The sequence below is a fragment of the Pseudomonas sp. P97.38 genome, from assembly GCF_001269745.1.
Classification (GTDB): Bacteria; Pseudomonadota; Gammaproteobacteria; order Pseudomonadales; family Pseudomonadaceae; genus Aquipseudomonas; species Aquipseudomonas chlororaphis_E.
This window is the reverse complement of record NZ_LHVJ01000019.1, coordinates 1-167,809: the sequence shown is the minus strand read 5'-3', so window position 1 is coordinate 167,809 and position 167,809 is coordinate 1. Positions and strand designations below refer to the sequence as shown.

Genomic DNA, 167,809 nt, shown 5'->3' with positions numbered 1-167,809 from the left:
ATCTCAGATCCTGTGGGAGCGGGCTTGCTCGCGAATGCGGTGTATCAGGCAATACATGTGTGACTGATACACCGCATTCGCGAGCAAGCCCGCTCCCACATGGGTCCATGTCTCTATTCCCTGTTCCCGGAGTTTTTCATGACGGCCCACGCCGACCTCTCGCCGACCTTGCAACTCGCCTGCGACCTGATCCGCCGTCCGTCCGTGACACCGGTGGACGCCGACTGCCAGAAACTGATGATGCAGCGCCTGGGCAACGCGGGCTTTGCGCTCGAGCCGATGCGCATCGAGGATGTGGATAACTTCTGGGCCAGCCATGGCAAGCACGCCGGCCCGGTGCTGTGCTTCGCCGGCCATACCGACGTGGTGCCGACCGGCCCGGTGCAGGCCTGGCAGCTCGACCCGTTCGATGCGGTGATCGATGAACAGGGCATGCTCTGCGGCCGTGGCGCCGCCGACATGAAAGGCAGCCTCGCAGCGATGGTGGTGGCGGCCGAGCGGTTCGTCGACGACTACCCGGACCACAAGGGTTCGGTGACCTTCCTGATCACCAGCGACGAAGAAGGCCCGGCGCACCACGGCACCAAAGCTGTGGTCGAGCGCCTCAAGGCTCGGCAGGAGCGCCTGGACTGGTGCATCGTCGGCGAGCCGTCGAGCACCACCCTGGTGGGTGACGTGGTCAAGAACGGCCGCCGCGGCTCCCTTGGCGCGACACTGACCGTGCGCGGCAAGCAAGGCCACGTGGCCTACCCGCACCTGGCGAGGAACCCCATCCACCTCGCCGCGCCAGCCTTGGCGGAGCTGGCCGCCGAACATTGGGACCACGGCAACGATTTCTTCCCGCCCACCAGCTTCCAGATCTCCAACCTCAACGCCGGCACCGGCGCGACCAACGTGATCCCGGGTGACCTGGTGGCGGTGTTCAACTTCCGCTTCTCCACCGAATCCACCGTCGAAGGCCTGCAACAGCGCGTCGCCGATATCCTCGACAAGCACCAGCTGGACTGGCACATCGACTGGGCCCTGTCCGGGCTGCCGTTCCTCACCGAACCGGGTGCGCTGCTGGACGCCGTGTCGTCGAGCATCAAGGACGTCACCGGCCGCGAGACCCAGGCGTCCACCAGCGGCGGCACCTCCGACGGCCGCTTCATCGCGACCATGGGCACGCAAGTGGTGGAACTGGGCCCGGTCAACGCGACCATCCACCAGGTCAACGAACGGGTACTGGCAGCCGATCTCGACGTACTGACCGAGATCTACTACCAGACGCTGATCAAGTTGCTCGCCTGATGCTCGCCTGCCCGATCTGCAGTGAACCGCTGAACGCGGTGGACAACGGCGTGGCCTGCCCGGCCGGCCATCGGTTCGACCGCGCGCGCCAGGGCTACCTGAACCTGTTGCCAGTGCAGCACAAGAACAGCCGCGACCCCGGGGACAACCAGGCCATGGTCGAAGCCCGTCGCGACTTTCTCAACGCCGGGCACTACGCCCCCGTCGCCCGGCGCCTGGCCGAACTGGCGGCTGAGCGCGCGCCGGGGCGCTGGCTGGACATCGGCTGTGGCGAGGGCTACTACACCGCGCAGATCGCCGACGCACTGCCCGACGCCGATGGCTATGCCTTGGACATTTCCCGCGAGGCAGTCAAACGCGCCTGCAAACGCAGCCCGCAACTGACCTGGTTGATCGCCAGCATGGCCCGGGTGCCGCTGGCGGACGGCTGCTGCCAGTTCCTGGCGAGCGTGTTCAGCCCACTGGACTGGCAGGAAGCCAAGCGCCTGCTCAGCCCCGGCGGCGGCTTGATAAAAGTCGGCCCGACCCGCGGTCACCTGATGCAATTGCGTGAACGCCTGTACGACGAAGTGCGCGAATACACCGACGACAAGCACCTGGCCCTGGTGCCTTCGGGGATGGCGCTGGAGCACAGCGAAACCCTGGAGTTCACGCTTGTGCTCGAAAGCGGCCATGACCGCGCCAACCTGCTGGCGATGACGCCCCACGGCTGGCGCGCCAGTGCCGAACGCCGGGCCAGCGTGATCGAGCAGGCTGAACCGTTCGAGGTCACGGTGTCGATGCGCTACGATTATTTCGTTCTTCAATAACCCTTATGATCGACCCCGGACACCCGTACGGGGCCCGTTAAATCCGCGAATGGATTTTTCAAGACCGCAGTGAGGACATCCATGCGCCAACCCGATATCGAGATTTACCTCAAGGACGCCGACGTCGACCACAAGGCCATCGCCCACTGGCTCGGCCAGGCCCTGGGCCCGTGCAGCGAATGGGTCCAGAAAGGCCAGACCTACAAGTGCAAGGCCGGCGACGTCCCGGTGACCTGGCTGCCCAAGGCCGTCGGCAAATGGAACAGCCTGTACCTGGAAAGCGACCGGACCCCGTGGGAAGACGACATCGCTTGCGCCCGCGCCGCCTACGCCGCACTGGATGTCGAAGTGCGTTGCGCACCCGGCTCGTGGGTGGAAGAAGAAGGCGAGGAATCGGCCGATCGCTGGATCCGCATCAGTGCCGATGGGGAAGAGGAGATTACCTGGAAGACGGCCTGACTCGGCTCCAGGCACACCACAGTTCCAAATGTGGGAGCGAGCTTGCTCGCGAAAGCGGTGCGTCAGTCGACATCCATGCCGGCTGGACTGATGCATTCGCGGGCAAGCCCGCTCCCACAGGGGATTGGCGGTGGCTGAAAAAGAATGGCTTACAACCCCACCACATCCTCGGCCTGCAAGCCCTTCTGTCCTTCCACGACCGCGTATTCGACCTGCTGGCCTTCGGTCAGTGAACGGTGGCCTTCACCGCGGATCGCGCGGTAGTGCACGAACACATCGGCCCCACCTTCGCGTTGGATGAAGCCGTAGCCTTTGGCGTCGTTGAACCACTTCACACTGCCGGTCTCGCGTGCAGCCATGATGCTCACTCCCATTTCTTATTGTTAAGTCGGCTTGTCCCGCCTGGTGGCAGGAAGACAAAGCCTGTGGACTCTCACCGCCGCCTGGCCGTCCACGTGAACGTCGGGGGCAGTAGCCCGGCGAGTATATGACACCGGGAAAAACTCTCAACTGACTTTACTTCGGTGCTTTTTTGCCGATTTTCGGCGAATCCGGCACACTACCTGCCGCTCAACCCCATCCACTCATGCAGAAGCCGTATGACCCGCTCCCCGTTCCGCCGTCTAGTGTTTGGCACCCTGCGCCGACTGCTGTACCTCTGGGTTCGCTCCGAGACCATCAACCAGTCGTCCTTCACCCTCAACCTCGACCGCAGCCGTCCGGTGTTCTACGTTTTGCAAGACCCTTCGCTGACCGACCTGGCGGTGCTCGACACCGAGTGCACCAAGGCCGGCCTGCCCCGCCCGGTGCTGCCGGTGTCGGTGGGCAACCTGCTGGAGCCGGCGGCGTTCTTCTACCTCACGCCCGCCCCGGACTGGCTTGGCCGCCAGGACAAGCGCGGCGCGCCACCGACCCTGACGCGGCTGGTCGACGCCCTGACCCACAACGCCGCCGAAGACGCCCAGATCATCCCGGTCAGCGTGTTCTGGGGCCAATCGCCCGACAGTGAATCCAGCCCATGGAAGCTGCTGTTCGCCGACAGCTGGGCAGTCACCGGGCGCCTGCGGCGCTTGCTGAGCATCATGATCCTGGGGCGCAAGACCCGCGTGCAGTTCTCGCCACCGATCCACCTGCGCGAACTGATCGAACACGACAAAGGCCACGAACGCACCGTGCGCATGGCCCAACGGGTGCTGCGGGTGCATTTGCGCAACCTGAAGACGGCGGTCATCGGCCCGGACATTTCCCACCGGCGCAACCTGGTCAAGGGCCTGTTGAACCAGCCGCTGGTCAAGCAGGCGATTGCCGACGAGGCCGAGCGGGAAAAGATCTCGGCGGAGAAAGCCAAGGCCCAGGCCCTGCGCTATGGCAACGAAATCGCCTCGGACTACACCTACACCGCGATCCGTTTCCTGGAAGTGGTCCTGAGCTGGTTCTGGAACAAGATCTACGACGGCATCAAGGTCAACAACATCGAAGGCGTACAGGCCATCGCCCCCGGCCACGAAGTCATCTACGTGCCCTGCCACCGCAGCCACATCGACTACCTGCTGCTGTCGTACCTGCTGTTTCGCAACGGCCTGACCCCACCGCACATCGCGGCCGGCATCAACCTCAACATGCCGGTCATCGGCGGCCTGCTGCGCCGGGGCGGGGCATTTTTCATGCGCCGTACCTTCAAGGGCAACCCGCTCTACACCGCCGTGTTCAACGAGTACCTGCACACCCTGTTCACCAAGGGCTTTCCGGTGGAGTACTTCGTCGAGGGTGGACGCTCGCGCACCGGGCGCATGTTGCAGCCCAAGACCGGCATGCTTGCCATCACCCTGCGCAGCTTCCTGCGTTCGTCGCGCACGCCCATCGTCTTCGTGCCGGTCTACATCGGCTACGAGCGGGTCCTGGAAGGTCGCACCTACCTGGGGGAACTGCGCGGGGCCAGCAAGAAGAAAGAATCGATCTTCGACATCTTCAAGGTCATCGGCGCCCTCAAGCAACGCTTCGGGCAAGTGGCGGTGAACTTCGGCGAACCGATCAAACTGGCCGAATTCCTCGACGGCGAACAGCCCGGCTGGCGGGAGCAGGAACTGGGGCCGCAGTTCAAACCGGCCTGGCTCAACCCCACCACCCACCGCCTCGGCGAGCGCGTGGCCCGGCACCTGAACGAAGCGGCGGCCATCAACCCGGTCAACCTCGTCGCCCTGGCGCTGTTGTCCACCAGCCGCCTGGCCCTGGACGACCGCGCCATGGCCCGTGTGCTCGACCTGTACCTGGCGCTGCTGCGCAAAGTCCCGTACTCGCCCCACACCACCCTGCCCGAAGGCGACGGACGGGCGCTGATCGAGCACGTGAAGGGCATGGACCTGCTCTCGGAACAGAGCGACGCCCTGGGCAAGATCCTGTACCTGGATGAACAGAACGCGGTGCTGATGACTTACTACCGCAACAACGTGCTGCACATCTTTGCCTTGCCAGCGTTGCTGGCGAGCTTCTTCCAGAGCACCTCGCGCATGAGCCGCGAGCAGATCCTGCGCTACACCCGCGCGCTGTACCCGTACCTGCAATCGGAGCTGTTCATTCGTTGGTCGCTGGAGGAACTGGACGACGTGGTCGACCAATGGCTCGAAGCGTTCGTCGAGCAAGGCCTGCTGCGTTTCGAAAAAGACCTGTACCTGCGTCCGGCCCCGAGTTCGCGGCATTTCGTGCTGCTGACCCTGCTGTCCAAAAGCATCGCCCAGACCCTGCAACGCTTCTACATGACCGTCTCGCTGCTGCTCAACAGCGGCCAGAACACCGTCAGCGCCGAAGAACTGGAAGACCTTTGCACGGTCATGGCCCAGCGCCTGTCGATCCTGCATGGCCTGAACGCTCCGGAGTTCTTCGACAAGAGCCTGTTCCGCCACTTCATCCAGACCCTGCTGGACCTTGAGGTGCTGCGCCGTGACGAGGCTGGCAAGCTGAGTTACCACCCGCTGCTGGGAGAACTGGCCGAGGGCGCGGCCAAGCGGGTGCTGCCGGCGGAAATTCGCCTGTCGATCCGCCAGGTGGCGCTGCATCGCAGCGAAGACGCAGCCGAGGTCGCCCTCAGTCCGGACCGTTGACAAGGCTCGGCCCACTCACCGTGAACAGGGACGTCAGCGGTGAGTCGACGGGGCAATCGACAGCGGTCTCCGACACCTTGGAGAGGCTGAGGCGACATCAAACGAAGAAAAAACCTACAGAAAACCGTGAAGCAGGCTTCTAGGATGGACTCGCGTCAATAACGACGTACTGAAAAGGAATTCACCATGAACATCATCACATTGACCCTGCAATTGCCCGATGGCTATCAACTCCCGGAAGCCGGCCGCGCCGAAATCAGTGTGCGAAACGCTGCCGGTGAGCAGATCAGCGCCAGCGGTGGCCAGGGTTCCAACGTGGCATCGCAGGTGCCAGCGGCCAGGCAACCTTGGCAATATCGCTTCCTGATCGACCCCAAGGTAACGCCTGTGGGAGAAGCGCTCTCGGTCAAGGTCCAAATGTACCTGGGCGAGACCGCCCTGTTCCTCGATGCCGAACAGACGTTCACCTGGGATGGCAGCAACCAGCACGTTGACATCCCCCTGAACCTGACGCCAGCATCGCTGGCTGAAACGGTCCAGGCACCCGCGTTCGGTTCCTGAACCGTGACGCTACAAGGGCTTGCCTGGACGCCACTTCGCTGAATGTTCGTCGGCGCCCGCCGTGTCGCGGGCGTCGACGCACCAGGTGCTCCCGATGAAGAAAAAACTCGTTTTGCTTGCCTCCATGGCTTTACTGGCCGCGTGCCAAGCCACAACCCCACCCACGCCATCCGCCGCGTCCCTGGATGGCGAAGTTTTCTACTTGCAACGTATCGCCCTGCCCCCCAGCGCCACCTTGAGCGTGAGCCTGCAGGACGTCTCCCTGGCCGATGCCCCGGCGGTGGTGCTCGATGAACACAGCGGGCCGGTCAAAGGCCAGGTCCCGCTGCCGTTCCACCTCAGTTATGATCCAGCCCAGGTCAAGCCCGGTCATCGTTATGCCGTGAGCGCCCGCATCGAAGTAGACGGCCAGTTGCTGTTCATCACCACCCAACAGCACGCCGTACACCTGGATGGCAAAGACCCGCAGCCGTTGAAGATCCGCGTCAACCCTGCGCGCTGATTCCGTTTTCCACTTTTTCAAGGATGCCGTCATGCTCCGTTTCCCTCTCCGTTTCACCGGCCTGTGCGCGGGCCTGCTGATCTGCGCCAATGCCATGGCCCTGTCGCTGGGCGACCTGTCGCAAAAGGATGCCACCGGCGGCCTCAAGGACGCCCTGACCCAAGGCGCGCAGGTGGCGGTCCAGCAACTGGGCAAGCCCGGCGGTTTCAACAACAACCCCGAGGTGAAGATCGAGTTGCCGGGCAAGCTCGGCAAAGTCGCCGGCAAGATGAAGGCCTTCGGCATGGGTGACCAGGTCGATCAGTTGGAAACCAGCATGAACCAGGCCGCCGAAGCCGCCGTGGTCCAGGCCCAGCCGATCCTGGTCAATGCCGTGAAGAACATGAGCGTGAACGACGCCAAGGGCATCCTGAGCGGCGGTAACGACTCGGCCACGCAGTACCTGAACAAGAGCAGCCGCGAGCAAATCCGCGCCAAGTTCCTGCCAATCGTCAAGCAAGCCACCGACAAGGTCGGCCTGGCCCAGAAATACAACGCCTTCGCCGGCCAGGCCGCGACGCTCGGCGTACTGGATGCGAAAAGCGCCAACATCGAGAACTACGTGACCGAGCAGGCGCTGGACGGGTTGTTCGAGATGATCGCCAAGCAGGAAGCCACTATTCGCCAGAACCCGGCCGCCGCCGCGACCAGCCTGGCGAAGAAGGTGTTCGGCGCGCTTTAAGACTTAGCGCAAAATCACCCGTGGCGAGGGAGCTTGCTCCCGCTCGGTTGCACCGCAACCGCAATAGCTTGGGGCCGCTGCGCAGCCCAGCGGGAGCAAGCTCCCTCGCCACAGAGCCAGTGTGCATCTGCTGATCAGGCTTTCTTGACCCTGAACCACGCCGCATACAACGCCGGCAGGAACAACAGCGTCAACGCCGTCGCCACGATCAACCCGCCCATGATCGCCACGGCCATCGGGCCGAAGAACAGGCTGCGCGACAGCGGGATCATCGCCAGCACCGCCGCCAGCGCGGTCAGCACAATCGGGCGGAAGCGGCGCACGGTGGCTTCGATGATCGCCTGCCAGGGTGCGAGCCCGGCCTTGATGTCCTGCTCGATCTGGTCCACCAGGATCACCGAGTTACGCATGATCATCCCCGACAGCGCGATGGTCCCCAGCATCGCCACGAAGCCGAACGGCTGACGGAACACCAGCAGGAACAGCGTGACGCCGATCAACCCCAGTGGCGCCGTCAGGAACACCATCGCCGTGCGCGAGAAACTGCGCAGTTGCAGCATCAGCAACGTCAGCACCACCACGATGAACAGCGGCACACCGGCATTCACCGATTTCTGGCCACGGGCCGAATCCTCCACCGTCCCGCCCACTTCCAGCAGGTAACCGTCCGGCAATTCGGCGCGGATCGGCTCCAGGGTCGGGAAAATCTGCTGCACCAGGGTGGCCGGCTGTTCCTTGCCGTAGATGTCTGCCCGCACGGTCACGCTCGGCAGGCGATTACGGTGCCAGATCACGCCTTCTTCGAAGCCGTATTCCAGGGTGGCGATCTGCGACAACGCCACGCTCTGACCACTGTCGGTCGGCACGGCCAGGCTTGGCAGCAGCGACAGTTCGGTGCGCTCGTGCACCGTGCCACGCAGCAGGATCTCGATCAGTTCGTTGTCTTCGCGGTACTGGCTGACACTCGACCCAGTCAGGGAACTGCGCAGGGCGCTGGACAGGTTTGCCGTGCTAACGCCCAGGGCCCGGGCGCGGTCCTGGTCGATATTGAGGTACACCACCTTGCTCGGCTCTTCCCAATCCAGATGCACGTTGGCCACGTAGGGATTTTCCCGAACCTTGGCCGCCACTTTCCGCGCCAGGGCCCGGACTTCCTCGATGTGCTCACCGGTCACGCGAAACTGCACCGGGTAGCCCACCGGCGGCCCGTTTTCCAGGCGGGTCACCCGCGAACGCAGGGCCGGGAACTGTTCGTTCAGGGTGCTGATCAGCCAACTGCGCAGCGGTTCGCGGTCTTCGATGGTCTTGGCCAGCACCACGAACTGAGCAAAGCTGGACGCGGGCAGTTGCTGATCCAGCGGCAGGTAGAAACGCGGCGATCCGGTACCGACGTAGGCCACGTAGTTGTCGATGCCGGCGTGGTCCTTGAGCAGCGCTTCAAGGCGCTTGACCTGCTCGGCGGTGTTGCTCAGGGAGGCGCCCTCCTCCAGCTTGAGATCGACCATCAGCTCCAGCCGCCCGGAGGCCGGGAAGAACTGCTGCGGCACAAAACGGAACAACACCACCGAGCCGATAAACAGCAGCACGGTCAGTGCGATGACGGTTTTGCGCCGACGCACGCACCAGCCCACCAGCCGCCGCACGCGTTGATAGAACGGCGTGCCGTAAGGGTCGAATTCGCCGTCGGCGGTGCCGTGTTTGGCGGCATGAATTTTCGCCAGGTCCGGCAGGAGTCTTTCCCCCAGATACGGCACGAACACCACCGCGGCCACCCAGGACGCCAGCAATGCCAAGGTCACCACCTGGAAAATCGAGCGGGTGTATTCACCCGTGCCCGACTGCGCGGTAGCGATCGGCAGGAAGCCCGCCGCCGTGATCAGCGTGCCGGTGAGCATGGGGAAGGCGGTGCTGGTCCAGGCGTAACTGGCGGCCTTGATGCGGTCGAAGCCCTGCTCCATCTTGATCGCCATCATTTCCACCGCAATGATCGCGTCGTCCACCAGCAGCCCCAGTGCCAGCACCAGCGCGCCAAGGGAGATCTTGTGCAAGCCGATTCCCAGGTAATACATCGCGGCGAAGGTCATCGCCAGCACCAGCGGGATCGCCAGCGCCACGACCATCCCGGTGCGCAGTCCCAGGGAGAAGAAACTCACCAGCAACACGATCGCCAGGGCCTCCACCAGCACCTGGACGAACTCGCCGACGCCCGTCTTCACCGCCGCGGGCTGGTCCGACACCTTACGCAGTTGCATGCCGGCCGGCAGGTTGTTCTGGATCCGGGCGAACTCGGCTTCCAGCGCCTTGCCCAGGACCAGGATGTCGCCACCGTCCTTCATCGCCACGGCCAGGCCGATGGCATCTTCGCCCATGAAGCGCATGCGCGGCGCCGGTGGGTCATTGAAACCACGACGCACGTCCGCCAGGTCGCTGATGCGAAAGGTACGGTCGGCCACCCGGATCGGAAAGTTGCGGATCTCTTCGACCGTCTGGAAATTGCCCGACACCCGCAACTGCAAGCGCTCGCTGCCGGTCTCGAAGAAGCCTGCGGTCGATACCGCGTTCTGCTCCTCAAGGGCCTGCTGCACCGCCGCCAAGGGCAGCCCGAGGGTCGCCAGCTTGACGTTCGACAGCTCGATCCAGATTTTCTCGTCCTGCAAGCCGAGCAGCTCGACCTTGCCCACGTCCTTGACCCGTTGCAGCTGGATCTGGATGCGATCGGCGTAGTCCTTGAGCACGGCGTAGTCGAAACCGTCACCGGTCAACGCGTAAATGTTGCCGAAGGTGGTGCCGAATTCATCGTTGAAAAACGGTCCCTGGATGCCCGGCGGCAAGGTATGGCGGATGTCGCTGGTTTTCTTGCGGATCTGGTACCACAGCTCGGGGATCTGCGCCGAATGCAGGGAGTCGCGCGCCATGAAGGTGACCTGGGACTCGCCCGGCCGGGAGAACGAGACGATACGCTCGTAATCGCCGGTCTCCATCAGCTTCTTCTCGATACGTTCGGTGACCTGGCGCGAAACCTCCTCGGCCGTCGCGCCCGGCCAGAGGGTGCGAATCACCATGGCCTTGAACGTGAACGGCGGGTCTTCGCTCTGGCCCAGCTTGGTGTAGGAAAGCGCACCGACGATGGCCAGCAGGAGCATCAGGAACAGTACGATCTGGCGATTACGCAGCGCCCATTCGGAAAGATTGAAACCCATCGGGGATTACTCCTTGGCCGCCAGGTTGACCACGCGGTTGGAGCGATCCACCGGCCGCACCTGCTGGCCGTCGAGGAGCACATGGACGCCGGCCGCCACCACCCAGTCATCCGGGCTCAGGCCTTCCAGCACCGGGACGGTTTTCTCGCCGAACGCGCCGACCCGCACCGGGACTTTTTTCAGGGTGTTGTTGGCGTTGACTACCCAGACGTAGGTCGCGCCGTTCTCGGCCGTCAGGGCCGACAAAGGCACCGCCAGCGACACCTTGTCGGCCGTCTGGATAAACACCCGGGCACTTTGGCCCAACTCGGCCGGAACGCTGCCGGCGGTGAACGCCACGCGAGCGGCGAAGGTACGGGACCTGGGGTCGGCGGCCGGCGACAATTCGCGAATGCGGCCACTGAAACGCTGGTCAGGCTGGCTCCACAACTCGACCGAAACCGGCTGGCCGACCTTGAAGCGACCGAAGCCCTGTTCCGGCAGGCTGATCAGCACTTCACGCTCACCGTCGGTGGCCAGGGTGAAGACCGTCTGTCCGGCCGAAACCACCTGCCCGACTTCCACCGCGCGCCGGGCGACGACGCCATCCTGGGGCGCACGCAACACCGAATAGCTGGCCTGGTTGTTGGCCACGTCGAACTCAGCCTTGATCTGCTTGAGCCGCGCGGCGCCGGAGCGATAGAGGTTTTCGGCATTGTCGTACTGGGAGCGGCTGACCATCTGCCGCTCCATCAGCGTCTTGTAGCGGTCACGCTCGGCACGCACCAGGTTCAGGTTCGCCTCGGCAGCGGCCACCTGGGCTCGGGTGGCCTCCAGTTGCAGGCGTACGTCCTCGGGGTCGAGCTCGGCCAGTGGCTGGTTGGCCTTGACCCGCTGCCCCTCTTCGACCAGCCGTCGGCTCACCTTGCCGCCAATGCGAAAGGCCAGGTCGGGCTCGAAACGCGCTCGCACTTCACCAGGATAGCTTTCCATGGCCTGGGCCGAAGGCTCTGGCTTGACCACCATGGCCGGGCGCACGGCAACGGGCGCCGGCTCGTCATGACCACACGCAGACAATAAAAAAGCCAGGCAGACTGGCATGGCGAGGGGCAAGGCAGAGCGGAACATGGCGGCTGACCTTTCGCGAATGGTGCTTGGAATAATTATACTGGCCAGTATGTTATTAATAGCAAACTCACCAGTCCAGTATTAAAGCGGAAAAATGTCGAACAATCTTGCATCTCCCAGCGGCCCCGGTCGCCCCAAGGATCTGGCCAAGCGCCAGGCCATTCTCGACGCCGCGAAACGCCTGTTCGTGAACATGGGCTACGCCAATACCAGCATGGACACCGTGGCCACCGAGGCCGGGGTTTCCAAGCTGACGGTCTACAGCCACTTCAACGACAAGGAAACGCTGTTCTCCGCGGCGGTGATCGCCAAGTGCGAAGAGCAAGTGCCGCCGCTGTTCTTCGAATGGCCCGAAGGCGTGGCGATCGAGGAAGTATTGCTGAACATCGCCCGCGGCTTTCACCAACTGGTCAGCAGCGAGGAATCGGTGAACCTGCACCGAGTGATCATGGCGCTGGGCAGCCAGGACCCGAAGCTCTCGACGATTTTCTTCGAGGCCGGTCCGCAGCGGATGTTGTCAGGGATGGAGCGCCTGTTGAGCAAGGTCAACCAGAGCGGCGCCTTGAGCATCGATAAACCGCGCAACGCGGCGGAACATTTCTTTTGCCTGATCAAAGGCGCGGCGAATTTCCGGCTGCTGTATGGCTGCGGCGCGCCGTTGGAGCCAGAAGCCGCCGAAGCCCATGTGCGGGAGGTGGTGGGGTTGTTTGTGCGGGCTTACCGGCCTTAGCTTTTCATTGCCCGTACCGGCCTCTTCGCGAGCAAGCTCGCTCCCACAATGGGTTTGTGCCGAACGTTAATCCTGCGCCCAACCCGAATGACCTGTGGTAGCGGGCTTGCCCGCGAAGGGGCCGGTACATCCAGCATCTTTGCAAGCTGAGCCAGCGCCTTCGCGGGCAAGCCCGCTCCCACAATGGGTTTGTGCCGAACGTTAATCCTGCGCCCAACCCGAATGACCTGTGGTAGCGGGCTTGCCCGCGAAGACGTCGGAACATTCAGCATCTGCACCCACTGACCCACCGCCATGGCGAGCAGGCTCGCGATGGGCCCGACGCGGTTTCAGGCCTTGAGCGCTTTCTTGGGATAGATATCGTACCGACTGGACTTGCCATCGAGCCCATGGCTCGGCTTAGGCCCCTCAATGCACGGCGCCTTGCGCGGGCGCTTGACCACCACCCGGTGGGTTGCCAGGGCCAAGGCCGCGGCCAGCAGCGCCGGCGCGTCCGGGTCATCGCCCACCAGGGGACGGAACAGGCGCATTTCCTTCTTCACCAGGGCGGTTTTTTCCCGATGAGGGAACATCGGGTCCAGGTAGATCACCTGGGGCGGCTCGCCTTCCCAGTGGCGCATCACCTCGATGGAGTTGCCCTTGAGCAGGCGCATCCGCGCGACGATCGGCGCCACGTCGAAATCCTCCGCCCCACGGGCCAGGCCATCCTCCAGCAAGGCACCGATCAGCGGCTGGCGCTCGATCAGGCTCATTTCACAACCCAGGCTCGCCAGCACGAACGCGTCCTTGCCCAACCCGGCCGTGGCATCCAGCACCCTTGGACGCACACCCTGGGCAATGCCGACCGCCTTGGCGATCATCTGGCCGCTGCCGCCGCCGTACAACCGGCGATGGGCCGCGCCACCCTCGACGAAGTCGACACGCACCGGGCCCGGCGCATCCGGGCCCAGTTGCTGCAATTGCAGCCCTTGCTCGCCGACCTGCAAGGCGAACTCGCCGTCGTCCACCTGCCGGGGCAGGCCGAGGCGCTCGGCCCACGCTTGCGCTTGCGATTCGAAGGCCGGGGCCAGGGCCTCGACGTGGATGCGGCAGGCCGCGGGTTGCTCAATCATGAAAACACGCTCAAAAAATTAAGGATCGGCAAAAACCGCCGATAACAACAGTGAACGGCATTTTGCCAGAGCTGAGCGTCGACCGAGAAAATGTCAGACATTCAATCCACATCGATAGGCGTGATCTCCCCGTACGGGGATTACCGCCTGCGCAATACCCAAGCACTGAGCGGCGTCAGTCACCTGTGGCAGGATTTCTTTGCCCAGGCCCTGGCCGATCAACTGGGTGATGCCGCGCCGGCGCCGGGCAGCTACCAGCCCGTCGCCCTCGATGAGGCCGTTGAACCGACCCTCGGCGCCGAACTGCTGGACCACATCGTCAGCCAGCGCACCTGTGACGTGAAAGACACCCCGATCGCACCGCCGGAGCCGCTGTTCCTGCCGATCGCCGAATTCGAGCTCGACCTGCTGGACAAGCCATTCCCGCCGTTCCCGGAAGACGAAATCGTCGCCCAGCAAAAGCAGCAGGATTTCGAGAGCCACTGGGTTCGCCCGCTCGTCCTCACCGCCGGCCAACCGCTGCCAGAACCGGGCCCGGCACCGCAACCACGGCCCTTGCACCTGCCGATTGCCGAGTTGGAACTCGACTTGCTGGACAAGCCGTTCCCGCCGTTCCCGGAAGACGAAATCGTGGCCCAGCAGAAAGCACTGGACTTCGACACGCGCTGGGCTCGCCCTATCGTGCTGCAGAACCTGCGCATCGCCGCCTGATCAGCGACAGATCCACCAGGGCCCCACATCCAGATGGAAATGGTTGCGGTGCGCCGCGTTGTAGTCCGGGCTCAAGACCACACTGAACATGTCGCAGGCACCGTCACGCACCTGTCGCAGGAACTGCGCATCGGCGTTGTTCCGGGGCCAGTCCTTGAGCACGCTGACCGCGCGGCCATCGGCCAGGCGAAACCCGGCTATGTCCAGGGCGCTGGCCGTGGCATGCTGGCTGCGTGCGCCACTTTCACGGCCGTACATGTTCCGGCAGGCGAAACTGCCGAGGTGGTCGACCCGCGTTACCTTCTGTCCATAGGCCGCCGCCGACGCCGGCTGCAACGCATGACGCTCGAACAGCGCGAAAGCCACCGCCAACGGGCAACTGGCGAGGAAGCTGCTGCTCAACCCAACCTCGCCGCCCTGCACCCGCAGCACATTGGTCAGCGGGCAATCGGCATTGCCAGGGCTGTCGGCCTGGCGAGCGACCCGTAGCCCCGACGTGGCGAGGGCCTGGTCGCACAGTTGCGGGTCGTTGCGCAGGGCCATGAGCTTGTAGCGGGTCAGCAGGTTCGGCACCAGGTTGACGTCCAGCGGCGCCCAGGGATTCCACTGGGGAGGCAGCGACAGCCAACCGCGCCACACCCCCACCCCGGCCACACCGGCGATCAATCCCAGCCACAGGAAACCTTTCAAGACCCGCACGACACTGCCTCGGCCATCAACCCTTGAACAATTCGTTGGCCTGCTTGAACGGCATCGAGCGGCGAGTGAAGGTGAACGTGCCCTGCTGCTGGATTTCCTCGGCGGCGCGGAAGAACTCGCCATACGCGGCCAGGGCCAGGGCCGAACCGACGCTGATGCGCTTGACGCCCATCTCGCTCAACTGCGCCACAGTCAGGTCCAGCGCCCCGGACATCAACACGTTCACTGGTTTCGGCGCCACGGCCCGGACCACCGCGAGCACTTGCTCGGCCGTATTGAGCCCAGGGGCGTAGAGCACATCGGCACCGGCATCGGCGAACGCCTTCAGGCGTCGAATCGTGTCATCCAGGTCAGGATTGCCATGCAGGAAGTTTTCCGCCCTGGCCGTGAGCAGGAAGGGATACGGCAAGCTGGCCACCGCTTCGGCGGCCGCCTTGACCCGTGCCACGGCCTGTTCGAAACAATAGATCGGGCTGTCTTCACGCCCCGTGGCATCTTCGATCGATCCCCCCACCGCCCCGGCCTCCGCGGCCCGAAGCAGGTTTTGAGCGCAGGCTTCGGGGTCATCGGCAAACCCATTCTCCAGGTCGACCGCCACCGGCAGGTCGGTGGCGGCGACGATGGCCCGCACGTTGGCCAAGGTGGCTTCCAGCCCCAGGCCTCCGTCCGGCCGCGCCAGGGAAAACGCGTGACCGGCACTGGTGGTCGCCAAGGCTTCAAAGCCGAGGGTGGCGAGCATCTTGGCGGAACCGGCATCCCACGGGTTGGGAATGACGAAAGCCCCTTCGCGTGCGTGCAAGGCCTTGAACGCCTGGGCTCGACGGGTTTGCGCATCCATGTAGTTCGCTCCTGAGCAGAAAGGGGTAGGCCTCAGAGCAAACCCAGTTGCTCGGCGGCGGGCTCTCTGTATAGCTCAGGCAGGGCTGGCAAGCCAGGCAATCGACGCATCAATCGCTGGTGAAAGTGTTGCGCGAGTTTGGCCGCCAGCAGGTTATCGGCGGTGTGCAGGAAGACATACGGCGTGCGCCCTTCTTCGATCCAGCCGGCAACTTTCTCCACCCAGGGCGTCAGGAACGGTTCGTTGGCTTCCAGTACCGGATGACCGATGAAGCGCACTTGTGGGCATTGGGTAAAGGCTGTTGGCCGAGGCGGCACCCGGGGCTTTTTCGATTGCGCGTGGAGCACCGAAGGTTCGGTGGAGGTGCAACTGAACAGGGCCCGCGGATCGAGGCAGATGCGCTCGACACCACGGTCGAGCAGCAGGCGATTGAGCTGTCGCTCGGCGTCACCCTTGGCAAAGAACTCATCGTAGCGCACTTCCACGGCCAGTGGCCGCTCGAAGGCGTCGATGAACGCCGCCAGCTCGCCGAGCCGATGCGGGGTGAAGGCCTTGGACAACTGCAACCAGAACGGCGAAACCCGCTCACCCAAGGGGCTGAGCAACTGCACGAAGGTCTCGGTGGCTGCTAACTGCTCACGCAAATCGCCATTGTGGCTGATGTCACCGGGCAACTTGGCGGTGAAACGAAAGTGTTCGGGCATGGCATCGGCCCAACGCTGCACGATGGCGGCAGACGGGCTGGCGTAGAACGTCGTATTGCCTTCCACGGCATTGAACACTTGGCAGTAGAGGCTGAGGAAATCGGCGCTTTTGGCGTCTTGGGGATAGAGGTAATCACGCCAGGCGTTTTCGCTCCAGGAGGGGCAGCCCAGGTAGTAAGGCAAGCCCATCAGATGTAGAGGTCGAGGCCCAGCACTTCCATATCCCAATCGACGAAACCGGCGGTGCTCAGGTAGCTGGCCAGGGCCGTGGCGACGCTGCGCTTCATGGCGCGGTGATACAGCATGTCTTGCTGGCGGGCGGGAAGGTTGCTCAGGCGCTGCGCGGCGGATTTGGCGGCGCGGGCAGCCAGTTGTTCTTCGGACGGGGCGTCCAGTTCGCCATCGATATCATCGAGCGACTCAGGCTCGACAGCCTTGCCTGCACGCGGCTTGCGCTTGATGGGATAGGACTGTGAGGAAACGCCGTCTATACGCATGACAGAATGCTCGGTATCAATGATGGCAATTTAGCGGCACTTTCGCAGCCGCGCAAATGCGCTAGTGATAACTAGAACACATAAAGCCAAAAAGGTTTAAAAACGGTCGAAAAAAGTGACGACTGGCGATAAAGGGTGTGACTTTTGAGCGGGGAAATGACTTTCGACCTTTGCGCCTGTGGCGAGGGAGAGGATCTAGCGCTCGGCCTTCGGCACCGCCACCTTGTCGCGCAGATACACCGGCTGGGCGTGGTCCGCCGGGACGGCTTCGCCTCGGGCCCAGGCGAAGCGTGCCAGGGCCAGCAGGTCTTCGGCGTGAGGCAACATGGCCGCGTCCTGGCCGCAGAGGTTGACGGCGATCCGCTCGCCGTAGCCCCAGCCGGTCCCGGCTCCGAACCACTCGCCAGCGGCATCGCCTGGTAAAGCCGCGACCTGCGGCGGCAACACCGCTTCTGCACCCACCAGGCGCATCTCGCCGTCGGTTTCGCGGTAGCAGCCCCAGTACACTTCGTCCATGCGGGCGTCGATGGCGGCAGCGACCTGCCGTGCACCGTGCTCGCGCAACGCACGCTGGGCCAGCACCGCCAGATTGGACACCGGCAACACCGGACGCTCCAGCGCGAACGCCAATCCCTGGACCACGCCGATGGCGATGCGCACGCCGGTGAACGCCCCGGGCCCACGCCCGAAGGCAATGGCGTCCACCGCCTGCAAGGTGGTCCCGGCGTCGCTGAGCAACTGCTGGATCATCGGCAACAGCTTCTGGGCATGCAGGCGCGGAATCACCTCGTAATGGCTCGTGACCTTGCCGTCGTGCAGCAAGGCAACGGAGCAAGCTTCAGTCGCGGTGTCCAGGGCCAGCAAGGTGCTCATCGATGTGTCCGAATCAGGTGGGGAAAAAGAGCGCCAGTATAAACAACTACGGCCCGCAAGCGGGCCGTAGTTGTCACAGCGAATCAGACTTTTCAGCTGAGCGCTTCGAGCACCTTGCCGGTGATCGCATCGACCGAGCCAACCCCCGGGATGTGGCTGTACTTCGGCTTGCCCTTGGCGGCCGACAGGTTCTGGTAGAACGCCACCAGCGGCTTGGTCTGGGAATGGTAGACCGACAGGCGATGACGCACGGTCTCTTCGGTGTCGTCCTTGCGCTGCACCAGCTCTTCGCCGGTGATGTCGTCCTTGCCGGCCAGTTTCGGCGGGTTGTAGACGGTGTGGTAGACACGACCGGACGGCTCGTGGACGCGGCGACCGGCGATGCGCTGGACGATCTCTTCGTCGTCGACAGCGATCTCGACTACGTGATCGAGTTCCACGCCAGCTTCAACCAGCGCTTCAGCCTGGGGAATGGTGCGTGGGAAACCATCGAACAGGAAGCCCTTGGCGCAATCGGCCTGAGCGATGCGATCCTTGACCAGCGCGATGATCAGGTCATCCGACACCAGGCCACCGGCATCCATGATGCTCTTGGCCTTGATGCCCAGCTCGGTGCCCGCCTTGACCGCGGCACGCAGCATGTCGCCCGTGGAGATTTGCGGGATACCGAATTTCTCGGTGATGAACTTTGCCTGAGTACCTTTACCGGCCCCGGGAGCTCCCAGCAGAATGACGCGCATCGATGTGCTCCTCAATTTTTTATGTAAAACGCTCGGATTCGCCTCGTGGGGCCAATCTCGGAAAATCTGGAATCGTGACCGCCCAAACGGCCAAAGGCTGATCAAGATACACAGCAGGCCCGACCCACACAAGCCGCCAAAAGTCGGAGGAACCGGCGCCTGATGCGACCTTTGGCGGAGGTGGCGAGAGTCGCAACCGAACAACAAACTGTCGCTTGGTCGACCTCTTCCCTCCCTCCGCGGCCGACGTCCGGGAACCCCGGACGGGCCGTTTCGGTGCGCTGCTGGAGCTTAGCCGGTGTTGCGCAAACCGGCGGCAATCCCTGCCACAGACACCAGCAACGCCTGTTCCACGGGGCTGCCCTGGGCGACCTCGGGTTGCCGCGAGCGGGCCAGCAGTTCAGCTTGCAACAGGTGCAGCGGGTCGAGGTAGGTGTTGCGCAAGCGGATGAATTCCAGGGTGTCTGGGCTATGTGCCAGCAGCTGCGACTGCCCGGTCAACCCCAGTACCACCGAACAGGCCTGCGACAATAGGTCGCGTAAATGCGCACCCAATGGCAGCAACTCAGGTTCCACCAGGCGTTCGTCGTAGGAGCGCGCGATATCGGCGTCGGCCTTGGCCAGCACCATCTCCAGCATATCGATGCGGGTACGGAAGAATGGCCACTGCTCGCGCATCTGGCCGAGCAATTGGCCTTCACCCCGCTCCAGCGCCTTGCCCAGGGCGGTTTCCCAACCGAGCCAGGCCGGCAACATCAGGCGGGTCTGGGTCCAGCCAAAGATCCAGGGGATCGCCCGCAGGCTTTCGATCCCGCCGGCCCGACGCTTGGCCGGACGGCTGCCCAACGGCAGGCGACCCAGTTCCTGCTCGGGCGTGGACTGGCGGAAATACTCGACGAATTGCGGGTTCTCCCGCACCACCGCGCGGTAGGCGTTGACACCGTCGGCGGCCAGTTCGTCCATCAGGTGCCGCCACTCGGGGGTCGGCGGTGGCGGCGGCAACAGGGTCGCTTCCAGCACGGCGGCGAGGTACAGGTTGAGGTTCTGCTCGGCGATGTCCGGCAGGCCGAATTTGAAACGAATCATTTCGCCCTGCTCGGTGGTGCGGAAACGCCCGGCCACCGAACCCGGCGGCTGGGACAGGATCGCCGCGTGGGCCGGACCGCCGCCACGCCCGACCGTGCCGCCGCGACCGTGGAACAACAGCAGTTCGACCTGCTGCTCGCGGCAGATGTCCACCAGCCGTTCCTGGGCCCGGTACTGAGCCCACGCCGCCGCCGTGGTACCGGCATCCTTGGCGGAGTCGGAATAGCCGATCATCACTTCCTGGGGGCCTTGCAGCCGAGAGCGATAGCCCGGCAGCCGCAATAGCCGCTCGATCACCGGCCCGGCATTGTCCAGGTCGGCCAGGGTTTCGAACAGCGGCACCACCCGCATCGGGCGCAGCACGCCGGACTCTTTCAACAACAGTTGCACCGCCAGCACGTCGGAAGCCGCGCCGGCCATGGAGATCACGTAGGAGCCCAGGGACGCCGCAGGTGCCGCCGCCACTTCACGGCACGTGGCCAACACTTCGGCCGTGTCGGCCGATGGTTTGAAATGGGCAGGCAACAGCGGGCGCCGGTTGTTCAGCTCTTCCAGCAGGAAACTGATGCGCTGTTCCTCGTTCCAGTCCTCGTAGCGACCCAGGCCCAGGTAGTCGGTGATTTCAGTCATGGCCGAGCAATGGCGGGTCGAGTCCTGGCGCACGTCCAGGCGCACCAGGAACAGGCCGAAGGTGACTGCCCGGCGCAGGCAATCGAGCAACGGCCCGTCGGCGATCACGCCCATGCCGCACTCATGCAGCGACTGGTAGCACAGCTCCAGCGGGTCCAGCAGTTCGCGGTTGCTCTGCAGCACATCGGCGGACGCTGGCGTGGCACCTTTCAAGGCCGCGTGGGCCCAGTTGCGGGTGGCCCGCAGGCGCTCGCGCAACTGCTTGAGCACGGCGCGATAGGGTTCGGCGCTGTCACCCGCCAGGGCACGCAAGGCGTCGCTGGCGTTCTGCATGGACAGCTCGGCGGCCAGGTGATCGACGTCACGCAAGTACAGGTCCGCCGCCATCCACCGCGCCAGCAACAGCACTTCGCGCGTTACCGCCGCCGTGACGTTCGGGTTGCCGTCCCGGTCGCCGCCCATCCACGAAGCAAAACGGATCGGCGCGGCCTCCAGCGGCAGGCGCAGCCCGGTGGCCGCGTGCAGGGCCTGATCGGCCTTGCGCAGGTAATTGGGGATGGCCTGCCACAGCGAATGCTCGATCACCGCGAAGCCCCACTTGGCCTCGTCCACGGGGGTCGGGCGGGTGCGACGGATTTCCTCGGTATGCCAGGCCTCGGCGATCAAGCGTTGCAGGCGCTCATGAATCTGCGCCCGCTCGGCGCTGGTCAGGTCGCGGTGGTCCTGGGCCGCCAGTTGCGCGGCGATGGCGTCGTATTTCTGGATCAGCGTACGCCGGGCCACTTCCGTGGGGTGGGCCGTCAGCACCAGCTCGATCTCCAGCCGTCCCAATTGCCGCGCCAGGGCCTCGGCGCCGTGGCCCTCGGCCCGCAACCGGGCGAGCAGCTCGGGCAACACCCGGGCCTCGAAGGGAGCCGGCTGCGACTCTTCGCGGCGGTGGATGAGCTGGTACTGCTCGGCGATGTTGGCAAGGTTGAGAAACTGGTTGAATGCCCGCGCCACGGGCAGCAGCTCGTCTTCGCTCAACGCGTTGAGGCTGGCACTGAGTTCGGCATCCGCCGAGCCGCGCCGATCGGCCTTGGCGCCCTTGCGGATCTGCTCGATCTTGTCGAGGAACGTGTCGCCGTACTGCTCGCGAATGGTATTGCCCAGCAGCTCGCCGAGCAGGTGGACGTCCTCGCGCAAGCGGGCATCGATATCGGTCATCAGCAGTTCTCCAGCAAAAGGTCCGGACAGCGAACGGGGTAGACGCGTTGCCATAGAGAGTGCCGATGCCGGTCGTTTATGACAAGCGACGAAGGGTCTTTAAACCTTGTAGGACAAAGCTAGTCTGATGAATAGGCCACACAACGGCTTGCCACTCACCACGCCTGCCATAAGCAGACTTATTGAGGCCATCATGAAAATCCGTGAGCTTGCCCAGCATTGGGAAGAAAACGCCAAGGGTCGCCTGACCCAGACCGGCTACACGATTCACCTGGACGTCGAAGCCGCGGCACGACTGGCGGCAATCTGTGACATGTACCCCAAGCGCCAGCCCGAGGAACTGCTGGGCGAACTGATCGGGGCCGCGCTGGAAGAACTCGAAGCGAGCTTCCCGTACGTCAAGGGGCAGCAGGTGGTCGCCACCGATGAAGAAGGTGACCCGCTGTACGAAGACGTCGGCCCGACGCCGAGATTCCTCGCCTTGTCGCGTAGGCATCTGCATGAGCTTTCCTCGCAGAACGACAAGCCGAAACACTGACTCCCTTCCCGCTCGTGGTCTCCCGGACGCCATGACTGGCGCCGGGAATACCGCTGCACGCCTTGAAAGTTCAGCTTTTTTGCCATTGACCAATCAGTCAGCAATTCTTTTGGCGAATGGCCACCTCCGCTGAACTTTTGAAAAAAGCTTCGGGTCACACCGAATAACCATACTGGAACGGCCGTTTTAATAAACGCGCCCTGGCCTCCGCGCCTAAACAGACGTCACGGTTTCGGTCCCAGCATGGATTTGTAGTTTTTTTCAGGAGTTTTCCAATGGAGTTGAAGCCTATGAATACCTGCACTGCGAAACCCTCATCCGCGGGCCTGCGCGGCCTCAAGCTGGCTGCCCTGGCCATCGGTAGCAGCTTCATCCTGGCCGGTTGCGCGGGCAACCCACCTTCGGAGCAGTACGCGGTGACCCAATCGGCGGTCAACAGCGCCGTGACGGCCGGTGGTACCGAATTCGCCGCGGTGGAAATGAAATCGGCCCAGGACAAGCTCAAGCAAGCCGAACTGGCCATGCACGACAAGAAATACGACGAAGCCAAGCGTCTGGCCGAACAGGCCGAGTGGGATGCTCGCGTCGCCGAGCGCAAGGCCCAGGCCGCCAAAGCGGAACAAGCACTCAAGGATTCCCAGAAAGGGGTTCAGGAACTGCGTCAGGAAGGCATGAACAAGATTCAGTAATCGGTTCAGGCCACGACGTACTTCTCATTGATAAAAGGACGACAGACTATGATGCACAAACACTTGATGATGCCCGCCCTGCTCGCTGCCTGCGTAGCCCTGGCCGCTTGCTCCCATGACCCGAACGCGAACCTGGAACAGGCCCGCACCAACTACAACGGCCTGCAGGCTGACCCAGCGGCGACCAAGGTGGCAGCCCTGGAAACCAAGGACGCAGCCGATTTCCTGGCCAAGGCCGACAAGGCTTACCTGGACCGGGAAGACGAAGCCAAGGTCGACCAACTGGCCTACCTGACCAACCAGCGTGTTGAAGTGGCCAAGCAGACCATCGCCCTGCGCAACGCCGAGGCCGCGCTGAAAAACGCCGGTGACGAACGCGCCCGTGCGCTGCTCGATGCCCGCAATGCGCAGATCAAGCAACTGCAGGACAGCCTGAACGCCAAGCAGACCGAACGCGGTACGCTGGTGACTTTCGGTGACGTGCTGTTCGCCACCAACAAGTCCGACCTGCGCTCCAGCGGCCTGGTCAACGTGAACAAACTGGCACAGTTCCTCCAGGAAAACCCGGACCGCAAGGTGATCGTCGAAGGCTACACCGACAGCACCGGTTCGGACTCCTACAACCAATCGCTGTCCGAGCGCCGTGCCAGCTCCGTGCGCACTGCCCTGGTGAAAATGGGCGTCGATCCGGCCCGCATCGTGACCCAGGGTTATGGCAAGGAATTCCCGGTCGCCGACAACAACAGCGTTTCGGGACGAGCCATGAACCGTCGCGTGGAGGTGACCATTTCCAACGACAACCAACCCGTCGCCCCGCGTTCGAGCATGAGCGCCAACTGATCGGTTGACGGCAATGAAAAAGCCCCGCCTGACCCAGTCAGGCGGGGCTTTTTCATTGCCGAACACTTCCCCACAGGGGAATGGATCAGCTCAAGGCTGCAGCTTCTGCGGCGTCTCCTGGCCCATGCAGCGCACGGCGCGTTTCTTTTCGTTGATCAGCACACCGGTCAGGCCTTTCTGCTCGGTGTCAAACAGCACCAACACACCGTCGATGCATTGGGCCACTTGGGGCGCGGGCTCCAGAGAGACTTTGTAGTCTTCGCCCGGCACGGTCTTGAGCATGGTGAATTCGTTGAGCAGCAACGCGTCCTCGGGCTTGGCGAAGTGCAGGTAACCGTAGTACCACAACACCGCGACAGTGCCGAGGATGCTGCAGATACCGGTGATGATCAGGGGGATGGCGTTACGTTCTTCGCTCATTGCGGACTCTCTGGGGATTGATCGGGTGATTTCGGATAATTCGGCACTTCGCCCAGGCGACGCAGGCCGTCGAAATGCGTGGGGTCGTCGAGGTAGCGCAACATCACGGTTTGCCAGGTCGGGTCGGCGAATGTCTGTACATGCCCGCCACGGGTCAATTGCAGGACCCTGGGCGGCGGCGCAGCTTGGTACAGGCGGATGCCGTTGGAAAGGGGCACGATCGGGTCGTCCAGGCTGTGATAGATCAGTTTCGGCACGCCGGTCAATTGCGCCATCGAGCTGATCGCGCTGTCACCGTCCGGCACCAGCCAGGACAACGGCACCTGGAACGGCCAGGTCAACCACGAGGTGCTCAGGGCAAACCGCCCGACATCGCGATAGCTGGCCGGTACGCCGTCGAGCACCAGCGCCTTGAGCTGTCGCTGGCGCTGCGGATGCTCCACCAGGTAATGCACCGCCAACGCGCCTCCCAGGCTCTGGCCGAGCAACACCAGTGGCTTGCCTTGGACATCGGCGGACCGGTCGAGCCATTGGAACGCGGCGTCGATATCCTGGTAGATCGCCGGCAGGCTCGGCTCGCCCTCGGACACGCCATACCCCCGGTAGTCGACCATCAGCACCTGGTAGCCCTGCTCCGGCAGCCACCAGCTCCCGCCCAGGTGCCAGGCCAGGTTGCCGCCGTTGCCGTGCAGGTGCAGCACCGTGCCCTTGACCTCGACACCCGGCTTGACCGGTAGCCACCAGCCTCGCAGCTTGAGGCCGTCGGCGGTGACCAGGGTGACATCACGATAGTCGAGCTTGGCCCGCTCCGGGGTGAACGGCAGGCCACGCTCAGGGTAGAACAGCAGCGAACTGCAACCGCTCAAGGCCAGCAACAGGCAAAAGATGCCGAGGGTTCGCATCCGGTGAAACCTCGCAAAAATCAGAGTTGGAACGCCATCCCAGTGGGAGCGGGCTTGCTCGCGAAAGCGGTGTGTCAGCTAACGATGATGTCGACTGATACACCGCTTTCGCGAGCAAGCCCGCTCCCACAGAGGTTGGGTGTTGTATTCAAAGGATATTGGAATAATCCGCTTCGATCCGATCCAGGCTCAGGTGGTTCAGGAAGTTGGAAAAGCACATCCAGGCCGAGAGTGCATTCATGTCGCGGAACTGCTCGGGCAGGTACTTGGGCGGCACGACCAGGCCCTCGTCCACCAATTGCCGCAGGGTGCGCATGTCCTCCAGGGTGGTCTTGCCGCAGAACAGCAGCGGCACCTGCTCCAGCTTGCCTTTGCGCACGGCCAGCTGAATGTAGTTGTAAACCATGATGAAGCCCTTGAGGTAGGACAAATCTTTGGTGAATGGCAGGCCGGTCGGCACCGAGCCACGGAACACTCGGCTGGCGTTGCCGTAGCTTTCCGCCATCTCAAAGCCCTGCTCGCGGAAGAATTCGAAGACCTGCAGGAAATCGGCGCCCTCCTCCACCATGTGGATGGCGCGGGTGCGGTTGGTGAGCTTGCGCAGCCGGCTCGGATAGGAAGCGAAGGTGATGATCTCCATCAGGATCGCCAGGCCTTCCTGGGTCACCGTGGACGAGGGCGGGCCCTTGGACAGGAAGGTGCAGATCGGCTGGTTCAGCCCGTTGAGAGTGGTGCCGACATGCACCAGCCCTTCGTGGACCTCCAGCGCCCGCACATCCCGCTCATTGAACATCGCATCGGTGCGGATCTTGATGTAGTCCGCGCCCGCCGCCGCGTCGGCGACGATCCCATCGGACTCGAACACGCGGATGGTTTCCTCGGCCTCGCCGAACACCCGGTTGAGCCGGTGTTGCAGCAGGCTGACGGCGTCCTGGGCGCTGAGGATCTTCGGCTCGTCCTTCAGGTCGCCACGGCCGTCGATGTTGTTCAGGTAGTCGGACAGCATCAGGCCCAGGTCGGCCAGCGTCGGGTCGCCGGCGTGGAAGGCGTCGGAGGCCGCGCCGTAGAGCTCCTGGGAAATCAGCCCGAAATCCTCGGTGCCCCGGGCTTCGAGCATGCGCACCACCATGCGGTACTCCTTGCACATGCGGCGCATGATCTGGCCCACCGGGTTGAACTGCCCGAGCTGGCGGGTGATGTCGCGCTCGATGTTCTGGAACTCCAGCTTCACCTTGCTGGAATCGAAGGACAGCGGTCGATTGAGGTAATAGTCGCGGTCCACGGCGGGCATTTCCTTGCCCTTGGCCTTGAGAAACCCTTTGCGGATGTTCTCGTCCCACTTCACCGCATCGAGGACGCGGATCGGCGTTTGCGCCAGCACAATGCGATCGGACAAGGTGCGTATCGTCTGCTGGTAATCGTCCACCCGTAACTCCTGTGAAAAGACATCTGCCTGCTGCGATTATTGGGATCTGGCCTGCCGCTGGTAGCGCACGGCCTCCGAGAACACGTCGGAATTGGCCGGATCGTCGAGGTAACTGAAGACCTTGTCCATGTCGCTGTCCACCAGCACGCCGTCACCGGCCTCGCTCTGGTTCACCTGGCCGCTGAGAATCTTCTGGTCGATGGCCTGGTTGACCTGCTCCAGGTCCAGGTTGTAGACCACCAGCTCGTGCTTGTCGGTGAGTTCGAAGCCGGCGATCACGAAATGACCGCCATAACGGGCCGGCACCTTGGCCGACAGGTACCAGCGGCTGCCATGGCGCGAGACCGTGAGCGGGATGGCTTCGCGTTCCTGGGGCCTGGCCCTGAAGTAGCTGATGGCCTGGTAGCGGTGCTTGCCGACCTTCGTCAGTTCCAGGTTCAGCGGCTCGCCCCAGGCATTGGTGCTGGTCCACTGGCCGAGCAGGCCCTTGGGCGCCGCCTCGGCGTCGGGCAGCGGCGTCTTGAACGACACCAGGCAGCCACTTAGCAGCAGCAACGACACGGCCAGTACAACGGCACGCCAGGTTTTCATTGGAACTCCCTATGGTAGACGCCCGGTCCCTGTGGCGAGGGAGCTTGCTCCCGCTGGGCTGCGCAGCGGCCCCATTTTGTGAGTGCTGCGCACTCAAGCGGGAGCAAGCTCCCTCGCCACAGGACAATGGTGCCCCCCAAGATGGGTTACACCGACGCCAATACCAGGTGCATGTAGCGGGTCAGGATACCGAGCATATCTTCACCGGCGACCGGCTCGGCGCCATTGAGCAAGCCCTGATATTCCATCCGTCCGATAATCGCCGTCAACACTTTGGCATCCTGTTGCGGTTCGCGGGAGCCCAATACCTGGAAAAACTGACAGGTGCCGTGCAGCAGGATCTGCTGGTGGGAACGCACCAGTTGCGCCAGGCGCGGGTTGAGCAGTGCTTCCTGGCGAAACGCCTGCTCGGCCATCAGGTACTCGCGACGGCTGTCCAGTTGGTGTTGCACGTAGTCGGCGGTCATCCGGGCAATGTCGTCCGCCAACTGCGAGCGGGACTCGGCGCTGCCGTCACCGTAGGCGACCATTTCACGCAAGAGGCCTTCGTTGCTGGTCCACAGCTTGGCCATGAACGCCGCGCTGCGTTCCACGTACTGGGCGAAGGTATCGGTGAGCAGGTCATCGATGTCCTTGAAATAATACGTCGTGGCCGACAGCGGCACGCCCGCCTCGGCGGCCACGGCGCGGTGGCGAACCGCACGCACGCCATCGCGCACCACAATGCGCATGGCTGCGTCGAGAATCTCCTGGCGCCGCTGCTCACTGCCCTGTCGGCTGGCCTTACGGCCCTGGTACTGAACACTTTCAGCGACAGCCGTGGCGACGCCCGCGGCACCTTCTGAAGCCATTGCACGATTCACGACAGGTCTTTCCTCGCTCTTTCAAAAGTAACCAATTGATACGTTTGTACCAGACAGGCAATAAAAAGCCGCCCTTCCAGGCGGCTTTTTATTTGAAACCCTTACGCTTGCGGCCGCATGTGCGGGAAGAGGATGACATCCCGGATCGACGGCGAGTTGGTCAGCAACATCACCAGGCGATCGATGCCGATGCCTTCACCAGCGGTCGGCGGCATGCCGTACTCCAGGGCACGCACGAAGTCAGCGTCGTAGTGCATGGCTTCGTCGTCGCCGGCGTCCTTGTCGGCCACCTGGGCCATGAAGCGCTCGGCCTGGTCTTGCGCGTCATTGAGCTCGGAGTAGGCGTTGGCGATTTCGCGGCCACCGATGAACAGCTCGAAGCGGTCGGTCACGCTTGGGTCTTCGTCGTTGCGACGGGCCAGCGGCGACACTTCGAACGGGTACTGGGTGATGAAGTGCGGCTGCTCGAGCTTGTGCTCGACCAGCTCTTCGAAAATCATCACCTGCAGCTTGCCCAGGCCTTCGAAGCCGAGCACCTTGGCACCGGCTTTCTTGGCGATGGCACGGGCCTTGTCGATGTCCCGCAGGTCGTCAGCGCTGATGTCCGGGTTGTACTTGAGGATCGAGTCGAACACCGACAGGCGCACGAATGGCTCGCCGAAGTGGAACACCTTGTCGCCGTACGGCACGTCGGTGGTGCCGAGCACCAGCTGCGCCAGCTCGCGGAACAGTTCCTCGGTCAGGTCCATGTTGTCTTCGTAATCGGCGTAGGCCTGGTAGAACTCGAGCATGGTGAACTCGGGGTTGTGCCGGGTCGAGACGCCTTCGTTACGGAAGTTGCGGTTGATCTCGAAGACTTTTTCGAAGCCACCGACCACCAGGCGCTTGAGGTACAGCTCGGGGGCGATACGCAGGAACATTTCCATGTCCAGGGCGTTGTGATGGGTCTCGAACGGCTTGGCCGCCGCACCGCCAGGGATGGTCTGCAACATCGGCGTCTCGACTTCGAGGAAGTCGCGCTTCATCAGGAAGCTGCGGATGTGGGCGATGACCTGCGAGCGTACGCGGAACGTCTGGCGCACCTCTTCGTTGACGATCAGGTCGACGTAGCGCTGGCGATAGCGCTGTTCGGTGTCGGTCAGGCCGTGGTGCTTGTCCGGCAGCGGGCGCAGGGACTTGGTCAGCAGGCGCACGTGGGTCATTTCAACGTACAGGTCGCCTTTGCCGGAGCGAGCCAGGGTGCCTTCGGCGGCAATGATGTCGCCCAGGTCCCAGGTCTTGACGGCGGCCAGGGTTTCTTCCGGCAGGGTCTTGCGGTTGACGTAGACCTGGATGCGCCCGGTCATGTCCTGGATCACCATGAACGACCCACGGTTGAGCATGATGCGACCGGCCACCTTGACTGGAATCGCCGCCTCGGCCAGTTCTTCCTTGGTCTTGTCCGCGTATGTCTTCTGCAGCACGTCGCAATACGCGTCGCGGCGGAAGTCATTCGGGAAAGGCTGGCCCTTGGCGCGCTCGGCAGCCAGCTTTTCCTTGCGCAGGGCGATCAGGGCGTTTTCTTCCTGTTGCAGGGCTTGCGGGTCGAGTTCTAGGTCGCTCATGTCTTTAAGGTTTCCATCACAGGTTCGTTGCCTCCAGCGCCGGGCCGGAGTGGGCGGGCAAGCCTCGCGCCTCTCTTGGGAGCGGGCCTGCCCGGCGCATGGGTGTCGCGTTACAGGCCTTGCTTGAGGCTCGCTTCCAGGTATTCGTCGATGTCGCCGTCGAGCACCTTGTCGCAGTCGCTGCGTTCGATGTTGGTGCGCAGGTCCTTGATGCGCGAGGCATCGAGCACGTACGAACGGATCTGGTGACCCCAGCCGATGTCCGACTTGCTGTCTTCCAAGGCCTGGGACGCCGCGTTGCGCTTCTGGATCTCCTGCTCGTACAGGCGGGCCCGGAGCATTTTCATCGCGGTGTCTTTGTTGGCGTGCTGGGAACGTTCGTTCTGGCAGCTGACCACGGTGTTGGTCGGTACGTGGGTAATCCGCACGGCCGAGTCGGTGGTGTTGACGTGCTGGCCACCGGCACCCGAGGAGCGATAGGTGTCGATGCGCAGGTCCGCCGGGTTGATCTCGATCTCGACCTTGTCGTCGATTTCGGGCGACACGAACACCGCCGAGAACGAGGTGTGGCGACGGTTGCCGGAGTCGAACGGGCTCTTGCGCACCAGGCGATGCACGCCGATCTCGGTGCGCAGCCAGCCAAAGGCGTATTCACCCTTGATGTGCACGGTGGCGCCCTTGATCCCGGCGACCTCGCCGGCCGACAGTTCCATGATCGTCGCGTCGAAACCGCGCTTGTCGGCCCAGCGCAGGTACATGCGCAGCAGGATGTTGGCCCAGTCCTGGGCTTCGGTGCCGCCGGAACCGGCCTGGATGTCCAGGTAGGCGTTGTTCATGTCCATCTCGCCGCTGAACATGCGGCGGAATTCCAGCTTGGCCAGGGATTCTTCCAGGCGGGCCAGTTCGGCGACGACATCGCCGACCGCGCCTTCGTCGTTTTCCTCGACGGCCATGTCCAGCAGGTCGCGGCAATCGCTCAGGCCGCTGGCCAGTTCGTCCAGGGTCTCGACGATCTGCGCCAGCGCAGAACGCTCGCGGCCCAGTTCCTGGGCGTATTCAGGTTTGTTCCAGACACTCGGATCTTCAAGCTCGCGATTGACTTCGGTCAGGCGCTCATGCTTTTGATCGTAGTCAAAGATACCCCCGAATAGTTTCGGAGCGCTCGGACAGGTCCTTGATGGTGTTCAGGATCGGGTTGATTTCCATGGCGGGCAGCACTCGTTGGCGAACTTTTGAAAGCCGGCGAGTATAACGTAATCACGCGCCAGCGGCAGCCCGCCTGGCGGCTTTGGAGGAAGGAGATTCAGAGTAAGGGCCAGACTCCGGCCCTTGTGGCGAGGGGATTTATCCCCGCTGGGTTGCGAAGCAGCCCCAAAGCAGCCAAGTCGGCTCACCTGACTTACCCGCTAGTCGCTCTTACAGGGCCGCTACGCAGCCCGACGGGGATAAATCCCCTCGCCACAAAAATCCCCCTGTTGCCTTGGGCGTTATTCGATACCCACCCGGTTGCGCCCATTGTGCTTGGCCATGTACAGGCCCTTGTCCGCCGCCGAGATCAGTTGCCGGCTGTCGCCGCCCTGCTGCGGAGTGACGGTGGAGACGCCGATGCTGACGGTCAGGTTCGCGCCGCCGTCGGGGGTGTTGTGGGGGATGTTCAGGGCGACCACGCTCTGGCGCAGCTTTTCGGCCATCAACCGGGCGCCGCCAGGCGAAGTGCCAGGCAGGACCAAGGCGAATTCTTCGCCACCGTAGCGGGCCGGCAGGTCGGAGGGGCGACTGCAGGCATCGCGGATCGCCGTGGCGACCTTGCGCAGGGCTTCGTCGCCCTCCACGTGGCCGAAGTTATCGTTGTAGGACTTGAAGTAATCCACATCGATCATCAGCAGCGACAGCTGGCTCTGGTCGCGCATCGCCCGGCGCCATTCCAGCTCCAGGTACTCGTCGAAATGCCGCCGGTTCGACAGCCCGGTCAGGCCGTCGGAGTTCATCAGCCGTTGCAGCACCAGGTTGGTGTCGAGCAATTGCTGCTGGCTGATGCGCAGGGCGCGATAGGCCGCGTCGCGTTGCAACAGCATCATGTAGGAGCGCGAGTGGTAGCGGATGCGCGCCACCAGTTCGATGTTGTCGGGCAACTTGACCAGATAGTCGTTGGCCCCCGCGGCGAATGCCGCGCTCTTGACCAGCGGGTCTTCCTTGGTGGACAGGACAATGATCGGGATATCGCGGGTGGCCGGATGGTTGCGGTATTCGCGCACCAGGCTCAGGCCATCGAGGCCGGGCATCACCAGGTCCTGGAGAATCACCGTCGGCTTGATGCGGATTGCATGGGCGATGGCCTGGTGCGGGTCCGAGCAGAAGTGGAAGTCGATGTTTTCTTCATTCGATAGCCCGCGCCGCACCGCCTCGCCGATCATCGCCTGGTCGTCGACGAGCAGGACCATCGCGGCGTTCTCGTCGCTCTTGAATTCGTCGAGCTGTAAATCATGCATGGGGGCTTACCTGAATACGGCCTGAGGCAAGACGGCCGGGGGTCATCATGGGGCAAAAATCTCCAACAGCCTTGGCGCTATGCGGTCCAGGGCAAGTATATGGGCGGCAGCATCGATGGCGGCGGCGGCCTTTGGCATACCGTAGACCGCGCTGCTGCTCTGGTCCTGGGCGATGGTCACGCAACCCTGCTGGCGCATCAGTTTAAGCCCTTGCGCGCCATCGCGCCCCATGCCGGTGAGCAATACACCCACTGCGTCACCACTCCAGAAGTGCGCGACGCTCTCGAAAAACACGTCGATGGAAGGGCGGTAGATCTCGTGCACCGGCTCGGCGGTGTAGGCCAGGGTGCCGTCCTTCAACAGCCGCAGGTGATGGTTGGTCCCGGCCAGCAGCACCGTGCCGCCCTGGGGTGTCTCGCCTTCCCGGGCCAGGCGAACGGTGTGCCCCGAGGCACTGCTCAGCCACTCGGCCATGCCCGCGGCAAATACCTCGTCCACGTGCTGGACCAGCACGATGGCCGGGGCAAAGTCGCGCGGCAAACCCTTGAGCAGGATCTCCAGGGCCGCCGGGCCGCCGGCCGACGAGCCGATGGCCACCAGGCGCTTGCGCGATACCGCCGCACGCTGCGACGCCGGCGCCGAGCGCTCGCGGTTGCCGCGCTCACCGATCAACCAGCCGATGTTGGCGATCTTGCGCAACAAGGGCGCCGCCGCATCGGCCGGGTTGCCGACGCCCAGGGCCGGCGTGTCGACCACGTCCAGCGCCCCGTGCCCCATGGCCTCGAACACGCGGTGGACGTTCTGCTGACTGTCACCGGTGACGATCACGATCGCGCACGGCGTGTCGGCCATGATCCGCCGGGTCGCCTCCACGCCGTCCATGATCGGCATGAACAGGTCCATCAGGATCAGGTCCGGGGTGTATTCGGCGCAGCGCTGCACCGCCTCGGCGCCATTGGCGGCCACCCAGACCAACTGGTGCGCCGGTTCTAATGCCAGGGCGCGGCGCAGGGCCTCGACCGCCAGGGGCATGTCATTGACGATGGCGACCTTCAAGCGCGTGCTCCTCCGATCAATTCGACCACGGCGTCGAGCAAGGCGTCGTCATGGAAGCTCGCCTTGGCTAGATAATAGTCGGCGCCGGCGTCCAGGCCACGACGGCGATCTTCTTCGCGGTCCTTGTAGGACACCACCATCACCGGCAGCGATTGCAGACGGTTGTCGCGCCGCAGCAGGGAGACCAGCTCGATGCCGTCCATGCGCGGCATGTCGATGTCGGTGATCAGCAGGTCGAAGTCTTCCGAACGCAAGGCGTTCCAGCCGTCCATGCCGTCCACCGCCACCGCCACGTCGTAACCGCGCCCCAGCAGCAGCTTGCGTTGTAGCTCGCGCACGGTCAGCGAATCGTCCACCACCAGGATGCGCTTGCGCGGGGCCTGGGCCTGGTCCTGCCGGGCAATGCGCTCCAGGCGCCCGGTGTCGAGCAGCTTGTCCACCGAACGCAACAGGTCTTCGACGTCGACGATCAACACCACCGAGCCGTCGTCCAGCAGGGCCCCGGCGGAAATGTCCTGGACCTTGCCCAGGCGTTCGTCCAGGGGCAGGACCACCAGGGTCCGCTCGCCAATGAAACGCTCCACCGCCACGCCATAGATCGCCTCACGCTCGCGGATCACCACCACTTTGAGGGTCTGTTGGTTGTTCTGCGTCGCCGGGCGATTGAGCAATTGGGTGGCCGCCACCAAGCCGACGTGCCGACCTTCGTACCAGAAATGCTGGCGTCCTTCGACCTGGACGATGTCTTCCGGCGCCAGGTCGCACATCCGCTCGATGTGGGCCAGGGGAAAGGCATAGGCCTCGTTGCCGACATCCACCACCAGGCTGCGCACCACCGACAGCGTCAACGGCACTTCGAGGTGGAAACGGCTGCCCTCGCCCGCCGTCTGCTCCAGCACCACCGACCCGCGCAACTGTCGGACCATGTGCTGGACGGCGTCCAGGCCGACACCGCGCCCGGACACTTCGGTGACTTTGTCGCGCAGACTGAAACCGGGCAGGAACAGGAACGTCAGCAGCTCCTCTTCGCTCAGGCTGGCGGCCGTCTGCTCAAGGGACAGGCCGCGCTCGACGATGCTGCGACGGACCCGCTCCAGGTCCACGCCGGCACCGTCGTCGGCCAGCTCCAGGACCAGCAACCCGGCCTGGTGAGAGGCCCGCAGGCGAATCAGGCCTTCGGCGGGCTTGCCGGCCAGTTGCCGTTGCTCCGGGGTTTCGATGCCATGGTCCACGGCGTTGCGCAAGAGGTGGGTCAGCGGCGCCTCGAGCTTCTCCAGCACATCGCGGTCGACCTGGGTTTTCTCGCCTTCGATTTCCAGGCGCACTTGCTTGCCCAGGCTGCGCCCCAGGTCGCGCACCATGCGCACCTGGCCGGAGAGCACATCGGCGAACGGGCGCATGCGGCAGGCCAGTGCCGTGTCATACAGCACTTGCGCCCGCTGACCGGCCTGCCAGGCGAATTCGTCCAGCTCGGCGGTTTTCTGCGCCAACAGTTGCTGGGTCTCGGCCAATAAGCGCCGCGCATCGTCGAGGGCTTCTTGGGCTTGCAGGCTCAGGGTGTGTTCCTTGAGGTGCACGTTCAACGCCTCAAGGGCACGCAAGCCATTGCCCTGTTGGCGCTTGAGCCGTTGCAGGGTCGCCAGCCAGGGCTTGAGGCGCTGGGTTTCCACCAGGGACTTGCTCGACAGGTCGAGCAAACCGTTGAGGCGCTCGGCGGTCACCCGCAGGACCCGCTCGCCACCTTCGATGACCCGCTTGCCCTTGGTGGCCGGCTCCGCGGGCTGCGGGGCTTGCGGCTCGGGCAACTCGACGCGGACCGGCGCCACCGGCACCTCGATCCTGGCCGGCGTCACCAGCGCGTCCTGCACGACGCTGGGATCCAGCCAACGCCCCATCAGGCTGACATAGGCCTCGATCTCCGCGGCGCCCACGTCGTTGCCCGGCGTGGCGATGCGCGTCAGCAGATCGGTGCCTTGCAGCAAGGCATCGATGTGCTCGGCCGTCAGCACCAGGCGCCGTTCCTGGGCGCTGACCAGGCAATCCTCCATCACGTGGGCCACACTGACCCCGGCGTCCACCCCGACGATCCGCGCCGCGCCCTTGAGCGAGTGCGCGGCGCGCATGCATGACTCCAGGTGATCGGCCTGGGTCGGGTCACGTTCCAGGGCCAGCAGCCCGGCACTCAGCACCTGGGTCTGGGCTTCGGCCTCCAGGCTGAACAACTCCAGCAGCGACGCGTCGCGCATCTGGTCAGGGGTCATGACAGGCTCCGGGTCACGGCAGACAACAACTGTTCTTCGTCCAGCCAGCGCAGGCTGCGCCCCTTGTAGGGCAACACGCCACGGGTGTACTTGCCGGCGGACGGCGAAGCGTTCGCCAGGATGCGTTCGTCGATGGCATGAATACCGTCCACCTCGTCCACCGGTACCACCACCGCCCCGCCCTTGGCGGCGACGATGAGCATGCGCGGCTGGCTCCGGGCGCCGGACGCCGTGGTGCCGCCGGGTTCCAGGTCCAACAGCTCCGCCAGCGACAGGCAGGCCACCAACGCCCCGCGCACGTTCGCCACGCCCAGCAAGGCCCGCGAACGCTGGTGCGGCAACGAATGGATCGGCTGCAACGGCGCGACCTCCACCAGGCTGCGGGTGGTCAGGCCCAGCCACTCTTCACCCAGGCGAAACATCAGCAACGAGCGGGTGACAAGGTCGCTGTCCACCGGCGCCTGGACCCGCGCCCGGTCATCCTGCTGCAAGGCGTAGCGGTCCAGCAGCCGCGTAGCGGCGGCCGAATACACCGAGCAATTGCGGCAGTGGATGTGCTCGACCAATAGCGGGCAGGACTTGTCGCCATGGATCCCGATACGGTTCCAGCAATCGTCGATTGCCTGGGCCTCGTCATGGATGACGTGGTAAGAAGCCGGACCGCTCATTGTTTACGCTCACTGTCTGCCGCGCGCCCACTGCGCGCGGCGCGTTCCTGCAATCGACGCGCGCCAGCCGCGTCTCCCTGGGAAGCCAGCAGCGCCGCCAGGTGCACCAGGGCCTCGGCGTGCTGCGGTTCAAGATAAAGCGCCTTGCGGTAGAAACCCTGGGCCTGGAGTGCGTCGCCGGCCATGTCGCTGAGCAACCCCAGCCAATAGAACACCTGGGCCACCGGCGCGTGGTTGCGCAGATACTGTTCGCACGCCGCACGGGCCTCGGCACTTTTGCCACCGTTGGCCAGGGCCGCGATCTGCGCCAGCAAGGCGTCAGCCTCGCGGTTTCCTGGCTCGGCAACCGGCGCCACCGTTGCGGCGAATGGCCGGGGCCTCGCCACCGGGGGGACAACCCGCGGTGGCGGCTGGCGCACCGGTGGCGGGGTCGGCGCCAAGGCCGGCAACGGTTGTGGCTCGGCGACGCCCTGGCGGCTGAAGGCGAACGATTGGGGCACGCCGATTGAACGCATGCCCAGCCGCCCCAGCAGGCTGCCTTCGGCCGGGCCGATAAACAGCACGCCGTCCTGGTGGGTCAGGCGCTTGAGCACCTCGAACACCCGCTGCTGGATCGGTTGGTCGAAATAGATCAGCAGATTGCGGCAAAACACAAAGTCATAAGGCGCCTCGTTCACCAGCAACGCCGGATCCAGCAGGTTGCCCACTTGCAGGCGCACCTGCTCGCGCACCCGTTCGTCGAGGCGATAGCCGTCATCTTCAGCGACGAAATACCGCTCGCGAAAACCCAGGTCCGCCCCACGGAAGGAGTTCCTGTAGTAGCGCGCCTCCCTGGCCCGCTCCACCGACAGCGGGCTGACGTCCAGGCCATCGACCTTGAACTGATGGGGCTTGAGGCCCGCGTCGAACAAGGCCATGGCGATGGAATAGGGTTCCTCGCCGGTGGAGCACGGCAGGCTGAGGACGCGCAACGCACGCAGGTGGTTGATCTCGGCCAGGCGTTTGATGGCCAGCCTGGCCAGGGTCGCGAACGACTCCGGATAGCGAAAGAACCAGGTCTCCGGGACGATCACCGCTTCGATCAGCGCCTGCTGTTCCTGGGTCGAATGCTGCAGGGTTTGCCAGTACTCATCGGCGGTTCGTCCTACCACGGCCAGGATGCGCTGGCGCACCGCCCGCTCGATGATGGCGGTGCCAACAGACGTCACGTCGAGGCCGATGCGCGCCTTGAGGAAGTCGAAAAAGCGTTGATCACTGCTCATGGCCGCGCCTCGAAATCATGCGGGTTGAGCGGCGGAGTGGGGAACAACATGGCGTGAACCGACGCGTCGAGCAGGTCATTGACCCGCACCCATTGCAGCAACCCCTGGGCGTCTTCGCGCACAGGGCCCAGGTACGGCGCCTGCCGGTTCTCCAGGCCATAGGGTTGGAAGTCCGCCGGATCGCAACGCAAGGTGTCGGTGGCCTGTTCCAGGATCAGCCCCAGCACATGCCCCGCCTGGCCGCTGTCGGGCCGGTAATGGACCAGCACCAAGCGCGTGCTGGTGCGGGCCTCGGCGTCCTGGCCGAATGTCAGGGCGCACAGGTCGATCACCGGCACCACCGTACCGCGCCAGGCAAACACGCCCGCCACCCAGGCCGGCGCTCGCGCAATGGGCTTGAGGGGCAGGCGCGGCAGTACCTCCACCACATCGATGGCCTGCAACGCATAACGTTCGTTGCCGATGCGAAACACCAGGAACAGCGCCTGGCGGGCCGTCGGCACGGTGCCATGCCGGGTCTCGAATTCGCCCATCAGACTTTGAAACGCGAGACGCCACTGCGCAGCCCTACGGCCACCTGGCTCAGTTCATCGATCGCGGAACTGGCCTGGCGCAAGGACTCCACGGTCTGGCTGCTGGCATCGCCCAGTTGCACCAGGGCATGGTTGATCTGCTCGGCCCCCGTGGCCTGGGCCTGCATGCCTTCGTTGACCATCAACACCCGCGGCGCCAGGGCCTGGACCTGATGGATGATCTGCGACAGCTGCTCGCCGACCTGCTGCACCTCGGCCATGCCTCGACGCACTTCTTCGGAGAACTTGTCCATGCCCATCACACCGGCCGATACGGCGGACTGGATCTCGCGCACCATTTGCTCGATGTCGTAGGTCGCCACGGCGGTCTGGTCGGCCAGGCGACGCACTTCGGTGGCCACCACGGCGAAGCCGCGCCCGTATTCACCGGCCTTCTCGGCCTCGATGGCGGCGTTGAGGGACAACAGGTTGGTCTGGTCCGCCACCTTGACGATGGTCACCACCACCTGATTGATGTTGCCGGCCTTCTCGTTGAGGATCGCCAGCTTGGCGTTCACCAGGTCGGCGGCGCCCATCACCGAATGCATGGTGTCTTCCATGCGCGCCAGGCCTTGCTGGCCAGAGCCGGCGGCCACCGAGGCCTGGTCGGCAGCGGTGGAAACCTCGGTCATGGTGCGCACCAGGTCGCGGGACGTGGCGGCGATTTCCCGAGACGTCGCGCCGATCTCGGTGGTGGTGGCGGCGGTTTCAGTGGCCGTGGCCTGTTGCTGCCGTGACGTGGCCGCGATCTCGGTCACCGACGTGGTGACCTGCACCGACGAACGCTGGGCCTGGGCCACCAGCGATGTCAGTTCGGCCATCATGTCGTTGAAGCCGGTTTCCACCGCGCCGAATTCGTCCTTGCGCGCCAGGTTCAGGCGCCCGCTCAGGTCGCCGCTGCGCATGACGTCGAGGATCTCCACGATGCGGTTCATCGGCGCCATGATCGCGCGCATCAGCAACAGCCCGCACAGCAGCGCGATGATGAGCGCGACGAGAAATGACAGGCCCATGGCCACCTTGGCCGCCGTCACCGCATCGCCGATGGTCTGGGTGGCGTTTTGCGCGAGCTCGCGATTGCGTTCGATGATGCGGTTCAGGTGCCCGCGGCCGCCGATCCAGGCCGGCGTCAGCTCCTTGTCCAGGATCTGCCGCGCGCCTTCGTAGTCCTTGCGCTGGTACAAGTCCAGGACCTTGGCCATGGCTTGGTTGAACGCCTGGTGGTTGGCCTCGAACTCGTCGAAAGACGCCTGGTCGGCGGGGTTCTGGATCAGTTTTTCATAGTTCTGTATTTCTTCGCGCAGGTGCTGCTCGAAGCCCTGGTAGCGGGCCTTGTCCTCGGCGGTGAGCTCGCGGTTTCCGGAAAGGCCGACGATCTGCTGGGTCAGGACGTAGTTGTCGACCCAGCCACCGCGAATCATGGAGCTGTAGTACACCCCCGGCACCGCATCGGCACGCACCCGTTCTTCACTGTCCTGGATCTTCAGCAACCGCGAGTACGAGACAACCACCATGAGCAGCATGATGGCGATGATCACCGCGAAACTCGCCAGGATGCGTTGGCGCAATGTCCAGTTCTTCACAGTAAAACCTCAGGCACTTTGAAAATGCTGGGGAGTATAGCTGAGGGCCGGGGAACGGCTGTATGGGCGCGCCCTGCAAAAAAACTGTGGGAGCGAGCCTGCTCGCTCCCACAGGGGGTGTTTTCTGAAGAGGTGTTTGCGTGGGGGATCAGGCGGCCTGGCGCACCTGTTTCTCCAGCTCGGCCTTCAATCCCGGCTCCAGCTTGAGCTGGCGGGCCAGTTCGTCGAGGTAGGACTTCTCCATGAAGTTTTCCTCGTCCACCAGCATCACGCTGGCGACGTACATTTCCGCGGCGATTTCCGGGGTGCCGGCGGCGCGGGCGACATCGGCGGGGTCCAGGGGCTTGTTGAGTTCGGCGTGCAGCCAGTGTTGCAGTTCCTGGTCGTTGTCGAGCTTGGTGAACTCGCCTTCGATCAGCTCGCGCTCACGCTCATCCACATGGCCGTCGGCCTTGGCGGCCGCCACCAGGGCCTTGAGGATCGCCTGGCTGTGCTGTTCGACCTGCGCCGGGGGCACGCGGTCCAGGGTCTGCGGTTCGGTTTGCGGGGCGCGGCCCTGCTGGGCCTGCCAGTTGCCATAGGCCTTGTAGGCGATCACGCCCAGCGCGGCCAAGCCGCCATAGGCCAAGGCCTTGCCGCCGAACTGGCGGGCTTTCTTGTTTCCCAGCAGCAGCCCCATGGCCCCGGCGGCCAGGGCCCCCTTGCCGGAGAGCATTGCGCCCAGGTTGCCGGAGCCCCCGAGCAAGCCGCCCAAGCCACCGGACGCCTTGTCTTGTGAGCCGCCGGCCTTGTTCTGCAGCATCTCCTGGCCGGACTTGAGGAGTTGATCGAGCAATCCACGGGTGTTCATTTACCACCTCCACGCATTCGGGTTAACCGGATCATTAAGGCCACCAGCCTAGATCGAAAGTGCCCTTGTACAGCGGCAAGTTTGCTTCCAGATGTTGCCTGACTACGCTAATAGCTAGCCATCCATGGCGTATCGCCCCGTTCCGACACTGCCCCGACCACAATTAAAGCAAGAGGGATTCCCATGTACGCGCACAAGACCGTATTGCTCAGCGCAATGACCACGGCGCTGCTGACCGGTGTCAGCCTCCAGGCCGCCGAGCTGCCCAAGGCGATTGGCGCTGGCGAAGGCCAGCTGGATATCGTGGCCTGGCCGGGCTACATCGAACGCGGCGAAAGCGACAAGGCCTACGATTGGGTGAGCGGTTTCGAGCAGGAAACCGGTTGCAAGGTGAACGTGAAGACCGCGGCGACCTCCGACGAAATGGTCAGCCTGATGACCAAGGGTGGCTACGACCTGGTCACCGCCTCGGGCGATGCCTCGCTGCGCTTGATTGCCGGCAAGCGGGTGCAGCCGATCAACACGGCGCTGATCCCCAACTGGCAGAACCTCGACCCACGCCTCAAGGATGCGCCGTGGTACGTGGTCAACCAGCAGACCTACGGCACACCGTACCAGTGGGGCCCGAACGTACTGATGTACAACACCGAGGTGTTCAAGCAGGCGCCGACCAGCTGGGGCGTGCTGTTCAACGCCCAGGACCTGCCCGACGGCAAACCGAACAAGGGGCGCGTGCAAGCCTACGACGGTCCGATCTACATCGCCGACGCAGCGCTCTACCTCAAGACCGCCAAGCCTGAGCTGGGCATCAAGGACCCTTATCAGCTCGACGAGGCGCAATACAAGGCCGTGCTGCAATTGCTGCGAGCGCAGCAACCGTTGATCCATCGTTACTGGCACGACACCACCGTGCAGATGAGTGACTTCAAGAACGAGGGTGTCGTGGCGTCCGGGGCCTGGCCGTACCAGGTCAACGGCCTGATGAACGAGAAACAGCCGATCGCCTCGACCGTCCCGAAAGAAGGCGCCACCGGTTGGGCCGATACCACGATGCTCCACGCTGACGCCAAGCACCCCAACTGCGCCTACAAATGGATGGACTGGTCGCTGCAACCGAAAGTCCAGGGTGACGTGGCCGCCTGGTTCGGCTCCCTGCCGGCGGTGCCGGCGGCGTGCAAAGGCAGCGAACTGCTCGGCGCCGAAGGCTGCAAGACCAACGGCTTCGATCAGTTCGACAAGATCGCCTTCTGGAAAACCCCGCAGGCCGAGGGGGGCAAGTACGTGCCCTACAGCCGCTGGACTCAGGACTACATTGCGATCATGGGTGGGCGGTAAGGCCCGTCACATAAATGGGAGCAGCCCCTGTGGCGAGGGAGCTTGCTCCCGCTGGCATGCGAAGCGCGCCCAAAACCGAGCGACGCGGTATTAGCTGACACACCGCATCGCCTGGTTTTAGGGCGGCTGCGCCACCCAGCGGGAGCAAGCTCCCTCGCCACGGGGTCGCGTGCCAATCATTGAAGGTTCATACCCGCCCCGCTTTTTGGAGCCCCGCACCATGACGCTTGCAGTCCAATTCACCCAGGTATCCCGTCAGTTCGGCGATGTGAAAGCCGTTGACCGGGTTTCAATCGATATCCAGGACGGCGAGTTCTTTTCCATGCTGGGCCCCTCCGGTTCGGGCAAGACCACCTGCCTGCGCCTGATCGCCGGGTTCGAGCAGCCCAGTGAAGGCTCGATCCGCATCCACGGCGAGGAAGCCACGGGACTGGCGCCCTACCAGCGGGACGTCAACACGGTGTTCCAGGACTACGCCCTCTTCCCGCACATGAACGTGCGCGACAATGTGGCCTACGGCTTGAAGGTCAAGGGCGTGGCCAAGGTCGAGCGCATCAAGCGCGCCGAAGACGCCCTGGAGATGGTCGCCCTGGGCGGCTACGGCGAGCGCAAGCCGGCGCAGCTCTCCGGCGGCCAGCGCCAACGCGTGGCCCTGGCCCGTGCGCTGGTCAATCGCCCGCGGGTGCTGCTGCTGGACGAGCCCCTGGGGGCCCTGGACCTGAAGCTGCGGGAACAGATGCAGGGCGAGCTGAAAAAACTGCAACGCCAGTTGGGCATCACGTTCATCTTCGTCACCCATGACCAGACCGAGGCGCTGTCGATGTCCGACCGCGTGGCGGTGTTCAACAAGGGGCGCATCGAACAGGTCGACACCCCGCGCAATTTGTACATGAAGCCGGCGACCACCTTCGTCGCCGAGTTCGTCGGCACCTCCAACGTGATCCGTGGCGAGCTGGCGCAAACCCTGAGCGGTTATCCACAGCCGTTCTCGATCCGCCCCGAACACCTGCGGTTTGCCGACGGCCCGCTGGCCGCGCATGAGATCGAAGTCCAGGGCCTGCTCCACGACATCCAGTACCAGGGCAGCGCCACGCGCTACGAGTTGAAGCTTGCCAACGGCCAGGTCCTGAACCTCAGCCAGGCCAACACCCAATGGGACGACCCGGGGACCCGCCATCAGGCCGGCCAGCACCTGGCCGTGCGCTGGGCCCGCGAGGCGATGATCCCCCTGCACGACAGCGTCCCGGGCGAGGCGTGACATGAACACACCGGCCTTGCGCTCCGCCACCGCATCGGGCTCGCTGCGACGGTTCTCCAACCTGTTGTACCGACGCCCCAACCTCTACCTGTCGATGTTGCTGGTGCCGCCGCTGATCTGGTTCGGCGCGGTCTACCTGGGTTCACTGCTGACCCTGTTGTGGCAGGGTTTCTACACCTTCGACGACTTCACCATGGCCGTCACGCCGGACCTGACCCTGGCGAACTTCGTCGCCCTGTTCCAACCCTCGAATGTCGACATCATCCTGCGCACCGTGAGCATGGCCATCGTCGTGTCCATCGCCAGCGCGATCGTCGCGTTCCCGATTGCCTACTACATGGCGCGCTACACCCGAGGCAAGACCAAGGCGTTTTTCTACATCGCGGTGATGCTGCCGATGTGGGCCAGCTACATCGTCAAGGCCTATGCCTGGACGCTCCTGCTGGCCAAGGGCGGCGTGGCGCAGTGGTTCATCCAGCAACTGGGCCTGGGACCGTTTCTGCAGTTCGTGCTTGGCGTCCCCGGCGTCGGGGGCAGCACGCTTTCCACCTCGCACCTGGGGCGCTTCCTGGTGTTTGTCTACATCTGGCTGCCCTTCATGATCCTGCCGATCCAGGCCTCCCTCGAACGCCTGCCGCCGTCGCTGCTGCAAGCCTCGGCAGACCTGGGCGCCAAACCGCGCCAGACGTTCATGCAGGTGATTGTGCCGCTGTCGATCCCAGGCATCGCCGCCGGCTCGATCTTCACGTTTTCACTCACCCTGGGGGATTTCATCGTGCCCCAACTGGTGGGGCCGCCGGGCTACTTCGTCGGCAGCATGGTCTACGCCCAGCAAGGGGCCATCGGCAACATGCCCATGGCGGCCGCCTTCACGCTGGTGCCGATCGTGCTGATCGCCGTGTACCTGTCCATCGTCAAGCGCCTGGGGGCTTTCGATGCACTCTGACTCCTTGTCCCGAGCGTCCTGGGGGCTGCGTCTTGCGGCATGGGGCGGGCTGGTATTCCTGCACTTTCCGATCCTGATCATCGTCCTCTACGCGTTCAACACCGAGGACGCGGCGTTCAGCTTTCCGCCCAAGGGCCTGACCCTGAAGTGGTTCAGCGTCGCCTTCGCACGCCCCGACGTGCTGGAAGCGATCAAGTTGTCGCTGCAGGTCGCGGCCATCGCCACACTGATCGCCATGGTGCTTGGCACATTGGCCTCGGCGGCGCTGTACCGGCGTGAATTCTTCGGCAAGCAGGCCATTTCATTGATGCTGATCCTGCCGATCGCCCTGCCGGGGATCATCACCGGCATCGCGTTGCTGGCGACGTTCAAGAGCCTGGGGATCGAGCCGGGGATGTTCACCATCGTCGTCGGCCATGCAACCTTTTGCGTGGTGATCGTCTATAACAATGTCATCGCGCGCCTGCGCCGCACGGCCCACAGCCTGATCGAGGCGTCGATGGACCTGGGGGCCGACGGCTGGCAGACGTTTCGCTACATCATCCTGCCCAACCTGGGCTCGGCGTTGCTGGCCGGCGGGATGCTGGCATTTGCGCTGTCGTTCGACGAAATTATCGTCACCACCTTCACCGCCGGCCACGAACGCACGCTGCCGCTGTGGCTGCTCAATCAACTCAGCCGGCCCCGCGACGTGCCGGTGACCAACGTGGTAGCGATGCTGGTGATGCTGGTGACCATGCTGCCGATACTGGGGGCCTATTACCTGACCCGAGGAGGCGAAAGCGTGGCGGGCAGCGGGGGAAAATGAATCAGCCACTGACGACTATCCAGTGAGGGAGCGAGCGGCTCTCTGCCACAAAAAACAAAACAGCGAGAGGAGGACAGGGAGATGCAAACCAAACTACTGATCAACGGCCACCTGGTGGACGGCGAAGGGCCTGGTCAAGCCGTGTTCAACCCTGCGCTGGGCCGGGTGCTGGTGGAAATCAACGAGGCCAGCGAAGCCCAGGTGGACGCTGCCGTGCGCGCTGCCGACAGTGCGTTCGACAGCTGGTCCCAGGTGGCCCCCAAGGACCGCTCCTTGCTGCTGCTTCGGCTGGCCGACGCCATCGAGGCCCACGGCGAGGAGCTGGCAAAGCTGGAGTCGGACAATTGCGGCAAGCCCCTGAGCGCCGCGCTGAACGATGAGATCCCGGCGATCGCCGACGTGTTCCGCTTCTTTGCCGGCGCCAGCCGCTGCATGAACGGTTCGGCCGGCGGCGAGTACCTGCCGGGGCACACCTCGATGATCCGTCGCGACCCGGTGGGCGTCGTCGCCTCCATCGCACCGTGGAACTACCCGCTGATGATGGTCGCCTGGAAAATCGCCCCGGCCCTGGCCGCCGGCAATACCGTGGTGCTCAAGCCATCGGAACAGACCCCGCTGACGGCGTTGCGCCTGGCGCAACTGGCGTCAGAGATCTTCCCGGCCGGCGTGCTCAACGTGGTGTTCGGTCGCGGGCCGACCGTTGGCCAGCCCCTGGTGACCCACCCAAAAGTGCGCATGGTCTCGTTGACCGGCTCCATTGCCACCGGCTCGAACATCATTTCCAGCACCGCCGACAGCGTCAAGCGCACGCACATGGAACTGGGCGGCAAGGCCCCGGTGATCATCTTCGACGACGCCGACATCGACGCCGCGGTGGAAGGCATCCGCACCTTCGGCTTCTACAACGCCGGCCAGGATTGCACCGCCGCCTGCCGTATCTATGCCCAGCAAGGCATCTATGACACTTTTGTCGAAAAACTCGGCGCGGCGGTCAGCAGCATCAAGTACGGCCTGCAAACCGCCGCCGACACCGAGATGGGCCCGCTGATCACCGCCCAGCATCGCGACCGCGTGGCCGGGTTCGTCGAGCGCGCCATCGCCCAGGCGCATATTCGCCTGGTCACCGGCGGCAAGGCCGTGGAGGGCAACGGGTTCTTCTTCGAGCCGACCGTGCTGGCCGATGCCCAGCAGGATGACGAAATCGTCCGCCGGGAAGTCTTCGGGCCGGTGGTTTCCGTCACACCGTTCCTCGATGAAGCGCAAGTGCTGGCCTGGGCCAACGATTCGGACTACGGCCTGGCGTCCTCGGTATGGACCGCCGACGTCGGTCGCGCCCATCGCCTGGCGGCACGCCTGCAATACGGCTGCACCTGGGTCAACACCCACTTCATGCTCGTCAGCGAAATGCCCCATGGCGGTCAGAAACGCTCCGGCTACGGCAAGGACATGTCCATGTATGGGCTGGAGGATTACACGGTGGTGCGCCATGTGATGTTCAAGCACTGAGTCAAGACAACGTTGGCAACACATGCCCACGGTTGCCGGGTCGAGGTCCTGCTAAGGTTTTCGTCGATCGATGCACGTTCGCCGGTTGACGGAAATCCTGGCAGAACCTAGGGTGTCTACAACGTATACACCCTAGGAGATCAGCCATGGCCTCGCCCGTTTTATCCTTTCGCGTGGAAGAAGGTCTGGCCCAACAGCTGGATTTGTTGGCCATCGCCACCGACCGCGATCGTCAATACCACCTCAAGCGTGCACTGGTCCGATATGTGGAGGCCGAATCCTGGCATCTGCAAGCCATCAGCGAAGGCGTGGCAGACGCCGACGCTGGAAACCTGACCGACCTGGACGCCGTGAAGGCTAAGTGGGCAAAGCGTGCCGAGCATCGTACTGACCGACAAAGCACAGAGTGACCTCGACTCGATTCACGAACACTACCAAGCTGCCCTCGGCAAGAACGGCGCAGCTGCTGCCATCATCACGATCCTGGAAACCTTGCAACGCCTGCAGCGTTTTCCGGGTTCGGGCCGCCCCTCGATCGCACCCGATATCCGAGAGCTGGTGCTGACACGCTACCCGTTCGTTATCCCCTACCGTATGGTGCATGCACAAGTGCAGATTCTGCGGATATTGCACCAACGCAACGAGCGTCCACAGGACTGGTCGCCGGAATGACATCGGTGATGCCCGCCCACCCCGGCCGCCGATCCTGCCCTTAGAACCTCGAAACACTCCTCATTGCATCCACCAAGTAGCGCATGGCGATCCGGTCGCTTTCCGACAGTTCCCGATAGCGCTCCACCAGTTTCAGTTCTTCCAGGCTCAAGCGCCGCGACCTGCGCCCATGAGTCAGGTTTGGAAAGATCCCCAGTATTTCAGCGATGCCCTGTATTTTCGTCATGAGCGTATGTCCTTCTGTACGTCGAATGTAACTGATAGCGCGTGTGGATCCCGGCGTGGATCGCCTGTCACGCTAGAGAATAGGGAGGTTTCCAACCGGGAGAAGGGAGTTTTAGAGTAATTAGTCAAAAAATGCCGCAATCCTTATAAAAAAAGAAATAACTGTAAGAAATTTTGACTTAGCCCCGCTTTCCGTTCTCCCGGCACCCGCTCATCCCCTATGATTTTGCGCCTCGGTGAACCGATCCAGCTCTCAGGCATCTGTTCTAACGTTCGTCGCGTTTGGCCAAAGGCATGTCCGAACTCCTTCATCAGTCTTCTGTTGCCAGGATGGGCACGGGATTGTTTCGAGAAAGGTTGTATTTATGCACCGCAGGAACCTGCTCAAGGCCTCCATGGCCTTTGCCGCCTACACCGGGCTGTCAGCCTCAGGGCTCATGGCCGCGCGCGCCTGGGCTGCTGATCAGACCGCCGACGGCGAAGCCCGTCCCTTCGATTTCGATTCGCTGAAAGACCAGGCCCGCAAACTGGCCGCCAGCCGCTACGTCGACACCAAGCAAGTCTTGCCGCCGACCCTGGCGCAGATGTCGCCCTTGCAGTTCAACGCCATTCAGTACGACGCCAATCACTCCCTGTGGAATGAGCTGGAAGGTCGGCAACTGGACGCGCAGTTCTTCCACGTCGGCATGGGCTTCAAGCAGCCGGTGCGCATGTACAGCCTCGACCCGAAGACCCGCATGGCCCGTGAGGTGCACTTCCGCCCGGAGCTGTTCAACTACGAGAAAACCACGGTCAACACCTCGCAACTGACGGGTGACCTGGGCTTCGCCGGCTTTCGCGTGTTCAAGGCGCCAGAACTGGCCCGCCACGACATCGTGTCGTTCCTGGGGGCCAGTTATTTCCGCGCCGTCGATGCCAGCGGCCAGTACGGGCTGTCGGCTCGCGGCCTGGCCATCGACACCTACGCCAAGAAGCGCGAGGAGTTCCCGGACTTCACCAAGTTCTGGTTCGAAACCCCGGACAAGAACAGCACCCGCTTCGTGGTCTACGCCTTGCTCGACTCCCCCAGCGCCACCGGTGCCTATCGGTTCGACATCGATTGCCAACCGACCCGTGTGGTGATGGAAATCGATGCGCACATCAACGCCCGCACCGCCATCGAACAACTGGGTATCGCGCCGATGACCAGCATGTTCAGTTGCGGCACCGTCGAGCGGCGCATGTGCGACACCATCCATCCGCAAATCCATGACTCCGACCGGCTGGCCATGTGGCGCGGCAACGGCGAGTGGGTCTGCCGTCCGTTGAACAACCCCGCCACCCTGCAATTCAACGCCTTTGCCGACAACAATCCGAAAGGTTTCGGCCTGGTACAGACCGACCATGACTTCGCCAGCTACCAGGACACCGTGGACTGGTACAGCAAGCGCCCGAGCCTGTGGGTCGAGCCGACGACGGCCTGGGGCGAGGGCTCGGTCGACCTGCTGGAAATTCCTACGACCGGCGAAACCCTGGATAACATCGTCGCGTTCTGGACACCGAAGAAACCGGTGGCCGCCGGCGACTCGTTGAACTACGGCTACAAACTCTACTGGAGCGCCCTGCCCCCGGTCAGCACGGACCTGGCCCATGTCGATGCAACCCGTTCGGGCATGGGCGGCTTCATCGAAGGCTGGGCGCCGGGCGAACACTACCCGACCGTCTGGGCCCGCCGCTTCGCCGTGGACTTCAGCGGCGGCGGTCTCGACCAGTTGCCACCGGGCACTGGCATCGAACCGGTGGTGACCTGCTCCCATGGCGAGGTGAAGGATTTCAACGTACTGGTGCTGGACGCGATCAAGGGCTACCGCATCACCTTCGACTGGTACCCGACCGACGACCGCGTCGACCCGGTGCAGATGCGCCTGTTCATCCGCACCAAGGACCGGACCTTGAGCGAGACCTGGCTGTACCAGTACTTCCCGCCAGCGCCGGACAAGCGCAAGTATCCCTGAGCCCTGCTGCGTCAGGGATGACGCCTTCGCGAGCAAGCCCGCTCCCATAGATTACGTGTGAACAACACGAATCCACTGTGGGAGCGAGCTTGCTCGCGAAGACGGCAGTACCAACACTCACGATTTCAGATAAGCAAAAAGCCCCGGCCAATGACGACCGGGGCTTTTTTGTTTTACCAAACACTCAATCGCGCAAATCCGATTCATGGATCGGCTGGTCCCGATGCGTCGCCCGCTGGTACTGCGCCGGCCACACGGCCTTGCGCCCGCCCAGGTCATCGTCGGCGTGCAAGGCCCAGTACGGATCACGCAACAATTCGCGGGCCAGGAAGATGATGTCTGCCTGGCAGGTCCGCAGGATGTGTTCGGCCTGGGCCGGTTCGGTGATCATGCCCACCGTACCGGTGGCGATTTCCGATTCCTTGCGCACCCGTTCGGCAAAGCGGGTCTGGTAGCCAGGGCCGGTGGGGATCTCGGCGTTGGCGGCGGTGCCACCCGAGGACACGTCGATCAGGTCCACCCCCAACGCCCTGAGGCGCCGTGCCAGCTCCACGGTTTCATCCGGGTTCCAGCCGTCCTCGACCCAGTCGGTGGCGGAAACGCGCACGAACACCGGCAGCTCTTCAGGCCAGACCGCCCGGATCGCTTCGGTGACTTGCAGCACCAGGCGGATTCGGTTTTCGAACGAACCGCCATATTGATCGCGGCGCTGATTGCTCAAGGGCGACAGGAATTGATGCAGCAGGTAACCGTGGGCGGCGTGGACCTCGACCACCTTGAACCCGGCGGTGAGGGCGCGCTTGGCCGAATCGACGAACGCCTGGATCAGGCCGGCGATCTGCCCCTCGTCCAACTGGACCGGCTGGGTGTGTTGCGGGTCGAAGGCGATCGGTGACGGACCGACCGGCACCCAGCCGCCATCCGCCGGCTTCACGCTGCCGTGGTTGCCCAGCCAGGGGCGCCAGGTACTGGCCTTGCGTCCGGCGTGGGCCAACTGGATACCCGGCACGGCCCCCTGGGCGGTGATGAAACGGGTAATGCGTTGCAGCGGTTCGATCTGTTCATCGTTCCACAGCCCCAGGTCCTGGGCGGTGATACGGCCGTCAGCCGTGACGGCGGTGGCTTCGGTGAACACCAGGCCGGCGCCACCAACGGCGCGGCTGCCCAGGTGGACCAAATGCCAGTCGTTGGCCAGGCCATCGACGCTCGAATATTGGCACATCGGTGAGACCGCGATGCGATTGGGCAGGGTCAATTGACGAAGGGTATAGGGTTCCAGCAGCAGACTCATGGGGCACCTCTCGAATCAGTGGGCAGGCTCCAGGGTTCTGTTTGAACAGTCGACGAGTGACAAAAGCGCAACACCCGCCCCCGCGGGCAACGAAAATCGACAAGACGTCACAAGGGCTATCAAGCAGTGCTTAGAGCCTAGTCGACAACCCGCAAGGACGGAGGGTTCAGAACTTAAAAAGCCGACGGCGTGGCGCAATGACGTACCCCTGTGGCGAGGGAGCTTGCTCCCGCTGGACGCGCCAGCGTCCCCTTGCAATGTGATGGCTGGAATTCAGGGGGCCGCTTCGCAGCCCAGCGGGAGCAAGCTCCCTCGCCACGAAGGCCCCTCGACTACCGCGGCTCGATATGGGCAATCATCAACTGCACGGTTTCCTGGCCGCGGAACTCGTTGAGGTCGAGCTTATAGGCCAGTTCCACCCAGCGCACGGTAGGGTTGGGCCAGATCTCGCGGTCGATGCCAAAGGCGATGCCATCAAGCTTCACCGAGCCGCACTCGCTCTTGAGGACCACCTTCAAGTGCCGTTCGCCCACCACCCGCTGTTCCACCAACTGAAACACGCCGTGGAACATCGGCTCGGGAAAATGCTGGCCCCAGGGCCCGGCATGACGCAGCGCCCGGGCCAGTTCCAGGTGGAACTCCTCGACCGCCAACGTGCCGTCCGACAACAGCCGCCCGGTCAGGTCTTCGTCGCGCAGTTGCCTGCGCACTTCGGCGTCGAACGCCTCGGCAAACAACGGGAAATTCGCTTCCGGCAACGTCAGCCCCGCCGCCATGGCGTGGCCGCCGTACTTGCTGATCAGGGTCGGATGCTGCGCCGCCACCACGCTCAGCGCATCGCGAATGTGGAACCCCGGCACCGAGCGTCCCGAGCCCTTGAGCAAGCCGTCACCGGCGTCGGCAAAGGCGATGGTCGGTCGGAAATAGCGCTCTTTCATCCGCGAGGCGAGAATCCCGATCACCCCTTGGTGCCACTGCGGGTCGAACAGGCACAAGCCGAACGGCATCGACTCCACCGGCAACTCCTTGAGCTGGGCCAGGGCTTCGCGCTGCATACCTTGCTCGATGGATTTGCGGTCCTGGTTCATGCCATCCAGTTGCGCGGCCATCTCCCGCGCCAGGGCCGGGTCGTCGGTGAGCAGGCATTCAATGCCCAGGCTCATGTCATCCAGGCGCCCCGCCGCATTCAGGCGCGGCCCAAGGATAAACCCGAGGTCCGTGGAGGTGATGCGCGAAGGGTCGCGCTTGGCCACTTCCAGAATCGCCTTGATGCCCGGACGGGCGCGCCCGGCACGAATCCGCTCCAGCCCCTGGTGCACCAGGATGCGGTTGTTGGCGTCCAGGGGCACCACGTCGGCGACGCTGCCCAGGGCCACCAGGTCGAGCAACTCGCCAATGTTCGGTTGCGGCGTGCTGGCGTACCACCCCAGGCTGCGCAGGCGGGCCCGCAGCGCCATCAGCACGTAGAAGATAACCCCGACCCCGGCCAGCGCCTTGCTCGGAAACTCACAGCCAGGCTGGTTCGGGTTGACGATGGCATCGGCCGCCGGCAGTTCGAGGCCCGGCAAGTGGTGGTCGGTGACCAGCACCTTGAGCCCCGCGGCCTTCGCCGCCGCCACGCCTTCCACGCTGGAAATCCCGTTGTCGACGGTGATCAGCAACTGCGGCTCGCGAGCCAGCGCGACTTCGACGATTTCCGGGGTCAGGCCATAGCCATACTCGAAGCGGTTGGGCACCAGGTAGTCGACATGGGCCGCACCAAGCAGGCGCAGCCCCAGCATGCCGACGGTGCTGGCGGTCGCGCCATCGGCGTCGAAGTCGCCGACGATCAGGATCCGCTGGCGCTGCTCCAGCGCCACCACCAACAGGTCAACCGCCGCGTCGATGCCCTTGAGCTGCTGGAACGGAATCAGGCGCGCCAGGCTCTTGTCCAGCTCGGCCTCGGACTGTACGCCACGGGCGGCGTACAGGCGAGTCAACAAGGGCGGCAGGTCCCCCAGAAACGGCAGGGTGTCGGGTAGCTGGCGGGGTTCTATGCGCATGGGGTGACGGACATTTCTCTATAAAGCTGTGGAATTTTGATGACTTGTGGCGAGGCAGCTTGATGCCGTGGTGGCTCAACCACGCTCGCCCAGCAACCATTGCAACTGGACTTCATGCTGACCGCGGTCATCGGTCACGAACACCGTGCCCTCGCTGATCATCACGTCCCACTTGATCACCCGGGGCATGTCCTGGGCCAGGGTTTCGAGCACTTCTTGGGGCACCGCGGCGATGTTGACGTTCTTCAGGTTCTTGATCGCCGGAATCACCTTGCCTTCCCAGACGCGCAAGCTGCCGTAGGCCAGCAGGCTGGTGCGCTCGGTGCGGCGCGAGCACCAGGTCAGGCGATCGGCATCGGGCTGACCGACTTCGATCCAGTGCAGCACACGGTCATCCAGGCTTTTTTCCCACAACGCTGGCTCATCGACATCCGACAGACCACGTCCAAAAGACAGCAGCTCGTTGTACCAGAGCGCGTAGGCCAGCAGACGCACGGTCATGCGTTCCTCGGTTTCCGAAGGGTGGCGGGCGATGGTCTGCTTCACGTTCTCGTAGACATTGCGGTCGAGGTCGGTGAGGTTCAGTTCAAACTTGTAGGTCGTGGACGGCTGGGCCATGAACAGGGCTTCTTGATACGGGGAAAGGCGGCAAGTCTAACCGATGACGCGGGCAATCCACGAATTGCCGACCATCAACCTGCGGCGACTGACCCTGGCCTATGATAAAACGCTCTATTCGTTCTGCCTTGTCCTACAGGATCCGCCATGTCGCTCACTGCCAAACCCCTTGCCGGCGTCAAAGTCATCGAACTGGGCACCCTGATCGCCGGGCCCTTCGCTTCGCGAATCTGCGGTGAATTCGGCGCCGAGGTGATCAAGGTCGAATCTCCGGATGACGGCGATCCGCTGCGCAAGTGGCGCAAGCTTTATGAAGGCACGTCCCTGTGGTGGTTCGTCCAGGCGCGCAACAAGCAATCCCTGACCCTGAACCTGAAACACCCCGAAGGCCTGCAGATCCTGAAAAAACTGATCGGCGAAGCCGACATCCTGATCGAGAACTTCCGGCCCGGCGTGCTGGAAAAACTCGGCCTGGGCTGGGACGTCCTGCACGCGCTCAACCCCAGGCTTGTGATGGTGCGGCTGTCGGGTTTCGGCCAGACCGGGCCGATGAAAGACCAGCCAGGGTTTGGCGCGGTGGGTGAATCCATGGGAGGCCTGCGCTACATCACCGGCTTCGAAGACCGTCCGCCCGTGCGCACCGGGATTTCCATCGGCGACTCCATCGCCGCACTCTGGGGCGTGATCGGCGCGCTCATGGCCCTGCGCCACCGCGAAGTCAACGGCGGCACCGGCCAGGTGGTGGACGTGGCGTTGTACGAGGCGATCTTCGCCATGATGGAAAGCATGGTGCCGGAGTTCGACGTGTTCGGTTTCATCCGTGAGCGCACCGGCAATATCATGCCCGGCATCACACCGTCGTCGATCCACACCAGCGCCGACGGCAAGCACGTGCAGATCGGCGCCAACGGTGACGCGATCTTCAAGCGCTTCATGCAGCTCATCGGTCGCGACGACCTGGCCAATGACCCGCAACTGGCCAGCAACGATGGCCGTGACGCCCGCCGTGACGAGTTGTATGGCGTCATCGACCGCTGGGTCAATTCACTGCCCCTCGATGTCGTCATCGAACAGTTGAACCAGGCCGGCGTGCCGGCCAGCCGGATATTCAGCGCCGAGGACATGTTCAACGACCCGCAATTCCTCGCCCGGGAAATGTTCCTGCAGGCCAGGTTGCCAGACGGCAAGGGGTTCAAGATGCCCGGTATCGTCCCGAAACTGTCGGACACGCCGGGCACTTGCGACTGGGTCGGGCCGACGTTGGGGGAACACAACGCACAAGTGCTCGGCGAGCTTGGCTACGATGCACAGCAGATCGCCAAGCTGCGCACCGACGGCGCCATTTGACACACCACAGCGGGCCGTCACTGAGGATCAAGTTGTGGGAGCAAGCTTGCTCCCACAAAGGTTGCGCGCTAAAACACAAACGCCAGGCAAAAAGAAACCCCGAGCAGTGGGGAGACAACTCGGGGTTAAACGTAACCATTCATGGTTAGTACAACAAGCGACGAGCACCGGAGCACAATGCTCGCTCTTGTTGGTAAAAGGTCTGACTCACCAAAGCGTAGGAAGGTTCCCACGAACTCGGGTCAATTCGGGGCAACCATGACCTTGTCGCCCGCCAGATTACGCAGCGCCGCTATCACACAGGGCTCCAGGCGCCCCTCGGCAATCAGTACATCGCGATGCAGGCCGTCGACCACGTCCGTCAGCTGACGCTTGTCGGTCAATTGGGCTTGGTTGAACACTCGTTCGACCATAATGGCCCCGGAGGCATTCTTCAGCGTCACCAGGCATTCGCCCTTGGCGCCAGAGGGAGTCAGCGAGACCTGATACGGGCTCAAAGCCTCACCCAGCAATAGGCTGATACTTTCCATTCGCTCACCCTTCAATAGTCCGAAAACAACTGCGTGTACCCAGTAAATGACCGTGGGCCGCAACAGAAAGTTCGCCAGCGCAGCGAGGCGGCACACCTGGGCCTCGTTCAACCGAGCATGCGCGTGCAATGTGACAGGCAAACAACAGGCCGGCGCATCGCGAACGCTGCGGGATCAGGCCAGCAAGCCATCGGAACGACACCACCGGCGCCCTGCGTCCTTCCAGCCGCCCAGCAGCCCGCGCAACTGCCCATCGGCCCCGTAGAACGGCACCGACCAATGGTAGATATTGCGCAAACCGCCATTGAACAGCAGTTGCCGGTCGGCAAATCGGGATTGTCCGGTGCGCAACTGCTCCATCATTTCGCCATGCAGCTGTTCGGCGGTGGCCGGGGGGAAAACGCTGGAATCCGTCAATCGCGTGCCCCGCAGCTTTTCGAAACGCGTCGCCAACAGGTCTTCGTAACTTTTGTTGCACATGATCAGGCGCCCTTCCAGGTCGCGGATGAAGATCGGATCGGGAATCGCGTCCATCAAGGCCCGCTGCAACATCAACTGGTCCTTGAGCACGGCCTCGGCCTTGAGGCGCTGATCGATCTGGATCTGCAGCCGACGGTTCCACAGCACGGACAACAGGCCGAACAGCGCGACCGTGATCACGCACCAGTACCCCCACGTCGACACGCGCTGCCACAGCGAAGGCGCAGGGCTGGGGAGCGTGCCCGTCAGCCACTTGGCACGCAGTGCGCGCATGTCCTCGGCCGGAAACCCTTCCAGCGCCTTGTTCAGGATCCCCAGCAAGGGGGTGAGGTCCTGGCGCACCGCCAGGTAGTCCGGTTCCCAGCGCCCCTCAAGGCTGGCGCCGACCTGCAACTGCCCCGCCGGGTAGAGGTGCACGCTGGTTTCGTTCTCGATGGTGGCGAAGGCCTCCCGGCTTTCCACCAACGCCCGCGCCTCCCCATACGTCTTGACCGTGCGCAACTCGATGGTCGGGTAGTCGCGCCGGATCTCCGCCTCCAGGGCATGCCGGGCGGGCAACGCCAGGACCTTGCCCTTGAGCTGCTCCAGCGAATGGAGCACCGTCTCCCCGGCCCGGCCAACCAATACCCAGCCGAAGCCGCCAAATGCATGGCTGAAATGGAGGAAGTCCCGGCGTTCGTCATTCATCGCCAGATTAGCGGTCATGTCCGCCTCGCCATTCTCCAGCATGGTCAATAACTGGCCAGGGGAAAACGACTCCCGGTGCACGAACTCAAGGCCGGTCATCAGCGCAATGCGCTGGAGAATGTCGTGGTTCAAGCCGTCCCACTGCCCCAGCTCATTCTTGAACAGGTACAGCGGAAACTGCATCGAGGCCACCACGACCCGCGGGTTTTCCCTGATCCACTTCAATTCCCGGGCATCCAGTACCAGCCGTTCGCCAGGGTTGAGCGGTGGCGCCTGGACGGTGGTCAACGGCGTCGCCCCGCCCCACGGCGCCCAGTACATCAACGCCAGGCCTGCCACCCAACTGCGCAAGGGTTCGGATTTGATAAAAAACAACATCTGCACTTTCCTTCGAGATGACTCGCTCGTCCCTCCCAGGGCCGAAAACCCGATCAGTTTGGCATGCAGAAACAAGAAAGCCCGTCAGGAGACGGGCTTCAAAATGTGACAGGTTCAGGCGGTCAGAGTGGCTTTCCGCGGTTGCCATGCTGACTGACAAAGGCCTGCACGGCAGCCAGGTCGTTGGGCAACACGGTGCAACGCTCATCTCTCTCAAACAAATCAGAAAGATGTGCAGGCAGTTCCAGCGCTTTTCCTACACCCGCTTGCTCCACGGCTTCCGGGAACTTGACCGGATGGGCCGTCCCCAGGACCACCATCGGGATGTCCAGGCTGCGACGGCACTCACGGGCGGCCTTGACGCCGATGGCGGTGTGCGGGTCGAGCAACTCGCCGCATTGGCTGAAAACCTCGGCGATGGTTTCGCAGGTTTGCGCGTCATCCACGGCCAGGGAATCGAACAGCTTGCGGGCTTCGGTCCAGCGCTCGGGCTCGACGCTGAAGCCGCCGCCCTGCTTGAAGCTGTCCATCAGGCCGGCGATGGCCGCGCCATTGCGACCGTGCAGGTCGAACAGCAAGCGTTCGAAGTTCGACGAGACCATGATGTCCATCGACGGCGACAACGTGGCGTGCAGGGTTTCCTTGACGTACTGGTTGCCGCTCATGAAGCGGTGCAGGATGTCGTTGCGGTTGGTGGCGACGATCAACTGGTTGATCGGCAGGCCCATGTTGCGCGCCAGGTAGCCGGCGAAGATATCGCCAAAGTTGCCGGTGGGTACCGAGAACGCCACGGAACGGGCCGGGCCGCCCAGTTGCAGGGCTGCGTGGAAGTAATAAACGATCTGGGCCATGATCCGTGCCCAGTTGATCGAATTCACCGCCACCAGCCGGGTGCCCTTGAGGAAACCCTGATCGGCGAAACTGGCCTTGACCATTTCCTGGCAGTCGTCGAAGTTGCCTTCGATGGCGATGTTGTGGATGTTATCGCCGAAGATGGTCGTCATCTGCCGACGCTGCACTTCCGAGACACGGTTGTGCGGGTGCAGGATGAAGATGTCGACGTTCTCGCAATGCTTGCAGCCTTCGATGGCGGCCGAGCCGGTGTCGCCGGAGGTGGCGCCCACGATCACCACGCGCTCGCCACGTTTTTGCAACACGTAGTCCAGCAGGCGGCCGAGCAATTGCAGGGCGAAGTCCTTGAACGCCAGGGTCGGGCCGTGGAACAGCTCCATCACCCACTCGTTACCGTTGAGCTGACGCAGCGGTGCGATAGCGTTGTGGGAAAAGACCCCGTAGGTCTCTTCGAGAATCTTTTTGAAATCGGCGTCCGGGATGCTGCCGGTGACGAACGGGCGCATGACCCGGAACGCCAGCTCGTGGTACGGCAGGCCGGCCCAGGAGGCGATTTCTTCCTGGGTGAAACGGGGCAGGTTTTCCGGCACATAGAGGCCGCCGTCCGTGGCCAGGCCGGCCAGCAGGACATCTTCGAAATTCAGGGCCGGTGCCTGGCCGCGGGTGCTGATATAGCGCATGGGGGCAAACCTTTGGTTTGAGCTTCGAGCTTCGAGCTGCAAGCTACAAGTTGACAGCGGATCGGCTTTTACTTGGAGCTTGCAGCTTGCGGCTTGCAGCTTTGATTAATTCAGATGCTCAACGCGGATCCGGACAACAGGGCCTACCACGCCCTGGAGCGCTTCGAGCGCGGCAATCGCGTCGTTGATGCGCTGCTCGACCACACGGTGGGTCAGCAGGATCATCGGCACCAGGCCGTCGTGTTCCTCGACTTCCTTCTGCATGATCGACTCGATGTTGATCCCCCGCTCGGACAGGATACTCGCCACCTGGGCCAGTACGCCCGGGTGGTCCTTGGCCTGGATCCGTAGGTAGTAGGAGCTTTCGCACGCCTCGATCGGAAGAATCGGGTGGGCCGACAACGAATCCGGCTGGAAGGCCAGGTGCGGTACACGGTTTTCCGGGTCGGAGGTCATGGCGCGGACCACGTCCACCAGGTCGGCGACCACCGAGGAAGCCGTCGGCTCCATGCCGGCACCGGCGCCGTAGAACAGCGTCGAACCGGACGCGTCGCCGTTGACCATCACCGCGTTCATCACGCCATTGACGTTGGCGATCAGGCGATCGGCCGGGATCAGCGTCGGGTGCACGCGCAGCTCGATGCCGCTGGCGGTGCTGCGTGCCACGCCCAGGTGCTTGATGCGGTAGCCCAGCGCTTCGGCGTAGTTCACGTCAGCGGTGGTCAGCTTGGTGATGCCTTCGGTGTAGGCCTTGTCGAACTGCAACGGGATACCGAACGCGATGGACGCCAGGATCGTCAGCTTGTGCGCGGCGTCGATGCCTTCTACGTCGAAGGTCGGATCGGCCTCGGCGTAACCCAGGGCCTGGGCCTCGGCCAGCACGTCTTCGAAGGTGCGACCCTTCTCGCGCATCTCGGTGAGGATGAAGTTGCCGGTACCGTTGATGATCCCCGCCACCCAGTTGATACGGTTGGCCGACAGGCCTTCACGGATCGCCTTGATCACCGGGATGCCACCGGCCACGGCGGCTTCGAACGCCACGATCACACCCTTCTCGCGGGCCTTGGCGAAAATTTCATTACCGTGAACGGCGATGAGCGCCTTGTTCGCGGTGACCACATGCTTGCCATTCTCGATGGCCTTGAGTACCAACTCGCGGGCAACGGTATAGCCGCCCACCAGCTCTACGACGATGTCGATCTCAGGGTTCGTGGCCACTTCGAAGACATCGTTGGTAATCGCAATACCGGTCGTCTGGAACTGAGGCTTTGGCGTGCGCATGGCAATTTGTGCCACTTCGATTCCACGCCCGGCACGACGAGCAATTTCCTCGGCGTTGCGCTGAAGTACGTTGAAGGTGCCGCCACCGACGGTACCTAACCCACAGATGCCTACTTTGACCGGATTCACTCTTGACTCCCCATGAAACGGCCGACGCAAGGGTCGGCCGTGAATACAGCCGCGCAGCAACGCGGCTTTGTGTTTAACGGCCCGACGAAGGTTTTCGCCGAGCCGTGACCTTCAAAAACGGATCATTCATGATCATTTGGCACCAAGGGCCAGTTTGGCGACTTGTGGCGCCGGCTGGTAGCCCGGAATCACTTGGCCGTCGGCCAAAACGATGGCCGGTGTGCCGTTCACGCCGATGGACTGGCCGAGGGCGAACTGTTTGGAAACCGGGTTCTCGCACTTGGCGGCCTTGATTTCCTTGCCATCGACCATCTTGTCCATGGCCGCCTTCTTGTCCTTGGAGCACCAGACCGCCTGCAACTGCTCGTCACCCGGCGAACCCAGGCCCTGGCGCGGGAACGCCACGTAGCGCACTTCGATGCCGCGCTTGTTCAGCTCCGGCACTTCGGCGTGCAACTTATGGCAATACGGGCAGGTGGTGTCGGTGAACACGGTGATATGGGACTTGGTTTCGCCAACGGCCGGGTAGACCACGGTTTCCGCAACCGGAATGCCGTTGATCAGCTTGGAGATGCCCTGGCGTTCGGTGATCTCGGTGAGATTGACCGGCTTGCCGTCCTTGAGCTCGAACAGGTTGCCCTGGACGATGTACTGCCCGTCGGCGCTGGCATAGAGCACGCGGCTGCCCTTGAGCTTGACTTCATACAGACCGGACATCGGGCTGGCCGAAATGGCTTCGATCGGCACTTCGAGCTGAAGGTTTTCCAGGCTCTTGCGGATAGCCTTGTCGGCCGCGTCATCGGCGATGGCAAAGGTACTGGCCAGCGCGATGGCGGCGGCGGTGAACATCTGGATCAAGCGCATGAGGACTCCTGAGGCGAACAAATGGGACGGGGAAACGCCGACCTTGGATTCGGGTTCCAGCCGCCCACTGTGCAAACCGGCAAAGCCTACCACATAAGGCCCGCGTGGCCGAATGCCGGTGATCCAGGCATTTGATGGTTGGTGGGGGGACGAAGCCATTCCCTGTGGGAGCGGGCTTGCTCGCGAAAGCGCTGGGTCAGTCTGGATCGATGCTGAATGTGCCGCCGTCTTCGCGGGCAAGCCCGCTCCCACAGGGTGATCGGTGTTCGCAGGAAACACTCAGCCGCGCGGATGGTGCTTGGCATGCAAGTCTTGCAGCCGTGCCCGAGCGACGTGAGTGTAGATCTGGGTGGTGGACAGGTCGCTGTGGCCCAACAACATCTGCACCACCCGCAGGTCAGCGCCGTGGTTGAGCAGGTGCGTGGCGAAGGCGTGGCGCAAGGTGTGGGGCGAGAGGGATTTGCCGATGCCGGCGACCTTGGCCTGGTGCTTGATACGGTGCCAGAAGGTCTGGCGGGTCATCTGGTCGCCATTACGGCTGGGGAACAGCACGTCGCTGGGACGCCCGCCCAACAGTTCGTGGCGGGCCTCGCGCAGGTAGCGCTCGACCCAGACAATCGCTTCTTCGCCCATCGGCACCAGGCGTTCCTTGCTGCCCTTGCCCATCACCCGCAACACGCCCTGGCGCAGGTTCACCTGTTCCAGGGTCAGGCTGATCAGCTCGGTGACGCGCAGGCCGCAGGCATACAAGACTTCCAGCATGGCCCGGTCGCGCTGGCCGATGGCTTCACTGAGGTCAGGCGCCGCCAGCAACGCTTCCACGTCGGCTTCCGACAGGGACTTAGGCAGCGGGCGCCCCAGTTGCGGCATCTCCACCCGCAAGGTCGGGTCCACCGCGATCAGCTTTTCCCTCAACAGATAGCGATAAAACCCACGCAAACCGGAGAGAAATCGTGCGGTTGAGCGTGGCTTATAGGCCTGCTCCAGGCGCCACGCCAGGTGATCGAGGATCAGTTCCCGACCGGCATTGATCAATTCCAGGTTCTGTTCCTGCAGCCAGCCGTTGAACAGGGCCAGGTCGCTGCGGTAGGCCTGGCGGGTGTTGTCGGACAGCCCCTTCTCCAACCACAAGGCGTCGAGGAACTGGTCTATCAAGGGATGATCGATGGCTGGCATAAAGACTCGTGAAAAATGCAGGCTTACGCAGGGTGCTCAAAGACCTAATCGCAGGCAACAAAAAAGCAGCCCGTAGGCTGCTTTTTTTGCATCGGAAGCTGGACTTAAGCCAGTTTTTCCTTGATGCGAGCTGCTTTACCCGACAGGTCGCGCAGGTAGTACAGCTTGGCTTTACGTACGTCACCGCGACGCTTGACAGCCATGCTGTCGATTTGCGGGCTGTAGGTCTGGAAAGTACGCTCTACGCCAACACCGTTGGAGATTTTACGAACGGTGAAAGCACTGTTCACGCCACGGTTACGCTTGGCGATAACGACGCCTTCGAACGCTTGCAGACGGGAACGATCACCTTCCTTCACTTTCACCTGAACGACAATGGTGTCGCCCGGGGCAAAGGTAGGGATCTCTTTGGTCATCTGCTCTGCTTCGAGTGCAAGGATGATTTTGTTAGTCATGCTGTGCTCCTAAGGCAAGTCTCGGACTTACCATCGATACGTTGTTAACTATCGTCCCGCTCGCGGATGTATTCCTCGAGCAGCTTCTTCTCTTCTCCAGAAAGCGAGCGGCTTTCCAGAAGATCGGCGCGTCGTTCATAGGTCCGACCAAGGGACTGCTGTAAACGCCAACGCCGGATGTGCGCGTGGTTGCCACTTAGCAACACGTCGGGAACACGCTGATCCGCATACACCTCCGGTCGGGTGTAGTGCGGGCAATCCAGCAGACCATCCGTAAAGGAATCTTCCTCAGCGGAATCCACATGCCCTAAAGCTCCAGGCAGCAGTCGTGTAACCGCATCGATCAGGACCATCGCCGGCAGCTCGCCGCCAGACAGTACATAGTCGCCAATCGACCACTCTTCATCGACATGAGCTTCAATAAAACGCTCGTCAATGCCTTCATAACGGCCGGCAATCAGGATCAATGCATCCGAATTCGCCAGCTCGCGTACCGCCGACTGAGTCAGCTGGCGGCCTTGGGGCGACAGGTAGATCACCTTCGCACCTTCCCCGGCTGCCGCCCTGGCCTGAACCAGTGCATCTTCCAGGGGCTTGATCTTCATCACCATGCCCGGACCCCCGCCAAACGGGCGATCGTCCACAGTGTGATGCCGATCCGTGGTGTAGTCCCGCGGATTCCAACAAGTGAGCTGCAACAGCTCCTGTTTCACCGCGCGGCTGGTTATGCCGTACTCGCTGATGGCGGAAAACATCTCGGGAAACAATGTGATGACTTCAACGCGCAAGTTAGCCACGTTCAGAAATCCGCATCCCATTCCACCTTCATCTCGCCTGCTGCAAGGTCGACGGCCAACACGCATTGCTCGGTATAGGGCAACAGGCGTTCACGATCATCCAGGCTGCCGACGCAAGGCTTGACCACCAGTACATCGTTCGAACCGGTCTCGAGCAGGTGATCGATCTTTCCGAGCAGTTGCCCGAGTGAATCGATAACCTTCAGACCTACCAGCTGGTACCAGTAGTACTCGCCGTCGGTCAGTTCAGGGAACAGGTTGCGTGGCACGCAGATCTCATAACCGGCCAGAAGACGCGCTTCTTCACGATCATCGAGACCCTTGAGCTTCGCGACCAGGAACTTGTCGTTCCCACGTCCGCTGACCAGCTCCACCTGTTTCACGCTGCCTTCGCGCTTGAGCGTCCAGGCTTTGTAGTCCAACAGGTTCTTGATCGGATCAGTAAAGGAATACACCTTCACTTCGCCGCGAACGCCATGAACAGAATAAATCTTGCCGACAACGATCAGGTCATCAGCCGCTTTTGGCGTCGCGTTCATATTGCTCAGGCCGCAGCCTTAGCCGATTCCTTCAACAACTGAGCAACACGCTCAGAAGGTTGTGCACCAACGCTCAGCCAGTAGGCTACGCGCTCTTGGTTCACGGACAGACGAACTTCCTGACCACGGGCGATAGGGTTGAAGAAACCAACCTGCTCTTTGTGGGAACCGTCACGCGGGTTGCGGCTGTCGGTTACGGTCAGGTGGTAAAACGGGCGCTTTTTGGAGCCGCCAAGGGCAAGACGGATTGTTAGCATGTGAACATCGTTCCTGTAGTCGGTGCTGCAAATCTAAATGCACAGCGGGCATGGGTGCCCGAAAGGCAGCATATTCTAAGGAATATCCAGACTTTTGCAAATGACTTTTTCCGGCGAGTGCCGGCCTGCCATTCAGATCTGCCGCGGTCAGCGCCCGCCGGCGGCGGGTTGGCTGGAGATCCCACGTCCCCGTGGGCAGCGCCGGCATGACCGCCGGCGCGTGGATCCTTAGAGCTTGGGCATGCCGCCGCCGGGCAACATACCGCCCATGCCGCGCATCATCTTGGCCATCCCGCCCTTGGCGGAGAATTTCTTCATCATCTTCTGCATCTGCTTGTGCTGTTTGATCAAGCGACCGATGTCCTGCACCTGGGTGCCCGAACCCATGGCGATGCGGCGCTTGCGCGAACCGCTGATCAGCTCGGGGTCGCGGCGCTCGGCCGGGGTCATGGAGTTGATGATGGCTTCCATCTGTTTGAACTGCTTTTCAGCCGCGCCCTGGGCATTGCCCATCTGCGCCAGGTTCACGCCACCGATGTTCGGCAGTTTGTCCATGAGGCCGCCCAGGCCGCCCATGTTCTTCATTTGTTGCAACTGGTCGCGGAAGTCTTCGAGGTCGAAGCCCTTGCCCTTCTTCAGCTTCTTGGCCAGCTTGTCGGCCTTTTCCTTGTCGAGGGTCTGCTCGGCCTGCTCGATCAGGCTGAGCACGTCGCCCATGCCCAGGATGCGCGAAGCGATACGCTCGGGGTGGAACGGTTCGAGCGCTTCGCTCTTCTCGCCCATGCCGATGAACTTGATTGGTTTGCCGGTGATGGCGCGGACCGACAGCGCGGCACCGCCACGGGCATCGCCGTCGACCTTGGTCAGGATCACGCCGGTCAGCGGCAACGCATCGCCGAACGCCTTGGCGGTGTTGGCCGCGTCCTGGCCGGTCATGGCATCGACCACGAACAGGGTTTCCACCGGGTTGATCGCGGCATGCAAGGCCTTGATCTCGCCCATCATCTCGTCATCGATGTGCAGGCGACCGGCGGTGTCGACGATGACCACGTCGATGAACTTGAGCTTGGCTTCCTTTATAGCCGCCTGGGCAATGTCCACCGGTTTCTGGCTCAGGTCGGACGGGAAGAAGGTCACGCCGATGTCGTTGGCCAGGGTTTCCAGCTGCTTGATCGCCGCCGGGCGGTAGATGTCCGCGGACACCACCATCACCGACTTCTTCTTGCGCTCCTTGAGCAGGCGCGCCAGTTTGCCGGCGGTGGTGGTCTTGCCCGCGCCCTGCAGGCCGGCCATCAACACCACGGCAGGCGGGACGGCGCTCAGGTTCAGGTCTTCGTTGGCGGCGCCCATCAGGCTTTCGAGTTCGGCCTGGACGATCTTCACGAACGCCTGGCCCGGCGTCAGGCTGCGCGACACTTCGGTGCCGACGGCGCGTTCCTTGACCGAGTTGACGAAGTCCTTGACCACCGGCAGGGCGACGTCGGCTTCGAGCAACGCCATGCGCACTTCGCGCAGGGTGTCTTTGATGTTGTCCTCGGTCAGTTTCGCCTTGCCGGTGACATGGCGCAGCGTCTGCGAGAGACGGTCGGTTAGGTTTTCAAACATGCGCGATCCTTTCAGGCCCAGATGAGACCGGGATAATGGCGGCCCAGACCGTGAAAAATGTGCTCGGCGAGCCTGCGGCGTGGGCAGGTCGCGGATTATAGCGAAGAAGCGTGCAACGTACACCTGCCGGTCTTTCGTGTGGCGGGGGTTCTATGCCAAACTCAGCGACTTTCGGGCCTGCTTAACAGGATTTATGCTCCCCTTGCCACCCAGCTTGCTTGCCACACTCGCCGCCGCCTGCCTCTACGCCGCTGCGACCCTCTATCAAGGCACTCGCCTGGCCTCCGGCGCCAAGGCGAACAAACGCCTGCTGGTCACGCTTGGCGTGCTGGCGGTGCTCGGCCACGCGGCCAGCCTTTATACCCACCTGATGACGCCAATTGGCCTGGGCCTGGACTTTTTCAACGCCGCCAGCCTGATCGCCGTGGCCGTGATCGCCCTGACGCTGCTGGCCTGCTCGCGCATCCCGGTGGAAAACCTGCTGGTGCTGCTGTTCCCGCTGGGACTGACGACGGTGCTGCTGGCGCAGTTCGCGCCGTCGGGCACGGTGCAGGTCATCGACGAGGAGCCCGGCATCCTGGCCCACATCCTGCTGTCGATCCTGGCCTACGGCCTGTTCACCATCGCGGTCTTCCAGGCCTTGCTGCTGCTGGTGCAGGACCACCAGCTCAAGAACAAGCACCCGTCCGGGCTGATCCGCAACTTCCCGCCGCTGCAAACCATGGAAAGCCTGCTGTTCGGCTTCCTCTGGGCCGGCTGGACGCTGTTGTCGCTGTCGCTGATCTCCGGTTGGCTGTTCGTCGAGAACCTGTTCGCCCAGCACCTGGTGCACAAGACCCTGCTGGCCTGCCTGGCGTGGGTGGTGTTCAGCGTATTGCTGTGGGGCCGCAACCGCCTGGGCTGGCGCGGCCACAAGGCCATTCGCTGGACCCTCGCCGGTTTCTGCCTGCTGATGCTCGCGTACTTCGGCAGCAAGCTGGTCCGCGAATACATCCTGCATGTGTGACGGACGGCCCTGATGGATACGTTGCCCGTGGCGCCACTGCTCGCCGTGTGGGTCGTGCTGATCCTCTGGTCGGCCCTGTTCACCGCCATCGAAGCCGCCCAGCAACACCTGCTGGCCCAGCGCAAGGCTTCCCGGGCCACTGACAAGCCGCTCGCGACGCTGAACTTCGCGCTGATCAGCCTGGTTCTGTGCAACACCTTTTGTCGCACCCTGGCCGTGGTCATCGGCACCTTGCTGGCGATTTTCGCCTGGCTGGAGAACGGCCCCTGGGCCGCCTGGCTCGGCACCAGCGTAGCCCTGCTGGTGTTCGCCGACTACCTGCCGCGCTCACTGGCCAGCCGCCACCCCGATTCGGTGCTGGGGGTCGGCAACGCCTTGCTGGGCGTGCCATTGAAGATCGTTTACCCGTTAGCCTGGTTGCTCAACGCCATCAGCCAGTTGCTCCTGCGCCCGTTTGCCCGCAAGGCCAGCGTGGTGGTGCAGAGCGACGACGAAATGCCCACGCCCCCGCGCAACGAGCACGAACCCGAGCACAGCGGCGGCCGGCTGCACCCGATTTCCGGCATCCACGCCCTGGACAACATCACCGTCAACGACATCCTGGTGCCACGCAGCGAGGTCGATGGTATCAACCTCGACGACCCGATCGGCGAGATCATCGAGCAACTGCGCCTGAACCGACGCACCCGCCTGCCGGTGTTCCACAGCGACATCAACCAGGTCGAGGCGGTCCTCAACACCCGCCAGATCCGTCATCTGCTGGCGGATGCCAGCCTGACCCAGGAAGCCCTGCTGGCCGCCTCCCACGAACCCTACTTCGTACCGGAAAGCACGCCACTGCAATTGCAACTGCTGAATTTCCACAAGCAGCAACGGCGCCTGGGCATGGTGGTGGACGAATACGGCGAAGTGCTGGGTATCGTCACCCTGGAAGACATCCTCGAAGAAATCGTCGGCGAATTCGAAAGCGAACACAGCCTCGACAACCCCCATGTGCATCCCCAGCCCGACGGCCGCCTGATGATCGACGGCGCGGCGTCGATCCGCGAGCTGAACCGCACCCTCGGCTGGCACCTGCCTTGCGACGGCCCCAAGACCCTCAACGGGCTGGTGACCGAAGCGCTGGAAACCATTCCCGAAAGCCCGGTGTGCCTGAAGATCGGTCGCTACCGGCTGGAAATCATCGAGACCGTGGACAACCGCGTCAGCCAGGTGCTGGCGTGGCATAACAGTTCGGTGCCTGCTGCGTTCTAACCCCCCAATAACCTCTAAGTGAAACACAGTTGTGGCGAGGGGATTTATCCCCGTTGGGTCGCGCAGCGGCCCCAAACTGTTAGTCAGTTGCTTAAGATTCGGCGCAACGTCTTTTGGGGACCGCTTCGCAGTCCAACGGGGATAAATCCCCTCGCCACAAAAGCTCGTTTCGGCGTCAATAGGTATTGTTGATTCGTTAGCCTCCTTCCTATACTCAACCCGCTTATCCAGCCCTCGCCCGAACCCCGTGCCTACCCAGCACCCGGCAGGTTCCGGCCAGATCATCGGCAAAATCCGCATCAGCCCTGGGACTGTTCCTACCCGAAACAGCGACGGGATACCCGCCCACATCCCTGGGTGTTCGACCATAATAATTCGCTCCCACGGAGCACATGACTGTCAGGGATAACTGCATGACCACCACGACCTGCAACGACGCCGTGCCTGCCCAGCCGACGAACTCCGCCACACGCGTGGCCACCGCGAGTTTCATCGGCACCGCCATCGAGTTCTACGACTTCTACGTCTACGCCACCGCCGCCGCCCTGGTGATCGGGCCGGTGTTCTTCCCGCAAACCTCCGGCACGGCGCAGATGCTGTCGTCGTTCCTGACCTTCGGCATCGCCTTTCTCGCCCGCCCGCTGGGCTCGGCGCTGTTTGGCCACTTCGGCGACCGGATCGGGCGCAAGTCCACGCTGGTGGCATCGTTGCTGCTGATGGGCGTGTGCACCACCCTGATCGGTGTGTTGCCCGGCTATGCCAGCATCGGCGCCTGGGCCCCGATCCTCTTGTGCCTGCTGCGTTTTGGCCAAGGCCTGGGTCTGGGCGGTGAATGGGGCGGCGCGGCGCTGCTCGCCACCGAGAACGCGCCAAAAGGCAAGCGCGCCTGGTTCGGCATGTTCCCGCAATTGGGGCCGTCCATCGGCTTCCTGGCGGCCAACGGGCTGTTCCTGAGCCTGGCCATGACCCTGGACGACGAGCAATTTCGCGCCTGGGGCTGGCGCATTCCGTTCCTGCTCAGCGCGGTGCTGGTGATCGTCGGCCTCTACGTGCGCCTGAAGCTGCACGAAACCCCGGTGTTCGCCAACGCCGTGGCCCGCCAGGAACGGGTAAAGGTGCCGCTGGTCGAGCTGTTCAGTCAGTACTGGGCGCCTACCTTGCTGGGCGCCGCGGCAATGGTGGTGTGTTACGCGTTGTTCTATATCTCGACGGTGTTTTCCCTGAGCTACGGCGTGTCCACCCTCGGCTACAGCCGCGAGACCTTCCTCGGCCTGCTGTGCTTTGCCGTGCTGTTCATGGCCGCTGCCACGCCCCTCTCGGCCTGGGCCAGCGATCGCTTCGGGCGCAAGCCGGTGCTGATCGGCGGCGGCCTGCTGGCCATTGCCTCGGGCTTTCTCATGGAACCCCTGCTGACCCAAGGCTCGACCGCCGGCGTGGCGTTGTTCCTGTGCATCGAACTGTTCCTGATGGGCGTGACCTTCGCCCCCATGGGCGCCTTGCTGCCAGAGCTGTTCCCAACCCACGTGCGCTACACCGGCGCCTCGGCGGCCTATAACTTGGGCGGGATCGTCGGGGCCTCGGCCGCGCCATTCTTCGCCCAGAAACTGGTAGCCATGGGTGGCCTGAGCTACGTCGGCGGCTACGTATCGGCCGCTGCCGTGCTCAGCGTGATCGCGGTGCTGTGCCTGAAGGAAACCCGCCATAACGACCTGAACCGGGTCGCCTGAACCCCGCACACCCGCACTGTGGCGAGGGCAGTCCCCCGCCACAGCAACCTGTCACAACGTTGAACAGCTTCCACGAAATAGCTGCTAACAATCACCGGCCATTGAAACCACCCCCCACCTGCCCCATCTAAGACCCATACTCCATTGCGCAGGTGCCCCATGAGCGACCAGCACTCTACTGAAGCCGCGAACGATTACGCAGACGCCGAACACATCGAACATTCCGCCTCCGGCACTGGCCTGGCCCTGCCCGGCCAGAACCTGCCGGACAAGGTCTATATCATCCCCATCCACAATCGTCCGTTCTTCCCGGCCCAGGTGTTGCCGGTCATCGTCAATGAAGAACCGTGGGCCGAAACCCTGGAACTGGTCGCCAAGTCCGAGCACCACTCGCTGGCGCTGTTCTTCATGGACACGCCCCAGGAAGACCCGCGCCATTTCGATACCTCGGCGCTGCCGCTGTACGGCACCCTGGTCAAGGTCCACCACGCCAGTCGCGAAGGCGGCAAACTGCAGTTCGTCGCCCAAGGCCTGACCCGCGTGCGCATCCGCACCTGGCTCAAGCATCATCGCCCGCCCTACCTGGTGGAAGTCGAATATCCGCATCAGCCCAGCGAGCCGACCGACGAGGTCAAGGCCTACGGCATGGCGCTGATCAATGCCATCAAGGAATTGCTGCCGCTCAACCCGCTGTACAGCGAAGAACTGAAAAACTACCTCAACCGGTTCAGCCCCAACGACCCGTCGCCGCTGACCGACTTTGCCGCCGCCCTCACCTCCGCCACCGGCAGCGAGTTGCAGGAAGTGCTCGACTGCGTGCCCATGCTCAAGCGCATGGAAAAAGTCCTGCCGATGCTGCGTAAGGAAGTCGAGGTGGCCCGGCTGCAGAAAGAGATTTCCGCCGAGGTCAACAACAAGATCGGCGAACATCAGCGCCAGTTCTTCCTCAAGGAACAGCTCAAGGTCATCCAGCAGGAGCTGGGCTTGACCAAGGACGACCGCAGCGCCGACCTCGAACAGTTCGAACAGCGCCTGGAAGGCAAGACGCTGTCGATCCAGGCGCAGAAGCGCATCGAAGAGGAAATGAACAAGCTCTCGATCCTGGAGACCGGTTCGCCGGAATACGCCGTCACCCGCAATTACCTGGACTGGGCGACATCGGTGCCATGGGGCGTGTACGGCCAGGACAAACTCGACCTGAAACATGCGCGCAAGGTACTCGATCAGCACCACGCCGGGCTGGACGACATCAAGGACCGCATCCTGGAGTTCCTCGCGGTCGGCGCCTACAAGGGCGAGATCAGTGGGTCCATCGTCCTGCTGGTAGGCCCGCCGGGCGTGGGCAAGACCAGCGTTGGCAAGTCCATTGCCGAATCCCTGGGGCGACCGTTCTACCGTTTCAGCGTCGGCGGCATGCGCGACGAAGCCGAGATCAAGGGGCATCGGCGCACCTACATTGGCGCCCAGCCGGGCAAGCTGGTGCAGGCGCTCAAGGATGTTGAAGTGATGAACCCGGTGATCATGCTCGACGAAATCGACAAGATGGGCCAGAGCTATCAGGGCGACCCGGCGTCCGCCTTGCTGGAAACCCTCGACCCGGAACAGAACGTCGAATTTCTCGATCACTACCTGGACATGCGCCTGGACCTGTCCAAGGTGCTGTTCGTCTGCACCGCCAACACCCTGGACTCGATCCCCGGCCCGCTGCTGGACCGGATGGAAGTCATTCGCCTGTCGGGCTACATCACCGAAGAAAAGGTCGCCATCGCCAAGCGGCATCTGTGGCCCAAGCAACTGGCCAAGGCCGGTGTCGCCAAGGGCAGCCTGAGCATCAGCGACAGCGCCCTCAAGGCCCTGATCGACGGTTACGCCCGTGAAGCCGGGGTGCGCCAGTTGGAGAAACAACTGGGCAAGCTGGTGCGCAAGGCCGTGATCAAGTTGATCGATGAACCGAAGGCGGTGATCAAGCTCGGTCCGAAAGACCTCGAGGCATCCCTGGGCAAACCGGTGTTTCGCAATGAACAGGTGCTGTCCGGTGTCGGCGTGATCACCGGCCTGGCCTGGACCAGCATGGGCGGCGCGACCCTGCCGATCGAAGCGACGCGCATCCACACCCTCAATCGCGGCTTCAAGCTGACCGGGCAACTGGGCGAGGTGATGAAAGAGTCGGCGGAAATTGCCTACAGCTACGTCAGCTCGCACCTCAAGCAATTCGGCGGTGACCCGAAGTTCTTCGACGAAGCCTTCGTGCACTTGCACGTTCCGGAAGGCGCCACGCCCAAGGACGGGCCGAGTGCCGGCGTGACCATGGCCAGCGCCCTGCTGTCCCTGGCCCGCAACCAACCGCCGAAGAAAGGCGTGGCGATGACCGGCGAACTGACCCTGACCGGGCACGTGCTGCCGATTGGCGGGGTCCGCGAGAAGGTGATCGCGGCACGCCGGCAGAAAATCAACGAACTGATCCTGCCGGACGCCAACCGGGGCAACTTCGAAGAACTGCCGGACTATCTCAAGGACGGCATGACGGTGCATTTCGCCAAGCGGTTCGCGGATGTGGCGAAGGTGTTGTTCTGAGCATCCTGTAGCGCCTGCACTGCTGTCTTCGCGAGCAAGCCCGCTCCCACAGTGTGGAAGCGGGCTTGCTCGCGAATGGATCATCTGAAACAACACGCCCCCACCTGACACACCCGGTAGCATCTTCGGTTATGCTCGCCATTCGTCGTGAATGCCGGAGCCCTTATGTCCCCCACTCGCCTGCTTGTCCCTTTGAGCCTCGCGCTGTTGAGTGCCTGCGCCACGCAATCGAAACACAACGTGACCGTGGAAAAACTCAGCCAATGCCCGGTGCGGCTCGATAGCGGGCAAAACCTGATCCTGAGTCTGCCCAGCAACCCCACCACCGGGTACCGCTGGACGATCCAGGACTCGGCAGGCGGCGTGCTGAAAAGCCTTGGCCCCGAGGTTTACCGTAACCCGGAAGACGCGGGCATCGTCGGCGCTGCCGGTGTGTCCACCTGGCGCTTCCAGGCGTTCACCGCGGGCACCGGACGCTTGCGCCTGACGTACCAGCAACCCTGGGCACCGGAAGTGCCGCCGGTGGAAACCTTCGACTGCGCCATTTCGGTGAACTGACCGTGGGTTGGCTGATCCTGGCGTTGATGGGCGCGGCCACCTACCTCTATGGCCTGGCCATGCACGCCACGCTGCTGTGCCTGCTGGTCAAGCCCATGCCGGTGCTGGCCCTGCTGGGCTGGCTGCACGATGCGCCGCCTGGCGAATACCGGCGCTGGATCAGCCTGGGGTTGATGTTCTCGCTGGTGGGCGACGTATTGCTGGCCTGGCCTGGGGACCTGTTCGTGTTCGGCCTGGGTGCGTTTCTGCTGGCGCACCTGGCCTACCTGAAGGCCTACCTCAGCGACACTCGTCGCCCGGCGCTGCTACCGTTGGCGCTGGCGCTGGGCATCGGCGCGCTGTTGCTGGGCCTGCTCGTGTCCGGCGGACTCGGGCCGTTGTTGGTGCCGGTGATCGTGTATGGCCTGGTCATCAGCGCCATGCTCTGGCGAGCGCTGGCGCGCCTGGGCAGCCAGGTTCCCCGGCGCTCGGCCTGGCTGGCCGCCGCGGGGGCGCTGGCCTTCGTCGTGTCCGATAGCATGATCGGCATCAACCGCTTCGTCGCGCCCTTCCATGCCGCGCCTTACCTGATCATCCTCAGCTATTGGCTGGGCCAGTGGGGCATCACGGCGTCAGCCTTTACCCGACGGCCCGTCTGAGGCCAGGATCGATGCGCGCGCCCAGCGTCCACAAAGGCTCGCGCCCAGCGGTTTTTTGGTTAAAATGCCGGCCTTTTCACCCTCCATTCCCCTGGAACCCCCGTGAGCAAAGAGCCCGATCGCCTATTCGCCCAACCCTTGGCCCAAGTGCCTGACTTCGCCTTCAACGAGGACGTGGTGCGGGTGTTTCCGGACATGATCAAGCGTTCGGTGCCGGGTTACCCGACCATTGTCGAAAACCTCGGTGTGCTCGCCGCGCAGTTCGCCCAACCGGGCAGCGTGCTCTACGACCTGGGTTCGTCCCTGGGCGCGGTGACCCAGGCGCTGCGCCGTCATGTGCGCACCGACGGCTGCCGGGTGATTGCCGTGGACAACTCGGCGGCCATGGTCGAGCGCTGCCGTGAATACCTGAACGGCCAGGACTCGATGTTCCAGGAGTTGCTCCCGGTGGAGGTGATCGAAGGCGACATCCTCGCCCTGGACTTCCAGCCGGTCTCGGTGGTGGCGCTGAACTTCACCCTGCAATTCATCGCCCCGCAAGAGCGCACCGCTTTATTGGGGCGCATCCGTCAGTCGCTGCTGCCCGGTGGCGCGCTGATCCTGTCGGAAAAACTGCGTTTCAACGATGCCCAGGAGCACGCGCTGCTCACCGACCTGCACGTGGCGTTCAAGCGCGCCAACGGCTACAGCGAACTGGAAATCGCCCAGAAACGCAGCGCCATCGAAAACGTCATGAAGCCCGACAGCCTCGAAGAACACCGCGAGCGCCTGCTGGCGGCCGGGTTCTCGAAGGTCGTGCCGTGGTTCCAATGCCTTAACTTCGCCTCGTTGATTGCCCTGCCATGATTGACCTGTCCCCCCTCGCCCGCCATCTGGCCGGCACCCCCTTGGCCGCCTGGGCCGCGACACTGCAGACGCAACTCGACCGCAAAATGGAAAAGGGCCACGGCGACCTGGAACGCTGGCAAAGCGCCCTCGATGCCTTGCCCGTCCTGCAGCCAAGCAAAATCGACCTGCTCAACGGCCTGACGCTGGACACCGATTGCAGTGACGAAACCCGCGCGCAGATGCGTACGGCACTGATGGGCCTGTCGCCGTGGCGCAAAGGCCCGTTCGACCTGTTTGGCGTGCACGTGGACACCGAATGGCGCTCGGACTGGAAGTGGTCGCGGGTCGCGCCGCACCTTGACCTCAAGGGCAAGCGCATCCTCGACGTGGGCTGCGGCAATGGCTACTACATGTGGCGGATGCTCGGGGCCGGGGCCGACACCGTGATCGGCGTCGATCCCAACTGGCTGTTCTTCTGCCAGTTCCAGGCGGTGCAGCGCTACCTGTCGCAGCCCAATGCCTGGCACCTGCCGTTCCCGTTCGAAGACCTGCCGCCAGACCTCGAAGGGTTCGATACGGTGTTTTCCATGGGTGTGTTCTATCACCGCCGCTCGCCGATCGAACACTTGCTGGCCCTCAAGGACTGCCTGGTCAAGGGCGGTGAACTGGTGCTCGAAACCCTGGTGATCGAAGGCGACGAACATCAGGTGCTGGTGCCCGAGGACCGCTACGCGCAGATGCGTAACGTGTGGTTCCTGCCCTCGGTGCCGGCCCTGGAACGCTGGCTGCGGCGTGCCGGGTTCAGCGACGTGCGCTGCGTGGACGTGAGCCTGACGAGCGTCGAGGAACAGCGCAGCACCGAGTGGATGAAGTACCAGTCATTGAGTGACTTCCTCGATCCTGCGGACCACGGCAAAACCATCGAAGGCCTGCCGGCGCCGATGCGGGCGGTAATTGTGGCGCGTAAATAGATAGATTGTCCCCTTATGTGAGCCAGTCCATGTTCACTTTAGGGCTGCCAATCATTGTGGCGAGGGAGCTTGCTCCCGCTCGGCTGCACAGCAGCCGTAAAATCCGCCAACTGGTTTTTCCTGAGGCACTGTGTTGAATGGTTTGGGGCCGCTGCGCAGCCCAGCGGGAGCAAGCTCCCTCGCCACAGGGCTATGTATTCAACCTTGCGATTTGACCCTGCGCGCCTTGAAGAACTCGCTCAACACCGTGCTGCATTCCTCCGCGAGCACCCCACCCTCGAACATCACCCGATGGTTCAAGAAGCCCTGGCTGAAAAACTGCCCCTGACTCTGGACGATGCCGGCCTTGGGTTCCAGGGCGCCGTAGACGACCCGGGCGATGCGCGAGTGGACGATGAGGCCGGCGCACATGCTGCACGGCTCCAGCGTGACGTAGAGGGTGCTGCCCGGCAGGCGATAGTTGCTCACGGCCTGGGCCGCGGCACGAATGGCGACCATTTCCGCGTGGGCACTGGGGTCGTGGCCGCTGATCGGGCAGTTGAAGCCGCGCCCGATGATCTCGCCGTCCTGCACCAGCACCGCGCCCACCGGCACTTCGCCCAGGGCCGCGCCTTGGGCGGCGAGGGCCAGGGCTTCGCGCATGAAATCCTGGTCACGGCTGCGGTCGATGATCCGCGCGGGACGAATCTGGCGCATCACGCCACCTCGATGGCGGCCATCAGGCCGGTTTCCATGTGGTCGATCACATGGCAGTGGAACATCCATACCCCCGGGTTATCCGCCACCAGCGCCACCTGGGCCCGCTCGTTCTTGCCCAGCAGGTAGGTGTCGGTGAAGTACGGGACAACCTTGTGCCGGTTGGACGCGATCACCTTGAAGCTCATGCCGTGCAAGTGGATCGGATGCTGGTACTGGGTCATGTTCTTCAGTTCGAAAATATAGCTCTGGCCTTTTTTCAGCGTGGCAATCGGCCGGTCGGCGCAGGTCTTGTCGGTGATGTCCCAGGCCTTGCCGTTGATCTGCCACAGGCTCGGCGGCTTGCCGTTGTCCACATTGACCGACACCGAACCGACCCATTCGAAATTGAAGTTGAGTTTCTCGGCATTGGCCAGGTCCGGCTCGGCGACCGGGTTGGCGGGCAGCGCGGGTGGCCACTGGGTGGGCGCATCGTTGTTGGCCACCGAGCGCAAGGTGCCCAGGCGCACCGGGCCGTTGCGCAACGACAGTTCCTCCCCGGCCGGCGGCGCCTTGATCGCCAGGCAGATGCGCATGCCCGGCCCCAGCCAGTATTCCTTGCCCAGCGGACGCGGCTCGACGGGATTGCCGTCCAGTGCGTAGATCTGTGCTTCGGCCCCCGGAATATTGATCCGGTAGGTCAGGGTATTGTCCAGGTTGAGCAAGCGCACCCGAGTGATCTGCCCGGCCGGCAGGTCGATGACCGCCTGCGACACGCCATTGATGGTCGACAGCCGCCCCGCCGTCCCGCCACGGGCCGCTTCGCGGGGCACGCTGAAGGCCACGAACTCGCCCTGCTCGTCCACGTGCCAACTCTTGAGGCTCAGGGTCTGTTCGTACTTGAAGCCGGTGGGCTCGCGCTCTTCGACGATCAACGGCCCCACGAGGCCGCGACCGAGCTCCTCGCTGCTGTTGACGTGAGGGTGATACCAATAGCTGCCGGCGTCCGGCACACGGAATTTGTAATCGAAGTACTCGCCCGGCAGCACCGGCAACTGCGAGACATACGGCACGCCATCCATCTCCAGCGGCAAGCGGATGCCGTGCCAGTGGATGGTGGTGGCGACCGGCAGGTGGTTGATGAACCGCACCCGCAGCCATTCACCCTGGCGTACCCGCAGCTCGGTGCCCGGCGCCGACGGGCCGAAGGCCCAGGCCTGGGTCTTGTGCCCGGCCACCAGTTCCACGTCCAGGGGCGCGGCGATCAATTCATAGTCGTGCCCAGCCTGGGCATCCGCCCGCTTGCCCAACCAATACCGCGATGCGCCTCCCGCGCCAACGCCCACGACAACAAGACCGGCCAGGCCACCGAGAATTTGGCGACGGGTAAACGACATGAAGGCAACCACCTATTGAATCCGCGCGAACCGGTAGGCCCGCAAAAGGCGAATACGATACACCCGCAATTGAGAAAGATTAAGTGAAGGATTGTCGCGCAGGCCCGCCAGAGGCGACGAGAGGGCCTGGGGGTGCCCCTCACCCCAGGTTATCAGCCAACCAAAGCCTCCCAGTCCTCGAAAATCATTCCTGGTAAGCGTCGGCCTTCCTTCGCAACGTTGACCTGCAAGGCTGCCAGGGCAACATCCAACACATTTTTGGTAAGCGAATAACTGCCCTTGCTCTGCAGCCAGCTCAGCACGTCCGCCAAGTGCCAGATAGACGCACTGCCCTCGTGTACGGGCGTCGGGAAGCTGCTCGGGTGGGCCAACATCAACTTGCGCATGTTCTGCCGAGACACGCCGACGATCTCGGCCACATCGGTGAGCCCGACCAGATCAGGAGCAACCTCGATCAGCCGGGCCGCTGGTACCGCACGGCGTACGTCGCCCAAAGCGCTGAGCACGGCCTTAATCGCGTCAGGGGCATCGCGCGTGAATTCGAGAGCCAACCGTCCCGGCTGTCCTATGCCTACCAAGGCATCGTCGCAACCGGACGCACCCAGCCGCTCCAACAGTTCATCCGAGGTACGGTCGTCGTCAGCAAGCTGATATTTCAGGGTAAAGGTATATTCCACTGTCTTACTCCTCAGCATCGTCATCAGCCTCGCAACGACTGCGATGGGTCGTGCAATTGTCTACAACGCGTTGTAGCGCTCGCGCATGATTGCCAGGGTTTCTCGGCGAGCTCCATATCGATGTGATGCAGAACTCACCGCAACGGCACGCTTCGTCGTTATACGGACAATAAGCGCGTCCCCAGGCATGACTGCCGCCGACCTCTATGCGCCACCCCCACGCTTCGGCATGCCTCAGCGCGTCTTCAACCTCTTTTTTCGGATGCGAGGGACGAATCATCAAGGCTCACCAGTATTCGCATGGCCTGCCTGGTTGTCAAATGACAACCTTATCCTTCCTTGGAGGATAGGCATTCCCGGCGCAACGCTGAGGGCCGAATCGTAGCGAAAGATGACAGTGCCGGACGGCTTCTGCGTCGAGGGCCAAAACAGCGCAAGGGAAAAACGGCAAGGGCATCAAAACAAAAGCCCTGCAGAGATTATCCACAGGGCTTTTCAGATGCTCCGCGACGCAAGGATCACCCCGCCAACAACCGCGCCTTCTCCCCACGGGGTGTGAAGAACGCCAGCGCCGCCGCGACGACGAACAGCGCGGGCACGTCGCCGAGCAGATGGCCGTAATGGCTCATGCCGTCCATGCCGACGCCAAAGGACTGCACGGCCATGATCGCGCCATGCACGATGCTCGACCACACCGTGAACCAGATCAGGCTCAAGTGCCTCATCGGATCACGCGAAGCCCTGAGCAGGAACACACCTAGCGTGGCATAGAGGCCCACGATCATCAGCGGATAGTCGGAATAGCCGCTGTGCCACGTCCAACCGGACGGCCACAGGATCATCAGCGGCCAGATCGCAAACACGGAGATCAGGCCCACCCCGATCAAAACCATGCGCAAGGCGGCGAGTCTTTGGGTGTCGTTCATGGCGCTCTCCTTATTGCGGCGCAGCGGGCGCCGAAACGGGACGCGGTTGAGTATAGAAGGCCCCTTGGTTTGTAGTGCGTCGCTGAAACAAAAAAGCCGTGTGAATGCAGGTTCACACGGCTTTTTATTTGCCGTTTATCGGCTACGGAACGAAATCAAAGTGCCATCACTCATAGAGACTGAAGAAACCCGAGGATCAGCCGACACGATCCTATAAGAGCAGTGTTTAGCCCTGCTTGGCCCAGGCTGGAAAGGATAACCCGTTCGGTTATTCATCTGGTTGTATTCTCAGAGCGTCGCCTGATGAAAAAAACCCTGCTCGGCATGCGAGCGTTGATGTCCGTTCCCAAGGACAATCCCGGTCTGGTCAAGGCGCAATACATCGCGCTGTCTCGCCAGTTGCCCATGATGTATTTCATCCTGCTGACCAATACGCTGATGCTGGCGGGCACCCACTTTGCGGTCGCGCCGCGCTGGCTGGTGGTGTATTGCCCGTTGATCATGAGCTTGTTCGGCGTGATTCGTGCGGTGGAATGGATACGCACGCGCAAGCAGACGCGCAGCCCGGCGCAGATGCTCACGGAGCTCAAGCGCACCAACATGCTCGCACCCTTTGTCGCCGTGGCGTTCACTGCCTGGTCGCTGGCGCTGTTTCCCTACGGCACTAGCTATACCCAGGCGCATGTCGCCTTTTACATGGCGATCACCGTCATCGGCTGCATTTTTTGCATGATGCACCTGCTGCCAGCAGCCCTGGCCACCACAGCCGTGGTCAACACCGCCTTCGTGGTGTTCTTCGCCTCCACCAATATCATTACCTTCATTGCCACGGCGATTGACGTCCTGCTGGTGTCCATCGCCATGCTGATCATTCTCAAGGCACAGTACGCCGACTTCACCCGGCTGGTGAACATGCAGGCGCATACGGCAAAACTCAGCGAGGAAAACCTTCAACTGGCCAATCAGGACAGCCTGACCGGCCTGGCCAATCGGCGGCAGTTCTTTTCCCGCCTCGATACGCTGCTGTCCCGCGCCAGCGAGCTGGCGATTCGCCTGCCCGTGGGGCTGATCGACCTGGATGGCTTCAAGCCGGTCAACGATCTGTATGGCCACAGCATTGGCGACAAGCTGCTCTATCAGGTGGGTCAGCGCCTGACCGGGCTGCTCGATGAAGATGTACACCTGGCCCGGCTGGGGGGTGACGAGTTCGGCCTGATCATCACTCGGGCCATGAGCGATGACCAATTGCGGGCGTTTGGCGAGAAAATCTGCGCCAGCATGCGCGAGCCGTTTCTGCTGGTGGACATCCCTATTCAGATCAGCGCGTCACTGGGCATCGCCACCTTCCCGGATCAGGCATCCAGCGCCACCCAAGTGTATGAATACGCCGACTATGCCTTGTATCAGAGCAAGCGCCACCGTCCCGGCACGGTCTGCCTGTTCAGCGCGGCTCATCGCCAGCAGCTCAATCGCGAAGGGTTGACCGAACAGGCCCTGCGCAGGGCCGATCTGGAGGGTGAGTTTAACGTGGTATTCCAGCCCATCATGGATATTCGCAGTGAGCAAACCGCCGCGTTCGAGGCACTGGCACGCTGGGAAAGCCCAGAGTTGGGTAACGTGCCGCCCAGTGAGTTCATCCCGATTGCCGAGCGCGTCGGCATGGTCAATCGCCTCACGGTGCCGTTGCTGAGCAAGGCGCTGGACGCGGCCGCAAGCTGGCCCGCGGGGATGCGCCTGTCATTCAACCTGTCCGCCCACGACTGTGGTTCGGAGGACGCCGCCCAGCAGATCGTCGAGCTGATCAAGAGCAGCCGGTTCGACCCGGCCTGTCTCGATTTGGAAATCACCGAAACCGCGGCCATCCAGGATCTACCGCAGACCCAGCGAGCGATCGGCCGTTTTCGCGAACTGGGCTGCGGCATCTCCCTCGACGATTTCGGCACCGGCTATTCCAGCCTGAGCCAGATCCACGCGCTGTCGCTGACCAAACTGAAGGTGGACCGCACCTTCGTCACCAACATCCACCTCGACCCGGCCAGCTTCAAGATCGTCAAGTCGCTGATTGCCATGTGCCAGGACATGCAGCTGGAATGCATCGTCGAAGGCGTGGAAACCGCCGCAGAACTCGACGTACTGAAAAACCTCGGCTGCGCCTGGGCCCAGGGCTACCTATTCTCCAAACCCATGCGCGCCAGCGACATCAGCGCCTGGCTAGAAGGCGAAAAAATGACCAAGGTGCAAGCGGTTTAATCCGCCGCCAGGGCAAGGCGCAATTAGCCGAAAGCCCGCAATTACGCGGGCTTTCGGTGTGTTTCCTACCACTTGATGCCGGTTTATGCCGGACGCGGGATCATTCCCACTCAATCGTCGCCGGCGGCTTGCTCGACACGTCATAGGTGACGCGGGAGATGCCGTCGATTTCGTTGATAATGCGCCCGGATACGGTTTCCAGCAGCTCGTACGGCAGGTGTGCCCAGCGAGCGGTCATGAAGTCGATGGTTTCCACGGCGCGCAGGGCCACGACCCAGGCGTAGCGACGGCCATCGCCGACCACGCCCACCGATTTCACCGGCTGGAACACCACGAAGGCCTGGCTGACCTTGTGGTACCAGTCGGCCTTGCGCAGTTCTTCGATGAAGATGTGGTCGGCGCGACGCAGCAGGTCGGCGTATTCCTTCTTCACTTCACCAAGGATCCGCACGCCCAGGCCCGGGCCCGGGAATGGGTGGCGGTAGACCATGTCGTACGGCAGGCCCAGTTCCAGGCCGAGGCGACGGACCTCGTCCTTGAACAGTTCGCGCAGCGGCTCGACCAGCTTGAGGTTCATTTCTTCCGGCAGGCCACCGACGTTGTGGTGGGACTTGATCACGTGGGCCTTGCCGCTCTTGGCGCCGGCCGACTCGATCACGTCGGGGTAAATGGTGCCCTGGGCCAGGTACTTGATGTTGTCCAGCTTGCAGGATTCGGCGTCGAACACGTCGATGAAGGTGCGACCGATGATCTTGCGCTTCTTCTCCGGGTCGGACTCACCGGCCAGGTTGGTCAGGAACTGTTCTTCGGCATTGGCGCGGATCACCTTGACGCCCATGTTCTCGGCGAACATGGCCATCACTTGCTCGCCTTCGTGCAGGCGCAGCAGGCCGTTGTCGACGAAGACGCAGGTCAGTTGATCACCGATGGCCTTGTGCAGCAGCGCCGCGACCACCGAGGAGTCCACGCCGCCGGACAGGCCCAGCAGCACGTTGTCGGTACCGACCTGGGCACGCACCTGGGCAATGGCGTCTTCGGCGATCTTCGACGGCGTCCACAGGGCTTCGCACTCGCAGATGTCGAGGATGAAGCGCGACAGGATACGACCGCCCTGCTTGGTGTGGGTCACTTCCGGGTGGAACTGCACGCCGTAGTAGCGGCGTTCGTCGCTGAACATGCCGGCAATCGGGCAGCTCGGCGTGCTGGCCAGGATGTGGAAGTCTTCCGGCATCCGGGTGACCTTGTCACCGTGGCTCATCCACACGTCCAGGCCGAACAGGCCGTCGGCGTCGACATGGTCTTCGATACCGTCGAGCAGGCGGCTCTTGCCGACCACATCGACGCGGGCATAACCGAACTCACGCAGGTCGGAACCTTCGACCTTGCCGCCGAGTTGCTCGGCCATGGTCTGCATGCCGTAGCAGATGCCGAAGACCGGCACGCCCAGGTCAAACACCGCCTGCGGGCAGCGCGGGCTGTTGGCTTCGTGCACGGACTCGGGACCGCCGGCGAGGATGACGCCTTTGGGAGCGAACTCGCGAATCGCTTCGTCATCCATGTCGAACGGGTGCAATTCGCAGTACACGCCGATTTCACGCACGCGGCGGGCGATCAGTTGGGTGTACTGGGAACCGAAGTCGAGGATCAGGATGCGGTGAGCGTGAATGTCGAGGGCCATGACTCATTCTCTGATGCAGCTGCAAGCTTCAAGCCGCAAGCTGCCAGTTGATCGGGGAGAACGCGGTAGTCGCTGCAGCGCAACTACCGCTTGTAGCTTGTAGCTTGCCGCTGTCGGCGTCAGCCGACCCGGTAGTTCGGCGCTTCCTTGGTGATCTGCACGTCGTGGACATGGGACTCGGCCATGCCGGCGCCGGTGATGCGCACGAACTCCGGCCGGGTACGCATCTCTTCGATGTTGGCGCTGCCGGTGTAGCCCATGGAAGACCGCAGGCCGCCCATCAGTTGATGGATGATGGCGCTCAGGGTGCCCTTGTACGGCACACGACCTTCGATGCCTTCCGGTACCAACTTCTCGGCACCCGCGGAGGAGTCCTGGAAGTAACGGTCCGAAGAGCCCTGGGCCTGGGACATGGCGCCCAGCGAACCCATGCCGCGGTAGGCCTTGTAGCTACGGCCCTGGAACAGTTCGATCTCGCCTGGCGCTTCTTCGGTACCGGCGAACATCGAACCCATCATCACACAGTAGGCACCGGCGACGATGGCCTTGGACAGGTCACCGGAGAAACGGATACCGCCGTCGGCGATCAACGGCACGCCCGTGCCTTCGAGGGCGGCGGCGACGTTGGCGATGGCGCTGATCTGCGGCACGCCCACACCGGCAACGATACGGGTGGTGCAGATCGAGCCAGGGCCGATACCGACCTTGACCGCGTCGGCGCCAGCGTCGGCCAAGGCTTTGGCGGCTTCGCCGGTGGCGATGTTGCCACCGATCACCTGCACGTCAGGGAAGTTCTGCTTGACCCAGCGAACGCGGTCGATCACGCCTTTGGAATGGCCGTGGGCGGTGTCGACGACAACGACGTCGACGCCGGCATTGACCAGGGCGGCGACACGGTCACCGGTGTCCTTGCCGGTGCCGACTGCCGCGCCTACGCGCAGACGACCCTGGTCGTCCTTGCTGGCCAGCGGGTAGGCCTTGGCTTTTTCGATGTCGTTGACAGTCATCATGCCCTTGAGGGCGAACTTGTCGTCGACGATCAGCACGCGCTCGATGCGGTGTTTGTGCAGCAACTCGCGGACTTCGTCCTTGCTGGTGCCTTCCTTGACCGTGACCAGGCGCTCTTTAGGCGTCATCACTTGGCGGACGGTGGCATCCAGGCGGTTCTCGAAACGCACGTCGCGGGACGTGACGATGCCGACCAGGTCGCCATCGTGCAGCACCGGAACGCCGGAGATGTTGTGCATGCGGGTCAGTTCGAACAGATCACGAACCGTGGCATCGGCCTCGATGGTGATCGGGTCCTTGACCACGCCAGCCTCGAACCGCTTGACCTTGCGCACTTCGGCGGCCTGCTGTTCGATGGTCATGTTCTTGTGGATGATCCCGATACCGCCTTCCTGGGCCATGGCAATGGCCAGACGGGCTTCGGTCACGGTGTCCATGGCAGCGGAAACCAGGGGGATATTCAGTTCGATGCCACGGGTGAGACGGGTTTTGAGACTGACTTCGTTAGGCAGCACCTCGGAATAACCAGGCACTAGGAGAATGTCATCGAAGGTCAGGGCTTCTTGGCTGATACGCAGCATCGCGGGGGCTCCCGAGCGGGAAAATGGAAGCGCGCCATTATACTCATGCACCCCGCCTGGCTCAATGTAAAACTCTGTCTATTATTGCCGGGGTGATTGATGGGTGAAAACACACTGCTCCCGGCTGTACGCCGAACCGCGTGGCGAGGGGATTTATCCCCGCTGGACTGCACAGCAGTCCCAAAAACAGTCGGCTCAATATGCCTGATGTACCGCATGGCCTGGGTTTAGGGCCGCTTCGCGCCCCAGCGGGGATGAATCCCCTCGCCACAAAAGCAATCTCCAGTGCCCCTCTCTACAACTCCACCTTCACCCAACTCACCGGCTGATCCAGCCAATCGGCGAATTCGTCGAGGAAGTCCTGCTTGAACCCCGCCTCCAGCCAGTTGTTGAAGATGAACCCCAGGTTGGAGAAGCCGCAAGGCTGCAGGAACAGGAAGCCGTTGATGTCATCTTCATGGCCACATTCAGGGCAGGTGAAGTTGTCGGTGCGGGCGGGCATCCAGTCTTCCAGGCTTTCGAACAGCGCCTCGCCGATCTCCTGGCGGCATTCGGCACAGCCGGCTTCTTCGAGAAAGCCCTTGGCCGGCGTGTAGATGCAGCGCTTGGTGATGATTTCCAACCCGTTGACCGCTTCCCCGAACGGCAAGGCATCGGGGTGCAACACCACGTTGCTCGCGCCAGGTGCAATGGCGTGGGCCATGCGATTGCCGGTGCGCCCGCAGGTGGTCAGTTGTTCCTCGACGATGTTCTTGCGCACCAGCCAGCGCACGATCGCCCTGGCCCGGGGTTCGTGGACTGGCAAGGTGGAGATTTTCGGAACGATGATGCTTTGGGAGTTCATGACGAGGCCTGGGGTTTCTCTGGCGGGAGCAATTAAAAGGCCGGCAGCTTAATCCCTGGTCAAGCCAGGTCAAGCACTCAGGTAACGCCCGATCAAGGCAATGCCGCTGGCGAGCACCAGCCAGGTCACCAGGCGCACGAACGCTTCACGCGACATTTTCATGGTCAGGCGACGCCCCACCCACAGTCCCAGCGCCATGGCCGGCAACAAACACAGCGCCAGTACCAGCAAGGGTAGCTCGGCATACACGCCCGCGACAGCGAACAGGCTCAGGCGCACCACGGTGCTGCAACTGATCAAGGCACTCTGGGTCGCCCGGGCCGGCTCCTTGGGCAAGCGGCTGTTCAGGTAGATGGCATACAGAAAGCCGCCGCTGCCGAACAACGCCCCGAACATCCCGCCCACTATGCCCATCGGCACCGACCACAGCGCCGACAACTGAGTCGGCCGGGCCTTGATCAACAGGCTGTAGATCGCATAGCCGCTGATGAACACGCCCATCAACAACAGCAGCACGTCGGACTTGAGGTTAAGCAGGAACATCACCCCCAGGCTGCAGCCCACCGCCATGCACGGCAGCAACCGCAGCAACTCGGGCCGGGAAACGTCCCGTCGCGAGGGCAACAGGTTGCCGAAGGCCGCGACAAAATCCAGCAACACCAGCAGCGGTACGATTTTCGACAAGGGCATGAACAGCAACAGGATCGGCGCCGCCACCAATGCCGTGCCGAACCCGGCGATGCCGAAGACGATGTAGGCCAGGGCGATGGCCAGGCCGATGATCAACCATTCGACGGGGGCGAATGCCCATTGGCCCAACCACGACAGAGGATCCATTGCACAACTTCCTTGATGGCGAAGGGGCGACTTTAGCCAAGTGCCGGGCGGCATATCCAGTATTTGTAGAGACCGCCCTACCGCTTTCGCGGGCGAGCCCGCTCCCACAGTTGATCTTCAGTACGACATAGATCGCCTGTGGGAGCGAGCTTGCTCGCGATGCAGGCAACCCGGTCTAATTGTCTGCACACCATCGGCGAATCCCCTTATCATGCCGCCCATGATTAAAGATCCCTTTGCCCGCCTGGGCCTGGACCGCGAGGTCCTGACTGTCAGCCAGCTCAACGGCCGTGCGCGGGTGTTGCTCGAAGACGTGTTCAGCAACATCTGGGTCGAGGGCGAAATCTCCAACCTCGCCCGTCCGGCCTCCGGCCATGTGTACTTCACCCTCAAGGACAGTGGCGCCCAGGTGCGCTGCGCGCTGTTCCGGCAGAACGCCGCCCGGGTTCGCCAGGCCTTGAAAGACGGGTTGGCGGTGAAGGTGCGCGGCAAGGTCTCGCTGTTCGAGGGGCGTGGCGATTATCAACTGATTCTCGACACCGTCGAGCCGGCCGGCGATGGCGCCCTGCGCCTGGCCTTCGATGCCCTGAAGGAAAAGCTCAGCGCCGAAGGCCTGTTCAGCGCCGAGCGCAAGGTGCCGCTCCCGGCCCATCCACAACGCATCGGCATCATCAGTTCGCCCACTGGCGCCGTGATCCGCGACATCATCAGCGTCTTCCGCCGCCGTGCGCCGCAGATTTCCCTGACGCTGATCCCCACCGCCGTACAGGGCCGCGAAGCCACCGCGCAGATCGTCCGCGCCCTGAAGCTGGCGGACGCCCGGGGGTTCGATGCCCTGATCCTGGCCCGGGGTGGCGGTTCACTGGAAGACTTGTGGTGTTTCAACGAAGAAGCCGTAGCCCGGGCCGTGGACGCCTGCGTGACACCGATCGTCAGCGCCGTCGGCCATGAAACCGACGTGTCCATCAGCGATTTCGTCGCCGACGTACGCGCCCCGACGCCCTCCGCCGCCGCCGAACTGCTGGCGCCGGATGCCGGCGACCTGGTGCGCCGGGTCGAAAGCCTGCATCGCCGGCTGGTGATGCGCATGCGCGACCGCCTGATGCGCGATCAACTGCGCCTCGAAGGCCTCACCCGGCGCCTGCGCCACCCCGGCGAACGCCTGCGTCAGCAAGCCCAGCGCCTGGACGACCTGGACATGCGCCTGCGCCGCGCCTTTGAACGCAGCCTCAATACTCGCCGTGAACGGCTCATCCGTCTGGAAACCCGCCTGGCCGGACAACATCCAGGCCGGCACCTGGCCTTGCTGCGCCATCGCCTGGACAGCCTCGCCGAACGCTTGCCGCGGGCCATGCGCGAAGGCCTCAAAGCGCGACGCGTGCAGTTGCACAACCAGATGCAGACGCTGCACATCGTCAGCCCCCTGGCGACCCTTGGCCGGGGCTACAGCATCCTGCTCGACGAACGCGGCCACGCCATCCGCAGCGCCGGGCAAACCCACACCGGCCAGCGCCTGAGCGCCAGGCTCGGCGAAGGCGAACTGCTGGTGCGGGTCGAAGACAACCACCTGACACCGGTCACCCTTTCTCTACTGGATTGACTCATGCCGCGACTTTCCCTCTCCGCCCTGGCACCGCTGCTGTTGCTGTGCCTGGCCGCCCAGGCCCACGCCGACAGCTACATCACCCGCCTGTTGAACAAACCGGTGCCCGGCGGCGTGGCCGTGGTGGACCTGGGCAGCGCAGCCCTGGCGCCGAAAGCCAGCTATCAGGGCAAGCCGGTGCTGGTGGTCAAGGAACAGAACAACTGGCTGGCGATTGTCGGCATCCCGTTGACCGTCCAACCCGGCACCCAGCAGATCAGCAGCGGCGGGACCACCCAACCGTTCGTGGTCGGCTACAAGAAATACCCCGAACAGCACATCACCCTGGCGAACAAACGCCAGGTCAACCCGAACCCGGCGGACCTCAAGCGCATCGACGCCGAACTGGCCGTGCAATTGAAGGCCTACCGCAGCTTCAGCCCGAACATCCCCAGCAACCTGTTGCTGGACAAACCCGTCAACGGCCCGCTGTCGAGCAAGTTCGGTGTGCGCCGCTTCTTCAACGGCGAAGAACGCAACCCCCACGCGGGCCTCGACTTCGCCGTGCCCGCCGGTACGCCCATCAAGACCCCGGCCGCCGGCAAGGTGATCCTCACCGGCAACTACTTCTTTAACGGCAACACGGTGTTCGTCGACCACGGCCAAGGCTTCATCAGCATGTTCTGCCACATGTCGAAGATCGACGTGAAGGTCGGCCAGCAACTGGCACGGGGCACGGTGGTGGGCAAGGTCGGCTCCACGGGCCGGGCGACCGGGCCGCACATGCACTGGAACATCAGCCTGAACGATGCACGGGTGGATCCGGCCATTTTTATCGGGGCGTTCCAGCCCTGAGATTTGTGCTGGGGCTACCGGCCTCATCGCGAGCAAGCTCGCTCCCACATTGGGATTTGTTGTGCTCCCCCTTGCGCCCCACAAAGATCCCCTGTGGGAGCGAGCTTGAACTGGCCTAATGATTTTGGACACTTCAATCGGGCGCTATGATGGCGCCCAAATCTGAGGTGTTGGATATGCGTAAATCTTATTCCCGAGAGTTCAAGCTCAAGGCTGCCAGCTTGGTGCTGGACGAAGGCCAGTCAGTTCCCGAAGTCTACGCCAGTCTGGATATTGGCCCTACCGCATTGCGCCGTTGGGTTGATCAGGTTCGCCAAGAGCGTTTGGGCACCACTCCGCAGGGGGCCAAGGCAATTACCGCCGAGCAGCGAGAGATTCAGCAGCTCAAAGCGCTGCTCAGGCAAAAAGACCTGGACATTGAAATCCTAAAAAAGGCCAGTGCTCTCCTGCTTTTGGACTCCAAAGATCATTCTCGTTGATCAACGAGCTGGATGAGCAGTACGGCGTTAACAATTGCTGTCGGGCGTTTGGAGTCAACCGCAGCAGCTTTTACACCTGGCGTCAGCGCCAAGGCAAGGTGAAACCTGAACGAGAGAGACTTAAAGCCGTGCTGGTCAAACATCACAAGGACTCCAGAGCCTCTGCTGGGTCTCGCACCCTTTCCAAGGAGCTGCAAGCCAAGGGGCATCGCGTCGGGCGCCATATGGCCCGCAGTTTGATGCGCGAGGCCGGTATTGCCAGTCATCAGCGGCGTCGGCACAAGTACAAATCTTCTGGCGTGGAAGCGCTGGTAGCGCCGCATGTGCTCAAACGCAAGTTTGACGTCACGGCGATCGACCAGGTGTGGTGCGGCGATGTCACGTACATCAAGGTCGGCAGACGCTGGATGTATTTCGCGGCGGTTTTGGATCTATTTGCTCGTCGGATCGTGGGATGGTCATTTTCAATGATTTCCGACGCCACTCTGACCTGCGAAGCGTTGCGGATGGCGGTTCAATTGCGAGGCGGCCCAAAAGAAGTGTTGTTTCATTCTGATCAAGGTTGCCAATACACCAGCCACAAATTCAGGAATGAGGTGCGCAAACATGGGCTTCTGCAAAGCATGAGTCGCAAAGGTGAGTGCTGGGACAATGCCCCGATGGAGCGTTTCTTTGGCAGCCTGAAGTCAGAGTGGGTGCCCGAAGCGGGCTACAGCTCGGAGCATGAAGCCCGCGTGGATGTGCAACGCTATGTGATGCGATACAACAACGTCAGGCTCCATAGCTACAACGATTACCGGTCGCCGGTAGCTATGGAGAAACTGGCGGCGTGAAACCTTAACGGGTGTCCAGAATTACTTGACCAGTTCAGCTTGCTCGCGATGACGACAGCTGCATCGCCACCGTCCGCAAATTGCCAAGCTCAAAACATCGACGCAATTCCTGATATCCATACCTGACACATACGCGATTAAATCTCGCAAACCCGCCAAAAATCAGAACTTCTCTCAATTTTTTCCGACTGCTTGCGATCCTCCCCTCACACGGTTAGGGTTGGGGGCATGAAAACCTCTCACACCCTCATCCAGCTTCGCCAGCACCGCAGCCTGTGCCTCGTCAGCGCACGACTGCCGGGCTGAATCGCGGCACCTCGTCCAGGCTATGAAGCCACCCCCGTTCGAACCACCGGCAGGCCGCCTTTTTCCGGCCACGACAACAAAAGGATTCCCCCGATGAGCATGCTCAAAGACCCGTCTTCCAAGTACCGCGCCTTCCCGACCATCAACCTGCCGGATCGCACCTGGCCGTCGAAGACCATCACCGCCGCGCCGATCTGGTGCAGCTCCGACCTGCGTGACGGCAACCAGTCGCTGATCGAGCCGATGGACGCCGCGAAGAAGCTGCGCTTCTGGAAAACCCTGGTCGCCGTCGGCGTGAAGGAAATCGAAGCGTCGTTCCCGGCCGCTTCGCAGACCGACTTCGACTTCGTGCGCACCCTCATCGAAGAAGGCCACATCCCGGACGACACCACCATCCAGGTGCTGACCCAGGCTCGCGAAGACCTTATTGCGCGGACCTTCGAATCCCTGCGCGGGGCGAAGAAAGCCATCGTCCACCTGTATAACGCCACCTGCCCGTCGTTCCGCCGCATCGTGTTCAACCAGGACAAGGAAGGCGTGAAGGAAATCGCGGTGAACGCGGCCAAGCTGTTCGTCAAGTACGCTGCGCAGCAACCGGAAACCCAATGGCAGTTCGAATACTCGCCGGAAACCTTCAGCGCCACCGAGCTCGAGTTCGCCAAGGAAGTCTGCGACGCGGTGATCGAAGTCTGGAACCCGACGCCCGAGCGCAAGGTGATCCTCAACCTGCCGGCCACCGTGGAAGTCGCCACCCCGAACATCTACGCCGACCAGATCGAATGGTTCGGCCGCCACATCAACCGCCGTGACAGCGTGATCATCAGCCTGCACACCCACAACGACCGTGGCACCGGCGTAGCCGCCACCGAGCTGGGCCTGATGGCCGGCGCCGACCGTGTCGAAGGCTGCCTGTTCGGCAACGGCGAGCGTACTGGCAACGTCGACCTGGTGACCGTGGCACTGAACCTCTACACCCAGGGCATCGACCCTGAGCTGGACTTCTCCGACATCGACGGCGTGCGCAAGGTGGTCGAGGAATGCAACCAGATCCCGGTGCACCCGCGTCACCCGTATGTGGGCGACCTGGTCCACACCGCGTTCTCCGGTTCGCACCAGGACGCCATCCGCAAGGGCTTCGCCCAGCAGAAACCGGACACCCTGTGGGAAGTGCCGTACCTGCCGATCGACCCGGCCGACATCGGTCGCAGCTACGAGGCAGTGATTCGGGTGAACAGCCAGTCCGGCAAGGGCGGCATCGCCTACCTGCTGGAACAGGAATACGGCATCAGCCTGCCACGGCGCATGCAGATCGAGTTCAGCCAGGTGGTCCAGCGCGAAACCGATCGCCTCGGCCTGGAGATGACCGCCCAGCAGATCCACGCCCTGCTCCACAGCGAGTACCTGCAAGCCAACACCCCGTATGCGCTGGTCAGCCATCGCCTGCAGGAAGAGAACGGCAACAGCGCGGTGGAAGTCGAAGTGGCCAGCAAGGGCCAGGGCGAGACCAACCTGCATTGGCGCGGCAAGGGCAACGGCGCCCTGGAAGCCCTGGTGGCCGGCCTGCCGGTGCCGGTGGAAATCATGGACTACAACGAACACGCCATCGGCGCCGGGACCAACGCCAAGGCCGCGGCCTACATCGAGCTGCGGGTCAACGGTGAGCGCGCGGTGCACGGCGTGGGCATCGATGAAAACATCACCACCGCCAGCTTCAAGGCCCTGTTCAGCGCGCTGAACCGCTCGCTGAGCCAGACAGAAGCCAAAGCGGCCTGATCCACCGCTGAATACAAAAAAGCCCCGGGGTGTGAACCCAGGGGCTTTTTTGTGGACTGGCATTAACGGACGTTCTGCGTTCGGCTCTTGTGGGAGCAAGCTTGCTCGCGAAAACGGCGGCTCAGCCCCCCAATGTCAAGCATGGGTGTCGACAGGGCCGGTCATCGCCTGCAGCAACGATGCACGCAGGGTTTGCAAGGCGGCCTGGGTGCCCATGATCTGGGTCTGGATGGCCATCGCCTGCTGGGTCTTCTGCTCTGCATTGGCCTGGCTTTTTTGTACCCGGGCCAGTTCAGCTTGCTGCTGAGCCAAGAGCTTCTCAGCCTGCTCGATTTGCTTCTTCAACTGCTCGATGACATCGATATTGCTGCTGGAAGGCGCACCCGCAACGTTGGTGCCGCTGGTGTCGACTTTCAGTGTTTTCCCCTGCTCATCGCCAGCTTCGGTCGCTGTCGTGGTAGTCGCCGTTTCTTCGCCAGCGCCCTTGATCCGAACGGTGGGGGCCGAAAGCGGATAAGGGTTTACGGTAGTTGCGCTGATAGTGGTCATGGGTACGCCTCCTTGGATGACCTTCTATCGGCCTACGGCGCCCTTTCTAAAGAGCTGAATCGTTACATTTAGATGAATTCGAAGTCATCTGCATCCAGGTTCGCGGGAAACCGCGTGCGGTACGCTGCCAGGTCCGCGGCGTTCAAGCGCACCGTGAACACACCATCGGCGTCGCCGGCGCTGAGCAAGGTCTCGCCCTGGAAATCCAGCACCTGGCTGTCGCCGGTGTAGGCGAAGCCCTTGCCATCGGTACCGATGCGGTTCACCGCGGCGACATAACACAGGTTCTCGATCGCCCGGGCCGGCAGGAGCCGGTTCCAATGCTGGCGACGCGCACCTGGCCAGTTGGCGGTGTACAGCAGCAGGTCGGTGTCCTCGGCGTCGCGGCTCCAGACCGGAAAGCGCAGGTCGTAGCAGATCAGCGGACGAACCCGCCAGCCCTTGAGCTCGAACAGCACCTGGCGCTCCCCCGGCGTGTAGTGGTTGTGCTCTCCCGCCATGCGAAACAGATGACGCTTGTCGTAATGCAGCATTTCACCGTCCGGCCGCACCCAGAGCAGGCGGTTGCGGTGGCTACCGTCGGCGGCCTGGACAATCAGGCTGCCGGTGATCACCGCATCGAGCCGCGCCGCCTGGGTGCGAAGCCACACGCTGGTGGGGCCGTGCTCCGGCTCCGCCAGGGTGTGCGACTCCATGGAAAACCCGGTGGTGAACATTTCCGGGAGGATGATCAGGTCCGCCCCGCGTGCCTGCTCCAACAGGCCTTCGAAATGCTCCAGGTTGGCCTGGCGATCGTGCCAGGCCAGCGTGGTCTGGATCAGGGCAATGTCGAGGTTCGGCAACGCGCTCAAATCACGCATAGTTTTTCCGCTGCTTCACGCAGCGTCTCCTCGCGTTTGGCAAAGCACAGGCGCACCAGACGCTGGCCTTGGGGTGGGTCCTGGTAGAACACCGACACCGGAATCGTCGCCACGCCGTGTTCACGGGTCAGCCAGACCGCCATGTCGACGTCGTTCAGGTCCGGGCGGATCTGGCTGTAATCCACCAGTTGGAAGTAAGTCCCGGCCACACGCTTGAAGCTGAACCGCGACGGGGCCAGCAGATCGCAGAACAGGTCACGCTTGGCCTGGTAGAAGGCCGGCAGCTCATCGACGTGCTCGGGGTGCTCGGCCATGTAGTCGGCCAGGGCGTACTGCAACGGCGTCACACCGCAGAAACTGACGTACTGATGGACCTTGCGCAGCTCCGCGCTCAGAGCCGGCGGTGCCACGACGTAGCCGGTTTTCCAACCCGTGACGTGATAGGTCTTGCCGAACGAACTGACCACGAAGGCCCGCTGGTACAGTTCTTCGTGGGCCAGCACGCTGGCATGGGACACACCGTCGAACACCAGGTGTTCATAGACTTCGTCGCTGACGAGGTAGATATCGCGGTCGCGAATCAACGTCGCCAACCGATCCAGCTCGGCGCGGCTGATCAGCGCGCCGCTGGGGTTGTGCGGGGTGTTGAGGATGATCATGCGGGTACGCGGGCTCAAGGCTTCGCCAAGCTTCTGGAAGTCGATGGCGAAATCTTCCAGGCCCAGTTGCACGTGCACGCAACGCCCACCGGCCAACGTTACGGCGGGCTCGTAGCTGTCATAGCAAGGGTCGAACACGATCACTTCGTCACCACGGTGGACCACGGCGGCAATGGCACAGAAAATCCCCTGGGTCGCACCAGGCGTCACGGTGATCTCCTGGTCGGCATCGACGCTGGCGCCGTAGCTGCGGGTGATTTTCGCGGCGATCTGCTGGCGCAAGGCCGGCAGGCCGGTCATGGGCGAATACTGGTTATGGCCTTGGGCAACATGCCGACCGACCGCATCGCGCAAGGCCTGCGGGCCATCGAAATCGGGAAACCCCTGGGACAGGTTCAACGCGCCGGTCTGCGCGGCAAGCTGGGACATCTGGGTGAAAATGGTGATGCCGACGTTTGGCAACTTGCTGGTGATCATCAACGGTCCCTGCTCTGCGCCCGGCTCTGGTGCGGCGCGGGAGAGACCGAGAATAGCCCAATCGTCGGGCATGAAAAAGGGTGCCGGTTGGCACCCTTCTCGTTGCGGCTATACCCCGTGGCGAGGGAGCTTGCTCCCGCTGGGCTGCGCAGCAGCCCCCTGCGTTCCATCTGCTACAGCGTGGCCGCTGATAGATTTGGGGTTGCTCCGCAGCCCAGCGGGAGCAAGCTCCCTCGCCACAAAAGCCTTCCAGGCAGCGTTGGCTCAACGCTTGTCGCGACGCTTCTTATCGGCCTTCTTGTGGTGCGACATCAAGCGGCGCTTCTTGTTGACCTGGCGGTCGGTGAGCGTGTTCTTGTTGCCTTCGTACGGGTTCTCGCCGCCCTTGAACTCAATGCGGATCGGCGTGCCGACCAACTTCAGGACGCGGCGATAGGTGTTTTCCAGGTAACGGACGTAGGACTTGGGCACCTTCTCGATCTGGTTACCGTGAATCACGATGATCGGCGGGTTGGCGCCACCCAGGTGGGCGTAACGCAGCTTGATCCGACGGTTGTTGACCATCGGTGGCGCGTGCTCGCCGACGGCGTCTTCGAGGATCTGGGTCAGGCGGTTGGTCGGCCAGCGGGTGACCGCCGACTTGAACGAGTTCTGCACCGAGGCGTAGAGGTTGCCCACGCCCGTGCCGTGCAGGGCCGAGATGAAGTGGATGTCGGCGAAGTCGACGAAGAACAGCCGGCGCTGCAATTCGACCTTCACGAAATCCCGCTCGCTGGGCGTCATGCCGTCCCATTTGTTGATCGCGATGACCAATGCGCGACCGGCCTCCAGGGCAAAGCCCAGCAGGTTCAGGTCGTGATCGACCACGCCTTCGCGCGCGTCCATCACGAAGATCACCACGTTGGCGTCCTTGATCGCCTGCAACGTCTTGACCACGGAGAATTTTTCGACTTCTTCGTGGATCTTGCCGCGCTTGCGCACACCAGCGGTGTCGATCAGCGTGTACTTCTCTTCGTTGCGTTCGAAGGGAATGTAGATGCTGTCGCGGGTGGTGCCGGGCTGGTCATACACGATCACCCGGTCTTCACCGAGCATGCGGTTGACCAGCGTCGACTTGCCCACGTTCGGACGACCGATGATGGCGATCTTGATACCGTCTTTTTCGCTCGGGCCCGGAATACGCTTGGCTTCTTCGCCTTCGGCGACGATTTCCTCTTCGCCCTCTTCCGGCTCGTCTTCATCGTCCTTCGGGAAGTCCGCCAGGGCGATTTCCAGCAGTTGGCTGATACCACGGCCGTGGGCACCGGCGATCGGGATCGCCTGGCCCATGCCCAACGGTGCGAATTCGGCGCGGGCCATGTCCGGGTCGATGTTGTCGACCTTGTTGGCCACCACGTGGGAGCGCTTGTTACGTTTGCGCAAATGCTCGGCGATCATCTGGTCGGCGGCGGTAAAACCGGCCTTGGCGTCTACCAGGAACAGCACCACATCAGCTTCTTCGATGGCGAGCAACGACTGCTCGGCCATTTTTTCGTCCATGCCGTGTTCATCACCGGAGATGCCGCCGGTGTCGACCAGGATATAGGTACGCCCTTGCCACTTGGCCTCACCGTATTGGCGATCACGGGTCAGACCGGACAAGTCGCCGACGATGGCGTCGCGAGTCCTGGTCAGGCGATTGAACAAGGTGGACTTGCCGACGTTCGGTCGGCCCACCAGGGCGATTACGGGAACCATGCGGCTCTCCACTTCGTTATTTCAGAAAATACAAAAGCCGCTGCGAGGCAGCGGCTGGTGCTCGGAGGCAGTCCTGTGGGAGCGGGCTTGCTCGCGAAAGCGGTAGACCAGTGACATGGAAATCGACTGATCCGGCGCTTTCGCGAGCAAGCTCGCTCCCACAAAGTACAGCCGCTTGGGGGATTACCCCCAAGCATAGTCTTACTTGATGGTCAGGGCTTCCAGCTTGCCGCTGTTGCCATACACATAAATCATGTTGCCCACCACCAGCGGACGGGCACGCAGGCCGTCGCTGTCGATGCGCTCACGGCCGACGAAACGACCGTCTACCTGGCTGAGCAGGTGCAGGTAACCTTCCAGGTCACCCACTGCAACGTAGCTGGAGAACACTTCCGGGGCCGACAACTGGCGGCGGGCCAAGGAATCATTGCTCCACAACGCGGTGGTGGAACGCTCGTCGACGCCTTCGACCGTGCCCGAGGACAGGCTCACGTAGACGCTGCCAAACCCTTGGGCGACACCGGCGTAGCTGGACGCATCGCGTTGCCACAGCGGACGACCGCTTTCCAGGTCCAGTGCGGCCACGCGGCCCTGGTAGCTGGCGACGTACAGTGTACCGCCGGACAACAGCAGGCCGCCGTCGATGTCGACCACGCGCTCCAGTTCCGAACGACCTTGCGGCACAGCAACGCGCTGCTCCCACACCGGCACGCCGTTGGAGATGTCCAGGGCGACCACCTTACCCGTCGACAAGCCAGCCACCGCGAGGCGGTTGGTGACGACAGGCGCGCTGGTGCCGCGCAGGGTCAGTACTGCCGGTGTGCTGTCATAGATCCAGCGCTGGTTGCCGGTGGCGGCATCCAGGCCGATCAGACGGTCATCCTGGGTCTGGACCACGACCACGTCACCGTTGGTGGCCGGCGGGGCGAGCACTTCACTGGACACGCGGGCGCGCCATTTCTCTTCGCCGCTGCTCGCATCGAGGGCGACGATCTCCCCCTTGAGCGTGCCGATCATGACCAGACCGTAACCCACGCCCACGGCGCCGGACACGGGCAGCTCGAGATCCTTCTCCCACTTGGTGTCGCCGTTCATGCGATCCAGTGCATACACTTCACCGGTGACGTCACCGGCGTAGATCGTGTCGCCATCGATGGCCGGCACCAGCATGTTGTAGGTTTCGCCCTGGCCTTCGCCGATGGAACGGCTCCATTGCTTCTGCAGCACGACTTCTTCTTTGAAATCGGTCAGCTCGGCCGGAGGCAGTTCTTTCTTGCTGTTGCTGCTGCAACCCGCGGCCAGAATGGCCAGGGTCAGCAATGCTGCATGTTTCCAACGGATCACGTCACGCATCCCCTTTGGCCAGGTCGTCCAGCTTGATTTGCAGGCCACCGACTGCGGCTTCATCCGACAGCGCAGCCTTGGCTTTTTGGTAGGCCGCGTGAGCCTCATCGGTGCGCCCCAGCTGTACCAGCAGGTCGCCCTTGAGTTCTTCGCGGGTCGCCAGGAAGGCCTTGTCGGCATCGCCGTCAAGCAACTTCAGGGCGTCTTCGGCTTTGTTCTGTGCCGACAGCACCTGCGCCAGGCGCTGACGCGCCACTTCGCCCAGGGTCGGGTTGGCCGGTTTGTCGACAATACCCTTGAGCTCGATGGCGGCATCGTCCAGCTTGCCGTTGTCCACCGCTACCTTGGCCACGAACAGGCGACCGTACTGCGCGTACGCGGTGCCGCCGAACTCGCTGTTGAGCTTGCCGGCCAGATCCGCGACACGTGCCGCGTCAGGCTTGCCGTCTGGCGTCAGGGTGGTTTCCAGCAATTGCTGATAGAGCACCGAGGCGCCTTGCGACTGGTTGTTCTGGTATTTCTGGTAGGCCTGCCAGCCGAACACGATGACCAGCGCCAACAGGCCGCCAGTGACCAGCGGCTTGCCATTGCGCGTCCACCAGTCCTTCAAATCCGCCAGCTGTTCATCTTCGGTACTCGACACCCCAATACTCCTTAATCGCTAAATCGGCTGTTTGACAGCTTCAACCCTGCACGACGCAGGTGGCCAGGTGTGCAGCAAGCGCATCCCAGGCAATGCTTTGTTGTTCGCCCTGGCCACGCAGGGGTTTGAAACCTACCACTTGTTGGGCCAGTTCGTCGTCACCGAGGATCAGTGCATACAGCGCACCGCTCTTGTCGGCCTTCTTGAACTGGCTCTTGAAGCTGCCGGCACCGGCGTTGATCTGCAGGCGCAGGTCAGGCAACTGGTCGCGGACCCGCTCGCTCAGGGACAATGCCGCCAGCTCGGCCGCTTCGCCGAACGCGCAGAGGTAGACGTCAACCTGACGGGACAGCGCTTGCGGCACCTTGTCCAAGGCCTCGAGCATCAGCACCAGGCGCTCGATGCCCATGGCAAAGCCCACACCCGGGGTCGGCTTGCCGCCCATCTGCTCCACCAGCCCGTCGTAACGGCCGCCGGCACACACGGTGCCCTGGGCACCGAGCTTGTCGGTGACCCATTCGAATACGGTCTTGCTGTAGTAATCCAGGCCTCGGACCAGTTTCGGGTTGATCACGTAGGGAATGCCGGCGGCGTCGAGACGGGCCTTGAGGCCTTCGAAGTGCACGCGGGACTCTTCGTCCAAGTAGTCGGCCAGCTTCGGCGCATCCACCAACACGGCCTGGGTGTCCGGGTTCTTGGTATCCAGCACCCGCAGCGGGTTGGTCTTGAGCCGACGCTGGCTGTCTTCGTCCAGGTGCTCGAGGCGGGCCGAAAGGAACTCCACCAACGCGTCACGGTAGCGAGCACGGGCTTCGGCGGTGCCGAGGCTGTTGAGCTCCAGCTTGACCGCGTCGCGAATGCCCAGCTCGCCCCACAGGCGCCAGGTCAGCACGATCAGCTCGGCGTCGATGTCCGGGCCATCGAGGTTGAACACTTCGCAGCCGATCTGGTGGAACTGGCGATAACGGCCTTTCTGCGGACGCTCGTGACGGAACATCGGGCCGATGTACCAGAGTTTCTGCACCTGGCCACCACCGGTGATGCCGTGCTCGAGCACTGCACGTACGCACGCCGCCGTGCCTTCGGGGCGCAGGGTCAGGGAATCGCCGTTGCGATCGTCGAACGTGTACATCTCTTTTTCGACGATGTCGGTCACTTCACCGATCGAGCGCTTGAACAACTCGGTGAACTCGACGATCGGCATGCGGATCTGCCGGTAACCGTAGTTATCCAGCAAACGCGCCACGGTGCCCTCGAAATAGCGCCACAGGGGCGTCTGCTCGGGCAGGATGTCGTTCATGCCACGAATGGCTTGCAGGGACTTGCTCACAGGTTTTCCTTAAATTCGTTCGATCAGCCGCGCGCGATCACCGCTGCGTCGGCCTCGACCTTCTCGGCCGCCTTCTCGCGGATCAGCCGTTCCAGCTCATCCACCAGATTGTCATTCGTCAATTTCTGCGACGGCTTGCCGTCGATGTAAATCAGGTTCGGCGTACCGCCGGTGAGGCCGATATGGGCCTCCTTGGCTTCGCCCGGCCCGTTGACCACGCAGCCAATCACCGCGACATCCAGCGGCACCAGCAGGTCTTCGAGTCGCCCTTCCAGCTCGTTCATGGTCTTGACCACATCGAAGTTCTGCCGCGAGCAGCTCGGGCAGGCGATGAAGTTGATGCCACGGGACCGCAGGTGCAGGGACTTGAGAATGTCGTAGCCGACCTTCACTTCCTCGACCGGGTCCGCCGCCAACGAGATGCGGATGGTATCGCCAATCCCTTCGGCGAGCAGCATACCGAGGCCGACGGCGGATTTCACCGTGCCCGAACGCAACCCGCCCGCTTCGGTGATGCCCAGGTGCAGCGGCTGGACGATTTCCTTGGCCAGCAGCCGGTAGGCTTCAACGGCCATGAACACGTCGGAGGCCTTCACGCTGACCTTGAAGTCCTGGAAGTTCAGGCGTTCGAGGTGCTCGACGTGACGCAGCGCCGACTCGACCAGCGCCGCCGGGGTCGGCTCGCCGTATTTCTTTTGCAAGTCTTTTTCCAGGGAACCGGCGTTCACCCCGATACGGATCGGGATGCCACGGTCGCGGGCGGCATCCACCACGGCACGCACGCGGTCTTCGCGGCCGATGTTGCCGGGATTGATGCGCAGGCAATCCACACCCAACTCGGCCACGCGCAGGGCGATACGGTAGTCGAAGTGAATGTCGGCCACCAAGGGTACCTTGACCTGTTGCTTGATCTTGCCGAACGCCTCGGCGGCGTCCATGTCCGGCACCGAAACCCGCACGATGTCGACACCGGCGGCTTCCAGGCGGTTGATCTGCGCGACCGTGGCGGCCACGTCATTGGTGTCGCTGTTGGTCATGCTCTGTACAGCGATAGGTGCATCGCCGCCCACGGGCACGTTGCCGACCCAGATCTTTCGGGATTCGCGACGCTTGATAGGAGATTCGCCGTGCATGACTTATTGACCCAACTTCAGGCGAGCGGTCTCGCCACTGGTGAACGGAGCCACATCGACCGGCTGGCCGTTGTAGCTGACCTGCGCGCCACGGGCATAACCCAGGCGTACGGCGAAAGGCGGCTTGCCATTGATGGACGTGCTGTCGCCCTTGCGCTTGAGGCCACTGAACAGGACCTTGCCGTTGCCGTCTGTGACCTGGGTCCAGCAATCCGCGGTGAACTGAATCTGGACCTGGCCTTCACCGGCAGCTGGGGCAACCGAGGTCGCCGGAGCGGCTGGGGCGGCCGGGGTGGCTGGAGCGGCCGGCACTGCCGGAGCGACTGGAGCGGCGTGGGTGGCAGGCGCAGCCACGGTTGGCGCTGGCGTGCCTGGCGCGGCAGGGGCGGTGGCAATCGGTGCGCCGCCCGTGCTCGGGGCAGCAGGCGTGGTCGGTGCCGGGACAGCTGGCTCAGCGCCGGCCTGGGCGTCGGCATCGTCCGGGCTTTGTGGCAGCGCCAGATTGGTCTCGCCTTCGGCCTGGCCTTCCACGACGGCCTGGTCTTCCGGCTCGTCCAGCGGATGGATCTGGGTCGTGCCGTCGGCGCCTTCGACCTCGACGTGCTCGGGGTTCATCGCCACTGGCTCTTTGTTGCGCTGGGACGTCTGGTCCTGCCACCAGACGAAACCGCCACCGATCACCGCGATCAGCAACAACAGGCTGACAATGCGCAGGATCGTGTGGGAAACACGAACCGGCTCCTCGATGCGTCCCAGGCTGTGCACATTGCTGCCCTGGGCGTCGGAACCGGTGTATTGATCGAATTGCTGGACCAGGACGGTCTGGTCCATGCCGAGCAACTTGGCATAGGCGCGGATATAGCCGCGGGCGAAGGTGTGCCCGGGCAGCTTGTCGAACGCGCCCGCTTCCAGGTTGCTCAGGGAAGTCACGGTGAGATTGAGCTTGTGGGCCACTTCGGCCAGCGACCAACCATTGCTTTCGCGGGCTTGACGCAGGGTCTCACCGGGATTTACGCGAGTCGCTGCTACAACTTCGGGATGCGCCGCTTTCATCATTGCTCCGACAGGTATTGCTGATATTCCGGCGTACCGGGATAGAGTCTTTTGAGTTGCAGGCCATAACTTGCAGCCTTGTCGCGATCTTCAAACACATGTGCCAGCCGAACGCCGAGCAATAGACTACGTGCATTTTGCTCGCTGAGCAGGCTAAAACGCTCGTAGTAGTCACGCGCGGGCACATAATGCCTGTCTTCGTAGGACAACTCAGCCATTTCCAGCAGGGCCCGCGGTTGCTGGCGGTTGAGGCGCAGGGCCTTTTCCAGCTGCTGGCGGGCCAGGTCTCGCTGGCCCAACTGCGCGGCCGTCATGCCAAGGTTCTCGAATACCCGCGAGCGCTCTGGGTAAAGGGTGTCGGCGGCGGCCTGCTCGAAGCGCTCGTAGGCTTCCTTGTAACGCTTCTGCTCGTAAAGAAAACCGCCGTAGTTGTTCAGGATCCGTGCGTCCTGGGGCCGTGCCGAAAGCGCCTTGCGAAAATGCTGGTCGGCCAGCTCCGACTCCAGTTCGGCCTGGAACACCAGGGCCAGGGCCGCGTTGGCGTCGGCGTCATTGTCGTCCAGGTCCAGGGCTTTCTTGAGCGGAACCTTGGCCCGTTCGGTCATGCCCTGCTGCAAGTAGCCAATGCCCAGCTGTACATAGGCCGCACGCGCCTCATCGCGCCCCTTGCTGGTTTTCATCGGGTTGTAGTCACCCGACAGAACACAACCGGAACACAGCCCGGCCAACAGCAAGATGAGCGCGAAGCGCAGGGACATAGAGTTCCTCTCTTAGTGACTGTTCGCAGCGTTCTGCGCCACATCGTCGGAGGCGTTCAACTCGCGCACGGCAATGTAGCGTTCGCTGCGACGGGTGCGATCCAGCACCTGCCCTACCAATTGGCCACACGCGGCGTCGATGTCTTCGCCGCGGGTGGTGCGCACGGTGACGTTGAAGCCAGCGTGGTGGAGCTGATCCTGGAAGCGACGAATCGCATTGTTGCTCGGACGCTCGTAACCGGAATGCGGGAACGGGTTGAACGGGATCAGGTTGATCTTGCACGGGATGTTCTTGAGCAGTTCGATCATCTCGACCGCATGCTCGACTTTGTCGTTCACATCCTTGAGCAAGGTGTACTCGATGGTCAGCACGCGCTTCTCGCCCAGGGCCGACATGTAGCGCTGGCATGACTCGAGCAGCATCTTAAGCGGATACTTCTTGTTGATCGGCACCAATTGGTTACGCAATGCGTCATTGGGTGCGTGCAGCGACAACGCCAGGGAAACGTCGATGTGCTTGGCCAGCTCATCGATCATCGGCACCACGCCGGAGGTGGACAGGGTCACCCGACGCTTGGAAATGCCGTAGCCCAGGTCATCCATCATCAAGTGCATGGCCGACACGACATTGTCGAAGTTCAGCAGCGGCTCACCCATGCCCATCATCACCACGTTGGTGATGGCACGGTCGACGGTCGCCGGGACGCTGCCAAAGGATTTGTTGGCAATCCACACCTGGCCGATCACTTCGGCGGCGGTGAGGTTGCTGTTGAAGCCTTGCTTGCCGGTGGAGCAGAAACTGCAATCCAGGGCACAGCCTGCCTGGGACGAAACGCACAAGGTGCCGCGTTTGCCCTGGGGAATGTAGACGGTCTCGACGCAGCTGCCGGACGCCACGCGCACCACCCACTTACGGGTGCCGTCGCTGGAGATGTCCTCGCTGACCACTTCGGGGCCGCGAATCTCGGCAACCGCCTTGAGCTTCTCGCGCAAGGCCTTGCCGACATTCGTCATGGCGTCGAAGTCGTCGACGCCGAAGTGGTGAATCCATTTCATCACCTGGCCGGCACGGAAACGCTTCTCCCCGATCGAGTCGAAAAATTTCTCCATTTCCGGCTGGGTCAGGCCCAACAGGTTGGTTTTGCCGTTCGATGTAGTCATGGATTCACCTTCACTCAAAAGCCTGGGCTTAGCGAGTGGTTACTTCAGTAGCGGAGAAAAAGTAAGCGATTTCGCGAGCAGCAGCGGCTTCGGAGTCCGAACCGTGAACGGCGTTGGCGTCGATGGACTCGGCGAAGTCAGCACGGATGGTGCCGGCAGCGGCTTCTTTAGGGTTGGTGGCGCCCATCAGCTCACGGTTGCGAGCGATAGCGTTTTCGCCTTCCAGAACCTGGACGACAACCGGACCGGAAGTCATGAAGGCAACCAGTTCACCGAAGAAACCGCGCTCGCTGTGCTCGGCGTAGAAGCCTTCGGCCTCGGCCTTGGACAGTTGCTTCATTTTCGAAGCTACAACGCGCAGGCCAGCGTCTTCGAAGCGGGTAACGATCTTGCCGATGACGTTTTTAGCAACGGCGTCAGGCTTGATGATGGAGAAAGTACGTTGAACAGCCATGGTGTAACTCCAGAAACGATAATTTGTGAAAAATTAAACCCGCGAATTATACGCGGGTTCAGGGGTATTGCCTAACCTGCCGGGTCGATCAGTCGATTTCTTCGATCCAGAGCGTCTGAACCGCCTCCAGGACCTTCTCGCCGCAACGGCCGGAAGCATTGTCGAAGTCGGGCAGCTCCATGATCCATCGCTGCAGATCGACGAAGTTGACCGTCAACGGGTCTACGTCTGGCTTCGCTTCGGCCAATTCCTCAGCGATGCGCCGTACATCATTCCAACCATAGCTCATGACAGTGTCACCATCAGTGCGGCGCTTCGGCCGCATGGTTAAGCGAATATTTCGGGATCTCCACCACCAGGTCCTCGGTGCCGACCTTGGCCTGACAGGTCAGGCGCGACGTCGGCTCCAGGCCCCAGGCGCGATCCAGGTAGTCTTCTTCGAGCTCATCGGCTTCGTTCAGCGAGTCAAACCCTTCGCGAATGATGCAATGGCACGTGGTGCAGGCACAAACGCCGCCGCAGGCGCTTTCGATCTCGATGTGGTTGTCGTGGGCCACTTCCAGCAGGGATTTGCCGGTTTCGGCCTCGACCACCATACCGTCCGGGCAGTGCTCGGCGTGTGGCAGAAAAATGATCTGCGGCATCAGTTATTCCTCGATTTCATTCAGGTTGCGCCCCGCCAGGGCGGCCTTGACCGTCGAGTCCAGGCGGCGGGCAGCAAAGGCATCGGTGACGCTCGACAGACGCTTGGTCTGCTGCTCGATGGCATGGCCATCGGTGCCCTTGATCAATTCGGACAGTTCCTGCATCTGCAATTCGATGACCATGCGCTCTTCGGCGTCCAGCAAGCGATCGCCATCGGCCTCGAGGGCACCCTGCACCGCTTCGATCAGGCGCTGGGCATCGACTTGTTGCTCGCGCAGCACGCGGGCCACCTTGTCGTCGCCGGCATACTGGAAGGAATCCTTGAGCATCCGGGAGATTTCGCCGTCGGTCAGGCCATAGGACGGCTTGACCTGGATGCTTGCCTCGACACCCGAACCCAGTTCGCGGGCGGTGACGTTGAGCAAGCCGTCGGCATCGACTTGGAAGGTCACGCGGATCTTCGCGGCACCGGCCACCATCGGCGGAATGCCACGCAGTTCGAAGCGCGCCAGGGAACGGCAGTCGCTGATCAGCTCACGCTCGCCTTGCAGCACGTGAACCATCATGGCCGACTGGCCGTCCTTGTAAGTGGTGAAGTCCTGGGCGCGGGCGACGGGAATGGTGGTGTTGCGCGGAATCACCTTCTCCATCAGGCCACCCATGGTCTCAAGACCCAGGGACAGCGGAATCACATCGAGCAGCAGCAGTTCGCCGCCGTCACGCTTGTTGCCGGCCAGGGTGTCGGCCTGGATCGCGGCACCGATGGCCACCACCTGGTCCGGGTCGATTTCCGTCAGTGGCTGACGGCCAAAGGCTTCTGCCACGGCCTGGCGAACGCGAGGCACACGGGTCGAGCCACCGACCATGACCACGGCCTTGACGTCTTCGAGCTCGACGCCCGAATCACGCACGGCGCGACGGCAAGCCTTGAGGCTGCGGGCGACCATGGGCTCGATCAACGCATCGAAGGCTTCACGGCTCAGTACAGCGCTCCAGCCTTCGTAGTGCACTTCAACGCTGGCGGCGTCGGTCAGGGCTTCCTTGGCGGCGCAGGCGGTTTGCAGCAGGTGGCGCTGCGCACCCGGATCGAGGTCGGCGGACAGGCCCGCCTGCTCGATGATCCAGCCGGCAATGGCGTGGTCGAAGTCGTCACCGCCCAGGGCGCTGTCGCCGCCAGTGGCCAGGACTTCGAAGACTCCGCCGGTCAGGCGCAGGATGGAAATATCGAACGTGCCGCCGCCCAGGTCGTAGATCGCGACGAGGCCTTCGGCGTGCTGGTCCAACCCGTAAGCCACCGCCGCGGCAGTCGGCTCGTTGAGCAGGCGCAGCACGTTGAGGCCGGCCAGCTTGGCCGCGTCCTTGGTGGCTTGGCGCTGGGCGTCGTCGAAATAGGCCGGGACGGTGATCACCGCACCCACCAGTTCGCCACCCAGCGCGGCTTCGGCGCGCACGCGCAGGACCTTGAGGATGTCGGCCGACACCTGCACCGGGCTTTTCGGCCCCTGCACGGTGTCGATGAACGGCATGTGGGATTCGCCGCCGACAAAGCGATACGGCAGTTGGTCGCCCAGTTGCTTGACGTCGGCCAGGCCGCGTCCCATCAGGCGCTTGACCGACACGACGGTGTTCAGCGGGTCAGTGGAGGCGGCCAGCTTGGCCGATTCACCCACTTCGACGCGGTCGGCGTGGTAGCGAACGGCGGACGGCAGGATCACCTGCCCCTGCTCGTCCGCCAGCGGTTCGGAGAGACCGCTGCGCAAGGCAGCGACCAGGGAATTGGTAGTACCCAAGTCGATTCCCACTGCCAGGCGACGCTGGTGGGGTTGTGGACTTTGGCCGGGTTCGGCGATCTGCAGTAGGGCCATCGTAATCAGGACTTATCTGTAATCAGGCGTGCGACCGGAGCGGCACTGGGTTAATCGTCGAGGCGCTCTTCGAGCTGGCGCACTTCGTAGGTGAGCTTGTCGAGGAACTGCATGCGCCGCATCAGGCGTTCGGCCTGTTCGCGTTGCGCGGCATCGTTCCAGCAGGCTGCGAAGCTTTCGTTCAGTGTGTGCTGGGCGTCTTTGAGACGGCGCTTGAAGGCCGCGACACCGGCCAGGTCGGCGCTGTCCTGGAGGTCTTCGAGCTCTTCGCGCCACTGCATCTGCTGCAGAAGAAACTCAGGGTCGTGGACCGTGACTTCCAGGGGCAACTCGTGACCGCTGATGGCGAGCAGGTAGCGCGCGCGCTTGGCCGGATGCTTGAGCGTCTGGTAGGCCTCATTGAGGTTGGCAGACTGCTCCAGCGCCCGGCGCTGCTCGGCTTCGGAGGCGTCGGCAAACCGGTCCGGGTGGACACCCCGAGCCAGCTCCAGGTAACGCGCGGACAACTGATCGAGATCCAGCTGAAACGCAGGCTGCATCTGGAACAAGGCAAAATGACAAGGAGTTCCCACGAGCCGCCTCAGATGTTGAAGCTTTCGCCGCAGCCACACTCACCGCGTACGTTGGGGTTGTTGAACTTGAAGCCTTCGTTCAACCCTTCCTTGACGAAATCCAGCTCGGTGCCGTCCAGGTACGTCAGGCTCTTCGGGTCGATGATCACTTTCTGACCATGACTCTCGAACACCTGGTCGTCTTCGCCCACTTCGTCGACGAATTCGAGCACGTAGGCAAGGCCAGAGCAGCCCGTGGTGCGAACACCCAGGCGGATACCCTCGCCCTTGCCACGCCCCGCGAGGGAACGCTGCACATGTTTAGCTGCCGCTTCTGTCATCTGGATAGCCATGGAAACTCCTTAGCGGTGCGCGGATCAGATCAAGCCTTTCTTCTGCTTGTAATCGCGAACGGCGGCCTTGATGGCGTCTTCAGCGAGTACCGAGCAGTGGATCTTCACTGGCGGCAGGGCCAGTTCTTCGGCCAGCTGGGTGTTCTTGATGGTTTCGGCTTCATCAAGGGTCTTGCCCTTCATCCACTCGGTGGCCAGGGAGCTGGACGCGATGGCCGAACCGCAGCCATAGGTCTTGAACTTGGCATCTTCGATGATGCCTTGCTCGTTGACCTTGATCTGCAGGCGCATCACGTCGCCGCATGCCGGGGCGCCGACCATGCCGGTGCCGACATCAGGATCCTGCGCGTCCATCTTGCCGACGTTGCGCGGGTTCTCGTAGTGGTCGATGACCTTTTCGCTATATGCCATTTGCTTCAATCCTCATCAGTGAGCCGCTCTGGTGGCGACTTCTTCAGTGCGCAGCCCACTCGATTTTCGAGATGTCGACGCCGTCTTTGTACATGTCCCACAGCGGCGACAAGGCGCGCAGCTTGGTGACGGCCTCGCAGACTTTCTGCGCGGCGTAATCGATTTCCTCTTCGGTGGTGAAGCGGCCGAAGGTGAAGCGAATCGAGCTATGGGCCAGTTCGTCGTTGCGGCCCAGGGCGCGCAGTACGTACGAAGGCTCGAGCGAAGCCGAGGTGCAAGCCGAACCGGACGACACAGCCAGGTCCTTGAGTGCCATGATCAGCGACTCGCCTTCAACGTAGTTGAAGCTCAGGTTCAGGTTGTGCGGGACGCGGGCGGTCATGCTGCCGTTGACGTAGAGTTCTTCGAGGTGCTCGACCTGCTTGAAGAAACGGTCGCTCAGGGCCTTGATGCGGACATTCTCGGCGGCCATGTCTTCCTTGGCGACGCGGAAGGCTTCGCCCATGCCGACGATCTGGTGGGTCGCCAGGGTGCCGGAACGCATGCCACGCTCGTGACCGCCACCGTGCATGGTCGCTTCGATGCGCACACGCGGCTTGCGGCTGACGTACAGCGCGCCGATGCCTTTGGGACCATAGGTCTTGTGGGCCGAGAAGGACATCAGGTCGACCTTGAGCTTCGACAGGTCGATCTCGACCTTGCCGGTGGACTGCGCCGCGTCGACGTGGAACAACACACCCTTGGAACGGGTCAGCTCGCCAATGGCGGCGATGTCGTTGATGGTGCCGATTTCGTTGTTCACGTGCATGATCGAAACCAGGATGGTGTCGTCGCGCAGTGCGGCTTCAACCATGGCCGGGGTGATCAGGCCGTCTTCACCCGGCTCGATGTAGGTGACTTCGAAGCCTTCACGCTCCAATTGGCGCATGGTGTCCAGGACAGCCTTGTGCTCGACCTTGGAGGTGATCAGGTGCTTGCCCTTGGTGTGATAGAAATGCGCGACACCCTTGATTGCCAGGTTGTCGGACTCGGTGGCACCGGAGGTCCAGACGATTTCACGTGGGTCGGCATTGACCAGGTCGGCGACCTGGCGACGAGCGTTTTCAACCGACTCTTCGGCTTTCCAGCCGAACACGTGGGAACGGGACGCCGGGTTACCGAAGTTTCCGTCGACCAGCAGGCATTCACTCATTTTTTGCGCGACACGCGGATCAACCGGGGTGGTCGCAGAGTAATCAAGGTAAATCGGCAATTTCATGGACTCTCTCCTAAATCAGGCTGGCTGGCGTTCCGCGTGCTCTGCGGCGGTCATTCGACGGCGGACGCTTCAATCTTGTCCAGGTGCGGCGCCCTGCCATTGCAACGGCGCTGGTCCTGACGCTGGGCTACTTCTTGCACCTCACGGCGGGTGACAAGGTCGGCCAAGCTGATACCGCTCAGAAACTCGTGGATCTGCAGGCTCAAGTCGCACCACAGGTGATGGGTCAGGCAAGTATCGCCGCCATGGCAGTCGCCCAGCCCTTGGCATTTGGTCGCATCGACCGATTCGTTCACGGCATCGATCACCTGGGCGACCTGGATGCCTTGCATTTCACGGGACAGCTGGTAGCCGCCGCCGGGGCCGCGCACGCTGGAGACCAGGTTGCTGCGGCGCAGCTTGGCGAACAGTTGCTCAAGATAAGACAGGGAAATGCCTTGGCGCTCGGAGATATCGGCCAGGGACACCGGCCCGTGCTGCGCGTGCAATGCCAGATCCAGCATTGCGGTCACGGCGTATCGGCCTTTTGTAGTCAGTCGCATGGACAATTACCACGGAGTTCGGAATGGGGGCGAGTATGCAATTCCCGAGTATTTAAGTCAAGTATAAGACCTAGTGGGTTACTCGGATTTACCCGCGAAAGAGCGCGCGCATGATAGCAAAGGCTTGGCGGGCAGGACCAGTGATACCGCGTTATCGTTCTTCGCGAGCAAGCTCGCTCCCACAGGGGGTCTGCGTCGTACATGAGTGATGTGCTCGACAGAGATCCCTGTGGGAGCGAGCTTGCTCGCGATGAGGCCAGCAGGGTCTCAGCTGGCCTGGCTTTCATCCTTGTCCTGCACACACGCAAAGTCTTCCTCGCGCAGTTCAGGCAGGTCCTTGGCACAGTAATTACTGCCCAGTTCCTTCAGGGCGCCGCACATCCCCTCCAGGCGACCATCGACGGCCTGCAGGTGATCGAGCAACTGGTTGATCGCGCGGGCCACCGGGTCGGGCATGTCTTCGCCGACGCCGTAGGCATCGAAGCCGATCTTCTCGGCCATGGCTTTGCGCCGGGCATTCTGCTCCTCATCGGACTTGACGATGATCCGCCCCGGAATACCGACCACGGTCGCCCCGGGCGGCACAGCCTTGGTCACCACGGCGTTGGAGCCGACTTTGGCCCCCGCGCCCACTGTGAACGGCCCGAGCACCTTGGCGCCCGCCCCCACCACCACGCCGTCTTCCAGCGTCGGGTGGCGCTTGCCTTTGTTCCAACTGGTGCCGCCGAGGGTCACGCCCTGGTACAGGGTCACGTCATCACCGATCTCGGCGGTTTCGCCGATGACGATGCCCATGCCGTGGTCGATGAAAAACCGCCGACCGACCTTGGCGCCAGGATGGATCTCGATCCCGGTCAACCAGCGTCCGAAGTTCGAGACCAGCCGCGCCAGCCATTTCCAGCCCATATTCCACAACGCGCCAGACAACCGATGCAGCCAGATGGCGTGCATTCCCGGGTAGCAGGTCAGCACTTCAAAGGCATTGCGCGCCGCCGGGTCACGATGGAAAACGCTTTGGATATCTTCACGCAAACGTTCGAACATTTTATTTCTTCCGCTTAATCAGCTCACCACGGGCCGCTTTCTGGGTTTCCGTGAGGATGCCGCGCAATATATTCATCTCCGCCCGGCTGACCGAGCTTCGTCCGTACAACCGACGCAGGCGCGCCATCAAGTGCCTTGGCTTGTCCGGGTCGAGGAACTCGATGTCCACCAGGGTCTGCTCCAGGTGTTCAAAGTATCGTTCCAGCTCATCCATCGTCGCCAGTGTCTCACTGCGCGGCGAGCCGACCTCGGTTTTTTCGACCTTGCTTGGCTGCCCTTCGGCGGCCAGCCAGGCCATGCGCACTTCATAACTCAACACCTGCACCGCCGCCGCGAGGTTCAGGGAACTGAACGTCGGGTCGGAAGGGATATGCACGTGAAAGTGACATCGCTGCAGCTCTTCATTGGTCAGGCCGGAGTCTTCACGGCCGAACACCAGGGCGATCTCGCTGCCCTGCTCCGCTTCCTCGATGACCTTGGTCCCGCACTCGCGGGGGTCGAGCAACGGCCAGGGGATGCGCCGGTCGCGGGCACTGGTGCCGAGCACCAGGTTGCACCCGACCAAGGCGTCTTCCAGGGTGGCGACCACTTGCGCACCGGCAAGGATGTCATCGGCGCCGGACGCCCGGGCGTCGGCTTCGTGATGGGGGAACAGCCGCGGCTCGACCAGCACCAGGCGTGACAGGCCCATGTTCTTCATGGCCCGCGCAGCCCCGCCGATGTTACCCGGATGGCTGGTATTGACCAGGACGACACGAATGTTCTGCAACAAGGGAGGCGCTCTCGAACACGATAAAGGGAGCAAATCTTACATAAGCACCTACCGTTAAGCTATGAAAGCGAACGCCAACCTTCTCCTCGGAAAACTTTCTGATAGAATGCGCGGCTTTCTTTAACAACCTTAGGTGACACATCCATGCAGCCCATGCTGAATATCGCGCTGCGCGCCGCCCGCAGCGCCAGTGAACTGATCTTCCGCTCCATCGAGCGCCTGGATACCATCAAGGTCGACGAAAAAGACGCCAAGGACTACGTGTCCGAGGTGGATCGCGCCGCCGAACAGAAGATCGTCGACGCCCTGCGCAAGGCTTACCCGAACCACTCGATCCTGGGTGAAGAGACCGGCATGCACGCCGGCACCGGCATCGAAGGCGAAGAGTACCTGTGGATCATCGACCCACTGGACGGCACCACCAACTTCCTGCGCGGCATTCCTCACTTTGCTGTCAGCATCGCCTGCAAATACCGTGGCCGCCTGGAACACGCTGTCGTGCTGGACCCGGTTCGCCAGGAAGAATTCACCGCCAGCCGTGGCCGTGGCGCCCAGTTGAACGGTCGTCGCCTGCGCGTCAGTGGTCGCACCAGCCTGGACGGCGCCCTGCTGGGCACTGGCTTCCCGTTCCGCGATGACCAGATGGACAACCTGGACAACTACCTGGGCATGTTCCGCGCCCTGGTCGGCCAGACCGCCGGCATCCGCCGCGCTGGCGCCGCCAGCCTGGATCTGGCCTATGTAGCCGCCGGCCGTTTCGATGCATTCTGGGAGTCGGGCCTGTCCGAGTGGGACATGGCCGCAGGCGCCCTGCTGATCCAGGAAGCTGGTGGCTTGGTGAGCGACTTCACCGGCGGCCACGACTTCCTCGAAAAAGGCCACATCGTGGCGGGCAACACCAAATGCTTCAAGGCGGTGCTGACGGCTATCCAGCCACACCTGCCGGCTTCGCTGAAACGCTAAGCGACGCAGCCACAGAAAAGCACCCTTCGGGGTGCTTTTTTTGTGCCTCGGTTTTATGGATGAGGCAAATCCTGTGGGAGCGGGCTTGCCCGCGAAGACAATGTCTCATTGGACATGGATGCAAGCTGTTCCACCGCCTTCGCGGGCAAGCCAGCTCCCACACGGGATTGGGGTGGGTCAGGAATACGGGCATAAAAAAAGCACCCCGAAGGGTGCTTTTTCAATTCTTCCGAATTACTGGGCCGGTTCGTTCTGGCCTAGGATCAGTTGGCCTTCCTTGCTCACCGGGATCTGGTTGCCCGGGTCGCGATCCATACGGACTTTGCCTTCCTTGCCGTCGAGCATGTAGCGCACGTCGTAGCCGACGACCTTGTCACTGATGTCGTTGACGGTATTGCAGCGGGTTTGCGTCGTGGTGTACGTGTCACGCTCCTGCATGCCTTCCTGAATCTTGTTACCGGCATAGCCGCCGCCGGCCGCGCCGGCCACGGTGGCGATTTTCTTGCCGGTGCCGCCGCCCACCTGGTTGCCCAGCAGGCCACCGGCCAGGGCGCCGATCACGGTGCCGGCGATCTGGTGCTGGTCCTGGACCGGCTTCTGCCGGGTTACGGTGACGTCCTTGCACACTTCACGCGGGGTCTTGATCTGGGTCTTGACCGGTTCCACGGCCAATACTTGCGCATACTCAGGGCCACTTTTTACCAAGCTGTAGGTCGCGACCGCACCACCGGCAGTCACACCGACAGCACCCAATACCGCACCAACCAGCATCGATTTGTTCACTTGAACCTCCTGACCATCACAAGCGGAATAATCCGCGCTTCTCCCAGCCTTGGAGCATAAAAAAAGGCGCGAGTTCAACTCGCGCCTTTTCGGTCGTGACGGACGGGGACAAGCCTTATGGGCGGTCGTCCACTTCCGTTTCGGTGGCCGCTGGAGGAATGAGGTCCTCGGTGCTCAGGTTCAGCCAGATCAGCACCACGTTGGCGATGTAGATCGACGAGTAGGTACCCGCCAGTACACCGACGAACAGCGCGATGGAGAAACCAAACAGGTTATCGCCACCAAAGAACAGCAGCGCGGCGATCGCCAGCAGCGTGGAGATTGACGTCGCCATGGTCCGCAGCAGGGTCTGGGTGGTCGAGATGTTGATGTTCTCGATCAAGGAGGCCTTGCGCAGCACGCGGAAGTTCTCACGCACCCGGTCGAACACCACGATGGTGTCGTTGAGCGAGTAACCGATGATCGCCAGCACCGCCGCCAGCACCGTCAGGTCGAAGGTGATCTGGAAGAACGACAGGATGCCCACGGTCACGATCACGTCGTGGATCAGCGAGACGATGGCGCCCACCGCGAACTTCCACTGAAAGCGGAAGGCCAGGTAGATCAGGATGCCACCCAGCGCCATCAGCATGCCGAGGCCGCCCTGGTCGCGCAGCTCTTCACCCACCTGCGGGCCGACGAACTCGACGCGCTTGACCTGCGCCGGGTTGTCGCCACCGGCCTTCTGCAAGGCTTCGGCAACCTGGTGACCCAGTTGCGGGTCTTCGCCCGGCATGCGCACCAGCAGGTCGGTGGTCGCACCGAAGCTCTGCACGATGGCTTCGCCGTAGCCCGAGGTCGCCAGTTGCTCACGCACCTTGGTGACGTCGGCCGGACGCTCGTAGGTCAGCTCGATGAGCGTACCGCCAGTGAAGTCCAGGCCGTAGTTCAGGCCCTTGGTGGCCCAGCTGAACAACGCCAGTACGGTAAGAAACAATGTGACGCCGAACGCAACGTTGCGAACGCCCATGAAGTTGATTGTACGTAACATGGCAGCCCCTTAAATCCACAACTTCTTGAAGTCACGACCGCCAAAGATCAGGTTGACCATTGCGCGGGTCACCATGATGGCCGTGAACATCGAGGTAAAGATCCCGAGGGACATGGTCACTGCGAAGCCCTTGACCGGGCCAGTGCCCATGGCGAAGAGAATCCCGCCGACCAGCAACGTGGTCAGGTTGGCGTCGAGAATCGCGGTGAATGCCCGGCCGAAGCCTTCGTTGATTGCCCGCTGGATCGACATGCCCGCGGCGATCTCTTCACGTATCCGCGAGAAGATCAGCACGTTGGCGTCCACCGCCATGCCCATGGTCAATACGATACCGGCGATGCCCGGCAGGGTCAGCGTAGCCCCCAGCAGCGACATCAGGGCCAACAGCATCACCATGTTCACCGCCAGCGCGACCGTGGCGATGATGCCGAAGAAGCGGTAGATGGCGATGATGAACAGCGACACGAACAGCATGCCCCACAGCGAGGCGTCGATACCCTTGGTGATGTTGTCGGCACCCAGGCTCGGGCCGATGGTGCGCTCTTCAGCGAAGTACATCGGCGCGGCCAGGCCACCGGCACGCAGCAGCAGGGCCAGTTCCGAGGCCTCACCCTGGCCGTTCAGGCCGGTGATGCGGAATTGGCTGCCCAGCGGCGACTGGATGGTCGCCAGGCTGATGATCTTCTTCTCTTCCTTGAAGGCCTGCACGGCGACGTCTTTCTCGACGCCGTTTACCACTTGCTTGGTGTAGGTGGTGATCGGCTTCTGCTCGATGAAGATCACCGCCATGCTACGGCCGACGTTGCTGCGCGTGGCGCGGCTCATCAGTTCGCCACCGTGGCCGTCGAGGTGGATGTTCACCTGCGGACGACCGTGCTCGTCGAAGCTCGCCTTGGCGTCGGTCACCTGGTCACCGGTGATGATCAGGCCACGCTCAATCTGCGCCGGTGGACGGTTGCCCTCGCGGAACTCGAAGCTCTCGGAAGTGGCCTTGGACGCGCCCGGCTCGGCACCGAGGCGGAATTCCAGGTTGGCGGTCTTGCCGAGGATACGCTTGGCTTCGGCGGTGTCCTGCACACCCGGCAGCTCGACCACGATGCGGTTGGCGCCCTGGCGCTGCACGATCGGCTCGGCCACACCCAGCTCGTTGACCCGGTTACGCACGGTGGTCAAGTTCTGCTTGATGGAGTATTCGCGGATTTCCGCCAGCTTGGCCGGGGTCATCGCCAGACGCAGCACCGCCTGACCATTGAGGTCGGCCGGTACGATGTCGAAATCGTTGAAGGTCTTGCGGATCAGTGCACGGGCCTGCTCGCGGGTATCTTCATCACTGAAGCCCAGCTGAATGGCACCGTTGAACGCTGGCAGGCTGCGATAGCGCACGCGCTCCTTACGCAACAGGCTCTTGACGTCGCCTTCGTAGACTTTCATCCGCGCGTCGAGGGCTTTTTCCATGTCCACTTCCAGCAGGAAGTGCACACCGCCGGACAAGTCCAGGCCCAGCTTCATGGGGTGCGCGCCGAGTTGGCGCAGCCATTGCGGGGTGGTCTGGGCCAGGTTCAGGGCTACGACGTAATCGTCGCCCAGTGCCTTGCGCACCACGTCCTTGGCCGGCAATTGATCTTCGGCCTTGACCAGGCGCAACAGGCCGCCCTTGCCACCGCTGGCAACCGACGAAGCCTTGACCTCGATACCGGAAGCCTTGAGCGCTTCGCTCGCACGATCCAGATCCGCCTGGGTGACCTGCAGGGCCGTGCTTGCGCCACTGACCTGAATGGCCGGGTCATCCGGGTAGAGATTGGGAGCGGAATAAATCAGACCGATCGCCAGCACCGCCAGGATCAGTACATATTTCCACAGAGGGTATTTGTTCAGCATCACGCCGCCCGCTTATGACGCGGGGCGCCTTGCGCGCCCCGTCGATTGAAGAGAAGTTTGAAACCTTAGATCGCTTTCAGCGTGCCTTTTGGCAGCGTGGCCGCGATAGCGCCCTTCTGGAACTTCATTTCAACAGTGTCGGACACTTCCAGTACCACGAAATCATCCGCCACTTTGGTGATCTTGCCAGCGATACCGCCGGTGGTGACCACTTCGTCGCCCTTCTGCAAGCTGCCGAGCAGGTTCTTCTGCTCTTTGGCGCGCTTGGCCTGTGGACGCCAGATCATCAGGTAGAAGATAACCAGGAAGCCGACCAGGAAAATCCACTCGAAACCGCCACCCATAGGCGCGGCTGCGGGAGCAGCGGCATCAGCCATGGCGTTAGAGATAAAAAAGCTCATTTAGCACTCCAGTTGCAAGTATTGAATCTTAGGATCGGAAAACTCAGTCCAAGGGCGGAACAGGCAACCCGCGCTTGGCATAGAAGGCCTCGACAAAGGCGGCCAATGTACCCTGTTGAATAGCCTCGCGCAAACCAGCCATAAGCACCTGGTAATGGCGCAAATTGTGGATCGTATTCAGCATGCTACCGAGCATTTCGCCGCACTTGTCCAAATGATGCAGATAAGCGCGGGAGAAGTTCTGGCACGTGTAGCAGTCGCAGGTCGGATCCAGCGGCGAATCATCATGGCGATGAAACGCGTTACGGATCTTCAGCACACCCGTGTCGACGAACAGATGCCCATTGCGGGCATTACGGGTTGGCATCACGCAATCGAACATGTCCACCCCGCGGCGCACACCCTCAACCAGATCTTCCGGTTTGCCAACGCCCATAAGGTAACGAGGTTTGTCAGCGGGCATCTGGCCCGGCAGGTAATCGAGCACCTTGATCATTTCGTGCTTGGGTTCGCCCACCGACAGCCCGCCGATGGCCAGGCCGTCGAAGCCGATCTTGTCGAGGCCTTCGAGCGAACGCATGCGCAGGTCCTGGTGCATGCCGCCCTGGACGATGCCGAACAGCGCCGCCGTGTTGTCGCCATGGGCGTTCTTGGAGCGCTGGGCCCAGCGCAACGACAGCTCCATGGACACCCGCGCAACGTCTTCATCGGCCGGGTACGGCGTGCATTCGTCGAAGATCATCACGATGTCCGAGCCCAGGTCGCGCTGCACCTGCATGGATTCTTCCGGGCCCATGAACACCTTGGAACCGTCCACCGGCGAGGCGAAGGTCACGCCCTCCTCCTTGATCTTGCGCATGGCGCCCAGGCTGAACACCTGGAAGCCGCCGGAGTCGGTCAGGATCGGGCCTTTCCACTGCATGAAATCGTGCAGATCGCCGTGGGCCTTGATCACTTCCATGCCCGGGCGCAGCCACAGGTGGAAGGTGTTACCGAGGATGATTTCAGCGCCAATCGCCTCGATGTCGCGCGGCAGCATGCCCTTGACCGTGCCATAGGTGCCCACGGGCATGAACGCCGGGGTTTCCACCGTGCCACGAGGGAAGGTCAGACGACCGCGACGTGCCTTGCCATCGGTGGCCAGCAACTCGAAGGACATGCGACAGGTGCGACTCATACTGTTTCCTCGGGCCCGCGGGGCGCGGGGTTACGGGTGATGAACATCGCATCACCGTAGCTGAAAAAGCGGTAACCCTGCTCGACGGCGGCCTTATAGGCGGCCATGGCTTCGGGATAACCGGCGAACGCCGAAACCAGCATCAACAGCGTGGATTCGGGCAAATGAAAATTGGTGACCAGGGCATCGACCACATGGAACGGCCGGCCCGGGTAGATGAAGATGTCGGTGTCGCCACTGAACGGCTTGAGCACGCCATCGCGGGCGGCGCTTTCCAGGGAACGCACACTGGTGGTCCCCACCGCCACCACCCGGCCACCGCGGGCGCGACAGGCCGCCACGGCGTCGACCACGTCCTGGCTCACTTCGAGCCATTCGCTGTGCATGTGGTGGTCTTCGATGCGCTCCACCCGCACCGGCTGGAATGTGCCGGCACCCACGTGCAGTGTCACGAACGTGGTCTCGACGCCTTTGGCGGCAATCGCCTCCAGCAACGGCTGGTCGAAATGCAACCCCGCCGTCGGCGCCGCCACCGCCCCCAGGCGCTCGGCGTACACGGTCTGGTAGCGTTCGCGGTCCGAACCTTCGTCGGGGCGATCTATATAAGGAGGCAACGGCATGTGCCCGACGCGGTCGAGCAGCGGCAGCACTTCTTCGGCAAATTCCAGCTCGAACAACGCGTCATGCCGCGCCACCATCACCGCCTCGCCGCCACCGTCGATCAGGATCGACGAACCCGGCTTGGGCGACTTGCTGGAGCGCACGTGGGCCAGCACCCGGTGACTGTCGAGCACCCGCTCCACCAGAATCTCCAGCTTGCCGCCGGAGGCCTTCTGGCCAAACAACCGCGCCGGAATCACCCGGGTATTGTTGAACACCATCAAGTCGCCTGGGCGCAAATGCTCAAGCAAATCAGTGAATTGACGGTGAGCCATGGCACCGCTGACCCCATCCAGGGTCAACAGTCGACTGGCGCGACGCTCGGCCAGAGGGTGGCGAGCGATCAGCGAATCCGGGAGTTCGAAGGTAAAGTCAGCAACACGCATGATGGGGTTCGTCTAGCAGGGCCGGAAAGTCTAGCGGAAATATCGAAAATTGACCATGAAACGTGATTGACCAACGGTAGGCACCTCTCTATACTTCGCCGCCATTGAGCCCTGATGGCGGAATTGGTAGACGCGGCGGATTCAAAATCCGTTTTCGAAAGGAGTGGGAGTTCGAGTCTCCCTCGGGGCACCATCTTAAAGAAAGACCTTGAAATTCAAGGTCTTTTTTTTCGTCTGCAGGAAAGTGCTTAGGTCATGGCTAATCACTCCTTTGTGGCGAGGGGATTCATCCCCGCTGGGCCGCAAAGCGGCCCCAAATCCCAAACCTCTGGCAAAGAAGAATCTGTGGCTAGTAGGAATCTGTGGCCAGTAGAAACCCGTGGCGAGGGAGCTTGCTCCCGCTTGAGCGCAAAGCGCTCACAAAAATGTCACACCCCCATTGATGCTCCGCCGTGCGACACCCCGCTAACCCACCGCTGACAAAGGACTCCACCCCATGGAACTGCTGCTGGAAACGGTCGCTCTTTACTCGCTGAAGCTGGCTTATGAGACGGAGGGGCATAGTCCGATTTTGCGGGATGATCCGTTGATGGGCGGGTGTGATCGGGAGGTGTTTGGGTTGTTGGTGCGGCGGGAGGATGTGGCTGGGATCCAGGAGAAGATCCAGCAGTGCCTGGCGTTGGCGCGGGAGGCCATTGGAGGTGCCGATACGGTGCTCGGCGCCGAACTGCAGCGGCTGACTGCAGAACTCCACGCAGCACAAACAGCCGAACAGCTTAGGGCACCGCTCAGTGCGCTTAAGGGCTATCTAAAAGATATTCTATAACCCCCCCCACGTTCAGCGTGAGGATGCATCCAACGACGCTCCATCCCCTCCTGCATCCCCTGCGCATCGGCATTTTTCAGGACATTGGATAAACCCATCGAAAAAATAGAAGCCCGCCGCCCGAAAGAGGACGGGCCGTATGAAAGCCACGCCGATGAGAAAGCCTGAGTTGCATTCAGTTTTCAATAAAAGGCAGGAGGCGTTGGAAACTAGAGCGAACGACCACCGTCGACGATGAGTTCCGAGCCAACCGTCCACCGCGACTCGTCCGACGCCAGGTACAGCACGGCCTTGGCCACTTCCTCGGGCGTACCGAACCGGCCGAATGGAATGGTCGCGGCGATATCCTGGTTGACCTGTTCACGGTAGGCATCGGGGATACCGAGTTTGTCGTAAAGCGGCGTATCGATCGGGCCGGGGCTGACCGCATTGACGCGAATACCACGCGGGAGAAGTTCGCTGGAAAGCGTCTTCGACATGTTCAGGAATGCAGCCTTGGTCGCGCCATAAACCGATGAACGCGCGTCACCGAGGTGCGCACTCACCGACGTATTGAGCACCACCGACGCAGGGTTCGCGAAGACCGGTAGCAATGCCTGGATCAGGAAGTACGGCCCCTTGACGTTAATGTCGAAAGAGCGATCGAACATTTCTTCCGTCCATTCTTCGATCGGTAGCCAAACGGATACGCCTGCATTGAGAAAGGCAACATCGAGTTGGCCATAGTGAGCCTGAACGGCCTGCGCCAGCTCCTTCTGCGCATCGATGCTGGCTGAGTCAGCACGCAGTACCAATACTTCGCTTCCCAGTTCCGCCTGGGCCTTTGCGATGGACTCCGGATTGACGCCGGTAACGATCACGCGGGCACCTTCGGCGAGGAACTGCTTGGCCGTTTCCAGGCCAATGCCGCTGGTGCCGCCGGTGATGAGAGTACGTTTGCCTTGCAATCGGGACATGTCAGTTTCCTTTACGGTTTTTCACGGTCAGCCTATGGACTGACCTGCCTGAGGGAAACTATGTATTCATACCTGGGCATTGATAAGATGACCTATTCGAATACATTTCATGCCTAAATTGCATGAATGAGAGGCCTGAATGGATCGATTGCTGTTGATGACCTGCTTTGTTCGCGCTGTCGAGACAGGAAGCTTCTCGGCTGCGGGGCGTGACCTGGGTCTGGGGCAACCCAACGTCAGCCGCTATGTGGCGGCGCTGGAAGATCATCTGCAAACCAGGCTGCTTCACCGATCCACACGCAAGCTTGCCCTCACTCCCGAGGGAGAACGCTACTACGCAGATGTCCGGCGCATTCTCGACGCTGTGGAAGAATCGGAATCGTCCCTCAGGGAAAACATCACCCCGTCCGGCTTGTTGCGAGTCGCCTGCCCGACCGCGCTAGCCCACGCATTCGTGGTGCCCCATGTAGCCCGCTTCCTGGCTCGCTATCCCGAGTTGACGCTAGACCTGCAGATCAGTGATCGGTACGTGAATCTGGTCGACGAAGGGGCTGAACTGGCGATTCGCATCGGACATCTGGAAGACAGCGCAATGCGCGCCCGGCCACTGGGCTGGTTCGAGCGCGTGTGCGTCGCCAGCAACGAGTACCTGGCCAAACACGGAAGCCCCACGACCCCCAATGACCTGAGAACACACGAGTGCCTGATCTATACCTTGCTGTCGACAGGCAGCACCTGGCGCTTCCGGGATATCGATGTTCCCGTCTCCGGCAGGCTCCGGGTCAGTTCACCTGAGGCTATACGCGAGTGCGTAAACGCGGGGCTGGGGATCGCTCAGGGGCCTGAATGGCTTTACGAGGAGGGGCTGAATAATGGCAATCTGCGGGTGTTGCTGAAGGAGCATGCAGCGCCGTCTGTTCCTGTTCAGATCATCTACGTTGCCGACCGGCTTCTTCCCAGGAGGGCTGTTGTTTTTATGGACTTTATTGCTGAGGTGTTTGCGAAGAGTTCTGCGTTTAGGGATCGGCCGGGGGGGGGGTAGTAGCACTGGGGGGGCTTGGTGCGGGGGAAACACCTAGGGGAAATCGGGCACGACGGCAGATTTTTTCCACAATAAATCCCCTGTTTTCCCAAGTTATCCCTTTTTTTGCATGGCTCCTTTTTTTGGGGACTGTCTCTTTCGTCCCTTTTCGGGCCAGATCAGATGTTCAATAGCCGCTCGTCAAGACTGTCAACTTTAACAGTAGGCATCTCACAATCCGAGGGCAAGACTCCCTTCAAGGCCAACGGCTGAACGCCTAAGCCCGACTCTGGACCATGTTCGGTCCCGCACACCGGTTTTTACTCACAGTAATCGTGTTGCCATGCCACCTTAACGCTCTCTAAAGCAAGGAAAAAAGCCATGAAACATAGGCCGGCACTCATCATTATTTGTGTTTTTATTTTTGCGACTGAAAGTTGGGCGGCTCAATTGGCCACTCTAGGACCGGATGAAAAGGTTGTCCGAGATGTATCGGTTGATAGAGCCAATATACCGACCGATCCCAAACTCTACTCATCTGCAATAGGAGGGGCCCATTTCGAGCGCTCGACTCTCGATACCCAGCAAGGTTATACGGTGGAAAGCGGTTCTTTGCGTAATGATGCAAAGGAAGAGACAGGCTCCATGGTATTGGTACGTTCACCTGACGGGTCCGTCACAGCGTTTGTTGATGAACCAAATAAGCGTGGATTACTTGAGATTGACCCGAATGGCAAAAGCAAATTCACAGCAGATGCGTCATACGACCCCATGACGCCGGATACGGTAGAAACAGACACAACGGAGTCTCTGATATCCGATACCGCCGCATCAGTTGACGTCAATACACCGAAGGCAATGTCCTATGCTGATGTTCTGGTTGCCTATGGCAATGCAGTTTACAACAAGGTTTCCGATCCTATTGCTTTTGCCTTGGGTCAGGTTGAAACGGTAAATACGGCGCTTAGAAAAACAGGAAACAACGAGATCGCTCTAAGGCTTGCAGCGGTTACCGTCTTTCATAACAACACCTCCGTATCCAGTGCAGGCCTAACCAGCTGGCAAAATTTTCTCGCCCCTTACAAGTCGCTATTGAAGACTGATTTGAATGTCGTATTCACCGGCAAGGGCGGTAGCTTCTGGGATGGCTATGAGTATGGAATAGCTTATCGACCCGGATTTACAAGCCTTAACGCAGTACTGGATGAAAGCACCGTGCTCAGGCATGAAGTGGCACATAACGCAGGGGCGTACCACTGTGGTGAGGCGAGCAACTACGCTCAAGGTTATAAAGCCAGCCGCCCGCTTATGGATTATTTTTATACCATCCTATGTGGAAACGAACACCAAGGCGTTTACTCCAATCCTCATTACACAAATTTTTATGGTGTCGTAATGGGTAGCACCACTACAGGTGACACCGCAAGGGTATGGCGTGAAAACACTGCCAGACTCGTCAATAGTAATGTCGAGCCTTCGGGAAAACGATTGATACTTATCGGGCACCGAGTAGCTGAGTTACGCCTCAGCGTACCCGAAGGATTGGCCCCCTATGTACTAGCTCGATCGCCAGACAACGGCCCCACCGCACCAATAAGTACACCTGATGGCGAATATACTCAACTAGCAGCGTTTGTTACGGCTGAAGGAAGCACTCAGCGATACATGGTACGGCTGCGCGGCACTCGGGCAAATGGAGGTTGTGCATATTATCAATTGCACTGGGCTTACAGATGCCAAAGTGGCCCTGACCTATATTTAAGAATTTACTATGTTGATGCCGACAATCCAAATCTGCCGCGAAACAAACATTACACGGGCACTCTGCCACTTATTCAAAAAGAGTGGTCAGAGGCGTCACCCTCTGTTCCAATCAATGTGTCAATCGCTGTATGGACGCCAAACTGAACTGCATGTCAATCATTCACTTACTTAAAAGGCCTTGCTGGCAAGGCCTTTTAAGTTGGGTAAGAGTCCCTACCTCACCTCAACAATATCCAACGCCCGATTCGCCAACAGCTCACTCACCTCAATCACCTGCAAAATCCCCAACGCAACACGCCGCCGTGACCCATCCAGGTCAAACGCCAAATCACTGATCATCGCATTCGCCGAAGCCAGATTCTCACTGAGATTCGCAAGCAAACACTCAGAATCAACCCCCGGATCAATCCGAAAAATAGAGTCGGTCTTGTCAGACGTTTCGCCCTTAGGCTTGGGTTTCAGGTAGTAATCCAACGCGCGGGTGGCAGCGTCGTCGATTTTCTTGTTGCGGGTAGATTGGGCGCGGGAGACGTGTTCGTCTGTATCTGGGGGATTCGGAGTAACTTTTGCCATTCTCTTGCTTCCTGTAATAGGAGCCATCACCCGCTCGCTGCTAAACGATGGGAGGCAGCTGTACGCAGGTTAGCAGACCGGGGAAACAAGAAACCGGCGCGTCCGGGGACGCCCTGCGCACAGCCACCATCAAGTGCAGGATGGAGAATCCTGGCTGGATGACGCCTTGCACAACCTGTTTCACCGCGAGCTGCTAAACCCGATCACTGACAATCAGTGACAGGTCCAAACTACCGACGCAACCCCAGGCGCACAAGCCGGCGGATTCTGGCGTAGTTGTAGGCAAAGGCACAAGGCTATGTGAGTTCTAGGGCACGATCTGACGGTGGGTGGTCACCATGAAGGGCCTGCCGTCCAGGGCTCTTTGCTCCAGGACAATCCTGTCCTTCTCCACCTCCTTGATGCGCGCCTGCCCCGATGCCCCTGCCGGGTAGATATCACTGAGGTTGGGCATGCTAGAGCCGACAAACTGCGCCACCGTCAAAGGCGAGATCTCTTTGCCGTCCACCGTATACGACTTGGGCAACGTCTTCATTTGCCCCAACGTGAACGAAAGGTACTCGCTATCGGCACTCCAGCTACCCGCGCCATTGACGCTGTATTCGAACCGACAGGGTTTAGAAGGCTCTGTACCAACCAACGCGACCACACCGCTCACGTTGTAATGGTTGCTGGCGAAGTATTCGATCATGCCCTTGAATTCGAACTGACCGCTGTCGCCATTCGGATAGCTGAACTCCTCGGTCCAACGTCCAATGAAATGGCTTTTGTAGTAGTCAGCCCTCATGTCGGCCAACCAGGTTGAAATGGCGGGGAACCCCGCCATCAAGCCAACAATTGCTACAAGAGCGGCCCAGCTTTTTACCGAGTACTGCTTAAGTGTCGAGACAGCGGTCATTAATAGCTCCTGATCCACGAGGAGGCGTGCAGCACTCCGGTTTGTCTGTGCAGTTACTGCTTCAGGTCTTCTATCAGCTTGCCGACTGCCAGATCAGATACGCGGGAAAACGCCGCACGCAGTGCTTCGGGATCGGTGGCGTACTGCTCAGGGGTGTAGGCGAGGGTGTTGCTTTCGTTGAAGGGCGAGATGGTATTGAAGTTGCGCCAAACCGATGTGCCGCTGCGTTTCATGGAGCCGTTGACGCCAATGACTGGGTAAAGCACGGAGCTGTAGTTTTTCAGACTCAGTCCCCACTGCGAAACCATGATTTCAACGTCGGCATCCGCTTTCTCGCCTTCCGCCACGAGGGTGAACATACCCTCTTGCTTAATGCGCTTCTCGAAGCTTTCACGTACCAGTTTTCCCAGATCGATACCGTGGGCCTGCATGTTGTTCAAAATCGCTTGAGAGATATCTGCCGTCGCGCCATCGGCCGCCTTGGTGCCCATGACCGAACCGGCACCCGTCAATGCGCTCGTGCCAGTGCTCGATGCGCCAGCCGCCATGCCAGTCGCTGCGCCTGCCCCGGCACCCAGGCCTGCCCCCCAAGCCTGGGTCATGCTCGTGTACTTGAAGTTTTCCACCGCAAAGTACACAGGAAGGATCCTGATGGTCTTGATCTGGTGGCGGTCTTCAACACTCAAAGATTTGGTGACACACCCGGAAAGTAGAGTGACCGAGAGCAACGCGAGAAACAGACTTTTCATTGATAGGAATACCGACGGCATGAATGACGTGTCGCCTGAGCGAAGGGACCTTTGAGTTCCAAAACGTCTCTCTGACCGCTCCGGTTTTCTCTCAGGATAAAAAGGTCGCCATGACCGACAACCGTTCTAGTAGAAGCGGTCTTCCTGCTTCAAGCCATAAATGCGCCCGAACGTCCTGAAGGAGATCCACAGGAACAACAACGTCAGCAATACCCCGCCCGCCATGACGATAAAGCTGGCGCGATTGGTGTGCAGCTCGCTGGCGATGCTGCTGACCTGGGGAAACCAGCGGGAATAAAGCAGTGGAACGTCTCCACCTACCGTGTACTGATGATGTTCGTTGTAGCGCTGGTCAAAGTATTCGTCTTCATGAACCTGTTGATCCCCATCGACATATCGGTAATGAATGATGACGCCGTTGGGATTCATCGGGATGCCTTCCAACTGCGTCACCGTGCCTTTCACCTCGACAGGGGTCCAACGAATGGCGCCATAAATGGTCCCTGAGTGTTTTGCCAGTGAGGCTAGAAACAGCAGCAAGATGCAAGCAATGGTCAGCAGGACTATGCGGTTGTAGAGATGGTCTTTTTCAGCTTCACGCGGGTAAAACATGCTCCGGTCCCTCGGGATAAAATTCTTGCGCATCCTATCGGCGCTTGATCCAACAACTTGAGTTTCTCCAGTGATTTGCCCTTGTTCCTGGGGGCATCTGTCGGGCTTTACAGGGCTGCTGCGCAGCCCAGCGGGAGCAAGCTCCCTCGCCACGTTGGTTACCTGCGATTGGAGCCGCTACGCGTTCTCGCTCTTCTCCGATGACTCATCGCTGTGCACCACCACCAGCAACTGTGCCTGAACATCCCCCACCGAACGCAACCGATGGGGCTTCTGTGCATTGAAATGCAGGGCATCGCCACGGTTCAGCAGCACGCGCTCGTTCATGAAATCCACTTCCACCTGGCCTTCGTGCACGAACAGGAATTCTTCCCCTGTGTGCTCCTTGAAGGCGTGATGCGCCGTGAACTCAGCCGCCGGATAGAGGATGAAGGGCAGCAGGCTGCGCTCGGACACTTGGTGGGCCAAGACCGCGTATTCGGAGCTACCGCTGCTCGCCGCCAGGGATTGGCGGTCTTCGCTGCGCACCAGGCTGTAGCTGTCGAGGGAGATGTTTTCTTCGGAGAACAGCTCCTCGACTTTCACGCTCAGCGCCTTGGCGAGCTTGAGCGCGGTGGCGATGGAGGGCGTGCTCAAGCCCCGCTCCACCTTGGACAGGTAGCTCTTGGTCATCCCGGTTTTTTCGGCCAGGACGTCCAGTGTCATGCCGAGTTTTTTCCTGAGCAATTTCAAGCGAATGGACATAGGTAACCAACATTTCCAGAGAAACGGACAATCTGCGATTGCAAATGACACTTTGTGTCATGTAGTCTATTTAGTGTCATTAGCACCTTCCCTTCACAGCTTCCATGACGCGGATCAAGAACGCTCAAAGAACGAATCAGGAGAACGGATATGAGCAAGACACTGGCGACGCCCAAGGACCAGTTGGTCCAGCACGCGGTCAACCAAATGCAAAAAACACTGCCGGATAATACGTGGACTGTACGACAAAAGCTGGCCCTGACCTGCCGCATCCTGTTCGAGAACGGCCACGACTCAGGGCTCGCCGGGCAGATTACCGCGCGTGGGCCGCAGCCGGGCACCTACTACACCCAGCAACTGGGCTTGGGCTTCGACGAGATCACCGCCGGCAACCTGCTGCTGATCAATGAAGACCTGGAGGTGCTGGAAGGCCATGGCATCCCCAACCCGGCCAACCGCTTCCATACCTGGGTCTACCGCGCCCGGCCGGACGTGAACTGCATCATCCACACCCACCCGACCCACATCGCCGCGCTGTCGATGCTGGAAGTGCCGCTGCAGATTTCCCACATGGACCTCTGCCCGCTGTACGAAGACTGTGCGTTCCTGGAGGGCTGGCCGGGTGTGCCGGTGGGCAATGAGGAAGGCGAACTGATCGCCGGCGCCTTGGGTGACAAGCGCGCCATCCTGCTTTCCCACCACGGCCAGTTGTCCACCGGTGCCACCGTGGAGGAAGCCTGCAACATCGCCCAGTTGATCGAGCGCGCCGCGAAGTTGCAATTGCTGGCCATGGCCGCCGGCGAAGTGAAACCGATCCTGCCGCACCTGGGCCGCGAAGCCCACGACTGGATCGCCCGACCGAAGCGCCACGCGGCCGCCTTCGACTACTACGTCCGGCAGAACCTGCGCCAGCACGCCGATTGCCTGAACTGACCCTATTAGGAGCCTCGCCATGTCTACCCCCAATATCCACGGCGTCATCGGTTACACCATCACGCCCTTCTCCGCCGACGGCCAGGGCTTGGACCTGGACGCGCTGGGCCAGTCCATCGATCGCCTGATCGACAGCGGCGTCCACGCCATCGCGCCCTTGGGCAGCACCGGCGAAGGCGCCTACCTGAGCGACGCCGAGTGGGACCAGGTCGCCGAGTTCAGCATCGCCCGCGTCGCCGGCCGGGTGCCGACGGTGGTCAGCGTGTCGGACCTGACCACCGCCAAGGCGGTGCGTCGCGCGCGTTTCGCCCAGGCGAAGGGCGCCGATGTGGTGATGGTGTTGCCGGCTTCGTACTGGAAATTGAGCGAGGCGGAAATCCTCGCCCATTACAAAACCATCGGCGCCAGCATCGACCTGCCCATCATGCTGTACAACAACCCGGCCACCAGCGGCATCGACATGTCGGTGGAACTGATCCTGCGGATTTTCAACGCGGTGGAGAACGTCACCTTGGTCAAGGAGAGCACTGGCGACATCCAGCGCATGCACAAGCTGCAAGTGCTGGGCGAAGGCCAGGTGCCGTTCTACAACGGTTGCAATCCGCTGGCGCTGGAAGCCTTTGCCGCCGGCGCCAAGGGCTGGTGCACCGCCGCGCCAAACCTGATCCCGCAGCTCAACCTCGACCTTTACGCTGCCGTGCTGGCCAATGACCTGAACAACGCGCGGGCGTTGTTCTATCGTCAGTTGCCGCTGCTGGATTTCATCCTCAAGGGCGGTTTGCCGGCGACGATCAAGGCCGGTTTGCGCACCCTTGGTCTGGAAGTGGGCGATCCGCGCTTGCCGGTGTTCCCACTCGATGAGGTGCGCGAAGACCAACTGCGGGCCATGCTGGAACAACTGCGCTGATCGACCCACTGGCCTTGCGATCGACAGGGGGGGTCAAGCACGCCCCCTGTTCGGTCGCTGTCGAGGTAATGAGATGAACACCTATCACCCACTGAACTGCGACCTGCATGATTACCTGGAGATCGCCTGCCTGTACGGCTATACGCTGGACATCGAACTGACTGACGGCCAACGCCTGAGCGCCCGGGCGATCACCACGCGGACAGCCCCCACGCGGGAGGAATTTCTCGATGTGGAAACTGCGGACGGTCGCCTGGAGATTCGTCTTGATCAGTTGCTGGCGATTACGCCGCTGGATCACAACGCCCGGTTTGGGCGGGTTGTGCTGGCGTAGCGGAGTTTGCCGGGCTGGGAGGTTGGGGCTGCTGCGCAGCCCAGCGGGAGCAAGCTCCCTCGCCACGGGTAAGTCGCCTGTCGCCTCCTTTTGATCAGTGGCGGGGGCTTTGGTCGTCAGGACGGGGGATAGGCCTCGTTGAATGCCCCGGCAAAATCTTCCGCCTTCGAAAAGAGCAACATTTCCACGTCACCGACCTCGACATTGAGTTTTCGGGAGACGTTCATCAACACCCCAATGTACGTCGAGTAGACATCGGTCGTTGCAATTCGAATCCAACGCTGTTGCCGCGCCTGGGTCTTCAAGCGTGGCCAACAGGCATTGAGATGCGTGTTTCGACCCGCCAAGTGCGGAAACCACCAGCGTTGCTCATCACCGTGAAGCATCTGTAAAACGTTAAGGGAAAATGCAACCCGCGCATCGAAGATGGCATGTTCGGTTGGATTCGAGAATGCCGCCACCTTCGACCATGAGGCGATGCCATTGTGCTTGTCCGGCACCCGCCCCTGTGACACGGTCTGAACGTAGCCTTGCATCGTTGCGAGCTTATTCCCCCCAATACCGCCCCACACGCGCACCGCATAGTCGGCGAGGGCCATTCGTCGTTCGGGCGACGTGGTCCACTCCTGGGCGATACGTCGCTTCAAAGCGCGCGCTTTTTCGTACCAGTTCGAGCCATCGATCTCCCATTTAAATGAACGATGGACGAGAGCGGTATCGAACGTCCAGGTATAGGTATGGGGAAGTGATGGCAGATGCTGTGTGGCATAAGACAGCAGCGTATTTTCGAGAGACTGCATGGACGAGACCACGTATTGACGAGGTCGGGATATTAAATGACTCCCGGTCCAGCGGCGAGTTTTCCTGCTTCGCACGCAGCGAGGGCTTTTCCTGCATTAGCGAAAACGGACCAACCATTTCCAGAAACCTCCTACAACCCTCCCCTGGGATCTCGCGTTAGCGTCTGTCTTGCCTTTATCGGACGAGACGCTCAGCGCAGTGACACGCAAACAAGACATCCCCAAGGTCCGAAACCCGCCCGCCGGTGACGGGCATCACATCACTTACAGAGACATGACTGCCAGCGAACTGGCCGCGCGCGAAACCCGACAGCGGGATTATGAAGCCATGCTTGCCCGACAAGCAGCCTATGAACATGCGCGCTGGGCTCCGGTGGATAACAAACCGCTACCCGAGGTGACCGGGTGTGTGTTTGCCAAGAGCTGCAAGCTGCCCAACGGCATCATTGATTACAGCAACCCCAACGGCTACGTACCGGCGGATCTGGTCAAGCAGTACGGCGACCTGATGTGGCTCGGCGGCCGCAGTGCCGACCCTTCCGGCGCGGTGCCCCTCAAGCGGATCGGCGCGAACACGGTGCCCGTGACGTTGGGCCGGTTCGCGCTGGGCGGTTCGGCAGCGTCTACGGCTGCTGCCGGCAGTACCGTCGGCGCAGCTCTGCTGACGGGCATCATCGCCCTGCTCTGGCCTTCCAGCCTGGGTGACAGCGCACTCTACAGCGAGGACCAGCTACGCAACCTCAAGCAGGCGCGCAGCCGCATGCGCCTGAACATCGAGCAGCAGGCCGATGGCAGTCTCAAGGGGTATGGGTTCTATACGGGTCAAAATGGCGGCTGGGAGATGGTCGACGTTGTCCAGTTCACTCCGCGGGCCGAGCAGTTCGTCGCCGACCTGGGTGATGGCGTCGAACTGATCTGGACGCCGGCCACCGACCCTTCCGACACCCTTGGCATCCCTGCTCTGGAGGCCGCGCCCCAGGCACCTCCCGCATGGATCTACCCGCCGACACCGATGGCCGACAGCATCATTGTCGACCCGATTTATCCGCCGGAGTACAGGGACTTCATTCTGGTGTTTCCGGCGGATTCGGGGGTTCGGCCGGTTTATGTGGTTTTGAGTGTTCGCCGAAAGGGGTTGGCCGAGACCGGCCACGACTATCATCCTGCTCCAAAAACCCACGAAATTACTGGCTTCCCTGGATTGAAAATAGGCGTAAAAAAGACACCGGTGCAGGGAGGTGGAGGCCTACGGCATCGCTGGCTTGATGCTAAAGGCAGAACAATTTATGAATGGGATTCTTCACATGGCGAATTGGAAGCTTATCGTTCAAGTGATGGAAGCCATTTAGGGGCATTCGACCATATTACTGGCGAGCAGACAGACGGCCCCAAAAAAAATCGTAATATCAAAAAATATTTGTGAGGGTTAAATGGGGCTTAAACTAAGACTCGAATGGTTTAACAAGCAAACCGAATCCTTCGAAGGAGAGGAGGATTCAAGAGATTTGGGCGAGGATGGTGCTGTCATTGAAGCCCTAGGAATTCCATTCGAAAACAATATAAATAACGGCGGCTTTAACGTCCCTCAAGAGTGGATAGAAATCCTCCAACCTTATTTTAAACATCCAATTGACCGGACCAGCTACATCTATCAGGTCTCGTTCGAATATCGAGACAGTTGGTAGAAGCATGACGATCACTCAATACGTATCCGACCCTCCTCTTTTTCTAAAAAACAAAAGCCAAGCCACCCAACGAGACAGAGCCATGAAATACAAAATAATTGGCGTCGTTGACGGGAATGATTTCGCCACATACGAAACAACGCTTGGCATCGACGGCGAAGCCTTGGCAAAAACAATGAACTGGAGCCAGAAAGAAGATCATTTGTACGACTATGAGCTGAGTGCTGCCCAAATTGAAGCCTTGGAAAAAGCGTGCTCAATCGAGTTTCCTCGCAATTTTTTGCTTTTCCTGACCAGTAGCAATTAGTTAGCGGCGGGGGGCATGATTCTTTTTTCGATGAACTACGTCGGGTAGTTTCGGGGCTGCTACGCAGCCCAGCGGGAGCAAGCTCCCTCGCCACGGGATTGTGTTTTCCTTTCGCTGTGCGGCCCAACGGGGATAAATCCCCTCGCCACGGGCTGTGTTTTCCTCACCTGATCTCAAACGCCCTCAGCCAAATCACCTGCTGCCACCCACACGTGCGATCCATTCAGATCGAACCAGATCACGGATCATCCGGCTTTTCCTGCATTAGCGAAAATGGACCAACCATTCCCAGAAACCTCCTACAACCCTCCTCTGGGATCTCACGTTAGCGTCTGTCCTGCCTTTATCGGACGAGACGCTCAGCGCAGTGACACGCAAACAAGACATTCCCAAGGTCCGAAACCCGCCCGCCGGTGACGGGCATCACATCACTTACAGAGACATGACTGCCAGCGAACTGGCCGCGCGCGAAACCCGACAGCGGGATTATGAAGCCATGCTTGCCCGACAAGCAGCCTATGAACACGCACGCTGGGCTCCGGTGGATAACAAACCGCTACCCGAGGTGACTGGGTGCGTGTTTGCCAAAAGCTGCAAGCTGCCCGACGGCATCATTGATTACAGCAACCCCAATGGCTACGTACCGGCGGATCTGGTCAAGCAGTACGGCGATCTGATGTGGCTCGGCGGCCGCAGTGCCGACCCTTCCGGCACGGTGCCCCTCAAGCGGATCGGCGCGAACACGGTTCCCAGCTCGAGGCATACCGAGCAAGCGATGGAAGCCATTTAGGCGCGTTCGATCACGAAACGGGTCAGCAAGTAAGTCAGGCTAGAAAAAACCGCAGCATTAAAAAGTATTTGTGAGGACTTCAATGGGCTTGAAGCTTAGATTGGATTGGTACGACAAAAAAACCGAACTGGCTGGAGGCAAAGAATATTCGAAGGACATGGAAGATGACTTGTCGGTGATCTCTGAGTTGGATCTGGAAAGCGAACCGGAAATATATGACGGAGGCTTTGATGTGCTTGCTGGATGGATACCTGTCATCCAGCCCTTCTTTGATCATCCAATCGATCCAGAAAAGTTCGACTATCAGATTGCATTTCGATACCGGACCAAGTGGTGAAACTGACCTAATCATCTAATCCATTTTTCGCTCTCGCGATGTGGGGCTGCTACGCAGCCCAGCGGGAGCAAGCTCCCTCGCCACGGGGGTTAGTCCGCCTCTTCACCGTCCAGTTGGGTCAACAGTCGCTCTTCTCAGCGCCGGTAGTGGCCCATAGCAAGCTCGCGATGAGGCTCTTATGACCAGCACCGGTTTGTGAGCGAAATGGTCGCCGGCCCAAGCCGCTAATGAATACGACTCGATCACCGGCGAACAAACAAAACCCGCCGACCCGACAAGGAGAGTAGAAAGTGAAACCCATCGTTGAAGTTTTTGACATGGAAACGGAAGAGCTAATACAGACAGTGGAAGTTCCAAGCGTCTATATGGACCAGTTGGCTGTGCTTATGGGCTGGACAACACCGGAAGATTTTTGCTTTGTCTACGAGCTGCTACCGCAGCAGATAAAAACGATAGAAGAGTGGACTCACACAACATTTCATGGCGAAAACCGCATCATTCAAATCGTCTGCCTTGAATAACCCTTGGTAATCCTCTCCCGATTAACTGCGTCGGGCGGTTTTGGGGCTGCTACGCAGCCCAGCGGGAGCAAGCTCCCTCGCCACGGGGATTGGGTTTTCCTTTCGGTCTCGGGCAACCTCCTCCCCTTCCCGGACAACCGATCGGCAATCCCCCCGCTCAGCCTGCAAAAAAACTTCAATATTTCCCCTCCCGCAAAGCTTTCATCCGCTCCAGCAAAGTCCTCGCGTCTTGCGCCCTTCGATAATCCCCGCTTCGCTTGCACACCCCTTGCCCGCCACCATGAACCTACACACCTTCATCCGTCACTCCAGGCTCGCCACCGCGGTGCTGATCCGCCTGCATCGAACGCTTTCGTTCATGGCCGGTTACCTGGCGCGGCTGGGCTTCGATTCCGAACGGTGGCCGGTGGCCCGTGACGAAGGCGCCGCGGGCAGGTCGGCCGGGGCCATTTGCCCGGAACTGGCTGCGTCCGTGTTCAGCCACGCGCGCGAAGGAGCCATTCTGGTGGACCCATTCGGCCGAGTCATTGCCGTGAACGAGGCGTTCACCCGCCTCACCGGTTACGGGCAAGACGAGGTGCAGGGTCGGGCGCTGAATGCCCACCCCATGGTGCGGCGGCTGCTGACGTTTTACGCACCGATGAAGAACGCACTGGATTTCCACGGGCACTGGTCCGGCGAAATCCAGAGCAGCCACAAGGACGGTCGCGAGATGACGTCGCGCATCAGCATCAGTGCCGTGCATGATCGGTACGGCAATGTTCAGCATTACGTGGCGTTGTTCAGTGACATGACGCAGATCAAGCAGCGCCTCCAGTTGCTGGAGCGCGACGCCCGGTATGACGCGCTCACGCAACTGCCCAATCGGTTGTTGTTGGCCGAGCGGATGCGCCAGGCGTTGGGCAAGGCGCGGGCGCACCAGCAAAAGGTGGCCATCGCCTTTATCGACCTCGACGGCTTCAAGGCCCTGAACGACAGTTACGGCCATGACTGGGGCGACCGGGTGTTGCAGATTGTCGCGGCGCGGATCAACGCGACCCTGCGCGAGAGCGACACGCTGGCGCGGCTCGGTGGCGATGAGTTTGTCGCCGGGCTGGTCGGGCTACAGGCGGTGGAAGACAGCGAGCCGTTGCTCAAGCGCATGCTGCAAGCGGCCAACGCGCCCATCCTGATCGGCGCGCAGACGGTGGAAATCGCCGCCAGCATCGGCGTGGCGTTTTTCCCCGAGCACGGTCAGGAAATCGATGCGCTGATCAGCAAGGCGGACCAGGCGATGTACCTGTCGAAAAAGGCCGGCGGCAACCGCCTGGCGTTTTGCCCAACGCGCTTCATTCCCCTCAATAGCGAAGCCTGACGGTGGTGCCGAGGGTTCTTTCGCTGCCGGTCATGACGCCGTAGTCGCCGGCGCCGAGCAGTGAATAGACCGCGGTGATGTACTGACGGTCGAAGACGTTGCGCACCCAGCCTTCCACTTCCCACCCACGGTCCTGGCTGCGCAGGCCCAGGCGCAGGTTGGTGAGGCCGTAGCTGGGTTGGTAGCTGCCCTCGCCGCCTTCGAGGGTGCCGTAGTAACCGGTGCGCAAGCTGTAGTCGATGCCGCTGTAGACCTCCAGCCCGTTCAACAGCGGATGGCTGTGGTCCAGGCCGCTGCTGAGGGTCCATTCCGGCGCGTTGTAGAGACGCTCGCCGCTGAGGTCGCAGGTCCACTGACCCGAGGCCGGCGGGCACGGTGCGTTGGGGAAGCTGCGGTAGCGCGCGTCGCTCCAGGCCAGGCCCAGGCGCCCGGTGAGTCGGGGCGTCAGTTGCCAGGCCGAGTCCAGCTCGACCCCGCGCAGGCGCACCTTGCCGACGTTGATCAGGTTGTCCCGCAGCGGCGGCGCGAACAGGGAGGTGGGCGGGCTGTAGGTGAGCGCCTGGTAGTTGTCGACGTCGGTCTGGTAGACCGCGAGATCGAGCAACGCGCGCTCCTCCCAGAACCGTGTCTTCAAGCCCAGTTCCATGGACGTGGCGCGCTCCGGCTCGAAGGTCGGCGCGGTGAACGGGCCGACCACGTCGAAGTTGATGCCGCCGGCCTTGTAGCCCCGCGACCAACTGACGTAGCCCATCACCGCCTCGCTGAAGCGGTAGCTGGCGCTGAGCAGGCTGGAGACGTTGTGCTCTTTGATCGAATCCTGGCGGTAGTAACCCCCGCCCAGGGCGATGTCGCGCAGCAACTGCCCTCCGGCCTGGAACACCGGCGGCAACCCCGTCAGCGGAGCCAGGTTGCTGACGTCGCGCGAGACCCAGCCGTCCTTGCTCTCGTGGCTGTAGCGCAGGCCGCCGGTGAGTTCCAGCGGGTCGATCGGACGCCAGGAGAGCTGGCCGAAAATGGCGCGGCTGTCGCCCTTCTGTTCTCCGTCGTAACGTTGCCGGGCGCCGTCCAGCAGCAGCGCCGGCACCTGGCGCGGATCGGTAAAGGTGATGCCGTAGAGTTTCTGCAAGGATTCCAGTTGGTCGCCGACGAACCAGGGCGCGGCGTCCTGGCCGAATTGAACATCGATGTCCCGATCCAGGTGCTGGCGCAGATAGTAGAGCCCGGCGACATAGTCGATGGACGAGCCGGCCGTGCCGGACAAGCGCCACTCCTGGCTGAACTGGCGCTGGCCCAGCTCGGTCTCGGATTGGGCCACCGACAGCGCGGTGCTGTCGCCGTCACGCGTTGCGCGGTAATCCCAGTCTCGGTAGGCGGTGATGCTGGTCAGGCGCATGGCCTCGTCCAGGTCCCAGTTCAATTCCAGTGACACGCCGTTCTGCAGGGTTTGCGGACGGCCCGGCGCGTCGATGCGTGCCTCGCGCTTGTAAGGGTCGGGCTCCGACAATGGATAGCCGAGGAACTGGGCGCGCTTGCGGGTCTGCTGGCTGTAGTGATTGACCAGCAGGACGTTGCCGGCTTCGTTTTGCTCGGCATAGTCGGCGATGAGGCGCGCGCTGAAGTCGGTGGTCGGTGTCCACAGCAATTGCCCGCGCAGGCCATGGCTGTCGGCGTCGCCGAGGCGCGCGCCGTCTTGCAGGTTTTTCACGGTGCCGTCGGTGGTGCTGTGGAAGATATTCAATCGCCCCGCCAGCACGTCGTCCTGCAACGGCCCGGAAACCGTCCCGCGAGACTCCCGCAAGCCGCGCTCGCCGTAGCTGGCTTCAAGGTTGGCTTCGGGCTGGAAGGTCGGCTGGCGGGTAACGATGTTCAGCGCGCCCGCGGTGGTGTTCTTGCCGAACAAGGTGCCCTGGGGCCCGCGCAGCACTTCGATGCGCTCGATGTCCATCAACTCGGTGAAGGCCATGCCCTGACGCGCCAGGTAGACGCCATCGACGTAGGTGCCGACGCTGCCTTCCAGGCCATCGTTGTAGGCCGTCGCGCCGAACCCGCGCAGGCCGAAACCAGCAAAACGGGTATCGTGACCGGAGACCACCAGGCCGGGCACTAGTTGTTGGATGTCTTGCAGGCGGTACAGGCCGGCTTCGTCCAGTTGCTCGCCGTAGAGGACGTTGATCGGGATGGGCACGTGTTGCGGGTCTTCCTCGCGGCGGCGAGCCGTCACGGTGGTTTCGTCGAGTTCCAGTGTGTGGGTCGACACGGCGGGCGCAGCCGTGGCCCACGCCCAAGGCAACACCGAGAAACCCGCGAGCAAGAGCAGTCGATAATCCGAACCCGCCACGTTATCGCTCCCGAGCCGTCGCGCGATACACGGTGTCTGGGCAGGCCAGCGCCTTGACGCACGCCAGCAACTCGCGACTGTCAGCGGGCTTGAGCAGTACCGCGTCGAAGGCCAGGTCCTGTGGGTAATCCTGCGGCCTGCGTGGCGGCACCGCCGAATAGAGCATCACCGGAAGATCGGCCCATCGCTCGCGCACCCGTTGCAACAGTTGCCAGCCGTCCATGCCGGGCATCATCTGGTCGCTGATCAGCAGATCCACCGGCTGCTCGGCCAGGCACGCCAGGGCCTCTTCACCCTGGGTCGCGATGCTCACGTCAAACCCGTAGCCGGCCAACAGGTCATACAGCCATTCGCTGTTCTGCTCGACATCGTCCACCAGCAACACCTGCAGGCCCTGGCCATCCAGCGGTGCGACATGGTTGTCGACGATGCCGTTTTCCAGGTCCTGTTCCTGGGCGTATTTCAACGGCAGCTGAAAACTGAAGTGGCTACCGCCCTGCCAGGTGGCGTGCAGTTCCAGCCGGCTGTCCATGCGCTCCAGCAGTTGCGTGACGATGGACAAGCCCAACCCGCTGCCTTCGTAGCGTTGCGCATTGCGGCCCCGGCGGAACGGTTGCAGCAGTTTTTCGAATTCGTGTGGATCGACGCCGACGCCGGTGTCGATCACGCTCAAGCGCAGCTCCACGCCGTCGGCGCTCGCCCCCGCAGCCGCGCTCACCTCGAAACGGATCCGGCCGTTGTGGGTGAATTTCGCGGCGTTGGCCAACAGGTTCATGAGGACCTGCCGCAGCCGTTTGAAATCGGCCTCGACCAGCGGCGGCAGGTCATCGGCCAACACCGCCTCGAACGTATTGCCCTGGCGTGCGGCGAGAAAGCCCGCTTCGTCTGCGATCTCATTGAGGAAGCCATACAGATAACCCGGCGCCAGGACCAGTTGCATCTGCTCCACTTCCCCTCGGGAGAACTCGAGCATCTCGTCGATCAGTTCCAGTTGCTGGCGGGCATTGCGCTCGATGTTGGTCGGGTAGTCGCGATGGGCCCCGCCCTGCAGCAGGCGCGCGTAGTCGATGATCCGCACTAGCGGCGAGCGCAGATCGTGGCTGATGCGGGCCATCAAGGCACTGCGGGCCGCCAGCGATTCGCGCAACTGCACCGTGCGCAACGCCACCGTGCTTTCCAGGCGTTCGTGTTCGGCCTGGCGCTGTTGGTCGAGGGTGGCCAGGGCGTGCTTTTCCCGGTGCCGGCTGCGGCTGACTTCCATGATCAAGGTGCACACCAGCAACGCCACGCCCGGCAGGGTCGACGACAGGCTGTATTTGCTTTGCGGCGACTGCCAGGGCAATTGTTCCTGCGGCAATAAAAAGCGTATCGACAACTGCGCCAGCAACAGCCCCGGAACCAGCCACGCCAGCCAGTTGTAGCGCAGCCGCCTGCGCCAGGCCATGAACAACGTGGCCAGCAGCACAGCGTAGAAACTCAAGAGCGATGCCTGGACCATCTGCGCGCCCTGGATGGGGTCGACCTTCAACCACCAGAGTCGACCAAGGACACACCCCGACAGTGGCAGCCAATAGCTCCAGCCAACGACCCTGGGTAGCCGGGCGACCTGCAACAACACACGCATGTAGGCCAGGAACAGCACGAACGAGATCACACTGGCGCAGGTCAGCAGCTCGCGGGTCCAGCCGAGCGCCGCCGGCCAATAGATCAGGTAACCGTTGAGGATGCAGGTGAGCAGGATGTAGCTCAGGACCGCGCCCGCATTCACGGTGAGCAGTCGCGAGCGCAGGATCCAACCAACGATGAAACCGAACGGGACGACCAGCAGGACAATGCCGAGGGTGAGTCCGTCACTGAGGTACGTCTGTTGCTGGCTACGCAACAACGCCGGCTCGGACCACAGCTCCGGCTCCAGCAACATCTGGAAGTGACTGGTCACGCGGACGAACACCGTGACGCTCTGCCCTGCCGCCAGCGACACCGCAAACGCCGGTTGGCGCGCCGCTGGCTGGGGCCATTCGGCCAAGGGATAAGCGCTGCCACCGTGGGCATCACGCCCCGGCAGGTAGACGCGAATGTCCTCCAGGCGCGGCGCTCCGATCACCAGCAGGCGCGAACACGCCACAGCACTTGAGTTGGTGAACTGCCATTTCAGCCAGAAGGCGGAGCGGCTGTAGCCTTGGTTGGGCCAGCGCGGAGTGGCGGGGCTGAAACGGGCGTCGGGCAGTTGAGCGACGTCGTCCAGGCTCAACTGTGCCGAGGCGTCTTCGAACAGTTGCACGGTGGGCATCAGGTCCAGGTGGTCAGCCTGGCAGATATCCACAGGCGCGGCGTGGAGCAAGCCTGTGGATAACAACCCGATCGCCAGCCATAGGCACCGTAGCAGCCGCATCAGGCGCGCCCGGCCGACTCGGCATCGGCACGGCCCTGGGTTTGCTCGCGAAACTGGCTGGGCGTCATGCCGATTCGCTGGCGAAAGGCCGTGGTGAAGTTGCAGGCATTGCGAAAGCCCACCAACTCGGCAACGTCCTGCACGCTCATGGCGCTTTCAGCGAGCAGGTCCTGGCCACGCCGCAATCGCGCGTCGCGAATGTAGGCGAATACGGTCAGCCCCAGGTGCTCGCGAAAAATCCGCGAGAGGCGTTTCTCGTGGGTGCCGACCTTGTGGGCCAACTGGACCAGGGAAGGCATGTCATCGAGGTGCTCTTCAATCCAGCGCATCGCGGCACGCAGGACGATTTCATCGCCTTCCGGCTCCGGGGCGGCCGGGTTGGCTTCGCGGGGCGGTGGCACGCGCCAGGTCAGTTGCAGGTGGATCCTGATGCGCGCGAGCACTTCCTCGGGGGCGCAGGATTTGGGGATGTAATCGACCCCGCCCACGGTCAGTCCTTCCAGCCGCTCGAACGAGCTGTTGGCCGACGACAGGAACAGGATGGGCGTCTGCCGGGTCGCCGGGGCCTCGCGCAGAAGCCGGCACAGGCTGAACCCGTCCATCTGCGGCATGTGCACATCCAGGACGATCAGATCGGGACGCAGCGCCAGCGCCCGTTGATAGCCCTGTTGCGCATCGCTGGCCAGGGAAATGCGCCAGGGCTGCGCCTTGAGCAGCACGAGCGTTGCGCGGATGTCTTCCGGAACATCGTCGATCAGCAGGATATGCGGCTGCGGCTCGGATGACGCCGTCGCGTCGCCCGCCACGGCCACTCGCCTTTCGTATCGTCCGTCGTCCATTCGCTACGTTCTCTTATCGTGCCTTTGCCCGCATCATTGCCGAAATTGCACAGCCAATCGATGGCTCGGTTAAAACTCGCCATAGATAGCGGCCGCGCCAGCGAAGACTTGAAGGCGGCAGGTTCCGCCCGCTCGTGCGGCTCAGGGCCTATGCTGAAGGGACCTACTCTGACTGGCAGGCTGTTGATGATCCAGTGCAAACGCGCCTATGAAGCCGCAAGCGCCAAGGATGGCGTGCGCATCCTGGTTGATCGGCTGTGGCCGCGCAATTGTCCCAAGCAGGCGTTGGTGATCGATGAATGGCGCCCGGAGGTGGCGCCTTCCCATGGGCTGCGCAAGGCATTCAAGGCCGGGACGGTTTCGTTCGAGGCATTCAAGGTGGCTTATCGCAAGGAGTTGGCCGCCCAGCCGCAAGGTTGGTGGCGGTTGGTGGATGTGGCGCGGGACGGGCCCCTGACGCTGGTTTACGCGGCCAGGTCCGTCACCGAGAACAATGCCGTGGTGCTGGCCGAGTGGTTGGAGGATGAGGTGGAAAAGCGTGCGCAGGGGAGTTCGCCGGTGTGTTACCTGGCGGAGTTTCCCGAGATGTGAGGGGATTGCCGCGTCGCCCGGCGAGAGCAAGCGCCCTCGCCTGACGGCGCGGGGCGAGCGTTACGCGGCGAGACCATGCCCAAGGGCCTGTGGGAGGACGGACAACGGCGGGGGTTTGGCAACACGATGCCTCGTTTGAGGGCGTTGCTGGGCTGATAGCCGGGTGTTTCATCCCCAGCAAACGCACCCTGGACGCTCTGCCATGGCGAGCGCTTTTTGCTTCGCTGTCCGGCTAGGCTCTGTTTGAAAAGTCTTGAGACGAAGGTCAGGCAAGGCGAAAACCGGCGAGGAAGCGGAGTTTACTGGAGTAAATGAGCATTCCGAGCCGGTTTTCAACGCAGCATGAACGAGTATCAAGGCTTTTCAGACAGAGCCTAAGATAGGGCTGCTGAAAACCATAGGGACGGCAGGCACGATGCAACTCGGTTTCGATCCGCTGATTCATCTCGACTGGAAAACGCCGGGCGCTGAATGCCTGGGGTTGTTCCAGCATTACTATCCCGACATCGCGGTGTTTACCGGAGCGCCATTCGAAGCGTTGCTGGATGAACTGTCCAACGAAATGCCCGAGGTCTGTTTCCAGGCCCTGGCAACGGCGCTGGCGCGCCACGGCTACGACCTGTGGAACCTCGACGCCGGTGCTGATGACTATCGGCCCATCATCGTCCCGACCGAACAGCGCGAAGCGTTTGCCCGGCATTGGCAGGATCGGGCACCGTTCACCCCGACACGGATCGAGCAGGCTCGCGCCGCCACCCCGCGCGAACCCACGCCAGCCAAACGCAAGCCGTTGAACTGGCTGCCTGAGGTCCATGACTATCCCGGGCCCACCTATGTGCACGAATACAACTACCGCAATGGCTGGGCCGGCATTACCGAACAGGACGACGAGCAGTGGCTGTGCTTCCTGCTCGACTACAACCCATGGCCGCCCACCGAGCAGGACATGCTCGAACACCGGACCGACCCAGTCGACGGCGCCGACCTGCAGTTGATCGATGCCGACGACCGACACAGCCTGTGGCGCCGTCAGGTCGAACGGGGTGCCTACAGCGCCGACGACCGTTACATCTATGAACGTCGCGAAGGCGAAGACGTACAGCCCTTCGGCCCTGGGCAGACACAATGGCCCGCGTTCGAAGAACCCTGCGTGGTGGTCGATGGCCAAGTGTTCGAACGCCAGCGGCTGTACGAACCCGAACACCTGACGCGCATCTGGCGGATCACCGCCGACAGCAGCCAGGTCATTTTCGAGCATTCGGATGAGTTGAGCATCCTGCCCATCGGCCCGCGCCGCTTGCTGTTCATGCAGGACAACGGTACGCAGTGCTGGATCTGGCACCTGGACGCGCCCCACGAGGCCGTCGCCGCCAAACCGATGCCGGCCGACGGCGGCAAACTGCGCGCCGCGACCGCCTACCTCGGGGGCGACGAGATCCTGCTGTTCAGCGAAAGCGCGCGGCAGAATGTCGAACACTCGGGTTACCAGGAAACCGTGCTGCTGGCGTGGCGCTTCAACGTCGTGACCGGCGCCAGGACCCACGCGTTGCTCGACGGTTTTGGCAGCGAACTGCGCCAGGACACACGTCTGCTCGTCACCCAGCCCAAGCAGGTCATCACCCTGCGCACCTTCCACGGCACGCTGCACGTTAGCCGCGGGCACGGCGACTGGTGGGTGTGGAACTACCAGACCCACACCTTCGGCTCACACACCTTGGCGTGGTTCTGGAACCAGGCCACCCATGAGGTGCTGAAACTGTCGACCCGAGACATCCGGCGCATCAAGCCGCACATCCGCTACCTGCCGGCGCAGGATCGGTACCTGGCGTTTGAAACAGCGTTCGTGGCGCGGTTGCCGGTGTTTGCGCTGATGGTCGAGGCCAAGGGCGTTGATGTCCTGGTTTTTGAATGAAAACCAAGGCCCATGTTTGAGAGAGCGAGCGCCATTCAAATACGAAAAACACCAGAAATTTTGCACGCTATCAAAGCCTCTGATACCGTGCTGAAATCGTGATATGGACACTCGCCCAATGACTGCCACCCGCCGCCACCCTGAGTTCAATGAAAGGCCTGATCTTTTCGAACTCAAAGTCTATGTTGAAAGCGTGCTCGGTCTGAAGCTGCGCTTTAAGCCCTGGAAAGAGGCCAAAGTCCTTCCGTATGCCCTGCGGGACCGGTACGAGTTTTTCCTTACGGAACTATTCAACGTCGAGTGTCTTATCCTAAAGGAGCGTCCACAGCGTGAGGCCAGCGTCGCGGACGTCGCCAAGCATATACAAGCCATTCGCAACCTACCGGCGTACAACAAGTTACCCGGCACCGGTCATCTGATGATTTTTGTCACCGACACGCTTCCGAGCTATGACAGAAAGCGGCTGATAGAGAAACGTGTCCAATTTATCGTGCCAGGCAATCAACTTTTTCTGCCAGCATTTGGCATGGATTTGCGCGAGTACTACAGGCAGCGCCTGGAAAAAACCCAGGCCCTGAGCCCAGCCACTCAAGCCATGCTGATTCAGTGTCTGGTCAAGGGCTGGCAGGACAAGTGGCTGACAACCCGTTCCGCGTTCGAGAAATCCGTTAGCTACGCGAAAATGACCGTCACCCGAGCCATCAAGGAACTGACCGATCTGGATATCGTGCAACCTGGAAAGGAGATGGGCGAGAACGCGATTTTCTTTCACCTGGCACCCAGAGAAACTTGGGAGAAGGCGAAAGAGCACATGCGCACCCCGGTCAAAAAGACACTTTGGCTCAATGCCATACCCGAGGCTTCTGACATTCCGATGCTGCTGGCAGGAGAGTCGGCATTGGCTGAGATGAGCCTTCTCGCCAGCCCAAAAGTACCTGTCTTTGCCATGACGGCAGCACAGTTCGATAACATTCGAGCGCATGCTCAGTTGGAAATGAATGCAGCCCATGGAAAGGACTTCGGCCTTTGGAGCTCAACCTCAACAACGACGAATTCGAAACTGGAAAGCATCGCCCCCTACCGTGAAGTACCGCAAAACCATGCCATATGTTGCATCCAGGTGTGGAGCTACGAGCCGGTGCATAGCAACTCAGCCCCGGGCGCTGTCGATTCTTTTTCCCTCTACCTCAGCCTCAAGGATGACCATGATGAGCGCGTGCAAATGTGTCTGGATGAAATGATGGAGAACCTCACATGGTAGTCGGCGTAGAGCGGTTCAAGGAGTATTTCAAGGACTATCAGGACAGTTACATCCTGATTGGCGGCGTGGCGGCTTGGATGGTCATGGACGAGTTGGGAGAGACATTTCGACCGACCAAGGATCTGGATATCGTGCTGGTGGTCGAGGCGCTTGATCGTGCGTTTGTCAGCCAGTTCTGGGCGTTCATCAAGGATGGCGGATATACCATCCGCCAGAATGGAGGAGGCGACGGGACTTCTCCTGTTTTCTATCGTTTTCAGAACCCTCAGGACATATCCTTTCCGGTTCAAGTCGAGCTGTTTTCTCGTGTCCCCGATGGCCTGGATCACGAACAAGCAGCCCGGATGACCAAGATCCCTGTGGAGGAACAAGCAGCCAGCCTGTCTGCGATCATCCTTGACGACGAGTATTACCACTTCCTGCTAGACGGGGTTGATCGCACACAGCAAATCAGTCGCATCGGCGCTGATCGGCTCGTTCCCCTCAAAGCTCATGCGTGGCTTAACAAGAAGGCCCAACTCGAGAACGGCGGGCACGTGGACAGTCGTGATATCAAAAAACACTTTCGGGATGTGATCATGCTCGCTACCGGCCTGACTGAAGGAATGGCATTGCTTCCCGATCGACTGGCAGCCGACTTGAGGTCGTTTCTGGATCAGGTGCCTGCTGAACTTGCTTCAAACCCTCAGGGCTACAAGGGTGTCGACGGCGAACGCCTAATCAAGACCCTCCAAGCAGCTTTCAACCTCGGTTAATCAAGTTTTCCGCACGCTATCATAGCTGATGATAGCGTGCGGAAAACATGTTACCCGAATGCGACTACCGCTCAGCCTCCCCCTGTGGATAAACATCGCTGACATTCAATGACAATTGCGCAGCCACCTCATACCCGTCGGCCTTGCTGAAATTCAACTGGAACTCCTGATAAGCCGGGCCCGCCAGCCAGCGGTCGACCTGCAGGTCTTGGTACTTGGAGCTTTCACCCGGGGTGAGCTGCCCGAACAGCGGATACCCGGCATCGGCAAAGAGCCGGTCGGCCTCGAACCAGTCCATCTCCTTGTCGAGGCTCACATGAGGCCCGACGGCCGCCCAGGCATCTGGCGTGACCTTCTGGCCGACGTCCAGGAAGATCACCTTGCTCTCTTTCGCGCCAATCAGGAACGGCAGGTTCATCGGCGCCCCCGTGGAATCGAGCAGCTTGGATTTCATGCCGAGGTATTCTCCCCCACCGTTTTCCCTGCGTTCCCAGATCCGCCAATCGATCACGCTTTCGGGGTTGAAGCTGTTGTTGGTGAGGATGATCTTGTAGCGCTGTTTGAAGAGCACGACCGAGGCATCTTTATAGGGTTTGTAGAAGGACACTTTGGTGTGCTCGGCACCGACCCGGATGATGATCGGGGTTTTGCGGCTGGCGACACTGTCCCGGTATTGCTGGTAGGTGAAGAAGGCTGAAGCGATGGAGACGATCAAGGCCAGTGTTGCAATGGCGTCTGTACGGGTGAGGGTTCTGAACCAGTTCATCATGGGGTACGCATCCAGGCGTTCGGGGTGGTTGGGCTGATGGCTTCGCGAACAGGCTCGCCATCGTCTTCACAATGGCCCCTTCCCACAAGTCTTTACGGCTTGGTTTCTGCCTGTTCTCCACTAAGGTGATAGGAGCCCTGCCATTCAACGATCCTGAGGCCGCCATGAGGAACTTCACGATTCAGCACATCGATCACATCGTCCTGCGGGTCAAGGACATGGAGCGTAGCCTGGCGTTCTATACGTCGGTGCTCGGCTGCGAACTCAGGAAACGTCGGGATGACCTTGGCATGATCCATCTGGGCACAGGCGTCTCGATGATCGATCTGGTGGATGTCGAAGGGCCGCTGGGGCGCCCGGGCGGTCAGGCCGCCGATAAACAGCGCCGTAATGTCGACCACTTCTGCCTGCGCATCGAGCCCTTCGATGAAGCCGCGATCCTCGCGCACCTGGCGTCCAACGGCGTCGAGGCCGAGAAGGCGCAGGTGCGATACGGCGCGCAAGGCCAGGGCCCGTCGATCTACTGCCTCGACCCGGATGGCAACCAGATCGAACTGAAAGGCCCTGCTCAGGAGCCGTAAAAGGCGCCATTCAAGGTCCCCCTGCGTCGCCCGGCAGCCGACGGTTTTTCTCCTAGACTTGCAGTGTCTCGTTCTTGAACCACCGCGCCGCCCATCACAACGCAAAGGGAACTTCGCAATGCTCAAACGCCTGTGCAAAACACTCGCCTGCATGCTGGCCGTCAGTGCGCTGGGCACGGCCATGGCGGCCGAACCGATTGTCATCAAGTTCTCCCACGTGGTGGGCGAACAAACGCCCAAGGGCCAGGGCGCACTGCTGTTCAAGCAGTTGGTGCAGGAGCGACTGCCAGGCAAGGTCCGGGTCGAGGTGTACCCCAATTCCACGCTGTATGGCGATGACAAGGAGATGGAAGCCTTGTTGTTGGGGGATGTGCAGATCATTGCCCGGTCACTGGCGAAGTTCGAGCAGTACACCCGGACCGTGCAGTTGTTCGACTTGCCGTTCCTGTTTGACGACATTGCCGCCGTGGACCGCTTTCAACTGAGTCCCGAGGGCCAGAAGTTGCTCAAGTCCATGGAAAGCAAGAATGTCACCGGCCTGGCCTATTGGCACAACGGCATGAAGCAGTTGTCGGCCAACAAGCCCTTGCGCAGCCCCGACGACGCCCGTGGCTTGGTATTCCGGGTGCAGGTTTCGGCGGTGCTGGAAGAACAGTTCAAGGTATTGGGCGCCAAGGCCCAGAAGATGATTTTCTCGGTGGTCTACCAGGCCTTGCGCACGGGCCTGGTCAACGGTACGGAAAATCCTTATTCGAACTTCTACGACCAGAAACTCAATGAAGTGCAGAAGTACGTCACCGAGACCAACCACGGCGTACTCGACTACATGTTGATCACCACCTCAGACTTCTGGAACAACCTGCCGCCGGACATTCGCAGCGAGCTGGACAAGATCGTGATGGAGGTGACAGCCCATGTGAACCAGGAAGCGGACCGGCTGAACCAGCAGGACAAGCAATATGTGCTCGACGCCAAGACCACCGAGATCATTACCCTCACCCCCGAAGAGCGCAACGCCTGGCGCGACCGGTTGAAGCCGGTGTGGGCGACGTTCGAGAAGGCCATCGGGCCAGACCTGATCAAGGCCGCCGAAGCGTCCAATAAGCCGCAGTAACATCGCGGCGAGGGCCCTTCGTGCCCAGCGGCAACGAGCGCCTTCGCCACGGAACAAAGCTTGTCCTGTCCAGCCGCAAGGCACAGTGCGCTATGATCCCGGCCTTGCCCTGAACAGAGCCTGCGCCATCCATGTTGCCGTCTTCTGCTGACATTGCCTCTTCCCTGCCCCCCGTGCTGGTCGGTCCGCTGTTGCGGCGCCTGGAACCGACGCGGCTGGTGATGTGGCTGGTGGGCACGCGACCGCTGGCGTTGACGCTGCACATCGACGCGGTGGGCGATCTTGAGCTCGACGGGCCGCGGTGCACCGTGGTGCCGGTGGGGCAGCACGCGTTCGTCCATCTGATTGACGTGCCACTCGACAGCCCCCTGCCCCAGGACGTGCCGATCGATTACGACCTGCGGGTGGATGGCGCCCCGATTGCCGAATGGGCGCCGCACCTGTTGTATGGCGAGGCGCAGTGCCCGAACTTCATGCTGCATTCGCGCATCGAGCAACTGGTCCACGGCTCGTGCCGCAAGCCCCATTACCCGGCCAATGACGGCCTGCTGTGTGTCGACCGGCTGTTGGCACAGGACTCGGCACAACGGCCGGCGTTGCTGATGATGAGCGGCGACCAGGTTTACGCCGATGACGTCGCGGGCCCCATGTTGCGAGCGATCCATGCCTTGATCGAGCGCCTGGGCCTGTTCGAGGAATGCCTGGACGGTGCCGTGGTGCAAGACAGCGCCAGGCTCTACCGGCACCCGGCCAGTTATTACCATCGCGCCGATTTACTGCCGGCACTGGAGAGCAACGAAACCCTGCGCGAGCGCTTCTTTGGCGGGGCGCGCAAACCGATTTTCACCAGCAGCAGCGCCGACAATCACCTGGTGACGTTCGCCGAGGTCATGGCGATGTACCTGCTGGTGTGGTCGCCGGTGCCCTGGACGCTGGTCACCGTGGTGCCGCCCGAGCTGACCCCGGAGCGGCGCCAGCGCTATGACCTGGAACAGCAACGCATCGACGCCTTCAAGGCCGGACTGGGTGGCGTGGCGCGGGTGTTTGCGCACCTGTCGTGCTTGATGATCTTCGACGATCACGACATCACCGACGACTGGAATCTGTCCGCGCAGTGGGAGGAAACGGCCTATGGCCATCCGTTCTCCAAGCGCATCATCGGCAACGCCCTGATCGCCTACATGCTCTGCCAGGGTTGGGGCAATAACCCGGACGCCTTTGCCGACGTGCTCCAGCAAACCCTGGCCGTGACCGCCACCGCTCGCGACCGCTACCTCGACAGCGCGCCGCAGGACAAACTGATCGACACGCTGCTGGGCTTCCAGCAGTGGCACTACGTGATGCCGAGCACGCCGGCCCTGGTGGTGCTCGACACCCGCACCCGCCGCTGGCGCAGCGAGAACAACCTCAAGCAACCGTCCGGCCTGCTGGATTGGGAAGCCCTGAGCGAGTTGCAACAGGAACTGCTGGACCATCCTTCGGCGATCATCGTCTCGCCGGCGCCGATCTTCGGGGTGAAGCTGATCGAAACCGTGCAACGGGTGTTCAGTTGGTGCGGTTATCCGCTGTTGGTGGATGCGGAAAACTGGATGGCCCATCGCGGTGCGGCCCAAGTGATCCTGAACATTTTCCGACACTCGCGCACACCCGGTAATTACGTGGTGCTGTCAGGCGATGTGCATTATTCCTTCGTCTACGAGGTGCTGATCCCCCACCGCAAGGGCGGCCCGCGCATCTGGCAGATCACCAGCAGCGGCATCAAGAATGAGTTCCCGCCGACGCTGCTGGAATGGTTCGACCGCCTGAACCGATGGCTCTACGCTCCGCGCTCGCCCCTGAACTGGTTCACCAAGCGCCGCAGCATGCGCATCGTTCCCCATACCCCGGAACATGCAGAGGCCGGCGAGCGCCTGTGGAACTCAGCGGGGATTGGCCAGGTGTTCTTCAATGAACAGGGACAACCGGCACAGATCTACCAACACAACGCCAACGGCCAACCGCCAACCCGCATGCAAGCGCCGAAATCGCCACCGGGGTAAAGCCACTCCCATGTGGGAGCGGGCTTGCCCGCGAAGGGGCCGGTACATCCAACATCACCGCAAGCTGACCCTCCGCTTTCGCGGGCAAGCCCGCACCCACAATGGTTTGTGGCGAACGTTAATCCTGCGGCCAACCCGCTCCCGCAGTCTTCAGAATGCCAACTGGAGGGTTTGCTGGCCTTCGAGGCTGAGCAGGAACTGTTTGGCGGCCAGGCCACCGGCGAACCCGGTCAGGCTGCCGGAGCTGCCGATGACGCGGTGACAAGGAGCGATGATCGAGATCGGGTTACGCCCGTTGGCCGCGCCCACCGCCCGCACGGCAGTCGGTTGGCCGATCTGGATGGCGATGTCGCGGTAGCTGCGGGTCTGGCCGAAGGGGATGGTCAGCAATGCCTGCCAGACCCGGATCTGGAAGTCGGTGCCGGCAAAATCCAGTTCCAGCTCGAAACGGCTGCGCTGGCCGGCGAAGTATTCCGCCAGTTGGCGCTCGGTTTCCTTGAGGGTCGGGTGCTGGCTGTCCTCTTCCAGCGGCCCCAGGCGTACCCGGTTGAGTCGCTCGTTCTCCCACAGGATGGCCGCCAGCTTGCGCTCACGGGCGACGAGGGTCAGTTGGCCGACGGGGGATGGGATGGTTTTGTAGAGGGGTGGCATTGAACATTCCTTATCATGGACCGAGCGCTGTCGTGGCGAGGGAGCTTGCTCCCGCTGGGCTGCGCAGCAGCCCCGAGCAATAGCCTGGCACATCGCGCCTGCAGGTTTCAGGGTCGCTTCGCAACCCAACGGGAGCAAGCTCCCTCGCCACAGATGTTTGCGCGAGTCCGTACCTCATTCACCCCAACAACCCCAACGCCTTCGCCCGCGCCACCGCCTGGGTGCGGCGCTCGACGCCGAGTTTACTGTTGATATGGCTGGCGTGGGTCTTCACCGTATGCAGCGAAATAAACAATTGCTCGCTGATTTCCTGGTTCGAACAGCCCTGGGCGATCAATTGCAGCACCGCGCGCTCACGGCTGCTGAGGGTCTCGACCGGTGTCGAAGGCTCGGCCGGCAGGGCCACCGCCGACGGCAGGCGTTCGAGCAATTGTTCGCGCACAGGGCCGGGGGCGGCGTGCAGCAGCTGTTCGCGCAGCCATTCGCGGTGTTCGCCTAACAGCCATTCGAACGGCTGCAAGACACCGCTGGCAGCCGCTTCGAACGCCTGGGCCAGGGCGCGCCGCGCTTCGGGTTCGCGGCCAAGCCCAAGCAACAGGGCGACTTTCTGGTTGAGCGCCATCACGCTGAGCATCTGCCGGCCGGTTTGCTGACCCTGTTCGAGCAAGGCATTGAGCCGTCCCTCGGCGAGCATCGGCTGGCCACGGATGGATTCGAGCAGCGCCTGTTGCAGCTCGACATGCAGCGGCAGTTGCGGATGGAATTCCGGTGGCGCGGCGGCCCGTTCGCCGGTATAGGTCTGCCCCAGCCGCGACAGCCAGGCCTCGGCCAGGTCGGTGCGACCCTGGGCGAGCCAGAGTTCGCATTTGACCAGGGTGATCATCGCCAGGTAGTAGATCGGTGGCACGTCCCAGATGTGCATCAGGCGCTCGGCTTCGGCCAGTTCGGCGAAGGCCCGGGCGAACTCGCCGTTGTTGCCTTCGATCCGCGCGATCACACAATGACCGAGCAGCACGCTGATGTCGCGACAGGCCCGGGCTTCGGTCAGGCCGGCCTGCAACCGCGTCAACCCAGCCTGGGGTTGCATGCGCAAGGTCAGCAGGAAACCTTCGTACAGGGTCAGCCGCGCCCGCACCGCGTAAAGCCGTTGCGGCGACAGCGCGTGCAAGCGTTGCAGGCCTTGATGCACTTCATCCAGCGCCCGCTGGATCTCACCGCGGGCTTGCAGGACCCTGGCGCGATCGTAATGGGCCAGGGCCTCGAACAGCGGGTTGCCGACCCGTTGCGCCAGCTCCAGGGAATCGCGATTCAAGGCACGGGCGCGCCACAGGTCGCCGTCGGCAATCGCCAGGTTCGACAAGGTGGACAGGCACATCAGGCGTTGGCCATAGCGCTTTTGCGGCAGGCTTTCCAGCGCTTCGCTGCAATAGCGCACAGTGGCTTCGCGATCGCCGCGGCCACGGGCAACGATCCCGCTCAGGGCCAGCCATTGGGCGAGCATGGATTTCTGCGCGGTGGCCGACGGTGCCGGCAGGAACCGGCTCAGGTGCGCCGCCAACTCTTCGGCGGCGTCCAGTTGGCAGGCCAGCCCCAGCGCCCAGCTGTAGAGCACGATCAGTCGCGGGGTGCTGATGAGCAGGCTGTCGGGCAGGTCCATTTTCCAGCGCAACAACATGCCGACGTTCTGCTCGGCCAGCAGTTGCTCCTCCGAGAGGTTCTGCACCAGGTTCGCCGCCACGTCCAGGTGCCCGGCCCGCAGGGCCTGCTCCACCGCTTCGTCGATCAGGCCCTGGGCATTGAACCAGCGACAGGCGCGCAGGTGCAGGGTCGCGGCCGGGACCATGGCCGGCGCACTGGGACGGCTGCGCAGCAGGTCGGAAAACAGGTGGTGATAGCGGTACCAATGACCGTGCTCGTCCAGCGGCACTAGGAACACCTGGTGGGACGCCAGGTAGCGCAGGATCTCGGCGCTGTCGTGAGCCTCGCGCACCGCGTCGCACAACGCGCTGCAAAAGCGCTCCTGGGGGGCGGTGTCGTAGAGAAATGCCTGCACCTCGGCGGGCAGGCAATCGATGACTTCTTCGAGCAGGTAATCGCGGATCAGCCCTTCCCCGCCGTGCAGGGACTGCGGCAGCAGGCCTTCGGTGCCGGCCTCGGCGGCGGCCAGCAGCCAGAAACGCAAGCCGGCCACCCAGCCTTCGCTGCGCAGGATGAGATTATCCAACGCCTCGCCGCGCAATGAACTGCTGTGATGCTGGAGCAGGGTCTGGGCTTCTTCATGGGTCAGGCGCAAGTCCTGTTCGCTCAGTTCGAGCAGTTGCCGCGACAAGCGCAGACGCGCCAGGTGCCAGTCCGGCCGCTGGCGGCTGGTGACGAGCACCAACAGGCCTTCGGGCAGATGGTTGAGGAAAAATTGCAGGCAACGATCCAGCACCGGACCTTGGGCCAGGTGATAGTCGTCGAGTACCAGCAGCAATGGGTCGCGCGCTGAAAGATGGCTGGACAGCTCGTCCAGCAGGCCATCGAGCCACTCTTCAAAGGCAAAGGGTTGATGCCGCTGGCGCATCTTCAACAGCCCCAGCGCCCGACGGCCCAACTGCGGGAAGAACGCCTGGAGCCCTTCGAGCAGCCGCTCCAGGAAACGCCCCGGGTCGTTATCCCGGGCGCTCAACCCCAGCCAGAGGCTTTGCCAATGGGCCGGCAGGCTCTGGCAGAACTCCACCGCCAGGGAGCTTTTGCCGAACCCCGCCGGGGCGCTCACCAACAACAGCCGGCCGCCAAGCCCCGCACTCAAACGCTCGCACAACCGCGGCCGCACGACGTGGCCATCGGGCAAGGGCGGGCGGTAGAAACGCCCGTCCTGGACCGCGATGGCTGCGCGGGCAGAATCCGGAAGTGAAGACAAATCAGTCATGGCCGACTCTTGTTGAAAGGCGGATGGCGGCGTTGCAGATGTCCGCAGACTAGCGGTAAACGAGGAGGTATTGAAGCGAGTGCTACAAATGGCTACAAAAAGACTACACGCCGATTCACCTTCGCAGGACCGTCGGATATCACTTCTGTATCAAGGGAGCTTGCTCCCGCTGGACCGCGAAGCAGAGTGCTCAGGTGCCAGGTAAACAAGGTGGGTTGCCTTGGAGTTGCTGCGCAACCAGCGTGAGCAAGCGCCCTCGCCACAGGGCTTTGTGTTCGGAAAAAAAACGCCCCGAACCAGGTCGGGGCGTTTCTTCGAGGATGCGGCCTCGGGTAAAGCGGTTTTTAGCGAATGCCGTCCTGACGCAGTGCGTTAGGGGTGAAATCGGCCGTGCTGGCGGTGAAGCCGAAGTCGTAGGCCTGTTTCTCTTCGTTCTTCATGCCCAGCGCCAGGTAGCGGCCGGACTGCAGGTCGTAGAGGGTTTCCAGGGCGTACCACGGCACTTGCTTGTCGTAGTAGTTCTCGGCATGGGCCTCGGCCACGCGCCACAGTTGGCCACGACCGTCGTAATGGTCGATGACCGCGGCTTGCCAGGTGTCTTCGTCGATGAAGAAGTCACGCTTGGCGTAGATGTGGCGCTGGCCTTCCTTCAGGGTCGCGGTCACGTGCCAGACGCGGCGCAGCTCGTAGCGGGTCAGGTCCTGGTTGATGTGGCCGGCCTTGAGGATGTCGGCGTACTTGAGTTGCGGCGAATCGATCTTGTAGCTGTTGGCGGCGATGTACAGCTCTTTCTTGCCTTCGAGCTTCCAGTCGTAGCGATCCGGCGCGCCGTTGTACATGTCCAGGTTGTCGGAGGTACGCAGGCCGTCGGCGGCAGTACCCGGGCCGTCATAGGACACTTGCGGCGCACGGCGCACACGGCGCTGGCCGGCGTTGTAGACCCACGCCGAACGCGGCTCCTTCACCTGGTCGAGGGTTTCGTGCACCAGCAGTACGCCACCGGCCAGGCGCGCCGGCGCGGTCACTTGCTGCTTGAAGTAGAACAGGATGTTGCCAGGGTTGGCCGGATCGAAATCCTTCATCTTGTCGCGGAACACGAACTGGTCGCGGAAGTACACCAGGCTGTAGGAGCCGTTGGGTTGCGGCGTGGCCTGGGTCACCAGGCGTGTCACGCTGCCGCCGCGATAGCGGGTGATGTGGTTCCAGATCACTTCCACGCCGCTCTGGGGGATCGGGAACGGGATGGCCGTCTCGAAGTTTTCCAGGCCGTTGCCGCCGGACACCAGCTTGGTGTTCACGGCGTTTTTCTTGATCGAGGCATACACCTCGTCCGGCACCGTGGCACCGCGATGGGTCGGGTAGACCGGCATCTTGAAGGTTTCCGGGTAGCGCTTGAACATCGCGTACTGGCCCGGCGCGAGCTTGTCCTTGTACTGGTCGACGTTCTGCGCGGTGATGGTGAACAGGGGTTTCTCACTGGCGTACGGGTCGGCGAGGAAGCCCTTGCTGTCGACGGCGCCGGCATTCTTGGCCATGGGTTTCCAGGCCGAGATCGAACCGTCGGCATTGCCGGCCATTTCGGCGCCCATCGGCGTCAAGCTCTTGCCCAGTTTGTCGGCTTCGGCGGCAGGCACTGCCGCCATGACGCTGGCGGCCAGCAGGGACAGTCCCAAAACGCCGACCTGCAACAGACTCTTTGTTTTTTTCATAGTGTGTCGTCCTGAAATACGGTGCTTAGAAGGTCACGCCGACGCTGAGCGCCAGGAAGTCGCGATCGTCCACGGTGCTGAAATCGCCACCAAAGAAGTTGGTGTAGGCCAGGCTCGCGTTGTAGGTGTTCTGGTATTCGGCATCCAGCCCGAGGCTGACGGCTTTGCGGCCTTCCTCGAAGTTGCCGCCAGGGCCTGGCGAGTAGCCTTTGACGTCGTGAGACCAGGCCACGTTGGGCTTGAGGTTCACCCCGGCGAAGACGTCCGGGTATTCCCAGATGGCGCGCGCGCGGTAGCCCCAGGAGGTGGAGGTGGTGAAGCCGTCGTTGTTGCAGTTGCTGTTGACGTTGCCGATGGTCTGGCCGCCACCTGTTGCCGTCGAGGTGTTGAGCGAGTTACAGAAGTCATTGGGCAGTTTGCCCGGACCGAACACCGGGTCACGGCCGTAGCGCGCCTCGGACCTGCTTTCCAGGCCACCGACATGGGTAACGCCGATTTCGCCCACCAGGGTCAGGCGGCTGGCGCCCATGACCTGATCGAGGAAGTGCGTGAAGGTGGTCTGGAATTGCGTGATCTCTTTGCGATTGTAGCCGTGCAGGTCCTGGCCCGGCGTGCCCTGGAGCACCGACGCATTGCCAAACCCGGGTAGCGGCGTCACGCCGGCGAAGAGAATGTCGGTGGTGCTCAGTTGCACCGGTGCATTCGGGCGGTAGCTCAATTCACCGCTCCAGGCCGTGCCGGTGGGCAGCGTCGTGGAGAAGCTCAAGCCGTACAAGCGGATGTCTTCCGGGTACTCGACGAAATAGTTGGAATTACCCGCCACGATCAGCGGGCGCAATGCCGCGATGGGCCCGGCTGTGTAGAACTGTGGCGCAGCACCCTGGGCGCTGAAAATCGGCGCACGGCTGTGGTAGTTCATGAAGTAGGCACCGAACTCGGTGTCCAGCGGTTCGAACATGTACTTCAACGATGCGCCCCATTGGCCGCTGTCGCGGGCGTCGCGGTCCGGGCCACGACGCACCAGCACGCCTTCTTCGTTGATATCGACGCCCTGGCCTTCCAGTATCGGTAGGATAACGCCCGGAAGCGGAACGCTCGAACGCTTGTTCAACACCCGCAAGTTGTTGTCGCACCCATCGGCAATCACATCCGGCTGGGAGAAGAACGTGCCGCAGTTGTCGACCACGGTCTGGTCCCATTCCAACTGGTAGAACGCCTCGGCCGAGAGGTTGTCGGTCAGGCTCTGGGACACGTAGAACATGTTGACCGGGATCAGGCCTTCCTTGATCTCGGCACCGGGACGACGGAACGCGGACACATCGACCGGGTTGATGGAGTTGATGCCGCCCTGGATGAAGGTGCTTTCGCCCCAGCTGACGACCTGCTTGCCCAGACGGACCGAGCCCGGCTGATCGGCGATCGCGTAGTTATGGTAGACGAACGCATCGAGGATCTGCCCGCCGGAGGACTTGGCGCCTTCCTTGCGGTTGTTGTCGCTGATGTCCTTGTACAGGCGGCTTTCGTCCTTGAGTTCGAAGTCGTACCAGTACTTGCCACGTACGAACACGCCGGTATCGCCGTATTTCAGCTCCAGGTCATGGATGCCCTTGAAGATCTTCGAGAAGGTTTCCCCACGCTTGAAGTTCAGGTGGCCGTCATCGGAGGTCTGGGACAGGCCCTTGCCGCCGTTGTTGACGCCGATCAGGTCCTTGTTGGGCTTGGCCGTGGACCAGCTCGCGCCGACCGACAGGGACGAGTCGAACTGGCCTTCGATTTCACCGATGTTGAAGCTGACGCCGAAGGCTGGCCCGGCGAGCGAAGAGGCGAGACTGACCGCCAGAGGCAATTTTGCCCGGCGCCAGAACGTGGTTGCTGAGGTCATCGACGCTACTCCATTGCATTATTGTTATGGCAGTGGTTATCCAGGAATACCCCAACGGCTGGGAGCGGCAGCGTCCCGACATCCGTCGAAGTCGCATCACCCTTTCGTGCGTGCGCCCCGTTCCTGAAAAATCCGTCAACGGACTATAGCCAGCAGGTAGTACGGCTTGATCCCTCTAAAGTGTGATTTGCAGCCCCGACCACTCTGGAACAGTCCTTTCGCCAGGCCGACAGGTGTCGGCACGGCAAGGATGGCTGAAATTTGCGGTTTGACAAGGCAAGCGCTTGCTTGGTGGGGCTGCCGTGCCCTTTCGGGCACGGTAAAAAGGCTCAAAGCGTCGAGAGGAAAGTGCTGTTGTTGCTCTGCCATTCGGTGATGTCGACGCGGATGCGCTTCTTGTCGAGCTTGCCGACGCTGGTCTTGGGAATTTCAGTAACAAGGGCGATCTGGCTCGGAATCGCCCACTTGCTCAAGTGCCCCAGTTCGACGAACGGCTTGAGGTGTTCCTTGAGCTCGCGCGCCCCGATCTGATGCCCTTCGCGAATCACCAGCAAGGCAAACGGACGCTCGCCCCACTGTGGATCGGGGACGCCGACCACTGCTACTTCGCGTACCGCCACGTGACGGCTGATGAGGTCTTCCAGGTCCAGGGACGAGATCCATTCGCCACCGGTCTTGATCACGTCCTTGATCCGATCGCGGATGTCGATCACGCCCATGCTGTCGAGCGTGGCGACGTCACCGGTGTGCAACCAGCCGCCCGCCCAGAGCTCGGTGCCCTTCTGCGGCTCGTTGAAGTAGCCTTCGGTGAGCCATGGCGCACGCAGCACCAGTTCGCCCTGGGTCTCGCCGTCGGCAGGCAGGAAGCGACCCTCGGCATCGATAATCGCCGCCTCCACCAGCGGACCCGGCACGCCGGCCTTGATCCGGTAGGTGGTGCGCTCGTCCTCGCTGCCCGCGAGCAGTTCTGCGTTGAGGTGCGCGCAGGAAACCAGCGGGCCGGTTTCCGACATGCCATAGGCGGCGGTGAGCTGGATCCCCCTGGCCTTGGCCGTTTCGTAGAGGCTGCGGTTCAGGGCGCTGCCACCGATGACGATTTTCCAACCGCCGAAATCGGTGCCCTGGGCGCCCTTGGCGTTGAGGAGCATCTGCAGGATGGTCGGCACGCAATGGGAAAAGGTGACCTTTTCCTTGTGCCACAGCTGCACGAGGAGTTCAGGGTCGTAGCGGCCCGGATAGACCTGCTTGAGGCCGAGCATGGTCGCCACATACGGCAGGCCCCAGGCATGTACATGGAACATCGGCGTGATCGGCATGTAGACGTCATTGGTGCCCAGCAACCGCACGCTGTCGATGGACCCCATGATGGTCGCCACGCCCATGGTGTGCAGCACCAGTTGCCGGTGGGTGAAGTACACCCCCTTGGGGTTGCCGGTGGTGCCGGTGGTGTAGAACGTGGTGGCGACGGAATTTTCGTCGAAGTCCTGGAAGTCATGGGTGGGGCTGGCGGCGGCCAGCAACTGCTCGTACTCGCCCACCAGGTTGGGCAGCTCGGCGGTTTTTTCCGGCAGGTCGGTGAGCAGCAGGGTCTTCTCGACCGTGGTCAGGTGCCCGGCAATGGCCTGGTACAGGCCGACGAACTCGCTGTTGACCAGCACGAAGCGGTCCTCGGCGTGGTTCATGGTGTAGAGGATCTGCTCCGGCGACAGGCGCACGTTGATGGTGTGGATCACGGCCCCGATCATCGGGATGGCGAACATGCACTCCAGGTAGCGGTGGCTGTCCCAGTCCATCACCGCCACGGTATCGCCCGCCTTGACCCCGGCCTCGGTCAGGACATTGGCCAGGCGCGCGACCCGTTCGATCAGCGTCGGGTAGGTGTAGCGCAACTGGTCACGGTAGATGATCTCGCGGGTTTTCTCATAACGGGCACCGGACATCAGCAGTCGTTTGATCAGCAACGGATATTGATAAGCGCCTTCGGCTGGGGGAATAACGCGAGTCTGCAACATGGGAGTCCCTTTTCTGACTGCACGGTCTTGGCTGGAGGTAAGCACTCTAGAGGGCTTATACACCGACCAAATCAGCCAAAGGAATGATTTGGTCGGCCCATCAATGCTAGCCTTGAGCCATCTAGCACTCGGTTCCCGGGCCATTTGTACTAAACCTTGTCAGAACGGTCTTCAAAGGCGAGCATATGTCATCCGCTTTGTTACAAACCCCATGGACGAATAAAGATTGCCGCCTGGCCATTACGGAGAACAATGAGCACTGAATTAGCGCCTCCCCAGGCCACCGCGTCGCAAACGCCGCCGCTGGTTTCAATCGTGGCGCCTTGCTATAACGCCGAGAAGTACCTGGAAGAGGCCATTCACAGCATCTTCGCGCAGGATTACCCGAACTACGAAGTCATCGTGGTCGACGACGGCTCGACCGACAACAGCCTTGCCATGCTCCGGCAGTTGCAGCAGACCTATGACTTCCAGCTCTATTCCCAGGCGAACCAAGGCGTCAGCGCCGCACTCAACCATGGCCTGAAATACGCCAGGGGCGCGTATGTGTCGACGCCGGACCTCGATGACGTGATGTTGCCGCACTCGTTGCGCGTGCGCGCCGACTACCTCGACCATCATCCCGAGACGGGGTGTGTCGGCGCGCTGATCATCTACATGAACAGCAACGGCCAGGCCATCAAGGAACAACGCCGCACCACCACCCGGGTCTACACCTTCGACGACATCCTGCGCGAGGCCGTGGTGATTGGCGCGCCAACGGCGCTGTACCGCATGAGCGCCCTGCGCAGCGCCGACTTCTATGACCCATTGCTGCGGGTCCAGGACTTCCAGATCACCCTGCGCATCGCGCACCAAGGCTATGAAGTCCACGAGTTGCCCGTCACGGTCACGCGTTATCGACGCCACCCCGACAACCTGTCGCGAAAGTACAAGTTGATGCTCGAAGCGGACCTGGCGGCCATCGCCCCCTACCGTGATCATCCCGAGTACGAATCAGCCCGTATCGTGCTGATTCACAAGGCACTGAAGTACGCCGTGGTGGAAGACAAGAAAGACGCCTGGAAACTGCTGCGCAGCATTCCATGGCGTCACTGGAACAAGACCAGCCTGCGGCGTTTCCGGCGGCTGCTGCTGTCGCGCTCGACCGTGAGGTCCGGTTCGTGAAGTTTTTGCAGAAGCTCAAGGAGCGCAGGACCCGCAAGTACCTCAAGCGCCTGGAAAAGCTCGAAAGGGCCCCGGAGAAAATCCGCCTGCGCTACCCCCAGTATCAAGTCGGCGTCGGCACTTATGGCATCCCCGAGGTGACCGAGTTCGGCGACGACGCGGTGCTCAAGATCGGCGCCTACACCTCCATCGCCAACGGTGTGAAGATCCTTCTGGGGGGTGGGCATCGCATGGACTGGGTCAGTACGTTTCCTTTCCCACTGATGATCGACGAGGCCAGGCACATTCCCGGCAGCAACCCGACTAAGGGCGACGTGGTGATTGGCAGCGACTGCTGGATCTGCGCCGAAACGATGATTCTCTCCGGCGTGACCATCGGCCACGGCGCTGTCGTGGCCGCCGGTGCCGTAGTGACGCGTGATGTCGAGCCCTACGCCGTTGTCGGCGGCAACCCTTGTCGGTTCATCCGCTGGCGCTTCGAGGAACCGGTGCGCCAGGCCCTGCTGGCGTCAGCCTGGTGGGAGTGGCCACTGGAGGAGGTCAAGGCCATCTCGCCCTTGCTGTGCAGCGACGACCTCGAAGCATTCCTGGACTACGCCCGCCGACGCCAGGCCTGATGGGCAGATCACCCCGGGCATGAACCCGGGGCATTCAGCGGCTCAATGCATTTCGGTGAAGGCCAGTTTCACGCCAATGGCAACGAGCACCGCGCCCATGGTGCGGTCGAACCAGTGGCCCATGCGCGCAAAACCGGCACGCACCCGTTGCTGGCTGAACAACATGGCCACCAGACAGAACCACACCGCGGTCGCGACCGCCAGGTACACGCCATAGCCGGCCTGGACCGCCAGCGGCGTGTGCGGGTTGATCACCACGGTGAACAGCGACAGGAAGAACAGCGTGGCCTTGGGGTTCAGGCCATTGGTGATGAAGCCTGCGGTAAACGCCCCGCGAGCGCTGCGCTCGCCGACTTCCTTGTGCAGGTTTTCCGCGGTGGGCTTGGCCGGTTTCGCCCGCAGCGCCTTGAAGCCGATGTACAGCAGGTACGCGGCGGCGGCCCATTTCAGCGCGTTGAACAGCACGATCGATTGCGACACGATCAGGCCGATGCCCAGCAACGAGTAGCCCACGTGCAGGAAGATCGCCGTGCCCACGCCCAGGGCCGTCCAGGTCCCGGCACGCCGGCCATGGGTCACGCTTTCGCGCACCACCACGGCAAAGTCCGGCCCGGGACTGGCGACGGCCAGCAGGTGGATCAGGGCGACGGTGAGAAACTCGGTGAGGTACATGGGGGCTCCTTGGCGGCCATTCTCGTTAAGTGGAACATCGTGGCGAAACAGCTTTGTGGCGAGGGAGCTTGCTCCCGCTGGGCTGCGAAGCGGCCCCAGGGAGCCTGCGAGTGCTGCGCACTCGAACGGGAGCAAGCTCCCTCGCCACGGTCCGCTTCCTTGCCAGACATGCCCGGCGTCATGCCACAACGCATCTGATAGGCTCGCCACATTACGCCTTCGGTTCCAGACATAAAAGGTACAGCTGATGACAAACACCGCCCGCGCCGTTTTCCTCGATCACCCGTCCCTGGACCTCGGCGACCTGGACCTGGAGCCGCTGCGCAACTGCTTCGACACGTTGCAGTTGTTCGCCCGCACCACGCCGGAGCAGGTGGCCGAACGGCTCAAGGGCGCCACCGTGGCGATCACCAACAAAGTGGTGATCGACGCGGCCGCGATGGCCGCCAACCCCGGATTGAAGCTGATCCTGATCAGCGCCACCGGCACCAACAATGTCGATTTGGTGGCCGCCCGCAGCCATGGCATCACCGTGTGCAATTGCCAGGGCTACGGCACGCCGTCGGTGGCCCAACACACGATCATGCTGTTGCTGAACCTGGCGACACGATTGGCCGACTACCAGAAAGCGGTCGGTGCAGGTCGCTGGCAGCAGGCTTCGCAGTTCTGCCTGCTGGACTACCCGATCGTCGAGCTGCAAGGCAAGACCCTGGGACTGCTGGGCCACGGTGAACTGGGCAGCGCCGTCGGGCGGCTGGCCGAAGCCTTCGGCATGCGCGTCCTGTTGGGGCAGATTCCCGGACGCCCGGCCCGTCCAGACCGCCTGGCGCTTGACCAATTGCTGCCACAGGTCGATGCGCTGACCCTGCACTGCCCGCTCAACGAACACACGCGAAACCTTATCGGAGCCCGCGAACTGGCCCAACTCAAACCCGGCGCCTTCGTGGTCAACACCGCCCGCGGTGGCCTGATCGACGAACAGGCCCTGGCCGAGGCGCTGCGCAGCGGCCACCTGGGCGGTGCCGCCACCGACGTGCTGAGCGTGGAACCGCCAAGCCAGGGCAACCCCCTGCTGGCGGGCGACATCCCGCGCTTGATTGTCACCCCGCACAATGCCTGGGGCAGCCGCGAGGCGCGGCAGCGGATCGTTGGGCAAATGTGCGAAAATGCCCAGGGCTTTTTCAGCGGTACAGCGCGACGGGTCGTCAGTTGATAAACTGCCGCACTTTTTTTCAAGGAGCAGACCATGGACCCGCGCAGTGAAGTACTGCTTCGTCAGGCCGAGTTATTCCAGGGCTCGGTGCTGCTGGCCGGCTTGCCCGCCGACGACCTGCTCGGCCGCCTGCCCGACGCCCACGGCTGGTGCTGGCACGCTGGCGATCAGGCAGCGCTGGACGCGCGTTTCCCACAGCGCAGCCACTTTGGCGTCACCGTGCCCGAGCGCGGGTTCGACACTGCCGTGGTGTTCCTGCCCAAGGCCAAGGACCTCACCGACTACATCCTCAACGCCGTGGCGGCGCGCCTGGCCGGCCGCGAGGTGTACCTGGTCGGGGAAAAACGCAGCGGCATCGAAGGCGCGTCCAAGCAGCTCAACCCCTTTGGCAAGCCGCGCAAGCTCGACAGCGCGCGGCATTGCCAGTTGTGGCAGGTCACCGTGGCCAACGCCCCCGAGGCCAAGCCTCTGGAAAGCCTGGCCCAGACCTACGAACTGCCCCTGGCCGAAGGCCCGCTGACCGTCGTCAGCCTGCCCGGCGTGTTCAGCCACGGTCGCCTGGATCGCGGCAGCGCACTGCTGCTCGAACACCTGGACAAACTGCCCGGCGGCCATTTGCTGGACTTCGGCTGCGGCGCCGGCGTGCTCGGGGCGGTGGTCAAGCGGCGCTATCCCCACAACACCGTCACAATGCTGGACGTGGACGCCTTCGCCGCCGCCAGCAGTCGCCTGACCCTGGCGGCCAACGGCCTGGACGCCGAGGTGCTGACCGGTGACGGGATCGACGCCGCACCGATGGGCTTGAACGCGATCCTGAGCAACCCGCCATTCCACGTCGGCGTGCACACCGATTACTTCGCCACGGAAAACCTGCTGCGAAAAGCCGCGAAACACCTGAAAAACGGCGGCGAACTGCGACTGGTCGCCAACAGTTTCCTCAAGTACCAGCCACTGATCGAAGAGCACCTGGGTGCCTGCTCGATCAAGGCCGAGGGTCAAGGGTTTCGTATCTACCAGGCCAGGCGCGGCTGAGGCTTTTTGGAAAACAACGCTTGCCCTATCGGATTTGCCTAGGCAGAATCCGCTCCGTCCTAGGGGAGTAGTCTCCCGCGAGCGCCCTGCTCGCCCGGCATACGTCAACACACTTGGTCAGCAGACCATGGCGTATGCGGCCCAAGCGTCCACGCAGATGGTCGCTGGGTTTGACAAGACCTATGACACGCACACCTTACCCGGGGCGGGAAGGCTGTACGTGTCATAGCCGTGTCGACCCGCCCCTTTAGGAACCACCTGATGCTGGACTCATTTCTCGTACCTACCGCCATCGTTGCGTTGGCCGAAATCGGCGACAAGACGCAATTGCTCGCGCTCATCCTCGCGGCACGCTTTCGCAAACCCTGGCCAATCATCGCCGGCATCATCGCGGCAACGCTCGCCAACCATGCGGCCGCCGGGGCCGTGGGGGCCTGGGTGGGCAGTATCTTCTCGGATGCGGTCTTGCACTGGATCCTGGCGGCCAGTTTCGCGGCCACGGCGCTGTGGACCCTGGTCCCGGACAAGCTGGACGACGAGGAAACCACCACCGCCCGCACGTTCGGCCCATTCCTGACCACGCTGATCGCGTTCTTCCTGGCGGAAATCGGTGACAAGACGCAGATCGCCACGGTAATGCTCGCTGCGCAGTACCCGGAGCTGTGGCTGGTGATCATCGGCACCACCCTGGGCATGCTGATTGCCAACGTGCCGGTGGTACTGGCCGGCAACTTCGCGGCCGAGAAACTGCCCCTGAACCTGATCCGCCGACTGGCCGCCTCGGCCTTCTTCGTCCTGGCGGTTGTCGCGGTGTACAAGGCGATGCAGAGCAGCGGGTGGGTTTAAAGAGGCGTCGTGGCGAGGGAGCTTGCTCCCGATCGGCTGCGCAGCAGTCGCCAGTTGGGCCTGCTGCGCAGTCCAGCGGGAGCAAGCTCCCTCGCCACAAAAGCACATCAGCGCATGACGCGGGTTACTTCTTGGCCTGCTGGTAAAGCGGCATCACCTTCGGAATGGCCGCCTGCAACGAAGCGATCCGGCTGCTGGACGCCGGGTGCGTGCTCATGAACTCCGGCGGCGCGCCTTCCGAGGCCTTGCTCATCTTGTTCCACAAGGTGATCGCGGCGTTCGGGTTGTAACCGGCACGGGCGGCGAGTTCGAGGCCGATCAGGTCGGCTTCGTTCTCGTTGGCACGGCTGTTGGGCAGGGTCATGCCATAGTTGGCCACGGTGTCGGCCAGCGCCAGGCTGTCCTGGCCCAGGCCGAACAAGGCACCGGCGCCCTGCTTGGCCATCTCGATGCCGTAGGCCTTGGACATCGCCTCACGACCGTGCTCGCGCAGGGCGTGGGCGATTTCATGGCCCATGACCGCAGCGATTTCATCGTCGGTCAGTTGCAGCGAATCGATCAACCCGGTGTAGAAAATGATCTTGCCGCCAGGCCCGCAGTTGGCGTTGAGCTCGTCGCTCTTGATCAGGTTCACTTCCCACTTCCATTGCGCCGAGTCCGGACGGAACACCGGCGCCTGGGCGATCAGTCGGCTGGCAATGGCCTGCACGCGCTTGGCTTCATTGCTGGTCTTGTCCAACGCACCCTGGGTGCTCGCCTCGCCCACCGTCTTCTGGTAGGACTGGGCATACATCTGGTTGACCTCGTCGGTCGACAACATGCTGAACATGTACTGCTTGCGCTCTACGCCCACGGCTCCGCCGCTGGTGGTATTCACCGATTGGCAACCGGCGAGCAGAAGGCCCGCGCTCAGTACACTCACCATCAATGTCTTGTGCATATAAGAAGCTCCCTGGAAACGTGGGCGTATCCTAGGCGGTGATTTGTATCGGCGCCAGATACATCACGACGGATTACAATTTTTCGCGCAGCCCCCCACCCCGTCCATTTGCGACACCCACCCCTCCAAAACAGTCATCCGACGAATAGCGCCTTATGCCGGGGCAGCCAAACGCCGATACAGGTTCCAGACGTCATCCTGCGTCCGGAGCCTTTATGAAATTCAAATCGATCCAGTTTTCCGTGGCGGCCCTGGCGGGTGCCATCGTTCTCAGCGTGGTCGGCGCCCTGGTGCTGTACGCGTTGTTTGCGGGTGCCCGCACCCAGGAGATGGTGCAACAGCGGACCAAGGCGCAATTCGAACAACTCATCGAACAGCGCCTCAGCGCCCTGGCCCGTACCCAGGCCAGCTTGATCCAACGGGAACTGGAGGCGCCGCTGCAACTGGCCAAGGGTCTTGCCACCACAAACGCACTGATGGGCATGAAGGGCGCGGACGGCAACCCGTCCTTGAAGGTGCCCCGCGAGCAGATGATCAGCCTGCTGCGCGAAACCGTGGTGCGCAATCCCAAGGTCCTGGGCGCCTACATCGCCTGGGAACCGAACGCCATCGATCACGACGACGCCAGCTACGCGAACAGCCAGGTGGTGGGCATGGAAACCAACGGGCGCTTCCTGCCCTGGTGGTTTCGCAACCAGGACGGCACCCTCGGCCTGGAAAAACTCGCCGACGTGACCGACCAGAAACTGCTCTCCACCGGCATCCGCGCCAGTGAGTACTACCTGTGCTCACAGGACAGCCGCAAGGCCTGCGTGATCGACCCGGCGCCCTACCGGGTTGGCGACACCATGACCATGCTCGCCTCGTTCATCGAACCGATCCTCATCGACGGCAAGTTCCAGGGCATTGTCGGGGCCGACCTGTCGGTGAACTTCATCCAGGACATGCTCGTGGCCGCCGACGGCAAGCTGTACGACGGCGCCGGGGAAATGGCCCTGCTCTCGAGCAACAACCGCTTCGTGGCCTTCACCAAGGACCCGAGCAAACTCGGAGAGAAAGCCAGCGACCTGCTCGACGCCAGCGAACTGGACAACCTGGGCAAGCTTGGCAACGGCGAAGTGCGCTACGACGTCGATGAAGAACACGGGCATATCGAGGTGTACATGCCATTCGGCATTGGCGAAACCAACGCGCGTTGGACGCTGATGCTGCAACTGCCGCTGAACGCGGTGATGGCTGACCTGCAAGCGTTGCAGAACGACCTCGACCACCAGCGCCAGGCGGATATTTTCGGCATGGCGATGGTGGGCCTGGTGATCGCCGGGATCGGCTTGCTGGTGATCTGGCTGGTGGGCCATGGCATTGCCCGACCGCTCAAGCAGATGGTGGCGATGCTCGATGACATCGCCCAGGGCGAAGGCGACCTGACCCGTCGCCTGGTGAGCGACCGCGCCGATGAGCTGGGCTCGATCGCCAAGGGCTTCAACACCTTCCTGAGCAAGTTGCAGGGGATGATCACGCAGGTGGTGACCTCGGTGCAGAGCGTCAGCGATTCGTCGGAACACACCGCCGACATCGCCATCCGCACCAACCAGGGCGTGCACAAGCAAATGTCGGAGATCGACCAGGTGGCCACCGCCGTACAGGAAATGACCGCCACCGCCCAGGACGTGGCCCGCAATGCGACCCAGGCCGCGCAGGCTGCCAGCCACGCCGACCAGGCCGCCAGCCAGGGCATGCAGATTGTCCAGGACACCTCCACGGCCATTGGGGCCCTGGCAACGGAAATCGGCAAGGCCGTAAGCGTGGTGCAGACCCTGGCCAAGGACAGCGAGAACATCAACGCGATCCTCACCGCCATTCGCGGGATCGCCGAGCAGACCAACCTGCTCGCCCTCAACGCGGCCATCGAGGCAGCCCGTGCCGGTGAACAAGGGCGCGGCTTCGCCGTGGTGGCCGATGAGGTGCGTAACCTGGCACAGAAGACGCAACAGGCCACCGAAGAAATCCAGGCGATGATCCAGCAGTTGCAACAAGGCACCCGGGATGTGGTGCGGGTGATGGAAGACAGCCAGCACCGCACCGATGAAAGCGTGCAGCACGCGGCGAAGGCGGCCCAGGCCCTGGAGACGATCACCCAGGCGGTGTCGGTGATCAACGACATGAACACCCAGATCGCCAGCGCCGCCGAGGAACAGAGCGCCGTGGCCGATGACATCAACCGCAATGTGATCAACATCGGCCAGGTGGCGAATGAAGTCGCAAGCGGCGCGGACGAGTCCAGCGCCGCCAGCGCCGGGCTGACCAAGTTGGCGGAGCAGCAGCGGCGGTTGATCAATCAGTTCAGGGTTTAACAGAAAAGCCCCGTGGGAGCGGGCTTGCCCGCGAAGGCGCTGCTCGGCTTGCAAAGATGTTGGATGTACCGGCCCCTTCGCGGGCAAGCCCGCTCCCACAGTCACTCGGGTTGGCCGCAGGATTAACGTTCGCCACAACCCCATTGTGGGAGCGGGCTTGCTCGCGAAGGCGCTGGGTCAGCTTGCAAAGATGTTGGATGTACCTGCCTCTTCGCGGGCAAGCCCGCTCCCACAGGCACTCGGGTTGGCCGCAGGATTAACGTTCGCCACAACCCCATTGTGGGAGCGGGCTTGCTCGCGAAGGCGCTGGGTCAGCTTGCAAAGATGTTGGATGTACCTGCCTCTTCGCGGGCAAGCCCGCTCCCACAGTCACTCGGGTTGGCCGCAGGATTAACGTTCGCCACAACCCCATTGTGGGAGGGGGCTTGCTCGCGAAGGCGCTGGGTCAGCTTGCAAAGATGTTGGATGTACCTGCCTCTTCGCGGGCAAGCTGAACTGGTCAAGTAATTCTGGACACCAGTTAAGGTTTCACGCCGCCAGTTTCTCCATAGCTACCGGCGACCGATAGTCGTTGTAGCTATGGAGCCTGACGTTGTTGTAACGCATCACATAACGCTGCACATCCACGCGGGCGTCATGCTCCGAGCTGTAGCCATCTTCTGGCACCCACTCTGATTTCAGGCTCCCAAAGAAACGCTCCATCGGGGCGTTGTCCCAGCACTCACCTTTGCGACTCATGCTTTGCAGGAGTCCATGCTTGCGCATCTCATTCCTGAATTTGTGGCTGGTGTATTGGCAACCTTGATCAGAATGAAACAGCACCTCTTTTGGACGGCCTCGCAATTGCACCGCCATCCGCAACGCTTCGCAGGTCAGAGTCATCGGAAATCATTGAAAACGACCACCCCACGATCCTGCGAGCAAACAAATCCAGTACTGCCGCGAAGTACATCCAGCGCTTACCCACCTTGATGTACGTCACATCACCACACCACACCTGATTGATCGCCGTGACATTAAACTTG

At 62.1% G+C, this 167,809-nt stretch carries 160 protein-coding genes, 1 tRNA gene, 2 pseudogenes and 1 riboswitch; of the genes and pseudogenes, 65 read left to right on the top strand and 98 right to left on the bottom strand.

The features are described from left to right. The first annotated feature begins 138 nt into the window (after positions 1 to 138). The 3 genes from dapE (at position 139) to AD664_RS16280 (ending at position 2,558) form a co-directional block, all read left to right on the top strand. A complete protein-coding gene (dapE, locus tag AD664_RS16290; RefSeq protein ID WP_053147860.1) occupies positions 139 to 1,290 on the top strand; it encodes a succinyl-diaminopimelate desuccinylase in 1,152 nt (383 codons plus the stop codon). Beyond that, the gene (locus tag AD664_RS16285; RefSeq protein WP_053147858.1) at positions 1,290 to 2,099 is read left to right on the top strand and encodes a putative RNA methyltransferase; all 810 of its coding nucleotides are present in this window, start codon (positions 1,290 to 1,292) and stop codon (positions 2,097 to 2,099) included. The genes dapE and AD664_RS16285 overlap by 1 nt, the downstream gene beginning before the upstream one ends. A gap of 81 nt (positions 2,100 to 2,180) precedes the next feature. Then, a complete protein-coding gene (locus tag AD664_RS16280) occupies positions 2,181 to 2,558 on the top strand; it encodes a hypothetical protein (RefSeq protein ID WP_053147856.1) in 378 nt (125 codons plus the stop codon). Positions 2,559 to 2,707: 149 nt separating this feature from the next. Here the strand turns inward: AD664_RS16280 and AD664_RS16275 are convergent, their stop codons facing one another. Next, complete coding sequence (locus tag AD664_RS16275; protein WP_003198198.1) at positions 2,708 to 2,917, bottom strand: cold shock domain-containing protein; 210 nt, start codon at positions 2,915 to 2,917, stop codon at positions 2,708 to 2,710. 240 nt (positions 2,918 to 3,157) lie between these two features. On the opposite strand from AD664_RS16275, the gene plsB reads away from it, so the two are divergent. The 4 genes from plsB (at position 3,158) to AD664_RS16255 (ending at position 7,440) form a co-directional block, all read left to right on the top strand. Then, positions 3,158 to 5,656, top strand: coding sequence for a glycerol-3-phosphate 1-O-acyltransferase PlsB (plsB, locus tag AD664_RS16270; RefSeq protein ID WP_053147854.1), 2,499 nt, complete (start codon positions 3,158 to 3,160; stop codon positions 5,654 to 5,656). 186 nt (positions 5,657 to 5,842) lie between these two features. Beyond that, positions 5,843 to 6,217: a hypothetical protein gene (locus AD664_RS16265; protein WP_053147852.1), complete on the top strand. Its 375-nt coding sequence runs from the start codon at positions 5,843 to 5,845 to the stop codon at positions 6,215 to 6,217. Positions 6,218 to 6,311: 94 nt separating this feature from the next. Further along, positions 6,312 to 6,719, top strand: coding sequence for a YbaY family lipoprotein (locus AD664_RS16260; RefSeq protein WP_053147850.1), 408 nt, complete (start codon positions 6,312 to 6,314; stop codon positions 6,717 to 6,719). A 31-nt stretch (positions 6,720 to 6,750) separates the two neighbouring features. Next, positions 6,751 to 7,440, top strand: coding sequence for a DUF4197 domain-containing protein (locus AD664_RS16255; protein ID WP_042731560.1), 690 nt, complete (start codon positions 6,751 to 6,753; stop codon positions 7,438 to 7,440). A gap of 134 nt (positions 7,441 to 7,574) precedes the next feature. Here AD664_RS16255 and AD664_RS16250 read toward each other — a convergent pair whose 3' ends face one another. Together AD664_RS16250 and AD664_RS16245 are read right to left on the bottom strand one after the other, a co-directional pair. Continuing rightward, a complete protein-coding gene (locus AD664_RS16250) occupies positions 7,575 to 10,640 on the bottom strand; it encodes an efflux RND transporter permease subunit (protein ID WP_053147849.1) in 3,066 nt (1,021 codons plus the stop codon). Positions 10,641 to 10,646: 6 nt separating this feature from the next. Further along, positions 10,647 to 11,747 (bottom strand): efflux RND transporter periplasmic adaptor subunit, encoded by a 1,101-nt coding sequence (locus AD664_RS16245; protein ID WP_047736722.1) that lies wholly within the window; start codon positions 11,745 to 11,747, stop codon positions 10,647 to 10,649. A 94-nt stretch (positions 11,748 to 11,841) separates the two neighbouring features. Here AD664_RS16245 and AD664_RS16240 point away from each other — a divergent pair, with 94 nt between their 5' ends. Next, entirely contained in the window at positions 11,842 to 12,477 is a 636-nt protein-coding gene (locus AD664_RS16240; protein WP_042732285.1) for a TetR/AcrR family transcriptional regulator, read from the top strand. A 329-nt stretch (positions 12,478 to 12,806) separates the two neighbouring features. Here AD664_RS16240 and AD664_RS16235 read toward each other — a convergent pair whose 3' ends face one another. Continuing rightward, positions 12,807 to 13,589: a class I SAM-dependent methyltransferase gene (locus AD664_RS16235; RefSeq protein ID WP_053147847.1), complete on the bottom strand. Its 783-nt coding sequence runs from the start codon at positions 13,587 to 13,589 to the stop codon at positions 12,807 to 12,809. Between the two features lie 90 nt (positions 13,590 to 13,679). On the opposite strand from AD664_RS16235, the gene AD664_RS16230 reads away from it, so the two are divergent. Further along, positions 13,680 to 14,300, top strand: coding sequence for a hypothetical protein (locus AD664_RS16230; RefSeq protein ID WP_053147845.1), 621 nt, complete (start codon positions 13,680 to 13,682; stop codon positions 14,298 to 14,300). Here the strand turns inward: AD664_RS16230 and AD664_RS16225 are convergent, their stop codons facing one another. From AD664_RS16225 to ppc, 7 genes are all read right to left on the bottom strand, one after another. Further along, positions 14,301 to 14,999: an extensin family protein gene (locus tag AD664_RS16225; protein ID WP_053147842.1), complete on the bottom strand. Its 699-nt coding sequence runs from the start codon at positions 14,997 to 14,999 to the stop codon at positions 14,301 to 14,303. Between the two features lie 16 nt (positions 15,000 to 15,015). Then, on the bottom strand, positions 15,016 to 15,837 hold the full coding sequence (locus tag AD664_RS16220) for an oxaloacetate decarboxylase (protein WP_047736727.1): 822 nt from the start codon (positions 15,835 to 15,837) through the stop codon (positions 15,016 to 15,018). 32 nt (positions 15,838 to 15,869) lie between these two features. Further along, positions 15,870 to 16,730: a DUF72 domain-containing protein gene (locus tag AD664_RS16215; protein ID WP_053147840.1), complete on the bottom strand. Its 861-nt coding sequence runs from the start codon at positions 16,728 to 16,730 to the stop codon at positions 15,870 to 15,872. Next, entirely contained in the window at positions 16,730 to 17,038 is a 309-nt protein-coding gene (locus tag AD664_RS16210; protein WP_053147838.1) for a hypothetical protein, read from the bottom strand. Before AD664_RS16210 ends, AD664_RS16215 begins: the two co-directional genes overlap by 1 nt. Positions 17,039 to 17,233: 195 nt before the next feature. Then, positions 17,234 to 17,911: a tRNA (adenosine(37)-N6)-threonylcarbamoyltransferase complex dimerization subunit type 1 TsaB gene (gene tsaB, locus AD664_RS16205; protein WP_053147836.1), complete on the bottom strand. Its 678-nt coding sequence runs from the start codon at positions 17,909 to 17,911 to the stop codon at positions 17,234 to 17,236. A 92-nt stretch (positions 17,912 to 18,003) separates the two neighbouring features. Beyond that, positions 18,004 to 18,651, bottom strand: a complete 648-nt coding sequence (gene adk, locus AD664_RS16200) for an adenylate kinase (RefSeq protein ID WP_042731031.1) — start codon at positions 18,649 to 18,651, stop codon at positions 18,004 to 18,006. A gap of 291 nt (positions 18,652 to 18,942) precedes the next feature. After that, complete coding sequence (gene ppc, locus AD664_RS16195) at positions 18,943 to 21,573, bottom strand: phosphoenolpyruvate carboxylase (RefSeq protein ID WP_053147834.1); 2,631 nt, start codon at positions 21,571 to 21,573, stop codon at positions 18,943 to 18,945. A 193-nt stretch (positions 21,574 to 21,766) separates the two neighbouring features. Between ppc and AD664_RS16190 the strand changes: the two genes are divergently transcribed. The 3 genes from AD664_RS16190 (at position 21,767) to AD664_RS16180 (ending at position 23,640) form a co-directional block, all read left to right on the top strand. Continuing rightward, entirely contained in the window at positions 21,767 to 22,111 is a 345-nt protein-coding gene (locus AD664_RS16190) for a hypothetical protein (RefSeq protein ID WP_042731033.1), read from the top strand. Between the two features lie 275 nt (positions 22,112 to 22,386). Then, positions 22,387 to 22,800: a DUF4398 domain-containing protein gene (locus AD664_RS16185; protein ID WP_042731034.1), complete on the top strand. Its 414-nt coding sequence runs from the start codon at positions 22,387 to 22,389 to the stop codon at positions 22,798 to 22,800. A gap of 51 nt (positions 22,801 to 22,851) precedes the next feature. Continuing rightward, entirely contained in the window at positions 22,852 to 23,640 is a 789-nt protein-coding gene (locus tag AD664_RS16180) for an OmpA family protein (RefSeq protein ID WP_042731039.1), read from the top strand. A 90-nt stretch (positions 23,641 to 23,730) separates the two neighbouring features. Here the strand turns inward: AD664_RS16180 and AD664_RS16175 are convergent, their stop codons facing one another. From AD664_RS16175 to AD664_RS16105, 15 genes are all read right to left on the bottom strand, one after another. Beyond that, positions 23,731 to 24,060 (bottom strand): hypothetical protein, encoded by a 330-nt coding sequence (locus AD664_RS16175; protein ID WP_053147832.1) that lies wholly within the window; start codon positions 24,058 to 24,060, stop codon positions 23,731 to 23,733. After that, entirely contained in the window at positions 24,057 to 24,962 is a 906-nt protein-coding gene (locus tag AD664_RS16170) for an alpha/beta hydrolase (protein ID WP_042731036.1), read from the bottom strand. The genes AD664_RS16175 and AD664_RS16170 overlap by 4 nt, the downstream gene beginning before the upstream one ends. Positions 24,963 to 25,110: 148 nt before the next feature. Then, positions 25,111 to 26,388: a flavohemoglobin expression-modulating QEGLA motif protein gene (locus AD664_RS16165; RefSeq protein WP_042731037.1), complete on the bottom strand. Its 1,278-nt coding sequence runs from the start codon at positions 26,386 to 26,388 to the stop codon at positions 25,111 to 25,113. Positions 26,389 to 26,424: 36 nt separating this feature from the next. Further along, positions 26,425 to 26,979 carry a hypothetical protein gene (locus tag AD664_RS16160; RefSeq protein WP_042731038.1) on the bottom strand — a complete coding sequence of 185 codons (555 nt, stop codon included), beginning with the start codon at positions 26,977 to 26,979 and terminating at the stop codon, positions 26,425 to 26,427. A 146-nt stretch (positions 26,980 to 27,125) separates the two neighbouring features. Further along, positions 27,126 to 27,842, bottom strand: a complete 717-nt coding sequence (locus tag AD664_RS16155) for a TetR/AcrR family transcriptional regulator (protein ID WP_042730686.1) — start codon at positions 27,840 to 27,842, stop codon at positions 27,126 to 27,128. Between the two features lie 101 nt (positions 27,843 to 27,943). Next, entirely contained in the window at positions 27,944 to 29,446 is a 1,503-nt protein-coding gene (lysS, locus tag AD664_RS16150; RefSeq protein ID WP_042730685.1) for a lysine--tRNA ligase, read from the bottom strand. A gap of 110 nt (positions 29,447 to 29,556) precedes the next feature. Next, positions 29,557 to 30,652, bottom strand: a protein-coding gene (gene prfB, locus AD664_RS27545) for a peptide chain release factor 2 (RefSeq protein ID WP_123579921.1) whose coding sequence is annotated in 2 segments (ribosomal slippage) — positions 29,557 to 30,579 and positions 30,581 to 30,652 — 1,095 coding nt in all. Because the reading frame shifts where the segments join, the coding sequence is not laid out codon by codon here. 281 nt (positions 30,653 to 30,933) lie between these two features. Further along, positions 30,934 to 31,935: a PleD family two-component system response regulator gene (locus tag AD664_RS16140; protein ID WP_042730683.1), complete on the bottom strand. Its 1,002-nt coding sequence runs from the start codon at positions 31,933 to 31,935 to the stop codon at positions 30,934 to 30,936. 45 nt (positions 31,936 to 31,980) lie between these two features. Further along, complete coding sequence (locus tag AD664_RS16135; protein WP_047736736.1) at positions 31,981 to 32,991, bottom strand: chemotaxis response regulator protein-glutamate methylesterase; 1,011 nt, start codon at positions 32,989 to 32,991, stop codon at positions 31,981 to 31,983. Then, entirely contained in the window at positions 32,988 to 35,252 is a 2,265-nt protein-coding gene (locus AD664_RS16130; RefSeq protein WP_042730681.1) for a hybrid sensor histidine kinase/response regulator, read from the bottom strand. Before AD664_RS16130 ends, AD664_RS16135 begins: the two co-directional genes overlap by 4 nt. Then, the gene (locus AD664_RS16125; protein ID WP_053147830.1) at positions 35,249 to 35,920 is read right to left on the bottom strand and encodes a chemotaxis protein CheW; all 672 of its coding nucleotides are present in this window, start codon (positions 35,918 to 35,920) and stop codon (positions 35,249 to 35,251) included. Before AD664_RS16125 ends, AD664_RS16130 begins: the two co-directional genes overlap by 4 nt. Continuing rightward, positions 35,917 to 37,182 carry a protein-glutamate O-methyltransferase CheR gene (locus AD664_RS16120; protein ID WP_053147828.1) on the bottom strand — a complete coding sequence of 422 codons (1,266 nt, stop codon included), beginning with the start codon at positions 37,180 to 37,182 and terminating at the stop codon, positions 35,917 to 35,919. Before AD664_RS16120 ends, AD664_RS16125 begins: the two co-directional genes overlap by 4 nt. Continuing rightward, positions 37,179 to 37,715: a chemotaxis protein CheW gene (locus tag AD664_RS16115; protein ID WP_042730678.1), complete on the bottom strand. Its 537-nt coding sequence runs from the start codon at positions 37,713 to 37,715 to the stop codon at positions 37,179 to 37,181. The genes AD664_RS16120 and AD664_RS16115 overlap by 4 nt, the downstream gene beginning before the upstream one ends. Beyond that, the gene (locus tag AD664_RS16110; RefSeq protein ID WP_053147825.1) at positions 37,715 to 39,337 is read right to left on the bottom strand and encodes a methyl-accepting chemotaxis protein; all 1,623 of its coding nucleotides are present in this window, start codon (positions 39,335 to 39,337) and stop codon (positions 37,715 to 37,717) included. Before AD664_RS16110 ends, AD664_RS16115 begins: the two co-directional genes overlap by 1 nt. A 148-nt stretch (positions 39,338 to 39,485) precedes the next feature. Next, the gene (locus AD664_RS16105; protein ID WP_053147823.1) at positions 39,486 to 40,187 is read right to left on the bottom strand and encodes a tellurite resistance TerB family protein; all 702 of its coding nucleotides are present in this window, start codon (positions 40,185 to 40,187) and stop codon (positions 39,486 to 39,488) included. Between the two features lie 183 nt (positions 40,188 to 40,370). On the opposite strand from AD664_RS16105, the gene ydcS reads away from it, so the two are divergent. The 7 genes from ydcS (at position 40,371) to AD664_RS16070 (ending at position 46,712) form a co-directional block, all read left to right on the top strand. Next, on the top strand, positions 40,371 to 41,522 hold the full coding sequence (gene ydcS, locus AD664_RS16100) for a putative ABC transporter substrate-binding protein YdcS (protein ID WP_042730675.1): 1,152 nt from the start codon (positions 40,371 to 40,373) through the stop codon (positions 41,520 to 41,522). Between the two features lie 220 nt (positions 41,523 to 41,742). Beyond that, entirely contained in the window at positions 41,743 to 42,780 is a 1,038-nt protein-coding gene (locus AD664_RS16095) for an ABC transporter ATP-binding protein (protein WP_053147821.1), read from the top strand. A gap of 1 nt (position 42,781) precedes the next feature. Then, positions 42,782 to 43,726, top strand: a complete 945-nt coding sequence (locus AD664_RS16090) for an ABC transporter permease (protein WP_053147819.1) — start codon at positions 42,782 to 42,784, stop codon at positions 43,724 to 43,726. After that, a complete protein-coding gene (locus AD664_RS16085; RefSeq protein ID WP_047736749.1) occupies positions 43,716 to 44,534 on the top strand; it encodes an ABC transporter permease in 819 nt (272 codons plus the stop codon). The genes AD664_RS16090 and AD664_RS16085 overlap by 11 nt, the downstream gene beginning before the upstream one ends. Before the next feature lie 81 nt (positions 44,535 to 44,615). After that, positions 44,616 to 46,040: a gamma-aminobutyraldehyde dehydrogenase gene (locus tag AD664_RS16080; protein ID WP_042730044.1), complete on the top strand. Its 1,425-nt coding sequence runs from the start codon at positions 44,616 to 44,618 to the stop codon at positions 46,038 to 46,040. A gap of 146 nt (positions 46,041 to 46,186) precedes the next feature. Then, positions 46,187 to 46,450 carry a CopG family ribbon-helix-helix protein gene (locus AD664_RS16075; RefSeq protein WP_042730045.1) on the top strand — a complete coding sequence of 88 codons (264 nt, stop codon included), beginning with the start codon at positions 46,187 to 46,189 and terminating at the stop codon, positions 46,448 to 46,450. Beyond that, positions 46,413 to 46,712, top strand: a complete 300-nt coding sequence (locus AD664_RS16070; RefSeq protein WP_042730046.1) for a type II toxin-antitoxin system RelE/ParE family toxin — start codon at positions 46,413 to 46,415, stop codon at positions 46,710 to 46,712. Before AD664_RS16075 ends, AD664_RS16070 begins: the two co-directional genes overlap by 38 nt. 40 nt (positions 46,713 to 46,752) lie before the next feature. On the opposite strand, the gene AD664_RS16065 is transcribed toward AD664_RS16070, so the two are convergent. After that, on the bottom strand, positions 46,753 to 46,938 hold the full coding sequence (locus AD664_RS16065) for a hypothetical protein (RefSeq protein ID WP_042730047.1): 186 nt from the start codon (positions 46,936 to 46,938) through the stop codon (positions 46,753 to 46,755). Positions 46,939 to 47,302: 364 nt separating this feature from the next. Between AD664_RS16065 and AD664_RS16060 the strand changes: the two genes are divergently transcribed. Further along, positions 47,303 to 48,931 carry a glucan biosynthesis protein D gene (locus AD664_RS16060; protein WP_047736754.1) on the top strand — a complete coding sequence of 543 codons (1,629 nt, stop codon included), beginning with the start codon at positions 47,303 to 47,305 and terminating at the stop codon, positions 48,929 to 48,931. A 184-nt stretch (positions 48,932 to 49,115) separates the two neighbouring features. Here AD664_RS16060 and AD664_RS16055 read toward each other — a convergent pair whose 3' ends face one another. The 3 genes from AD664_RS16055 to AD664_RS16045 all read right to left on the bottom strand — a co-directional run bounded on the left by AD664_RS16055 (position 49,116) and on the right by AD664_RS16045 (position 52,882). Continuing rightward, complete coding sequence (locus tag AD664_RS16055; protein WP_042730049.1) at positions 49,116 to 50,222, bottom strand: NADH:flavin oxidoreductase/NADH oxidase; 1,107 nt, start codon at positions 50,220 to 50,222, stop codon at positions 49,116 to 49,118. Between the two features lie 332 nt (positions 50,223 to 50,554). Beyond that, positions 50,555 to 52,264 carry a single-stranded-DNA-specific exonuclease RecJ gene (gene recJ / locus AD664_RS16050; RefSeq protein WP_042730050.1) on the bottom strand — a complete coding sequence of 570 codons (1,710 nt, stop codon included), beginning with the start codon at positions 52,262 to 52,264 and terminating at the stop codon, positions 50,555 to 50,557. 75 nt (positions 52,265 to 52,339) lie between these two features. Beyond that, positions 52,340 to 52,882, bottom strand: a complete 543-nt coding sequence (locus AD664_RS16045) for a YaeQ family protein (protein WP_047736757.1) — start codon at positions 52,880 to 52,882, stop codon at positions 52,340 to 52,342. A 147-nt stretch (positions 52,883 to 53,029) separates the two neighbouring features. On the opposite strand from AD664_RS16045, the gene AD664_RS16040 reads away from it, so the two are divergent. Then, entirely contained in the window at positions 53,030 to 54,229 is a 1,200-nt protein-coding gene (locus tag AD664_RS16040; RefSeq protein WP_053147817.1) for a CaiB/BaiF CoA-transferase family protein, read from the top strand. Positions 54,230 to 54,471: 242 nt separating this feature from the next. Here AD664_RS16040 and AD664_RS16035 read toward each other — a convergent pair whose 3' ends face one another. The 11 genes from AD664_RS16035 to ffh form a co-directional block, all read right to left on the bottom strand. Beyond that, a complete protein-coding gene (locus AD664_RS16035; protein ID WP_042730053.1) occupies positions 54,472 to 54,759 on the bottom strand; it encodes a DUF3509 domain-containing protein in 288 nt (95 codons plus the stop codon). A 174-nt stretch (positions 54,760 to 54,933) separates the two neighbouring features. Then, complete coding sequence (locus tag AD664_RS16030; RefSeq protein ID WP_053147815.1) at positions 54,934 to 56,304, bottom strand: transporter substrate-binding domain-containing protein; 1,371 nt, start codon at positions 56,302 to 56,304, stop codon at positions 54,934 to 54,936. Positions 56,305 to 56,426: 122 nt separating this feature from the next. Further along, the gene (gene thrC, locus AD664_RS16025; RefSeq protein ID WP_047736763.1) at positions 56,427 to 57,836 is read right to left on the bottom strand and encodes a threonine synthase; all 1,410 of its coding nucleotides are present in this window, start codon (positions 57,834 to 57,836) and stop codon (positions 56,427 to 56,429) included. 105 nt (positions 57,837 to 57,941) lie between these two features. Further along, a complete protein-coding gene (locus AD664_RS16020; protein ID WP_042730056.1) occupies positions 57,942 to 59,246 on the bottom strand; it encodes a homoserine dehydrogenase in 1,305 nt (434 codons plus the stop codon). Positions 59,247 to 59,378: 132 nt separating this feature from the next. Beyond that, entirely contained in the window at positions 59,379 to 60,110 is a 732-nt protein-coding gene (locus AD664_RS16015; protein ID WP_042730057.1) for a DsbC family protein, read from the bottom strand. Positions 60,111 to 60,389: 279 nt separating this feature from the next. Next, positions 60,390 to 61,286, bottom strand: a complete 897-nt coding sequence (gene xerD / locus AD664_RS16010; protein ID WP_047736764.1) for a site-specific tyrosine recombinase XerD — start codon at positions 61,284 to 61,286, stop codon at positions 60,390 to 60,392. 104 nt (positions 61,287 to 61,390) lie between these two features. Next, positions 61,391 to 61,741: a 50S ribosomal protein L19 gene (gene rplS, locus AD664_RS16005; protein ID WP_003175895.1), complete on the bottom strand. Its 351-nt coding sequence runs from the start codon at positions 61,739 to 61,741 to the stop codon at positions 61,391 to 61,393. Positions 61,742 to 61,785: 44 nt separating this feature from the next. Further along, positions 61,786 to 62,559, bottom strand: a complete 774-nt coding sequence (gene trmD, locus AD664_RS16000; RefSeq protein WP_172679732.1) for a tRNA (guanosine(37)-N1)-methyltransferase TrmD — start codon at positions 62,557 to 62,559, stop codon at positions 61,786 to 61,788. Beyond that, a complete protein-coding gene (gene rimM / locus AD664_RS15995; protein WP_042732326.1) occupies positions 62,541 to 63,077 on the bottom strand; it encodes a ribosome maturation factor RimM in 537 nt (178 codons plus the stop codon). The genes trmD and rimM overlap by 19 nt, the downstream gene beginning before the upstream one ends. Positions 63,078 to 63,082: 5 nt before the next feature. Beyond that, positions 63,083 to 63,334, bottom strand: a complete 252-nt coding sequence (gene rpsP / locus AD664_RS15990) for a 30S ribosomal protein S16 (RefSeq protein ID WP_007927680.1) — start codon at positions 63,332 to 63,334, stop codon at positions 63,083 to 63,085. Between the two features lie 228 nt (positions 63,335 to 63,562). Beyond that, entirely contained in the window at positions 63,563 to 64,939 is a 1,377-nt protein-coding gene (gene ffh / locus AD664_RS15985; protein ID WP_042732327.1) for a signal recognition particle protein, read from the bottom strand. Positions 64,940 to 65,132: 193 nt separating this feature from the next. On the opposite strand from ffh, the gene AD664_RS15980 reads away from it, so the two are divergent. The 8 genes from AD664_RS15980 to cmoB all read left to right on the top strand — a co-directional run bounded on the left by AD664_RS15980 (position 65,133) and on the right by cmoB (position 74,495). Continuing rightward, entirely contained in the window at positions 65,133 to 65,945 is an 813-nt protein-coding gene (locus AD664_RS15980) for an inner membrane protein YpjD (RefSeq protein ID WP_042732328.1), read from the top strand. A gap of 12 nt (positions 65,946 to 65,957) precedes the next feature. Beyond that, on the top strand, positions 65,958 to 67,199 hold the full coding sequence (locus AD664_RS15975; protein WP_053147813.1) for a CNNM domain-containing protein: 1,242 nt from the start codon (positions 65,958 to 65,960) through the stop codon (positions 67,197 to 67,199). Between the two features lie 413 nt (positions 67,200 to 67,612). Continuing rightward, positions 67,613 to 68,926: an MFS transporter gene (locus tag AD664_RS15970; protein WP_053147811.1), complete on the top strand. Its 1,314-nt coding sequence runs from the start codon at positions 67,613 to 67,615 to the stop codon at positions 68,924 to 68,926. Between the two features lie 159 nt (positions 68,927 to 69,085). Further along, positions 69,086 to 71,500, top strand: a complete 2,415-nt coding sequence (lon, locus tag AD664_RS15965; RefSeq protein WP_047736773.1) for an endopeptidase La — start codon at positions 69,086 to 69,088, stop codon at positions 71,498 to 71,500. Positions 71,501 to 71,665: 165 nt separating this feature from the next. Continuing rightward, positions 71,666 to 72,058, top strand: coding sequence for a protease inhibitor I42 family protein (locus AD664_RS15960; protein WP_042732435.1), 393 nt, complete (start codon positions 71,666 to 71,668; stop codon positions 72,056 to 72,058). Positions 72,059 to 72,060: 2 nt separating this feature from the next. Next, the gene (locus tag AD664_RS15955) at positions 72,061 to 72,696 is read left to right on the top strand and encodes a lysoplasmalogenase (RefSeq protein ID WP_042732436.1); all 636 of its coding nucleotides are present in this window, start codon (positions 72,061 to 72,063) and stop codon (positions 72,694 to 72,696) included. 102 nt (positions 72,697 to 72,798) lie between these two features. Next, the gene (gene cmoA / locus AD664_RS15950; RefSeq protein ID WP_053147809.1) at positions 72,799 to 73,542 is read left to right on the top strand and encodes a carboxy-S-adenosyl-L-methionine synthase CmoA; all 744 of its coding nucleotides are present in this window, start codon (positions 72,799 to 72,801) and stop codon (positions 73,540 to 73,542) included. Next, positions 73,539 to 74,495 carry a tRNA 5-methoxyuridine(34)/uridine 5-oxyacetic acid(34) synthase CmoB gene (gene cmoB / locus AD664_RS15945; RefSeq protein WP_042732438.1) on the top strand — a complete coding sequence of 319 codons (957 nt, stop codon included), beginning with the start codon at positions 73,539 to 73,541 and terminating at the stop codon, positions 74,493 to 74,495. Before cmoA ends, cmoB begins: the two co-directional genes overlap by 4 nt. Positions 74,496 to 74,693: 198 nt before the next feature. On the opposite strand, the gene tadA is transcribed toward cmoB, so the two are convergent. The 5 genes from tadA to AD664_RS15925 all read right to left on the bottom strand — a co-directional run bounded on the left by tadA (position 74,694) and on the right by AD664_RS15925 (position 78,170). Next, positions 74,694 to 75,191, bottom strand: coding sequence for a tRNA adenosine(34) deaminase TadA (gene tadA / locus AD664_RS15940; protein ID WP_047736779.1), 498 nt, complete (start codon positions 75,189 to 75,191; stop codon positions 74,694 to 74,696). Further along, positions 75,191 to 76,567 carry a multicopper oxidase family protein gene (locus AD664_RS15935; protein WP_047739483.1) on the bottom strand — a complete coding sequence of 459 codons (1,377 nt, stop codon included), beginning with the start codon at positions 76,565 to 76,567 and terminating at the stop codon, positions 75,191 to 75,193. Before AD664_RS15935 ends, tadA begins: the two co-directional genes overlap by 1 nt. A gap of 152 nt (positions 76,568 to 76,719) precedes the next feature. Next, complete coding sequence (locus AD664_RS15930) at positions 76,720 to 77,244, bottom strand: AlpA family transcriptional regulator (protein WP_042731063.1); 525 nt, start codon at positions 77,242 to 77,244, stop codon at positions 76,720 to 76,722. Between the two features lie 4 nt (positions 77,245 to 77,248). After that, a complete protein-coding gene (locus tag AD664_RS27910; protein ID WP_080964311.1) occupies positions 77,249 to 77,524 on the bottom strand; it encodes a hypothetical protein in 276 nt (91 codons plus the stop codon). Positions 77,525 to 77,762: 238 nt separating this feature from the next. Continuing rightward, positions 77,763 to 78,170 carry a DUF6632 domain-containing protein gene (locus AD664_RS15925; RefSeq protein WP_053147808.1) on the bottom strand — a complete coding sequence of 136 codons (408 nt, stop codon included), beginning with the start codon at positions 78,168 to 78,170 and terminating at the stop codon, positions 77,763 to 77,765. Between the two features lie 303 nt (positions 78,171 to 78,473). On the opposite strand from AD664_RS15925, the gene AD664_RS15920 reads away from it, so the two are divergent. Further along, positions 78,474 to 80,420, top strand: coding sequence for a bifunctional diguanylate cyclase/phosphodiesterase (locus AD664_RS15920; RefSeq protein ID WP_042731059.1), 1,947 nt, complete (start codon positions 78,474 to 78,476; stop codon positions 80,418 to 80,420). Between the two features lie 100 nt (positions 80,421 to 80,520). Here AD664_RS15920 and guaA read toward each other — a convergent pair whose 3' ends face one another. The 4 genes from guaA to AD664_RS15900 form a co-directional block, all read right to left on the bottom strand. Further along, positions 80,521 to 82,098 (bottom strand): glutamine-hydrolyzing GMP synthase, encoded by a 1,578-nt coding sequence (gene guaA / locus AD664_RS15915; RefSeq protein ID WP_042731058.1) that lies wholly within the window; start codon positions 82,096 to 82,098, stop codon positions 80,521 to 80,523. Positions 82,099 to 82,217: 119 nt separating this feature from the next. Next, positions 82,218 to 83,687, bottom strand: a complete 1,470-nt coding sequence (guaB, locus tag AD664_RS15910) for an IMP dehydrogenase (protein ID WP_042731057.1) — start codon at positions 83,685 to 83,687, stop codon at positions 82,218 to 82,220. 295 nt (positions 83,688 to 83,982) lie between these two features. After that, positions 83,983 to 84,531, bottom strand: a complete 549-nt coding sequence (locus tag AD664_RS15905) for a hypothetical protein (protein ID WP_042731056.1) — start codon at positions 84,529 to 84,531, stop codon at positions 83,983 to 83,985. Positions 84,532 to 84,600: 69 nt separating this feature from the next. Then, entirely contained in the window at positions 84,601 to 85,368 is a 768-nt protein-coding gene (locus AD664_RS15900; protein WP_042731055.1) for a sulfite exporter TauE/SafE family protein, read from the bottom strand. 220 nt (positions 85,369 to 85,588) lie between these two features. On the opposite strand from AD664_RS15900, the gene xseA reads away from it, so the two are divergent. The 5 genes from xseA (at position 85,589) to leuA (ending at position 91,196) form a co-directional block, all read left to right on the top strand. Continuing rightward, entirely contained in the window at positions 85,589 to 86,968 is a 1,380-nt protein-coding gene (gene xseA, locus AD664_RS15895) for an exodeoxyribonuclease VII large subunit (protein WP_042731054.1), read from the top strand. 3 nt (positions 86,969 to 86,971) lie between these two features. Further along, a complete protein-coding gene (locus AD664_RS15890; protein WP_053147806.1) occupies positions 86,972 to 87,805 on the top strand; it encodes a peptidoglycan DD-metalloendopeptidase family protein in 834 nt (277 codons plus the stop codon). A gap of 176 nt (positions 87,806 to 87,981) precedes the next feature. Continuing rightward, the gene (locus AD664_RS27905; protein ID WP_053147873.1) at positions 87,982 to 88,284 is read left to right on the top strand and encodes a transposase; all 303 of its coding nucleotides are present in this window, start codon (positions 87,982 to 87,984) and stop codon (positions 88,282 to 88,284) included. Beyond that, the gene (locus AD664_RS15880; protein WP_053147804.1) at positions 88,281 to 89,117 is read left to right on the top strand and encodes an IS3 family transposase; all 837 of its coding nucleotides are present in this window, start codon (positions 88,281 to 88,283) and stop codon (positions 89,115 to 89,117) included. The genes AD664_RS27905 and AD664_RS15880 overlap by 4 nt, the downstream gene beginning before the upstream one ends. 399 nt (positions 89,118 to 89,516) lie before the next feature. Continuing rightward, a complete protein-coding gene (gene leuA / locus AD664_RS15875) occupies positions 89,517 to 91,196 on the top strand; it encodes a 2-isopropylmalate synthase (protein ID WP_053147801.1) in 1,680 nt (559 codons plus the stop codon). Positions 91,197 to 91,331: 135 nt separating this feature from the next. Here leuA and AD664_RS15870 read toward each other — a convergent pair whose 3' ends face one another. The 22 genes from AD664_RS15870 to trmJ all read right to left on the bottom strand — a co-directional run bounded on the left by AD664_RS15870 (position 91,332) and on the right by trmJ (position 110,795). Further along, positions 91,332 to 91,745 carry a hypothetical protein gene (locus AD664_RS15870; RefSeq protein ID WP_053147799.1) on the bottom strand — a complete coding sequence of 138 codons (414 nt, stop codon included), beginning with the start codon at positions 91,743 to 91,745 and terminating at the stop codon, positions 91,332 to 91,334. A gap of 68 nt (positions 91,746 to 91,813) precedes the next feature. Next, positions 91,814 to 92,605: an amidohydrolase gene (locus tag AD664_RS15865; protein ID WP_053147871.1), complete on the bottom strand. Its 792-nt coding sequence runs from the start codon at positions 92,603 to 92,605 to the stop codon at positions 91,814 to 91,816. Further along, the gene (locus AD664_RS15860; RefSeq protein ID WP_047736788.1) at positions 92,593 to 93,741 is read right to left on the bottom strand and encodes a pyridoxal phosphate-dependent aminotransferase; all 1,149 of its coding nucleotides are present in this window, start codon (positions 93,739 to 93,741) and stop codon (positions 92,593 to 92,595) included. The genes AD664_RS15865 and AD664_RS15860 overlap by 13 nt, the downstream gene beginning before the upstream one ends. 264 nt (positions 93,742 to 94,005) lie before the next feature. Then, a complete protein-coding gene (gene der / locus AD664_RS15855; RefSeq protein ID WP_042727987.1) occupies positions 94,006 to 95,478 on the bottom strand; it encodes a ribosome biogenesis GTPase Der in 1,473 nt (490 codons plus the stop codon). Positions 95,479 to 95,679: 201 nt separating this feature from the next. Continuing rightward, positions 95,680 to 96,831 (bottom strand): outer membrane protein assembly factor BamB, encoded by a 1,152-nt coding sequence (gene bamB, locus AD664_RS15850; protein WP_053147797.1) that lies wholly within the window; start codon positions 96,829 to 96,831, stop codon positions 95,680 to 95,682. Next, entirely contained in the window at positions 96,824 to 97,465 is a 642-nt protein-coding gene (locus AD664_RS15845; protein WP_053147795.1) for a tetratricopeptide repeat protein, read from the bottom strand. The genes bamB and AD664_RS15845 overlap by 8 nt, the downstream gene beginning before the upstream one ends. A gap of 40 nt (positions 97,466 to 97,505) precedes the next feature. Next, on the bottom strand, positions 97,506 to 98,795 hold the full coding sequence (gene hisS, locus AD664_RS15840) for a histidine--tRNA ligase (RefSeq protein ID WP_053147793.1): 1,290 nt from the start codon (positions 98,793 to 98,795) through the stop codon (positions 97,506 to 97,508). 23 nt (positions 98,796 to 98,818) lie between these two features. Continuing rightward, positions 98,819 to 99,928: a flavodoxin-dependent (E)-4-hydroxy-3-methylbut-2-enyl-diphosphate synthase gene (ispG, locus tag AD664_RS15835; RefSeq protein WP_053147791.1), complete on the bottom strand. Its 1,110-nt coding sequence runs from the start codon at positions 99,926 to 99,928 to the stop codon at positions 98,819 to 98,821. Positions 99,929 to 99,931: 3 nt separating this feature from the next. Continuing rightward, the gene (locus AD664_RS15830) at positions 99,932 to 100,981 is read right to left on the bottom strand and encodes a RodZ family helix-turn-helix domain-containing protein (RefSeq protein ID WP_053147789.1); all 1,050 of its coding nucleotides are present in this window, start codon (positions 100,979 to 100,981) and stop codon (positions 99,932 to 99,934) included. Beyond that, complete coding sequence (gene pilW / locus AD664_RS15825; protein ID WP_042727992.1) at positions 100,981 to 101,739, bottom strand: type IV pilus biogenesis/stability protein PilW; 759 nt, start codon at positions 101,737 to 101,739, stop codon at positions 100,981 to 100,983. Before pilW ends, AD664_RS15830 begins: the two co-directional genes overlap by 1 nt. A gap of 12 nt (positions 101,740 to 101,751) precedes the next feature. Beyond that, a complete protein-coding gene (gene rlmN / locus AD664_RS15820) occupies positions 101,752 to 102,900 on the bottom strand; it encodes a 23S rRNA (adenine(2503)-C(2))-methyltransferase RlmN (protein ID WP_042727993.1) in 1,149 nt (382 codons plus the stop codon). A gap of 28 nt (positions 102,901 to 102,928) precedes the next feature. Further along, the gene (gene ndk / locus AD664_RS15815; protein WP_042727994.1) at positions 102,929 to 103,354 is read right to left on the bottom strand and encodes a nucleoside-diphosphate kinase; all 426 of its coding nucleotides are present in this window, start codon (positions 103,352 to 103,354) and stop codon (positions 102,929 to 102,931) included. Between the two features lie 88 nt (positions 103,355 to 103,442). After that, positions 103,443 to 103,643: a Fe-S cluster assembly protein IscX gene (gene iscX / locus AD664_RS15810; RefSeq protein WP_042727995.1), complete on the bottom strand. Its 201-nt coding sequence runs from the start codon at positions 103,641 to 103,643 to the stop codon at positions 103,443 to 103,445. A gap of 13 nt (positions 103,644 to 103,656) precedes the next feature. Further along, the gene (fdx, locus tag AD664_RS15805; RefSeq protein WP_042727996.1) at positions 103,657 to 103,998 is read right to left on the bottom strand and encodes an ISC system 2Fe-2S type ferredoxin; all 342 of its coding nucleotides are present in this window, start codon (positions 103,996 to 103,998) and stop codon (positions 103,657 to 103,659) included. A gap of 3 nt (positions 103,999 to 104,001) precedes the next feature. Continuing rightward, entirely contained in the window at positions 104,002 to 105,864 is a 1,863-nt protein-coding gene (hscA, locus tag AD664_RS15800; RefSeq protein ID WP_053147787.1) for a Fe-S protein assembly chaperone HscA, read from the bottom strand. Between the two features lie 50 nt (positions 105,865 to 105,914). Continuing rightward, a complete protein-coding gene (hscB, locus tag AD664_RS15795; RefSeq protein ID WP_053147785.1) occupies positions 105,915 to 106,436 on the bottom strand; it encodes a co-chaperone HscB in 522 nt (173 codons plus the stop codon). A gap of 8 nt (positions 106,437 to 106,444) precedes the next feature. Next, the gene (gene iscA / locus AD664_RS15790) at positions 106,445 to 106,768 is read right to left on the bottom strand and encodes an iron-sulfur cluster assembly protein IscA (RefSeq protein WP_030139597.1); all 324 of its coding nucleotides are present in this window, start codon (positions 106,766 to 106,768) and stop codon (positions 106,445 to 106,447) included. A 24-nt stretch (positions 106,769 to 106,792) separates the two neighbouring features. Next, entirely contained in the window at positions 106,793 to 107,179 is a 387-nt protein-coding gene (gene iscU / locus AD664_RS15785; protein ID WP_003185157.1) for a Fe-S cluster assembly scaffold IscU, read from the bottom strand. A gap of 43 nt (positions 107,180 to 107,222) precedes the next feature. Further along, the gene (locus tag AD664_RS15780) at positions 107,223 to 108,437 is read right to left on the bottom strand and encodes an IscS subfamily cysteine desulfurase (RefSeq protein ID WP_042727999.1); all 1,215 of its coding nucleotides are present in this window, start codon (positions 108,435 to 108,437) and stop codon (positions 107,223 to 107,225) included. Positions 108,438 to 108,487: 50 nt separating this feature from the next. Further along, positions 108,488 to 108,979, bottom strand: coding sequence for a Fe-S cluster assembly transcriptional regulator IscR (gene iscR / locus AD664_RS15775; protein ID WP_042728000.1), 492 nt, complete (start codon positions 108,977 to 108,979; stop codon positions 108,488 to 108,490). Positions 108,980 to 109,246: 267 nt separating this feature from the next. Then, entirely contained in the window at positions 109,247 to 110,023 is a 777-nt protein-coding gene (cysE, locus tag AD664_RS15770; protein ID WP_053147783.1) for a serine O-acetyltransferase, read from the bottom strand. 1 nt (position 110,024) lies between these two features. Beyond that, positions 110,025 to 110,795 carry a tRNA (cytosine(32)/uridine(32)-2'-O)-methyltransferase TrmJ gene (trmJ, locus tag AD664_RS15765; RefSeq protein WP_042728002.1) on the bottom strand — a complete coding sequence of 257 codons (771 nt, stop codon included), beginning with the start codon at positions 110,793 to 110,795 and terminating at the stop codon, positions 110,025 to 110,027. Positions 110,796 to 110,939: 144 nt separating this feature from the next. Between trmJ and suhB the strand changes: the two genes are divergently transcribed. Then, positions 110,940 to 111,758 carry an inositol-phosphate phosphatase gene (gene suhB / locus AD664_RS15760; RefSeq protein WP_003185165.1) on the top strand — a complete coding sequence of 273 codons (819 nt, stop codon included), beginning with the start codon at positions 110,940 to 110,942 and terminating at the stop codon, positions 111,756 to 111,758. 234 nt (positions 111,759 to 111,992) lie between these two features. Here suhB and AD664_RS15755 read toward each other — a convergent pair whose 3' ends face one another. The 6 genes from AD664_RS15755 to queA form a co-directional block, all read right to left on the bottom strand. Next, positions 111,993 to 112,541 (bottom strand): glycine zipper 2TM domain-containing protein, encoded by a 549-nt coding sequence (locus tag AD664_RS15755; RefSeq protein ID WP_042728003.1) that lies wholly within the window; start codon positions 112,539 to 112,541, stop codon positions 111,993 to 111,995. A gap of 115 nt (positions 112,542 to 112,656) precedes the next feature. Further along, the gene (secF, locus tag AD664_RS15750) at positions 112,657 to 113,571 is read right to left on the bottom strand and encodes a protein translocase subunit SecF (protein WP_042728004.1); all 915 of its coding nucleotides are present in this window, start codon (positions 113,569 to 113,571) and stop codon (positions 112,657 to 112,659) included. A 9-nt stretch (positions 113,572 to 113,580) separates the two neighbouring features. Continuing rightward, on the bottom strand, positions 113,581 to 115,449 hold the full coding sequence (gene secD, locus AD664_RS15745) for a protein translocase subunit SecD (RefSeq protein ID WP_053147781.1): 1,869 nt from the start codon (positions 115,447 to 115,449) through the stop codon (positions 113,581 to 113,583). Positions 115,450 to 115,514: 65 nt separating this feature from the next. Continuing rightward, positions 115,515 to 115,850, bottom strand: coding sequence for a preprotein translocase subunit YajC (yajC, locus tag AD664_RS15740; protein ID WP_024777037.1), 336 nt, complete (start codon positions 115,848 to 115,850; stop codon positions 115,515 to 115,517). Positions 115,851 to 115,893: 43 nt separating this feature from the next. Further along, on the bottom strand, positions 115,894 to 117,009 hold the full coding sequence (gene tgt / locus AD664_RS15735) for a tRNA guanosine(34) transglycosylase Tgt (RefSeq protein WP_161796089.1): 1,116 nt from the start codon (positions 117,007 to 117,009) through the stop codon (positions 115,894 to 115,896). 14 nt (positions 117,010 to 117,023) lie between these two features. Then, on the bottom strand, positions 117,024 to 118,073 hold the full coding sequence (queA, locus tag AD664_RS15730) for a tRNA preQ1(34) S-adenosylmethionine ribosyltransferase-isomerase QueA (RefSeq protein WP_042728007.1): 1,050 nt from the start codon (positions 118,071 to 118,073) through the stop codon (positions 117,024 to 117,026). 108 nt (positions 118,074 to 118,181) lie between these two features. Between queA and AD664_RS15725 the strand changes: the two genes are divergently transcribed. Both AD664_RS15725 and AD664_RS15720 read left to right on the top strand, forming a co-directional pair. After that, positions 118,182 to 118,266: transfer RNA gene (locus AD664_RS15725), tRNA-Leu, on the top strand. Positions 118,267 to 118,569: 303 nt separating this feature from the next. Continuing rightward, positions 118,570 to 118,899 carry a hypothetical protein gene (locus AD664_RS15720; protein ID WP_053147779.1) on the top strand — a complete coding sequence of 110 codons (330 nt, stop codon included), beginning with the start codon at positions 118,570 to 118,572 and terminating at the stop codon, positions 118,897 to 118,899. 209 nt (positions 118,900 to 119,108) lie between these two features. Here the strand turns inward: AD664_RS15720 and AD664_RS15715 are convergent, their stop codons facing one another. Next, on the bottom strand, positions 119,109 to 119,855 hold the full coding sequence (locus AD664_RS15715; protein ID WP_053147777.1) for an SDR family oxidoreductase: 747 nt from the start codon (positions 119,853 to 119,855) through the stop codon (positions 119,109 to 119,111). A 139-nt stretch (positions 119,856 to 119,994) separates the two neighbouring features. On the opposite strand from AD664_RS15715, the gene AD664_RS15710 reads away from it, so the two are divergent. Together AD664_RS15710 and AD664_RS27540 are read left to right on the top strand one after the other, a co-directional pair. Continuing rightward, positions 119,995 to 120,897, top strand: a complete 903-nt coding sequence (locus AD664_RS15710) for a LysR family transcriptional regulator (RefSeq protein ID WP_053147775.1) — start codon at positions 119,995 to 119,997, stop codon at positions 120,895 to 120,897. 360 nt (positions 120,898 to 121,257) lie between these two features. Further along, complete coding sequence (locus AD664_RS27540) at positions 121,258 to 122,784, top strand: hypothetical protein (protein ID WP_157061574.1); 1,527 nt, start codon at positions 121,258 to 121,260, stop codon at positions 122,782 to 122,784. A gap of 69 nt (positions 122,785 to 122,853) precedes the next feature. Here the strand turns inward: AD664_RS27540 and AD664_RS15705 are convergent, their stop codons facing one another. The 5 genes from AD664_RS15705 to AD664_RS15685 all read right to left on the bottom strand — a co-directional run bounded on the left by AD664_RS15705 (position 122,854) and on the right by AD664_RS15685 (position 126,216). Continuing rightward, positions 122,854 to 123,213, bottom strand: a complete 360-nt coding sequence (locus tag AD664_RS15705; RefSeq protein WP_053147773.1) for a DUF6124 family protein — start codon at positions 123,211 to 123,213, stop codon at positions 122,854 to 122,856. 307 nt (positions 123,214 to 123,520) lie between these two features. Then, on the bottom strand, positions 123,521 to 124,111 hold the full coding sequence (locus tag AD664_RS15700; protein ID WP_053147772.1) for a hypothetical protein: 591 nt from the start codon (positions 124,109 to 124,111) through the stop codon (positions 123,521 to 123,523). 53 nt (positions 124,112 to 124,164) lie between these two features. Then, a complete protein-coding gene (locus tag AD664_RS15695; protein WP_053147868.1) occupies positions 124,165 to 124,860 on the bottom strand; it encodes a hypothetical protein in 696 nt (231 codons plus the stop codon). A gap of 126 nt (positions 124,861 to 124,986) precedes the next feature. After that, positions 124,987 to 125,472: a DUF3592 domain-containing protein gene (locus AD664_RS15690; RefSeq protein ID WP_053147771.1), complete on the bottom strand. Its 486-nt coding sequence runs from the start codon at positions 125,470 to 125,472 to the stop codon at positions 124,987 to 124,989. A 177-nt stretch (positions 125,473 to 125,649) separates the two neighbouring features. Next, positions 125,650 to 126,216: a helix-turn-helix domain-containing protein gene (locus AD664_RS15685; protein ID WP_053147768.1), complete on the bottom strand. Its 567-nt coding sequence runs from the start codon at positions 126,214 to 126,216 to the stop codon at positions 125,650 to 125,652. A 150-nt stretch (positions 126,217 to 126,366) separates the two neighbouring features. On the opposite strand from AD664_RS15685, the gene AD664_RS15680 reads away from it, so the two are divergent. The 3 genes from AD664_RS15680 (at position 126,367) to AD664_RS15670 (ending at position 128,390) form a co-directional block, all read left to right on the top strand. Next, positions 126,367 to 127,149 carry an aldolase gene (locus tag AD664_RS15680; protein ID WP_053147765.1) on the top strand — a complete coding sequence of 261 codons (783 nt, stop codon included), beginning with the start codon at positions 126,367 to 126,369 and terminating at the stop codon, positions 127,147 to 127,149. A 19-nt stretch (positions 127,150 to 127,168) separates the two neighbouring features. After that, a complete protein-coding gene (locus AD664_RS15675; protein ID WP_053147761.1) occupies positions 127,169 to 128,056 on the top strand; it encodes a dihydrodipicolinate synthase family protein in 888 nt (295 codons plus the stop codon). Between the two features lie 73 nt (positions 128,057 to 128,129). Further along, entirely contained in the window at positions 128,130 to 128,390 is a 261-nt protein-coding gene (locus AD664_RS15670) for a Rho-binding antiterminator (protein ID WP_053147759.1), read from the top strand. Between the two features lie 116 nt (positions 128,391 to 128,506). Here the strand turns inward: AD664_RS15670 and AD664_RS15665 are convergent, their stop codons facing one another. Continuing rightward, positions 128,507 to 129,190 (bottom strand): hypothetical protein, encoded by a 684-nt coding sequence (locus tag AD664_RS15665; RefSeq protein ID WP_157061573.1) that lies wholly within the window; start codon positions 129,188 to 129,190, stop codon positions 128,507 to 128,509. A gap of 199 nt (positions 129,191 to 129,389) precedes the next feature. Between AD664_RS15665 and AD664_RS15660 the strand changes: the two genes are divergently transcribed. The 8 genes and pseudogenes from AD664_RS15660 (at position 129,390) to AD664_RS15635 (ending at position 134,184) form a co-directional block, all read left to right on the top strand. Then, entirely contained in the window at positions 129,390 to 130,613 is a 1,224-nt protein-coding gene (locus AD664_RS15660) for a colicin E3/pyocin S6 family cytotoxin (protein ID WP_053147866.1), read from the top strand. A 7-nt stretch (positions 130,614 to 130,620) separates the two neighbouring features. Further along, positions 130,621 to 130,875, top strand: coding sequence for a colicin E3-like toxin immunity protein (locus AD664_RS27095; RefSeq protein WP_083454209.1), 255 nt, complete (start codon positions 130,621 to 130,623; stop codon positions 130,873 to 130,875). Positions 130,876 to 130,879: 4 nt separating this feature from the next. Then, a complete protein-coding gene (locus AD664_RS15655; RefSeq protein ID WP_157061572.1) occupies positions 130,880 to 131,182 on the top strand; it encodes a hypothetical protein in 303 nt (100 codons plus the stop codon). A 442-nt stretch (positions 131,183 to 131,624) separates the two neighbouring features. Beyond that, on the top strand, positions 131,625 to 131,972 hold the full coding sequence (locus tag AD664_RS15650) for a hypothetical protein (RefSeq protein WP_053147753.1): 348 nt from the start codon (positions 131,625 to 131,627) through the stop codon (positions 131,970 to 131,972). Then, positions 131,972 to 132,046, top strand: a pseudogene (locus tag AD664_RS28220) (hypothetical protein); the annotation flags it as partial. The gene AD664_RS15650 and the pseudogene AD664_RS28220, both read left to right, overlap by 1 nt. Before the next feature lie 8 nt (positions 132,047 to 132,054). Continuing rightward, positions 132,055 to 132,309, top strand: coding sequence for a colicin E3-like toxin immunity protein (locus AD664_RS15645; RefSeq protein ID WP_053147751.1), 255 nt, complete (start codon positions 132,055 to 132,057; stop codon positions 132,307 to 132,309). A 290-nt stretch (positions 132,310 to 132,599) separates the two neighbouring features. After that, the gene (locus AD664_RS15640) at positions 132,600 to 132,830 is read left to right on the top strand and encodes a hypothetical protein (RefSeq protein WP_053147749.1); all 231 of its coding nucleotides are present in this window, start codon (positions 132,600 to 132,602) and stop codon (positions 132,828 to 132,830) included. Positions 132,831 to 133,110: 280 nt separating this feature from the next. Beyond that, positions 133,111 to 134,184 (top strand): sensor domain-containing diguanylate cyclase, encoded by a 1,074-nt coding sequence (locus AD664_RS15635; protein WP_053147747.1) that lies wholly within the window; start codon positions 133,111 to 133,113, stop codon positions 134,182 to 134,184. Here AD664_RS15635 and AD664_RS15630 read toward each other — a convergent pair. The 3 genes from AD664_RS15630 to AD664_RS15620 are packed head-to-tail and all read right to left on the bottom strand — an operon-like array spanning position 134,168 to position 139,753. After that, complete coding sequence (locus tag AD664_RS15630) at positions 134,168 to 136,522, bottom strand: TonB-dependent receptor (RefSeq protein WP_083454207.1); 2,355 nt, start codon at positions 136,520 to 136,522, stop codon at positions 134,168 to 134,170. The two genes, AD664_RS15635 and AD664_RS15630, sit on opposite strands and share 17 nt — an antisense overlap. A gap of 1 nt (position 136,523) precedes the next feature. Then, on the bottom strand, positions 136,524 to 138,914 hold the full coding sequence (locus AD664_RS15625; protein WP_053147745.1) for a hybrid sensor histidine kinase/response regulator: 2,391 nt from the start codon (positions 138,912 to 138,914) through the stop codon (positions 136,524 to 136,526). Further along, a complete protein-coding gene (locus AD664_RS15620) occupies positions 138,914 to 139,753 on the bottom strand; it encodes a DNA-binding response regulator (RefSeq protein ID WP_172679731.1) in 840 nt (279 codons plus the stop codon). Before AD664_RS15620 ends, AD664_RS15625 begins: the two co-directional genes overlap by 1 nt. Positions 139,754 to 139,939: 186 nt before the next feature. Between AD664_RS15620 and AD664_RS15615 the strand changes: the two genes are divergently transcribed. The 4 genes from AD664_RS15615 to AD664_RS15600 all read left to right on the top strand — a co-directional run bounded on the left by AD664_RS15615 (position 139,940) and on the right by AD664_RS15600 (position 144,272). Then, the gene (locus AD664_RS15615) at positions 139,940 to 140,344 is read left to right on the top strand and encodes a DUF488 domain-containing protein (protein ID WP_053147740.1); all 405 of its coding nucleotides are present in this window, start codon (positions 139,940 to 139,942) and stop codon (positions 140,342 to 140,344) included. Between the two features lie 415 nt (positions 140,345 to 140,759). Continuing rightward, complete coding sequence (locus tag AD664_RS15610) at positions 140,760 to 142,256, top strand: hypothetical protein (RefSeq protein WP_053147739.1); 1,497 nt, start codon at positions 140,760 to 140,762, stop codon at positions 142,254 to 142,256. Between the two features lie 118 nt (positions 142,257 to 142,374). Continuing rightward, the gene (locus tag AD664_RS15605; protein WP_053147737.1) at positions 142,375 to 143,517 is read left to right on the top strand and encodes a hypothetical protein; all 1,143 of its coding nucleotides are present in this window, start codon (positions 142,375 to 142,377) and stop codon (positions 143,515 to 143,517) included. Next, the gene (locus tag AD664_RS15600) at positions 143,511 to 144,272 is read left to right on the top strand and encodes a hypothetical protein (RefSeq protein WP_053147735.1); all 762 of its coding nucleotides are present in this window, start codon (positions 143,511 to 143,513) and stop codon (positions 144,270 to 144,272) included. The genes AD664_RS15605 and AD664_RS15600 overlap by 7 nt, the downstream gene beginning before the upstream one ends. A gap of 64 nt (positions 144,273 to 144,336) precedes the next feature. Here the strand turns inward: AD664_RS15600 and AD664_RS15595 are convergent, their stop codons facing one another. Next, complete coding sequence (locus tag AD664_RS15595; protein ID WP_053147733.1) at positions 144,337 to 145,041, bottom strand: hypothetical protein; 705 nt, start codon at positions 145,039 to 145,041, stop codon at positions 144,337 to 144,339. 164 nt (positions 145,042 to 145,205) lie between these two features. Between AD664_RS15595 and AD664_RS15590 the strand changes: the two genes are divergently transcribed. From AD664_RS15590 to AD664_RS15580, 3 genes are all read left to right on the top strand, one after another. Beyond that, positions 145,206 to 145,622: a VOC family protein gene (locus AD664_RS15590; protein ID WP_053147731.1), complete on the top strand. Its 417-nt coding sequence runs from the start codon at positions 145,206 to 145,208 to the stop codon at positions 145,620 to 145,622. A 118-nt stretch (positions 145,623 to 145,740) separates the two neighbouring features. Next, a complete protein-coding gene (locus AD664_RS15585; RefSeq protein WP_053147729.1) occupies positions 145,741 to 146,736 on the top strand; it encodes a TRAP transporter substrate-binding protein in 996 nt (331 codons plus the stop codon). 131 nt (positions 146,737 to 146,867) lie between these two features. Next, positions 146,868 to 148,775, top strand: a complete 1,908-nt coding sequence (locus tag AD664_RS15580; RefSeq protein WP_053147727.1) for an alkaline phosphatase D family protein — start codon at positions 146,868 to 146,870, stop codon at positions 148,773 to 148,775. Positions 148,776 to 148,925: 150 nt separating this feature from the next. On the opposite strand, the gene AD664_RS15575 is transcribed toward AD664_RS15580, so the two are convergent. The 5 genes from AD664_RS15575 to AD664_RS15555 all read right to left on the bottom strand — a co-directional run bounded on the left by AD664_RS15575 (position 148,926) and on the right by AD664_RS15555 (position 157,943). After that, positions 148,926 to 149,426, bottom strand: a complete 501-nt coding sequence (locus AD664_RS15575; RefSeq protein WP_053147726.1) for a methylated-DNA--[protein]-cysteine S-methyltransferase — start codon at positions 149,424 to 149,426, stop codon at positions 148,926 to 148,928. A gap of 178 nt (positions 149,427 to 149,604) precedes the next feature. Beyond that, the gene (locus AD664_RS15570; protein WP_053147725.1) at positions 149,605 to 152,340 is read right to left on the bottom strand and encodes a LuxR C-terminal-related transcriptional regulator; all 2,736 of its coding nucleotides are present in this window, start codon (positions 152,338 to 152,340) and stop codon (positions 149,605 to 149,607) included. Positions 152,341 to 152,684: 344 nt separating this feature from the next. Continuing rightward, positions 152,685 to 154,049, bottom strand: a complete 1,365-nt coding sequence (locus AD664_RS15565; protein WP_053147722.1) for a DUF1329 domain-containing protein — start codon at positions 154,047 to 154,049, stop codon at positions 152,685 to 152,687. Between the two features lie 25 nt (positions 154,050 to 154,074). Next, a complete protein-coding gene (locus AD664_RS15560; RefSeq protein ID WP_053147720.1) occupies positions 154,075 to 155,931 on the bottom strand; it encodes a DUF1302 domain-containing protein in 1,857 nt (618 codons plus the stop codon). Positions 155,932 to 156,260: 329 nt separating this feature from the next. After that, the gene (locus AD664_RS15555; RefSeq protein WP_053147718.1) at positions 156,261 to 157,943 is read right to left on the bottom strand and encodes a fatty acid--CoA ligase; all 1,683 of its coding nucleotides are present in this window, start codon (positions 157,941 to 157,943) and stop codon (positions 156,261 to 156,263) included. 252 nt (positions 157,944 to 158,195) lie between these two features. On the opposite strand from AD664_RS15555, the gene AD664_RS15550 reads away from it, so the two are divergent. Together AD664_RS15550 and AD664_RS15545 are read left to right on the top strand one after the other, a co-directional pair. Then, positions 158,196 to 159,110: a glycosyltransferase family 2 protein gene (locus tag AD664_RS15550; RefSeq protein WP_053147716.1), complete on the top strand. Its 915-nt coding sequence runs from the start codon at positions 158,196 to 158,198 to the stop codon at positions 159,108 to 159,110. Continuing rightward, the gene (locus tag AD664_RS15545; protein ID WP_053147715.1) at positions 159,107 to 159,727 is read left to right on the top strand and encodes a CatB-related O-acetyltransferase; all 621 of its coding nucleotides are present in this window, start codon (positions 159,107 to 159,109) and stop codon (positions 159,725 to 159,727) included. Before AD664_RS15550 ends, AD664_RS15545 begins: the two co-directional genes overlap by 4 nt. Before the next feature lie 42 nt (positions 159,728 to 159,769). On the opposite strand, the gene AD664_RS15540 is transcribed toward AD664_RS15545, so the two are convergent. Beyond that, on the bottom strand, positions 159,770 to 160,399 hold the full coding sequence (locus AD664_RS15540; RefSeq protein WP_042730745.1) for a LysE family translocator: 630 nt from the start codon (positions 160,397 to 160,399) through the stop codon (positions 159,770 to 159,772). A 247-nt stretch (positions 160,400 to 160,646) separates the two neighbouring features. On the opposite strand from AD664_RS15540, the gene AD664_RS15535 reads away from it, so the two are divergent. The 3 genes from AD664_RS15535 to AD664_RS15525 all read left to right on the top strand — a co-directional run bounded on the left by AD664_RS15535 (position 160,647) and on the right by AD664_RS15525 (position 163,490). Beyond that, positions 160,647 to 161,612 (top strand): 2-hydroxyacid dehydrogenase, encoded by a 966-nt coding sequence (locus AD664_RS15535; RefSeq protein WP_053147714.1) that lies wholly within the window; start codon positions 160,647 to 160,649, stop codon positions 161,610 to 161,612. Positions 161,613 to 161,645: 33 nt separating this feature from the next. Continuing rightward, on the top strand, positions 161,646 to 162,644 hold the full coding sequence (locus tag AD664_RS15530; RefSeq protein WP_042730743.1) for a class I SAM-dependent methyltransferase: 999 nt from the start codon (positions 161,646 to 161,648) through the stop codon (positions 162,642 to 162,644). 50 nt (positions 162,645 to 162,694) lie between these two features. Then, positions 162,695 to 162,815, top strand: a riboswitch (yybP-ykoY riboswitch). Between the two features lie 90 nt (positions 162,816 to 162,905). Then, positions 162,906 to 163,490, top strand: a complete 585-nt coding sequence (locus AD664_RS15525; RefSeq protein WP_042730742.1) for a TMEM165/GDT1 family protein — start codon at positions 162,906 to 162,908, stop codon at positions 163,488 to 163,490. Between the two features lie 124 nt (positions 163,491 to 163,614). Here the strand turns inward: AD664_RS15525 and AD664_RS15520 are convergent, their stop codons facing one another. After that, entirely contained in the window at positions 163,615 to 164,430 is an 816-nt protein-coding gene (locus tag AD664_RS15520; protein WP_053147712.1) for a M48 family metallopeptidase, read from the bottom strand. A gap of 155 nt (positions 164,431 to 164,585) precedes the next feature. Here AD664_RS15520 and AD664_RS28215 point away from each other — a divergent pair. Together AD664_RS28215 and AD664_RS28210 are read left to right on the top strand one after the other, a co-directional pair. After that, a pseudogene (locus AD664_RS28215) lies at positions 164,586 to 165,926 on the top strand (HAMP domain-containing protein); the annotation flags it as partial. Between the two features lie 15 nt (positions 165,927 to 165,941). After that, positions 165,942 to 166,784 carry a methyl-accepting chemotaxis protein gene (locus AD664_RS28210; protein WP_371260964.1) on the top strand — a complete coding sequence of 281 codons (843 nt, stop codon included), beginning with the start codon at positions 165,942 to 165,944 and terminating at the stop codon, positions 166,782 to 166,784. Between the two features lie 528 nt (positions 166,785 to 167,312). On the opposite strand, the gene AD664_RS15510 is transcribed toward AD664_RS28210, so the two are convergent. Further along, positions 167,313 to 167,639 carry an integrase core domain-containing protein gene (locus AD664_RS15510; protein ID WP_053147862.1) on the bottom strand — a complete coding sequence of 109 codons (327 nt, stop codon included), beginning with the start codon at positions 167,637 to 167,639 and terminating at the stop codon, positions 167,313 to 167,315. Next, positions 167,590 to 167,809, bottom strand: a 220-nt coding sequence (locus AD664_RS28205; RefSeq protein WP_371260963.1) for a DDE-type integrase/transposase/recombinase, incomplete at its 5' end; no start/stop codon positions are given. The genes AD664_RS28205 and AD664_RS15510, both read right to left, overlap by 50 nt.

Bases quoted from the DNA above. Each gene is read 5' to 3' on its own strand.
- dapE (WP_053147860.1), top strand. From the start codon at position 139: ATGACGGCCCACGCCGACCTCTCGCCGACCTTGCAACTCGCCTGCGAC.
- AD664_RS16285 (WP_053147858.1), top strand. From the start codon at position 1,290: ATGCTCGCCTGCCCGATCTGCAGTGAACCGCTGAACGCGGTGGACAAC.
- AD664_RS16280 (WP_053147856.1), top strand. From the start codon at position 2,181: ATGCGCCAACCCGATATCGAGATTTACCTCAAGGACGCCGACGTCGAC.
- AD664_RS16275 (WP_003198198.1), bottom strand. From the start codon at position 2,917: ATGGCTGCACGCGAGACCGGCAGTGTGAAGTGGTTCAACGACGCCAAA.
- plsB (WP_053147854.1), top strand. From the start codon at position 3,158: ATGACCCGCTCCCCGTTCCGCCGTCTAGTGTTTGGCACCCTGCGCCGA.
- AD664_RS16265 (WP_053147852.1), top strand. From the start codon at position 5,843: ATGAACATCATCACATTGACCCTGCAATTGCCCGATGGCTATCAACTC.
- AD664_RS16260 (WP_053147850.1), top strand. From the start codon at position 6,312: ATGAAGAAAAAACTCGTTTTGCTTGCCTCCATGGCTTTACTGGCCGCG.
- AD664_RS16255 (WP_042731560.1), top strand. From the start codon at position 6,751: ATGCTCCGTTTCCCTCTCCGTTTCACCGGCCTGTGCGCGGGCCTGCTG.
- AD664_RS16250 (WP_053147849.1), bottom strand. From the start codon at position 10,640: ATGGGTTTCAATCTTTCCGAATGGGCGCTGCGTAATCGCCAGATCGTA.
- AD664_RS16245 (WP_047736722.1), bottom strand. From the start codon at position 11,747: ATGTTCCGCTCTGCCTTGCCCCTCGCCATGCCAGTCTGCCTGGCTTTT.
- AD664_RS16240 (WP_042732285.1), top strand. From the start codon at position 11,842: ATGTCGAACAATCTTGCATCTCCCAGCGGCCCCGGTCGCCCCAAGGAT.
- AD664_RS16235 (WP_053147847.1), bottom strand. From the start codon at position 13,589: ATGATTGAGCAACCCGCGGCCTGCCGCATCCACGTCGAGGCCCTGGCC.
- AD664_RS16230 (WP_053147845.1), top strand. From the start codon at position 13,680: ATGTCAGACATTCAATCCACATCGATAGGCGTGATCTCCCCGTACGGG.
- AD664_RS16220 (WP_047736727.1), bottom strand. From the start codon at position 15,837: ATGGATGCGCAAACCCGTCGAGCCCAGGCGTTCAAGGCCTTGCACGCA.
- AD664_RS16215 (WP_053147840.1), bottom strand. From the start codon at position 16,730: ATGGGCTTGCCTTACTACCTGGGCTGCCCCTCCTGGAGCGAAAACGCC.
- AD664_RS16210 (WP_053147838.1), bottom strand. From the start codon at position 17,038: ATGCGTATAGACGGCGTTTCCTCACAGTCCTATCCCATCAAGCGCAAG.
- tsaB (WP_053147836.1), bottom strand. From the start codon at position 17,911: ATGAGCACCTTGCTGGCCCTGGACACCGCGACTGAAGCTTGCTCCGTT.
- adk (WP_042731031.1), bottom strand. From the start codon at position 18,651: ATGCGCGTCATTCTGCTGGGAGCTCCCGGGGCCGGTAAAGGTACTCAG.
- ppc (WP_053147834.1), bottom strand. From the start codon at position 21,573: ATGACCGATATCGATGCCCGCTTGCGCGAGGACGTCCACCTGCTCGGC.
- AD664_RS16190 (WP_042731033.1), top strand. From the start codon at position 21,767: ATGAAAATCCGTGAGCTTGCCCAGCATTGGGAAGAAAACGCCAAGGGT.
- AD664_RS16185 (WP_042731034.1), top strand. From the start codon at position 22,387: ATGGAGTTGAAGCCTATGAATACCTGCACTGCGAAACCCTCATCCGCG.
- AD664_RS16180 (WP_042731039.1), top strand. From the start codon at position 22,852: ATGCACAAACACTTGATGATGCCCGCCCTGCTCGCTGCCTGCGTAGCC.
- AD664_RS16175 (WP_053147832.1), bottom strand. From the start codon at position 24,060: ATGAGCGAAGAACGTAACGCCATCCCCCTGATCATCACCGGTATCTGC.
- AD664_RS16170 (WP_042731036.1), bottom strand. From the start codon at position 24,962: ATGCGAACCCTCGGCATCTTTTGCCTGTTGCTGGCCTTGAGCGGTTGC.
- AD664_RS16160 (WP_042731038.1), bottom strand. From the start codon at position 26,979: ATGAAAACCTGGCGTGCCGTTGTACTGGCCGTGTCGTTGCTGCTGCTA.
- lysS (WP_042730685.1), bottom strand. From the start codon at position 29,446: ATGAGCGACCTAGAACTCGACCCGCAAGCCCTGCAACAGGAAGAAAAC.
- AD664_RS16140 (WP_042730683.1), bottom strand. From the start codon at position 31,935: ATGCATGATTTACAGCTCGACGAATTCAAGAGCGACGAGAACGCCGCG.
- AD664_RS16130 (WP_042730681.1), bottom strand. From the start codon at position 35,252: ATGACCCCTGACCAGATGCGCGACGCGTCGCTGCTGGAGTTGTTCAGC.
- AD664_RS16125 (WP_053147830.1), bottom strand. From the start codon at position 35,920: ATGAGCGGTCCGGCTTCTTACCACGTCATCCATGACGAGGCCCAGGCA.
- AD664_RS16120 (WP_053147828.1), bottom strand. From the start codon at position 37,182: ATGAGCAGTGATCAACGCTTTTTCGACTTCCTCAAGGCGCGCATCGGC.
- AD664_RS16115 (WP_042730678.1), bottom strand. From the start codon at position 37,715: ATGGGCGAATTCGAGACCCGGCATGGCACCGTGCCGACGGCCCGCCAG.
- AD664_RS16105 (WP_053147823.1), bottom strand. From the start codon at position 40,187: ATGAACACCCGTGGATTGCTCGATCAACTCCTCAAGTCCGGCCAGGAG.
- ydcS (WP_042730675.1), top strand. From the start codon at position 40,371: ATGTACGCGCACAAGACCGTATTGCTCAGCGCAATGACCACGGCGCTG.
- AD664_RS16095 (WP_053147821.1), top strand. From the start codon at position 41,743: ATGACGCTTGCAGTCCAATTCACCCAGGTATCCCGTCAGTTCGGCGAT.
- AD664_RS16090 (WP_053147819.1), top strand. From the start codon at position 42,782: ATGAACACACCGGCCTTGCGCTCCGCCACCGCATCGGGCTCGCTGCGA.
- AD664_RS16085 (WP_047736749.1), top strand. From the start codon at position 43,716: ATGCACTCTGACTCCTTGTCCCGAGCGTCCTGGGGGCTGCGTCTTGCG.
- AD664_RS16080 (WP_042730044.1), top strand. From the start codon at position 44,616: ATGCAAACCAAACTACTGATCAACGGCCACCTGGTGGACGGCGAAGGG.
- AD664_RS16075 (WP_042730045.1), top strand. From the start codon at position 46,187: ATGGCCTCGCCCGTTTTATCCTTTCGCGTGGAAGAAGGTCTGGCCCAA.
- AD664_RS16065 (WP_042730047.1), bottom strand. From the start codon at position 46,938: ATGACGAAAATACAGGGCATCGCTGAAATACTGGGGATCTTTCCAAAC.
- AD664_RS16060 (WP_047736754.1), top strand. From the start codon at position 47,303: ATGCACCGCAGGAACCTGCTCAAGGCCTCCATGGCCTTTGCCGCCTAC.
- AD664_RS16055 (WP_042730049.1), bottom strand. From the start codon at position 50,222: ATGAGTCTGCTGCTGGAACCCTATACCCTTCGTCAATTGACCCTGCCC.
- recJ (WP_042730050.1), bottom strand. From the start codon at position 52,264: ATGCGCATAGAACCCCGCCAGCTACCCGACACCCTGCCGTTTCTGGGG.
- AD664_RS16045 (WP_047736757.1), bottom strand. From the start codon at position 52,882: ATGGCCCAGCCGTCCACGACCTACAAGTTTGAACTGAACCTCACCGAC.
- AD664_RS16040 (WP_053147817.1), top strand. From the start codon at position 53,030: ATGTCGCTCACTGCCAAACCCCTTGCCGGCGTCAAAGTCATCGAACTG.
- AD664_RS16035 (WP_042730053.1), bottom strand. From the start codon at position 54,759: ATGGAAAGTATCAGCCTATTGCTGGGTGAGGCTTTGAGCCCGTATCAG.
- AD664_RS16030 (WP_053147815.1), bottom strand. From the start codon at position 56,304: ATGTTGTTTTTTATCAAATCCGAACCCTTGCGCAGTTGGGTGGCAGGC.
- thrC (WP_047736763.1), bottom strand. From the start codon at position 57,836: ATGCGCTATATCAGCACCCGCGGCCAGGCACCGGCCCTGAATTTCGAA.
- AD664_RS16015 (WP_042730057.1), bottom strand. From the start codon at position 60,110: ATGCGCTTGATCCAGATGTTCACCGCCGCCGCCATCGCGCTGGCCAGT.
- xerD (WP_047736764.1), bottom strand. From the start codon at position 61,286: ATGCCAGCCATCGATCATCCCTTGATAGACCAGTTCCTCGACGCCTTG.
- rplS (WP_003175895.1), bottom strand. From the start codon at position 61,741: ATGACTAACAAAATCATCCTTGCACTCGAAGCAGAGCAGATGACCAAA.
- trmD (WP_172679732.1), bottom strand. From the start codon at position 62,559: ATGGGATGCGGATTTCTGAACGTGGCTAACTTGCGCGTTGAAGTCATC.
- rimM (WP_042732326.1), bottom strand. From the start codon at position 63,077: ATGAACGCGACGCCAAAAGCGGCTGATGACCTGATCGTTGTCGGCAAG.
- rpsP (WP_007927680.1), bottom strand. From the start codon at position 63,334: ATGCTAACAATCCGTCTTGCCCTTGGCGGCTCCAAAAAGCGCCCGTTT.
- ffh (WP_042732327.1), bottom strand. From the start codon at position 64,939: ATGTTTGAAAACCTAACCGACCGTCTCTCGCAGACGCTGCGCCATGTC.
- AD664_RS15980 (WP_042732328.1), top strand. From the start codon at position 65,133: ATGCTCCCCTTGCCACCCAGCTTGCTTGCCACACTCGCCGCCGCCTGC.
- AD664_RS15975 (WP_053147813.1), top strand. From the start codon at position 65,958: ATGGATACGTTGCCCGTGGCGCCACTGCTCGCCGTGTGGGTCGTGCTG.
- AD664_RS15970 (WP_053147811.1), top strand. From the start codon at position 67,613: ATGACCACCACGACCTGCAACGACGCCGTGCCTGCCCAGCCGACGAAC.
- lon (WP_047736773.1), top strand. From the start codon at position 69,086: ATGAGCGACCAGCACTCTACTGAAGCCGCGAACGATTACGCAGACGCC.
- AD664_RS15960 (WP_042732435.1), top strand. From the start codon at position 71,666: ATGTCCCCCACTCGCCTGCTTGTCCCTTTGAGCCTCGCGCTGTTGAGT.
- cmoB (WP_042732438.1), top strand. From the start codon at position 73,539: ATGATTGACCTGTCCCCCCTCGCCCGCCATCTGGCCGGCACCCCCTTG.
- tadA (WP_047736779.1), bottom strand. From the start codon at position 75,191: ATGCGCCAGATTCGTCCCGCGCGGATCATCGACCGCAGCCGTGACCAG.
- AD664_RS15935 (WP_047739483.1), bottom strand. From the start codon at position 76,567: ATGTCGTTTACCCGTCGCCAAATTCTCGGTGGCCTGGCCGGTCTTGTT.
- AD664_RS27910 (WP_080964311.1), bottom strand. From the start codon at position 77,524: ATGATTCGTCCCTCGCATCCGAAAAAAGAGGTTGAAGACGCGCTGAGG.
- AD664_RS15925 (WP_053147808.1), bottom strand. From the start codon at position 78,170: ATGAACGACACCCAAAGACTCGCCGCCTTGCGCATGGTTTTGATCGGG.
- AD664_RS15920 (WP_042731059.1), top strand. From the start codon at position 78,474: ATGAAAAAAACCCTGCTCGGCATGCGAGCGTTGATGTCCGTTCCCAAG.
- guaA (WP_042731058.1), bottom strand. From the start codon at position 82,098: ATGGCCCTCGACATTCACGCTCACCGCATCCTGATCCTCGACTTCGGT.
- guaB (WP_042731057.1), bottom strand. From the start codon at position 83,687: ATGCTGCGTATCAGCCAAGAAGCCCTGACCTTCGATGACATTCTCCTA.
- AD664_RS15905 (WP_042731056.1), bottom strand. From the start codon at position 84,531: ATGAACTCCCAAAGCATCATCGTTCCGAAAATCTCCACCTTGCCAGTC.
- AD664_RS15900 (WP_042731055.1), bottom strand. From the start codon at position 85,368: ATGGATCCTCTGTCGTGGTTGGGCCAATGGGCATTCGCCCCCGTCGAA.
- xseA (WP_042731054.1), top strand. From the start codon at position 85,589: ATGATTAAAGATCCCTTTGCCCGCCTGGGCCTGGACCGCGAGGTCCTG.
- AD664_RS15890 (WP_053147806.1), top strand. From the start codon at position 86,972: ATGCCGCGACTTTCCCTCTCCGCCCTGGCACCGCTGCTGTTGCTGTGC.
- AD664_RS27905 (WP_053147873.1), top strand. From the start codon at position 87,982: ATGCGTAAATCTTATTCCCGAGAGTTCAAGCTCAAGGCTGCCAGCTTG.
- leuA (WP_053147801.1), top strand. From the start codon at position 89,517: ATGAGCATGCTCAAAGACCCGTCTTCCAAGTACCGCGCCTTCCCGACC.
- AD664_RS15870 (WP_053147799.1), bottom strand. From the start codon at position 91,745: ATGACCACTATCAGCGCAACTACCGTAAACCCTTATCCGCTTTCGGCC.
- AD664_RS15865 (WP_053147871.1), bottom strand. From the start codon at position 92,605: ATGCGTGATTTGAGCGCGTTGCCGAACCTCGACATTGCCCTGATCCAG.
- AD664_RS15860 (WP_047736788.1), bottom strand. From the start codon at position 93,741: ATGATCACCAGCAAGTTGCCAAACGTCGGCATCACCATTTTCACCCAG.
- der (WP_042727987.1), bottom strand. From the start codon at position 95,478: ATGGTTCCCGTAATCGCCCTGGTGGGCCGACCGAACGTCGGCAAGTCC.
- bamB (WP_053147797.1), bottom strand. From the start codon at position 96,831: ATGCGTGACGTGATCCGTTGGAAACATGCAGCATTGCTGACCCTGGCC.
- ispG (WP_053147791.1), bottom strand. From the start codon at position 99,928: ATGCACGGCGAATCTCCTATCAAGCGTCGCGAATCCCGAAAGATCTGG.
- AD664_RS15830 (WP_053147789.1), bottom strand. From the start codon at position 100,981: ATGAAAGCGGCGCATCCCGAAGTTGTAGCAGCGACTCGCGTAAATCCC.
- pilW (WP_042727992.1), bottom strand. From the start codon at position 101,739: ATGTCCCTGCGCTTCGCGCTCATCTTGCTGTTGGCCGGGCTGTGTTCC.
- rlmN (WP_042727993.1), bottom strand. From the start codon at position 102,900: ATGACTACATCGAACGGCAAAACCAACCTGTTGGGCCTGACCCAGCCG.
- ndk (WP_042727994.1), bottom strand. From the start codon at position 103,354: ATGGCTGTTCAACGTACTTTCTCCATCATCAAGCCTGACGCCGTTGCT.
- iscX (WP_042727995.1), bottom strand. From the start codon at position 103,643: ATGAGCTATGGTTGGAATGATGTACGGCGCATCGCTGAGGAATTGGCC.
- fdx (WP_042727996.1), bottom strand. From the start codon at position 103,998: ATGCCGCAGATCATTTTTCTGCCACACGCCGAGCACTGCCCGGACGGT.
- hscA (WP_053147787.1), bottom strand. From the start codon at position 105,864: ATGGCCCTACTGCAGATCGCCGAACCCGGCCAAAGTCCACAACCCCAC.
- iscA (WP_030139597.1), bottom strand. From the start codon at position 106,768: ATGGCTATCCAGATGACAGAAGCGGCAGCTAAACATGTGCAGCGTTCC.
- iscU (WP_003185157.1), bottom strand. From the start codon at position 107,179: ATGGCATATAGCGAAAAGGTCATCGACCACTACGAGAACCCGCGCAAC.
- AD664_RS15780 (WP_042727999.1), bottom strand. From the start codon at position 108,437: ATGAAATTGCCGATTTACCTTGATTACTCTGCGACCACCCCGGTTGAT.
- iscR (WP_042728000.1), bottom strand. From the start codon at position 108,979: ATGCGACTGACTACAAAAGGCCGATACGCCGTGACCGCAATGCTGGAT.
- cysE (WP_053147783.1), bottom strand. From the start codon at position 110,023: ATGTTCGAACGTTTGCGTGAAGATATCCAAAGCGTTTTCCATCGTGAC.
- suhB (WP_003185165.1), top strand. From the start codon at position 110,940: ATGCAGCCCATGCTGAATATCGCGCTGCGCGCCGCCCGCAGCGCCAGT.
- secF (WP_042728004.1), bottom strand. From the start codon at position 113,571: ATGTTACGTACAATCAACTTCATGGGCGTTCGCAACGTTGCGTTCGGC.
- secD (WP_053147781.1), bottom strand. From the start codon at position 115,449: ATGCTGAACAAATACCCTCTGTGGAAATATGTACTGATCCTGGCGGTG.
- yajC (WP_024777037.1), bottom strand. From the start codon at position 115,850: ATGAGCTTTTTTATCTCTAACGCCATGGCTGATGCCGCTGCTCCCGCA.
- tgt (WP_161796089.1), bottom strand. From the start codon at position 117,009: ATGTCCTTCGAGTTGCTGGCCACCGATGGCAAGGCACGTCGCGGTCGT.
- queA (WP_042728007.1), bottom strand. From the start codon at position 118,073: ATGCGTGTTGCTGACTTTACCTTCGAACTCCCGGATTCGCTGATCGCT.
- AD664_RS15720 (WP_053147779.1), top strand. From the start codon at position 118,570: ATGGAACTGCTGCTGGAAACGGTCGCTCTTTACTCGCTGAAGCTGGCT.
- AD664_RS15715 (WP_053147777.1), bottom strand. From the start codon at position 119,855: ATGTCCCGATTGCAAGGCAAACGTACTCTCATCACCGGCGGCACCAGC.
- AD664_RS15710 (WP_053147775.1), top strand. From the start codon at position 119,995: ATGGATCGATTGCTGTTGATGACCTGCTTTGTTCGCGCTGTCGAGACA.
- AD664_RS27540 (WP_157061574.1), top strand. From the start codon at position 121,258: ATGAAACATAGGCCGGCACTCATCATTATTTGTGTTTTTATTTTTGCG.
- AD664_RS15705 (WP_053147773.1), bottom strand. From the start codon at position 123,213: ATGGCAAAAGTTACTCCGAATCCCCCAGATACAGACGAACACGTCTCC.
- AD664_RS15700 (WP_053147772.1), bottom strand. From the start codon at position 124,111: ATGACCGCTGTCTCGACACTTAAGCAGTACTCGGTAAAAAGCTGGGCC.
- AD664_RS15695 (WP_053147868.1), bottom strand. From the start codon at position 124,860: ATGAAAAGTCTGTTTCTCGCGTTGCTCTCGGTCACTCTACTTTCCGGG.
- AD664_RS15690 (WP_053147771.1), bottom strand. From the start codon at position 125,472: ATGTTTTACCCGCGTGAAGCTGAAAAAGACCATCTCTACAACCGCATA.
- AD664_RS15685 (WP_053147768.1), bottom strand. From the start codon at position 126,216: ATGTCCATTCGCTTGAAATTGCTCAGGAAAAAACTCGGCATGACACTG.
- AD664_RS15680 (WP_053147765.1), top strand. From the start codon at position 126,367: ATGAGCAAGACACTGGCGACGCCCAAGGACCAGTTGGTCCAGCACGCG.
- AD664_RS15675 (WP_053147761.1), top strand. From the start codon at position 127,169: ATGTCTACCCCCAATATCCACGGCGTCATCGGTTACACCATCACGCCC.
- AD664_RS15670 (WP_053147759.1), top strand. From the start codon at position 128,130: ATGAACACCTATCACCCACTGAACTGCGACCTGCATGATTACCTGGAG.
- AD664_RS15665 (WP_157061573.1), bottom strand. From the start codon at position 129,190: ATGCAGTCTCTCGAAAATACGCTGCTGTCTTATGCCACACAGCATCTG.
- AD664_RS27095 (WP_083454209.1), top strand. From the start codon at position 130,621: ATGGGGCTTAAACTAAGACTCGAATGGTTTAACAAGCAAACCGAATCC.
- AD664_RS15655 (WP_157061572.1), top strand. From the start codon at position 130,880: ATGACGATCACTCAATACGTATCCGACCCTCCTCTTTTTCTAAAAAAC.
- AD664_RS15650 (WP_053147753.1), top strand. From the start codon at position 131,625: ATGACTGCCAGCGAACTGGCCGCGCGCGAAACCCGACAGCGGGATTAT.
- AD664_RS15645 (WP_053147751.1), top strand. From the start codon at position 132,055: ATGGGCTTGAAGCTTAGATTGGATTGGTACGACAAAAAAACCGAACTG.
- AD664_RS15635 (WP_053147747.1), top strand. From the start codon at position 133,111: ATGAACCTACACACCTTCATCCGTCACTCCAGGCTCGCCACCGCGGTG.
- AD664_RS15625 (WP_053147745.1), bottom strand. From the start codon at position 138,914: ATGCGGCTGCTACGGTGCCTATGGCTGGCGATCGGGTTGTTATCCACA.
- AD664_RS15620 (WP_172679731.1), bottom strand. From the start codon at position 139,753: ATGGACGACGGACGATACGAAAGGCGAGTGGCCGTGGCGGGCGACGCG.
- AD664_RS15615 (WP_053147740.1), top strand. From the start codon at position 139,940: ATGATCCAGTGCAAACGCGCCTATGAAGCCGCAAGCGCCAAGGATGGC.
- AD664_RS15610 (WP_053147739.1), top strand. From the start codon at position 140,760: ATGCAACTCGGTTTCGATCCGCTGATTCATCTCGACTGGAAAACGCCG.
- AD664_RS15605 (WP_053147737.1), top strand. From the start codon at position 142,375: ATGACTGCCACCCGCCGCCACCCTGAGTTCAATGAAAGGCCTGATCTT.
- AD664_RS15600 (WP_053147735.1), top strand. From the start codon at position 143,511: ATGGTAGTCGGCGTAGAGCGGTTCAAGGAGTATTTCAAGGACTATCAG.
- AD664_RS15595 (WP_053147733.1), bottom strand. From the start codon at position 145,041: ATGATGAACTGGTTCAGAACCCTCACCCGTACAGACGCCATTGCAACA.
- AD664_RS15590 (WP_053147731.1), top strand. From the start codon at position 145,206: ATGAGGAACTTCACGATTCAGCACATCGATCACATCGTCCTGCGGGTC.
- AD664_RS15585 (WP_053147729.1), top strand. From the start codon at position 145,741: ATGCTCAAACGCCTGTGCAAAACACTCGCCTGCATGCTGGCCGTCAGT.
- AD664_RS15580 (WP_053147727.1), top strand. From the start codon at position 146,868: ATGTTGCCGTCTTCTGCTGACATTGCCTCTTCCCTGCCCCCCGTGCTG.
- AD664_RS15575 (WP_053147726.1), bottom strand. From the start codon at position 149,426: ATGCCACCCCTCTACAAAACCATCCCATCCCCCGTCGGCCAACTGACC.
- AD664_RS15570 (WP_053147725.1), bottom strand. From the start codon at position 152,340: ATGACTGATTTGTCTTCACTTCCGGATTCTGCCCGCGCAGCCATCGCG.
- AD664_RS15565 (WP_053147722.1), bottom strand. From the start codon at position 154,049: ATGAAAAAAACAAAGAGTCTGTTGCAGGTCGGCGTTTTGGGACTGTCC.
- AD664_RS15560 (WP_053147720.1), bottom strand. From the start codon at position 155,931: ATGACCTCAGCAACCACGTTCTGGCGCCGGGCAAAATTGCCTCTGGCG.
- AD664_RS15555 (WP_053147718.1), bottom strand. From the start codon at position 157,943: ATGTTGCAGACTCGCGTTATTCCCCCAGCCGAAGGCGCTTATCAATAT.
- AD664_RS15550 (WP_053147716.1), top strand. From the start codon at position 158,196: ATGAGCACTGAATTAGCGCCTCCCCAGGCCACCGCGTCGCAAACGCCG.
- AD664_RS15540 (WP_042730745.1), bottom strand. From the start codon at position 160,399: ATGTACCTCACCGAGTTTCTCACCGTCGCCCTGATCCACCTGCTGGCC.
- AD664_RS15535 (WP_053147714.1), top strand. From the start codon at position 160,647: ATGACAAACACCGCCCGCGCCGTTTTCCTCGATCACCCGTCCCTGGAC.
- AD664_RS15530 (WP_042730743.1), top strand. From the start codon at position 161,646: ATGGACCCGCGCAGTGAAGTACTGCTTCGTCAGGCCGAGTTATTCCAG.
- AD664_RS15525 (WP_042730742.1), top strand. From the start codon at position 162,906: ATGCTGGACTCATTTCTCGTACCTACCGCCATCGTTGCGTTGGCCGAA.
- AD664_RS15520 (WP_053147712.1), bottom strand. From the start codon at position 164,430: ATGCACAAGACATTGATGGTGAGTGTACTGAGCGCGGGCCTTCTGCTC.
- AD664_RS28210 (WP_371260964.1), top strand. From the start codon at position 165,942: ATGATCACGCAGGTGGTGACCTCGGTGCAGAGCGTCAGCGATTCGTCG.
- AD664_RS15510 (WP_053147862.1), bottom strand. From the start codon at position 167,639: ATGGCGGTGCAATTGCGAGGCCGTCCAAAAGAGGTGCTGTTTCATTCT.